Source organism: Pseudomonas sp. ICMP 3272, assembly GCF_001466905.1.
In the GTDB taxonomy this organism is placed as follows: Bacteria; Pseudomonadota; Gammaproteobacteria; order Pseudomonadales; family Pseudomonadaceae; genus Aquipseudomonas; species Aquipseudomonas amygdali.
Genome location: NZ_LKEK01000064.1, coordinates 1 through 219,968 on the forward strand (window position 1 = coordinate 1; position 219,968 = coordinate 219,968).

Sequence of the window (219,968 nt, forward strand, 5' to 3'; positions counted from 1 at the left end):
TTTCTCACCGCTGTCGATCACTGCTGACTCGACCTCCTTCCTCGCTGACTCCTCACTCCAAACCCCTGTAAACTATTGATCTACAAGGCTTTTTCTTTTCCGTCTGCGCCGGAAGTGGGGCGAATTATAGACACCTCACAGAGGGCGTCAACCGTTAATTTCAAAAACACCGAAATTGCCCGTTTCGTGATTACCTATATAGAAGGGAAAGCAAAGATTGCGCAATATATTGCCCACGCATCGATTGTTGCGCATCATGTCCGCTTACCAGCACCCGGATCACCCCCAGGATGTACAACCGAAATGTCTGAGAAACCCCACACTATAGCGGCCGCCCTTTTCCCTTTGGGGCTGCTGATGATCGCCATGATCTCCATTCAAAGCGGCGCGTCGCTGGCAAAGAGTCTTTTCCCCGTAGTGGGCGCGCAAGGCACCACGACCTTGAGGCTGGTATTTGCGAGCCTTATCCTTATCGCCATCCTGCGCCCGTGGCGAGCGAATCTGACCGCAAAATCGCTACACACTGTGGTGATCTATGGCATTGCGCTGGGCAGCATGAACCTCCTCTTCTATATGTCGTTGCAGACTGTACCTCTGGGAATCGCGGTCGCGCTGGAGTTCACCGGCCCACTGGCTGTAGCTCTGCTGTCTTCGCGCAAGCCCATCGATTTTTTATGGGTTTCTCTGGCAGTCATCGGCTTATTACTATTGATCCCCCTCGGGACCTCGAACGAAGCGATTGATCTGGTCGGCGCTGCTTATGCTCTCGGGGCCGGGGTGTGCTGGGCCGCTTATATAGTGTTCGGGCATAAGGCAGGTGCAGACAACGGCGTACAGACCGCCGCGCTTGGCGTGATGATTGCCGCACTCTTCATCGGACCTGTCGGCGTGATACACGCAGGCTCTGCATTACTGGACATTTCACTGATACCGGCAGCACTGGGTGTCGCCATTCTGTCGACCGCCCTGCCCTACAGCCTGGAAATGATCGCCCTGACGCGAATGTCGGCGCGCACATTCGGCACGCTGGCAAGTCTGGAACCTGTCTTCGCAGCGCTATCAGGTCTGGTGTTTCTTCACGAGAGCCTTTCACTGACCCAATGGCTGGCAATTGGCGCAATCATCTTCGCATCCATCGGCGCCACCCTTGGTTCTGCGAACACAAAACCTCAATTGGTCCCCGCCGACTGAACTGACCACGCAGTCACAAGGTCAAGAAGCGACATGGCACTAGCATTTGTTGAGCGCATGCGCCATGTTTACGCCTGACCTACTCATGTTCGAGAGTTCTGCGTCACAGTTTTACCGACTCATGATCCAGTCAACCGGATGGATCGCGATCAGCAATGGCCCGCTAAGGAAAGGAATGAAATACATTTTTATCGTATTGGCCATGTTGGCTGTGGCAGGTTGTGCAGCTACATCCAAGCCCGTCAAGCAAAGCAAGCGCGGCATTCACATCAACTGCTCTGGCCTGACGTCTTCCTGGGCCAAATGCTATGAGCTTGCGACCAACGCCTGTGCGTCAAGGACGTTTAAGGTCATCGCAAAATCGGGCGATGCCACCGAAGAGCCGGAAGACTATCCGTTCGGCCTCAACCCCGCTGGTTATACCAGCCGCAGCATGATTATCGTCTGCAGAAAAAGCACACCACTGACGGATCCGTTACCGCAGGACTGAGCCTGCGGCAACTCGCTTCGATCCATCCAAGATCAGACAGCGACCGTGCGTGCCTGCAACCACAACAGCGCTGTACCCTGCAGTAGAGGGCTTAACCTCGCGAGAACCTGAGCGTGGTAATCGTTCAGCCAGGTGCGCTCTTCCTCGTTCAACATCGAGACCTCGATGCAACGCGTATCGATCGGGCACAGCGTCAGGGTTTCAAAGCGCAGGAACTCGCCGAATTCGGTAGTGCCCGCTTCCTGGTTAATCACCAGGTTTTCGATACGCACACCCCACCGTCCGGGCCGGTAAGTACCGGGCTCAATGGACGTGATCATGCCCGGCAGCATCGCCGTCTGCGGCGTTGCAGGTGCCTGATAGGCAATGACTTGTGGCCCCTCGTGGACGTTCAGAAAATACCCGACGCCATGCCCGGTGCCATGACCGTAGTTGACGCCTTCACTCCAGATTGGCGCCCGGGCAATGGCATCCAGCAACGGCGACAGAATGCCCTTGGGAAAATGAGTGCGCGATAACGCGATAACGCCTTTGAGAACCCGAGTACAGTCGTGCTTCTGCTCGGCACTCGGCGTGCCGATCGCAACCATGCGCGTGATATCGGTGGTGCCGCCAAGGTATTGACCGCCCGAGTCGATCAACAGCAATCCATCACCTTCGATCTGCGCATGCTCCGCTTCAGTCGCACGGTAATGCGGCATCGCACCGTTGGCATTGAAACCTGCAATAGTTGCAAAGCTGGGTGAAACATATCCCGGACGTCGCTCCCGTGCCTGAGTAAGCTTTTCATCAATCGTCACTTCGCTGATGGGCTCACGTCCCAGCGCGCTGTCCAGCCAGGCGAAGAACTCACAGAGTGCCGCACCATCCTGCTCCATTGCCTGACGGATATGACCGGCATCGGTCTCGGTTTTTTGCGATTTCAGCAGCGTACTCGGATTAAGCCCTTCGACCAGCGTGACTTCACTGTCCAGGTAATCGAGCAAGCCGCAGGTAACACGCGCCGGATCAACCAGCAGTCGTGCGTCTTTCGGCAGCTCGCGCAAGGCTGCGCCAATCTGCGTGTACTCCATGAGATTGATACCGTCGCGCTCCAGACGCGAACGCACCGAGTCCGGCACTTTCCGTGAGTCCACGAACAGCGTGACGCTATGCGGGCCGATCAGGGCGAAGGCGATGAAAACCGGATTGTAGGAAACGTCAGCGCCACGCAGATTGAACAGCCAGGCTATGTCATCCAGTGTTGCGATGAAGTGCCAGTCAGCGTTTCGCTCGGCAACGATCTGGCGAACACGAGCCAGTTTTTCAGCACGGTCCAGAGATGCCTGAGGGGGCAAGTGTTCGTAGATTGGGTGAGACGGCAAGGCAGGACGATCCTGCCAAAGCTCGGTGAGCAGATCGATATCCGTACGCAGGCGGGCACCGCGCGCGTAAAGCCTGCTTGCAAGGGTGCGCGAAGAGGCAACGGCCAGGACCGCCCCGTCAACGGCAACCACACTTTCGGCTTTGGCTTCGTCTGCCAGCCATTCAAGCGGACCCTGCTGGCCGGGCAACAGTTTTACCAGTTCGATACCGCTACCTGCCAGTTCCTTGGTTGCCTGCTCCCAATAGCGACTGTCAGCCCATATGCCTGCAAAGTCCTGGGTAATGATCAGTGTACCGACCGAGCCGTGAAAACCGGACAGCCACTGGCGTCCCTGCCAATAGCCGGGCAGGTATTCGGAGAGGTGCGGATCCGCTGACGGCACCAGATAGGCATCGATGCGCTCCCTGCTCATCAAGGCGCGGGTTTGCGCCAAACGTTCTGCCACTTCTGAACTGGCATTGGATTGCGTGCTCATTGACTCTCCTGCTGACCCGGAAATTGACTGCTTTCACCGGTTCAGATAATGGAGCACTCATCGAGACTGAGCAACCGCCCAAAACGCTGGCTGAATCAGACAGGCATGAATCGAATCGGCCGCACGCTCGATATCCTGATCACGCGTGAAGCGCCCCAGGCTCAGACGTATGGTCTGGCCGGCAGCCTGCGGACTCAGTCCCAGAGCCAGCAGGACGTGTGAAGGCAAGTTTTTTGCCGAGTTACAGGCCGAGGTGGAAGAGAAGGCAAGTCTGTCGCCCAGCGCTGCTATGTCGAGATCGTTGTGGGTAAACGTAAAACTGAGGGTGTGGGCAATCCGCTGGGTGGGACTGCCGTTGATACACACCCCCGGAATATCGGCCAGTCGCTCACAAAGAAGGCGATTGAGCCGCTGTATTTCAACAACCTCTTCTTCAAGCACTTCGGCCGCCAGGGCAAAGGCCGCGCCCATCCCGGCAATCTGATGCGTCGCCAGGGTACCGGAGCGCAGCCCACACTCGTGCCCGCCCCCATGAATCTGGGCGAGAACCCGTTGCTGCGCGCGCGGGCCGACATACAGCGCGCCAATCCCTTTGGGCCCATAGATTTTGTGTGCAGAAAGCGACATCAGGTCTACTTCAAGCTGGCTCAGGTCAATCGGCAACTTGCCAGCGCCCTGCGCAGCGTCGACGTGCAACAACGCGCCGTGAGCCCGTACCCGCCTGCCGATTTCCGCGATGTCGTTGACCGTACCCAGTTCGTTGTTGACCAGCATCAGCGAGACCAGAAACGTATCATCGCGCAAAGCAGCACTGACCGCATTGGCACTGATCAGGCCATCGCTGTCCGGTGCCAGCCAGGTAACCTCGGCGCCTTCTTCCTCAAGTTGTCGGGCAGTATCAAGGGTTGCCTTGTGTTCGATCTGACTGGTGATGATATGGCCGGACCTGCCTCCGGCGAATGCTGCCTGCCTCTTCGCGCGCTCTTGAACCACGCCCTTGAGTGCCAGATTGCTGGATTCGGTGGCACCGGACGTCCAGATGATCTGCGAGGCCTGAGCACCCACCAGATGGGCAACCTGCTCACGGGCAATCTCTACCGCAACGCGGGCCTTTTGTCCGAATGAATGAGCGCTGGATGCAGGGTTGCCAAAATTGCCTGCCACACCCAGACAATCAACCATGACCCTGATAACACGCTCGTCCACAGGTGTAGTGGCGGCGTAATCAAAATACAGCGCTGGCTCTTTCATGTTCGTTCCCCTGCTTGCAGTCCGTGAACACGATCATGCACCAAACCAGATAGAACCAAAAATTATCAATTAATATTTATATATAACAATTAGAAATATAAGCAGGTCGATATTGTAAAATCCGATGACTTATTGTCGTCTTGCAGAGCGCGTTCAGCGTGCCATTTAAATACACATGAAGGATGATATTTTTTTGACACCCTTATAAATCATATAGTTATAAAATCTACTCTACCATTTATCAAAAATATAACAGAAAGCTGACGAAACAATTTGACAGACACCCTGCCGCCACCGATATATAGGACCGTCAGGCGCATTCCGTTGTCACGCACATGCCGCAGAGCATAGCGTCGGGATAATCAAGCCGAAGTCGACCGCTGTTCCGTCCCACGCTGTCAGTTATTTCCGCGGTGCTCATCAGGCGCCGGCGGATGTCTGTTGACTCCCCATTCTATTTTTAAAGTGCTGAACACGTTCGGTGTGGCGGTAGCGTTGCCTGAAGCAATGCAGCGCCTGCACGCAAAAAAAGATGTCCGGTCACCCACTCGGCAACACCCCGATTCAGAGAAACATGGAGGCTTCGATGATTAATGTGACCAAGACGTATCTGGGTGATATCGACCAGTTCAAACGCTACGTCGAAGGTATCTACGCCCGTGGCTGGCTGACCAATCACGGCCCGCTGGCCAGGGAACTGACGGACCGGCTCAAGGACTATCTGGGCGTCAAACACATTATTCTGACCAACAATGGCACCCTGGCCCTGCAGGTTGCCTATCGGGCTCTGGGCTTGAGCGGCAGCGCCGTTACAACGCCATTCAGTTTCGTCGCCACCAGCAGCTCGCTGCAATGGGAAGGTATTCGCCCGGTCTTTGCCGATATCGATCCGGACACCTGGAATATCTCGCCGCAGCACATAAAGCGCAGCATCGCCGAAGACACCACAGCAATCGTGGGCACCCACGTGTTTGGCAATCCTTGCGACGTAGAAGCCATTCAGCAAATTGCCCGTGAACATAAGCTCAAGGTGATCTATGACGGCGCACATGCATTTGCCGTGCGCCATGCAGGCCAGTCGGTGCTCAACCATGGCGATATCAGCACCCTGAGCTTTCACGCCACCAAACTGTTTCACACGATCGAAGGCGGCGCGATCATCACCAACGACGACGAACTGGCCAGAAGCGCCCACCTGATGTGCAACTTTGGCATATCGGGAGTAGACCGAATCGACGGCATCGGCATCAATGCCAAGCTCAATGAATTCTCCGCAGCCATGGGGCTGTGCATTCTCGACAACATCGGCAACATCCTTGAAGAGCGCGCGCAAATCGCTCACCGCTATACATCAGCACTGGAAAGTTACCTGGATCTGCAACAACCCCAGGCCGACAGCGAACTCAATAACAGCTATTACCCGGTGGCGCTGCATAACGAGCAACAGCTGTTGACGGTGCGCACGGCACTCAACCTGCGCAAGATCAACCCACGCCGGTACTTTTACCCCTCACTGGACACCCTTGAATACCTGCAGCCACAGCCCGGCCAGCCTGTGTCCAGAGCATTGAGCGAACGAGTGCTGTGCCTGCCGATCTATCCCGGCCTGCTGAGAAGCGAGCAGGACCTGGTCATCCGCACGCTGATCGAAACCTGTGGTGTGACTGATACGGACTACCCGGCTTGCTCCGCTGCCGGGGTCTGCTGACTATCATGCCTGGCACAACCCCGGTCATTCGCAACCGCCCGATTATTCGCAGCCGTTCGATCATTCGCAACACCGTCCTGAACTACAGCGGACAGGCCTATGTAATGCTGGTCGGGATTCTGATCATGCCGTTTTATCTCGGCCATCTGGGTGCCGAGGTCTACGGCCTGATCGGTTTCTTCACCCTGCTGCAAGCCTGGCTGCAACTGCTGGACGCAGGGTTGTCCCCCAGCCTGGTGCGCGCGGTGGCACATCAGCAAGGCACTCCCGTGAGCGAACAAAGCCTGGGTCGTCTGCTGCGCTCATTCGAACTGATATTTCTGCCCATCGCGATGCTCTGCGGGCTGCTTATCCATGTCGCCAGCACCTGGATCGCAGCACAGTGGTTGAACGCCAATACGCTGCAACCCGACACACTGGCGCAGTGCATCACCCTGATGGGCATCGTCATCGCCTTGCGCCTGTATTCGACACTCTATAAAAGCGCCATACAGGGCCTTGAGCAGCACGCCTGGCTGAACGTTGCGAATGTGTCGATTGCAACGCTGCGCTACTTCGGCGGCTTGCTGCTGGTCAGTCAGTTTTCCCGGGACCCACAGGACTTTTTTATATTTCAGCTTGTAGTCGGGCTGCTCGAAGCCCTGCTATTTGCCAGCAAAGCCCGCAGCCAGATGCCTGCGCCACACTGGCTGACCGGCCTGGACTGGCAACTGGTCAAGCCGCTGATGCCCTTCGCCGCCAGCCTGTCGTTGAGCGCAGTGCTGTGGATTGTGCTGACTCAGGTGGACAAGGTGCTGCTGTCGAATCTGCTGCCGCTGGATCAGTACGGCTACTTTTCACTGGTTGCGTTGATCGCCACTGGCATCGTGATGCTGAGCAACCCGCTGGTTCAGACGCTCTTGCCGCGCCTGACCGTGTTGATGGCCGAAGGTAGACGCGACGACATGCACACGTTGTTTCTGGCAGCCAATCGCCTTGCCTGTACCTTTCTGTTCCCGCTGGCAGCGGTCATTGCCCTGTATGCCGAACCGCTGATTATCGCCTGGACGGGTGATGACGCCGCCGCGCGCTGGAGTGGACCGGTGCTGGGCTGGTACGCGCTGGGCAGCGCAATCATGGCCGCCAGTGCTTTTCAGTTCTACCTGCAATACGCCCATGGCCGAATGCACTTGCACCTGTGGTACAGCGTGATTTCGACACTGATCAGCGTGCCTGTAATGTTTGTGGCTATCCATTATCAAGGCGTTTACGGCGCAGCGCTGGCGTGGTTTTTTCTGCGTGCGACGTCCTTCGCCATATGGCCCGTCATCGTCCATCGGCACCTGGCACCGGGCCTTCATCGCCAATGGTTGAGCGACATTCTGCGGATCAGTGCGATGACCGCTGCGGGCCTGGCGATCAGCGCGCCTGTGTTCCATCTGATTGCCGATCAAAGCCGTGGCAGCCTGCTGCTGGCGCTCGCCGCCAGTGGTCTTGTCACTCTGACACTGGTAGCGGCAAGCCATAGACCGCTGGCGTCGAAAATCTATGTTTTGTTCAGCAAACCGAGTACCTGAGCCATGGACGACACTGCAAAAAATACCGACGAGGCCTGCATGGCACCGCCGTTGCTGAGCATCATATGCCCCGCCTACAACCAGGAGGCCTTCATTGCTCAGGCACTGGACGGGTTTCTGTCACAGCAGACCGATTTCAGGTTCGAAATCCTGATCAACGACGATGCATCCACGGACGGCACTGCACGCATCATTGCGCACTACGCCGAGCGGCATCCGACGATCATTCGGCCCTTCTATCAGCAGGTCAATCAGTACAGTCAGGGCGCGCCTTGCGTTCCGGGCCTGTTCGCTGAAGCCCGGGGCCGTTATATCGCCTACTGCGAAGCCGACGATTACTGGACTGATCCGCGAAAGCTGCAGTTGCAAGTGGACTTTCTCGAGAACCATGCCGATTACGTCATCACCTATCACGATGCGTTCGCCTTCGACGAACACGGCCAGTATGGCGTGCAGCTGCAAGGCCTGCTGCGCAGCGACGCTACGGCGCTGGAGCTGCAAAAGGCCAGACGCCTGTCGACCCTGACCGTCTGCTTTCGCAATGTATTCAGCACAATGCCGCCCGAATTGAGCATGTGCGGAGCACCGTTGAACGATATGTGCTGGTGGTCGTTGCTGGGGGCTTACGGCAAAGGCAAGTTCATGGCGCAGATCAAGCCGGCTGCCTATCGGCTGCACCCCGGCGGCGTGTTTTCCATGCGCAGCGACAAACGCAAATTGCATATGAACCTGCAGACCTGTTCAAGCCTGGCCAACTATTACAATCGTCTGGGCAATCAGCCCCTGTACGAACACTTCCTGATGCAGACGGTGTGCCTCTCGCTGGCCGCGCTCGCCCCCCGCCACAAACTGCAGACGTTGTGGAAAGTGGCCGGCAATGTTGTCGTCAACCTGAGCAGACGCCTGTTCCAGACCAGTGGCAAAGCACATGTTCAGTAACGTACTGGTGTTGTGCGTCGGCAACATCTGCCGCAGCCCGATGGCCGTCGCGATACTGCATCAACGCTTGGAGGCCACGCAGGTGCGCGTTCAGTCGGCAGGCATCGCCGCGCTGTCAGGTTCGTCCATCGACCCGGCGGCTCGGCAGGTTCTGCAAACGCACCGGGTACAGCCTCAGCGCCATGCAGCTCGGCAGATGAGCCGTGAGCTGCTACGCCAGGCTGACCTGATTCTGCTGATGGAGCAGGCACATTTTGCCGACGTCCTCAAACTTGCACCCGAAGTACGCGGCAAAGCCTTTCTGATCGGTAAATGGCAACACCCGCTCGACATCGCCGACCCTTACCGACGTCCCGCATCAGCCTTTGAACAGACCTACGCGCAGCTCTCACGCTGCATTGACGACTGGCTTCCTCATTTTCAGTCAGGAGCAACAGGATAAATGACCGCCATGAACCGTCCTTCGCTGGATTTCCACCAGGACTCCCGGATTGATCTGGCAGCGGTCCTGCGCATGCTGTTCGATCACAAAGCGCTGATCCTGTGGACCGTCAGCCTGTTTTTTCTGATCGGCCTGGGCTACGCCATTCTGGCCACGCCGGTGTATCAGGCCACCGCCATGATTCAGATAGAGCCCCGAAAAATCGGCATCGAGGGCACCCCGGAGGTCAGCGCCAAGCCATTGTCAGTGTCACAGGCGACCACCGAGATCGAGCTGATCAAGTCGCGCGCATTGTTGGGCAAGGTCGTCGACGATCTGAAGCTCAGTACGCTCCAGACACCCGACTTCTTTCCGGTGATCGGCCCCTATCTATATCGCACCTTCAAGCCGGTGCGCGACGGTGAATTGGCTCAGCCTTTATTCGGCCTGACGCAATACGCGTGGGGTGGCGAGAAAATCGAGGTATTCCAACTGGAAGTGCCGGAGCACCTGCTAGGCGAAAAACTCACCCTAACCGCGGGCAAGCCTGGCCAGTTTTCGCTCTACGATAACGAGCACAATCTGCTGCTTGGCGGCACCATCAACCGCATTGTCGAAGGCAACGGGGTGAAGATTCAGGTCGCTGCGCTGCGGGCACATCCCGGCACCGATTTCAGTGTCTCCAGACAGCGCACGCTCAGCACCGCGCTGGTTTATCAGAACCGGTTGAAAATCGCCGAAGCCGGCCGGGACTCGGGCATCATCTACCTGTCCATCGAGGACCAGGACGCACAGCGGGCCAACCGGATTCTCGACGAGGTCAGCCATCTTTATGTACGCCAGAACGTAGAGCGCAGTTCGGCCGAGGCCGCGCAGCGGCTGCAGTTTCTACGCTCGCAGTTGCCTGCCGTGCGCAAACAGCTGGAGGACGCGGAGACTGCGCTGAACACCTTCCAGACCAGCGCCAGGTCGGTGGACCTGAGCATCGAAACCAAAGGCGTGCTTGATCAGGTGGTCAGCCTCGACTCGATGCTTTCCGAACTGAAACTCAGGCGCGTAGAGCTGGAACGGTTGTACACCCGTGAGCACCCGACCTATCGCAGCCTGATGAGCCAGATGAACCAGCTGGAACAACAGAAACAAGGTCTGTTGAAGAAGATCGACGCGCTGCCCATGACCCAGCAGGAGTTGCTGCGTCTGACCCGCGACATGCAGGTCATCAGCCAGACCTACACATTGATGCTCAACAAGAGTCAGGAGCAGGACATTCTGCGTGCTGGCAGCATTGGTAATGTGCGGGTCATCGACAACGCCGATACCAACGTCGAAAGACCCGTCAAACCCATGAAGACGCTGATTGTGCTGATCGCTACGCTGATCGGTGCACTGGTCGCAATGATCATCGTATTCGTGCGCCAGGCATTCTATCGGGGCATCGAGAGCGCCGAAGTCATCGAAAGTCTGGGCATGCCGGTCTACGCATCATTGCCTCACTCGCGGCAGCAGGAACGCCTGGAAAAGCGCGATCAGGACAGCAAGGACTCAAGACTGCTGAGCATTGCCGCACCTGGCGAGCTGGCCATCGAATCGCTGCGCAGCCTGCGTACCAGCTTGCACTTCGCCATGCTGGAGGCGCGCAACAACGTACTGATGATATCGAGCCCGACACCAGGCGCCGGCAAATCGTTTGTATCGAGCAATCTGGCAACCATCATTGCCCAGACCGGCAGGCGCGTCCTGTTGATCGATGCCGATATGCGCAAAGGCTACCTGCATAGGCTCTTTGGCCTGCAGCCCAAACACGGTCTGTCCGACACGCTGGCCGCCCGCTTGAGGTGCACCGAAGTCATCCATCAGACGCGGGTCCGGCATCTGGATTTCATCTCATGTGGTTTCGCCGCGCCCAACCCCTCGGAACTGCTGATGCATGACAACTTCAACAGGATGCTGGCCGAATTGTCGCCGCTGTATGACCTGATTCTGATCGACACGCCACCCATCCTTGCCGTGACCGACGCGACACTGGTGGGTCGCCAGGCAGGCACCTGCCTGCTGGTTGCCCGTTTCGGCATGACCACCGTCCAGGAAATCGAGGCCTGCAAACGCAGGCTGGGCCAGAACGGAATTCTGATCAAGGGTGCCATTTTCAACGCAGTGGTGCGCAAGGCCACGACGTCCGATTACGACTACGCAGCCTATGGCTACAACTACCACCCTGCGCCCCGATAACCCGTATTGACGCCTGCCGTTCACTGCGCTGTTTCATTTAAAAGGAATTAATCATGGCCCTCTCCGCCCAGGACGCTCGCTGGTATCTGATCCAGACCAAACCGCGTCAGGAAGCCCGCGCCGAAGAGCATTTGCGACGCCAGCATTTCCAGTGCTACCGACCGTTGCAGGTCGATGCGAAAAAAACCGCTGCCAGGGTTCAGGCCGACGAGCCTTTGTTTCCCGGCTACCTGTTCATTCAGATGGATCAGGTACAGGACAACTGGTACCCGATTCGCTCCACCCGTGGCGTCTCGCGCATCGTGACGTTCGGCGGACACCCGGTGCCGGTTCGCGATCATCTGATCGAGCAGATCCGCCAGCGGCTCTCCGCACCTGCGCCCAAAGCACGATTTATTCAGGGTGATCCGGTAATGATCACGACGGGCAGCTGGAGTGATGTGGAAGCCATCTTTCTGAGCGAAGACGGCACCGAGCGTGCGGTGATTCTGCTCAACATGCTGCAACGCCAGCAAAAAGTGGTATTGCCCATCAGCAGCCTGTCAAGGCTCGAAGCCCGCGCGTAAAGGCCTGCCGCACTTGCATGGAACTACCTCAGGCGCGTGCCTGAAACATGCGTCGTCCGTCTGCTTCCACTGCCCCCGGAACCCCACCATGCCCCACCAGACCACCCTGGTGACGCTCACCTATGGTGACCGTTTCAGCTATCTGCACACATTGATCAGCCGCTCGCTGGAAAGCCCGCTGATTGGTCGTGTGATCATTGTCAGCAACGCTTCCGTCGCACCATTACAGGCGCTGTGCGATAAGTGGCCCGAGCGGGTTCAGGTGATCTGGCTGCCTGACAACACCGGCTCGGCCAACGGCTATTCGACCGGCATCAAGGCCGCGCTGGAGAACGGCGACGAGTACATCTGGCTGATGGACGACGATAACGCACCGACCGCTCATGCCATTGAGGTATTGCACCGGTCTCTACAAGAACGGGAAACGATCGACGGCCGGGACAATTGCGCAGTGCTCGGCTTTCGCCCCACGCATCAAGCGGACATCGCCGCGGGTGTACCGCTACGTTACGCCATTCAGCGGCGCTCGAGCTTCTTCGGCTTTCACATCGCCCAGTTGCCATACAAGATCTGGCGACGCCTGCCTTGGGGAAAGCCGGGGGCCAGCGTGGCCATGCCGGAACGGGTACAGCTTCCTTTCGCTACCTACGGGGGGTTGCTGGCCCATCGCAGCCTGTACAAGAAAATCGGCCTGCCACTGGACGCACTCAAGCTGTACAGCGATGACACCGAATACACCTGGCGCATTACCGACGGTGGCGGGAAGGTATTTCTGGTACCCGAAGCGCTGCTGGAGGATCTCGAGGACTCATGGAACATCAAGGCGCGCACCCGCAACGTCTATGAAAGCTACCTGTCGGGCGGATCGGACCTGCGCGCTTATTACGCCGCGCGTAACCAGGCGTGGTTCGACCGGCATATCTGGGCGTCCTCCCCCCTGCTCTACCGACTCAATCGCCAGGTGTTTCTCTGCCTGTTGAGCCTGTATGCCTGGCGCTATGACGCCGACGCGCGTCTGAACCTGATCAACGACGCCATTCACGATGGGGAAGCCAGCAGGCTGGGCCTGAACAAGGCCTACCCGTTATGAAGATACTGTTTATCAGCAGCCTTTATGCGCCCGATATCGGCGGCGGCGCAGAGATCATTCTGCAACGTACTGTCGAGGGCTTGCAGCAACGTGGACACAGCGTCGCCGTGCTGGCCACCACCGATCGGCCCGGCCTGCAGCTGGCAGAGGTCAATCGGGTCAAGGTCTATCGCGCCGGCCTGCTCAACCGGTACTGGCACTTCATCGCCCAGCGTCCGGGCCGTCTGGCGCGGCTTGCCTGGCACTGGCGCGATCGCTACAACGCCGGCATGCGCGAGTACGTGAGGCGAGTGGTGGAACTGGAGCAGCCGGAGCTGGTGGTGTGCCATAACCTGACCGGCTGGTCGGTGTCGGCGTGGGACGAAATAACCGGGGCCAATCGCCCGATCGTGCAGGTCCTGCATGACTTTTACTTGCTCTGCCCGGCCAGCACCATGTTCAAGAAGGGTCATAGCTGTCAGCGCCAATGCACGATGTGCTCGCAGTTGCGCAGCAATCATGCACAGCTGTCAGAACAGGTCGACACGGTCGTTGGTGTCAGCCGCTTCATGCTCGACACCTTGCAGGCGCAGGGCTATTTCAAAGGCGCGCGGGGTTACGTGGTGCATAACGCCAGCCCCTTCACCCCGCCGATTTCCGGGCAGCCCAGAGCCCCCATCGATGACGCCCCGTTGCGCTTCGGTTACCTGGGCACGCTGTCCACAAACAAGGGGCTGGGATGGTTGATTGATCAGTTTCAGCACCTGCCGTTCAAAGCCACCCTGCAGATTGCCGGGCGTGGACAGGCGGCCGATGAAAAGCATTTCAGGGCCATGGCCACATCACCGGACATCAGCTTTGTCGGCGTCCAGAGGCCCGAAGACTTCTACCGCCAGATCGACGTGGCAATCGTCCCCTCCCTGTGGAATGAGCCGTTCGGCATGGTGGCCGTCGAGGCCTGCGCACATGCCCTGCCCGTCATCGCCAGCCGCATGGGCGGGTTGACGGAAATCATTCAGGAACCTCTAAACGGTCTGCTGTGCAGCCCCGATGACCCGGACTCGTTGGGGCTGGCAATGCTCAAGCTGCACCAGCAACCGGAACTGCTGGCACGCCTCGGCAGCCAGGCACGCAACAGTGTCGCGTCGTTGATGAACCTGGACCTGATGCTGGACCAGTACGAAAGCATCTTTGCCCAGACCCTGCAGGACCGCCGCACATACGTCACACAGTAACGGGGCGCAATCTGCCCCATCAAGCCCGTTCAAGGACAGAACCTGGCACCAGCCAGATCACCCTCATCAGCAGGATGCTCGAGATGATTGTCATCAATTCACGGTTCCTCACCCAGGATGTCAGCGGTGTACAGCGTTACGCAGAGCAAATGTGCAGAGCCCTGAAGCGGCTGCGCGACGATCTGGTATTCGTCGCTCCGCGCACTATCAGGCTGCATGACTGTGCCAGCGCACTGGAGGCCCAATGCATCGGTCATTCCACCGGGCATATGTGGGAACAGATCGATCTGCCGCTTCACCTGAAACGTCAAGGCAGCCCGCTGCTGATTTCGGTCAGCAACACAGGGCCAATGTTCTATGGCAATCAGATAGCCACTCACCACGACATCACCTATGTACGCTATCCGCAAAGCTACACCCGGCTGTTCCGCCTGGCCTATCGGACCATCACCCCGATTCTGCTGTCACGCGCCAGAACGCTGATCACCGGCAGCAGCTTCTCGCGAAGGGAAATAACCTCGTTCTATGGCTACGCCGAGGACAAGGTGCTGGTCGTGCCCGCTGCGGTCAGTGACGAATTCACCCCGGGGCCGACACCTGTCGATCAGCCGAGATACCTGCTTGCAGTTTCCTCACCCGCCGTACACAAGAATTTCAACCGGATGATTCAGGCATTTCTGAGTTTGCGTAGCCACACCGACCTGCAACTGCATATTGTCGGCGCTGCCAGCGCACTGTTCGCCGACCCTGACCTGCAACACCTCGCCTGCCGTGACCCGCGCATCCGCTTTCTGGGGCGACTTAACGATGCCGAGCTGATCAGCCAGTATCAGGGTGCCACAGCGTTCGTATTTCCTTCGCTTTACGAGGGGTTCGGCATTCCGCCGCTTGAAGCCCAGGCCTGCGGTTGCCCGGTGCTGGCCGCCAATGCCGCTTCGATCCCGGAAGTCCTGCAAGGCAGCGCATTGTATTTCGACCCGCTGGACGTCAGCCACATGGCCGCAGCAATGCAGCGCGTGCTGGTGGATGCGCCGTTGCGCAATGCGCTGCGTGCTCAGGGGTTGCATAACGTGCAGCGTTTTTCCTGGGACCTTTCCGCGCAACGCCTTTCCCAGCGTATCGATGCGCTGCTGGAGTCTGCTCCTGCGTCGCAGAGCAAGCGCCATGTCGTACCCGAGTCGTCCGCCGGCAAACCCTGAACCCACAACAGCAACGCCAGCATGCGCCCTGTCGCATCCGCAGTAGCGCGGGCCATTACAGCAAGGAACGCCCATGAGAATTGCTATTGTCCACGACTGGCTGGTGAGTTACGCCGGTGCCGAGCGCGTGCTTGCTTCCCTGATAAACATCTGGCCCGATGCGGATCTGTTTGCAGTCATCGACTTTCTCAGCGATCAGGACCGCGCGCAGCTGCGCGGCAAGGTAGCCAGAACCACGTTCATCCAGAAGCTGCCCGGCGCACGCAAACATTATTCACGCTACCTGCCGCTGATGCCGCTGGCCATCGAGCAACTGGACCTCTCCGGCTATGACCTGATCATCAGCAGCAGTCACGCAGTCGCCAAGGGCGTGCTTTGCGGCCCGGACCAACTGCATATCAGCTACGTGCACTCGCCGATTCGCTACGCCTGGGACTTGCAGCACCAGTACCTGCAGGAATCAGGACTGGGCAAGGGAGTCAAGGGCAGCCTGGCGCGCCTGGTCCTGCATTACATGCGCCTTTGGGACCAACGCACGTCGACCGGTGTGGACGCATTCATTGCCAATTCGGGCTTTATCGGTGCACGCATCTCCAAGGCGTATCGACGTGACTCGACCGTCATCTATCCGCCGGTGGACACCCTCGGTTTCACCCCCCACGGCGCGCGCGCGGACTTCTATCTGTGTGCCTCGCGGATGGTGCCTTACAAGCGCATGCCAATGATCGTCGAAGCCTTTGTCGCCATGCCGGACAAACGCCTGATCATGATCGGTGACGGACCGGACCTGGCCAAGGCGCAGGCCATTGCCAGGCAGGCGCCCAATGTAACGCTGCTGGGTTTCCAGCCTGGCGCGGTATTGCTGGAATATATGCGCGGCGCCAAAGCGTTTGTCTTCGCCGCCGAAGAGGATTTCGGCATCAGCCCGGTTGAAGCCCAAGCCTGCGGCACGCCGGTGATCGCGTTCGGCAAGGGCGGCATCATGGAGACCGTGCACGGTCTGGATCACCCGCAACCGACCGGCGTGCTCTATCGGCAGCAAACCGTGGCAGCGCTGAGCGCCGCCATCGGCGAGTTTGAAGCTGCGCAATCACGCATCACGCCGCAGGCCTGCCGGGCCAACGCCGAACGGTTTTCGGTGGCGCGTTTCGAGCAGGAGATCAAAGCCTTCGTCGAGAATCGTCTGGCCACCTCGCATCTGGTGCATCTGGCCCGCCTGCCCCACCCGCACCGGGTCGCCCAACCATCGCCGGTCTCGGGTAGCGAACTGCCAGGCCGTGTCATCCCCATAAAAACCGTCTGAGCGAGCCCTCCAATGCGCACTTCCGTCCGCGGCATTCTGCATGCCCATCAGTCAGCGCTGTCGCTCGCCCATCGTCTACTGGACCTGATCATCATCGTGTTGACCGGTTACTGGCAAACCGGGCTGCAGGTCAGCAACAGCACCGAGGCCTGGTCGCACATCATTCTCGCGGTACTGGTATTTCACTGGGTCAGCGAATATCACCAGCTATATGGTTCATGGCGTGGCGAGCGCATCCTGCGCGAATTGACCAAGGTTTTCAGTTACTGGGCGATGACCTTCATCACCCTGCTGTCACTGAACAGCCTGCTGCTCAACCAGACGCAATTGCCCGATAACGGCCAGATGAGCTGGTTCGCCCTGGCGCTTGCGGTGCTGTGCGGCTATCGACTGCTGATCCGCCTGGCCCTGCACACGCTGCGTCGGCACGGCTTCAATACGCGCCGGGTGGTAATTGTCGGGACCGGTCAGGTCGGCGAGCGACTGGCCCGCTCCATCTCCCTCGCGCCGTGGATGGGGCTGAACCTGCTGGGGTTTTACGACTCGCACCCGCAGCAGATGAATCTGCTGGGCGAAAAACGCCGTCTGCCAGTGCTGGGTGATCTGAACCAGTTGATAGAGGATGCCCGTGCAGGCCGTTTAGACAAGGTGTACATCACCCTCGCGTTCAGTGCCGAGCCGCAATTGCGCGAGCTGATTACCGGTTTGAGCGACACCACCGCCTCGGTGTACCTGATTCCCGACGTGTTCATGTTCGACCTGCTGCATGCCCGCAGTGAAAGCATCAATGGCCTGGCCAGCATCAGCATTTTCGATTCGCCCATGGACGGTGCCTGGAGCCTGGTAAAGCGCGCCGAAGACATCGTCCTGTCCAGTCTGATTCTGCTGCTGATCGCCCTGCCACTGCTGGCCATCGCGGCGGCCATCAAGCTCACCTCTGCGGGCCCGGTGCTGTTTCGCCAGCGCCGCTACGGACTGGACGGCCGTTCGATCATGGTCTGGAAATTTCGCAGCATGAACGTTCAGGAAAACGCCGATGTGGTGCTTCAGGCAACGCGCAATGACGCACGGGTAACGCCGCTGGGGGCATTTTTGCGGCGCACTTCGCTGGATGAACTGCCGCAGTTCTTCAATGTGCTGCACGGCGATATGTCCATCGTCGGCCCGCGCCCTCACGCCATCGCCCATAACGAGCAGTACCGCAAACAGGTCAGCGGCTACATGTTGCGCCACAAGGTCAAACCCGGCATCACCGGCTGGGCGCAGATCAATGGCTGGCGCGGTGAAACCGACACACTCGACAAGATGCGCATGCGCGTGGAATTCGACCTGGAATACATCGAGCACTGGTCGATCTGGCTGGACCTCAAAATCATTCTGCTGACGCTGTTCAAAGGCTTCGTCAACAAGAACGCCTTCTGACGTTTCCGCTGAGTGAACGAACACGCCGAAAGAAAGGAGCAATGCCATGAAAGGAAAAACCCAATGAATCCAAGGTTAGTTGCTTTACTGCTCACCAGCCTGGCGCTGCAAGGCTGCGCATTCGCCCCGGGGCAGCACATGACCCGGGACGACGTTACCACCGTTAAACCAGACGAACCCCGGGCGCAACTGGTCGAGGTCACACCGAAAAGTCTTCAGCAACAGCAACAACGCGCCACCGCAGATGCCAAGGCACTGCCGCAGGCGCTGCTTGACTACAAGACTCCGGAATACGTGATCGGCGCTGGTGATACCTTGCTGGTCACCGTGTTCGAACACCCGGAACTGACTGCGCCAGGCTCGCAGGACCAGCTGGATGCCAACACCCGGGAAGTGCTCAACGATGGCACGCTCTACTTCCCCTACGTCGGACGAATTCGCGCGAGCGGCAGAACGGTGAGCGAAGTGCGCGAGCAGTTGCGCATGGGGCTGGCGCCGCAATACACCGAGGTCAAGGTCGACGTCAAAGTGCTGCGCTACAACAGTCAGCGAATACTCCTGTCCGGTTCCTTCAAAGTGCCCGGCCCGCAACCCATTACCAACATTCCGTTGAGCCTGGTGCAGGCCGTAAGTGTCGCGGGAGTTGACCTGACCGATGCCAATCTGGCCGGTCTGACCCTGCGCCGCGATGGCCGCGATTACTTGATCGACATCGACTCGCTGAACCGCAGAGACTCGCAACTGAGCAGAATCTTCCTGAAGGATGGCGATTACCTCCACTTGAACAGCAATTCGCGAAACAAGATCTACGTGCTGGGCGAAGTACGTAACCCGCAAGTGATCTCCTTCGGCACCACCCGCCTGACGTTGCTGGAGGCGCTGGGCAACTCCGGCGGCCTCAGCCCGGACAGCGCAGATGGCGATGCGGTGTATGTGATACGCGGTGCGGAAAACTTTGCCGAAGCGACCTCCACCGTTTACCACCTCAATGCCAGGAAGCCCACCGCCTACCTGCTGGCGGGGCAGTTCGAGCTCAAGGCGCAGGACGTGGTATTTGTCGGCCCGGCCGATATCACCCGCTGGAGCCGATTCATCAGCCAGTTGCTCGGTTCGGCCAGTGTGGTGCAGACCGGCGCAGCGTTCCGCAACTGACTTTGACGTCGCTTTGAAAATCTTCCTGCAAGCAGTTTTGCGGGAATTTTTTTGGCCCGCCGAACAACGCGAAACTGTTGCCTGAGCAACAGTCGTTCAACAGTTGGCTGGCTTTTCGTCAGCATCGCAACACAGCACCGTCTGTATGAAAAGCGCGCAAGCCCAATGCCTGCGGGCCATCACCGGACCTTGCGAAGGCTGGCACACAAGCTGCTTTACAGACACACGCTTATCGCAAGGAAATCCCATATGCTCGTTGTTTCACTTTCCGGCAGCCCCTCCCCAAAATCCCGTTCCGGCGTAGTGCTGGCCCATGCCAGCCGCTGGTTGCAAAGCCACGGGGTGGAAGTCACCACGCTGCGCATACGCGACTTCAATGCCGAGGACCTGCTTTTTGCCCGTTTCGACAGCCCGCAAGTGCTGGAATTTATCGAAGCGGTCAGGCAAGCCGATGGCCTGCTGATTGGTACGCCGGTCTACAAGGCATCATTTTCAGGCGCACTGAAAACCCTGCTCGACTTGCTCCCCGAGCGCGCACTGCATGGCAAAGTAGTCCTGCCGCTGGCCACCGGCGGCAGTATCGCGCACATGCTGGCCGTGGATTACGCCCTCAAACCGGTACTGTCGGCGCTCAAATCGCAGGAAGTGCTGCACGGCATCTTCGCCATCGATACCCAGATCAGCTACGACGACAACGAAGAAGGCGGCACCCTGGACGAAATCCTCACCGAGCGCCTGCATGAGGGGCTGGAGCACTTCCATCAAGGCCTGCAACGTCGCTTGCAGGCACGTCACAAGCAGGCCGGCGGGCATTTGCAGCTGGCTTTATAGCCCGGCATCAATGCTCGACAAACAGCGGGTACAACGAGGCCACCAATAGCACCGCCATCACGCCGTTGAAGATGCGCAACCCGAGCGGGTCACGCAGAACATTGCGCAACAGGCTGCCAAAGCCTGCCCAGATACCGACACTGGGCAGGTTGATCAGCGCAAACACCGCCGAGATCACCACCACATTGTAGAAATAGCCCTGCATCGGCGTGTAGGTGCTAATGGCACCAATCGCCATGATCCAGGCCTTGGGGTTGACCCATTGAAACAGCGCTGCACTCATGAAACTCAGCGGCTTGCCCTGACTGTCGACGTTATCGGAGGCAGGACCTGACGTGGCGATTTTCCACGCCAGGTACAACAGATAAGCGGCGCCGACATAGCGCAGGATGGTGTAGAGAAGCGGCCATGCCTTGAACACACTGCCCAGCCCGAAACCGACGGCCAGCACCAGGACAAAAAAACCGATGCTGATACCCAGCATGTGCGGCAACGTACGGCTGAAACCGAAATTGACGCCCGAGGCCAGCAGCATCATGTTGTTCGGGCCGGGGGTAATAGAGGTGACGAACGCGAAGAGTGTAAAGGCAAGAAGCAAATCGAAAGAGAGCACCATACAGCCTGTCCAGATCAGTGAGTCAGGCACTTACCCTATAGAAGGCGCTGCAAGAAACACACGGACAGTTGACCGGTAATTATTACCGTACAGTTTGATAAAAAACTCTTTTAAAGCGGACTGTTAACCTTGTGGCTGCTGGCCAGTCACATTCAGGTCAACGCTTGCTTCGCCTTTATCATCGAATTCGCGCGCCTGCTGTGCCTGCGGATCAGCCATCAATTGCGCCTTGCGTGCCTGGTATTCATCAAACGACAGGCCGCGCCGGTTAAGGTCTTCAAGCGCCAGTTGATGGCTTTCTTCGGCGCTGAAGGGACGCTGCTCGACCGCATGGTGGGTGGAGCAGCCGGAGAGCAGTGCAACGGTGAATGTGAGGACAAGCGCAAGGGCAAGCATACGGTTCATCTGGGGCCTCCGGGGCAGGCTTCGTTTCAGGAATGACGCAAGGTTACGCCCGCCCCCGACGCAGCAAAAATCATCCGCCGTGATAGTCGCTATCGACTATCGCGAGCATCCTCGATCAATACCTCGCGCAACGCCTGAGCCGCAGCGGAAAGCTTGTGATCGGCCAGCATCATCAGGCCGATACGACGCTCGATACGCGGTTCCACCAGCGCGATGCAGCAAGCACCCAGTTCCTGCATCTGCCCGATGCACAGCGACGGCACCGCGCTGACACCCAGGCCATTGGCAACCATGCGCCCGATGGTGGAAAGCTGATGGCTTTCAAACGCCACCGCCAGTTTGCCGTGCATCGGCTCGATGGCCTGCTCCAGTAGCAAACGCACAGCCGAAGGCCTTTGCAGGGCAATGAAGTCTTCGCCCAACAGCTCGGCCCAGGACACTTCGCCAAGCCCGGCCAGCGGCGAATCCTTCGAGACCACAGCCACGAAGCGATCCATATAAAACGGAGTGAACAACAACGCGCTGTTCGACTCGGGCTCAAAGCCGATGCCCAGCTCGACACGGCGGTGACGCACCATCTCCAGCACCTGTTCATTGATCACGTCGTGCACCGCGACATTGACCCGTGGGTAGCGCCCGCGAAACACCTTCAGCGCTGCCGGCAATCGATTGCCGGCAAACGACGGCATGGCGGCGACCGAAACCCGGCCCGTCTGCAAGGTAAACCGCTGTCGCAGCAGCTCTTCGGTGTTGTCCCAGTCAGCCAGCAACTGGCGCGCCAGCGGCAACAGGGTTTCGCCCTCGGGTGTCAGGCCGACGTTGCGTGTGGTGCGTGTCAGCAATTGCCCGCCAAGATCCTCCTCAAGGCTCTTGATGGTCAGGCTCAACGCCGGTTGCGAGATGTTCAGTCGTTCCCCGGCCTGGGCGAAGCTCAGGTACTGCGCCACCGCCAGAAAAGCCCGAAGCTGCTTGACGTTCATATATTTGCTTTTCTTATCAATTGATCAGAAAAACAAAATTAACAAATCAGTCGCCCCGAGAGAAGATGCAAGTCACCCGATCCTCCGACAGTGCGACTGTCGGTCAACAACTATAAAAGGCGGATCATCATGGCTGGACTCGATAAACGAGTAACGACCTACGAAGAAGCCCTTGCCGGGCTGACCGACGACATGACGGTACTCTGCGGCGGCTTCGGTCTGTGCGGCATTCCGGAAAACCTCATCGCGCAGATCAAGCGTATGGGCATCAAGGGCCTTACCGTCGTTTCCAACAACTGTGGCGTTGACGGCTTCGGCCTGGGCATCCTGCTTGAGGACCGGCAGATCCGGAAAATGATTTCGTCCTACGTGGGCGAAAACGCCTTGTTCGAAAAGCAGTTGCTCAGCGGCGAGCTGGAAGTTGAACTCACCCCGCAAGGCACCCTGGCAGAAAAGCTGCGCGCCGGCGGCGCGGGCATACCTGCGTTCTACACCGCGACCGGTTATGGCACGCCAGTGGCTGAAGGCAAGGAAACCCGGCAGTTCAATGGCCGCAATGTGATTCTGGAAGAGGCCATCACCGGCGACTTCGCCTTGGTCAAGGGTTGGAAAGCCGACCACTTCGGCAACGTGATCTATCGTCACACCGCGCAGAACTTCAACCCGGTAGTAGCCACTGCTGGACGAATCACGGTGGTTGAGGTCGAGGAAATCGTCGAGCCAGGTGTGCTTTTGCCGACGCAGATCCACACGCCTGGCATTTACGTCGACCGGGTGATTCAGGGCACCTTCGAAAAGCGCATTGAACAGCGCACCGTCAGAAAACCCTGACAGAGCAGCTCGGCCATACAACAACAAAGAGATTTCAGACCATGGCACTTTCTCGCGAACAAATGGCTCAACGCGTCGCCCGTGAACTCAAGGACGGTTATTACGTGAACCTGGGCATTGGCATTCCGACCCTGGTGGCCAACTATGTACCGGACGACATCGACGTCATGTTGCAGTCGGAAAACGGTCTGCTGGGCATGGGCGCATTTCCGACCGAAGACACCATAGACGCTGACATGATCAATGCCGGCAAACAGACGGTTACGGCGCGTATCGGCGCGTCGATTTTCTCGTCGGCCGAATCCTTCGCCATGATCCGCGGCGGTCATGTAGACCTGACTGTGCTCGGCGCTTTCGAGGTGGATGTCGAGGGCAATATCGCGTCGTGGATGATTCCCGGCAAGCTGGTAAAAGGCATGGGCGGCGCGATGGACCTGGTGGCAGGTGCCGACAACATCATCGTGACCATGACCCATGCCTCGAAGGATGGCGAATCCAAACTGCTGCCCCGCTGCAGCCTGCCACTGACCGGCGCGGCGTGCATCCGCAAGGTTCTGACTGACCTGGCGTATCTGGAAATCGACAACGGTGCCTTCATCCTTCGCGAGCGTGCGCCGGGGGTCAGCGTAGAAGAAATCGTGGCAAAAACCGCAGGCAAACTGATCGTGCCGGATGATGTGATCGAGATGAGTTTCTGAACTCAGGCATCTTCGAGCAGGCTGGATACAAATCTCTGTGGGAGTGAGCTTGCTCACGAAGACGTTGGTTCAAACACCCGATATCCGGGGACTGTACTGGCCTCTTCGCGAGCAATGCGGATTGCCGCACCGGTCGTTCCCACAGGATTTTTCGTTCTGGACACTCTGCGTCCGCAATAGTCGGCTGTTCAAGTAACTCCCCGATAATAATTACAAAAAGAGGTGCCCCCGATGGCCGCCAACATAGAAGAAAGCCGCTCTGCCCGATTCGCCTTGCGCTGCGCCGCATGGGCTGAACGCTGGTTTCCCGATTCATGGGTATTTGCCGCGCTGGCGGTGGTCATCGTCACACTGGCAACACTGGCCATTGGCGCACGTCCGGCCGAGGCTGCCAAAGCGTTCGGTGACGGGTTCTGGAGCCTGATTCCGTTCACCATGCAAATGGCCTTCGTGGTCATCGGCGGTTACGTCGTGGCCAGTTCGCCGCCCGCGGTGCGCCTGATCGACCGGCTGGCCCGGGTGCCGCGTAACGGTCGTTCGGCGGTGGCCTGGGTGGCGCTGATTTCCATGCTGGCTTCGCTGCTCAACTGGGGGCTGTCACTGGTGTTCGGCGGCCTGCTGGTGCGCGCCCTCGCCCGCCGTACCGACCTGCGCATGGACTATCGCGCGGCCGGTGCTGCCGCGTATCTGGGGCTGGGCGCAGTCTGGGCGCTGGGGCTGTCGTCTTCGGCTGCACAGTTGCAGGCCAATCCGGCCAGTCTGCCGCCTTCGATTATGGCGATAACCGGCGTGATCCCTTTCACTGAAACCATCTTTCTCTGGCAATCCGGGGTCATGCTCGCCGCGCTGGTAGTCATATCGTTGATCGTGGCCTATGCCACCGCCCCTGGCCCGAACAGCGCCCGGGACGCCAAGGCCTGCGGTGTCGACCCGGCATTCAGCCTGCCGCCACTGGCACCTCGCACACGGCCCGGCGAATGGCTGGAATACAGCCCGCTGTTGATCATCCTGATGGTGCTGATGGGGGTCGGCTGGCTGTTCAGCGAGTTTTCGAGCAAATCGGCGATCACCGCAATCTCCGGGCTCAATACCTACAATTTTCTGTTCATCATGCTCGGTGCGTTGCTGCACTGGCGACCACGCAGCTTTCTCGATGCCGTAGCGCGGGCCGTACCCACCACCACTGGCGTGTTGATTCAATTCCCCCTGTACGGTTCGATTGCTGCGTTACTGACCACAGTCAAAGGCGCTGATGCGCAGACCCTGGCGCACTACATCTCGACATTCTTTACCAGCATTGCCTCCCACGATACCTACGCGATTCTGATGGGCGTCTATTCGGCCATTCTGGGCTTTTTCATTCCGTCGGGCGGCGGCAAGTGGATCATTGAAGCGCCTTACGTGATGCAAGTCGCCAACGACCTGCAGTATCACCTCGGCTGGGCGGTGCAGATCTACAATGCAGCCGAAGCGCTGCCCAACCTGATCAATCCGTTCTACATGCTGCCGCTACTGGGCGTGCTGGGCCTCAAGGCACGTGACCTGATCGGATTCTCGTTCGTGCAGTTGCTGGTCCACACGCCGCTGGTGCTGTTTCTGCTCTGGGCATTGGGCACTACGCTGGTCTATACGCCACCGGTAATGCCCTGATAGTCAGCCGTTGAGCGAGTAATCACGCTCGACCTTGCAGATTCGCGCGGTGAACGCCTGATACCAGCGCGCGCGTCCCTGCTCACGGACCTCGGTATGTTCGGCCTGCTGTTTCCACGCCAGAATCGCGGTTTCGTCGCTCCAGTAGGACACGGTGATGCCCAGTCCGTCTTCGCCGCGAGCCGATTCCACGCCCAGAAAGCCGGGCTGCTGCCTGGCCAGTTCTACCATCCGCTGCGCCGCGTCTGCGTACGCCTGACCCTCGTCAGGCGTACGCAGTGAGGTGAACACCACCGCAAAGTAGGGAGTGGGAAAGCGGGCTGCCATCATGATCGATTCCTCTGCGCGGCCTGGCTGCAAGCGCGGACGAATGCAGCAACCACAGGAGATAACCTGCCCTGCAACGCAGCCCGCTCCGGCTGGAACAATGTGGCGACGAAGAACGGATGCCCCTGCAATTCGATACTGCGCACTTCACCTTCAGGGCCGCAGCCGCTGACTTTCAACGCATCGCCGAACAGCGCTTGCTCAAGCTCACGACGCAGACCGTAACGGCAGTGATAACGCTCCTCGATATTCAGCGTGCCGTAGGCTTGGGCAATCAGCGTGTCGGGTTGCAAATGAATCGCCGCCACGGATTCAACCAGCGAGCAGCTCAATGGTTCGATGATGACGTTTGCCGCTTGCGGCGCAGTTTCGCCGTGCTCGGCGTCTGCCCAGCCCAGTTGATTGCGGGCGTACTCCACCAGTGCGTGCTGAAAGCCGCCGCACGTCCCCAGAAACGGTACGAGACGCTCGCGTGCGAAACGAATGGCCGTCAAAGCGCCCTGCATGTCCAGGTAGGGGCTGGCCGGTACACACCACAGACCATCGAATTCGCCAAGCCGTGCACCGCTGCCGATCTGTGGCGTCGGTAGCCATTCGAAGCTGACCGGCACGTGAACGGTTTCAGCCGCCATCTCCAACGCCAGGGGAATGGCCTGATGGGCTGGCACATCGGCGTTGAAATCGCCCACCAGCCCGATCTGCAAAGTGTTGCGTATGTTATTGACTGTGCCCATGCCCTGCTCCCTGTTCGATTTCGTATAACCCGGGCGGACTATAAACAGGCAGCAAAACCAGCAGAATGGGCATTGCAGCAATGCCTGGCATGCAACGCTGCACGTTTCTTCAGCCAGTCACAGGCGTCAGCACCGGCTGCCCGGAAAAGAACGCCAGCAGGTTATCGTTGACCATTTGCACACTGTCTCTCGATGCCTCGGGGGACAGGCCTGCGACATGGGGCGTCAGCACAACATTGCCCAGCGTTTTGAGTACGTCCGGCACAGCGGGCTCATCGTCGAACACATCCAGCGCAGCCCCGGCAATCTGCTCGTTCTGAAGTGCACTGACCAGCGCATGGGTATCCACGACACTGGCACGCGCAATGTTGACCAGAAAGCCGTCAGGGCCCAGCGCTTCAAGCACACTGGCATCGATCAAGTGCTGCGTGCCACTGCCACCGGGCGTGGCGATGATCAGGAAATCCGATTCTGCAGCCAGCGCCTGTGCGGTGGCGTGCCAGGTGTAATCGCAGTCGGTGCGCGGTTTGCGATTGTGATAACCGATAGCGATGTCGAACGCGGCTGCACGCCTGGCAATCGCCAGCCCCACCGCACCCAGCCCGACGATTCCCATGCGCTTGCCTGCCAGCGACGGTCGAACCACCTTGCGCCACTCGCTACGGCGTACCGACGCATCGGCCTGCGGAATGTCGCGTACCAGCGACAGCAACAGCGCCAGCGTATGGTCCGCCACTGTGGCGGCGTTGACGCCTGCACCATTGGTCACGGTGATGCCGCGAGCCTGCGCAGCGGGCAAATCCACCTTTTCGTAGCCGGCACCGCTCACGCATATGATGCGCAGGTTCGGCAGTGCATCCATTTCCTCGGCGAAAAAACCCAGTGGCCCACGCGTCATCACGGCGCTGATGCTCTTCCCGTGTGCAGCAATTGCCTCGGCGCGCAGTTCGGCCGTCGGCGCACGAATCAACTGATAACCGCTGCTTTCCAGAATCGGCAAATACATGTCCAGGTTTTCCACCAGCACCAATACCGTTGTCATGCGCACTCCCGTTCGGTCAGCAAAACGCTGACAGTAACGCGACTCGGTGCGCTTGTGCATAGCCAATGGCGCTCGTTGGAAAAAAACCTTTCGCGATAACGCCAGGCGTTCATAAAGTGGACGCATTTGCCGGACAGACTGAGGCACAAGCAACCTCGCCAACGCGATAGTGCGCTATCGTTGCGTGCAGCGCTGTGACCAGTAACGGTATTGGCTGGTGCAGTAGAACGCCTTCCATCCATAAGGAACCAACCGCCCATGCAAGGATTTTCCGCCACTCTGTCGACCACAACCCTGTTGAAAAAGACCCTCCTGGCGGCAGCGGTCATGTCGGGCCTGATGCTGTCATCCGGTATGGCAGCGGCGGCGGATGCACCGGGCAAGGTGCTGAGCGAAAAATACGGTCTGCCCTGGCCAGCAGTAATCGCCCATCGCGGAGCTTCGTTCGACGCTCCGGAAGAGACCATTCCGGCCTATACCCTGGCACGCGACCTGGGTGCGGACTATCTGGAGATGGACATCCAGCGCACCAAAGACGGCGTGCTGATAGCACTCCACGATGACGTACTGGAACGTACGACCAACATTGCCGAAGTGTTCCCGACACGGGTCAAGGACCCGGTCAGCACCTTCACCCTGGCGGAGCTCAAGCAACTGGACGCCGGCTCATGGTTCAACAAGGCTTACCCCGACCGGGCGCGTGCGAGCTACAGCGGGTTGCAGATCCTGACGCTGGATGAGGTCATCGACATCGCCGAAGGTGGCGCGAACAAGCCTGGGCTGTACATCGAGACCAAGGTGCCGAACAAGTTTCCCGGTGTCGAAGCCGACCTTAAAAAGGTGCTGACCAAACGTGGCTGGCTGGCTCAGCGTCCGGCCGCAGCGGCTGGTCATGTGAACGTCGCGCACATGCCGGGGCGCGTGGTATTGCAGACGTTCGAGAAGCAGAGCCTGGAGCTGCTGCAAAAAGAAATGCCGAAAGTGCCCAAGGTCATGCTGCTATGGATTGGCGAAGGCTCGATAGAGCCTAAATCCAGCGTCGCGTTCAAAGACTCGGGGGCCAAGGACAAGGCCAGCTACTACGCAGCGCAGGAGGTCAAGTCTCCGGAGGAATTCCAGAAGTGGATTGACTGGGCCAAGGCTCATGGTGCGATCGGCACCGGCCCTTCTTCGCAACTGGCCAAGGGTGGCGATCAGAGCTACATGGACCTGGTCAAACCCTGGATGAACAACCTGACCCACGAGAAAGGCATGGTGATCCACCCTTACACGGTGGACGACGCAGAGGACTTCAAGCGGATCAGCAATGACGGGGTTGACGGTTTCTTCACCAACCGCACCGCCGAACTGTTGAAGTTCTACGGACGGCCAGCGAAAGAGAGCATCGAGACGATTCTGAAGCGTAACGGCTACTGATCGACTGGCTGGCCGCATCCTGCGATGCGGCCAGCCACCGACTCATCAGAAATCTATGGTCCCGGACAGCTTCAAGGTGCGTGGCTCGCCTTGAGTCAGATAACCCCCATTGGCCGATGCCCAATAATCCTTGTTCATCAGGTTTTCGACGTTGGCACGCAGCGTGACGTCCTTTTGCGCAACGTTGAAGGTATAGCGCGCGCCCAGATCGAAACGGTTCCAGGTCGGAATGCTCAGGTTGTTGGCAGCGTCGACATATTGCCCACCGGTGCGCAGCATGCGCGCATTGATAGCTGCGCCCGTGATGCCTGGCACATCCCAGTCGGCCCCCGCATTGAACTGAAAGGTCGGCACACCAATGGCCCTGTTGCCATCGTTGCTGCCACCCGACGTGCCGCTCACCTCGGTGTCCATCAGGGTCAGACCGGCCAGCAGACGCAGGCCGCTGACAGGCTCGCCGAACACGTTCATTTCCACGCCACGATTGCGCTGCTCGCCATCACGGACGTAGCGCGTTCCGCTGCCATCCTGAATCTGGTAGCCATCAGTCGGTTGTTCGATGCGGTATACACCCAGGCTTGCACCGAAGGTACCCATGTCCAGCTTCACGCCCGCTTCAATCTGTTTTGAACGCGCCGGCGCGAACACCTCGCCAGGGTTGATCGTCACGGTGCTCGGCGCCGTCGGCCCCTGCGCAAGGCCTTCAATGCGGTTTGCATAGAACGACACATAGCGCCAAGGCTTGAACACCAGCCCGTAGACCGGCGTGGTGATTGCCTCGTCATACAGTGCGTTGCGCGGGCCGCTGCCATAGTCGTAGCCCTGGACGCGCAGTTGCTGGCGACGCAGGCCTGCGGTCAGCAGCAGGCGATTATCGAAAAAGCCCAGCGTGTCGGAGAACGCTACGCTGCGCATACGGCTCTTGCCGACGATACCGGGATCACTGAGATCGCCACCCGAGAAGCTGTCCAGCGCAGGACGTGTTGTTTCCACTGGGTTGTACAGGTTGCTGCCAGCCGGACTGCCGAACAGGTAGGCACTGCGCTGCTCGGTCCAGATGCCGGACAAACCGAAGTTGACCTTGTGACTGACCGCGCCGGTCTGCAGCTTGCCGTTGATACCGGCCATGGCTGTCTTGTTGTCTTCGTCATGCGGGATGGAAGACGGTGACGCCGTGATGTTGCCTGCGGCGTCATTGATGGTCGGCGAGCCATAGATACCGTTTTCACGGGTGTGCTTGGCACCGGCTGCGGCGTACAGCGTCCAGTCATCGTTGAGGTCGTATTCGGCCCGGCTCATGCCGAAGGTGTCTTCGGTTTCGGTCCAGGTCCAGTTCGGCGCGTAATTGGTGTCGGCATCCGGCGCATGCGGCACGCGGGTCAGGCCGCTGCCAACGAACACCATGTTGCGGTTCTGATTGATGCGCTGCTTCTGGTAGGCAAAATCGCCGGAAAGACGGAAGTTGTCACCCTGATAATCAAGCCCCAGCGCGAACAGCTTGCTGCGATGCTCTTCGTCTTCAACGCCGGTCTCGCCTTCGCGCTGAGACAGGTTGAGGCGTGCGCCGAATCGATTGCCTTCGCCAAAGCGCTGGCCGAGGTCCAGGTGCTCGCCGACCCGACCGTCGCTGCTGATGTCGGTGGTAAAACGCCGTGTCGGCGTGTCCTGCGCGCGCTTGGGTTGCAGGTTAACGCCACCGCCAATACCGGAGCCGGTCGGTGTTACGCCGTTGATAAAGGCATTGGGGCCTTTGAAAACCTCAACCCGCTCCAGCGCATCGGTGGAGATGATCTGGCGCGGCAGCACGCCGTAGAGGCCGTTGTAGGAAATATCATCGGTGGTCAGTTTGAGGCCACGAATGACGAAGATCTTCGAGGCGTTGGCATAGCCGCTTGACTGGCGAACCGATGCATCATTGAGCAGCACATCGCCGATGTCTTCGGCCTGCTGGTCCTCGATCAATTGTTCGGTGTAGCTGGTCATGGTGAACGGCACGTCCATGACGTCGGCATTGCCCAGAACGCCCAACTGCCCGCCACGAGCCACTTGCCCGCCTGCGTACACGGGCGGTAGCGCGTGCGGGTCGGCCTTGTCGGCACTGATATCGGTCTCTCCGAGAACCATCGGGCCTTCCTGCTGACTGGCGGCAGCAGTAGCGGCCCAGGCCGGAGAACCAATGGAACAGCAAAATGCGAGCAACGTGAGGCGCATCGGGATCGATGGGGTGTGCATGAAAAGGTCCTGCTGACGAGATGAGCGAGATCGGAAGAAACCTTCCTGGAGATGACCGACTCAGTGGATGCGAAATGCTACCATATGTTACTGGGAATGCTTATCATTAATTTATGTGCAGGGTGTCACATAACCAACGCTCATTGCTACGTCTCACACAGCAATGCTTTGAAACAGCTCGGGGACAGCCACCTGAGTGCGACTCTCGTGTAAGCTCAAGCGCTATTGGTTTTCCCATCGAGAGGCCTATGCAGTCCACTTTCCCACGCTCGACACTGGCAGCACTTCGTGGTTTTGCCTTGCCGAGCGATGCAATCTCCATTGTTCCTTCTGCCGCCGACTATCGGCGCTGTCTGCTGGAAAGGATCGCTTCGGCCACCCGGCGCATCTATATCATCGCGTTGTATCTGCAACAGGATGAAGCTGGTCAGGAGATCCTCGACGCACTGTACGCGGCCAAGGCTGCACGGCCTGAGCTGGATGTCGTGGTGCTGGTTGACTGGTTCCGCGCGCAGCGGGGCCTGATCGGTGCCGGGCGGCAACCGGGCAACTCGACCTGGTATCAGGCGCAGAACCTTGAATACGATGAAGAAGTGCCGATCTACGGCGTGCCGGTGCAAACCCGTGAGCTGTTCGGCGTGCTGCACCTCAAGGGCAGCGTGATCGACGATTGTGTGATCTACAGTGGCGCAAGCATCAACAACGTCTACCTGCACAAGCTCGACAAATACCGCCTGGACCGTTACCACCTGATCGAAAGCGCGCCGCTGGCCGACGCTTTCCAGAATCTGGTGCAGCGCGAAATACTCCCTTCACCGGCTGTGCACCGCCTCGACCTGCAATCGCCACCTGGCTCGCGCAGCATTCGCAGCGAGATTCGCGCTTTTCGTGCGGACCTGAAACGCGCTGCGTACGACACTTCAGCAGGCGAAAAGGAAAACGGCGAGCTGCGGGTGATTCCGCTGCTGGGCGTCGGGCCGCGTAACAATCTGAATCGTGCCATCTGCGACCTGATCGCCTCGAGCAAGATCCAGCTGACCATCTGCACGCCGTATTTCAACCTGCCGGTGGCGGTCACCCGCGAAATCAATCGGGCGCTCAAGCGCGGTGTGCAGGTCGATATCATCATTGGTGACAAAACCGCCAACGACTTCTTCATCGACCCGGACGAGCCGTTCAAGGTGATCTCGGCCCTGCCCTATCTGTATGAAATCAGCCTGCGACGCTTTGCCCACAAGCATCAGAAGGCAATCGCGCAGAACCGCCTCAACGTGCACCTGTGGAAACACGGCGATAATACGTTCCACCTCAAAGGCATCTGGGTCGATCAGCGCTATACGCTGCTGACAGGCAACAACCTGAACCCTCGCGCCTTCAATCTTGATCTGGAAAACGCCTTGCTGATCGATGATCCGCAGGGCCAGTGGAGCGAAACGCGCGAGGCGGAAATCGCCCATTTGATGCGCAACACCCAACGCGTCAACCAGTATGACGAACTCGACACACTGGCCAATTATCCCGAAGGGGTACGCAAATTCCTCAAGCGCGTCAGCCGTGTGCGGGTCGAGCGATTGCTGTACCGGATACTCTGACCCTCACGCCTGAGGCCGACATGCCTGGCATGTCGGCCGTACAACCAAAGAAACAGGGTGAGTCAGGGCCGTTTCGCCCCCAACTGCTTCCACATCTTCTGCGTGATTTTGCGGCGGTTGCTGTAGCCTGCCCACGGGTCGGCCTTAAGTTTCTTTAGACGCTGCTCAAGGTTGGTGATGTCCCACTGCGCCGAGGATTTCAGGCCTGCCAGTTCATCCAGAGCAATCGGCACCGAGACCGGCAAACCTGGCCGGGCGCGCACCGAATACGCAGTTACGGTGCTGCCGCCACGGCTGTTGCGCAGGTAATCAATGAAAATTTTCCCTACCCGGTTTTTCGGCCCCATGGTCGCGGTGAAGCGTTCGGGCAACTGACGGCTGACGAATTCGGCGATAGCCTTGGCGAAGGCTTTAACCGTGTCCCAGTCAGCCTGCCGCGCCAATGGCACGATGATGTGCATGCCCTTGCCGCCGCTGGTCTTGAGAAAAGCTTCCAGCCCAAGTTCCTCCAGAACGGCGAGCACCATTTGCGTGGCTTCGATCATGCTGCGCCAGGGCAGCGCCGGGTCGGGATCAAGGTCCAGGACAAAATGATCCGGCGTTTCGATCCTGTCACGCGTAGCGCCCCAGGTGTGCAACTCGATGGCCCCCATTTGCGCGGCACCGACCAGCGCCTGCAATGAATCGATCTCCATCAGCGCGGCATGCCCGGGGTCCAGAGCACGATCCAGCTGTTTGATGTGTGGAATCGCAAGATGCTCGGCGTGCTTCTGGAAGAACTGCTCGCCGTCGATGCCTTCCGGGCAACGCAACAATGCCACAGGACGCTTGTTCAGATACGGCAGAATCCATTCGGCAATAGACGCGTAGAACTGCGCAAGTTCGACCTTGCTGGTGCCGGTCTTGCTGTCGATCACCCGATCCGGATGGCTGATGCCCGTGCCCGCCACGTCCACTTTGCCTTTGCCGGCAGCGGTTTTCTTGCCTGAACGTGGCGCTGCCGATGTCGATTGCGTTCGGGTCTGGCTGGCAACCCTGGCGGGCTGAGCGTCTTCGCGCACCACCTCACTGGCAGGCTTGTCACTGCGCAACCCAACAAATGCGGCTTGTCGCACAATGCCTTCGCGGGTCCACTGGGCGAATTCCGCCTCACAGACCAGCTGCGGCTCTACCCACTGCACGCCGCGGGCCTGAGCCGAGGTCAGTTTTTTCGCCAGCGGTGAATCCTTGCGCTGCAGCGGTTTGAGTTGTTGATAAAGCTGTTCAAGCGTCACCTCACTGAAGCCGGTGCCCACCCGCCCGGCATAGACCAGCCCGTCATCGCCTTCATTGACCGCCAGCAACAAGGCCCCGAATGCGGAGCGGCTGCCTTGCGGGGCGGTGTACCCGACGATCACCAGTTCCTGACGCAACCGGCATTTGAGTTTGATCCAGTCGGCATTGCGCTTGCCGATATAAACACTGCCGGCCCGCTTGCCGATGACACCTTCCAGGCCCATTGCCGCAGCGCTTTCCACAATATCCTGATGCCCGGCCTGAAACGCATCCGAATAACGCAGCAAGCGACTGCGCTGGGCACCGAGCACTTGTTTCAAGGCGTCGCGGCGCTGCTCAAGGGGTACTTCCCGCAGATCCTCCGCGCTCAGGAACGGCATGTCGAACAGGTAATACAGGATGTTTTTGCTGTTTCCTGCGTCAAAGGCATTCTGCAAACCCTGAAAGTCGGGCAGCCCTTGCTCGTCGAGGACCACCACTTCGCCGTCGAACCAACTGTTTTGCAATTTCAGGCCCTTGAGCGCCTTGACCAGTTCGGGCAGCCGTTCGGTCCAGTCGTGGCCGTTACGGGTGAACAGGCGCACTTCGTCGCCCTGAATGCGGGTCAGAATGCGATAGCCATCGAACTTGATCTCATACAGCCAGTCACCCGCTGGCGGTGCATCCACCAGCGTGGCCAGTTGCGGCGAAAGGGTTTCCGGGAAAACCGTTTTCGACTTCTTTTGCGCGGGTTTGCGCGCAGGCTTCGCCGCAGCGGCTTTGGCTTTTTCGTTTGCGGCGCTGGCCTTTGGCTTCGCTGGCGCTGCACGCCCTGCCCCTACGTGCGCGCCGCTGATCACGCTCTGCGGCTGCTCCAGAGTGATGTCATATTCGGCGGCAGGTCGCGCAATGGCGTCCTTTTCTTTGATCAGCAGCCACTGCTCCTTGCTGCCGCTGCCCGTGAGCCGCGTGCGCACCAGCGCCCAGTCGCCGCTGAGCTTCTCGCCGACCAAGGTAAATTTGAGTTTGCCTTCCTCATAGGTTTTTTGCGGATCACCGTGCGGCTGCCAGACGCCACGGTCCCAGACAATCACATCACCGCCGCCATACTGCCCTTTCGGGATGCTGCCCTCAAAATCGGCATAGTCCAGCGGATGGTCTTCAACATGCACTGCCAGACGTTTTTGCTTCGGGTCCAGACTCGGTCCTTTGGGTACCGCCCAGCTCTTGAGCGTGCCATCCAGCTCCAGTCGAAAGTCGTAGTGCAGGTTGCGTGCGTCATGCTTCTGAATCACGAAACCCAGCGCCTTGGCCTTGGACGAAGACTTGCCTTTGCGCTTGCTTTCGGCAGGCTCGGAGGTGATGGCGAAATTGCGCTTGCGCGTGTATTCACTGGCGGGCTTGGCCATGTCCGGTGTCTCCGTCTGGCTCAAGAGGCTTTGCTGGTTTTCTTGCGGGCGGCGGGCCGCTTGGGCTTGGCTGCGGCCTTGTCAGCAGGTTTTTCTTTTGCTGCGGGCTTGCTCGCTTTGCCTTTACTGGCGCCACCCTTGCCCGCCAGGCTGCGTCGCAGCAAGTCGGTGAGGTCAATGACGTCGGCACTTTTGCGCTCTTCCTCGGCCGGATCCGTCTCGACATCCTCGATCTCGCCTTCGTCTGCCTTGGTTTTGACCAGGTGCATGATCTTGTCCTGAAAAGTGTCGCGGTACTGCTCAGGCTGCCAGTCGGCGCTCATGTCCTTGACCAGACGCTTGGCCATGTCGCGTTCGCTCTTGTTCAACTGTGCGTCCGTCACTGCGTCGCTCAGTTCCAATGTGTCCAGTTCACGCACATCGGCGGGCCAGCGCAGGATCACCATGACCAGCGCCGACTCCAGCGGCATGACCGCCGCCAGGTGTTCGCGGGTATGCAGCACAACATTGGCCAGTGCCACCTTTTTGGTGTCGACAAGGGTTTCGCGCAGCAGCGCATAGACTTTTTCGCCGCGTTTATCCGGGGTCAGAAAATAAGGCGTGTCGATGTTTTGCAAAGGAATCTGCTGGCTGTCGACAAAGGCGAATATGTCGATGGTCTGCGTCGATTTGGGGTGCGCCGAGCGAATTTCCTCTTCGCTGAGTACGACATAACGATCCTTTTCGTACTCCACGCCCTTGACGATATTTTCGCTGGTCACCTCCTTGCCGGTGACCTTGTTGATTCGCTTGTAGCCGACCGGGTCCATGCTGCGCTTGTCGAGCCAGTCGAAGTCGACACTGGTTGACGTTGTCGCCGACACCAGTGCGACCGGTATATGCACCAGCCCGAAGCTGATTGCGCCCTTCCAGATTGCCCTTGCCATGGTCTGACTCCTGTTGATCCTGAAAAAGTGACTGGACCCGTCGAAGAAAAGTTTCGCCAGCCTGACGAGCGCCGGAAAACCCGCGCAGGCGCAAAGCGTTTTTCATCCTGGCGATCTGGCTGTCAACGTTTTGGCTCTTGATGCGAGCTGTATTAAAGGGATGCCTGCAGCCGTCAAAGCCTTGTACTAGAAGGGCTCGTACAAAAAGGAACAGGAATTTTCAGGTTACATATGCGTTTAAGATCTAAAAATATGGTTTAACGTTCTTTTGCGGAATAAATCAGACGTTCTATAAATGGCCCCACCCCGAACGCTGTTGGTGAACTGTCTGCAAACCAACAGTTGGTCCCGTCAGCTTTCACTCAGCTGATCACTCCCAAGGATTTGTCATGAACGTTTTCTGGTTTCTTCCGACTCACGGCGACGGCCATTATCTGGGCACGACAAAGGGCGCACGTCCGGTCACCCTCAATTACCTGAAACAGGTGGCACAGGCCGCCGATGACCTGGGCTATTACGGGGTATTGATTCCGACCGGTCGCTCTTGCGAAGACTCGTGGGTCATCGCCTCGGCACTGGTGCCATTGACCGAGCGTCTGAAGTATCTGGTGGCAATCCGTCCGGGCATCATCTCCCCTACCGTCTCGGCACGCATGGCGGCCACGCTGGATCGTTTATCCGGCGGCCGGCTGCTGATCAACGTGGTGACTGGTGGCGACCCGGACGAAAACCGTGGCGATGGCAGCTTCCTCGATCACAGCGAACGCTATGAAGTCACCGACGAATTCCTGAAGATCTGGCGTCGCGTACTCCAGGGCGAAGCAGTCGATTTCGAAGGCAAGCACCTGCGCGTGCAGAACGCCAAGGCGCTTTATCCACCGATTCAGAAGCCCTATCCGCCGCTGTACTTTGGTGGCTCTTCCGATGCCGCGCATGACCTTGCGGCCGATCAGGTGGACGTTTACCTGACCTGGGGCGAACCTCCGGCAGCTGTGGCCCAAAAGCTGGCCGATGTACGTGAACGGGCAGCCCGCAAGGGTCGTACCGTGAAGTTCGGCATTCGCTTGCACGTCATCGTGCGCGAAACCAGTGAAGAGGCCTGGAAAGCCGCCAGCACGCTGATCGAGCACATCAGCGACGAAACCATCGCTGCGGCCCAGAAGTCTTTCTCACGCTTTGATTCCGAGGGGCAACGCCGTATGGCTGCGCTGCATGATGGACGCCGCGACAACCTGGAAATCGCGCCCAACCTGTGGGCGGGTGTGGGCCTGGTTCGGGGCGGAGCTGGCACGGCACTGGTTGGCAACCCGCAGGAAGTCGCGGCACGCATCAAGGAATACGCAGACCTGGGCATCGAGAGCTTCATTTTCTCGGGCTACCCGCACCTGGAAGAAGCGTACCGCTTTGCCGAACTGGTCTTCCCGCTGCTGCCTGAGCCTTACGCCAGCCTCGCCGGGCGCGGCATCACCAACCTGACGGGCCCGTTCGGCGAAATGATCGCCAACGATCTGCCCCCGCAGGCCAAGTGATGTCAGGGCAACTGCTGACCTTACCGCACTCGCCTGCGCTGGCGACCTCGATCAGAGCCACTGCGCAGGTGTTCGAAGACCCCAAGTCCAAAGATCTGCTCGCTCACGTGCGTCAGGTGGCGCCCAGCGATGCCAGCGTACTGATCATTGGTGAAACCGGCACTGGCAAGGAGCTGGTTGCACGGCACGTCCACGAACTGAGTGCGCGCCGCGACAAGCCGTTCGTGGCGGTCAACTGCGGCGCGTTCTCCGAGAACCTGATCGAGGCCGAGTTGTTCGGCCACGAGAAAGGCGCTTTCACCGGTGCGATCAGTGCCAAAGCCGGCTGGTTCGAAGAGGCCAACGGCGGCACGCTGTTTCTCGATGAAATCGGCGACCTGCCCATGACATTGCAGGTCAAGCTGTTGCGTGTGCTTCAGGAGCGTGAAGTGGTCCGCCTGGGCTCGCGCAAGAGCGTGCCGATTGACGTGCGGGTGCTCGCAGCCACCAACGTACAACTGGAAAAGGCCATCAATGCCGGGCATTTTCGCGAGGACCTTTACTACCGGCTGGACGTGGTCAATCTGGAATTGAGCCCGCTGCGCGAGCGGCCCGGCGACATCCTGCCGCTGGCCCGGCATTTCATCGAGGTCTACAGCCAGCGTCTGCGCCATGGCCCGGTGCGCATCAGCGCCGAAGCCGAGCACAAGCTCAAGACCTACAGCTGGCCGGGCAATATTCGCGAGCTGGAAAACGTTATTCATCACACCTTGCTGGTGTGCCGCGAAGGCGTGATTCAGCGTGATGACCTGCGCCTGTCGAACCTGAGAATCGAGCGTCAGGACGAGCAGAATCCGGTTGACGAATCAGCCGAGCAGTTACTCAATCGGGCGTTTCAAAAGCTGTTTGAAGAACAGGCGGGAGCCTTGCACGAGAAGGTCGAAGACACGCTGCTCAGGACCGCGTATCGCTACTGCCACCACAACCAGGTACACACCGCCAGCCTGCTGGGCCTGACCCGCAACGTCACGCGTACGCGTTTGATCAAGATTGGCGAGCTGGCAGTCAACAAACGCAGACCGGGTGAAAATGTACAGGGCGACCGGATGCTGCATTTATCGGTGTGAAGGCCCAGACCGATGACGCGGAGCGTCATGAACGGCATTCCCACGCTGGAGCGTGAGGAACGAGCGCTGTCCGCAAGAACGCTATCGTGCCCATGCTCCGCGTGGGTATGCCTTTCTGGACGCTCCGCGTCTTCTCCCGAGCAAACGGTGCGGCGCAAAAGCTGACGCTGAGCATCATGGACGGTATTTCCACGCTGGAGCCTGAGGAGCGCTCGCTGTCCGTAAGAACGCTATCGTGCCCATGCTCCGCGTGGGTATGCCTTTCTGGACGCTCTGCGTCCTCTCCCAAGCACACGGCGCTTCACGACAAACGCATCGCCAGAGCCTTGGCCTGAATCGCCACGTCGGTCACTGCGGTGCTTTCCCACCACATGCCGCGCAGTGGCGGGCCCATGGCGAACAGGCGTGACGAGCAGTGACCTTGCGCGTCGAGCACCGCGCCACCGGCGTCGGCAGCAATGCCCAGCGCCAGCGGTCCGGGCTGAATCAAACCTCGCAGCAGCAATTGACGAGGCAACGGGCGATCCACCCGTCGCCAGTCGTATTCAATGCCGGTGGAGTTGATCAAGGCATCGCCAACGATCTGCGTCGGTTCGCTATCACCGCGCCGACGCACGCTGATCTGCACCTGGCCTGACGGCAGGCTCGCAACAGCCTGCAACGAAGCGGCGTCAATGCTCAGCCGACCTTGCCTGATCAGTTGCGCCAGCAGTGCGGCGCTGGGTGGCGGCGAGCGATGGTGATGACTCTCCCACCATGGCCGTACATGACGGACAAACTGACGGCGCTGCCTGTCAGTGGCCTGATTCCACAGCCTGCCGACGTTGGCACGCACGGTGTCCAGCGGGGCCTGCCAGTCAATGCCGCTTTCGATGGCCAGCTCGCACTGCTCGCGCACCTTGCGTACCAGTTGGCGAGTGCTACGGATACTCGGGTCCTGCGCCAGGAAATCAGACCATTCCGGTGGCTGGCGTCGTACATGGGGCAGCAGACCATGCCGGGAATAGATCTGAATCGGCCCGCGGTGCCCGGCCTTTTCCAGTGAGACCAGCGCATCGACCATGGTCAGCCCCGAGCCGATGATCAACACCCTGGACTGTGCATCGAGCTGTTGCATTGCCTGTACGTTCCAGGGGTCCAGCGCTGCCGCGTTCAGTGCGTTCGACTCACGCTGCGGTGTGCGTGAAGCGGCGTACATACCGGTCGCCAGCACGGCCTGGCTGCCACGCAATATACGACCGTCGGCCAGCGTGACGCTCACGCCCTGTTCATCGACCTGTACATCGACAGCTTCGCCGGGCACATGCGTTGCCGTAGAGCCAAACGCCTCGCCAGCGCCACGGGCTTCACGCAATCGCTGCTGGACATAAAGCCCGAACACGCCGCGCGGCGGGAACAGCTCGGCGACCGGGACCTTCTGCCCGGCCGCTTCAGGCCAGCCGCCCTCGGCCAGATAGGCCGTCAGCCAGCGCGTGAGGTCGTCCGGGTCATCGGGGTCGACGCTCATGCGCGCCGCATTGCCATTGAGCGTATGGCCCGGCTCTGTTGCGCTGTAGGCCTCGCCCCGGCCAAGCTCGCTGCGGGTTTCGATAATCAGGATCCGGCGCTGGCCAGGCCTGCGTAGCAACTGCGCCGCCAGCATGGTGCCGCTCAGACCGCCGCCGATGATCAGAATGTCAGCCGTCTGGTTAGGGTCTTCGGTCATCGAGCAGCACCTCGGTCGGGTTGCGATAAAAGAGTCGGGAGGTCAGAGCACGACGTTACGCACAAAGCGCAAGGGCACGTCAGCCTCATTGCAATAGCGATGCGGCTGATTGCTGGGGAACATGAAAAACTCGCCCGGGCCGACCTGTTGCACGGCTGCAGGATCGGAGAGGCGCAGAGTCAGATACCCCTCCACGATATACACCTGCTCACTCCAGCCATCCGGATCGGCTTCCGAGACATAGGCATCACCGGGCTCCAGGCAGAACTCCCACAGCTCGACTTCCCGGCGGGCAACCGCTCGGGCCAGCAGGACGGCCTTGCTGCCAGAAATCGTACCGGCCCAGGCCAGTTCGTTGATACGGCTGTAATCGGGATTTTCGGGGGCCTGGATCAAGTCACTGAACGCCACCTGCAATGCTTCGGCTACCCGGTCCAGCGTTGCCAGACTGACGTTTTTCTCGCCCGCCTCGATAGCGACCAGCATGCGGCGGCTGACCCCGGACTTTTCCGCCAGAGCGGTCTGGCTGAGGTCAGCGCAGTTGCGCAAACGCCGCACGTTCTGACTGACGTGCTGCAACACCGGTGGCCGCTGAGAATTTTCTTTGTGCATGGTGGTGCTCACATAAAACCGTTGCGCATTATACTGCCCAATCCGGGAACGCTTTCAGAGTGTTCTGCCTCTCATCAGGCGCATCGTCATTCATCGCCATTCACAGGAATCTGGAGCTGACATGAAGTCTATCAGCCGATTACCCCGCATCAGCAAGGCAGAAGCCGTGCTGATTCTGATCACCATGCTCTGGGGCGGTACTTTCCTGCTGGTCCAGCATGCGCTGACCGTCAGCGGCCCGATGTTCTTCGTCGGTCTGCGTTTCGCCGCAGCGGCGCTTATCGTAGCGCTGTTTTCAATGAAGGTGCTGCGCGGGCTGACCTTTATTGAACTCAAGGCCGGCGTGTTCATCGGCACCTCGATCATGCTCGGTTATGGCTTGCAGACCATCGGACTGCAAACCATCCCGAGTAGCCAGTCCGCCTTCATCACCGCGCTCTATGTACCTTGCGTACCTTTATTGCAATGGCTGGTGCTTGGCAGTCGACCGGGATTGATGCCGACACTGGGCATCCTTCTCGCCTTTACCGGGCTGATGCTGGTATCCGGGCCGCAAGGCGCTTCTCTGCAACTCAGCTCCGGCGAAATCGTGACGCTGATCAGCGCGGTGGCCATCGCCGCCGAGATCATCATGATCAGTGCCTATGCCGGCAAGGTCGATGTGCGGCGGGTCACCGTGGTGCAACTGGCAACCGCCTCCGCTCTGGCCTTTCTGATGATCGTGCCTACTCAGGAACGCTTGCCGGACTTTTCCTGGTTGCTGGTGCTCAGCGCAGTAGGGCTTGGCGCGATGAGTGCGATTATCCAGATCGCCATGAACTGGGCACAGAAAAGTGTTTCGCCTACCCGCGCCACGGTGATTTATGCCGGTGAACCGGTCTGGGCCGGGATTGTCGGAAGACTGGCCGGTGAACGCTTGCCGGGTATCGCCCTGCTGGGCGCAGCATTGATTGTGGCCGGGGTGATCGTCAGCGAAATGAAGCGGCGTTCCGCACCCGGTGAACAGAGCCTTGCTGAAGAAGATGGCATGCGCAAAGCCGGGTGAGCGGTGGTCGTTGTCCGCGGTTAAACACATTTCCCGTGACAACTTTTTGCTGACTCAAAAACAGCAGACACTTTTTGTAGGAAATTTCGGAAACAGTCCCTTTGGTATCGGGGTGTCTGGCACGTATGATGCTTGACATTCCCCTGCAGATTAGAAGCCTATGTCCCTGATAGTTCTACTGCTTCTGCCTTTCATCGGCAGCTGTCTGGCGGCCTTTTTGCCGCACAACGCGCGTAACGCAGAATCGTTTCTGGCCGGTCTGGTCGCCCTCATCGGCGCTATCCAGATGGCATTGTGGTTCCCGCAGATCGCTGACGGCGGCGTTATTCGCGAAGAGTACTTCTGGCTGCCGAGCCTGGGGATGAACTTTGTTCTGCGTATCGACGGCTTCGCCTGGCTGTTTTCGATGCTGGTGCTGGGCATTGGTGCGCTGGTCTCGCTCTACGCCCGCTACTACATGTCGCCGGATGATCCGGTGCCGCGCTTCTTCGCTTTTTTCCTGGCTTTCATGGGCGCCATGCTCGGCCTGGTAATGTCCGGCAATCTGATACAGATCGTGTTTTTCTGGGAGCTGACCAGCCTGTTCTCGTTCTTGCTGATCGGCTACTGGCACCACCGCGCCGATGCACGGCGCGGCGCTTACATGGCGCTGATGGTCACCGGTGCGGGAGGGCTGGCGCTGCTGGCCGGCATGATGATCCTCGGCCACGTGGCAGGCAGTTATGACCTGGACCGGGTGCTGGCATCCGGAGATGCGATTCGCGCCCATGCCCTTTACCCGGTATTGCTGACCCTGATTCTGATCGGTGCATTGACCAAAAGCGCCCAGTTCCCCTTCCATTTCTGGCTGCCGCACGCGATGGCAGCCCCCACACCCGTGTCGGCATATCTGCACTCGGCGACCATGGTCAAGGCCGGGGTGTTTCTCATGGCGCGAATGTGGCCTGCGTTGTCAGGCACTGAGCAATGGTTCTGGATCGTCAGTGGCGCAGGTGCCTGTACCCTGATTCTGGGTGCCTACGCGGCTATCTTTCAAAATGATCTGAAGGGCCTGCTGGCCTACTCGACCATCAGTCACCTGGGCCTGATCACGCTATTGCTGGGCCTCAACAGCCCGCTGGCTGCGGTAGCTGCGGTCTTTCACATTCTCAACCACGCCACCTTCAAGGCCTCGCTGTTCATGGCCGCCGGGATTATCGACCACGAGAGCGGAACGCGAGATATCCGGCGTCTCAGTGGGCTGGTGAAGCTGCTTCCCTACACCGCAACACTGGCGATGGTCGCCAGTGCATCGATGGCAGGTGTGCCGCTGCTCAACGGGTTTCTGTCCAAGGAAATGTTCTTTGCCGAAACCGTGTTTATTTCCGCCACTGCCTGGGTCGAGATTGCCCTGCCGGTGATCGCGACCATCGCCGGGATATTCAGCGTTGCCTATTCGCTGCGTTTCACGGTCGATGTGTTTTTCGGTCCGGCAGCCAAGGACCTGCCGCACTTGCCGCATGAGCCGCCGCGCTGGATGCGTGCGCCGGTCGAACTGCTGGTGCTGACGTGTCTGGTGGTGGGGATTTTCCCGGCGCAATCGGTCGCTCCCCTGCTCGCCGCCGCTGCGCGTCCGGTAGTCGGCGGAACGCTGCCCGAGTACAGCCTGGCTATCTGGCACGGCTGGAACCTGCCGATGGTCATGAGCCTGGTGGCGATGGCTGGCGGTATCATCCTGTATCTATTGCTGCGCAAACCTCTCAAGCACGAGCGCATTACTGCCACGCCGCTGGTGGGCAGACTCAACGGCAAGCGTTTTTTCGAACGCAGTCAGGTGGTGATGATGCACTGGGCGCGGCGTTTCGAGCGCAAGGTCAGCACTCGTCGCTTGCAGCCGCAACTGTTTCTGCTGGTACTGGCAGCTGTATCAGGTGGCTTCATCCCGATGTATTTCAGTGGCCTGACCTGGGGCGACCGGCCGAAGATTCCGGGTTCCGGGGTGTTTGTCACGCTCTGGCTTATCGCAATTGCCTGCGCAATAGGCGCAGCCTGGCAAGGTAAGTTCCACCGTCTGGCGGCACTGGTCATGGTCAGCGTCTGCGGCCTGATGACTTGCATCACCTTCGTCTGGTTCTCGGCACCTGATCTGGCGTTGACTCAACTGGTCGTGGAGGTGGTGACGACCGTACTGATTCTGCTCGGTCTGCGCTGGCTGCCGCGACGCAACGAAGACGTCGCCCCACTGAGTGCACGCCTGCGCGCTCGCACCCGGCGGATACGTGACTTCGGGCTGGCGGTTCTTGTCGGCCTGGGCATGGCGATGTTGTCCTACGCCATGCTGACCCGCCAGACACCCAACGCCATTTCGTCCTTTTACCTGAGCCGCGCGCTGCCTCAGGGCGGTGGCACCAACGTGGTCAATGTGATGCTGGTGGACTTCCGCGGCTTCGATACGTTTGGCGAAATCACCGTGCTGGCGGCGGTGGCGTTGACAGTGTTTGCCCTGTTGCGTCGCTTCCGCCCGCCGAAGGAAAGCATTCTGCTGCCCACACAGCAACGCCTGCTGGCCCGTGACGTGGTGACTGACCTGGTCAACCCGCGCAGTGCCAGCGATACCGCACTCGGCTTCATGATGGTTCCGGCAGCGCTGGTGCGATTGCTGCTGCCGATTGCCTTCATCATATCGATGTACTTGTTCGTTCGAGGTCATAACCAGCCAGGCGGCGGGTTTGTAGCCGGTCTGGTGATGTCGGTGGCGTTCCTCCTGCAATACATGGTGGCAGGTACCCAATGGGTCGAGGCGCAAATGAGCCTGCGTCCGTTACGCTGGATGGGCACAGGCCTGTTGTGCGCGGTTCTGACCGGAGCCGGTTCCATGGTGCTGGGTTATCCGTTCATGACCACGCACACCGCGCACGTCGATTTGCCGATTCTGGGCGATATTCACATCGCCAGTGCGCTGTTCTTCGATGTCGGTGTGTACGCCGTGGTCGTCGGCTCGACGCTGCTGATCCTCACCGCGCTGGCTCACCAGTCGGTGCGCAGCCACCGTCCGACGCAACTGCCCAAACCCGTTGCCAACCCGCAAGGAATCCTCTGATGGAAGAAGTCATTGCAATCGCCATCGGCGTGCTGGCCGCCTCGGGCGTCTGGCTGATCCTGCGGCCACGCACCTTTCAGGTGGTCATGGGGCTGTGCCTGCTGTCTTACGGGGTCAACCTGTTCATTTTCAGCATGGGCAGCCTGTTCATCGGCAGAGAACCAATCATCAAGGACGGCATTCCCCAGGACCTGCTCAATTACACTGACCCACTGCCGCAGGCGCTGGTACTGACCGCCATCGTCATCAGCTTCGCCATGACCGCGCTGTTTCTGGTGGTATTGCTCGCCTCCAGAGGCCTGACCGGCACCGACCATGTAGATGGCCGGGAGCCCAAGGCATGAGCTGGATGAATCAACTGATCATTGCGCCGATCCTGCTGCCGTTACTGACCGCCGGGCTGATGCTCTGGCTGGGCGAAAAGCATCGGCCGCTCAAGGGACGCATCAATCTGTTTTCCAGCATCCTCGGGCTGGGCATTTCCGTGGTGCTGTTTCTCTGGGTACAGCACAGCGGCAACAGTGGCTCGATCGGTGTCTACCTGCCAGGCAACTGGGGTGTGCCGTTCGGTATCGTGCTGGTGGTGGATCACCTGTCGGCACTGATGCTGGTGCTGACCGGCATCATCGGTGTTTGCGCCCTGTTGTTCGCGCTGGCGCGCTGGGACCGGGCAGGTGCCAGTTTCCACGCACTGTTCCAGATCCAGCTTATGGGGCTGTATGGCGCATTCCTGACCGCCGACCTGTTCAACCTGTTCGTATTCTTTGAAGTCCTGCTGGCAGCGTCATACGGCTTGATGCTGCATGGCTCCGGCCGGGCGCGGGTGTCGACCGGCCTGCATTACATTTCCATCAACCTGCTGGCTTCATCGCTGTTCCTGATCGGCGCTGCGCTGATATACGGCGTGACCGGCACGTTGAACTTCGCCGATCTGGCGATCAAGATCCCGCAAGTGGCAGAGTCAGATCTGGGCCTGCTGCATGCTGGCGCTGCCATTCTGGCCACGGCATTTCTGGCCAAGGCAGGCATGTGGCCACTGAACTTCTGGCTGGTCCCGGCCTATTCGGCAGCCAGCGCGCCGGTAGCGGCAATGTTTGCGATCATGACCAAAGTGGGCGTTTACACCCTGCTACGCCTGTGGACGCTGCTGTTTTCCGGGCAGGCCGGGGCCTCGGCATTCTTCGGCGGCGACTGGTTGATCTACGGCGGCATGGCGACGATTTTCACCGCTGCGATTGCGATCATCGCTGCCCAGCGCCTGGAGCGCCTCGCCAGCTTGAGCATACTGGTGTCAGCGGGCATTCTGCTGTCTGCGGTCGGTTTCGCCCAGCCGAGCCTGACCTCGGGCGCGCTGTTCTACATGGTCAGCTCGACGCTGGCGCTGAGCGCAATGTTCCTGCTGGGCGAATTGGTCGAGCGTTCCCGCTCGGCCAACGAGATCCCTCTGGAGTACGACGTGGATCAACTGCCCCGCACCCTTGAGTCGCTGCATCCGCCACCCGGCACCAACCTGGACGACGAGCAGAAAGTCGTGGTCGGTCAGGTCATACCCATGACCATGGCATTTTTGGGCCTGAGCTTTATCGCCTGCGCGTTGCTGATTATCGGCATGCCACCGCTGTCGGGGTTCATCGGTAAACTCACGCTGCTCAGCGCCTTGATGAACCCGCTGGGGCTGGACGTCGCGCAGGACGAAGCGCTCTCGACCCAGGCATGGCTGCTGATCGGCCTGCTGATCTTTTCCGGGCTGGCGTCGCTGATCGCTTTTTCCAGGCTCGGCACCCAGCGCTTCTGGACACCGCACGAGCGCCCTTCGCCGTTGCTGCGCCGCAACGAATGCCTACCGATCATCATCCTGCTGGGCCTGTGCGTTGCGCTGACGTTCAAGGCCGAGCCTTTGCTGCGCTACACCCAGGACACCGCCGCCGCGCTGCACGAGCCCAAACAGTATGTGCAGTCGGTGCTTGCCACACGCCCGATACCCGGCCCTACCAGCCAGAAAATCAGTTCGGAGGGGCAGCCATGAAGCGCCTGTTTCCGGCTCCTCTGCTTTCTCTGGCACTGTGGCTGTTATGGCTGGTTCTGAACCTGTCGATCAGCCCTGGCCACCTGCTGCTGGGTGCCGTGCTGGGCTTTCTCGCGCCCTTGCTGATGGCACCGCTGCGCCCGCTGCCGGTGCGCATCCGCAAACCCGGCACAATCCTGAAGTTTCTGTGCATGGTCGGGTGGGATGTGGTGGTTTCCAACCTTCAGGTCGGTTTGAGCGTATGGCGCCTGGAAGGTCGTCCGCCACGCTCGGCTTTTGTGCGTATCCCGCTGGACCTGCACGATGCCCACGGCCTCGCGGCGCTGGCGATGGTCACTACGGTCGTACCCGGAACGGTATGGTCGGAACTGGCGCTGGATCGCAGTGTGCTGCTGATGCATGTTTTTGATCTGGAGGATGAAGCGCAATTCATTGAACACTTCAAGACCACCTATGAGCGACCGTTGATGGAGATCTTTCAATGAGTGCACTGCTCGACAACGCGATCCTGATCAGCCTGCTGATCTTCGCCCTGGCGATGGTGATCACCCTGCTCCGCCTGCTCAAGGGCCCATCGGCCCAGGACCGGGTGCTGGCGCTGGACTACCTGTACATCATTGCCATGCTGATGATGCTGGTGCTCGGCATCCGCTACGCCAGTGACACGTACTTCGAAGCAGCCATGCTGATTGCCCTGTTCGGCTTTGTCGGCTCCTTCGCTCTGGCCAAATTCCTGCTGCGCGGAGAAGTGATCGAATGACCGGACTGCCGAACACCGTGCCCTTCTGGGCCGAGATACTGACCGCCGGGCTGCTGATCGCCAGCAGTCTGTTCGCCTTGACCGGTGCTCTCGGGCTGCTGCGCCTCAAGGACTTCTTCCAGCGCATGCACCCGCCAGCCCTCGCGTCGACGCTGGGTGCCTGGTGCGTCGCGCTGGCGTCGATCATCTATTTCTCTGCTCTGAAGGCAGAGCCGGTGATTCACGCCTGGCTGATTCCTGTGCTGCTGGCAATCACCGTGCCTGTGACCACGCTGCTGCTGGCGCGTACAGCGCTGTTCCGCAAGCGCATGGCCGGTGACGATGTGCCCGCAGAAGTCAGTAGCGGCACTGGCAACGGAGAATCGGCAGGCGGCTGATCCTTCAGCCTGGCCAGCGTTACTCGCTGGCCTTGAACGTCAACTCGCCCTTGCGCCATTTGGCGGCCTTGCCGACTGCGCCTTTGAGAACCTTGCTCATACCGATCTGCAGCTGCTCTTTTGCGGCAAACACCATGACCACAGCCTGACCTTCCTTGAACACAATGCCGTGGCCTTCAGGGATATCGACGAACGCATATTCGCCCAGCCCATACACAGTCATTTTGATTTCACGGAATTTCAATTCGAGCTTGCCGCCTTCACGGCTTGGCAATACCGACGCGCGGAAATGATCGCCTACCTTGAGCTCCAGGCGCGGCTTGTCGTCGACGACCAGAGCGGTTTCGGTGTCGATTTCAGCGATATAAATACCTTCGGCTGACTGCTCGGTGATGTAGACAAAACGGGACTGAAACTGCTTGACCAACTGTGCGCGGAGATCGCCGAGCACGAACAAGGCATGGGTATCCAGATTACTTACAGCCAAAGTACAAACCCTCAAACATGAAAATGAGGCTGCCTGATGTCAGGGCAGTCAAGAAAGTGGTTAATCCATAGACCGCGTCAAGCGACCGGAAATTTTCCGGCACGCTGCACGCAGAAGCGCTGAAAGCGCCACCGCAAACCTTGTGCAGGCGGGTGGCGGATTCTACCGGCTCATGGCAGCTACGGGATATATACCTTTTGTACACTGCAGTGTCGCAAAAGCGCTGGTGCCCTGAAACCGGCGGCCAGCCTGATCACGGCTCAAAGGCTGGACGGGCTCCAGCCAGGCGATCAGTGTGCATTCGGCGATACTGGAAACATATCACTTGTAGGCAGAGCACAAAAGGCCATCTTCTCACACGGCCAAATGCATCGAACTCTTGAGTGCGTCGGCCACTCCCATAAGAACTGATGAAGACGGGGATATCCCCCGGCGAGGAGATGACATGGAACAGACTACAACGACCATCAACGACCTGTTCGCCCAATTGGCACTGGATTCGGACGATGAGAGCATCGAAGCGTTCATCGCCAGCCATCCCCTGCCTGACGACGTGAAGCTGATTGATGCCGACTTCTGGACGCCGCGGCAGGCTGACTTTCTCAAGGAGCAGCTGCATGAGGATGCCGAATGGGCGATGGTGGTCGACGACCTGAATGTGCGCCTTCACAAAAAGCCCGAGTGAACCACTCGGGCGTTGATTCCTACTGCGGATAACCGGGCTGGCCGACATTGGGATGCAACGTCCTGCCACCCGGTTGCGGAGCATGCACAAAGACGGCGTCGCCAAAGGTGCCCATTCTGCCGACCACTGCATTCCAGTGCGCGGACTGATGGATATAGCGCCAGCGCAATAGCTGCTCTTCATGACTGTCCAGTAAGTAAGGCCCGCCTCGCGCATAATCGATCAGGCGGGCTGAAATGCCCTCGAGCTCGGGAGGAAGCTGAAATTCAGGGTTGTTCGGCACCGGGTCGAAAGGTACCCCCTCATCACAGGCCAGTGCATGCATGACCTGTAACGACACCCTCGACAAGTGACCAAAGACCTGGCGGTTCATACCCACTGCAGCAACGATCGTTTTCATGCCACTCAGGTTTTTTCTGCACGGGTAACATTTGCTTTCGCAGGTCTGAACCCTCAGAAATGCCTGACTGTCCAGCGGGTCGATCCAGCCATCCCGGCTCATGGCGCTTAACAGGGCCTGGGCGTCCTTCCAGCAAGGCGCCGCCTCACACGGGCTGTCACGATTGACCAGGCTGCTTTGCGGACGCGTGAGCAACACGCTTTCTTCCATCTGTGGAGGATAACCACCGCCTATATCGGAATGGGCACCGGGTAAAACGATTTCTTTCGGCCATGCCGGCAGGACGCTGTTAAGCGCGAAGTTACGCCGTGATTCATCACGAGCCACCAGATGCAGCACCTGTTGGGCACACCCCGGCGGCAAGTAAAGATTGACCCTCCTGTTGTTCGCGTCCCGGGTATTGCCCATATCCCTGAAACTGCCGATGGCGGCCACAGTGTCGAACAGGCCGATAACCTTGAGCCGCACGCTGCCGTTGCGCCAGCTGAAATGCTCACTGAGCCTGACCTTGCGGCTTTGAAGTATCGGCTCAAGCATTCCTGCCTGCTGTTTCAGCACTTCGTTGGCCAGGTGCCTGGCCGACGCAGCACCGCGACTGAAGCCGAACACGTCCAGCTCAAGCCCTTCCAGTACACAATCCGGGTTGTCCCGTGGAAATGCCTTCAATACCGTTTCAAGCTTTCTGAATGCATTTTCCACCTTGCATATCACACCAGTGGTGCCCCGACCGAAACTCTGTCCCGGCCATACCGAATCACGCCCGCCGGAGGTAGTACCCGCCCCGCTTACATAGATCGGGTAGTACACCTTCAAGCCTGCACTGTCATTTTCGGCAACACGTTGCAGCCGATAAAGATCAACCAGCCTGGCTATATTACTCAGATCATTACTATAACTACTGCCAGAATGAACATGACGACCCGCACACTCTTTGATGTGCTGACCATCATTCATTTCAATCAGTGCCTGACAATCAGCCCCGATCTGGCTGTTGACGCGATTATTTCCCGTGCCGTCGAAGAAAATTCCGATCCGTGCGGTAACACGCCGCGTTACCACATCCGAGATTGCTGCTGTTTGTTCGGCACTCCATTTATCGTTCATATCTTTTCCATCCTTAGAGGCAGGCCAAGAAAAGGCCGCACTTAAATCAAAACGTAAATAACGTTGATTTAAACAGCTTGCTTAAAGACGGTGATCAGTCAAGTCATGCAGCGCGTATTCAGAGTATTCCTACAACTTCTGTCGTCAGGTATTTATTATTTATAAACAAACACCTACACGTGTGTGCAAACGAGTTTCAGAACCCGCAATTTCACCAAACAGAAAAACCAGCCGGGCAGGTTATTTAATACTTGATCTAACCTGAGCCGCCTGTTTTAAAAATCAGCGGCTTTGCGGTTTATACCCAAGGCGCAGACCACCCCAATGTCGCCCGTTGACCACAATAGGCACGGACAGGTCGTGCATCAACTCGCCAGTGTCCCGCGTGTAGGTTTGCAACAGGACAGGCTGTTGATGGCTGCCGCAGCGAATGCCGGTACGGTCATCGAACTTGCGCTTGCTTCGATTACGCGCATTGTCCACCGTCGCATCGCCTGTCAAAGGCTGACTGAAAGCGTTGTTGTGCGTCGGCACATAACCTTGCTGCGTGCAGGCAATGGCGAATACCAGACCTTCATGGCGCGAGAGCAGCGGTTCTTGCAATGCTGGCAAGACCTGATCGGTGTAGCGATCAAAACGCGTGGTAAAGCGGGTGGGTGAGGTATTGGGGACGGGTTTGTAGTTGCGATCAAACAAGTCATCCAGGCTGACGCGCCCCTGCACAATATCAGCCTCGAATTTTTCCGCGATCAACCGCGCACCTTCACGGGCCAGGTCGTAGATACGCTGGTGATATTCATCCAGACCGACCTGAGCCAGCCGCTGGCTGATGGTCTCGGCCTGCCCCTCCATCTGCACGGCGGCTTTGGCCAGTTGCCGGGTTTGTTCATCGCTGACGGCAAGATCACTGCGCATGTGCTCGACAGCATCGAACAGGCTGGCCAACTGGTCCTGATTGCTCCTCGCGCCTTGAGCAATTTCGCTGACCTGGCTTTCCACCTCGATCGCAAGCCGGGCAATGTTGCCCAGATGCTGGCCGGTCAGCTCGACCTGCTCGACCCCAGCATCGAGGTCAGAAGACAGCTCGCGAATCTGCTCCACCACCTGAGCGGTGCGCTGCTGGATATCGGCCACCATCTGCCCGACTTCCCCGGTGGCGCTGGCGGTACGGCCCGCGAGCCCGCGTACTTCGTCAGCGACCACCGCGAAACCGCGCCCGTGCTCACCTGCCCGGGCGGCTTCGATGGCCGCATTGAGCGCCAGCAGGTTGGTCTGGCTGGCGATGGATTGAATGACCAGCGTCACACGCTGGATTTCTTCACTGCGCTGGCTCAGCGCCTCGATCAACTCACGACTGCCGATAGCACGCTTGCTCAAGAGGTGCATGCGCTCGATGGACTCATTCAGAACGCTGCTTCCCGATTCGCTGCGCTGACGCGCCTCGCTGGCTGCAACCAACGCCTGTTGACTCAACTGGGCAGTCTGCTGCTCGGTCGCAATCATCTGTTCGGCGCTGTTGACTATCTGTCCGGCAGCACCCAGCTGCGACTGCACCTTGCCCGCCAGTTGCCCGACAGAAAATGCCACCTGAGCGGCCGACAGTGCATTGTGACTGGTGGTACGCGACAGGTCGCGGGTCAGCAGCGCGATATCACTGTCACTTGCCTCGACTTGCAAGCCAGGCAGCCTTCTGCGCAACAAAAGCGGCAGCCAGGCGACCAGCAGCGCTGCGGGAATGACGATATAAAGAGACAAACCGATAACGCTCATGGCGGCGAACAGCAGGCATAACACGACACTTTGCACCGCCGGCACCCACCACTTCGACGCAGCACCGCGAGCATCGGCCAGTGGTAATCCGGCTGCCATGGATAGGTTCTCGGCCATGCTGCGTCACCCCGTCGGTATTTATCATTATTACGTTTATTAAACGCTAGATAACGGCCTTATGCCATGCCCCGTTGGTCGTAGCGAGCAATCCGTTTTCGACAAATTCCGCGCACAACAAAACCGGGAGGCAATCGCTTGCCTCCCGGTTCGGTCACTCAGCTGCTGCCTGCGTATCAGGCCTGGCGCTGGTGCTTGTCGATCTGCTCGTGGCGCTCTTGCGCCTCGATGCAATATTTGGTGGTCGGGCTGATCAGCAGACGCTTCAGGCCGATTGGCTCACCGCTGTCATCGCACCAGCCGAAGGTATCGTCGGCAATACGCGAAAGGGCCATTTCCAACTGGGGCAGCATGCGCTGGTCGCGGTCAATCACATTGACCAGCCAGTGACGCTCCTCTTCAACCGAAGCAGCGTCTGCAGGGTCGGCAGGCGTGTCCAGGCTCTCGATCGCAATACGGCTCTGCTCGATTCGCTCGTGGATCTCGACCTTCATGCCCTGCAACAGCTCGACGAAGAAAGCGTGCTGCTCGGCGTTCATGTAGTCATCGGCCGGCATGGCCAGCAACTTTTCCTTTGTCATTTATTTCTCTATAAAAAAACGTGCATTGAGGAGCGGCTTGACGTTGCCGTGCAAACCAATAATCTCCAAGCGCCACCTGGCACTCAATTTACGAGGGGCGGCAGTCTAAGGCCGGCTAGCGGGCTCGGCAACACAATTGAAGGATTTTTGTACAACAATTGCCGTAAAACCCTTGAAATGCGGGCGAAAGACCCGGCCAGCATGCTGCTTGATGAGGCTCTGACCTGCTGACAGCTAATCGGTTCCTGCAACATCCAACGCACAAAAGGGCCTGAAAAGGCCCTTTGATGCAGATGATTGAAATCAGCGCTTGGTCTTGCGCTTGTTGCGATATTGATCGATTACCACCGCCACTACAATGATCAGACCTTTGATAATGTCCTGAACATAAGCATCTACGCCGACAAAGGTAAAACCACTGGCCATTACGCCGAGAATCAGCGCACCGATCACAGTGCCGGTAATTCGTCCTACCCCACCGGACAGGCTGGTGCCGCCGATGACTGCGGCAGCGATAGCGTCCAGTTCATAAGACATACCCATCCCGGCCTGCCCGGTTGCAGCACGTGCCGAGGCAACCACCCCTGCCAGCCCGGCCAGCAGCCCGGCGATGCTGTAGACGATAACCAGGTGGCGCTTGACGTTGATCCCGGAAGTACGCGCAGCCTGCATGTTGCCGCCGATGGCGTAGGTGTATTTGCCGTACTTGGTGTAACGCAAGGCGATGTGGAAGATCACCGCCACCACCAGAAAGATGATCACCGGCATCGCGCCCTGCCCGATAGCCGTGTAGGAATCCGAGAGCATGCTCACCGGCTGACCTTCGGTGTAGAAACGCGCCAGGCCACGCGCGGAGACCATCATGCCCAGCGTGGCAATGAACGGCGGAATACCGGTTATGGCAATGATGCTGCCGTTGATGGCACCCGCCAGCAGCCCGACTCCGAGCCCGACCACGATCGGAATCCACACCGGCAGGTCGGTCAGGGAAGGGAATACCGCCCGGGAAAAGTCCGAGGTTTGCGCCAGACTCGCGGCAATCATCGCCGACAGTGCCAGCACCGAACCGGATGACAGGTCGATGCCTGTGGTAATGATCACCTGAGTCACGCCGATGGCCAGCAAGCCGATGATCGATACCTGAAGGATCATCAGTACCAGACGCTGGGAGTTGAGCAGAAAGCTCTGATCACGGACGATCCAGCCAAACAGCTCAAAGATCAGACCGATGCCGATCAGCACCAGAAAAATACTCAGCTCGGTTGGCAGCCGCCGCTTGTTCCTGGTCGGCGCCAGGGCCGGTTTGTTTTGCGAAATCGCGTTGCTCATGTTCGTTCCCCTTTTGTTCTTCTTCTACCGAGCCCTGTAGTGCGAACTCAATGAACCTTGTGGCCGGAGGCCAGATGCATGACTTTTTCCTGGGTCGCTTCGCCCCGATCGAGGATGCCCATCATTTCGCCTTCGTGCATGACCATGACCCGGTCGCTCATACCGAGAACTTCCGGCAGCTCTGAAGAGATCATGATGACGGCCATGCCTTCACTGGCCAGCAGGGAGATCAGGCGATAGATTTCCGCCTTGGCCCCCACGTCGATGCCGCGGGTGGGCTCATCCAGAATCAGTACCCGGGGATTGGTCATCAGCCAGCGTGCCAGCAACGCCTTCTGCTGGTTACCGCCCGACAAGGTGTCGATGCACTGCTCCAGTGACGGGGTCTTGACCCGAAGTTTTTTGCACATGTCCTCGCACAGCGCACGCAGTGCCTTCTGTTGCACGAAACCGTTGCCGGCATAGTTGGCAAGCACGGCCATTTCCATGTTTTCCATCACCGACAGGCATGGAAACAGCCCAGTCAACTTGCGGTCTTCCGTCAACAGCGCAAAACCCAGTTCAATGGCCTGATGCGGGTCGGCAATGTGTACCGTAGTGCCATCAAAGCGTACCTCGCCGCTGTCGCTGGGGGTTATGCCGAACAGGGTCTCGGCCACATTGGTCCGGCCTGACCCCATCAATCCGGCAATGCCAAAAATCTCTCCGGCACGCAAATCGAAACTCACGTCCTTGAAAATGCCGTTCAGGCACAGGTTGCTGACTGAAAGCAGCACTTCGCCTGGCGGCTTTTCCCGCTCGGGGAACAGTTGCGTCAACTCACGCCCTACCATCATGGTGATCAGGCTGTCGCCGTCCATACTTTCGGCGCGCTGCAGGCCGATATAGGCGCCGTCGCGAAAAACCGCTACTTCGTCGGCAATCTCGAAAACTTCGTTCATCTTGTGGGTGATGTAGATGATGCCTTTACCCTGAGCGCGCAGGTCGTTGATGATCGAAAACAGGTGAGCGACTTCGGTTTCGGTGATGGCCGAAGTCGGCTCATCCATGATCAGCACGTCCGAGTTATATGACACAGCTTTGGCGATCTCGACCATCTGCCGCTCGGCGATACTCAGGTTGCCCACCAGGTCTTCGGGATCGAGCCTGATGCGCAGGCGCTCCAGCAGTTCGGCAGTGCAGCGGTGCATTTCCCGGTGATCAACCATGTGCAGACCGTTGAGCTGTTCGCGACCGATCCAGATGTTCTCGGCGATGCTCATGAATGGCATCAGGTTCAGCTCCTGATGGATCATCGCAATGCCGGCCTGAAGGGCCGAAAGTGGCGTCTCGAAGCGAATCGGCTTGCCACGCAAACGGATTTCGCCCGAGTCCGGCTGGTAGATGCCAGCGATGATTTTCATCAGCGTTGACTTTCCGGCACCGTTCTCGCCCATCAGCGCCAGCACGCTGCCGGGGCGCACACGCAGTTGGACGTCGTTGAGCGCGATGACACCGGGGAAGCCCTTGCTGATATGGCTGATTTCCAGCAGATAAGGCGGCTGGGCATCCGGCGTTGGGCTACCGCTGTCACTGGACGGCAGATCGCGTTGTGCGGGCGGGTTGGCAGTAGCTGAACCAAACATGATCACAACTCCTCAAACGGCAGGCTGCGGGAGGAAAGATCCTCCCGGGCCTGGCGATCGTTGTTATTTGAAGGTGGCGACGTTTTCAGGCGTGATCAGGCGATAAGGGATGATGATCGCCTGGGGCTCGACCTTTTCCTTTTTCGCCATTTTCACGGCAGCATCAATCGCTCCGTCGGCCTGGCCCTTGGCGTCCTGGAAAACGGAGACTGCGAGGTCGCCCTTGGTAACGGCGTTGAGCCCGTCTGGCGTACCGTCGACACCGGCGACTAAAACGCTGCCTTTAGCCACATCCACGCCTGCCTGCTTCAGCGCCATCGCCGCGCCAATGGCCATTTCATCGTTGTTGGCCAGCACCGCGTTGAATTTACGGCCCTGGGTAAGCCAGTCGTTGGTCAGGTCCATGCCCTTCTGGCGTAGCCAGATGCCGGTCTGCTCCTGATCTATCTTGATGTCCGGGTACTTGGCCAGCACCTCTTTGATGCCCTTGGTGCGGTTTTGCGTGGAGTTGTTGGCCAGGTCACCCAGAAGAATCATGACACTGCCCTTGCCTTTCATTTTGTCGGCGATGTATTGCGCCTGAAGTCGACCTGCCTCCATGTCATCCGACGTAACGGTGGCGACGCCTGCAGGCAGTTTCGGATCGTCAGGGCGGCGGTTGACGTAGACCAGCGGGATGCCGGCGGCGACCGCGTCCTTGGTGATCCGCGCAGTGGCAGCGGTGTCGACAGGATTGACGATCAGGGCGTCGACTTTCTTGTTGACCAGGTCCTTGACCTGGTCGAGCTGTTTGTTGACGTCCGCGCGGGCATCGACGAACTGCAGGTCCACTTTCTCGGTCGTGGACATGGCTTTGGCCTTGGCATTCATGTCGTCACGCAGGTAGGTCAGCCAGGTGTCATCGAACTGCGACATGGCCACACCGATCTTGATATCGGCCAAAGCTGCACCGCTGCCCAACATCAGCGCAATGGCCAATGAGGTCAAAGCAATCTTGGTCTTCATGAGGATCTGTCTCCAGATTATTGTTGTTCGGATGCAGCGAATCAGCGTGACAGGCGGATCCCGGTTGCTCCGGGAATGCAGAACAGTTGCGCGTCCTTGTGTTGCACGCACATGCCACGGGCAACGATTGTGAGAAATCGCTCCATGGTCCGAATCCAGAATGAAGAGGTGGCAGAACGCTTGGCGGTGAGGCCAGAGGTAGGGGTTTTCATCGACAGTACCTATCTTTTGTTTTGTTTTTGTTGGTGTGCATCTCGTGACTTGAAAGACCTTCAAAGCCCGAGTGATTCGATAGTCGGTAACCTGAAAAAGACTCTATTGGAAAATATTTTCCAATTCAACTGGTTTTAGAATTTTATTCCATTTCATTTTTATTCGGCTGCAGATACGACAAAGCCCGACGCTTGTCAGGCGTCGGGCCTTGTCCGATGGCAGGCTTTTATATGCAGCGTGGCACACGATGATTACAGCACCACAACCCGCCCTTCACTGGCGCTCAAGCGGGCTGCATCCATGACCTGTGCCGATGCAATGGCATCATGAGGATCAACCGGATTACCGCCCTGCTCGTCAACGGCGCTCTGCAACAGGCGGTAGAACTCAAGCCAGCAGCCGCGCTCCGAAGGCACACGCTCGCGGTGCTCACCCTGCTCGAACCAGCCCCAGCGCCGATGCTCTTCGACACCCCAGCGCTCGCCCTCGGACCGTGGCGTGAGGCCGGCAAACGCAGCCTCCTCCTGACCGTCCAGCCCTTCGACGCTGTAACAACCCTTGGTTCCACTGACCCTGAAACGCGGCTTGGGGGTATTTTGCAGACAACTGCCTGACAGGTGCGAAGTCACACCGCTGGCATGACTCAAGGACACGAAGAACGTGTGGTCCAGTACGTCTTGCGGCGTAGCGAACTGCAATTCTGCGTACACCCGCTCGACCGGCCCGAACAGTACCAGTGCCTGATCCACCAGATGACTGCCCAGGTCACGCAGCATGCCACCACCGCTGGCCTTGCCGACAGAGCGTGGCGAATAGCGCTCGATACTGGACTCGAACCGGCTGATCTGCCCCAGCGCCTTGTTGTCGATCAATTTGCGCACGGTGAGGAAGTCGGAATCCCAGCGCCGATTCTGATAAACGCTAAGCAGCACGCCCCGCCGTTCGGCCGCTTCCACCAGCTCGCGCGCCTGGGCGGCGTCGCTGGCAAAGGGTTTGTCGCTGACCACCCCGACGCCCAGCTCTATCGCTTCAAGGATCAACGCTCGGCGCGAAGCCAGGGGCGTGGAAATCACCACGACATCGACCCCGGCAGCGACCAGCTCAGCCAGCGTGTCGAAGGTTGCCACGCCGGGATGATCGTTGGCCACTTCCTGCTTTCGCTCGGGTGAACGGGTGACAACGCCTGCAAATGTGGCACCGGGCAAACTCGAAATCAGCGTTGCATGAAAGTAACGCCCGCCTTTGCCGTAGCCCACCAGCCCTGCTCGCATGGATATCTCCTGTAGTCCATGAACCTCATGGCCGCAGCCCTCGGTCGTGTATTGGATGCCGCCGTTTCAACGAAGCAGCTCGCTTTTGACCCGCTCCAGCATGAATCGGCTCGATTCATCTGCGCGCTCCTCCCAGGCAAATACGGCCACTGTGGCAATACCGTCGAAATCAATGTCCCGCAATGTCGAGAAGAACGCGTCCCAGTCCACCTCGCCCTGCCCGATGTCCAGATGCTGATGCACCGTTGCCGTGACGCCAGGCGGGTTGACGATGTAGCGCAGGTTGGACGAAGCCCGGTGATTATAGGTGTCGGCAATGATCAGGTGGGTGAGCTTGTCACCTGCGTACCGCAGCATGGAGGCAATGTCCCCCACGCCATCATCGTAGAAAAAGGTGTGTGGCGCGGCATACAGGTAATTGATCCAGTCCCGGTCCAGGCCGCGAATGATGTCGACTGACTCGTTGTTACGTTCGCAGAAGTCATAAGGATGCGCCTGGATATCGAGCCGGATGCCTTCTCGCTCGAAGCACGGCATCAGTTCATCCATGGATTTCATGAACTGGTTTTCGCACACCAGTGCATGATCGGATTGTCCGCTGAACTCGGTATTCATAAGGTCGCAGTCCATTTCCACAGCCACCTGAATGGCGCGCTTCCAGTTGCGCACCGCTGCAATACGCAAGTCTTCATCCGGAGCAGCCCAATGGTACAGCGGCAACAGCGAGGAGAGTTTCACACCAGCATCGCTCAGGGCTTTGCGAAACTCCCTGATCCGCGCACGATCCACGCGCGGGTACTTGTAGAACGGCATGAAATCTTCGCGCGGTGAAAGCTCTATGTAGTCGTAGCCCAGTTCCGCCGTCTTATCGACCATCGCACCCAGCGACAGGTGGCTATACATATAAGGATCCAGTGCGATGCGCATGATGCCCTCCCTTTTACTGTTTGAAAGACAGCCCGATTCCAGACACCTCTGTCAGTCATAAAACGCGGGACGCATCTCCAGGGCAATCGGTACGACCGCTCCGCTGTTCTGCGCCTGAACACAGGCATCGGCGGCCACCGCAGCGGCATAACCGTCCCAGGCAGAAGGCCCGTAAATCGTGCCCGCGTTGACGCCATCGATGAAGTCCTGCAACTCGACGTCATAGGCAGCAATGAACCGGTCTTTCCAGTCCATCAGGATCGCGTTGGACAATTTCGCTTCGCTGCGCAACTGCACCTGAGAAGGCTCGGGCAGTTTGGCAATGCCGCTCTCGCCGACCACTTCACACTGGATGTCGTAGCCGTACTGGCAGTTGACGAACACTTCGACGTCGATGCGCGTGCCTCTGGCCGTTTCCAGCATCACGATCTGCGGGTCTTTCATGTGCGCGAGGGCCTTGCTGGTCTTGCGCGGGAACACCACCTGCACCGACACATAGTCATCGTTAAGCAACCAGCGCAGCACATTGAGTTCATGAATCAGCGTGTCGGTGATGGCCATGTCGGTCTTGTAGTTCTCGCCGACCCGAGGGTTGCGGTGCGCGCAGTGGAGCATCAGCGGTTCGCCGATCCGGCCGCTGTCGATCACCGATTTCAGGGCGCGATAGCCCTGATCATAAGGGCGCATGAAACCCACTTGTACCAGACGCCTGCCGCTGGCGATCTCGGCCTCGACGATGTGTCGGCAACCTTCGGCGGTTACGGCCAAAGGCTTTTCGCAGAACACCGGCTTGCCTGCGGCAATGGCCGCCAGCACGTACTCTTCATGGCTGGGGCCCCAGGAACAGACCAGCACCGCTTCGACGTCGGGCGCGGCAATCAGCGCGTGGCCGTCGGCATACACTTCGGCACCGATGTCCAGCTCGCGCACCACTTTGGCTGCCTGCTCCAGGTTGATGTCGGTGACGGCTACCACCTGACTGCCAACCAGCGTCTTGCTGCAACGCCGGATATGATCCTGACCGATTGCGCCTGTACCGATCACGCCGAGTTTCAATGCCATTTTCATGTTCCTTTTTTTATTGGATGTTGCCGTGAACGGGTCACGGGCGCTGAACGATAAACAGTGATCAGTACTGTCGAGCCTTGGCCAGTTCGCGGTTGAGTTTTTCGTAAACCTGGGCCGTGGTGCCGGTCGTTGATACTTCGGCAACGCCGACACGCCACCACGACAGGTATTTGTGAATCATGGTCTTGGGCAGGACCTTGATGTCGATCAGCGTCGATACCGTTTGACGTTGCGCATCGACAAGCACCTGGCGCAGTTGTTCGGCGGTGCTGACCTTGTAGGTCTTGCAGCCATAGGCGGCAGCGCTCATGGCGAAATCCACCGGTACAAAGTCGCCGTCGAGCTTGCCTGTGTCGGAATTGCGAAAACGGAACTCGGTGCCGAAACTGTCCATGCCGTGTTCCATCTGCAGGTTGTTGATGCAGCCGAAAGTCATGTTGTCCAGCAACACCACGTTGATCTTGCGCCGCTCCTGAATCGAGGTCGCCAGCTCTGAATGGAGCATCATGTAAGAGCCATCACCGACCAGCGCGAAGACCTCGCGGTGCGGCGCAGCGAGCTTGACGCCCAGTGCCGCATTGACCTCATAGCCCATGCATGAATAGCCATATTCGACGTGATAGGTGTCGACCCCGGTACTGCGCCAGGCACGCTGCAGGTCACCCGGCAAACTGCCCGCCGCCGCAACGATCACTGCATCGGCAGGCAGGTTCTGGTTAAGAATGCCCAGTACGCCGCTCTGGGTCAGACACGAGCCGGTCAGCTCGATGAACTCGCGTAGCACGGCCGGGTCCAGGTGATCGTTGATTTCCGGGACGAAATCCTCGCTCTGGTACTCGACCGCATACAGGCGATCAACCTCGGCATCCAGCTGCGCACGGGCTGTCTGCGGCGCATCGCCCCAGGCAGCACGGTAACCGCTGGCTTGCAGGCTTTCAGTCAGTGCCTGCAATGCCACCTGCGCATCGGCCAGGACCTGCACGCCATCCAGCTTCTGCACATCGAAGGCGCCGACATTGAGGTTGAGAAATTGCACATCCGGGTTCTGGAACAGCCATTTCGACGCGGTGGTGAAATCGCTGTAGCGGGTGCCGACGCCGATGATCAGGTCCGCCTCTTTCGCCAGCTGATTGGCCGCCACCGTGCCGGTCTCGCCGATGCCGCCCATGTTCAGCGGGTGCGCCGAAACGATGGCACTCTTGCCTGCCTGGGTTTCGGCGAACGGGATATCGAAGCGCTCGGCAAAGGCTTGCAAGGCGTCGGCTGCGCTGGAATAACGCACGCCACCACCGCAGATCAGCAGCGGTTTGCGCTTGCCGGCCAGCAGCTTCAACGCATCGTCAAGCATGGCCTTGCTGGGCGGGCGGCGGTCGATACGGTGCACACGTTTTTGCAGGAAGCTGTCCGGGTAATCGTAGGCCTCGGCCTGCACATCCTGAGGCAGCGCCAGCGTGACGGCACCGGTATCAGCCGGGTCGGTCAGTACGCGCATGGCATTGAGCGCTGCGCTCATCAACTGCTCGGGACGGTTGATACGGTCCCAGTATTTGCTCACCGCCTTGAATGCATCGTTGGTGCTGATGCTCAGGTCGTGAAACTGCTCGATCTGCTGCAGCACCGGGTCAGGCTGGCGGCTGGCATAGACGTCCCCCGGCAACAGCAGCAACGGAATGCGGTTGGCCGAGGCGGTTGCGGCGGCGGTGATCATGTTCGCCGCGCCTGGCCCGACCGAAGAGCTGCACGCGTAGATCTTGCGCCGCAGGTGCTGCTTGGCAAAACCGATGGCGGCGTGGCACATGCCCTGCTCGTTACGGCCTTGATGAACCATCAGGTCGCCGCTGTCCTGTTCCAGCGCCTGCCCAAGACCCAGCACGTTGCCATGCCCGAAAATGGTGAAGATGCCAGCGACGAATTTGCTCTGCACGCCGTCGACTTCGACGTACTGGTTATCGAGAAACTTCACCAGGGCCTGGGCCATGGTCAGTCGGGTTGTACTCATGTTCGCACCTTGTTGTTGTTTGAGGTGGCCAGGGTTTGAGATGGCCTGACGGCGCAAGTCAGTGACGCTGCGAAACGGCTCGTGACAAGTGCGTCATGCTCGCCGCTATCGCCTGAGGAATGTCAGTCAGCGCGTGGACGCTTTCGGCGAACGGTTCGAAGGAAAGATGGCCCTGATAGCCGCTGTCCAGCAAACGCTCGATCTGCGATGCATTACCCAGAATGTCAGCTTCGCCGACCAGCACGCGATGGCCATCGCGAATGCTGTTGAGCGGTGCCTGCGCATCCTCGACACCGGAGATATGCACCAGCCCGGTCAACTCTGGAAACAGCTCGACCTCACCGGCCAGGTGGTGGTGAAAGGTGTCATGAACCAGCCGATAAACGTCCAGCCCACCCACCGCCCTGATTGCGTCCACCGCCTGACGTTTGAGGCGCAACGAGCACTCCTCGAAGCCCAGCGGTTCGACGAAGCCGAGAATGCCGTGCTCACGAAGAATCGGTGCCAACGCAGTCAACGCGGTGCGCAACCCCGAAGCGCGCTGCGCGCCGTTACGCGGATCTGCACGGTCATTGAGCGGGCATAGCACCAGACCGCGCGCACCGCAGTCGCGAGCGTACTGCGCAAGCTTCGTCGCCTGGGCTGCGCGCTCTTCATTCCAGACATCGAATGGGTACAGGGCGTTGATGGACAGCACCTTTACCCCCCGGGCAGCGCAAAGGTCACGAACGACCTGGGGTGCAGAGCCGTCCTCGATCTCGATACCCTTGAGGTCGTTGCGAATCTCGATGGCATCGGCACCCAGCTTCACCGCCAGATCGACGAAACCTTCCAGAGACAGGCGCGGCGCGACCATTCGATTAAGGGCGAAACGCAGAGGTTGGTTCATTGTTCTTGTTCTCCGCAACATTCCATTGATGAAGGCTATTTGGCAGTCGGCATACTGAACTCGGGGCCTTTGGCAATACTGTCCGGCCAGCGCTGCATGACACTCTTGTAGCGACTGTAAAAGCGCAGGCCTTCTTCGCCGTACGCGTGGTGATCGCCAAACAGTGAACGTTTCCAGCCGCCAAACGAATGCCAGGCCATGGGCACCGGGATAGGCACGTTGATACCGACCATGCCGACCTTGATGGTCCGCGCAAACGCACGGGCCACTCCACCATCGCTGGTAAAGCACGACACACCGTTACCGAATTCGTGTGCGTTGACCAGCTCGACGGCGCTGGCGAAATCCGCGACGTGAACGATGCCCAGCACCGGGCCGAAGATTTCCTCCTTGTAGATCTGCATATGCGGCGTGACGTGGTCGAACAGCGTCGCGCCGACGAAAAAGCCCTGCTCGGCACCCGGCACCTTGAAGTTGCGGCCATCGACAATCAGCTTCGCGCCCTCTTTGACGCCCTGATCGATGAAACCCTCGACCTTGGCCTTGTGCACGGCGGTGACCAGCGGCCCCATGTCCGAATCGGCCTGCATGCCGTTGCCGACCTTGAGCTGGTCGATGCGCGGCAGCAGCTTGTCGATCAGTTGCTGGCCGACATCGCCCACCACCACTGCAATGGAGATGGCCATGCAGCGCTCACCCGCCGAACCATACGCCGCCCCGATCAAGGCATCAGCGGCTTGATCCAGGTCCGCATCGGGCATCACGATCATATGATTCTTGGCCCCACCCAGCGCCTGCACGCGCTTGCCGTGGGCCGTGCCCTGCTGGTGAATGTACTCGGCAATCGGCGTCGAACCGACGAACGAAATGGCCTCGATGTCAGGGTGTTGCAGCAACGCATCGACCGCCACCTTGTCACCCTGCACCACATTGAATACGCCATCAGGCAGACCGGCTTCCTTGAGCAGGCGCGCCATCAGCAGACTGGCAGACGGGTCGCGCTCGGAAGGTTTGAGGATGAAACAGTTGCCGGTCACCAATGCCATGGGGATCATCCACAGCGGCACCATGACCGGAAAGTTGAACGGCGTGACCCCGGCGCAGACGCCCAGAGGCTGACGCAGGTTCCAGTTATCGATACCACCGCCAATGTTGTCGCTGAAATCACTTTTCAGCAGGCTGGGCGCACCGCAGGCAAATTCGACAATCTCGATACCGCGCACCACTTCACCACGCGCATCAGACAGCACCTTGCCGTGCTCGCGGCAGATGATCTGCGCCAGCTCGTCGTGGTGCCGGTCCAGCAATTCCTTGAACTTGAACATGACCCGCGCCCGGCGCAGCGAGGACTGATCGGCCCAGCCGGGAAAAGCAGCCTTGGCCGAAGCGACCGCTTCATCCACGGTTTTCACGCTGGCCAGCGCAACGCGCGCTTGAACAGTGCCGATTGCCGGGTTGAAGACATCGCTGTAACGCTCACCATCGCCGTCATTCAGGTGTCCGTTGATGTAATGGCCGATCACCGGTGACTCGTTCATCTCATGCCTCCAGAGTAAAAAGGGGAAATCAAAGATCCAGCAGCCAGCTGTGCTGCGGGTCGTTATGGAACTGCCAGGCGCGCGTCGGACCGGCCATCACGTTCAGGTAATACGATTCGTAACCGTAGGGCACGGACACTGGGTGATAGCCTTTGGGCACTGTCACCAGATCATTGTTTTCCACGGCCATGGCCTGATCGATACTGCGGTCATCGGTGTAAACCCGCTGGAAAACGAAACCCTGCGGCGGGTTGACCTGGTGGTAATAGGTCTCTTCGAGAAAGCTTTCGTGGGGCAGATTGTCCCGGTCGTGCTTGTGTGGCGGGTAGCTGGACGAATGCCCTGAAGGAGTCCGCACCTCGACCACCAGCAGCGAATGCGCCGGTTCACTGTCCGGCAGGATGTCGCACACGTAACGGGTGTTGGCCCCTTTGCCGCGTACGCTGCGTTTCATGCTGCCCGGCATGATCAGCCGTGCCGCAAGCTGTTTGCGCGCATCGCCCGGTGCCGTGCATACCGCCAGGTGCAGCGGCCCACGCGCAACGAACTCTGCCTGACTATGCGGTGGCAGGTAGACCGCAAACGGCGATTTTTCCTCGAAAACTGATTGCCGGTCGCCGATGTTTTCCCAACTGAAAGCGCCCTGCCCCGGTGCTTCGCCATTCACGCTGGCGTGCCCGGCCAGCAAGACCACGCACAGTTCGTTTTCTTCGGCACCGAGAGGCAGGCGCTCTCCGGCTTCCAGACGGTAGGCGGCAAAGTTCACGTACTCGAGCGAACCGGGCGCCAGCGCCACGATGTCACGGCCCTGGGGTTTGCTTTTGGTCAGCAGATTCATGGATAGATCCTCCTTATCGCGCATCGGCCAGCAGTTGGCGCAGGGTGTCATAGCCCTTTTTGGCATACACATAACTCGGCGCTACCGCTGGGTCCTGTTCGGCCTCGACCACCAGCCAGCCGCTATAGTTGGATTGCAACAACACCTTGAGCAGCGCTGAAAAGTCGATATCACCATCACCTGGCACCGTGAACGTGCCATTGATGATGCAGTCCGGAAAGCTCCAGAGATTGTTGCGTGCCAGTTGCACCACAGGTTTGCGCACATCCTTGAAATGCACATGGCAGACACGCTCGATGTGCTTGCTCAGCACCTGCAAAGGCTCGCCGCCGCCCATGTAACAATGCCCCGAATCGAACAGCAGCCCGACTTCCTTGCCGGTCAGTGTCATCAGCCGATCAATATCCTGTGGCGACTCGACGTAAGCGCCCATGTGGTGGTGATACGCCAGGCGCACGCCTCGGGATAGAGTGAAACGCGCCAGTTCGGTGAGTTTTTCGGCATATTCATGCCAGGCTGCATCGGTGTGAAAACGCGGGCGCTCAACCAACGGAATGCGCTGCCCCTGAATCGAGTCAGCCACTTCACCGTACACCAGCACCGACGCGCCATTCTCGGCGAGCAATTGCACATGCGGGGTAATGGCTTCGATTTCTTCGGCCACCGAGCGCCGCGCCAGACGGCTTGAATACCAGCCGGACACCAGCGCCAGATCATAGGGCCGCAGCACATCACCGACCCCCTTGGCATCTTTCGGAAACTTGCCGTTGAGCTCAAAGCCTTCGTAACCAATGGCTTTGCCTTCGCTCAAGGCGGTGCTCAGAGGCGTCTCTCCGCCGAGGGCCGGCAAGTCATCGTTGCTCCAGGAGATCGGGTTGATGCCGATGCGGATCCTGGGTGTGGAAATGGAAACGGGCATGGCTGCACCTTTTTTGTTGTTATCGCGACGTCAGATCAAGAAAGAGTCAGGCGCGGCTTTCGCGCCAGGACTCGATCAACCAGTTGAAGGTGCTCTGCACCCGACTGACCAGCGCCGCATCGTCTATTTCCCCGGCCATCCAGGCCCGGCTTGGCTCGCGGAATATGGTCCGGCCCACGGCAAAACCCTGGCAGACGCGGCTGTGTCGTGCTTCGGCAAAACCGGCAGCGAGGTCTTCGACAGGCGCATTGAGCCCGAGCAGTACCACGCCACGGCAATACGGATCGCGCTGCTGGATCAATTCGTCCAGTTGCTGCCAGACCTGCGCACTCTGCGCCTCGATCTTCCACCACGCAGGGTAGATGCCCAGGTTGTACAAACGCTTCAGCGACCGAACCATCACGTCGGGATGAGACGAGGGGTGATCCTTGGGCGGAATGATTTCCAGCAGCAGTTCGTGACCACTGACTTTCGACGCGTCGTAGAGCGCCTTGATCTGCGCTTCCTGCTCCAGGCGCAGCATGGGCTCGTCATCGGGGTGATATTGCACCAGGCACTTGATGATCTGTTCTTGCGGCCAGGCGAGCAGATTGCTGCCGATGGAGCGGCCATGCTCGAACGCCAGCGGTCTTGAACCCTGCACTTCCACCGGACGCGCCACCCACCAGCCGCGACCGGTCGCAGCGTTGAGCGAATCCTGACCGAAGCGCTGGTCGGCAAGCAGCCCGACATCGGCGTCGATGCCGCGCTGGCGCAGGCCGGCTTCGACCCGCTCAACCGCCTGCACGAACAGTTGCTTGAGCTGGCTGATGCTGCTCAGATCACGCCCGGCCTGCTGGGCCAGCTCGACCAGTTGACCGCGATGATCGAAGGCGAAGATGAACAACTGCCGCCACTGCTTGCGCGGCACGCTGACCTGATGCAGCCGTTGCAGGGCGACATCCTGATCAGGCCGGGTAATGGGGTGTGGGCTGTTGAACAGGTAGTCGAGTTCTGCAGGCGTCGGCATCGCGGGCGCACAGGCATGCCGCGACACCACCAGCCCGCCACAGGCATTGGCCAGCTGGCAGCAGCGCTCGTCGCTGGCATCCTTGAGCCAGCCGCTGAGAAAACCGGACATGAACGCATCGCCAGCGCCCAGCACGTTGAGCACTTCCACCCGCACGCCAGGGTAGATTGCGCCGTCTTCAAGCCGGGCAGGAATGGCGCCGTGAATCACTGTGCAACCTTGCGGGCCGAGCTTGACCACAAGCGTCGCGGCAGTCAGTTCGCGCACGGTACGCAGGGCCGTGAGCAAATCGGTAGAGCCGCCGGCAATCTGAAATTCTTCTTCAGTACCGACAATCAGATCAAAACGCGGCAGGATGCGCTGCACATGCTGGCTGACCTTCTGATCGGCAACAAAACGTGTCTCGCCATCAGCCTTGCCCGCCAGGCCCCAGAGCACCGGACGATAATCGATATCCAGCACGCGTTTGACGTCATGTTTTTCGGCGTAGTCGAGTGCCTGGCTGCTGGCCTTGAACACTTGATCGGTAGAGAAATGCGTGCCGGTGATCAGCAGCGCCTTGCTCGACGCGATCTGCTGTTCGTCGATGTCCTCGGCACGCAAGGCCATGTCGGCGCAATTTTCGCGGTAGAACACCAGGGGAAACGTTTCACGATCCTTCAGCCCCAGCAGCACCATGGCGGTCAGGCGCTCGGGATCGCGCTTGATAGCGCTGACATCACAGCCTTCGCGGGCCAGCGACTCGACCAGAAAGCGGCCCATGTGGTCATCACCTACCCTGCTCAGCATGGCTGACCTGAGCCCCAGCCTGGCAGTGCCGAATGCGATGTTGGCCGATGAGCCGCCCAGGTATTTGGCGAAACTGGAAACGTCTTCCAGCCGCGCACCTACTTGTTGCGCATAAAGATCGACGCCCAGGCGTCCGAGGCAGATCAGATCCAACTGACGCCCAGTGGCAAAGCGTGTCTGGCCCATGGTGGCTCCTGTTATTTTTATCAGCCTGCAGCGCCTGCATCATGTGTACACGCTGCTTTGTGAATGCAGCGTAAAACGTCGAGCCTCATCAATCAATATTTATTCTATAATTATTTTTTGTGGAATATTTTTTCCATACTGCTATTCAAGTGCTGGCACAATGTACAGGCGGGTAAGCTATAGTCGTCCCCGCCCAAGGCAGCCCAAATCGTCGGACGCACAACTGCGCTACCCTGAAAGACGTTGCGCTGTAAGAAATTGCCCTGAAAGAACATGTGCCCTGAAAGAACAAGTAGAAAGGATTTGAATATGACCAGCGCCGATCAGCCCACTCTGCCCGAGACGAGCGTCGACATGCCGCCGACCAATGCCGAAGGCCTGCTAAGGCTGATCACTGATGAGTACGACGGTTTACCGCGTCAACTCAAGCGCATCGCCAGCTATATGAGCCAGCAGAGCGACCGGATCATGGTTGACCGGATCAGTGACATTGCCCGCGAGTGCGAAGTCCACCCGTCGGCCATCGTGCGCTTTTCCCAGCGTTTCGGGTTTAGCGGCTTCAGTGAGATGCAGGCGTTGTTTCGCGAGGCTTACACGCACAAGACCACGCCGGTGCAGAACTACCAGCAACGCATCCGCAGCATGATCGCCAATAAGTCTCAGAAGGCCCACTCGGGTGATCTGGCACGCGAATGCGTGAGCGCAACGCTCTCCGGGCTGGAGCGTTTGAGTGCAGAGCTGGACGACGATGAGTTCGAAAAGGCTGTAGATCTGGTGGTCAACGCCGACAATATCTACGTGGTGGGTGTGCGCCGCTCATTTGCCGTGGCGGATTATCTGGTCTACAACCTGCAACACACCAACAAGCGTATTCACTTGATATCGGGCCTGGGGGGCAGCTATCGAGAGCAGATGCGCAGCGTGCGTGCCAACGATCTGGTGATTGCCATCAGCTTCACGCCCTACGGCAAGGAAACCCAGCATTGCCTGCGCATCGCCCAGCATCATCAGGCCAAGACGCTGATCATCACCGACAGCAATCTGTCGCCGCTGGCCAAGCGTGCCAACTCGGTGTTGCTGGTCAATGAAGGCAGCTCGTTCGCCTTCCGCTCGCTGAGCGCCACCCTGTGCCTGTGCCAGGCACTATTCATTGCAGTGGCGTATCGGCTGGAGCTGAAAGTCGACGAGATCCACGAGCAGGTCGGGTTTGATGATTGAGGGCTGAGATTCCCGGCCCTCAGGTCTTCGCTTCCTGCCCCATTCGCTGCTGGTTCTTCTGGCCCATTTTCTTCGCGCGTTTTTCCAGCACCAGATACACCACCAATGCAATCAACAGCGGCAGCAGGAAGTAAATGGCGCGGTAGCCAATCAGAGCTGCCAGCAGACTGCCCTTGGAGAACTGGTGAGCCAGCAAGGTAATGAATACAGTCTCAAGCACGCCCAGCCCGGCTGGAATGTGAGTAATGACACCCGCGATGCTGCTGATCAGCAACACACCGAGAATCGCCGGGTAAAACGCCTTGTCGGGCAGCAGCGTGTAAATCACCGCAGCCATCAGCGACCAGTTCAGAGCCCCCAGGCTGGCCTGCATCAAGGCCTGCTTCATCGACGGTAGATTGAATTCCTGATCACGAACGGTCCATGAGCGCTTTTTGGAAAAGCGGCAGGCCAAGAGGTAGGCAAAACACACTGCCAGCAGTCCGAAACCGATCAATTGCAGGGTCGTGGTGCCGATCGACCATTCCTCTGGCAACTCCAGAAAACGCATCGAAAACACGAAACCGGCCAGCAGCATGTAACCCAGCCAGTTGGTAATCAGGCTGAGGCTCAGAATCCGGGTAATGGTCGAAACGTCCAGCCCCAGCCGGGAATACAACCGGTAACGCAAGGCGATGCCGCCAACCCATGAACTGAGATTGAGGTTGAATGCGTAGCAGACAAAGGTCACAGGCACAATCTGCTTGATCGACAATGTGTGACGGGTGTAATAACGCGCCAGTACGTCAAAACCGCAATAGGTTGCGTAACTGGCGAAGGCCACAACGGCGGCAATGGCCAGAGTGCTGGCCTTGTAGGACGACAGCGCCTGCTTGACCTCTTGCCAGTCAAGGTTCTTGACCAGCAGAAACAACAGGACCGGGACAGCAATGAAGAAAAACAGATTGAATATCCGCTTTGCCCATTTCCATTTGGCTCCCTGCGCACTTCGCGGCGCTGCATTTGCGGCCTGAGTCATGAAGTTTTCTCCTGGTCCATGTCGTGGTTGTTCTGCTGCTGTTCGATGACTTTCGCTTCCGGCACCACGTCACCGGCCCGTAACGGCTTGAGGCGCACACCGTGAACCGGGAACAGACCGGCAATGGCCGGAAAACGCCGCAGGAAAAAGAAACTCAAGACGATCATCGGCGCACGCCACCACTGACCACGCGCCGCGCCCTTGAGGCTCATCTGCTTACTGTGCGCAGCGGCAAGCTCCATCAGATGGTTTTGCAGATGCTCATTGAGCCCGCGATCACGGATGAACAGATTGGCCTCCAGGTTCAGCGCCAAGCTCAGCGGGTCTAGATTGCTGGAGCCCACGGTGGACCAGTCCTGATCGATCAGCGCGACCTTGCCGTGCAATGCACGTTGCTTGTACTCGTGAATGACCACGCCGTCGCGCAGCAGGTAGGTGTAGGTCAGCCGCGAGCAGACCCGCACGAACGGCATGTCGGGCTGACCTTGCAAAATCAGGGTGACCTTGACGCCCCGCCGTGATGCATTGCGCAGCTCACGCAGAAAGCGGTAGCTGGGATAAAAATACGCGTTGGCCAGGGTGATCCGTTGCTTCGCAGCGCGAATCGCCTCAAGGTACTGCTCTTCGATATCGGTACTGTGCTCGTCATTGTCGCGCTCGGCGAGCAGCATGCTGGCGTCACCGGCGCGGTCCAGCTTCAGTGCAATGGGCGGCAATTTGTCGCGAACGACCTTGCTGAGCATATTCAACGCGCTGTGGTGAATATCCCCAACAATCGGGCCACGGACCAGAACGGCATAGTCCTGTTTGGCCGTCACCCCCGTGTCAGTCATGTGATCAACGCTGTAGTTGATGCCGCCGATAAAGCCCAGTTCGCCGTCAATGACGACCACCTTGCGGTGCAGACGGCGGAACAGGTTGGTGCGCATACCCATGAATCGCGGACGCGGGTCGAACAGCTGAATCTGAATACCGGCATCGATCATGGTTTTGACAAACACCGAACTCAGGTCCGATGTCCCGTAGTCATCTACCGTGACAACCACTTTCGCGCCGTTGGCCGCAGCTTGGAGCAATGCCTGTTGCAAGCCCTCGCCAATCCGGTCTTCAAAGATGATGAAGGTCTCGATCAACACCTCTTTGCGCGCGGCCCGTATGCACTCGAACACCCGGGCGTAGAAGTCTTCACCGTTGATCAGCAGCTCTACCGAGTTGCCATCACACCACTGCCCTGTCGTATTGCTCATAAGGTCAACTCCACCGCCAGCGGTGCATGATCGGAAAGATGAGACCACGGGCGGCTGGACAGTACTTTCGGCCTGTGGGAAGTCGCGTTGCGGACATAGATCCGGTCAAGCCGGAGCAAAGGCCAGCGGGCCGGAAAACTTTTGGCCGGCGCGCCGAAGCGCTCGACAAAAACCTCGTGCAACCCGGTGCCCTCCAGCAAAGCATCGGCGCGCTGACGCCAGTCATTGAAATCACCGGCAACGATTACCGGCTCACCCTCGGGAAGACGCTCCATCAGCTCGGCGAGCAGGTTGAGCTGCTGACGCCGATGGCTTTCACGCAAGCCCAAGTGAACACACACCGCATGCACCCGACCGGCGTATGGCACCTCCAGGATGCAGTGCAGCAAACCGCGCTGCTCGGTGCCATGAATGGAAATGTCGAGGTTCTCGTGCTGGATGATCGGGTACTTGGACAACAGCGCGTTACCGTGATCGCCATCCGGGTACACCGCATTACGACCATAGGCAAAGTCGTTCCACATGCTGTCGGCGAGGAACTCGTACTGGGAAATCGTCGGCCAGTCCTTGACGCTGCGCGCATGGCTCTGGTGCTCGCCGTGCACTTCCTGAAGAAACACGATATCGGCCGATACAGTACGCACAGCCTCACGCAACTCCGGCAAAATGAAGCGGCGATTGAAAATGCCAAAGCCCATGTGCATGTTCATGGTCAGTACATTCAATGAAACACTGGCGGACACTGGCGTTGCTGGGCCGACAGGCGGATTGGCACTGGTCAAGACTTGCTCCCGGGTGAATATTCACGTCATATGAAGCCACCCATCGGCACAGGTTCCGTCCCGTGTCGCCTGTGCTGCGTATTTGCCATATTCAGTCGGGCATATTCAATGGCACTGATCTGACGCTGAAAAAAACGCGTACAAATGAAACGCAGGATCCCGGCAACTGCCTAAACTGCTTACCGGACCTGTAAAAAAGCGACAAGGAATCCAACCGTGGATGCACCGACCTCTCAACGCTACACCGCACGAGCCAGATGGCTGCACTGGGTCATGGCCATACTGATTGTGCTGGCGTATACCCTGATTCTGAGCCGCAGTCAGTTTGGCAAGGGTTCTGAATACCGCACACTGGTCGTGCAGAGCCATTTCTGGGTGGGGATTGTGATTCTGGCCATGGCGTTTTTCCGCGTCGCCGAGCGTCGACGGCATCGTCCGCCCGGCATAACGCCGCCGCTTGAAGGCGCGTTGCGCTTAGCCGCGACACTTACGCATTACGCGCTGTATGCGTTCCTGTTCGCTCAGCCTTTATTGGGTCTGCTGACGGTGATGGTGGAAAAAGGTGCGTTACCCATTCCCCTCACCGACCTGCAGATACCCTGGCCCCTGCCGACCTCGGATCGCAGGGCCGAAACGTTCGAAGATGTGCACAAGCTGCTGGGCTCGATCTTCTATTACGTCATCGCCCTGCACGTAGTCGCCGCGCTCTGGCATCACCTTGTGCGCAAGGACAATACCCTCAAGCGCATGCTGTAAGTCAGGAGGCTGACAGAACCCGGGCGAGCGTGGCTTTTACCTTGCCCATACCATCGCGCAGGGCCTGTTCGATTTCTGCCATGGTTATGACAGTGGTCGACTTGCCCGCTGCCGGATTGACCACCAGCGCCAGGCAGGCGTATTCCAGCTCAAGCTCACGGGCCAGAGCGGCCTCGGGCATACCAGTCATGCCGACGATGTCGCAGCCATCACGCTCAAGGCGGATGATTTCGGCGACCGTCTCCAGGCGCGGCCCCTGAGTACAGGCATAGACACCCCGATCAGAGAACTCGCACCCTTCAGCGGCCAGTGCTGCAACCAGCCGCGCCCGTAACGCTTCGCTGTAGGGATAGCTGAAGTCGATGTGCGTGACCTCTTCCAGATCATCGGCAAAGAATGTGTGCTGGCGACCACTGGTGTAGTCGACCAGATCATGCGGCACGCAAAAGTGCCCGGTGCCCATCGCTGGATGTATGCCACCCACCGCATTGACCGCCAGAATCGCTTCGGCACCGGCCTGCTTCAAGGCCCAGATGTTGGCCCGGTAGTTGACCTGATGCGGTGGCAAACGATGCGGATGGCCATGCCGCGCCAGAAACATAACTTCGCGACCGGCATAATCGCCGATCTGGATTTCGCCGGAAGGTGCGCCATAAGGCGTGTTCATCGGCAAGGATTGCCGAATGTTCAGGCCTTCCAGCTGGGTCAGGCCAGTACCGCCAATAATCGCGTAAACAGTCATCGCAAATCCTTAATCGATCAGTTGAGCAGCGCGCAGGGCCTGAAGCGCGGCCTGCCAGCGCGGGTGTTGCCGATAATCGGTACTGGCTGATGTCTGACCGCGCATACGCGCGATGCGCGGCGAAGGCCTGACTTTCAAGCGCTGGGCCGCACCGAGGGCCAGTTCTGCCGCAGCACGGTCATTGCATACCAGACCCATGTCGCAACCCGCCGTCAGCGCAGCCTCGATACGGCTGGCGGCATCACCGACCACGTGGGCACCGGCCATCGACAGATCATCACTGAAAATAACACCGTCAAATTTCAGTTCGTCGCGCAGGATGTCCTGCAGCCAGCGCTTGGAGAAACCGGCGGGCTGCGAATCGACTTTCGGGTAGATGACATGAGCTGGCATCACTGCAGCAAGCTGCCCGCTCAGGCGTGCGAACGGCACCAGATCGCTGGCGCGAATCTGTTCCAGGCTGCGCTCGTCATTCGGGATAGCCACGTGAGAGTCGGCTTCAGCCCAGCCGTGGCCAGGGAAATGCTTGCCGGTCGCAGCCATGCCGGCCGCGTTCATGCCACGAATAAACGCCCCTGCCAGCAACGCCGCACGCTCCGGGTCGCCCTCGAACGAACGCGTCCCGACGACCGCGCTGCGCTGGTAGTCCAGATCCAGCACCGGAGCAAAACTCAGGTCCAGGCCGACAGCCAGCACTTCGGTAGCCATCAGCCAGCCGCAATGCTCGGCCAGCAGCACGGCATCTGGCTTGTCGGCAATGGCGCGCATCGGCGGTAGACGCACGAACCCCTGCCGCAGGCGCTGGACCCTGCCGCCCTCCTGATCCACTGCCAGCAGCAAGTCCGGGCGAACGGCGCGAATCGCCGCACTCAGCTCACGAACCTGACGGGGATGCTCGATGTTTCGGGCAAAGATAATCAAACCGCCCACTTCGGGCTGACGCAGAAACTGACGGTCTTCGCTGGTCAGCCAGGTGCCGGCGACATCGACCATCAGGGAGCCTTGCAGGCCAGAACTCATAGAAAAAACCCTTACACACCAGTGCCCATTTGCAATCCGGGCATGGTGCTTGATCCTGAAGCCTGACGCAATGCGATGCGCCGGTACATTAAGAAGGCTTTGAGCGTCAGGCCTTGGCGACAGCAGGCGTGCCGGTGCTGCTCTTGCTGCGCGGCCTGAGTTGAGCGGCGATCATGGTCGGGTCACTGACGCCGGTGTCAGCACGCATGCCTGCGGCGAGAAATGGCACCATCAGGCGCATGACCTGCTCGATGGAGGTATTGACGCCAAAATCGGTTTCGGCAATCGCGCGCAAGGCCTTGATGCCGGACATGCTGAATGCAGCGGCACCGAGCATGAAGTGCACGCGCCAGAACAGCTCGATAGGCGGAATACGGGGGGCGGCTTCGTTGACCAGTGTCATGTAACGACGGAACACCTTACCGTACATGTCTTCAAGATAACGGCGCAGGTGGCCCTGACTCTGACTGAAGGCAAGCCCTAAAAGACGCATGAAGATCGACAGGTCGTTACCGCTTCTCGGTTGCACGACAAGCGCCTGCTCGACGAGGATCTCCAGCAGTTCTTCCAGGCTCGGCTTGTGTTCGGGTTTTGCCTGGCGACGCTCCAGCTCGCGATCGAGACTGATGCAGAACGGGCCGAGAAAACGTGAGAACACCGCCTGAATCAGCGCCTTTTTCGAACCGAAGTGATAGTTCACCGCAGCCAGATTGACCGAAGCCTTGCTGGTGATGAGACGCAAGGAGGTTTCAGCAAACCCCTTTTCTGCGAATAACTGCTCGGCAGCATCAAGAATGCGTTCAACGGTTTCCGACTGGGCCATGGCTCTCTGCCTAACAAACGAACGTTTGAAACATACGTATCAGGCGCCCTGCTTGTCAAGCGGACCCGTTCATTTTGTGGCCGAACAGTCACGAAAATGGATGTTAAATGACAATAGACAGCTTATGCAGCGCTTTTTGACGCAAGGCTTTGCAACCACCCGCTGCACCGCCCGGCGGCGAAAGTAAAAAGGATGATTGCCAACGCGCGTTCACTGTATATAATCCCAGTCACTGTATAAAAAGCCAGAGCGCCCATCATGATCAAACTGACGCCACGCCAGGCTGAAATCCTGGGTTTCATCAAACGCTGCCTGGAAGACAACGGCTTTCCACCTACACGTGCGGAAATCGCCCAGGAGCTGGGTTTCAAATCGCCCAACGCAGCGGAAGAACACCTCAAGGCATTGGCTCGCAAAGGCGCCATCGAAATGACCCCTGGTGCCTCACGCGGCATCCGCATTCCCGGCTTCGAAGCTCGGCCGGATGACAGCAGCCTGCCGGTCATTGGCCGCGTTGCAGCTGGTGCGCCGATTCTGGCTCAGCAACATATCGAAGAGTCCTGCAACATCAACCCTTCCTTCTTCCACCCCAGCGCCAACTACCTGCTGCGCGTTCACGGCATGAGCATGAAGGACGTCGGGATTCTGGATGGCGACCTGTTGGCGGTGCACACCACTCGCGAAGCACGCAACGGCCAGATCGTGGTTGCCCGGATCGGCGACGAAGTCACCGTCAAGCGTTTCAAGCGCGAAGGCAGCAAAGTCTGGCTGCTGGCCGAAAACCCTGATTTTGCCCCCATCGAGGTCGATCTCAAGGATCAGGAACTGGTGATCGAAGGTTTGAGCGTCGGCGTCATTCGCCGCTAAGGAGGCGTTATGCAGTTCCATCAAGCACCGCATTCACAATTGCCACTGTTCGAGGCGTTTCTGGCTCAGCCCATCGCCCCGCTGCTTGCCGATGCAGTCGAAACACCCTGGGGCAACGAGCCAGAACTGTTCAGTGAACTGTCTTTGCGCGGTGCCGCCGGGAACTGCCTGAGCCTTCTGGCCCCTATCCTTCGGGAACTGAGCGAAGAAATCGACGCACGCTGGCTGACGCTGATTGCGCCACCCTCAAGCCTGACCCAGGCCTGGTTGCGCGATGCAGGACTCAACAGGGAACGGATTCTGCTACTGCAGCCGCGCGGCACACAAAGTGTGCTGGAGCTGACTCGCGAAGCACTCAGACTTGGCCGTAGCCATACGGTTGTGAGCTGGATCAATCCACTTGGCAGCGCGGCGCGCCAGCAATTGATCAGTGCTGCAAAAATCGGGGAAGCACAGAGCCTGAACATCCGGCTGGGCTAAAAAGCCCGGTCGTCGATCAGTGCAGAACGTGGGGTACGTCATCCTTCTCGACTTCGCCCTCTGCCAGACGGCCAGCCATCTGCACACCCACACTCAACATGGCCTTGGCGACTTCAACATGCTGACCTTGCATGAACGCTTTGGCATCCGCAGAGAAATCAAGTGTAACCAGAGAACCCTCGTCATCGGCACGACGCAGCTCAATACGTCCGTCAGGCAGTTCGACAATTTCCAGGAAAGAGGTAGGCATTACAGTTACTCCGCAAGAGGCGGGCATTGTAACAGCCTGCCAGCCTGCACTTCATTGGTTTTCAGCACTCGCTCAGGCCTTCACGAAAACGGATGGCCAACCCTTTGAGTTGTTGACGCCAATTTTCAAGCTCTTCACGTGTCAGTTCAGACTCCGGCTCGGCGTCCAGGTTCACTGCCTGTATCATCGGCTGCGTAACATCACCCTTGAGCTTTTTCGGTGCCCGTGGCGGCTCGTACAACGCGTTATAGGCCGTCAGCAACTGCGCCAGCCATGTCTGGCGGTTCTGGGCAAGCTCTACCAGCTCGGCCATTTCGGGAATTGCGATGGCGTTCAGCACTTCCGGAGTCAACAAGTCCTCCGCACGACGCGCGCCAGCCTGAGGCAGGCGGTAGAACCCTGCAATCTCGTGGCACAAGCCCAGCAGCGCGCCATACAGATGAAACAGAGCCGACTCACGCTCGGCCTGCAACAACGCAGGGGCGTTGACCGCCTGCCCCTTCTCCGCCTTCCCCAACGCTTCGAGCGCAAGCCCTGCGAAATAGATCTTCTGGTTGGTACGGGTATAGAGCTCATGAGCCATGGCGAGACTCTCCATAACAATGGGATAGAGAACAGCATAGCCTTTGGCGCCGGAACAGTCTGGCACCGCAGGCCGTACCTATAGAAAACAGCGCCCGACCCGTTTGCGTCGGGCGCTTGCGATCAACGCTTGTCTTCAACCTTCCAGGCGCTGCCGTCGTAGAACGCACGCCAGCCCGTAGGCTTGCCCTCTACTTCGGTCTGGACATACTGCTCTTTGGTCTTGCGACTGTAACGGATCACTGTCGGACGACCGTCCGGATCCTTCTTCGGCGCTTCGCAAAGGAAGTGGTACTTGGGATCGATTTCGTCCTTGTGCGGCGCGATTTCGATAACCAGCGGGGCGCGGGTTTCACGGTTTTTCGGGAACTGGCTGGCAGCCAGGAACAGGCCCGAAGCGCCGTCACGCAGAATGTAGGTATCGTCGACCTTGTCGCACTTGAGCTCCGGCATCTTCACCGGGTCCATTTTCGGCGGTGCTGCGTCGCCGCTTTTCAGCAATTTGCGAGTGTTCTTGCACTCGGGATTGGTACAGCCGAAGAACTTGCCGAAACGACCGGTCTTGAGCTGCATCTCGCTGCCGCACTTGTCGCATTCCAGACTCGGACCTTCGTAGCCTTTGATCCGGTAAGTGCCTTCCTCGATCTCGTAACCCGTGCAATCGGGGTTATTGCCGCAAATGTGCAATTTGTGCTTTTCGTCGAGCAGATACGCGTCCATCGCCGTGCTGCAGATCGGGCAGCGATGCTTGCCACGCAGAACCCGCGACTCGGACTCGCCCTCGTCATCGTCGGCAATCTCGTCGCCGGGGGTCAGATTGACAGTCGCCTTGCAGCGCTCCTTGGGTGGCAGGCTGTAGCCGGAGCAACCCAGAAACACGCCTGTCGAGGCGGTACGGATCTGCATCGGGCGGCCGCACACCTTGCACGGGATATCGGTCATTACCGGCTGGTTGGCACGCATGCCACTGTCCGGGGCTTCTGCCACGTCCAGCTTCTTGCGGAAATCGCCGTAAAACTCGTCCAGGACGTTTTTCCAGTCGCGCTGCCCCTTGGCCACGTCGTCGAGGTTTTCTTCCATCCCGGCAGTGAAGCCGTAGTCCATCAGGTTGGAAAAGCTTTCGGACAAACGTCCGGTGACGATATCGCCCATTTTTTCCGAGTAGAAGCGGCGATTATGCAGCGCCACGTAGCCACGGTCCTGAATGGTCGAAATGATCGCGGCGTAGGTCGACGGGCGACCGATACCGCGCTTTTCCATTTCCTTGACCAGACTGGCTTCGGAATAACGCGCTGGCGGCTTGGTGAAGTGCTGGCTGGGGTCGAGCTTGTTCAGCTTCAGCGCTTCGCCCTGCGCCATGTCCGGCAGAACGTCGTCATCGCCCGGCTTGGCCATCTGTGGCAACGCACGGGTATAGCCGTCGAACTTGAGGATGCGACCCTTGGCACGCAGCTCGAAGTCGCTTGCGGCGACCGTGACGGTGGTCGACAGGTATTGTGCAGGCAGCATCTGGCAAGCCACGAACTGGCGCCAGATCAACTCGTAAAGGCGCTCGGCGTCACGCTCCATCCCTGCCAGCTTGGTCGGGTGGGTATTGACGTCGGAAGGTCGAATCGCTTCGTGAGCCTCTTGCGCGCCTTCCTTGCTGCTGTAGACGTTGGGCGACTCCGGCAGGTACTTCTTGCCGAACTCAGTTTCGATATAGTCACGCGCCATGCTTACCGCGTCGGCCGACAGATTGGTCGAGTCGGTACGCATGTAGGTGATGTAACCCGCTTCATACAAGCGCTGGGCCATCATCATGGTTTTCTTGACGCCGAAGCCCAGACGGTTGCTCGCCGCCTGCTGCAGGGTCGAGGTGATGAACGGCGCCGATGGCTTGCTGCTGGTCGGCTTGTCTTCACGCTTGACGATGCTGTAGCTGGACGCCTTGAGCTTTTCAAGGGCCGCCATGGCCTGGGTTTCGTTCAGCGGCTTGAACGCTTCGCCGTTTTCACGCGCCACTTCGAACCGCACATTGGCGCCCTTGGCGGTGCCCAGATCGGCGTGAATTTCCCAGTATTCTTCAGGGTTGAACGCGCGAATTTCGCGCTCACGCTCCACCACCAGCTTCACCGCAACCGACTGCACGCGACCGGCAGACAAACCACGGGCCACTTTCTGCCAGAGCAACGGCGAGACCATGTAGCCTACGACGCGGTCAAGGAAACGACGCGCCTGCTGAGCGTTGACGCGGGCAATGTCCAGTTCGCCTGGCTTGGAAAACGCTTCCTGAATGGCTTTCTTGGTGATCTCGTTGAACACCACGCGCTTGTAGCGGCTGTCATCCCCGCCGATGGCTTCGCGCAGGTGCCAGGCAATGGCTTCCCCTTCGCGGTCCAAGTCCGTCGCGAGATAGATGGTGTCGGCATCCTTGGCCAGCTTGCGCAGCTCTTCAATGACCTTTTCCTTGCCAGGAAGGATCTCGTACTTGGCCTTCCAGCCATGTTCCGGATCGACTCCCATGCGCGAGACCAGCTGGCGCTGCGCCTTTTCTTTAGGCGTCAGTACCGGGCCCTCGCCCGCAGCAGCCTTGCCACGCTTGGCGGCAGGGTCTTTGGCGGCACTAGCCGAACCGCTGGTGGGCAGGTCTCGGATATGGCCGATACTCGACTTCACCACGTACTGGTTGCCCAAATACTTGTTGATGGTCTTGGCCTTAGCCGGGGATTCCACGATGACCAGCGATTTGCCCATGGATCAGAAAATTCCTGAATAACTAGATGAAAGACAGTGAGGAGCTTGTAAAGGCCACGCTATATATAGTGGCTACAAGGTGAGGTCAAGCACAGCCTGTTGTGCAATTCCTTCTCACGTTGGTGAAAACAGGCTGGGTTCAGCCTCAACCAGAGCAAAGCGCGGGACGTGCTCGCCGTCAACCTCGACCGACTCCAGAAACATGCTCAAGGGACGCACCCACATCCCGAAATCGCCGTACAGAGCCTGATAGAACACGACTTCCTCTTCGGTTTCGGAATGCCTGGCAACACTGAAAACCCGGTACTGCGGGCCTTTGTAATGGCGATAGAGCCCTGGTTGCAGTTGCATGCTGCGGTCCTCTTGTAACACGTTCAAAAAATTTGGCTGAAGAAACCTTTTTTTCAAAAAACAAAAGCCGGGGCACCAAGCCCCGGCTCGCATCACACACAGGAATCAGACGCGTTCGAAAACGGTCGCGATGCCCTGCCCCAGACCAATACACATGGTAGACACACCGAAGGTGCCGCCATTTTGCTTCATGACATTGAGCAAGGTGCCGGAGATGCGCGCGCCGGAACACCCAAACGGATGACCCAGAGCGATGGCGCCGCCGTGCAGGTTAACCTTCTCGTTCATCTTGTCGAGCACTTTCAAATCTTTCAACACCGGCAAGGCCTGTGCAGCGAAGGCTTCGTTGAGCTCGATGAAGTCGATATCGGCGATCGTCAGGCCTGCACGCTTGAGCGCTTTCTGAGTTGCCGGAACCGGACCATAGCCCATGATCGCTGGGTCGACACCGGCCACGGCCATCGAGCGAATCACCGCCAGAGGCTGGATACCGAGGTCCTGGGCGCGCTGCGCCGACATGACAATCATGCACGACGCACCGTCAGTGATCTGCGAGGACGTACCGGCAGTCACGGTGCCACCTTTTGGATTGAACGCCGGCTTGAGCGCGGCGAGACTTTCCAGGGTGGTGTCCGGACGAATGGTCTCATCGTAGTCAAAGACCTTGAGGAAGCCGTTCTCGTCATACCCCTGCATCGGGATGATCTCATCCTTGAACTTGCCTTCCAGCGTCGCCTTGTGGGCCAACTGGTGGGAACGCAGGCCGAAGGCATCCTGCTGCTCGCGGGTAATGCCATGCATTTTGCCGAGCATTTCAGCGGTCAGGCCCATCATTCCGGAGGCTTTGGCAGCGTGCAGGGACATGTGCGGGTTCGGGTCCACGCCATGCATCATGCTGACGTGGCCCATGTGCTCCACACCACCGATGACGAACACGTCACCGTTGTTGGTCATGATCGCCTGCGCAGCGGTGTGCAGCGCGCTCATGGACGAACCACACAGACGGCTGACCGTCTGGGCGGCCGAGGTGTGCGGGATCTGGGTCAGCAATGACGCCATGCGCGCGATATTCCAGCCCTGCTCCAGGGTCTGGTTGACACAGCCCCAGATCACGTCCTCGACTTCAGCCGGATCAACCTTGTTGTTGCGCTCGAGCAATTTGCTGATCAAATGCGCGGACATGTCTTCAGCGCGGGTGTTGCGGTGCATGCCGCCCTTGGAGCGACCCATCGGGGTACGACCGAAGTCGACAATCACGACGTCTCTTGGATTAAGGCTCATTCGTTCATTCCTCGGAAGACGCTTGACCGAAGAAGCTCTGGCCTTTACTGGCCATTTCACGCAGCTTCGCGGTCGGTTGATACAGGGCACCCAGCTCGGCGTATTGGTCAGCCAGGGTAACGAATTCGGCAACACCGATGGAGTCGATGTAGCGCAGCGCACCGCCACGGAATGGAGGGAAACCAATACCGTAGATCAGGCCCATGTCGGCTTCGGCAGCGGTTTCGACGATGCCGTCTTCCAGGCAGCGAACCGTTTCCAGGCACAACGGGATCATCATCCAGTTGATGATGTCTTCATCACTCACTTCACGCTGTTCGTAGACGATCGGCTTGAGCACATCCAGCACAGCCGGGTCATTGACCTTCTTGGGCTTGCCCTTCTTGTCGGTCTCGTAGGCGTAGAAACCCTTGCCGTTCTTCTGCCCCAGACGATTGGCTTCGTACAGCGCATCAACTGCAGAGCGGCGATCATCCTTCATCCGGTCAGGGAAACCTTCGGCCATGACATCACGGCCATGGTGGCCGGTGTCGATACCGACAACGTCCATCAGGTAGGCAGGCCCCATCGGCCAGCCGAATTTCTCCATGACCTTGTCGATGCGCACGAAGTCCACGCCTGCGCTGACCAGCCTGGCGAAACCGCCGAAGTACGGAAACAGCACGCGGTTGACCAGAAAGCCCGGGCAGTCGTTGACCACAATCGGGTTCTTGCCCATTTTCCTGGCGTAGGCAACGGTCGTAGCGACCGCTTCTTCGCTGGACTTCTCGCCACGAATCACTTCCACCAGCGGCATCATGTGCACCGGGTTGAAGAAGTGCATGCCGACGAAGTTTTCCGGACGCTTGAGGGCCTTGGCCAACAGGCTGATCGAGATGGTCGAAGTGTTGGACGCCAGAATAGTGTGCTCACCCACATTGGCTTCGACTTCCGCCAGTACCGCCTGCTTGACCTTCGGGTTTTCGACAACCGCTTCGACCACCAGGTCGACGTTGCCGAAATCGCCGTAGGAAAGCGTAGGACGAATCGCGTTAAGCGCTTCGGCCATCTTCGCCGCAGTCAGACGGCCTTTTTCCAGACGACCACCAAGCAGTTTGGAGGCTTCGTTCAGACCCAGCTGAATGGCTTCTTCGCGGATATCCTTCATCAGGATCGGCGTGCCCTTGACTGCCGACTGATAGGCAATGCCGCCGCCCATGATCCCGGCGCCCAGTACGGCGGCCTGTTTCACGTCCTTGGCGACTGCGTCGTAGCCCTTGGCTTTCTTTTTCAGTTCCTGATCGTTCAGAAACAGACCGATAAGGCTCTGCGCAGCAGATGTCTTGGCCATTTTCACGAAACCGGCGGCTTCGACTTCCAGCGCCTTGTCACGACCGAAATTGGCGGCTTTCTGGATGGTCTTGATGGCCTCGACCGGTGCCGGATAGTTCGGTCCGGCCTGACCTGCGACAAAACCTTTGGCGGTTTCGAATGCCATCATCTGCTCGATGGCATTGAGCTTGAGCTTGTCCAGCTTGGGCTGGCGCTTGGCCTTGTAGTCGAACTCGCCGGAAATTGCGCGCTGAATCAGGTCAAGCGCTGCGGCCTGAAGCTTCTCGGGGGCGACTACCGCATCAACGGCACCGACCTTCAGAGCATCCTCTGCGGAGTTTTCCTTGCCTGACGCGATCCATTCGATTGCGTTGTCAGCACCGATGATGCGCGGCAAACGCACAGTACCGCCGAAACCCGGGTATAGCCCCAGCTTGACTTCGGGCAGACCGATGCGCGCACTGCTGGAGATGACCCGATAGTCTGCGGCCAGGCACATTTCCAGACCGCCGCCCAGCGCAATACCGTTGATAGCGACAACGGTGGGCACGCCCAGATCTTCGAAGTCGCTGAAAATCCTGTTGGCCTGCAGATTGCCCGCAACCAGTTCGGCTTCCGGCAACTTGAAGTTGTCGACGAACTCGGTGATGTCGGCACCGACAATGAATACGTCCTTGCCACTGCTGACGATAACGCCCTTGACCGAGGCATCGGCCTTGATCGCATCGACTGCCTGACGCAATTCGTTGAGGGTGAGGCGGTTGAACTTGTTGACGGACTCACCCTTGAGATCGAAATTCAATTCGACGATGCCACTTTCAAGAGCCTTAACCGTGATGGCTTTACCTTCGTAAATCATCAACTGATCTCCACAATATGGAAGCTGAACAATACCCGCCGGACATTAATGTCCGACGGGGCTACGACGTCGCCGTCGATGAACTCGCCAAATCACACGTTTACCCGCCGCGACGTGGTAGCCAGGATTCTGTCAGAGCCTTCTGACGACCAAACGATCATTTCATACGCCCGTTTGATTTGGGTACGCACACCATCAGGCATAACCGAGAGATTGTCAATTCGACAAAACACTCGAAAATATTCGTTTTCGCAGGAATATGCAGGCACTCCATAATGCCCACGCCTGTGTGCGATCCGCCATCATTCGCCAGCGTGATAGTAGCCGCACTCAGGTGCTGTAGCCTGATCTAGAGAGGGTGACACGAGGCAGCTGTAGGCCAGGAAAGCCAAGTGCGGACGCACCGCCTGAGGGCACGTACAAAAAATATTTGCAGGAATCGCGACAAAATGGAGCAAAAGGGCTAGAGTCGCAACACTGCGCCACAAGAGGCTCGCAATGCAGCTGATTTGCGGGTGCGCAACAGCGAAGGCCGACATGGCAGCGAAAGCCTGTCGGCACGCGACGAATTATCGGCCTGCCTGGCCAACCCCGGCCCGATGTTGTTATCGGGCTTTTTAATGCCTGCGATTTAATGCCTTTGATTCAGGCTCAGGCCAATTCCTTGAGCAGCTTATCAATACGCTGCAACACTTCTGCCTCGCCCCGCTCCGCCCAGTACACGGCAACCATCTGCCCGTCAGCCTCAACCTTGTAGGCATCTGTGGGCAACGCCTGCAGATGAGGCAGCACTTTTTGATCTTCGCAGACCTCACGCCAGCGGTTGCGCCAGACGCCTGGCTCGCTCTGCCAGTAAACCCAGGCATCTGCATGCGAGCCCAGGCGCGGGCGGTGGTACTGTGCGCAAGGGCTTGGCGGCTCTTTCGTCAGCCAGTGCGGCCACTCTTGCGGGGCAAGCTGCATACCCATTCCCAGACGGCGCGCCTCCATGCGCAATGCCATCCTGCCGCTCTGATGACGCGACGGGCGCAACCACACAAGCGGGCTCAGCATCACACCAATGATTGACAGGACTATCCAGACCGTCATATTTCTTGCCCCCAAGCCGATTTCGGACTTCTCACAACATTTTTGAAAACAATGGCTTGCACAAGGGTCTGCCCAGATGCGAACGAAAGAGCCATACTCCCACCATCGCAATGTTCCCGGAGGACACCCTCATGCCATACGAACACATTCTGGTTGCTATTGACCTCACCGATGAGTGTGACCCGGTCATCCGTCGCGCCAGCTTGCTGGCCAAGGCCAGCGAAGCAAAACTGTCGGTCGTGCACATCGTCGAACCAATCGCCATGGCGTTCGGCGGTGACGTCCCGATGGACCTTTCGCAATTGCAACAGCAACAGATGGATCAGGCCCAGGAGAAGCTCGAAAAGCTTAAGGACAAGTACCCGCAGCTGAAAACCAGCGAAAACCACACAGTGATTGGTCAGCCACGGCAGGAAATCCACAAACTCGCCAAGAGCAAGGCTTGTGACCTGATCGTCGTCGGCAGCCATGGCCGCCACGGCCTGGCCTTGTTGCTTGGCTCCACTGCCAACGACGTCCTGCACGGCGCACCATGTGACGTGCTGGCAGTGAGCCTCAAAAAGCCCGAGTAATCTGGCCTGCTACAGCAAAAAGCCCGGTTACCCGGGCTTTTCTGCATCACACGAACGCGTCAGGCGATCACTCGTCCAGTTCGGCCCAGCGCTCCAGCAGCTTGTCCAGCTCAGCCTGCAGGTTTTCCAGTTGCGCCAGCACGGCAGCAGTCTGCTCCGCCGAACGCTGGTAAAAGCCCGGCTCGGCCATTTCTGCAGTCAGGACGGCCATCTTGCCTTCAACCTCATCGATCTGCGCAGGCAGCGCCTCCAGCTCGCGCTGAAGTTTGTAGCTGAGCTTCTTCTTGGCGACCGGCATGTCCTGCGCGGCAACCGGTGCGGCCTGCACCACAGCGCTGGCCAGTTCGGCCTTGCCCGACTTGGTGTCGGCAACACCCAGAAGACGCGGCGAACCGCCCTGACGCAGCCAGTCCTGATAACCGCCGACGTATTCGCGAACCTTGCCTTCACCTTCGAACACCAGAGTACTGGTGACGACGTTGTCGAGGAATGCCCGGTCGTGACTGACCATCAGCACGGTGCCTTTGAAGGTCAGCAGAACCTCTTCGAGCAGCTCCAGAGTTTCGACGTCCAGATCGTTGGTCGGTTCGTCGAGCACCAGCAGGTTGGCAGGCTTGCTGAACAACTTGGCCAGCAACAGACGGGCACGCTCGCCACCGGACAGCGCCTTGACTGGCGTGCGGGCACGTTGCGGGCTGAACAGGAAGTCACCCAGGTAACTCAGGACATGACGGCTCTGGCCATCGATGTCGATGAAGTCACGCCCTTCGGCAACGTTGTCGATCACAGTCTTTTCCAGGTCGAGCTGGTGACGCAACTGGTCGAAATAGGCCACATCCAGACGCGTACCGACTTCAACCTTGCCACCGGTCGGCTGCAGGTTGTCGAGCATCAGCTTGAGCAATGTGGTCTTGCCGGTGCCGTTCGCGCCGAGCAGACCGATACGGTCTTCGCGCTGCAGGACCATGGAGAAATCCTTGATCAACATCGGGCCACCCGGATGGGCAAAGCTGACGTTGTCGAGAACCATGACCTGCTTGCCGGATTTCTCGGCAGTATCGAGCTGGATATTGGCCTTGCCGGTACGTTCACGGCGCTCGCTACGCTCTACACGCAGCTCCTTCAGGGCACGCACGCGGCCTTCGTTACGGGTACGACGAGCCTTGATGCCCTGCCGGATCCAGACTTCTTCTTGGGCCAGACGCTTGTCGAACAGTGCGTTGGCAGTCTCTTCGGCTGCCAGTGCGGCTTCCTTGTGGACCAGGAAACTGGCGTAGTCGCCGTCCCAGTCGATCAAGCCACCACGGTCCAGCTCAAGAATACGGGTCGCAAGGTTTTGCAGGAATGCCCGGTCGTGCGTGATGAACAGCACCGCACCCTGGAAATCCTTGAGGGCTTCTTCAAGCCAGGCGATAGCGCCGATATCCAGGTGGTTGGTCGGCTCGTCGAGCAGCAACAGGTCGGGCTCGGAAACCAGCGCCTGAGCCAGCAGAACACGGCGACGCCAGCCACCGGACAACTCGGCCAGGGTCTTGTCGGCAGGCAACTGCAAGCGGCTGAGAGTGCTCTCGACCAACTGCTGCAGGCGCCAGCCATCACGGGCTTCGAGGTCCTGCTGAACATGCATCAGCTTGTTCAGGTCTTCCTCGGTGACGCAGTTCTGCGCCAGGTGGTGGTACTCGGCAAGCAAGGCACCGACGCCATCCAGACCTTCGGCCACCACGTCGAAGACAGTCCGTCCGTCGGCTACCGGCAATTCCTGGGGCAATTCGCCGATCTTGAGGCCGGGCGCACGCCAGACAGCCCCGTCATCAGGCTTCTGAACGCCTTTTACCAGCTTCAACATGCTGGATTTGCCTGTGCCGTTACGGCCGATGATGCACACCCGCTCACCACGGGCGATCTGCCAGGACACCTTGTCCAATAACGGCATGGCGCCGAAAGCAAGGGACACATCGCTGAATTTGAGCAGGGTCATGAGCTTCTCCAAAAACCGGGCGCGCATTCTACCTGAGATAACCGGCGGATGTCGGGAATCGTGGCACCCGTGACAACTTCCACATACCCTTCATAACCGACAATTATTTCCATATGAGACAAGCTTGTCGGCAATGCTTTCACCATGAGCTGGCAAAAGGCTAAGCTAGCAATACTTTTCACGACTCATCTGCTCGGAAGTCTCATGCGCAGTCGTTTGTTCAGCTTTTTATCGTGCCTGCTCCTCTCCACTACCGCCATCCAGACTGCTCATGCGGTAGACCTCAACCAACAACGCAAGTATTACGACGAAGCCAAGCGTGCGCTGGCCAAGGGCGATTCAGGCCCGTATCAGATGTACAGCACGGCGCTGGCCGATTATCCGCTGGAGCCTTACCTCGAATACGACGAGCTGACGGCTCGCCTGAAGACTGCCAGCAACGCGGAGATCGAGAAGTTTCTTGCCGAGCATGGTGACCTGCCGCAGGCCAACTGGATGAAGCTGCGCTGGTTGCGCTGGCTGGCGGAACGCGGTGACTGGCAACCGTTCGTCAAGTACTACGACCCGAAAATGAATTTCGTCGAACTGGATTGCCTGTACGGGCAATACCAGTTGAGCAACAACAAGCGCGCCGAAGGCTATGCCAGCGCAGAAAAACTGTGGATGACCGGCAAGACACTGCCAGCCGCCTGTGACGGCTTTTTCGCACAATGGGCAGCCGCAGGCCAATTGACGGAGCAGAAACGCTGGCAACGGGCCAAACTGGCCGCTCAGGCACGCAATTACAGCCTGGCCAACACGCTGGTCAACAGTCTCAATTCGCTGGCCCCGCAAGGTCGCCTGCTGCTGGCTGTCGCCCAGAAGCCGGAAATGGTCAACAACCCCGCACAGTTCGCGCCGGTGGATGAAGCCATGTCCGATGTAGTCGGCCTTGGCCTGCGCAGACTGGCCAAGGAGGACCCGCAAAAAGCCCTGTCGATGCTCGATGGCTACGCGGCAACCATGCACTTCTCCCGAGAAGAGCAGGTGGAAATTGCCAAGGAAATCGGCCTGACCCTGGCACGTCGCTATGACGACCGCGCCCTGGAGGTCATGACCCGATACGACCCGGAGTTGCGCGACAACACGGTTACCGAGTGGCGTATGCGTCTGCTGCTGCGGCTGGGTCGCTGGGAGGACGCCTACGAACTGGCGCGCCGACTGCCCAAGGACCTTGCTGCGACCAATCGCTGGCGTTACTGGGAAGCCCGCTCTCTGGAACTGGCGCAGCCCAACAGCCCGCTGATTGCCGCTCTGTACAAGGACGTGGCCAAAGAGCGTGACTTCTACGGGTTTCTGGCGGCCGACCGCACACAAAGCCCCTATCAGCTCAACAACAAGCCCCTGGTGCTCAGCCAGGCGCTGATCAACAAGGTACGCAACACACCCGGGGTGCGTCGCGCACTGGAGTTTCATGACCGCGGCGAGATCGTCGACGGGCGACGCGAGTGGTATCACGTCAGCCGCCTGTTCAACCGCGACGAAATGGTTGCCCAGGCTAAACTGGCCTACGACCTGAAATGGTATTTCCCGGCCATTCGCACGATCAGCCAGGCGCAATACTGGGATGATCTGGACATCCGCTTCCCGATGGCCCATCGCGACACGTTGGTACGCGAAGCCAAGGTGCGTGGCTTGCACTCAAGCTGGGTATTCGCCATTACGCGCCAGGAAAGCGCCTTCATGGATGACGCTCGCTCGGGCGTCGGCGCCAGCGGCCTGATGCAGTTGATGCCCGCCACCGCCAAGGAAACTGCCCGCAAGTTCAGCATTCCGCTGGCCTCGCCGCAGCAGGTGCTGGACCCGGACACCAACATTCAGTTGGGCGCCGCCTACCTGAGTTCGGTGCATGCCCAGTTCAACGGCAATCGCGTGCTTGCTTCAGCCGCCTACAACGCCGGGCCAGGCCGCGTACGCCAGTGGCTGAAAGGTGCCAATCACCTGGCCTTCGATGTCTGGGTAGAGAGCATTCCGTTCGATGAGACCCGCCAGTACGTACAGAACGTGCTGTCCTATTCGGTGATCTACGGCCAGAAGCTCAACTCGCCTCAGCCGCTGGTTGACTGGCACGAGCGGTTTTTCGACGATCAGTGACCGGTCGGCAGGAGTGTTTCTCAGAGCACTCCTGCCGCCACGCAACGCCTATTCCAGCACTTCGACCGGCATACCCACTTCAAGCTCGCCCAACCCCTCGTTGACCACGTTCTGGCCAAACAGCACGTTACCCTCCACTTCCCGGTAGGTCTTGAGCGTGGCGAAGGGCTCGCGATCCGGGCTGCGCTCGCCGGTAGCCGGGTCGATAGTGGTGAGAATGCAGCGCGCGCAAGGCTTGAGCAGCTGGAATTCGATGTCGCCGATACGGATGCGCTTCCAGCCATCCTCGGCAAAGGCCTCGGCCCCCTCAACCACCAGATTGGGCCTGAAGCGCAGCATTTCCAATGGCCTGCCCAGGCGGGTCGACAGGTCATCGAGCGAGCCCTGACCAATCAGCAGCAACGGGAAGCCATCGGCAAAACTCACCCGGTCGTTAATCGTCTGATAGCCCCCGGGCAGCCAGCGCGCACGCTCTGCCGGCAGATAAACCATGCGGGTGGGCTTGCCAATAAACCGGCTGACCCATTCGGCTGCCACATCGCCAGCGTCCGGCACCTGCAACGAATCACGCCAGACTGTCACGCCACGCAGGTTCGACTCGATGTCCAGCGGAACCGCGACGTCCAGAGGCTCGAAACCGGGTGCCGAAAGGGTTACGCCGCCGCTGGCATTCCACAACACCGTCAGTTGGGACATGTGCGACAGGGCGCGCTGGGTGAAGAACCGACCGTTGCTTTCGTCGACCAGCATCCAGCGTCGGTCCCCCGCCAACCCCAGCTGGTCGAACGACGCGCGTTGCAGCGTCTCCGCCTTGCAGGATTTGAGAGGGAAACGATAGAGAGAGCTGAGACGCAACATGAGAGCCGGTTCCTTTGATGGCGGGATAAGCTTTGACGAAGACATCAAAGCTTATCCGAAGCCGGAGCGGCAGGCATCCGCGATCAACAATCGCGCAAGGTATCAGCCAATCATCAAAAGACGTTCGCGCACTACCTCGACCAGCTTGTCGGGCTGGAATTTGGAGAGGAAGTTGTCGCAACCGACCTTCTTGACCATCGATTCGTTGAAGCTGCCGGACAACGAGGTGTGCAGAACGATGTACAGACTGCGCAAACGCGGATCGTTGCGAATCTCGGTGGTCAGGCGATAACCGTCCATTTCCGGCATTTCGGCATCGGTGAATACCATCAGCAGCTTTTCATGGACGTTTTCGCCCGCGTCCGCCCAGCCCTTGAGCATGTTCAGCGCCTTGAGACCGTCACTGGCCACGTGCAGCTTGAGGCCCAATTGAGACAGCGTGTCGCGCAACTGCGCCAGCGCCACCTTGGAGTCGTCGACCAGCAACACTTCACGACCACGGGCATTTTCCAGTACCGGGTCTTCGAGCTTTTCGCGGGACACCTTGGCGTTGTACGGCACGATCTCGGCAAGTACTTTTTCGACGTCGATGATTTCTACCAGCTGGTCATCGACCTTGCTGATGGCCGTCAGGTAATGCTGACGACCGGCGCTGGCCGGCGGCGGCATGATCGCATCCCAGTTCATGTTGACGATGCGGTCCACACCACCGACCAGGAAGGCCTGAACCGAGCGATTGTACTCGGTGACGATGATCGTGCTGCCAGGGCCCGGCACCAGCGGCCGCATACCGATGGCCTGGGAAAGATCGATCACCGGCAGGGTCTGGCCACGCAGGTTGACCACGCCGCAGACGAACGAGTGGCGTTGCGGCATGAGGGTCAGCTTGGGTAGCTGCAATACTTCCTGGACCTTGAACACGTTGATCGCAAACAATTGCCGACCGGCAAGGCGAAACATGAGGATTTCCAGGCGATTCTCGCCCACCAGTTGTGTGCGCTGATCTACTGTGTCGAGAATGCCTGCCATTATTAGCTCCTGAAGCAATGGTCACGATGAGTCTGTTGAGCCTGTATCGGCTGAAACCAGCCGGACCTTAATAGCGATGAAAGGCTATCCTCAGCATTGATGTCACTTTACCATCATGGTTTACTGGTGTCGCTTTCCAGCCAGACAAATACGACGATGGGCGCGTCCTGGAAAAACCTGAACATACCCCGTCGCTCAAGGTAAAAATCAAAGAACCACAAAAAGTCAATCGGGGATAACCTGATATGATCGACATCTAATTGCCACTATTGTGACGCCATTCTCAATACAAGAATGGCGTCAGGTTCGTGTCCGCTTTTCAAACCTTGTAATCAAGCGGCGCTGGCAACATTCAGAAATGCCCTACATACTTTTGTTTGAAATCGACATTAACTGTCAGCCATTCGCCGCGGGCGGAAGTTCGCTATCCATGATCAGTGGAGACAAAGGATGCTGAGCAACAACGATTGGCAGCATAAGCACGACCAGTTCCTGAGCACCTCTCAGGCACTTCTGTACAAGTCGGAAGAATGTCTTTCGCACCTTGAGTTGATCCCCAACGACGAGGACGCCACCGGCTGCCTTCTGACCACCCTGCGCACGCTGGCCCAGGAGGCGGAAGCCGCGCCTGTGCCGTGCATTGCCGAGTTTTCACGTCAGCTGTGTCAATTATTGAAAAGCGGTGGCCAGGCCAACGAACTCTCACAGGAAACCCTGCTGACCGTTAAAAACTGCCTGATGCTCATGTCCTGGCAGGTCGAGCTTCTCGATCCGCAAACGGGTGAGTTGACGATGGACAACAACGAACAGCTGGAGCTGTTGGAAAAACTGGCAAGCGCCTCCTCGCAATCGGCACTGACGAAGGATGCAACCCAACGATAACGCTCGACTGTCGGGCATTACACCGCAATGTCAGTGAAGTGATGTTGTCACGTCAGCGTTTTCCGTCCATTGTCTTCACTGCTTTCAAATCGTCTTAAAGGTTGACCAGGGACTGAACGCACGCCTCGGCGGTCCCATCTACACAAGAAGCCACAATGACCTGCAATCTGTTACTGGTCGACGACCACTCCCTGATCAGAGCCGGCGTGCGAGCGCTGGTTGCAGACATGCCGGGCTATGCCATTCTCGGTGAAGGGGCGGACGGCGCGCAGTTGTCGAGCCTGGCGCAGCGACTCAAGCCCGATATCATCCTGCTCGATATCTGGATGAAGAGCGTCGACGGCCTTGAGGCGCTCGAGCAACTATTTAAAGTACAGCCACATTGCAAGGTCTTGATCCTGTCGATGCACACCGATCCGGACATGATCATGCGTGCGCTCGACATCGGGGCTCGCGGCTATCTGCTCAAGGACACCACCGCGACCGAACTGGAACAGGCACTGGAAGCGCTGCGCAACAACGAACGCTATCTGAGCCCGGCCATCGCTCATACCGTTATCGAGCGCGCCCTGCGCGGAACACGCTCGGACAGGGCCCAGGCGGCCAAGGAGCGGTATCACCTGACCGCTCGCCAGCTGGAAATCCTGCGTCTGATCGTGCGCGGCAAGTCCACGCGTGAGATTGCCGTCGGCCTGGGACTGAGCATCAAGACCATCGAGACCCACCGCTCCCAGGTCATGAAGCGGCTACAGATATTCGACGTCGCCGGGCTGGTACTGTTTTGCGTTCGCGAGCGGATTATCAGTCTGGACGATTGAGCATCGGTGCACGGCTCAGCACCGGAGAATCCGCCGGCAAATGCACCTGAAGCGCGCCCGGCCGCGCTTCGAAGCGCAGGTCCTCGCCAGACAACGGCTCACCATCTAGGTTGATGTCCAGACCCTGAGCCGACTTGAGCTCTACCCAGGGCAAACGCGCTCGAATGAACATGTTGTCGATGCCCAGCCCGCCTTCCAGCAGACTCCTCAGCGTGCCGACCACTTCCTGAGGCGCTGGCAGGATACTGATGTCGAGCAGACCGTCATCGGCCAGTGCGGTCGGGCACAGCTCGTGTCCACCGCCTGCCTGCCGGCCATTGCCGATACCCAGCGCCAGCAGGTCTCCACGCCAGTGGAAATCCGGCCCGGTGAGTTCGCCGTGGGCAGCATGCAGCTCGCTGAACCTTGTCAGACCGGTAAACAGATAGGCCGCGCCGCCCAATACCTTTTTCAGGTCTTCGGATGTGTTGGCCGTTACCTGACTGCCAAAGCCGCCGGTAGCCATGTTGAGGAACAGCTTGCCGCCAACTTCACCCAGATCAACGGCACGCGGTGCTACGTCCATCAGTTGCAGAGCCTTGGAGACCTCAAGAGGCACCCCGGCTGCGCGGGCAAAATCGTTGGCAGTGCCCAGCGGCAAAATAGTCAGGCTGGCTTGTGTTTCAGCCAGCGCCAGGGCCTCGGCGATATCTCGCAAGGTACCGTCACCACCGCCCGCCACGATATGCCGATGCCCGGCGGCCAGCGCTTCGCCAACCAGGCGCTGGGCATCGCCAGCTTCCCAGGTGAGCCTCACGTCCAGCTCCCAGCCCTGCTTGCGCTTGTCTGCAACGGCATCACGTACGTCTTCGTTGAGCGCCTGTTTACCGTGAAGAATGAGCATTGCCCTGCGTTGTGTCATGACACCTCCTCTGCCGAACCCTACGAATTGAAGCCTGCGAGCGACGCTCTTTCTGTAATCAGCGCCCGCATACATTTCGCACGACGCATGACTGTGACCCCGCACATGTCAAAAAGGCCCACCCGTCACAGAAATTTTTTTCACGTCATCAAGAACAGATCAACCCCCGCCAATACTGGGCAAAACCCGGAAGCAGAAGCTCTGGAGCAACGATTGCATCAGAGTTGGCACACTTTTGTACTGACGCTATTTGTTTCATGAGCTTTACTGACAGCAGGCCCCTCACTTGAGGGAAGTTTCATCTACAAATGGTTGAAAAGTCTTAAATAAAATTCGGAACAGGACGACATATATAAAGTGATATTCACAAAAGACAGTCCGGATTCGTCATGACCCCGACACGTAACTGGCTACGCTTGGACACTATCTGTGAACAGATGCCTATTTGAAGCTGCAAACGCATCATCGCAAAACGCCCAGGATCAGCAGGATCCAGACGCATACAGGGAGTAAGGGAGTTCTATGAGGTTGCAGCCGGTCGACAGTCTTTCGCTCACCCGCACCAGTCTGGTCGAATACTTTCTTTTCGGTATTCGCCTGGCCCATGGCATTGCCTGCATTCTGCCCGGCCTTGCAATCATGCTGCTGATCAAGCATGACGGCCCGGAAACACAACAGGGTTATATGACCATGCTGCTGTTTTTCGGCTTTGTCGGTGTGTTGGTGTTTCAGGCCATGGGCGTCTATTCCGAAGCGCTGTTCAGCAACGATCTGCGCATGGGCGCGCTGGCGGTTGCCTGGACCGCAGCCTTCGGGCTATTGCTGTTCATGCAACAGGCAATGGGGCTGTTCGGCTATCTCTCCCCTGAAGAATCGCTGATCTGGTACCTGACCAGCCTGGCGCTGTTCGGCATCATTCGTCTGCTGCTGTTGATGCTGTTCAAGCGTCAGATGCGCAAGGGGGTGTTCCTGCAACATGCCGTGATTCTGGGCGCGACGGAAAATGGCCTGCGCCTGGCCGAGTACCTGCTGGAACATCAGGACATCCGTTCGGGTGTCACCGGTTTTATCGACGACCGGATCGGTCGCATGCCCAAAACCGTGGCCAACCTGCCCCTGCTGGGCAATACCAGCGACCTGGAACGGCTGATTCGCGAAGAGAAAGTGACCCAAGTGCTGGTCGCCCTGCCCTGGACGGCGGAAAACCGCATGGATTACATCATTCGCGAACTGCGCAGGCTACCGGTCAACGTATTGCTGGTGCCGGACATGATTGCCTTCCGGCATACCCACAACCGCATTACCGAAGTGGCCCGGCTGCCGATGTTCAATGCATCGGATCTGCCGCTCAGTGGCTGGTCTCCGTTCATCAAGCGCGCCGAAGATATCGTTCTGTCGTCGCTCGCGTTGCTGGTGTTGTCACCGGTAATGCTGCTCGTCGCACTGGCGATCAAGCTCGACTCCCCAGGCCCGGTGTTTTTCCGTCAGAAGCGCTACGGCTACAACAATCGCCTGATCGAAGTATTCAAGTTCCGCTCCATGCATCAGCACCAGGCCGATGCAACGGCCGAGCGCCAGACCACCCGTGGCGACGCCAGAATCACGCGGGTCGGGCGCTTCATTCGCAAGACCAGCCTGGATGAACTGCCACAGCTGTTCAACGTAGCGGCAGGCAGCATGTCAATGGTCGGGCCACGCCCCCATGCAACGGCCACAAAGGCTGCAGGGATTTTGTTCGAGCAGGCAGTGAAAGAATACACGTCGCGCCACCGCGTCAAACCGGGGATCACCGGGCTGGCGCAGATTAACGGCTATCGTGGTGAAACCGACACCGTCGAAAAAATCGAAAAACGCGTCGAGTTCGATCTCGAGTACATCGAAAACTGGTCTGTCTGGTTCGACCTGTACATCCTTATGCGCACTGTGCCTGCAGTGCTATTCACTCGCGAGGCTTACTGATGAGTACGCTCATTCCCTGCATCATCGCCGGTGGCTCCGGCACCCGCCTGTGGCCAGTCTCGCGAGAAGCCATGCCCAAGCCGTTCATGCGCCTTCCCGACGGCCAGAGCCTGCTGCAGAAGACCTTCCTGCGTGCGGTCGGCCTGCCCGGAGTCGACCGCCTGCTGACGGTTACCAACCGGGAAGTGTACTTCCGCACGGTGGACGACTATCGCCAGTTGAACAAAGGCAATGCGCGCCTGGATTTCATCCTTGAGCCCTTCGGGCGCAACACCGCAGCCGCGGTCGCCGCCGCTGCGCTGCATGTCAGCCAGCTGTATGGCGATGACGTGCAGTTACTGGTATTGCCTGCCGATCACCTGATTACCAATGTCGAGGAATTCTCCAGAGCAGTGACTGCCGCGCAGAAGCTGGCCTCCGAGGGCTGGCTGGTGACCTTCGGCATCGTCCCGACCGCAGCGGAAACCGGTTTTGGCTACATCGAAAAAGGCCCGGCACTCAGTGCCGACGCCTGTCAGGTCGCCCGTTTTGTCGAAAAACCCGATGCAGTTACCGCCCAGGGCTATGTGGACGGTGGTCTGCATTTCTGGAACGCCGGGATGTTCTGCATGCGTGCCGATGCCGTGCTGCGCGAGCTGCGCACCCACGCGCCTGATGTGCTGAACGCGGTCAGCAACTGCCTGGAATCGAGCCCGCGCAAGGAAGGCAATCGTGAACTGCAGGTCGAACTGGACAGCGAATCGTTTGCTCTGACCCCGGACATTTCCATCGACTACGCACTGATGGAGCGTTCCGAAAAAGTTGCCGTGGTGCCCTGCCAGCTCGGCTGGAGTGATATCGGTTCCTGGCAGGCGGTGCGTGAGCTGTCTCCGGTCGATGCTCAAGGCAATTACTGCAATGGCGAAGCTGTGCTGCATGACGTCAGCAATTGCTACATCGACTCGCCCAAACGCCTGGTGGGCGCTATCGGCCTCGACAACCTGATCATCATCGACACCCCCGACGCCTTGCTGATCGCAGACGGACGCCGCAGTCAGGACGTCAAGATCATCGCTCAGGAGCTCAAGCGCCAGGGCCATGACGCCTACCGTCTGCACCGTACCGTCACCCGCCCGTGGGGCACCTACACGGTGCTCGAAGAAGGCAAGCGTTTCAAGATCAAGCGCATTGTCGTTCGCCCGCAAGCGTCACTCTCGTTGCAGATGCACCATCACCGCAGCGAACACTGGATCGTGGTCAGCGGCATGGCCACCGTCACCAATGGCGAGCGTGAATTCATGCTCGATACCAACGAGTCGACGTTCATCAAACCGGGGTTCACGCATCGGCTGGTCAACCCGGGCGTCATCGACCTGGTGATGATCGAGGTGCAGAGCGGTGAATACCTGGGCGAAGACGACATCGTGCGCTTTACCGACATTTACGGACGTGTGCCCGACAAGACGGTGAAGAGCTGATTCACGAGCGGCAGACGCCGCTTGATTCACTCGGTTTTCAATTGATAGCAACCGGAACAGGCAGTACCCGCCAACATGAATTTATTACCCGCAAGGGAGCCGTATTTGTGCTCGACAGGAGTTCAGGACCAATGAAAAGCATGATGCTGATCGCAAGCTTATTGCTGTTGAGTGCATGCAACACCCCGTCCAGGGTGGGCTTGCCAGATGACCGCGCGCAAATTGAAGCCGGTCAGGCGGCAGGTCGCGCACTGGCGGGCAAACCGCTGCCGCCGGAAAGAATCCGTCCTGGCGATACCCTGCGAATCGTGCGCAACAGTGGCGAGGCACCGTCGATTTCGGCGTTTACCGCCAACTCCATCTATGAGCTGACGCTGTTTCAGGTGCTCAATGACGGCACCTTTTCCTACCCTTACATCGGCACAGTCAAAGCAGCGGGCCTGACACTCCAGCAGTTGAATGACCTGCTGGAAAGCAAGCTGCAGAATGTCTACCGCGAGACGGCACTGACCATCAACATTTCCCAGTCACCGGGCAACACCGTGTTTGTCGGCGGCGCCGTACGTAACTCGGTAACGTTGCCGGTCAACGTTGCTACCAATCTCGATCAGGCGATTGTCGGCGCGGGCGGTGTGGCGCTGGATGCCGATGCCGGTCAGGTCGCGCTGCTGCGTCAGGAAGAAAACGGGCTCTACAAGACCTACTTCTTTGATTACAGCAAGTTTCTCTGGGCGGGCGGTGCGGGTGGCCCTACAGCGCCGGTGCTGCTCAAACGTGGCGATATCGTGTTCGTTCCCAAATCATCGGTCGGCAACAAGGTTGACGGCGTATCCCTGTATTTCAACCAGCTGATTCCCTTCGCGAAGTCGATCGGCCTGGGCATGAACTACGAGCTGCGCAACAACAATTAATTGTCAGGGAAACAGACATGATCAACATCCGCTCATTCCGCGACCTGCTGCGCCTGCTGTTCATTTTCAAGCGCGAAGTCAGGATCACCGTGCTGGCGACCTTCGCCATCATCCTTCTGGGCGCTTTTTTGCTCCCCAACCGCTACGAGTCCACTGCCTTGCTGCTGGTCAAGCCCGGCCGTGACAGCAGCACTGTGCCTATCGAACTGTCCGACCGTCAGTCTATCGTGATACCGAGCGGCCTGCGTGATCCGCTGCTCGACGAAGAGCGCATGCTCAGCGGGCGGCCGATCATGCGTGCAGTGTCCGAGAAATACCTCGCCGAGCTGTCTATGGTGCCGCCCGAAACCGGCGTCCTGGCCTCAGTGAAGAACGGCCTCAAGGCAGTCGTCGGGGCAGTCGCCAACGGTGTACGCAACGTTCTGCAATTTATCGGTCTGGTGGAGCATCGCTCGCAGGCCGAACGTCTGGCCGAGGATCTGGAGAAAAACTTCAAGGTCAGCCACGAACCGGGCTCGTCGGTGATGGAGCTGAGATTCACCTGGAACGACCCGGACATCGCCCAGACCGTGCTCAGGACGTGGATCACCGAGTATCAATTGCAACGTACCAAGACACTGGGCCGGGTCAGCCTGTACGCGTTCTATGAATCGGAAGTGCAGACGACCGGCGCGAACATCATCGAGTACAAGAAGCAAATCCAGAACTACCTGAACCAACTGAGCGCAGTGAGCATTTCCCAGCGCCTGGCGGATACCTCGCAGGGGCTCAACGACCTGCGTACCGAGCGCAACAACACAACCCGTTCCATTGCGTCTACCAAAGCCGGCCTGGACCTGCTGAAAAAGCAATTGGCAGAGCAACCCAAGACAGTTTCGGCAGGTCGCGAACTGGCGTTGAACCCCAATCGCCAGGACTTGCAGAACCGCATCAACGGCAAGGAAGTGGAGCGTCAGGAAATGCTCCGCTCGTTCAAGGAAGAGGCGCCGCCGATTCGTGCGATCAATGAGGAAGTCAGCAACCTCAAGAAGCTGCTCAAGGAACAGGAAGCCACCATCCAGCGCTCCGAAAGCATCACGCCCAACCCGATCTACAACCGCATGCAGAACGTATACGCCGATCAGCAGACCAGCTACGCGCGCCTGCAAACCCAGCTCGTCCAGCAAAATGCGCAGATCGCGCAGCTGGAAAGCGACCGCCAGCAGGCATTGAATCTGGAGCCGGAGCTTTCGCGCCTGCAGAACGAGCTGGATGCGGCCGAGAAGAGCTATGCGCTGTACAAGGACAGCCTGGAAAAATCGCGTATTGACCGTGAGCTGGACAACAGCCAGATCAGCAATATCGCGACCATTGAAGACGCCACCTTCAACCCCAGCCGGGTGTTCCCGAAAAGCCTGCTGATGCTGCTGCTGGCTTTTCCGCTGAGCCTTGTTGTGGGCGCTGTGGCGCTGTACTTCTTCTACCTGCTGGACCAGCGCATCCACGACGGCGACAAGATCGAGAGCAACTTTGGCGTCCCGGTCTGGACCAGTCTGCCCGACCTGGAGCGCGCTCAGGAGCGCAGTGCAGCCTTCACCTCCAATTTGCACCGGGTATACGGTATTTTGCCGCTCGATCAGGTAGATGAGCGCGGCCTGACCATCGGCTTCACCTCGGTCAAGTTCGGCGCAGGCGTGTCGTTCGTGATCGAGCGGCTGAGCACATTGCTGACCGAGCAGGGTCATCGGGTCCGCACCGAAGGCCGCGGCCCGGCCAGTCCTGGTGAAATCGTGCTGATCAACGCCTCGGCACTTTCCGCCAATCAGGATGCCTTTGTGCTGCTGCGCAAGGCTGACCTGATCGTGCTGGTGGTGCGTGCCGAAGACACCACCGTGCCGATGCTTGAGGACACCTTGAATAACCTCAATACCGCATTCAAGAAAGTCGACGGCATCATTATCAACCGCCGTCGTTTCGAGGTGCCGGAGCAGGTATTGAACTTCCTCAAGCGGATCGGGAGCCGAGGCTGATGCGCATTGCCCTGCTAGCGCCGCTGCCACCCGAGCAGAACGGCATCGCCGATTATGCCGGGCACCTGCGGCATGCGCTTGAAGGCATCGGCCTGCAGGTCAGCACACCGCTGCTGGGTGTCGGCAACGATCCACGTGCCGCAGAACAGCGTGTTGCCGAAACCGACTGGAGCGAGATCGATCTGGTCCATGCCGAACTGGGCGGCGGACGGCTGGCGGAGTTTCAGGCCCTGCGAGCCTTGCGTCGACGCTTCCCGAAGCTGCCGTTGACCGCGACAGTGCACGATCCCGAGCGGCTGGTGTGGCGGCGCGAGAAACTGCCGTGGCCCTTATCGATTGTCAGCGGCATGCGCTCACCGCTGCCGGAAATGGCAACGGTGCTGGCCGACCCGCTGTGCCTGCGTGAAGAACGGCAATTGGCACAGCACATGACCCGCCTGGTGACACTGACCCAAGCGGGCAGCCAGAGCCTGCGTCAGCGCATGGGGCTGAAAACCGCACAGATGGCGGTGATCAGTCACGGCAACGTCGCCATCGCTCCCGCCCCGTTACCGCCCTTGAAGCCCTTGCGTCTGCTGTATTTCGGCTTCATTTATCGCGGCAAGGGAATCGAAGACCTGCTTGATGCGCTGGCCAGCGTTTTCACCGCACAGCCTGCGTTGAGGTCGACCGTACGCCTGACCCTGGCTGGCGGCAGCGAGCCGGAAATGGCCTTCGGCCCGTCCGGCAGCTACCTGGAGCAACTGCGCCTGCGCATCCGCCAGCTAGGCCTTGTCGATCTGATCGACTGGCAACTGGACCTGCCTGCCGAGCAGATCCCGCAGGTGATCCAGGCTCATCACGTGATGGTTCTGCCTTATCGCGAATCGAGCAAACTGAAGATTCTCGGCAAGCTGCGCGGCACCAGCGGCGCGTTGTCATGGGCGGTGGCGTGTGGCAGGGGCGTGATTACTTCTGATGCACGCTCGTTTGCCGAAGAAGTCTCGCACGGCAACGGCATGATCTATCCGCAAGGCGATGTGGACGGACTGGCAAAGGCTCTGACGCAAGCTTGCGCGGATCCGGAGCTGGTCAAAAAATGGGCCGAAAACGCCTCGCACATGGGCAAGGCCAGAGTCTGGAGCCACACCGCAGAGCATTTTCGGGATGTATTCCGCCAGGCGTGCGAGGAGAAGTGACATGCAGCGTCCATCCAGATTCCGGCAAATCGTCGCGAGCGCACTGCTCAGCGCAGCAATGTGCGGCGTGGCCCACGCGGCAACGGTCCTCAAGGCACCTCGCGAGGTGGTCTGGGCGGACTTTCTGGGCGTCAATGTGCAGTTTCAGTATTTTGCGCCTGACATCTATCAACAACAGATGAGCCGCCTGGACGAACTGGGCCTCAACTGGGTGCGCCTGACCATTCACTGGCCGGTGATCGAACCGAAAAAGGATAGCTACGCCCTGACCGAGCTGGATGCCGCCATGGCTGCAATCAAGGCGCACAACTACAACACGGTGGCTTATCTGGTGGGCTCGGCGCCTTTCGCCAGCAGTGCGTCGGCCGGTGCGAAAAGCCGCGATCAGTATCCGCCCACGGATTTCAACGTATTTGCCGCACGCATGACCGCCCTGGCCCAGCGCTATCCGCAGGTCAACAACTGGCAGGTCTGGAACGAGCCGAACATTGTCTGGCTGCCCAAGGAGGACCCTACCGCCTATGGACGCCTGCTGACCACCACTGCCAACGCGATTCGCGCCGCCCTGCCGGACAAGACCATCGTCACTGCGGGCATGGCCTATTACAGTCAGATGCACAGTACCTCTGGCTACATGCTACAGACCCTGCTCGATAATGGCCTGGGCCAGCAGAATATCGTGGCGGCATACCACCCATATTCCGAGTACCCCGAAGGCGATTCGCTACCGGACCGCGATTTTCTGGTGCGCGCCAATGCCATGAACCAGTTGCTGCACAGCAATGGCGTCAAACAGGTGTGGGCCACTGAATGGGGCTGGTCAAGCTATGCAGGCCCGGTCGAGATGCAACATCTGATTGGCACTTCAGGTCAGGCCGACTATACCCTGCGGCGTCTGGCGCTGATGAGTGCGATGGATTTCCAGCGCATCTTCCTGTTCAATCTCAGCGATCTGGATGAGCGCGCCTCGGCCCGCGATCAGGGTTACGGCCTGCTTGACCTGCAAGCCAGCCCCAAACCGGTCTACACCGCACTGCAGAATTTTCTGAAGATCACCGGCCCGCGCCTGCAACCCGCCGAACCGCCGGCAGTGAGCCGAGTACCGGACGATCTGTACGCAGTGCCGTGGACCCGTGAAGATGGCACTCATCTGCTGATGTTCTGGAGTGCGACCGGCACCTCGTTGAACTTCCCGAATATCACCGACGCGGTCGTGCATGATCCACTGAGTGGCAGCCGCACCCCATTGTCCGCAAGCCAGGGCGTCACTCTGCTGCTGAAGCCGACTCTGCAAATTCTGGAATGGAAGCCCTGAGTATGCGAATTCTATGGACGCTCCCTTACCTGCCCTGGCCTACCACCAGTGGCGGCAAAACCCGGGAATACCATTTGCTGCGCAATCTGGCAGCGCGCGGCCATCGCATCACCCTGCTGGTGCAGTCCAAGAACGCGCTGGACGACAGCGCTCGTTCGGCACTGGAACCCTGGCTGGAGCGCTTGATCGTGATCGATCGACGCCCGCTGTTAAGCCTGCGCACGTTGCTGGCCGTGGCGTTTGCACCTGCGCCGATGCTCGCCAGCGTCAACGGCTACGCCCCGAAACTGGAAAAAGTCTTCGAGCAATTGCTTGAAGAGGACTGGGACATCATCCAGTTGCAGCACACCTATTTCTTTCAGCCATTCGAACGCCTACTCAAGCGCTCGGGCAAACCGTTCGTGCTGACCGAACATAATGTTGAATCAGACCTTGGCGCCGCCAGTTACGACCGTCTGCCACGCTGGGCCAATGCCTTCGCCGTGTACGACCGCTGGCGCTACCGGCGCTGGGAAACCCGGGTATTTCGCCAGACCGGCGAGTTGATCGCGGTCACCGAAGACGACGCCAAAGTACTTTCGCGTTTGAGCGGCAGGGCCACGTCCTATGTCGTCAACAGTGTCGACTGCGCTTACTACGCCAGCGTTCATGCGGACCGTAACAGCCATCGCCTGCTGTTCATCGGCAACTACGAATACGGCCCCAATATAGATGCCATCGAGTGGGCACTGGACGAAATCATGCCACTGGTCTGGGCTCAGGCACCCGATGTGCGTTTTGCCATCGGCGGCTTCGGTTTGCCTGAAGCCTGGCGTGAACGCTGGCCTGACCCGCGTATCGAATGGCTGGGTTTCGTACCTGACCTGCGCGTCTTGCAGGCCAGTGCCTCAATGTTCTTCGCGCCCCTGCGCCAGGGCGGCGGCTCCAAGCTCAAGACGCTGGAAGCCATGGCCGCCGGCCTGCCGGTGGTCACCACCGCGCAAGGCGTTTCCGGGTTGTCGGTCACTAATGGCGAACATTACCTGGGCAGCGAAGACGCGTCCGGGCTGGCAACGCTGATCGTTGAATACACCGATAAACCATTACGGCTCGACCAGATTGGCGAAGCCGGCCGCGTTTATGTGCGTGCCCGGCACGACTGGTCCGTTTCGGCCGCCCAGCTGGAAGTGATCTACACCCGCTTTTCGCTCCCCAAGCAAGGATCGCGCTCATGCGTATAGGACTCGACTACCGCGCGGCAGCCGGTTACCCCATCAGCGGCATCGGTCGCCAGAATTTCGCGCTGGAACAGGCGTTTCGTGAGCATCCGGACGTGCAATTGCAGCTGTTCGGCGTAGCACCCTACGATCATCCGGTACGCCGCTTGATGCACACCCCACGCTGGGCCGCACCGCTGGACTCGGTGCATCGCCTGCCGGATCGCTTGCGCTTCGAAGGCATTTTCCTGCCGGGTGCCCTGCGTGATGCCGGGGTGCAGATCTACTTCGCCAACATCAACATGGGCCTGCCGCTGGGGCGCAAACCGGCTGACATGCGCTACGTGTTACAACTGCACGATCTGTTTCAGATCACTGAACACAACAGCCACGGCTCGCGACTGAAAGCCAGGATCTACCGGCTGACCGACTACCTGTCGATTGCCTGGTCGCTGAAAGTGGCCGACCAGATCTGGGTGCCGTCGCAATTCACTGCCAACGAAGTCGCGCGCCTGTTTCCCAGGGTCAAAGGCAAGCTGCGCGTGGTGCCGTTGCTGGTAGAAGGTTTCAAGGGTGAACCTGCTGATATCAGCCAACTGCGACTGCCCCTGCGTTACTGGCTGTGCGTGGGCACACGCGAACCGCGCAAGAACATCAAGTGGTTCGTGGATGCCTGGCAGACCGCACGCATGCAATTTGTCGACACCCCGGAACTGGTACTGGTCGGTGGCGACGATCCGCTGACCGAAGCCCAGCGCCAGTTACCGGGCCTGCACGTGCTCAGCGGCCTCAGCGATGCCGAACTGCATGCTGTCTACCAAAATGCCGAGCGACTCTGGCAGCCGTCCAGAAGCGAAGGCTTCGGGCTACCGGTGATCGAAGCACTGAACACAGGCACGCCGGTTGCCGTGGCCACAGGCTCTTCGCTGGATGAAATCGCCCCACCCGACAGCCCGCGCTTTTCACCTGTCGACAGTGGCAACCTGATCAGGCTGATGGGCACGTTGTCGCATGCGCCCGAAGAAGATCCCGCAGTTGCCAGGGAATGGACAGAGCGCTATCAGTTGAAAGCCTTTTGCGAACGCGTACACGCGACGCTGGAGGAATTGCGCTGATGCCACTGGCCTTACCCCTGGGGCTGATGTTCAGCCTGATATTCGGTGTGATGATCTGCATGCTGCCTGCACAATTCGTCGTGGCGGCAGCAATCGGTCTGGCGGCGGCGGCCACCATCATTCGCCGCCCGGTACGCGGGCTCGTGCTGTTCTGCCTGATCGGGACCTTCCTGCCCTACTCTACAATTCAGATTGGCGTTCGTACTACGGTGTCCGAAGCGCTGATCATGCTGACCTGGGCCAGCTACCTGCTGCACGCAGTCTTTCAGGAACGCAACACGGTGCCCAAAATGCTGAGCACCGAAAAACTGCTGGTGGCATTGATGCTGTTCAGTGCGTTCCCGTTTCTGGTCGGCCAGTTGACCGTGGTCGCCGACGGCAACGGCCCGATCAACTGGGTTCGCTGGCTGTTCAACCTGTCTATCCTGTTTCTGGTACCGCGCTTGCTGACCGACCTCAAGACCCTGGAAAAGGCGGTCATGGCGCTGCTCGGCGGGACTTTGCTGCTGTTATTGCTATCGATCACGGTGTATGTGACCAAAGGCTCGGCAACTGCCATCATCCCGATCCTCGGTAGCCTGGGCTACAGCGGTGCAGACATCTTGAGCGAGAGCCTGCTTTCGCTTGCCAGCCGCATGGGCTCGCCGTGGATGCACCCCAACGTGGCGGGCGGTGCTCTGGCCATGTTGCTGCCGCTGGCGTTCTGCTTCGGCATGACGCGCACCGGCTCGGCGCGCAGGCTGGGCCTTACGGTGGCGGCACTGGGTGCCATCGGTCTGTTGCTGACCGGCTCACGCGGCGCGCTGCTGAGCCTGATCGCCGTGATGCTGTTGATGGCCAGGCGACGCATTCCGCATCTGGGACGGCTGTTGATGGGCGGGCTGGTCGCCGGTATTTTCCTGCTGGCGTTCTACCCGCCGCTGCAGGACCGACTGATGGGGTTGTTCACCTCCGACGACGCCAGTACCGCGATTCGCTTCCTGGAATACAGTAATTTTCCCGACGCAGTCGCCACCTTCCCGTTCGGTATCGGCTTCAAGGTCGACCCACCGGTACTGGGCTATACAAAGTTCGGCATTTCCAACCTGTGGCTGAACTTCATCTACAAGATCGGCCTGCCAGGCATGTTGCTGTTTATCGCCGTGACCATCAGTTGGTGGAAAGAAGTTCGCCCAGGCAGCGACCGGGTAGTGCTGACTCGGGAAAACGCCATTGCGCTGGGCTGCACCACGGGTGTTCTATCCGCACTGTTCAGCGGCCTGTTTGACCACTACTTCAGTTTCACCAGCGTGCTGGTTGCCTTGTTCTGGCTATTTGTCGGCATCAGCCTGCACGAAACCAGACGCCTGCGTGCCAGGGCCGAAACGACTCCTCAACACCCTGACGCCTCACCCGAGCCGGGAGCCTCCTCATGAAACACCGCATGATGCATTCTCATAATCTCAGAGAGGCACTGCCCGACTACGCGCGCAAGATGGCGGTGCCGCTCGAAGAGCTGGAAGCCGCCTACCAGTGGATGCTGGACAACGAAGTGTGCTTCGAAACACGTATCAAGGATCGAACCCTGTCGTTCATCTGCTACTTGAATATCGAACCAAGAATCGAAAACCCGCTGGCGCGGCGCTTCTACAAACTGCTGTCCAGCGAAACCCTGGGTGCGCTGATTCCTTTGTACGGAATCAACTGGCCGACCCTGCGTGACCGCATGTTGCGGACCTGGGAACAGGCTTACAACATCCTGATCTGCAAGATCCCCAGCCATACCTTGCGTCTGCTGTGGTTACGCATCGGCGGTGCGAAAATCGGCAAGGGTTCGACTGTGTGGCGCAATACCGAGGTGCTGGGTGTCGACAGCCTGCGCATCGGCAACGACACCACCGTGGGCTGGCATTGCCAGCTTGACGCCCGTGGCGGGCTGGTGATTGGCGATCACGTCACCATCGCTTCACACGTACTGATTATCGCGGGTGGGCACGACCTCGCCGAGCCCGAGTTCTGGGCGGTCGGCGGACCGGTGTTTATCGGTGACTACGCATGGATCTGCAGCCGCGCGTTGCTCTCGTTCGGTGCAGACATCGGCGAAGGCGCGGTAGTGGGCGGCAACAGCGTGGTGTCCAAACCTGTCGCGCCCTATGCGATCGTCAGCGGGCCGAATGCCGAGGTCAAGGGTGAACGCGCCCGCGGCCTCAACTACAAGGTGGGCGGCAAAGGCCTGTTCACCCTGTTTCACTGATCGGCAGGGCGCGCGATGCTGGGCTCGACACTTTGGCTGACACTGGCCACCCTCACCGGCCTGGCAGCCGGTTTTGCCCGTGAATGGCTGTTGGTAGCAGCCTGGGGTGCCGGCAGTCAGAGCGATGCCTTTCTGGTCTCGATGTTTTTGCCCGAAGCGCTGCGCATGTCACTGGCCGCGGGGCTGCTCAGCGCTGCCGCCCTGCCCCTTTATCAGCAACGTCCGGCTGACCGGCAACAACGCTGGCTGGGCGGCATGGCACCGCGTTTGTTATTGACCGGGGTGGCATTGAGCGCAGTGCTGGCGATCGGTGCCGGGTTTCTGGTGCGTCTTATCGGTCCGGGGCTGGACGCCGACGGCTATGCACAGGCAGCCAGCGGCCTGCGCTGGCTGGCCTGGTGCGCACCCGGCTTCATGCTTCACGCGCTGTTCTGCGTACCTTTGCAGGCCCGTTCGCGCTTCGTACTGGCCGGGCTCGGCTCGCTGCTGTTCAACCTGCCGCCGGTCATCTACCTCGCCACGTTCAGCCACGCCGCAACGTCGACCGGGCTGGCCAGCGCGTGCGTACTGGGCAGCGTGCTGATGCCGGGCGTGTTGTTGCCTGCCTTGTATCGTTCGGGATGGCGACCCTGGCAGTGGCAATCGGAAGCCGGTGCCATGCGCGAACTGCTGCAACGCATCGGTCCACTGCTGAGCAGCAACCTGGCCAGCCAGGGCCTTGCCTTGCTCGAGCGAATGGTCGCGTCGTTGCTCGGTGAAGGCGCGGTAACCTGGGTCAATCTGGCGCGTAAACTGATCAACCTGCCGCTTATTGCATTGATGAGCCTGAACCAGGTACTGCTCGGGCTGATGAGCGGCAGCGCGGGCGAGCAGCGTTTGTCGCTACTCAGACGCGGGCTGGGCAGCGCCACATTACTGACCCTGCCGGCCGTAGCCGGGCTGATCGGTGCGGCCGGTGCGCTGGTGACCCTGTTGCTGCCCAATCAGAGCCATGAGGGTCCGCTACCGGAGCTGCTGGCCTGGTTTGCCGTGCCGCTGATGTTTGGTGCCTGGAACGCCTTGCTGGCGCGCTACGCCTACGCCGCCGGTGACACTCGCCTGCCGCTCAACTGCGAGTTGATCGGCAGTCTGTGTAACGCGCTGCTGCTGGCGACGCTGCCCTTTGTCTTCGGACTGACCGGTATCGCCATCGCGGCGCTGGGCGGCGCGCTGGTCACAGGCGTGCTGCTGATGCGCCGTCAGGCGTTGCTCGGCGTTTTGCCGTGGCGCAGTCACTGGCTGCTGGCCAGCCTGCTGATGATCTTCGCCGCCCTGCTCCTGCACCCGCTTCACGACACCTGGCTGCAATTAGGCCTGAGCTGTGTTTACGGCGCTTTGCTGCTGCTCGGGCTGGCGTTGTGGCTCAAACCATGGCGCAACGTGCCTGCCTGATCGGCAGACTGCCGACAGGCCTCCCTGAACCGCTCCAGGCTCGGTGAGACGAACTTGTCGCGGTGAGTGATCATGAAGAACCGACGATTGAGCGGCGGCAGCGGGCTGGCGAGTGTGCGCAACTGCCCGCTCAGCAGCAGATCGGCGACGATACGCCGGGACAGACAACTGATGCCAATGCCTTGAGCAAGGGTGCGCATTATCGCTTCCGAACTGCCTACCTGGCGCATGTCCTGCAGATCGTGCAAATGCCTGAGCAACAAGTGCTCGACCTCCTCCCGGGTCCCCGAACCCTGCTCACGCAACAGCCATTCAGCGTTTTGCAGCTCCCCCAGTGAAACCTGCTGTTGCCGCGCCAACGGATGAGCGCTGCCGGCAACAATGACCATTTCATCGACCAGCCACGGCTCAGCGATCAGCTCTGGCAGATGGCACGGTGCCTCGATGAGGCCCATATCGATTTCAAACTGCGCGACCTTGCGAGCAATCAGTGTGCTGTTGCCGATGTCCACATCGACTCGCAGCAGAGGCGTCGAACTGCGCAGTGCGCCGACTATCTGCGGCACGACGTAATTGCCAATGGTGCTGCTACTGCCGATTCGCAGGCGAGCATTCAAGGTCGCGCCCGGCAATAGAAAGCTGTCTTCGATCTGCTGGGCGTTTTCCAGCATCTTCATGGCACGTGGCAGCAATGTCTGGCCGTTATCGTTGAGGACCAGCCGCTTGCCCACCCGGTCGAACAGCCGGGTGCCCAGCGCACTTTCCAGCTCGTTCAATGCCGCACTGGTAGCCGACTGGGACAAAGACAAGGCATGACCCGCGCTGGTGGTACTGCCACAGCGGGTGATTGCGCAAAAAATCTGTAATTGACGCAGGTTGAGTCTCAAGACTGAACTCCGTAGCCGGGCAAACCTACCTGAAAATCAGGTAACAAGAAGATAGATTACCCGTTTATAAGATTTTCTGTGACTGCGTAGACTGAAACCTGTTCCCCATTCAGCAGCAGGATACGGCCATGAGCAGGTTCGCTATTATCAACAAGGGCAACGCGCCTCTCGCAGCGCTGACGAGCCCGCTGGAGGCCGTTCGACAGTTCACCCCCAACTGGTTCGCAGTGACCATGGGCACCGGAATTTTGTCACTGGCGCTGGCGCAACTGCCGGGGGACATTGCTGCATTGCGCCCGCTGGGTGAAGCGTTATGGTTCCTGAACATAGGCCTGTTCGCCCTCTTCAGCGTCATGTATGCCAGCCGCTGGCTGCTGTTTTTCGACGAGGCGCGTCAGGTGTTCGGGCACTCCACCGTATCGATGTTCTTCGGCACCATTCCCATGGGGCTGGCAACTGTCATCAGCGGCCTGCTGGTGTATGGTCCGGCGCGCTGGGGTACTGCCATCGTGCCGCTGGCCGAAGCATTGTGGTGGCTGGATGTAGCAATGGCCCTGGCGTGTGGCGTGCTGATTCCGTTCATGATGTTTACCCGTCAGGAACACAGTATCGAGAAGATGACCGCTGTCTGGCTGTTGCCCGTGGTGGCAGCAGAAGTTGCAGCAGCCTGCGGCGGACTGCTGACCCCGCACCTCGCAGCCGCTGATTCGCAGTTCACCGTGCTGATCACCAGCTACGTGTTGTGGGCCTACTCGGTACCGGTGGCATTGAGCATTCTGGTGATTCTGCTGTTGCGTCTGGCATTGCACAAACTGCCTCATGAAAGCATGGCGGCGTCGAGCTGGCTGGCACTCGGCCCTATCGGCACAGGCGCATTGGGCATGCTGGTGATGGGCAACGAGGCCCCGGCCATCTTTGCCGCCCACGGCCTGGCGTCGCTCGGCACGGTGGTGGCTGGAATCGGTGTGATGGTCGGTACGCTGTTCTGGGGGCTGGGGCTGTGGTGGATGGCGCTGGCGGTATTGATCACCGCGCGTTACTTCAAGCAGGGTATCGAATTCAATCTGGGCTGGTGGGCATTTACCTTCCCGCTCGGCGTGTATGCGCTGGCGACGCTCAAACTCGGCGCTACCCTGCACCTGAGCTTTTTCGACGTGTTTGGTACCGGGCTCGTCGCGCTGCTGGCACTGATGTGGTCGGTGGTGTCGGCACGTACTCTGGCAGGCGCCTACCGGGGGCATCTGTTCGTCTCGCCGTGCATCGCTTCGAGCCAATGTGTCCGCCGGTAATTTGCCTTGAACTAACCTCGCGGACGAAGCGCCTGAGAGAAACATCTTCAGGACAGAGAGCACTCATGCATACCTCAGAATTTTCCGGTAACTACGGCGCTCGCGATGAAAACATCGTTATAAATTCGTATACCACGGTGTTGCGCAGGAACGGCGTTCCCAATGACCTGTTCGCCACCTACTGGCGCGATGTTCACGGCCCTCTGTGCGCGAGGCTTGAGGGCCTTGGCTGGTATGTGCAGCATCACTTGACGCGTGAAAAGGATGGTCATTTGTGGCCGCTGATCGAAGGCGTCACGCCACTGCCGGGCTACGTGCTGGATGGCGGTGTGGAGATCGGCTTTCTATCCGCCGAAAGTCAGCAACAATTCAAGGATGCCAGCGCTCTGCTGTTCTCCGACGAGCAGAACATGTTTGAGCAAACCATTGCTTACGACGTGCCGGATGGCTCCAGCACACTGGTGGACCGACTGCCCGATCCGATCCCCAATGAAACAGCCACGCTGGACAAAATGCACCTGCATTTCCATCTCGCCAGCGATGACCTGCCCGCCGCCCGCAAGGCCATTGAAAAGCTCGCCAGTGAAATGGCCGCTGCCGATGCCGTACTCAAACTGCGCCTGCACCTCGCGCAGCCCTACGACAACGCCCAGCCGGCACCGCCTGCGCCTGATGTTGATCACAAGGTCGAGGAATCACGCCTGAACATCATCATGATGGAACTGGTGTTCGAATCGGCCTGGGCCCGTCGAACCTATTACGCCAGCGAGCACTTCAAGGCCATCACTCAAGGCATCAGCGAGCACGTGCGTTACATCACTCCGTTTGGCGTCAGCGGTGTCTATACCTACGTGCGCGACGCAGTCATGACCACCGCAGGCATACGTGGCAGCAGGCAGGCCGAGTTGATCCGTCAGTTGGGCGCCATCAATCAGACCCGGCCCGAGATCGAAAGCCTGTTCGGCGCGGCGTCGACATCTTGAAAGACCGTTGAGCTGACCGTTATCTCATCCTGCATGATTCAGGAATCGTGCTTTACTCAGCAAAATGGAATTGGGTGAAGCCTGTGAAAGCTCTGACGACTCGTGAGGTGTATCAGCAAATGCGGGATGCTGCGATGGGCACACGGTCGCTGAAGCTTGTCGGTGCACCCTCCGGCTCCGGGCTGCAACAGGTCGACATCGATGGCTGGCTGCTGACGCTGGAAATAACCGATGGCAGCCCGACTCGCTGTCGTGCATGTTGCTGCCCGCTAGGTCGGGAAGGCTCGTTCGAAAGCTGGCTGCGTACCGACCCGGTCAGTTTGCTCAGTGGCTGGGAGCATGCGCAGATCGAGCGGTTGTTGGGTGAGGCGGCCGATCAGGTTCGGGCTCAGTCACCTGAGTCTCAATGACCGTTCCTGCAACGCCCCCGGTATTAATGGCTGGGTACCGCAGGTTCGAAAACGGGCGTCGGTCAATACAGCGTTGCGGGCCCATGCGCACTTGGGTCACTACACGTTTGGCAGAGGCACCTCTCGTTCCTCACGCTCCGCGTGGGAATGCAGTTCGTGACGCTCTGCGTCACACGGCGGTTCTGCGGCTTGAGGTGGATTGAGGTTCGACTCAGGTCACCTTTTCGCCCCTCGGCGACCTACTTTGATGGGGCCAAAGTAGGCAAATCCCCTCGCTCCTGTTTCCGGCCCGACTTCGTCGGGTTCCTTCGCCCTGACACTGATTCGGGGGTCGCCGCAACGGACCATCCATGGTCCGGTGCGGCTAGCCTGGCGTCCTGCCAGGCTACCCCCGGATCAGCGCCAGGACTCAGCCGTCACTAACGTCGCACTCTGCGTCGTCAGTGCCATCGCGGTCAAAAAAAAGCGCTTCAGGGCAGTTTGGCTAAAACCGACTCAGACACCACTGACCATCGTTCCAACGCTCCGCGTAGGAATGCAGTTCGTGACGCTCTGCGTCACACCGCGGTTCTGTTATTTCAGGTGGATTGAGGTTCGGCTCAGGTNGCTTGAGGTGGATTGAGGTTCGACTCAGGTCACCTTTTCGCCCCTCGGCGACCTACTTTGATGGGGCCAAAGTAGGCAAATCCCCTCGCTCCTGTTTCCGGCCCGACTTCGTCGGGTTCCTTCGCCCTGGCACTGATCCGGGGGTCGCCGCAACGGACCATCCATGGTCCGGTGCGGCTAGCCTGGCGTCCTGCCAGGCTACCCCCGGATCAGCGCCAGGACTCAGCCGTCACTAACGTCGCACTCTGCGTCGTCAGTGCCATCGCGGTGAAAAAAAAGCGCTTCAGGGCAGTTTGGCTAAAACCGACTCAGACACCACTGACCATCGTTCCAACGCTCCGCGTAGGAATGCAGTTCGTGACGCTCTGCGTCACACCGCGGTTCTGTTATTTCAGGTGGATTGAGGTTCGGCTCAGGTCACCTTTTCGCCCCTCGGCGACCTACTTTGATGGGGCCAAAGTAGGCAAACCCCCTCGCTCCTGTTTCCGGCCCGACTTCGTCGGGTTCCTTCGCCCTGGCAGGACGCCAGGCTACCCCCGGATCAGCGCCAGGACTCAGCCGTCACTAACGTCGCACTCTGCGTCGTCAGTGCCATCGCGGAAAAAAAAGCGCTTCAGGGCAGTTTGGCTAAAACCGACTCAGACACCACTGACCATCGTTCCAACGCTCCGCGTAGGAATGCAGTTCGTGACGCTCTGCGTCACACCGCGGTTCTGTTATTTCAGGTGGATTGAGGTTCGGCTCAGGTCACCTTTTCGCCCCTCGGCGACCTACTTTGATGGGGCCAAAGTAGGCAAATCCCCTCGCTCCTGTTTCCGGCCCGACTTCGTCGGGTTCCTTCGCCCTGACACTGATTCGGGGGTCGCCGCAACGGACCATCCATGGTCCGGTGCGGCTNACTGCGTCGTCAGTGCCATCGCGGTAAAAAAGCAATGCGCTGAGAGCGGCTGCTGTTTGACCATCGTTCCAACGCTCCGCGTAGGAATGCAGTTCGTGACGCTCTGCGTCACATGCCGGTTCTGTGGTGTAAGGTGAATTGGGGCTCGACTCAGGTCACCTTTTCGTCCCTCGGCGAGTTACTTCGATAACGTCGCACTCTGCGTCTTCAGTGCCATGTTGATTGAAAAGCACTTTGTCTGGAATCGGCCCATTGCTGAATCGATTAACTAGGCGTTAAATAGCTGCTCAAACGATAGGCAGCACCATAATTCCAATAATTACAGAAGGACCACCACCATGAAATCCCTTCCCCTGCTCGTAGGCCTCGGCGCCCTCACAGCCGCTTCCAGTGTGTTTGCCTGGGACTACGTGCTGCTCGACACCGACAAGGCTGCGCAGAATCAGCAGATCACCAGTCAGCAACTGGGCGTCAAGACCGACAAGCCGTTCACTGTCACGATGCGAACCCTGCACGGCGGTCGTCAGGAAGGCGTGAGCATCATCGATATCGACAACGGCACAATGAAGCTTTCTGTGGTGCCTACCCGCGGTATGAACGTGCTGCAGGCATCGGTGGGTGATGTACGCATGGGTTGGGATTCACCGGTCAAGGATGTGGTCAATCCGGCCTTCATCGAACTCAATGGCCGCGGCGGGTTGGGCTGGCTGGAGGGTTTCAACGAACTGGTGACCCGTTGCGGCTACGAGTGGGTGGGTCACCCGGGCATGGACAATGGCGAACTGCTGACCCTGCACGGCCGCGCTGCCAACATTCCGGCCAGCAAAGTGACGCTGCAGATCGACGAAAAGCCGCCTTACGCGATCCGCCTCAAGGGTGAGCTGAAGGAGCAGGCGTTCAAGAAGGTCGACTTTTCGGTGCAGACCGAACTGGTCACCGAGCCAGGCAGCACGAGCTTTTCGCTCAACGATACGCTGACCAACAATGGCGATTATCCGAAGGAATACCAGGCGCTGTACCACAGCAACTTCAGCACACCGTTCCTTGAGCAAGGGGCGCGCTTCGAAGCGCCGGTCAAGCAGGTTTCACCGTTCAACGAGAAGGCCAAGGGTGATCTGGGCGACTGGCAGACCTACCGTGCACCGACGCCGGATTATGACGAAACGGTCTACAACGTCGTGCCTTATGGCGATGCCAAGGGCGATACGCTGACCGTGCTGCACAACAAGGCAGGCAGCCTGGGTGTGTCGGTCGGTTTCAATACCAGGCAATTGCCGGTGTTTTCACTGTGGAAAAACACTGACACCAAAGGCCAGGGTTACGTGACCGGACTGGAACCGGGCACCAGCTTCTCCTACAACCGCCGCTTCCAGCGTCCGCTGAATCTGGTACCGACCATTGCGCCCAAAGAGCAACGTCAGTTCCAGATCAGCTACAGCCTGCTGGCTGACAAGGGCGCGGTCGACAAGGCGCTTGGCCAGGTCAAGAGCATTCAGGACGGTCGCGAGACTGAGGTGCGCAAAGAGCCGCTGGTGGACCTCAGCAAAGAGCAATGAACTGCAGGGCAATGATCAGCGGCTGAAGCAAGGCCGGGCTTTGACGTACCCACAACGTTGAAGTCCGGCCTTGAAACGTTATGGTCGTAAAATATTCTGACAACCCTTCAGGCTTTTGTGTGTCTACACACTCTCAACCCTTCAATGAAGAGCACGAATATGAAAATCCTGATGGTTTTGACATCCCATGACCAACTGGGCGACACCGGCAAGAAAACCGGCTTCTGGCTCGAAGAGTTCGCAGCGCCCTACTATGTGTTCAAGGATGCTGGTGCCGAGGTCACGTTGGTATCGCCTGCTGGCGGTCAGCCGCCGCTAGACCCGAAAAGCGACGAGCCTGATGCACAAACCCCGGAAACCGAGCGTTTCGCCAAAGATGCCGATGCCCAGAAAGTGCTGGCCAATACTGGCCTTCTGTCGGGCATAAACGCTGCGGATTTCGATGCAGTGTTCTACCCTGGCGGCCACGGTCCGCTGTGGGATCTGGCCGAAGACAAGCACTCGATCGCCCTGATAGAAGCATTCGCCAAGGCAGACAAGCCTCATGGTCTGGTGTGTCATGCGCCGGGCGTGCTGCGCCGCGTAAAAGCGTCGGACGGTCAGCCGCTGGTCAAGGGCCGCCGCGTCACCGGCTTCACCAATGGCGAAGAAGAGGCCGTTGGCCTGACCAATGTCGTGCCTTTCCTGGTTGAAGACACGCTCAAGGAACTGGGCGGTGACTACTCCAAGGGCGATGACTGGAGCGTCTACGTACTGACCGACGGCAAGCTGGTCACCGGACAAAACCCGGCCAGCTCCGCACAGGCTGCCAAAGACGTATTGACCCTGCTGAGCTGACACGTTTTTGCGGTTCGGGGCCGAAAAAGACTGCTCCGGACCGCGTGTCATATAAATCGAATCTTGCAGAACCTTCAGTGACCAACCAACAGATAGCCCAATAATCTGGAGTACGGTCATGGCAGATGAATCCAAACGCGAAGACCTCGATCACAAACCGGAAAACGCCGGTAAAGTGGGCGAGAAGAACAAACAGCTCAATCAACAGGGCGAGCAACCGCGGCCTGGTACTTCGCCAGACCCGCAGAAAGACAAGTCTGGCAACTGACCACGCGTCAGAGCAGACCGCGCTCGGCGCAGACCTTCACGACTTGCTCACGCAGCCAGCCACTGGCCTCGTCCTGATCGGCCTGAGCGCTCCACAGCATGTCCAGACTGAAACCAGGCAGATCCGGCGGCAGCTCGAACACGGCAATCCATGGCTCATTGCCCAGCAGGGTCTGAATGCGCCTTGGCAGCACCAGAATGAAATCTGTGCCCTCGAGCAATTGCAACGCCGCGCGGTAACTGTTCGCGCGCGCGACAATGTTGCGCTCCAGCCCCTGCCGTTGCAGCCAGCCATCGACCATGTTGGTGTCGGACGTCCATGGCGTCGGGTACACATGGCGATGCCCGATGAAGGTCTGAATGTCGATCAGGGCGCTGAGCGGCGCGAACCGGGCGTCCATGACGCAGACCAGATCATCTTCAAGCAACACTTGTGAAACCAAGCTGTCCGGGACTCGGTGAAAGCCCGGTCCGAAGCACAGGGCGAGGTCAAAACGACCGTCGTTCAATTGCTCGGCGGGCAACTGCTTCTCAAGCTTCTGCACATTGACCGTTACCGAAAAACCAGCGGCGACAAAGTCGCGCATCAAGTGCGGCAATACCAGCAGCTCGAAATACTCGGGGGCACATACCGTGAAGGTGGTTTGCATGCGGGTCGGATCAAACAGGCCCAGGCCGTCGTGACACAAGTTGACCGACTCGAGAATCTGCTGCACATGGGTGTGCATGGCCAATGCCTTGCGGGTCGGACGCATGCCATTGCGGGTGCAGATAAACAGATCGTCTTCGAAGTTGGCGCGCAGCTTTTTCAGGCAGTAGCTGACCGTTGACTGACTGACATGCAACGCATCTGCGACCAGGGTCAGGTTGCGCTGTTCATAAACCGAGACAAAGACCATCAGGTCCTGCATGTCCAGCTTTCTCAGGGCATTACTGTTGAGCATTGAGGCATCTCGCTGGCACTGCGACCGGACGATCAGGTCCACGCGAACAAGATAGCATCAAAATGCAATCATGCCGCCCCCTCGCCAATAATGACCGGTTTGACGCCGGCGCTGCGCAGGTGCTCAGCATAGCGTCGGGGATCGAGCCGCACCACCATCAACAGCATGATCGCGACCAACGCTATCAGTGACCACCATGCGCCTGCAAAGCTGCCCGTCAGGTCGCGGATTATTCCGGCAAACAGCGGCGACAGGCTGGCAATCAGGTAACCCACGCCCTGCACGAATGCGGTCAGGCCGCCTGCCTGCCGAGGATCATCGGCATGGTCCATCGACACAATCAGGCTCATCGGAAACAAACCGCCGATACCCAAGCCCAGCAAGCAGGTCCACAGCAGGCCCAGCCGCTGCGGCAGCAGAATCAGCCCGGTAAAACCGATCATCATCAACACCAGCAGCACCGCCAGCGCCACGCGTTTATCGCGACTGCGGTTGGCCAGCGCCGGAACCAGCAGACCCGATACGACCTCCATCAGGGTCAAAAAGCCCAGCAACAGCCCGGCATCCTGCTCGCTCCAGCCGTTCTCCAGATAATACGGCGCAAGCCAGGCCAGCACGCAGGTATAGGACGCAGTACCGAGGCCAAAGAAAACTCCCAGCATCCAGGCCCGAGGCATGTGGGAAAAAGCCTGCCGGGGCCCGGCAGCGCCTGAAGCGTCGACCTGCAACACGCGCCGCTGGGCGAACCAGAAGCACACTGCCAACAGCGCCAGAAGCGACCACACCGCCAGACCGACACGCCAGCTGCCGCTGCTGCTCATCACCAATGGGCTGAATGATGCGGCCAGAGCCGCTCCGCCCATGATCGCAGTCACATACAGGCCCATGCACAATGAGACGTTGACCTTGAAACGCGATTTGATCAATGCGGGCATCAGCGCCTGAATCAAGGCAATGCCGAGACCCGCCAGCACAGCGCTGAAAATCAGTTCGGCAGCAGAATCGAGAACCAGACGCGCCAGGGTTGCCAGGCCGATAAGCACCAGTGAAAGCAGGATGCTGCGATGCGTCCCCAGGTAACGCGCAATGCCGATGCCGAAAAACATCGCCAGCCCCATGGCCATGATCGGCAGCATGGTCAGTAACGACGCCATCCCGAAGCCCAGCGGCACCTCAAGACGAATCGCCGCAAGCAACGGACCGACCGCAGCCATCGATGGGCGCAGGTTTAGCGCCACCAGTACGATACTGACCATCAACCCCATATTCCGAACCGCCGAGCTACGCACCTGCATACCGTCACCATCACTTTTGATGGTCAGGATTAGGCCGGGCGCGTGCTCATATGACAAATCAAAATCTGGGTGCTGCTATTTAAAAATCAGTTCAGCAATGGCGCGGGCAGTTTCAGGCATTCTGCCGAGGGCATTTGCAGTTCGTTACGCGGCCGTGCTGCTCGGGCTCGGGTTCAGGCTCGGCAACTTCATCGACGCCCAGCCACCATGTCAAACCGCGACACGGGTATTGCACATAAAACGGCTGGCCCATCATCGGCGTGGTGATCGAGACATTCTGCTCCCAGGCCAGCGCCAGGATACGATCGAACGGTTCGTGCCAGGCGTGCATCGACAGGTCGAAGGTGCCGTTGTGAATCGGCAGCAACCAGCGACCACGCAGGTCCAGATGTGCCTGCAGCGTCTGCTCGGGTTGCATGTGCACATGCGGCCATTCGACGTTATAGGCCCCGGTTTCCATCAACGTCAGATCAAACGGCCCGTATTGCTCGCCGATGGTCTTGAAGCCATCAAAGTAGCCGCTGTCGCCACTGAAAAAGATCCGCTGATCGCCGTCGATCATCACCCAGGACGCCCACAGGGTGCGGTTGCTGTCGAGCAGCGTACGCCCGGAAAAATGCTGCGACGGCGTAGCGACAAACTCGATGCCCGCCACTTCGGTGGACTGCCACCAGTCCAGTTGGCGGACCTTGTGCGCGGGTACGCCCCATTCAATCAGCGTATCGCCCACACCAAGCGGTGCCAGAAAATGCTCGGTCTTGTCGGTCAGCGCCTTGATCGCCATACGATCCAGATGGTCGTAGTGGTTGTGCGAAAGGATCACCGCCTTGATCGGCGGCAACTCTTCGAGGCTGATCGGCGGCTGGTGAAAGCGCTGCGGCCCTGCCCACTGCACCGGCGACGCGCGCTCGGCAAACACGGGGTCGGTCAACCAGAACTGATCGCGCAATTTGAGCAGGACCGTCGAATGCCCGAGGCGGTACACCGTGTTGTTCGGCGCTGCCAGCAACTGCTGACGCGACAGCGGCTGTACCGGAATTTCGCCTGCGGGGCGCGTATCCTTGGGCTTATTGAATGCCTGATCCCAGAAAATGCGGAGTGTTCGCAGCAGACTCGCCGGTTTCATCGTCGCGTGGTTCCGATATCGCCCCTCATGACGGGACAGGACAGGCAGTGAAGAAGCATCCTTTTTCTGATGTGTCGAGGCCATGGTTTGCTGACTCCTGGGGACAGGTTGAGGCTCCAGCCGTGCATACTTTGTACGTGATCCCGTTGCAGGATGCGCGATGAAAAATATGTAACAGTGTTTTACACTACACGGTGTAGTTTTAAGCTTGCATGATCCTTGGCGACAAGTAAACTGCTGAGTGTAACTTTCTCTAAACGTCCGTTTGAAGCGAACCTATGACCGCACCCATGCGCCTCACCGATCAGAAACGCGAATCCATCGTCCAGGCAGCTATTGCCGAATTTGGCGATCGTGGTTTCGAGGTCACCAGCATGGACCGCATCGCTGCTCGGGCCGAGGTGTCCAAACGCACGGTCTACAACCATTTCCCCAGCAAGGAAGAACTGTTCGCCGAGATGCTGCAGCGTCTGTGGAACTGTGCTCCGCCACAATCGGAAGTGATTTATCACCCCAATGTCAGTCTGCGCGAGCAACTTCGAGACCTGCTGTGGGGCAAGATGCGCAACCTCACCAACAGTAATTTTCTCGACCTGGCGCGTGTCGTGGTGGGCGCGACCATTCACTCACCCGAGCGCGCTCAAGTGTGGATGGCCCGTATCAATGAGCGCGAAGAAACCTTCAGCGCGTGGATCCGGGCAGCCCAGAAAGGCGGTCGTCTGAAGCCGGTCGACCCCGGTTTTGCGGCGACGCAGATGCACGCGCTGCTCAAGTCGTTCGCATTCTGGCCACAGGTGACCTTCAATGCCGCACTGCTCAACCCTCAGGAGCAGAGTGATGTGGTCGAGTCGGCGCTGAACATGTTTCTGGGCTGGTACGAAGTGACTCCCTGACGCTTCTGATTCATTTTTTCAGTCGAGCACGACGCCCCGGCATTCGCCAAAGCCAATCGACACCTGCCCTTCCCGATGACAACGGGCACGCAGGATCACTTCGTCGCCGGCTTCCAGGAATATGCGCTTTTCACCGTTGGGCAACGCCACTGACTGCTTGCCGCCTGCGGTCATCTCCAGCAGGCTGCCGTGCTGACCTGCCTGAGGGCCGGAAAGCGTACCGGTGCCGAGCAGGTCGCCCGGTTGCAGCTTGCAGCCGTTGACGCTGTGGTGCGCGACCATCTGCGCCACGGTCCAGTACATGTTCAGCGAATTGCTCAGACCCAGCCGGTAAGGCTTCAACCCCTCGGCCTTCATCTGCGCGGTGAGCAGCAGCACTTCCAGTTCGATGTCCAGCGCGCCACCCTGCTGATCATTCTGATCAAGCAGGTACGGCAGCGGCTGAGGATCACCCTCCGGACGCGCTGGCTGAGCGCTGCGAAAGGGTATCAACGCTTCGGCGGTTACCACCCAGGGCGAGATCGTCGTGGCAAAACTCTTGGACAGAAACGGACCCAGCGGCTGGTATTCCCACGCTTGAATGTCACGCGCCGACCAGTCGTTGAGCAGGCAGAACCCGGCGATGTGCTCCGCGGCCCGGTCAATCGCGATGGCATCGCCCTGCGCATTCCCCGGCCCGATCCACACACCCAGCTCCAGTTCGTAATCCAGGCGTTTGCAGGGACCGAAAACCGGAACGTCCTGACCCGGCGCAAGGGTCTGCCCATTGGGCCGCCGGACCGGCGTACCGGATGTGCAGAGGGTCGATGCCCGGCCGTGGTAGCCAATCGGCACATATTTGTAGTTGGGCAGCAGCGGGTTGTCCGGACGGAACAGCTTGCCGACGTTCAGCGCATGATGAATACCGACGTAGAAGTCAGAATAATCACCTACTCGCGCCGGCATGTGCAGGCTGCACTCGCTCATCGGCAGCAGCAAACCTGCAACCGCCTGCACACTGTCACGTTGCGGGTTGTCCGCATCCAGCAGTTGCAACAATGCGCTGCGCAATGCCTGACGGGCTGGCGCGCCCAGCGCAAAAAAATCGTTGAGCTGATCGCGGCTGGCCACTTCGGCAGCCTCGGCGGCCTGCCCGTGAAAAAAACCCGCGGCTGTCGCTGCGCGCAGATCGACAATCAGATCGCCAATCGCCACGCCACCACGCGGTCCGGTAGCGCCGTGGCTGAACACGCCCAGCGGCAGGTTCTGCAACGGAAAATCAGCGTGCTCGTTGGCCGATGCCACCCAACTGCGACGATTAAGAGAACCAGTCATTGGCGCGGTTCCTTGTTGAATGTCCTGGTCATGTCGTTCCAGCAGGCATCGTAATCGGCTTGCAGTTGCGGGCAGCCAAGCGCGTGGCGGCTGGGGCGCAATACCTTGCCGGTCTCGAACATGAAGGCCATGGTGTTTTCGATTTTGTGCGGTTTCAGCTCGGCAGTAATGGCCTTTTCTGCCGTGACATTATCCGGACCGTGCGCGCTCATGCAGTTGTGCAGCGAGGCGCCCCCGGGCATGAAGCCTTCAGCCTTGGCGTCGTAGGCGCCATCGATCAGGCCCATGAATTCGTTCATCAGGTTGCGGTGGAACCATGGCGGGCGAAAGGTGTTTTCCGCCACCATCCAGCGCGGCGGGAAGATCACGAAATCGATATTGGCCTGGCCGTGGGTTGCCCCTGGTGAAGTCAGCACAGTGAAAATCGACGGGTCCGGGTGATCGTAACTGACCGTGCCGATGGTGTTGAAACGCCGCAGATCATACTTGTACGCAACGTTGTTGCCGTGCCAGCCCACCACATCAAAGGGTGAATGCTCCAGGTGTGTCGACCACAGTTCACCGAGGAACTTCTGCACCAGCTCCATCGGTTGCTGATTGTCCTCAAACCAGGCCACCGGCGTCAGAAAATCACGCGGGTTGGCCAGCCCGTTGCTGCCGATCGGGCCAAGCTCCGGAAGGCGCAAGGCGCACCCGTGGTTCTCGCAGATGTAACCACGGGCGCTGCTGTCGAGCAGTTGCACGCGAAACTTCATGCCTCGCGGCAGTACGGCGATTTCCAGCGGTTCGATGTCCAGCAGACCTAATTCGGTGATGATTCTGAGTCGCCCCTGTTGCGGCACAATCAACCATTCGCCATCGGCGCTGAAAAACGCACGCTGCATCGAAGTGTTGGCTGCGTATACGTAAACGCTCACACCGTCTGCCTGATCCGCCGCCGAGGTACTGGCCAAGGGGATCAGGCCGTCAATGAAATCGACAGGCTCGGCGGGGATATCGAAGGCGTTCCAGCGCAGCCGGTTGGGGTTGATCGGGCCCTGCTCCTGACCGGCGATCTGCCGACCCATGCGTTGGTAACGCGGATGGGCCGCCGAAGGTTTGATGCGATACAACCAGGTACGCCGGGCTTCGCTGCGCGCGACCGTGAAGGCAGTACCCGAGAACTGCTCGGCATACAGCCCCAGCGGGTGTTTCTGCGGAGAGTTCTGGCCAATCGGCAATGCTCCGGGCAGTGCCTCGCTGCTGAACTGGTTGCCAAAACCCGACTGATAAGCCAATGCGTCGGAACGGGAGTGAATAGCCATCTGGACCTCTTGTTGTTATGGGGTCGGGCAGAGACGGGTGAAACATCATTTAACGTAAAACGATTACGCATAACGTAATTTGAGTTTGCCAGCCGGTCAAGCTATAAAGCTGCCTTTCCCGATCGGCGCACAGCACCCATGACCCAGGACATCGAAAGCCCGACAGGCGGACGTCAGCAAAAGGTTCAGGCCGCCGAAGTTGGGCTGGGCGTGCTCAAGGCGCTGGCCGAACTGTCGCCCTCCACTTCCCTGTCGAAACTCGCCGAGCATCTGGGCATGCCTGCCAGCAAGGTTCATCGTTATCTACAGGCGCTGATTGCCAGTGGCTTTGCCGAACAGGATGCTGTCAACAATCACTACGAGCTGGGGCGCGAAGCGTTGCAGGTCGGGCTGGCCTCACTCGGCAAGCTGGATGTGCTGAAAGTATCGGCACCTTGGCTGGCCAGCCTGCGTGATGAATTGAACCAGACCTGCTTCCTGGCGGTATGGGGCAACAAAGGGCCGACCGTGGTGTATGTCGAAGCGTCGATGGGCGCAGTGACGCTGGTGACGCAGATCGGCTCGGTGCTGCCGTTGCTCGGCTCGTCTACCGGCCTGGTGTTCGACAGCTTTCTGAACGAGCGCGAAACCGCTGCGCTTCGCGAGCAGGAAATGCCTTTGCTGAGTGCCGACCAGTTGCGCGACGTCAAGCTGCATATCGAGCAGATCCGTACGACGGGCGTCCACCAGATTCAGGGCTTGCTGATGCCGGGCATAAACGCAGCCTCTTCGCCGCTGTTCGCCATGGGCAACAAGCTGGTAGGCGTGATCACCGTGGTTGGGCCGGGATCGGTGTTGAACGACGAGACGCAGAATCTGGCGGCCAGGCGGCTTTTGCAAACGGCGCAGGCCATCAGCGAGCGTATGGGCGGTAGCCGTCCGTCAGACTGACTCAGGAAGAGGCGGTTGATACCCTGGCAAAATGGCTCGCTCCATGCCAGCCGTGAATCAGCCGACCTTCGACGCGGTTACGCCCTTTGGTTTTGGCCAGGTAAAGCAACCGATCCACTTCCGCCAACGCGGCGGTATGTCCATCCTTCTCTGCTGCGTTGATCGACACCACGCCCGAGCTTATGGTCAGTTTGCCCAGCGGGCTGGCCGAGTGCTCTATACGAGTGGTTTCAACGGATGATCTGATTTTTTCCGCGATCTTCAGCGCCCCTGCCAGGTCGGTTTCAGGCAGCAGAATGACAAACTCTTCGCCGCCGTAACGTGCCGCGATATCCCCAGCCCGGTCAAGACTGTTGCCTATGAGCCCAGCCACTTGCTTCAGGCAGTCGTCTCCCTGCAGATGACCGTAGGTGTCGTTGTATTGTTTGAACCAGTCAATATCCAGCAGAATGATCGCGATAGTTGCAGTATTCCGGCTCGCCCGCCCCCACTCCTGCTGCAAGGCCGCATCGAAGCAGCGTCGATTGGCCAGGTGCGTGAGGCTGTCCGTGTGAGCGATGATCTCCAGCTCGTTCCTGGCGATGTTCAGTTCACCTTCCGCATTGATCAACTGCTGGATTTGCCGGTACAGCAGGACGCCAAGCAAAACCAGCGCAAGGATAATAATGCCGGTGATGGTCATGGACCGGTGTGCATAGGCCCACCAGGGCGCGAACACATGCTGACAGGAGACGCCTGCAGCGGCGACGATCGGCAACCCGGACACCCGCCGATAGGCGTAGATCCTTTCCACCCCGTCCACCACGGAGTTGATCACCGCGGTGCCGCTGTCGCTGTAGGGCAGATAGCGAGTGAAGATATCGCCCTTGGCGACATTGGTGGTCATCAGTGCGGTTAATGTGGGGCGTCGCGCCAGCAGGTCACCATTGTTCAGAGCGAGAAAGATCACCCCCTTGTCGTCTACATCCATGCGCTGGAAAAACGCCTGGAAATAAGCCACCGGTACGGTGGCCAGTGCAACGCCAGCAAAACTGCCATCCGCAGCATTGATACGCCGACTGACCGGGATGACCATGTCCCCGGTATTACGGCTTTCTACGATAGACCCTACATGAATGGACGGGTCAGGGTTATCGCGATGGTAAATGAAGTAATCGCGGTCTTGGTTGTTTCTGGTGTGCACGCCATTGGCAAAGGAATTGGCGACCCAGTTGCCCTGAGCATCGTAGATGAACAGCCCCTGAAGCCCTTTGACGTTTATCAGGTCTTGAGCCATCAGCCTGGTCAAGCGGCTTTGCTGCTGGCCTGCGACCCCGTCCTGTTCCACACGCTCGACAAGGTCACGCAGCGTATTGTCAGTCTGTTGCAGGGTGTCTTGAGCCTGCTGCTCAGCGGCAAGCACGATATTGGACACCGCAATCCTGGCGGTGGCCGCGCGCTCGAGCTTCGACTGATTCATCTGCCAGACGGTAGCCAGGGTCAGCGATAGACAGACCAGGGCAATGAAGCCGATCAACGCTTTGCTGAGCGCCGAAGGTGTAAGCCTCGTCGAAATAAAGGAAAGCCGTTTCATAGGGTTGTCATCAAATTGGCAGTGAAACCCGCCATGCAGTTTCCATACCTTAGCGCCACTAACCCGAATACGTTGTTACACCGAGGTCACGCGGGGCTTAGTTGAATGAATGCCCCGCAGGCTAGTTGCTCAAGAAGTCATTACAGGTATCCGGCTTTTTGACGATACAGCTTCTGAGCTGTCCGAAAACAGCTGCCGATACGCTACTGTGAGAGGTGCTCCAATGCCAATGTATCGAACGTTGCTTTTCCGGCGTGGCTCAAGCGCATGCTGGCACGGTGCTGTCACCGCAACCGGCACAGCGGCCTTGCACATCGGTCGCTTCGTGTTTCAGCTGCGATCAGCTTATCGCGATAGCCTCAAATGAACACTTACCCGGTCGGCGATGATGACGAAGAACGTATTCGTATCTTGAATGCTTTTTCGTTGATGGATACCCCACCTGAGCACGAATACGATCAGATCGTGCAAATGGCATCGCGGATTTTCGATGTGCCCATTGTGCTGATTTCGCTGGTTCATCGCGATCGGCAATTCTTCAAGGCGCGTATCGGCCTCGATGTCTGCGAAACGGGCCGTGACGTCTCATTCTGTAATTTTGCGCTCATGGGCCGTAACGTTTTTCTGGTGCCTGATGCATTGCAGGATGAGAGATTCAGCTCAAACGCTCTGGTGGTAGGCGCCCCCTATATTCGCTTTTATGCCGGGGCGCCGCTGATAACCGCCAGCGGTCATGTGCTGGGCAGCCTGTGCCTGATCGACAATAAACCTCGGGAGACCTTCTCGGAGCGAGACCAACTGATTCTTCAGGACCTGGCGGTCATGGTCATCGAAAGAATGGAATTGCGTCGGCTCGCGCTCGAGAATGAAGACAGCCACGCCCGCTTCATGAATATCACCTCGACTTCACCCGACGCGATTATCTGCTCGGACAGCAAAAACCGGATCATCTCATGGAACAACTCGGCCGAGCTCATTTTCGGGCATCGATCCGAGGACGCCATGGGAAAGCCTCTCGATATCATTATTCCGCCCGAAATGCGCTCCAGACATCATGCAGGTCTGTCGAGGGTGTCTGCAGGCGGCCCGGCCTCCATTATCGGAAAATCCATCAACCTGACGGCCATCCATCGCGACGGTCATACAATCCCCATCGAGCTCTCGCTCTCACAATGGACGTATGCCGGCGAGCCACAATTCGGAGCGATCATTCGTGACGTCACCCAGCGTGTCGAGGCGGACAAATTACTCAAGCATGCGGCTGAATACGATCATCTGACCGGGCTTGCCAATCGATCGACACTCAAAAGGCGGATCAAGGAGGCGTGCGATGCGCAGCTGCCAGCAGCTATCCTGCTGATCGATCTGGACGGTTTCAAAGACGTCAACGACACGCTGGGCCACGCTGCGGGGGATTTTGTGCTCCAGGTGACCTCTCTTCGTCTTCGCGAAAACGTCTCGGCCAGCCATATGGTCGCGCGTCTGGGCGGCGATGAGTTTGTCGTGTTCCTGTCAGACACGGCAGACCCTGACAACGCGACCAGGCTGGGCCTAGAGCTCATCGCGGTCATCGAGGAGCCGATTGAGTTTGAAGACAATTCAATCTACATCGGTGCCAGCATCGGCGTCTCCGTAAGATCCGGCTGCGACTACGACGAGGAGCAAATGCTCGGCAATGCGGATCTGGCGCTCTACCAGGCCAAGTCTGACGGACGTTCCCTTGTTCGCACCTTCACCTCCGAGCATCGACAGACCGCGTCAAGAAGAGGCGCGCTCAGCTCATCGATGCGTCAGGCGTGGGCCAACAAAGAGTTCGAGCTGTACTATCAGCCTCAGGTACGCCTTGCGGACGGTCGTATTACCGGAGCCGAAGCCCTTATTCGCTGGAACCATCCGACACTGGGTGTGGTGTCCCCAGCGGTTTTTCTACCTGCACTGGAAGCAGGTCTTCTTGCGGTGCCGGTGGGCGAATGGATCCTGCGTTCAGCCTGTGAGCAGGCAGCGCAATGGAGAAATACCGGCTGTGACGAATTCCGCATCGGCGTCAACCTGTTCGCCGCGCAGTTTCGCATGCGTGACTTTGCCGAAATGGTTGAAAGTGCGCTTGAAGACTTTTCCTTGCCGGCACACGCTCTCGAGCTGGAGATCACGGAAAACATCATCCTGCGAAACGAACAGCGCATCATGGAACCGCTGCGCCACCTTCGCTCATTGGGTGTGGGCATTGCATTCGACGATTTCGGTACCGGCTATGCGTCCCTGAGCCTGCTGAAAGACTATCCGGTGACACGGCTGAAAATTGACCGCTCATTCGTAAGTGGCGTGGAGCGCAGCAAGAAAGACGAAGTCATCATTGAGGCCGTTATCAGGCTGGCGAACGGCTTCAATCTCCAGGTCACGGCAGAAGGCATAGAAACCCGCGAGCAGGAAAGTCTGATGCGCCATTATGTGTGCGACGAGGGTCAGGGCTATTTGTATGGTCGTCCCATGCCGGCGCATGAATTTACCGAGCGTTATATCTCGTCTCTCAATCGGCAGGCTGACGTGCTCAAGCACAAATGACTCAGAACGAGCCTGAGCAGGCTCGTCTGATCGCAAGGCGGACACTTCCGGTTATCGCTCAATCCGGCGTCAGTACACCACGCTGTATCTGGTCACGCTCGATGGATTCGAACAGCGCCTTGAAGTTGCCTTCGCCAAACCCGTCGTCGCCCTTGCGCTGAATGAATTCGAAAAACACCGGGCCCATCAGCGTTGCGGAGAATATCTGCAACAGCAAGCGACGCTCGCCGCCTTCGGAAGAGCCATCGAGCAGAATACCGCGTGACTTGAGCTCGGCCTCCGGCTCACCGTGATCGGGCAGTCTTCCCTGAAGCATTTCGTAGTAAGTATCCGGCGGCGCCGTCATGAAACGCATGCCGGTTTCCTTCAGCGCGTCCCAGGTCTTGATCAGGTCATCGGTAAAGAACGCTACATGCTGAATGCCTTCGCCGTTGAACTGCATCAGGAACTCTTCGATCTGCCCGGCGCCCTTGGACGACTCTTCGTTCAGGGGAATGCGGATCATGCCATCCGGGGCGGTCATGGCCTTGGAGGTCAGGCCGGTGTATTCGCCCTTGATGTCGAAATAGCGCAGCTCGCGGAAGTTGAACAGCTTTTCATAGAACCCGGCCCAGTACGCCATGCGACCGCGATACACGTTGTGGGTCAGGTGATCGATGAATTTAAGGCCGGCACCGACCGGGTGGTGGTCGACGCCGTCAATGAAGTTGAAGTCGATGTCGTAGATCGACGTGCCTTCACCGAAACGGTCGATCAGGTACAGCGGCGCGCCACCGATGCCCTTGATGGCGGGCAAGCGCAATTCCATGGGGCCGGTGGCGATTTCCAGCGGTTGTGCACCCAGTTCGAGTGCCCGGTTGTAGGCCTTTTGCGCGTCTTTCACGCGGAACGCCATGCCGCATACCGAAGGGCCATGTTCGGCGGCAAAGTATGAGGCCAGGCTATGCGGTTCATTGTTGAGGATCAGGTTGATCGCGCCCTGACGATACAGGGTCACGTCCTTGGAACGATGGGTCGCGACTTTGGTGAAACCCATCATCTGAAACACAGGCTCCAGGCTGTTGGGAGTCGGTGACGCGAATTCGATGAATTCAAAGCCCATCAGGCCCATGGGGTTTTCGTAGAGATCAGCCATGACTGGCTCCTTGCAGGAAAGTGAGAGTGGTTAAACCAGCGCAATCACTGTCCTGCGGGCGGCGCACACGGGATCCCCCGCACGCTGCGCGCGAGAAAATCACCGAATATCAGTTGCAGACCAAGAATCTTCATGAGGGCAGCCTACTCCGGCTTGTCCGATTGTGCATCAGGGTGTGCCTGTTGAAAGGCCGGATGTTGCATGGCCAGACGCTCGACCCGCTGAATACGCGGGTATGTACTCAGTTCGACGTTGTAGCGATGGGCTGCATACAGCTGTGGTAACAGATAAATATCCGCAAGGCCGGGGCTCGTACCAAAACAGAAACCGTCCTTTTCGATCAACTGCTCGACGGCCTGCAAACCTTCGCCGATCCAGTGCTCGATCCAGCTCAGAATAGCGGGTTCGTCGTGACCCAGACCGCGTAACCGGTTGAGTACCGAAACGTTGTGCAAGGGGTGAATGTCACAGCCGACCAGCGCCGCAACGGCCCGCTGGCGAGCACGCAGAACGGCATCCTGCGCCAGTAACGCAGGCTGCGGGTAGCACTCTTCCAGATATTCAATGATCGCCAGTGACTGGGTGATGACCACGCCATCGTCCAGCCTCAATGCAGGCACCCTGCCCTGCGGGTTGACCGCCTTGTAGCCGGGTGTGCGCTGCTCGCCGCCATCAAGCAGCAGGTTGACCGGGATCGCAGCGTAATCCAGCCCTTTTAGGGCCAGCGCAATACGCACACGGTAACTTGAGGTCGAGCGGTAGTAAGTGAATAGGTCCACGGAAGTCGCCTGCCTGACGCACGGGTGCTGTGTTTATTATTTTCGTAACCACATTACGTAATGCGTAAATTGCGCGATCCGCCTGACGCTGTCAACTCAAGCCTTGTGCTGAATGAGCTAGGATGCATTAACCCGATAAAAACAACGCTGGGTGCCTGCATGAATATTCTTTATGACGAACGCATCGACGGCGTGCTGCCCGCGGTCGACAAGCAGCAATTGCTGTATGAGCTACGACGCCAACTGCCCGACCTGGACATTCTGCACCGCGCCGAAGAGCTTCGGCCCTACGAGTGCGACGGGTTATCGGCCTATCGCACCACGCCGATGCTGGTGGTGCTGCCACGCCATGTCGAAGAAGTGCAGACGCTGCTCAAACTGTGCCATGCGCGTCGCGTGCCGGTGGTCGCTCGCGGCGCGGGCACCGGGTTGTCGGGGGGCGCACTGCCGCTGGAAAAAGGCGTGCTGCTGGTGATGGCGCGCTTCAATCAGATCCTCGCTATCGACCCGGCTGCTCGTCTGGCACGAGTCCAGCCCGGCGTACGCAACCTGGCCATTTCTCAGGCAGCGGCACCCCACGGTCTGTATTACGCACCCGACCCTTCCTCGCAAATCGCCTGTTCCATCGGCGGTAACGTGGCAGAAAATGCGGGCGGCGTGCATTGCCTCAAATACGGACTGACCGTGCACAACCTGCTCAAGGTCGAGATACTGACCGTCGAAGGCGAGCCCATGACGCTGGGCAGCGACACGCTGGACTCACCGGGCTTCGACTTGCTGGCACTGTTTACCGGCTCCGAAGGCATGCTCGGTGTCATTACCGAAGTCACGGTCAAGCTGTTGCCCAGGCCGCAGGTGGCCAAAGTGCTGCTGGCGGCGTTCGATTCCGTGGAAAAAGCAGGCAGAGCGGTGGCCGATATCATTGCCGCTGGCATCATCCCCGGCGGGCTGGAGATGATGGACAATCTGGCGATTCGCGCCGCCGAGGATTTCATTCATGCAGGCTATCCGGTTGATGCAGAAGCCATCCTGCTTTGCGAGCTGGACGGGGTTGAAGCCGATGTACACGCCGATTGCGAAAGGGTTCGCGAGGTATTGACACTGGCTGGTGCTACCGAAGTGCGTCAGGCGAAAGACGAGGCCGAACGGGTGCGCTTCTGGGCCGGGCGCAAGAACGCCTTCCCCGCCGTGGGCCGTCTGTCACCGGATTACTACTGCATGGACGGCACTATCCCGCGACGCGAGTTGCCAGGGGTATTGCGCAGCATCAAGGAGTTGTCAGCGCAGTACGGCCTGCGCGTGGCAAATGTGTTTCATGCTGGCGATGGCAACATGCACCCGTTGATCCTGTTCGATGCCAATCAACCGGGTGAACTGGAGCGCGCCGAGGCGCTGGGTGGCAAGATCCTTGAGCTGTGCGTCGAGGTCGGCGGCAGCATCACCGGCGAGCATGGTGTCGGTCGCGAGAAGATCAACCAGATGTGCGCGCAGTTCAACAGTGACGAACTGACTTTTTTTCATGCCATCAAGGCCGCATTCGATGCCAGCGGCCTGCTCAACCCCGGCAAGAACATCCCGACCCTGCATCGCTGCGCGGAATTCGGTGCCATGCATATTCATGCCGGGCAATTGCCGTTTCCCGAACTGGAGCGCTTCTGATGAGCGAGATGGACAAAGACGTCAGCCAGGCTCTGCTCGAGCGGGTCGATCAAGCGCTGCGGGACAGCACGCCGTTACGTATTCAGGGTGGCAACAGCAAGGCCTTTCTTGGCCGTGAGGCAGCAGGCGAGGTGCTCGATACCCGCGAACACCGTGGCATCGTCAGTTATGACCCGACAGAACTGGTGATCACCGCCCGTGCCGGTACGCCACTGAGCGAGCTGATCCAGGTGCTGGACGCCGCAGGCCAGACGTTGCCCTGCGAGCCGCCCGATTTTGGCTGCGCAACGCTCGGTGGCATGGTCGCCGCTGGATTGTCGGGCCCGCGCCGCCCCTGGAGCGGGTCGGTGCGTGATTTCGTGCTGGGCACCCGGGTCATCACCGGCCTTGGCAAGCATCTGCGCTTCGGCGGCGAAGTCATGAAGAACGTTGCAGGCTATGACGTTTCACGCCTGATGGCGGGCAGTTTCGGCTGCCTTGGGGTGCTGACCGAGGTGTCGCTCAAGGTGCTGCCCAAACCGCGTCTGTGCAGCAGCATCGCGCTGCAGATGGACAGCTCGCAAGCCCTGGCCCGCCTCGCCGAATGGGGTCAGCAACCGATGCCCATCAGCGCAGCCTGCCACGACGGTCAAGTACTGCGCCTGCGTCTTGAAGGCGGCGAAGGCTCGGTGGCAGCAGCTCATGAGCGGCTCGGTGGCGAAGTGTTCGATGGCGCGTACTGGCAGCAGTTGAATGGGCAGCGTCTGCCCTTTTTTCTGGACCCGCGACCTTTATGGCGGGTCTGCGTACCTGCCGACGGTGCCACGCTCGATCTGCCAGGCGAGCAACTGCTCGACTGGGGCGGCGCACAACGCTGGCTGAAATCCGACGCAGACGGCGACACCATTCGAGCGATCACGACGGCGGCTGGCGGGCATGCGACCTGCTACAGCCAGGGCGTTGTCGACAGCCCGTTCCAGCCGCTGGCCACACCTGTACTGCGTTACCACCAGGCCCTCAAGGCCTGGCTCGACCCGCAAGGCATTTTCAACCCCGGCCGACTGTACGCGGAGTTTTAAGCATGCAGACCACATTGAGTGAACACGCCAGAACCCTGCCCCGCGCCGAAGAGGCCGAACGCATCCTGCGCAGTTGCGTGCATTGCGGTTTCTGCAACGCTACCTGCCCGACCTATCAACTGTTGGGTGATGAGCTGGACGGCCCGCGCGGCAGAATCTACCTGATCAAACAGGTGCTCGAAGGCCAGCAAGTCACCGAAAAAACCCGCTTGCACCTGGACCGCTGCCTGAGCTGCCGCAACTGCGAGACCACCTGCCCGTCCGGTGTGGATTATCACAACCTGCTGGACATCGGCCGTGCAGCGGTTGAGGCCCTGGTGCCCCGCCCGCTTGGCCAGCGGTTGCTGCGCGAAGGCCTGCGCCAGGTAATTCCCAATGCCGGATTGTTCCGTTTGCTGACCGGAATGGGCATGAAGTTCAGGCCCTTGTTGCCGCAGACACTGGCAATCAAACTGCCTGCAACAGTCCATCCTGCCGGGCTTCGGCCGTCCACTCGTCATGCACGTCAGGCGCTGCTGCTTGAAGGTTGCGTGCAGCCAGGTCTGTCACCTAATACCAACGCTGCCACGGCACGGGTGCTTGATCGTCTGGGCATCGGTATTACTGCAGTCGGCAACGCCGGATGCTGCGGCGCCGTGGATTACCATCTGAATGCACAGGAGGCAGGTCTGGGCCGGGCGCGGCGCAACATCGACGCCTGGTGGCCCGCGCTCGAAGGCGGTGCCGAAGCCCTCATCCAGACGGCCAGCGGTTGCGGTGCATTCGTCAAGGACTACGGCCATTTGCTGCGCCACGACCCCGCCTATGCAGACAAGGCCGAGCGCATCAGTGCGTGCACAAAGGATCTGGTCGAAGTGCTGCGTGACGAGCCGCTGGAAACCCTCGGCATTAGGGTCGACACGCGACTGGCGTTCCACTGCCCATGTACCTTGCAGCACGCACAGAAACTCGGTGGTGAAGTGGAACGCGTGCTGACTCGTCTAGGCTTCAACCTGACCCAGGTGCCGGACGGCCATTTATGCTGCGGCTCTGCTGGCACCTACTCAATCACTCAGCCAGCCCTGGCCCGTCAATTGCGCGACAACCGCATGAACGCGCTGGAAAGCGGCAAGCCTCAGGTCATCGCCACCGCCAATATCGGTTGTCAGACTCACCTGGCCAGCGCCAACCGAACTGCGGTGCGGCACTGGATCGAGCTGATTGACGAAGCGCTTGGCACTCCAGAATCTCGCTGAACTCCTATCCAATAACCACTGCTCCGGAGCAACCCATGAAAATCAAAGCCGTCCTTACCCAGACCGAAGTGAGCCTGATGCTCGGTGCCGCACGCGACGAGGCCCAGGCCAATGGCTGGGCTGTGGCCATCGCTGTCGTTGATGACGGCGGCCATCTGCTGGCGTTCGAGCGACTGGACGACGCGTCGCCGATCAGCAGCTATATCTCGATCGAAAAAGCCCGTACCTCGGCACTCGGTAAACGTGAGTCCAAAGGTTACGAAGAAATGGTCAACGGCGGGCGTACGGCATTTCTCAGCGCCCCGCTGCTGACCTCGCTGGAAGGCGGCGTGCCGGTCATCGTCGACGGCCAGGTGATCGGCGCGGTGGGTGTTTCCGGCGTCAAGGCCGAGCAGGATGCGCAAGTGGCCAAGGCCGGCATCGCGGCGCTGAACGCCGACTGACAGTTCAAGCCCCCGATGACAAAGACAACCGGCCACTGCGTCTGCGTCATCGGCCGTGGCAGGTTTGGCAGGCGCAACTACAGCCTGTAGATCGAAATCCAGCTCATGTCCGGGTGGGAGGAGTAAATATAGGTACCGGTCCTGTTGAGTGCCGCGCCGCCCACCGAAGGAAAGTAGGCGATACAAGTGGCGATTCCTTTCACGGTGTCGATCCGGTAGACGTCGTAATTGCAGGTGTAGATCGCATACACATAGCGCTCATCCGGCGTGACGCCTATGACTTTTACCGGATAGCCCTGGGTACCTATCTTCTCCCGATAAAACATTTTGTTGGTGGCGGCATCGATAATGTAGACCTCGTCGATTCCGCCCACATACAGCCAGGCGCCATCGGAACTGAAGGCCATCGACCGCGGATCGGAAAAGCCGGGAATATCATGCTGCAGGTAATCCACCTTGCTGATCGCAAGGACATCGGTGGGTGCCGTCCGGTCGACCAGCATCGTCGCGTAAAACCGGTCATTCAGGGGGCTGATCCCGAGGGCCAGCGACGCATTGGTCAGGGCACCCAGATCAAACTCGTTTTCGACCGTGTAGTTCTCGGTCTCGATCAGGCGGATAAGCCCGCCAAGCGCATTCTGAAAGGACAGGCAGATAAATCGGCCATCCGGGCTGCACAGGATCCGGTTGACGTTGGCAGCCGGAAGTATCCTGATAACCTCGCGCAAGCGCGTGTCCACCACGTAGCACCTCTTCTGGCCAATGGTGTAAAGCCGTTTCCCATCGGGGCTCAGGGTAATCGCACCCGCGCCTGCCCGCTTGATACTGCCAACCACGCTTGCACTGGCGATGTCGACCACGCTGACTTCGCGGCCACTCTCATGAGCGACATACAGCGTAGTTTCATCGGGACTGATAACGATCTCAGCGGGTACAAAGCCCAGCGGGATGATGCCGGTCAACCAGGCGATGTCCAGAGGGACTCCTGAACCGACCGGGTCTGCAATGTGAGTCAGAGCTCTAACGTTTTGAGATGCTTTTTTTTGCATTTCTCTCACCCTTCAATAGGTCTTGTAAGACCGCCAGGACGGGGAATAGATAAGAAGATATATCCCCGTCATCCAACGATGCGGCCAAGACACTTATGCCGCTCCGATCCAAAAACGTAGGGTCATTGAATACTCAACACGAGGGGATGGGTACTGTCAGAAATAACAGTCCGGACGCGCCGAAACCGTTCGAATGAGGGTATCGGCAGGGTTGCAGGACAGGGCCGTCGGGCACTCCAGCCCGGCGGCGGGAAAGCCCGTAGCGCAACGACCACTGGTCAGCGTGATGGCCAGGTGGAAAGCATGCAGGGCTGGCCCTAAGAAAGTCTCAGGAGCTTTCCCGTACCACCAACTCAAACCCCAGATCCACCTGCGGATGCTGCGTGACACCGTCGAGCAAGCCCAGCAGCAGCTGTGCCGCGCGCTGCCCGACTTCCTCCCTGGGCGTACGTATCGAGGTCAGGCGCGGCACCATGTGGGCAGAACCGGGCAGGTCGTTGAAGCCCACCAGCGATACGCGTTCGGGAATGGCAACGCCCAGACGCAAAGCCTCAAGGGCCGCGCCCTGCGCGAGGTCGTCATTGCAGAAGAAAACCCCGTCGACATCCGGATGTTGCTCCAGCAGGCGGGCAAACAACTCACCACCCAGGCCAATCGAGGACGACTGAGGCGTCGAGACCTGCAGCTCGGGGTCGAACAGCCCGGCTTCCTCCAGCACCTGGCGAAACCCTGCCCCGCGCTGCAATACGCGAGGGTCGAGCTGAGCGGCCATGTAAGCCAGTCGACGGCGACCACGGCCCAACAGATGGCGTGCGGCTTCGGCCCCGGCCTGCTGTTGCGAGAAGCCGACGCAATAGGTACCCAGTCGAGTGTCGAGTTCCATCATGTGTACGCAAGGTACGCCGCTGGTTTCAAGCATCTGGCGCGACGCTGCGGTGTGGTCGAAACCGGTCAGCAGAATACCCCGCGGACGATTGACCAGATGGTTGCGCAGCAGTTTCTCTTCCTCGTCGGGCGAGTAGTGATAGTTGCCGATCACCACGTCCAGACCGCGGATACGCAACACCTCCTGAATGGCCTCCAGCGTCTCGATAAACAACTGGTTGGAAAGCGAAGGCACCAGCACCACGACGGTCTGGCTGCAGGAAGAGGCCAGCGCCCTGGCTGCAGGATTGGCGACATAGCCCAAGGTCTGTGCCGCAGCGCGGACCTTTTCCGCCAGCTCCGGCGCAACGGTGGTAACGCCGCGCAGCGCCCGGGAGGCCGTGATCGGCGACACGGCGGCAAGCCTCGCCACCTCATTGAGCGTAGGGCGACCAGTAGAGCGGGAACCAATGCGGATCATGCGTTGCCAACTAACATAGGGGTTGCCAAATGTGTCGAATGCCCCATAAGGTAGCGCTGTCTCATGGAAGGTGACAATGCTTTATCGCTGGTTTCACATGGGCCACCCGGTCAGGGTCGCCGCGGAGAACAGCCTCCAATGCTTATTGATGAGCCCAAAACAACGACAAAAACTGGAACAGCCCGGGCTGAGCCTGATGTCCACCGGACAAAGACAGCGCTGTCTCCAGATGAGGTGCCTACTGTGACAACTGCGAATACTGCTATTTCCGCCCTTGTGGTAATGGGTGTTTCTGGCTGCGGCAAAAGCGCCGTCGGTGCCGAGATCGCCCGCAACAGCGGCGGTCGCCTGATCGAAGGCGATGCTTTCCACCCCCCGGCCAATATCGAAAAGATGAGCGCCGGAACCCCTCTCAACGATGAAGACCGCGCTGGCTGGTTGACCCGCCTGGGCGAAGAGATGGCTGCTGCTCTGGCAAATGGTGAGCACCCTGTGCTGACCTGCTCCTCGCTCAAGCTTATCTATCGCCAGCGTCTGCGCGATGCCGTGCCCGGCCTGGGTTTTGTTTTCCTGGAACTTAGCAAGGAACTTGCCGCCGAACGTTGCTCGCACCGGCCGGGGCATTTCATGCCTGCCAGTCTGGTGGACAGCCAGTTCGCAACCCTTGAGCCGCCCTATGGCGAGCCGCTGACGCTGATCGTCGATGCATCGCAGCCTATCGCTGTCATCGGTGAACAAGCCGCAGCATGGTGGAAAGACTCCCACGCCTGATAAAGGCGTGAGCGCAAAAGACAGCGCTGTCTTGCGTACACACGATAAACGTCGGCGCTGTTAACAGCTCCTTAAAACAATAAACCGGAGAAACACCCATGTTCGGTATGACCCATGAGACGTTCCTGCTCGTCGATGCGTTGGTGACCATCGTCGGCCTGGTGCTGCTGATCACCACCTTCAAAGTGCACCCTTTCGTCGCGCTGACCCTGGCGGCAGGCTTTCTTGGCCTGACCTCGGGAATGCCGGTTGAAAAAGTCATGAAATCCTTCCAGGACGGCTTCGGTGGCGTGCTGGGCTTCGTCGGTATTATTCTCGGTCTGGGTACCATGCTCGGCAAGCTGATGGCCGACTCGGGCGGCGCAGACCAGATTGCGCAAACCTTGATACGTACCTTCGGCAAGCAGAAAGTGCACTGGGCAATGATGTTCTCGGCCTTTCTGGTAGGCATCCCGCTGTTCTTCGAGATCGGCTTTGTGTTGCTGATCCCGCTGGTGTTCATTGTTGCCCGTCGTACCGGCGTATCCATCGTCAAGATCGGTATCCCGCTGCTGGCAGGTCTGTCAGCCGTGCACGGTCTGGTTCCGCCACATCCGGGTCCGTTGCTGGCCATCGGCATTTTCGGTGCCGACATTGGCAAAACCATTTTTTACGGACTGATCGTTGCACTGCCGACGGCCATCATCGCTGGCCCGATCTTCGGCAACTGGATTTCCAAAAGCATCCCTGGCACTCCTTCAAAGGAACTGATGGACCAGATTGCCAAAGAGTCCAGCACTGAAAACCTGCCAGGCTTCGGCATTACGCTGGTGACCATCCTGCTGCCGGTCTTCCTGATGCTGCTCAAGACCTTTGCCGATGTGGTGTTGCCGGAAAACAACATGTTCCGCATCTGGATGGACCTGATTGGTCACCCGATCAGCGCCCTCCTCGCAGCGCTTTTGCTGGCGTTCTACACCTTTGGTGCAGCGCGTGGCTTTGACCGTACAAAAATCATGAAACTGCTGGACCAGAGCCTGGCACCGGTTGCCGCAATCGTTCTGATCGTGGGTGCAGGCGGTGGCTTCAAGCAAATGCTGGTCGCCAGCGGCGTGGGCGACGTGATCGGACACATGGCTGTGCAGGCTCAGATCAACCCGATCATGCTGGCCTGGCTGGTGGCTGCCGTCATCCGTATTGCAACCGGTTCGGCTACCGTGGCAACCATCACCGGTGCAGGTATCGTGGCACCCGTAGTCGGCCTGATTCCCGGCGTCAACCGCGAGCTGCTGGTGCTGGCAACCGGTGCCGGTTCGTTGATCCTCTCGCACGTCAATGATGCCGGTTTCTGGCTGGTGAAGCAGTACTTCAACATGACGGTTGCCGAAACCTTCAAGACCTGGACGGTGATGGAAACCATCCTGTCGGTGGTCGGCCTGATCTTCATCATGTTGCTGTCGATGGCGCTCTAAGCCCATTACAGGCAGGGCCTTTGCGGGCTATGAAACCCGCGAAGGCCAACGCCTTGCTGTACATCGCATCTCTGCGCCGCAGCGCGCATTCCGAATCTGGCACCCAGTGTCTCTGACAGGGTTAACGCGCCGGAGCGTAGAAGCAACAGTAACCCGGCAGCCCTTTCCTACATCCCCGCTCAACACTTTCAACTGAATTTTCAGAAAGTCCGAGCAATCTCGCAAAGTCATGCCTACGCTTACACTCATGCCGAGATGGGCTTATCCCGCCTCGTCGAGTGAGACGATGACGACCTCAAAGCGTGCAGCGGTTCACGATACTTTTTACATGACGCCAGTAAATACGGGCATTTTCACGTCGAAACGGGCAGAATTGGCGCGCTCGTCGTATCGCAGATGCAAATCTCGATGACAAGAAAATGAACCGAGGGAATTTAATTCACCCATGTGACGTCATAAGACGGATGCATTTGGATGCACTCGGCAACAATCACCACGCAAAGGCAAACGCCAGCCTCTTGAGAGAGGCGTTTTCAAGAGGCCATCAAGGAAAAGATTATGTTGATACTCACTCGCAAAGTAGGCGAAAGCATAAACATCGGTGACGAGATCACTGTCACGATTCTTGGCGTTCAAGGGCTTCAGGTCCGCCTGGGCATCAATGCACCAAAAAATGTTTCAGTGCATCGTGAAGAAATCTACAAACGTATCCAGGCAGAACTGGCTCCAAACCAGGACCCACAATAATTCCTGCAGCACCCCCTTATTCAATGTTGATTTGCCATTTACTGGCAAACAGCCGTACGGCGTCCCTGGGACGCCGTTTTTTATGGTGCTGTTTACCCTTCCCTGTAATCGCTGCCTAAACCGCCTGTATGTGAAGCGCTGCCTGCATGAACAAGTCCAGCCCGGGCACCACGGCAACAGCAGTGGGACAGGACAGCCTGCTGGTGACGGCCTCAACCACTGCTCGGCTTGCGTCATGGTGAAACTGCCAGACACCGTAAATACGTCCATTGAAGGCGGGCTCACTGCCCAGATGCGGATCGACGCCAAGCCCGGCCCCCAGACCAAAAAGATACAGGCCCTTCAGTCGACGCCCCTGCTGGTCCAACGGACAGCCGCAAGCGTCGGATTCAAGACCGCCCTTTGTCTCGCGCAGATGGATGAAGTTGCCTTGGGCATCTCTTAGCGTCGGCAGCACGGGTTGATAGCCAGAGCACTGCACAACCACCGCCGATCCGGCAAGCGCTAGCCGGGCCAGCTCGTGGTCATCAGGTCGCCCACCCAACGTCTGCAGCATCTGCACGCGCACGCCCGTCTTGCCGACACGGCCGCTACACAGCGCCTCGCGTCCAATCTCCTGCGCCCGATAGCGCAAGCCGCCGGAGCGGTTGACCCGACCTGATACCGGACACACATCGTGTTGAGTATCGAAAAGGTAACCAGCCGCCAGTGCCTGTTCGACACTTTCGTAAAACAGCCTGATGCGGCTTCGATGAATAAGCGTCAGTTCCTGCAAACCCGCGAACTCCAGTGCATCTGCCAGATTTTCCAGCATTGAAAAGGCACTGTGTGACCCACCCACAATCGTGATTCGCCCTTTACCGGCCAGCGCGGGACCGAACACTTCGCGTAATTGCACCGCATTCATACGCAGCAACCTGTCGGCGCTTTGAATATTCACATTGCCCGGCAACGCCAGCCCCTGCCCGGAGAGAGCGTCAATCAGGTGTTGAGGGTCCTGACGTCCACCCAGATTGAGTACCAGCGCCCGGCAGCGCACACGTCTTTTGCCGTGCGGACCGTCAACGTACAGGTAGAATGTGTCGCCTTCGCTCACCACCTCTTCAATGGTCGTACCGGACCAGACTTTTACTCCGTAGCGCTGCACGATGTGGTCGAGTACCAGCCTGGCGGCCTCGGCCATGAGCAGACCGGCATCAGACAGCTGCGGCGCGCTTTGCGCCTGCGCGTTGATACGCCAATACGCTGCCGAGTTTTCCAACGGCTCGAATACCTCACGCAACGCCGGATCGCGCAGGCAATCGATGAATACATCGCCCACAGAATTGGCGGTAATCCGATACTCTCCCAGCACGCCTGCTCCGGGCCGGTCGCCTGCATCAATGACGATCAATCCTTTCGCGGCAATTCCAGGCATTGCGCCGGTCTTCAGGGCATTGAACAAAAACCCCATGCCGGCGAGCCCAGCCCCTCCGACGACGCAGCCGCAGGTTGTTTCCATACCGTTATCAAACATGATGATGCTCCATCGTCATTTCATACGTTGGTGCAGCACAGAAGTTCTGGATGATCGAGTGCCTGGCTGATCAGGCGAACCAGCGTCCCTGCACGATTCGAGGCGAAACACATACAACCGAACACCGACAAAGGCTCATTCACCGAAGTGATGAGTCGTCATGAAACAGTGTTTTTTACAGAAAGTTACAACACGTAAAACAGGCGGGATCTTGCAGTAACGGAGTGGGCAATAAAACTGCCCAATGCTACCGCCCGTTTTTAAAGGCGGCGTTTTTATCAAGTGGAAAAGCGTGACAATGCGTTACGCATTCAGGAGGCAATCGAATATTTGCAAAGAAACGCAAAAGTGTCAAATAGGCAAAGCGTTGCGCAAACAGTTCAGGGTTGCGCTGTAAGCTGATGATTTCACGGCGCTTGTGCTTTTTAAACCCTTGGCGGGCGTACAGTCCAAGATTGTTAAAAAGTTTCATGAATTTCTCTTATTTTTTTATCGCCCGGCCCTGAAACAGCATGACTCCGGCGCTGTTAAATTGACGAGCGACGGAACGGCGAGTTTTGCCCGGAAAAACTAAAACCCACAACCGCACAAACGACAAGGCCCCGATCAACACTGATCGAGGCCTTGCTGCGTGATGCCAAGGCATCAGGGGGATGAAGCAGTATCAGGCAGCGCTGTAATGCGCTTGTGACGCCCTGGCTTTTGCCGGCTCTTCACGCAACCCGGCTACCAGCGCAGAGATATCCCGGACGGTCTTGATGCGGCTGAGCGGGAGGCTCGTCTGGCGATGGGTGCGCCCGGACACTGGATCGCTTATTTGCACCGTCATCTGATCGTTGGCAATGGTGCAGGTGCAACGCAACGGCAGAAATGCACGTTCAACGATACTCCTGAGTTCTAACTCAGACAGTCCACTCGTAATCATCTCTTTATCTCCTTATGGGTGTAAGCATGTCCCGACCATGACAAATTTTGACAATTTTTATTGTTGATGACCCTTTTAAAAACGGCCCAGACCAGCCCGCCAATTATCTGTCGTCACTCGCGTTATGCTTAGACGAGTTATACACCTCACGCGCACCTTATAGCAACTTCCACAACCGAATAACCCAACCCCTTTTAACGCCGTTCCTTATTGAAGAATCAGCAGAAAAAACGATTCACCGTAATGATTTCCAGCGTACTACCGCCTGACATGAATCACCGCGCACAAACGTGACACCAGAAAACAGCATAAATACTGACGAACGGTCGACGGCCGGGGCGGAGTTATCTGAAAAATTAACCAGACACTGTTATCGAGTCAATTGAAAAACGGGTTAAAGATAAAAGGCACGCCCGGGCCGATGCAACAATGGCCGGGCGTGCCGCCGCATGAAAAACTTACTGTTCCGAGCCAGACAGGCGCAGATGGATCAGCGCCACTCGTGCGCCTTGTTTATCGCGTTTCTCTTCGATGGCGTAAGGGCGAAACCCCATCCGCGGGTAAAACAGCAATCCGGGGACGTTGTGGTTGTAGCAGGATGCAATCAGCTCAGTCGCTTCGTGCTTGTCAAAGGCGATCCCCATCATGCTGGTGATCATGTAGCGCCCTACCCCTTTGGAGCGGGCCTTCGGAGCGATGATCACGTTACCCAGCGAACAGCGGCCGCGAAATTCGCATTGAGAGAAATTGGCAAACCCGACAACTTCGCCATCCATCTCGATGACGGTCGAGTCGTGACGGGTCTCCAGCGCTGCGCTGAGTTGCTCGGCGGTCAGCGGGTAAGTGGCTCTGGGGAACATGTAGAACAGTTCGTCGGCATTCTGCGGCAGTTCGCAAATCGTGGGGATGTCTTTTTCTTCCAGGGGACGGTGATGGAACATGGGCGGTAACCTCTTGAAGAAATTGAAGAAAGCGCGAGTAAACGTCAAGCTGATCAGCGACTCGGGCGACGACAGGTGACAAAAATACAGCGCCCGCTCCATCACAGCATAATCCCCGGCTATCGAAAAAGGCACCTCAATAACGAATTGTGCTAATGAGCGTCTTTGTTGACACTGCATTCGGACCTTCTGGCGCAACGTATTGAAGCGTAGGGTTTTGCGTGTACATCGCGATTGCTCAGTTTGAAAACGTACCCGCCCCCCCTCTGTGCAATATCCTGTAACCCATGTTTGGCGACTCGTCTTGCAACCCTGACGCAGAACCGGCATTTATTTCACTTTGTTGACTGGAACATGCGTCTTATGCCGATTTCGCCCCTGGCTCGCTTCAAGGCTCGTCCGATCAAATGGGTCTGCATGTTAGCCATCATTATCGGCCTCCCGGTCGGCTGTGCAGTGCTTGAGCACAAGGAGCGCGAGCTGGTGTTTCGCATCGAGCCCGGCACCGCAAGCTGGTACAGCGGTCTGCCCGCCGATGTGCAGGAGATCGAACTCAGCGCACCGTCATTTGGACCATCGCAGAATATCCACGCCTGGTGGTGGCCCGCATCGGACAAGAACGCACCGGCCGTGCTGTACCTGCATGGCTCAAGATGGAACCTGACCGGCCAGCTGTTCCGTATCCAGCAACTCAAGGCGCAGGGCTACTCGATACTGGCAATCGATTATCGAGGCTTCGGGCAGAGCATGGGCCAGTTGCCGTCCGAGAAGTCGGTGTACGAAGATGCACGCATTGCCTGGGCACGCCTGAAACAACTGCAGCCCGATCCGCAGCGCAGGCTGATCTATGGGCACTCGCTGGGCGGCGCAGTTGCGGTGGATCTGGCCGCCGAACTGGGCAATGACGCAGAAAAGGACAACACACCGATTCAGGCCCGCGGGCTGATAATAGAATCTACCTTCACCAACCTGGCCGATGTGGCCACCGCACTGGCCAATACCTCGCTGCCTGTGCGCTGGCTGCTGTCGCAGAAGTTCGACTCTCTGGACAAGATTGCAGACATCCACATGCCGGTGCTGATCGTGCACGGCACCGAGGATCGCTACGTACCGGCACGCTTCAGCGAGCAGCTGTTCGAAGCGGCGCAGGAACCCAAGAAACTGATACTGGTGCCTGGCGGTACGCACAACAACAGCATGCAGATCGGCCAGCCCGCCGATAGTAGGGCCATCCGTACGTTGCTCGATACACCCACATCACTGCCCAGGGTGACGACACAGGACCAGCCGGCAAAGAACGCGGGTTAGACATGGCCGGACACGACGCAGTAGTCTCTGGGCTCATCACTCAGGGACCGCGCAATGAACTGCATTGTCGAGTATTCAGATCCGCATCACCGCCTTGCCGTCATCGAGCTGTGGAAGACAGTCTTCAATGACCCCATGCCGCATAACCGCCCGGAGTTGTCGATCGACAAGAAACTGGCTGTCGGGGACCGGTTGTTTTTCGTCGCAGTCATGGACGGCCGCGTGACCGGGACCATTCTTGCCGGTTACGACGGCCATCGCGGCTGGCTGTATTCGGTTGCGGTTGCCCCGCACCAGCGCGGCAAAGGACTGGGAACAGCACTGGTCAGGCACGCAGAACAGGCTCTTGCGGACCTTGGCTGCGTCAAGATCAACCTGCAGATTCATACGTTCAACGAAAGTGTGCAGGCCTTTTATCAAACACTGGGGTACACCCCCGAGCCCATCATCAGCATGGGCAAGCGGATTGACGCCAACGTCGATACTCATTAATGACCTGAGAGGCCCCTGTTTGCAGAGCAACGGGCTCAATCATTTATTTACATGAGAATCAGTATCAAATTACAATTATTGCTATTAACGTCCTTGCTGAGCATTTCCCTTGAGCACCTCCTCCCAATGTCCTCGCCGTCCCGGCTCTTTTTTGCTGTCCGCACTTTCACTGGCGATGTGCGCCAGCGGCGCAGTGCATGCTGCTGAAACCGCAACCTTGCCTGCCACACAGGTATCCGCCGCCGCTACCGAAGGCCGGGAAGGCTACAGCGCAGAAAGCACCAGCACCGCGAGCAAGAGTGATGTGCCGCTCAAGGAGGAGGCACAGTCGGTCAATGTGGTAACACCGCAGACCATCGCCGACTACAACGTGCGCTCGCTGGACGATGCGATGAAGTTTGTCAGCGGCGTCAGCCAGGGCAACACGCTGGGCAACACCAAGGACTCGGTGATCAAGCGTGGCTTCGGTACCAACGACGACGGCTCGGTCCTGCGCGATGGCGTACGCTCGGTGGTATCGAAAAACTTCGGCGCCACCACCGAACGCGTTGAAGTACTCAAAGGCCCGGCATCGCTGCTGTACGGCGCGATGGAGCCGGGTGGCGTGATCAACGTGATCAGCAAACAACCGCAATATGTGCAAAGCACCACGCTCAGTGGCTCGACCTACAGTGAAGGCGGTGGCAGTTTCGGCATCGACACCACCGGCCCGCTGGGCGATTCCGGGCTGGCCTACCGACTGGTGGCGGAACGCCAGAGCGAGGACTATTGGCGTAACTATGGCGTCGACCAGCACACCCTGATCGCGCCCTCTTTGTCCTGGACCGGAGAGCGCGCCAGCCTGACGCTTGCCTACGAATACAACGATTACATCAGCCCGTTCGACCGCGGCACGGTGTTCACGGGTGGTCATCCGGCCGATATCAGCTATGACAAGCGGCTCGACGAAAAATGGTCAAATACCGTGGGCATCAGCGAAACCGCAACCGCGCGCTTCGAGTATCAGCTTAGTGATGACTGGAAAACCCGTCTGACCTACGGCTGGAACAACGACCGCTACAGCCTCTCGATAGCCCAGCCAAGCACATTGTCCAGCAGCGGTGTGCTGCGTCGTCAGGCCAATGGCGGCCACTATGATTATGAAACGCGTTATGCCAGCTGGGACTTCATCGGCAAGCAAGAGATTCTTGGCCAGCAACATGATCTGTTGATCGGTGCCGAGCAGGAAGACTCCGACAAGTATCGCGGCAAGACCTACCGCAACACGGCTCAAAACGGCTTCAATATCTTTTCGCCGGTGTATGGCAGCCTGGCCGAGCCCAGTGTGGTCAGCGCGGCGAACAGCAACCTGAGCAATCAACTGACCTCATCTTCCCTGTACCTCAAGGATAACTGGCACCTGAACGACCGCTGGATCCTGGTCCTGGGTGGTCGCTATCAGCATTATGACCAGTACATCAAACAAGGCCTTGGTGCTAGCCGAGTCACCAATCTGGACAAGAATGACGATGTATTTCTGCCAATGGCCGGTCTGGTATTCAAGGTCAATGAAGACCTCTCGCTGTACGGCAACTACAGCCGTTCGTTCGTGCCCAACGACGATGTGAACGATGACGGCACGACCTTCGACCCGGAAGAAGGCCGTAGTTACGAAGTCGGTGCCAAATATGCACTGGCACCGGCGCTTAACCTCAACCTCGCGGTGTTCGACATCGAGAAGAAAAACGTCGTCACCCCCACTGGCGTGACCGGCGTCAGCGAAGCAGCTGGCAAGGTCGGCTCACAAGGTGTGGAGCTGGATGTGACCGGGCGCATAGCCGAGCGCTGGGACATGATCGGCACCTACGCCTACACCCATACCGAAGTGCTCGATGACCCAAGCAACAAGGGCAATCGTTTGAGTCAGGCGCCAAAGCACACTGCCAGCCTGTACCTCACCCACCACCTGCAGATCCCGTCCGGTCTGGGCGACTGGCATGCGGGCGGCGGCGCACGTTACGTCGGCGAGCGCGCTGGCGATGATGCCAATACCTTCTATATGAGCAGCTACACCGTAGCCGATGCGTTTCTACGCTGGGACGTGCCGATGGCCGGCTACAAGACGCGCCTGCAATTGAACGTCGATAACCTGTTCGACAAGCAGTACTACCCGTCCAGTACCGGCAGCCAGTTGCAGGTCAACGTTGGCGAGCCGCGCACCGCGCGCCTGAGCGCCAGCGTCACCTTTTAACCAGTTGCAACGGGGCAGGCCTGAAAAGGCCTGCCCCACGCCCAACCAAAGGGATGAATCAGGACTTCATCCGGTAAAAACTGATCAGCGTTTCATTGCCTTGAATGTATTCGGTCTTGCCAATGAAGGCGCTCTTTTCCAGCCATTCATTGGGCCCAAGGGAAACCTTGAAGCGCGGCGTGCACGTGCATTGGTAATGGCCGTCACTGATCGGCCAGACCCCATTCTGCAGCTCCTGCTGACCCACTTCGTCCATGAGCAGGACACCCCGGCTTTCAACGCTGATCAATTCACCCAATTGCGTGACCAGGGTGAAACAAGTGTCCACAAAGGCAAGCTCGGATGACAATTCAACCTGCATACAGCTACCGCCAGCCAGCACCGAGCCACTGAAATATTCGGCATGGAACTCACCGCCCAGAATCCTGCTGTTGCTACGCAGTCCATCGCTGCATATGCCCATAAGCACAGGAACGTCGGTCTTCAAAATGACGGTCAGCACTTTCTCAAGCTGAGGCGCCACTGCTGCATTACCACGAAAAGAGCGTTTGACGGGTTTCTTGAAATCGATGACGTTCATGGACCTGTTCACTCCATCGTTGAATCAATTCGGGCAATGGATGGCTGGGTCCAGCCATCGGATTTGCAAAATATAGAGCGCCTCGATCCGTCGGCATTTATCTGCGCTGCCTTTTCCAGTAAGCTCCTTGGAACCGGCTGAAATCGTACCGAACGGTTCAGTTCCAGTCTAGAGAATTTTGCATTTACTGTACTACCCGGTTCACTAAGGGATTGAGGATATAAATGAAGGTGCGTACTGAAGCACGCCGCGAAGCCATCATCGATGCCGCAGCAAGCGTCTTCCTTGAAATGGGCTACGAACGTGCGTCGATGAATGAAGTCACCAAACGGATGGGCGGCTCCAAAGCAACGATCTACAGTTACTTCCCCTCCAAGGAGGAACTGTTCATCGCCGTGGTCAACAGGGTTGCAACCGCTCATCTTGCCGAGGCCGTTTCAGAACTGGCGATCTCTGTCGACAAGGACCCCGATACAGAATTAGACCTGCGAACGTTGTTCACGCGCTTCGGCGAGCGAATGCTCATGGTACTCATCAATGATGACAGCGCGTTGGCGGTGTACCGCATGGTAGTAGCTGAATCCGGGCACTCCGACATCGGTACTATGTTCTATGACTCAGGCCCCAGGGAGTTCCTGCAGACAGTGACGACGCTGATGAATGCGGCCATGCAACGTGGCCAGCTACGTACCACTGACCCGCATATCGCAGCGCTGCAACTCACCTCGCTGCTGACCGCGGAAACCGACATTCGCCTTTATCAGCAAGCACCCGCACGCTTGAGCGTCGAGCAGATTCAGAGCATGGTCAAACGAGCAGTCGATACCTTCATGCTGGGCATGGAAAAGCGCTGATTCACCGGGCTGCGGCAGGCAGCCTTTTTAAATGCTGTTTAAAATGTAAAACCGCCGGTGCACGACATGTTTGCTTACGATTTATCCGGATAACCTGATCCAGACCTTGATTCCAGATTCGTGCCGCACGTAAAGAAATCCCGAAGGCAGGCGATAGCCTATTGCCCACTTCGGAGAAGTAATAATGATCCTGCGAAAACTCAATCTTGCACCGCGTTCGGCTTTATGTTTCGGTATTTTCTGCCTGATGATCGTTGCACTGGGCCTGCTGGCCCTGCGTCAGGCAGCACTTCTCAACACTGCAGAAAAATTCATCGAAACCAACGTGCTGCCCAGCGTAAAACTGCTCGGTTCCCTGGACAGGGAGTTTGTGAGCATCAGGGGCAACAATGCCCGACTTCGTAACCCCCTTGAGCCGCAGGATCGCAGGACCAAGGCACTTAGCGACATTCAACAATCCCGCTCATTGATCGCCAGTCTTTCGGACTCCCTCAGCAAACTGATCGTTACCCCTCAAGGGCGTCAGACGTTCGACGAGCTGGTCAAAGCCAATGTCGACTATCAAAAAGCCCAGGATCGCTACCTGGCCGCTGTTGCAGCGGGCGATCTGGAAGGGGCAGTTGCCATTTCCAATGGCGACATGAAAAGTGCGGCGGATCAGGTCGAAAACACGCAGAAAAAACTCATCGGCATCAACGACAGCAAAGCGCAAAAAGCGGGTGATCAAGCCGAATCTGCTTATCAGCAAACCTTGTGGATGGTGAGTATTTTCATCGCGGTCGGCGTGATTGCTACCCTTCTGCTGGCCTGGATGTATACCCGCAGCCTGACCCAGCCAATCGGTGAGTCGCTGAACATTGCGCAACGCATCGCGGCCAATGACCTGAGCAAAGACATTCCGCAAGACGGCAGTGATGAAGCGGCCAGACTGATCGCCGCACTGGCGTTGATGCAATCCAACCTGCGCAGTGCCCTGACCCTGATCGGCGACTCTTCCACCCAACTGGCCGCCACTTCCGAAGAAATGCACGCTGTCACCGAAGATGCGTCGCGCACCATTCAGCGCCAGAGCAACGAGATCGAGATGGCAGCTACGGCCGTCAACCAGATGAGCGCGGCGGTAGAGGAAGTCGCCAGCAACGCCGCATCGGCATCGGAGGTGACGTCTCAATCGAGCACCGCAGCCATGGCCGGACGTGCGCAGGTCGATGAGACGGTCACGGCGATCAACCTGATGGTCTCCAAAGTGCAGATCACCTCAACCGAGGTGCAGGGCCTGGCGGTCATGGCAACGGACATCAGCAAGGTGCTGGATGTGATCCGCGCCATCGCCGAACAAACCAACCTGCTGGCACTCAACGCTGCGATTGAGGCAGCCCGTGCAGGCGAAGCCGGGCGAGGTTTTGCCGTGGTCGCGGACGAGGTACGGGCATTGGCGCACCGTACCCAGCAATCGACCCGCGAAATCGAACAGATGGTCGGCTCGATCCAGACCGGCACCGGTAACGCTGTTACATCCATGGAGCAGACCAGCGTTCAGGCACACAAGACTCTGGAGATGGCCAATGGTGCCGGCAAGGCGCTGCTCGAAATTACCGAATCCATCAGCCAGATCAACGAACGCAATCTGATGATCGCTACCGCTGCCGAAGAGCAGGCCCAGGTCGCTCGTGAGGTCGACAGGAGCCTGGTCAGCATTCGTGACCTGTCCAGTCAGACCTCCGAGGGTTCCAATCAGACCGCCATCGCCACTGCCGAGTTGTCGACGCTGGCGTCAGGCCTGAACCGTCTCACCAAACAGTTCCGCGTTTAAGCGCTATCGCCGGGAAGCGCGCTTCCCGGCATCTCCCCTTGTCGAATGGCCTGCCCTGATCTAAGTTGTACGACGACAGATGAATTAGTCATCTGCGCGGGCTTCGCTCACATTCAATAATGACAAGAAAAGGGATGAACATGAAAAAGCTGACACTGCTAATGGCGTTTCTGTGCCTGTTTACCGGTTACGCCGCAGCGGCAACTTCAGACGAGACTGATGTTGCCGAGGCGGTAGACAAGCTCACGCAAGCCATGTGGCACAAGGACATAAAGCAACTCAATGCGCTGACCGCCGACAACCTCACGTATGGACACTCCAGCGGCAACATTCAGGACAAGAAAGCGTTCATCGCAGACATCGAAACCGGCAAGAGCGCCTTTAACGACCTGAAGATGCTCAATCAGAAAATCATCCTTTCCGGCGACACCGCTCTGGTGCGCAATCATTTCTCGGCACAGGCAGTGAACAGCGGCAAGGTTGTGCCGACCGAAATCGAGAACTTCCAGATCTGGCAAAAGCAGAATGGCCAATGGCTGCTCATCGGCCGTCAGGCATTCCGCTTTTAACGCATCGGTTCAAGGCGCGGCAGGCGCTACTGCTGCGTGCCGAACATAGCCGTCCAGTAAATCCCTGCGTCACTTTTCGGGTCCATCGCGTAGGCTGCTCCCAGCTCGCGGAAATCAGGGCTCATCAGGTTGGCGCAGTGGCCCGGGCTCAACAGCCAGCCGTCCACTACCTTGCGCGCACTGTCCTGGCCTGCGGCAATGTTCTCACCGACCTGCTGGCCTATATAGCCAGCAAGCTCGGCCCGATCCCCAGGCGTGCGGCCGTCGCGATCCTTGTGGTCAAAGAAGTTCTGATTGGCCATTGCCTGCGAATGACGTTGTGCGGCAGTGCCCAGAACGAGGTTCCAGACCAGTGGCGTGGTAGCAGCGAAGGATTGCGTACCGCACTGTCGCGCCTGGGTACGGGCGTTATTGACCATTTCCAGAATCTTTTGCCCTTCTGCCTGCCAATCGCCAAGACGCGAAGCCACCAGCGAGCGTGCCAGGACAATGCGCCAGTCTCGCCCTTGCCGGCTAACCCCGATGTCGACGAATTGCGGGTCCAGCACTACCCGGCAAAAACTCTCCAGCACCGCTTTAAGTGCCGAGTCAGCGTCATTGGGGCCGGACAGACTGATCGCTTGCACGGTAACCATTGGATAGGAGGCACGCGTCAGCGCCTGTTGCAGATCCAGATTGCCACTGGCGGGCAGCACCAGACGTGCATCGCTGGTCAGTGGCGGCAGTTCCATGGATACCTGCTCGCCACAGCGTTGTGCCTGACCGCGATAGGCGTTGATGGATTCGACCAGTTGCGTTTCATCGCTGGCCAGCGCAGCACTGGAAAAGATTCCAGAGCACAGCAGCGCCATAAATGATAACCATACTCTCGGGAGCGACAGGCGCAGGGTGTTGAAAATGACAGGCATGAAAAGTCTCTCTCGGGCTGAGTCCGCCTATGATGCGCGAAATGACCCGGTCGGGCGCAACGCCTTTTTCATGCCAGTGCGGAATTTAGCCACCGAAAAGGCAAAGACGTGCGCCAGACAGTACCGTGTTGAAACAACTCAAAGCTTGAAGTTGGCGACCAGCGAATTGAACGAGGTGGCCAGTCGCGACAGTTCCTGGCTCGAAGCGCTGGTCTGGTTGGCACCTGCGGCGCTCTGGGTCGAAAGGTCCTGAATGTTGATCAGGTTGCGGTCCACCTCGCGGGCGACCTGGGCCTGCTCTTCGGAAGCGGAGGCAATGACCAGGTTGCGCTCGTTGATGGTCGCCACACCCAGGGTGATTTTTTCCAGCGCGGCACCGGCACGCAGCGCCAGCTCCTGAGTATCGGTGGCCAGTGACAGGCTCTTGCCCATCGCCGCAACAGCGCCATCGGCCCCGGACTGCACGGTGCTGATCATGCCTTCGATTTCCACTGTCGAGGCCTGGGTACGGTGCGCCAGGGCACGAACCTCATCAGCCACCACCGCAAAACCACGACCCTGTTCGCCGGCACGCGCGGCTTCGATGGCGGCATTCAAGGCCAGCAGGTTGGTCTGTTCGGCAATACTGCGAATAACATCCAGCACCTTGCTGATTTCCCGCACGTGCCCGGCCAGTTCTGATACAGCGCCAGTGGACTCGGTAATCTCGTGCACCATGGTGGTGATGCCCTTGACCGTGTGATCCACCTGACCACGACCATCGACTGCATCATCGGTTGCAGCCTTCGACGCTTCGGACGTCGACACGGCATTACGCGCCACTTCTTCAACCGCAGCAGTCATCTGATTCACAGCAGTCGCAGCCTGCTGGATTTCGTCGTTCTGGCGAGTCAGTCCGCGGGTGCTTTCATCGGTAACCGCACTCAATTCTTCGGCAGCAGAGGCTAACTGGTCCGAAGCACTGGCAATTTGTTGAATGGTATTTTTCAGACCGGTCTGCATGTCGGACAGCGCGTCCAGCAGTTGCCCGGCCTCATCACCACGGTCAGAAACAATCGGCTGGGTCAGGTCGCCACCGGCAATGCGCTGAGCACTTGCCACCGCGACCGCCAACGGCCGGGTAATCATGCGGGTGATCAACAGTCCAAGCATGATTGCTACCAGGAAGGCGATGGCCACGCCGATTTCCAGCATCATCACCGAAGAGTTCCGCAGACTGGCAGCGGCCGCAGCACCCTCTTTGATCTGACGGTTGTTGGAATCAATCATGGTACGCAAATAGCTACGCACCTTGGTAAAGCCTTCCGAGGACAGTGTGTTCAGTCGGGTGCGGGCAGCGTCGTTATCACCGGCCCTTATCAGGTCGACGACCTGCTGGGCTCCGGCAACGTAGCCGGGCATCATCAGCTCAAACTGGTCACCGGCGGCACGCTCGTCATCTTCCAGAGGCGTGGCACGGTAAGTCGCAAACACTTTCTGCGCGCGAGCCAGATCTTCGCTCAACGCCTGACGAACACGTTCCCTGTCGGCTTCAGGGACACCGCCATCCTGCGCATCCAGCAAACGGTACAGTCCACGGTTGTGTGCGGTGAGGCTGGTCAGCGTTTCATTGGTGTTGCTGACAGAAACAAGGTTGTTGGAAAAAGTAAGCTCAAGCGCGTTGCCCAAGCGGGTAACCCCGACCATGCCCAGGCCACCAACGGCCAGTGTGATCAGAGCACAGAAAATGAATGCCGAAAGAAGCTTGGTCGAAAACTTGGACTGACGCAGGAAATTCATGGGGCTCACCTGTTGCTGAATGAGGGGCGACATCCGTGCCTGAGAGTGACCAAATAGTCGTGATGTCATAATGACTTCACTCCATTTGGATCGTTCCAACGCACTCCCCACTTTTTGATAGATAGCGCTTGTGCAACTACTTCCGTCTATCAATACAGGTCTGCCTGCGCGACACGCTGGCTGTCAGTGCAGCCTTGACGCTTGCGCAACACCTTCCGGCACGCCAGGGTTTTCAAGACGCTGCTCGGCGAACGCCCTGGCATCCCGGGTCATACGGTCGAGATGACGGTCACGCTGCTTCTCTGCATCGACCATCGCTCTCTTGCCGTGCTGTTTGAGCAGGTACGCATGAATCTGACGCACCTCCACCGAGCTGTAGACCGGAGCGATGTCCATGACCGCAAGCAGGCCGTCCGTTCCGTGATCCAGGGTATTCATGATGACCTGCGGGCCGCGCGCGCCCAGGACCTGGAAGCCCAGCGCCTCGAAATACGCCACCTTGCCCACTACGCAATACAGTTCTGCGTGCGGGTAGCGACCGACCATCTTATTCAGCATCGAGCGTGCAATGCCCTGGCGACGATGGCTTTCGCGCACCGCCATATAGGCCACGGCACAAGCCTGTGGATCATCCTGCACAGGCAGGTACAGTAAAAACCCCAATACGGTTTCCGGGTCCTCATCGTCCAGCGCGACGATCAGTTCGACCGCCAGGTTTTGCGAGCCGTCCATGGCATTCAGGTAAAGATGCACCTCATACCCCACGCCATACTGATAAAGGTTGTACAGCGGATTGCTCGGCGCAATGGCTACCATGCTGATGTCGGTCACGTAGTCCACGACCATCTGCTGGATCTGGCTACGGATGAACTCCGGTGGCGGGGTTTGTAGCAACATGATGGTGGGCATGAGACGAGGGGCTCCATTGAACGAGGTGTGGCTGCACAAGGTGTGGCCACATGATAGCGCGTCAACGCTTTCAAAACCGATAATGTCACTTTGCCGCAGGATAACTTAGTTGTAACTTATACGACGACCTCAGAAGACAATATCAAAAAGCCAGCAATCTTGAATGTCACATTATTTAGTTGCACGATCGTTCCACAATGGGACGCAAGCACTGTATTAATGACGAGCCTTCAAAATGATAATGATTACTATTAACCCTGGATGGCGTGATTAAACGTGCCTTTTATTAATACCAACATTTAATAAAAATTCCTTTATTTTCATTTATATACATAACTAAACCATGATTTTTTATACATTCACCTGTAGCCCGTCTTCCTCATAGCCAAGGAAATTATTCAACTAATTGTGAAAGTTTTTTACTCGGTTCCTCTCCCCTCTCAGTATTTATCTTAATCACCCCGATATATTTTTATAATCACCGCCCTGCCCTCACGCGCCTAAGATTAACCGGCCTACTAAAAATATGAGGGATTCAAAATGCCGTTATTAAACTGGTCCAGACACATGGTGTGTTTGACTGCAGTCGGTCTCGTTACGGTTCCGACCGCCTATGCAGCAGACACCCTGACTCGCGACAATGGTGCCGTCGTCGGCGACAATCAGAACTCTCAGACTGCAGGCGCCCAAGGGCCTGTCCTGCTGCAAGATGTGCAGCTGTTGCAAAAGCTGCAGCGCTTTGATCGCGAGCGTATCCCGGAGCGCGTGGTCCATGCCCGCGGCACGGGCGTCAAAGGCGAGTTCACCGCATCGGCCGATATCAGCGATCTGAGCAAGGCCACGGTGTTCAAATCGGGCGAAAAAACCCCGGTCTTCGTGCGCTTTTCCTCCGTTGTCCATGGCAACCACTCGCCTGAAACCCTGCGCGACCCACACGGCTTCGCCACCAAGTTCTACACGGCAGACGGTAACTGGGACCTGGTAGGCAACAACTTTCCGACCTTCTTCATCCGTGACGCCATCAAGTTCCCGGACATGGTCCACGCCTTCAAACCTGACCCGCGTACCAACCTGGACAACGATTCGCGTCGCTTTGACTTCTTCTCGCATGTTCCGGAAGCCACACGTACGCTGACCCTGCTGTACTCAAATGAGGGTACGCCTGCAGGCTATCGCTTCATGGACGGCAACGGCGTACACGCCTACAAACTGGTGAATGCCAAAGGCGAAGTGCACTACGTCAAGTTCCACTGGAAAAGCCTGCAAGGCATCAAGAACCTCGATCCGAAAGAAGTCGCTCAGGTCCAGTCCAAGGACTACAGCCATCTGACCAACGATCTGGTCGGTGCCATCAAAAAAGGCGACTTCCCGAAATGGGACTTGTACGTTCAGGTCCTGAAGCCTGAAGAGCTGTCGAAATTCGACTTCGACCCACTGGACGCCACCAAGATCTGGCCTGACGTCCCTGAGAAGAAAATCGGTCAGATGGTCTTGAACAAGAACGTCGACAACTTCTTCCAGGAAACCGAACAGGTCGCCATGGCCCCGGCTAACCTGGTTCCTGGTATCGAGCCTTCCGAGGATCGTCTGCTGCAAGGCCGTGTGTTCTCCTACGCCGACACCCAGATGTATCGCCTGGGCGCGAATGGTCTGAGCCTGCCGGTCAACCAGCCCAAGGTTGCGGTGAACAACGGTAATCAGGACGGTGCTCTGAATACCGGTCACACCACCAGCGGCGTCAACTATGAGCCGAGCCGTCTGGAGCCGCGTCCAGCCGACGAAAAAGCGCGCTACAGCGAACTGCCGATCAGCGGCACCACCCAGCAGGCGAAGATTACGCGTGAGCAGAACTTCAAGCAGGCGGGTGATCTGTATCGCTCCTACAGCCCTAAAGAGAAGACCGACCTGGTACAGAGCTTTGGTGAATCGCTGGCTGACACCGACACCGAAAGCAAGAACATCATGCTGTCGTTCCTGTACAAGGCAGATCCGGACTATGGCACTCGGGTAACCGAAGTCGCCAAGGGCGATCTGAGCAAGGTCAAGTCGCTGGCTGCAAGCCTCAAAGACTGATGATCTGATGTCCCGCCCTGGCGTTTCCGACGCCGGGGCGGTTCCAGCCAGGAGAACGCCTGTGAAAAATCTGATCTATGCCTTGCTGCTGTTTGCTGCAGCCGCAAACGCAACACCACCTGCCCCGGCAGCCGCCCCCGAACTGACCGCTGAACAGACCGCCAGCCAGCTGCGCACGCTGTTTTTCGACGCGTCCCGTGAAGGCAACAACCCGATGCTGGACACCTTCATCGAAGCCCATTACGACCTCAACGTGCGTGACGAACAAGGTTATACCGGCCTTATTCTGGCGGCCTATCACGGCCATGAAGACTCGGTGGAACGCCTGATCAATGCCGGTGCGGACCCTTGCGCCAAGGACAATCGCGGCAACACCGCACTGATGGGAGCGATTTTCAAGGGTGAACTGAGCATCGCCAAGCGCCTGGTTCAGGCCGATTGCGGCCCAAACCTGACCAACAATGCCGGGCAGACGGCGGCCATGTACGCGGCGCTGTTCAAACGCACTGAAGTGCTCAAGGCGTTGACCGACCAAGGCGCCGACCTGACCCTCCGTGACAGCATGGGCAACGACGTGCAGGGCCTGTCGAAAGGCGAATTCCAGACGCTGCCTGCCCGCTGACGTTTTTTGGACTCAATCCTTGCGTTCGATCATTTCGTAGATGCGGCTGGCGAACGCGTCCATGGTGAACGGCTTGGTGAGCACCCACATCCCCGGATCCAGATGGCCGTTACCAATGATGGCGTTCTCAGCATAGCCGGTGATGAACAGCACTTTAAGGTCTGGTCGAATGATGCGCGCAGCATCCGCCAGTTGCCGACCGTTCATGCCGCCAGGCAACCCGACGTCGGTCACCAGCAGGTCGATACGCATATCGGACTCCAGCATCTTCAGCGCAGACGCGCCCTCGCCCGCCTCGATCGGGATATACCCCTGATCCTCCAGCACTTCGGCCACCAGCATGCGGATGGTCGGCTCATCGTCGACAATCATCACCGTACGCTCGGTCTGCGCAGGCGCCGATTCGCAAGTCTCGACAGCCTCGACTTCTTCCGGGACCCCAAGGTAATAACGCGGCAGGTACAGGCACATGGTCGTGCCCTGCTCAGGTTCAGAGTAGATACGCACCTGCCCACCGGACTGGCGCACAAAACCGTACACCATCGACAATCCCAGACCCGTGCCCTGCCCGAGTGGCTTGGTGGTGAAAAACGGGTCGAACGCGCGGTTGATAACCTCAGGCGACATGCCGGTACCGGTGTCACTGACACACAGCGACAGGTATTGCCCCGGTGTCAGCTCCCGGCTCTGGGAGCCGCGCTCGTCAATCCACCGGTTGGCGGTTTCGATGGTGATTCGCCCGCCTCGCGGCATGGCATCCCTGGCATTGATACACAGGTTCAACAGCGCGTTTTCCAGTTGCGGCGCGTCAATGAACGTCGACCACAACCCGACCGAGGTCACGACTTCCAGCGTGATGTGAGGTCCGACCGTACGTCGAATCAGCTCTTCCATCCCGATCACCAGCCGGTTGATATCGACCGGCTTGGGGTCCAGCGTCTGTCGACGTGAAAACGCCAGCAGGCGGTGAGTCAGCGAAGCAGCACGCTTGGATGCATCCTGCGCAGCCCCTATATAGCGATCTATTTCAGTGAAACGGCCCTGGCTCATGCGCGTCTTGAGCAGTTCCAGCGAGCCGGTGATACCGGTCAGCAGGTTGTTGAAATCGTGGGCGATACCGCCAGTCAACTGACCAACCGCTTCCATCTTCTGCGACTGACGCAAGGCGTCCTCAGCCTGAGCCAGGCGTTCCTGCTCGCGCAACCGTTCGCTGACGTCGTAGGCAAACAGATACGCGCCAATGGCCTGGCCTTGTGCATCGCGCAGCGTGCTGTAGCGCATTTCGAAGTGGCTGGCCGGATCCTTCGAATCGCTGAAGCTGACGCTTTCGGCAAACTCCTCGCCTGCCAACGCCCGCGTCCAGCGCTGTTTAAGGCCCGCTTTGCTCTGCGGACAATCGTCCAGCAGGTCGAGCATATTGTCGCCTACCTGAGGACGGACGCCAAAAAGACGCTCGAACTCGCGTAGCGCTGAGCCATTGATGGCCATCCAGCGGTAATTGGCGTCGATGACATGGATGAATGCATTGGTGCCATTGACGACATCGGCGAGCACATTGCGCTCGGCGACGGCCTCGACAATACGAGCCTCCAGCGTTTCATTCATCTGCTGTAACGCCAGCTCTGCGCGCTTGCGTTCGGTGATGTCTTGAAACAACACCGCTACCTGCTTGCGGCTGGCCGGCTCGATGCGGAACGCGGTCAGTGCCAGGTAGCGTCCGGTCGCCACCAGCTCGCGCTCGAAGCGGACCGGCTCACCGGTGCGCAATACCTTGCCGTAGAACTCGACCCAGCCATCCGCCTCTTCGCGAACCATCTCGCGCAGCTTCTTGCCAACCACATTGGGAATGCCGGCGTGATACTCGTAAGCCGGGTTGGCTTCAATATGAATGTAATCGCTCAACGGGCCGTGCGGGCCGTCAAAGAACTCGATGATGCAAAAGCCTTCATCCATCGCGTTGAACAGAAAACGATAACGCTCCTGAGAGTGCGCCAGAGCATTTTCGGCCTCCTGACCACTGACGCTCAGGCGCTCTTTAAGCGAGGCGTTTTCCTGCTCCAGAGCCGATAATCGGCTCTGGAGATGTTGTAGATCTGTCGGGGTCACGGCGGAGGCACCTGCGGTGTTGGTTACGCCGCGTTCCCTTCAGGCAGGGCGGCACGAGCACGCTACGAGAAAAAACGCCCGGTTGCAAAAATAATGGCATTTTGCACTCGAAAATCGATGATTTTCGAAAAATCAGAGCGGGATGTGCTTCTCGATACAGCGTAACCGTTAGCCAGAGCGAGCCCGGACGGGTAGCCCTCCAACAGTACAACGTCAGCTCATTCCGATCCTGCTGTTCGCAGACGCAACCATTCATCCACGACCTGGCCCATGTTTTTGGGCTCGCCATTAGTGATCCACGCCATGAATGGCCGGTCGAACCTGAACGACGGCCCGCATTGTGCGGTCACGAAGCGCCTCACGTTCTGCGTATTTCGGTAGCGGTCGTCCACCGGGGTATCACGTGTAACAGGATCGGAGTGCCAGTCGAATGTCATGCGTTACCCTGCCCGACAGTGTTGAAAGTCTGTGCTTTATAGCTGGAAATCAGCAAGCCCCGCGACTGCCGACTGCCGGTTATGAGAGCCGATCCGTTTACTCTCCGGCAAACGGCACAAGCGACTCCAGCAGCCATGCACCTGCTGGCCCCAGGCTGCGCTGGAATGACCAGATGACATCGACCGCCGAGCGACGCGGCCAGCCCGAGACCTTCAGCTCTTTGAGCAGCCCGCCCGAATAGCGCGACACCAGCCAGCGCGGCAACGCCGACCAGCCAAAACCGAAGGCAGCCATGTCCATCAACAGCAGGTAATTGGGCGCTGACCAATGACGATGGCCGCTGGTGGGCAGGTCGTCGGTGGGGATACTGTGCTCGACCAGCGTGTTGAGGCGCAATGCACGGTAACCCGCCAGTTGCTGATAATCGACCCGTTCCAGCGCGGCGAGTGGATGTTTATGCGAGACGAACAGCCCGAAATCGGCACTTTCGTCGATGGTCGCGTGACCGATCTCCGGTGGGTAGCTGGCTTGCGCCGACAGCAGCCCCAATGATGCCCTGCCCGACTGCACCAGGCTGATGGCATCGCCGTGCTCGGCGAATACGCATTCCATCTCCAGCTCTGGAAAGCGCTGATCCAGCTCGGTCATCAGCCGCTCGAAATCGGCGAACTGGTTGGCGTCCGACAGCACCAGCGTCAGCCTTGGCTCGACGCCTGCCGCAAGCCGTGCAGCGGCCCGGCGCAGTCGGTCCGAGGCGCACAACAGGTCATCGACACGGCCGAGCATGACCCTTCCGGCCTCGGTCAGAACCGGCTGCCTGGAAGAGCGATCGAACAGCTCCAGCCCAAGATCGATCTCCAGGCGGGCGATTGCTTCACTGATCGTCGACTGACTCTTGCCCAGACGGCGTGCAGCCGCACTGAACGAACCCAGCGCGGCAATCTGGGCGAAGGCTTCCAGGGCTTCCGGCGAATAACTCATGACACTCTCTTATCGGCTTTACCGATGGTATTGATTTTCAGGTTAACGCAAACACCGATAATAATGCTGCCACCCACGAGCACAAAGGACAGTCTTATCATGAGCAACAGCTCAAAACACGCCAGCCAGCACGCATCCGTAGCGTCCAAAACCCTGCGTGAAAGGGCGCTGCACGCCAGCCTGTTCGAGATCGGCGGCGTGATTCTTGTTGCGCCGCTGCTGGCCTGGCTCATGAACCATTCGCTGGCAATGATGGGGGCCATGACAGTGATGATCTCCACCATCGCCATGCTCTGGAACATGCTCTACAACGCCCTGTTCGACAGACTGCGCAACAGGTACGGGTTTGCCATGACCCTGACCACTCGCGTGCTGCACGCAACAGGTTTCGAAGCCGGACTGATTCTGGCCGTCGTGCCACTGGCCGCATGGTGGCTGACGATCAGCCTGATGGAAGCATTCTGGCTGGATATCGGCCTGCTGCTGATGTTTCTGCCTTACACCATGCTGTTCAACTGGGCCTATGACGCATTGCGTGAACGTGTAGTGCAGCGGCGTATGGCAAGGTGTGAGGTGCTTTGAGAGAAGACGTCTGCGCGGGCGCTCAGGCATCAGCCATATAGATGCACTGCATCAGTTCTTCTCACTGGATTATCAAATCAGCCCCATTGCACACTGTCGCCCACTGACCACGGCAAGGACACCCTTCAATGACAACTGAAATACTCAAACTGGCGGCATTCAGCGATGGCGATCGCGGTGGAAACCCGGCAGGCGTATGGATTGGCGATGCGTTGCCCGATGACGTCGTCATGCAGCAGCTTGCCGCCGAGGTCGGATTTTCCGAAACCGTGTTTGCCGCTCCCATGGAAGGTTGCTGGCGGGTGCGTTATTTCTCGCCGATGGCAGAGGTCCCGTTCTGCGGACACGCGACCATTGCTTTGGGCGCAGCGCTGGCGGCACGGCAAGGCGACGGCGTGTTCAACCTGATACTCAATCAGGCGCAGATCACTGTCGAGGGCCATGCGCAAGGCTCTCTGACTTCAGCAGCACTGCAATCGCCACCGACCTTCAGCAAGCCGATCAGCGCGCAGTTGCTGGAAGAAGCCCTGGCGCTATTCGGCTATACGCACAGCGATCTGGATGAACGCATCAAGCCAGCGCACATCAACGGCGGTGCCGGGCACCTGGTGCTGGCGCTAAGCAGCCGGGCGCAGCTCAAGGCCATGCACTATGACCAGCAGGCCGGTCGGGAGCTGATGGTACGCGAAGGCTGGGCGACTATTTTGCTGGTATGGGCCGAAACCGAACAGCTGTTCCACACTCGTAACCCGTTTGCCTTCGGTGGCGTCTATGAAGACCCGGCTACCGGTGCGGCCACGGCTGCCCTGGGGGCTTATCTGCGCGATATAGGCTGGCCGCACGGTGGCCTGATAGACATCATTCAGGGCGAGGACATGGGCAGCCCGTCACGACTGCGCGCGGAAATCCCCGAGCAGCCCGGGAGTTCGATCCGGGTGTCGGGGATGGCGCGCACGTTGTAGTCAGAATCAGGTCCTGAGTTTGCTGCCGCCTATTGCCACGCCCAGCAACATCACGGCAACGATCATGAACGCCAGCTCAAGGCTGCTGACATGGGCGATGAAACCGATTGCCGCAGGACCAATCAGAATCCCGGCGTAACCGACCGTGGTGATCGCCGGGATCGCCACGCTTTCCGGCATGGTCTTCTGCCGACCGACCGCGCTGTAGCAGACCGGCACGATGTTCGAGCACCCTGCCCCCACCAATGCGTAACCCAGCAACGCCGCCTGCCAGACCGGAATCAGCGTGGCAACCGCCAGGCCGCCCGCAGCACACAAGCCGCCCAGAATGATGACCCGGTTGGAGCCGACCCGCCGCACAATGGCGTCGCCAGACAGCCGCCCCAGCGTCATGGTCACAGCAAAGACTGCGTAGCCAAGCCCGGCATAGGACGCTTCGACGCCGCGCAATGACGTCAGGAACACCGCGCTCCAGTCCAGCATTGCACCTTCGGCCAGGAAGACGGTGAAGCACAGCAGACCGATGAACAGCACCACGCCACGCGGGATCGCAAAGGCAGGTCCGTCGGACGGGCTGCCGTAAGGCAACAGGTTCGGAGCGGCCTTGGCCAGCGCCATCAAGGTCAGCATCACCACGACGAGCATCGACTGGAAAGGTGAAATACCCAAGCTGAGCAGACCGGCTACGCCGGCAGCGCCGACGATACCGCCAAGGCTGAACAGGCCATGGAACCCCGACATCATGGTCTTGCCGCTGGCACGCTCGACAATCACAGCCTGAACGTTGGCCGTGCAATCCACCCCCCCCATGCTCGCGCCAAACAGAAACAGCGTGGCGATGAGTAGCGGCAGACTGGATATCGTCGCCAATAGCGGTAGACACAGACAGATCAATACCGTCGAGCAGACCAGCAACCGCCGGCAGCCAAACCGCGCAGCCAGCGCACCGGCCAATGGCATCGAGAGAATCGAGCCTACGCCGAGGCACAGCAACAAAAGCCCGAGCGTGCCCTCATCAAGGCCCATCCGCTGTTTGACGTAAGGCACCAGTGGCGCCCAGGACGCCACACTGAAACCGGCAATGAAAAACGCTATACGCGTTGAGGATTGTTCCGCCCGAGCCTTGGCATCCTGGGCTGCGGTGCTGAAAGAGGTCATGCATGCTCCTTTTTGGAATCGGATTGCACCGAGTCGACAACCCGGCATTTCAAAAACTGATTAGTTAAACAAACATATGTCAGGCGCTCGCCTCCAGCAGGTTCCGAAACGCTTTTGAACATGAATAATTCCATTAACCAAAGAAGGCATAAAGCCAGCATTTGAAAAAAAGAATCTGGAAAAGTCGTTTAATATCAAAAGCATTGCTAAATGTTTCATAAAACTTAATACCAAAGCATAATCTGCATAACCTTTCCTTATGCACTTTCGGTCTATTCCTGTTGGTTGCTATGCACAAATGGCTGGGGTAGATTCATTTCCGCACTAGGTTAGTGCAACTAACTGTTGAGATGTTCCCCGCAGGATCACTCAGCGGCCATGGAAGAATCGGATGTTCAAGGAGGATTCAATAGATGAATACTTGCCCGAACGAAAGCTGTCACTCCCCGCTCGCTGCCCCGCATGAGCACTGCACACGTGTACTGATCCTCCCTGGAATCAGTCAGAACAAAAAAAGCTCCCGGCGTTCCGGTTTCTTGAACCCCCTCGATTTTCATGTCCATACCCTGACAGGCAGCCAGCGCAGTGGTTTGTCCAGAATACCCCGGACTCCCCACGGCCCTGATCTGATGACGCCCGTCACAGGCCTGTCTGCAACAAGCGATGGCAGCCTTCGCTACCAGACTGACCCCACACCTTAGGGCATTACTGCCCGGCTCTACCGACTCAAGACGAACATCGAACTCATTCGGTTTGCCCTGCGGGTAATCCGTCACGGGATTCGTGTACGCGCTCACCCTTGTTTTCCAATGAACTACATCTGACTTTTCAAGACGGAGATGATTATGACTGGACTCAAAGTTGGCATCGTTGGTCTCGGCGCACAGATGCAGGAAAATCTGCTGCCCACGCTTTTGCAAATGCCGGACATTCGTATTGTGGCGGTCTGCGACAGTGATCGCAGTCGAGCCGAGCAGATCAATCGTTTCGTATCGAACGTGATGATCACGGACAATTTCGACGACATGCTCGCAGAAGCCGGGCTCGATGCCGTTGTCATGGCCTGCCCGCCGCAGGCTCATCGCGATCTTGCGTTCAAGGCGATGGCCAAAGGCGTGCATGTTTTTGTCGAGAAGCCGCCCTGCTTCACCCTTGCCGAGCTAGAAGAGCTGATCGATGCAAGTCGCCGCGCGAAAGTGATCACCGGCGTCGGTATGAACTTCAAATTTGCAAAGCCCATGCGCCAGTTGCGCCAGATGACCAGTGCCGAGCAATTCGGCCAGATCGTGCATATCCAGCTCAACCACTACGCCAGCAAGCCCACATCGCCACTCTGGGGCCTCGATTCGACATTGAGGTCTTTCCTGCTCGCCCAGGCCATCCATACGATCGACCTGGGCGTCACGTTCGGCGGCGGCGAGCTGCGTGATATCGAATCCCGAGTGCAGCGTCATGGCGATTCACTGCTGGTCAGCCTGGAGCTGCAATTCACCACGGGCGCCAGTGTCAGCCTGCTCAGCGGCACCATGTTCCCCTACTTCGAATTCGACATGAAGATCGTCAGTTCGAACTCGATGATGGTCGAGCTCAATAACCTGTGGAACATCACCATGCACGAGCCGGAACACGGCACCAGCGCTACCGGTCCGGGCAAACGCTGGAGAGGCGCATGGCAGCCGGGGCCTCTTGATTCCGGGTATGAGCGCAGCGGCTACTTCGGCGAGCTGGAACAGTTTTTCCATTCCGTTCGTACCAACACCGCCTATGAAGCGAGCTTCGAAAGCCTGCGACCGACCTACCAGGTCATCGAGAGCATTTGTAATGCAGACGCCATGGCTCGACCAGACCTTGCTCTGAGTGCCTGACCCTCTACGCCAATCCAATGCCTGTTTTCGGAGCTTGCAAAAATGTCCAGTCTTTCCAATAGCGCAACTGCTCGACCTGCTGTCTCGGATAAATATCGCCCGGTTTACGCCGATGACCTGCTGACCATGCAACTGACACTGGAACGCCCACTGTCGGGCACCAGCGATGTGGTCGGTGAGTACGAGAGCAAACTCGCCGCCTGGTTCGAAGCACAACACGCCATTGCCGTATCGTCAGGCGGCGCAGCGTTAAGCGTGGCTATTTATGCGTCCGGTGTCGGTCCGGGCGACGACGTTCTGCTGACCCCAAGCTGCCCGCTGTGCACGATTTACCCGATCATCGCGGCCGGGGCCAACCCCATCTTTGTCGACACCCGGGCCCACGGTTTTGGCGCCGATCCTGTGTCGATAAAAGCGCGGATAACGCCACGCACCAAGGCCATCATCGATATTCCGATGTGGGGCTATCCGACCGAAGTCGACGAGTTACGCACCTTGACCCACGAGCTGGGTATCAAGCTCATTCTGGACCTGGCTCATTCGCACGGCACTACCCTGGAAGGCCGCCCGCTGTCGCAGTTCGGCGACCTGTCCTGCTTCAGTACCCATGAACGCAAGCCACTGGCAACCGGTGAAGGCGGCTTCATTCTCACCGACGACGATGCACTGGCGCAGCGCTGCCGCGACTACAGTCGTTTCGGCAACCTCAATGGCAAGGATTTCGGCCTCAACTACAAACTCGCGGCACTGCCAGCGGCACTGGGTGGCAGCCGCCTGGCATCGTTGACGGGCCAGATCCAGCAACGCCGAGAGAACGCAGCCTACTTTCTTGCCAGGCTCGACCACAGCAAAGTCCGGGAGAAAAAGATCATCGAGGGCGGTGTGCCCAACTATTACTTCCTGAACCTTGAGCTGCACTTCGCCGACAACCGTGCATTCATCGACTACCTCGACGAGGCCGGTATCCCGTCCGACATCAAGCGCTACGGGTGCAAGGCGCTCTATGAATTTCCGGCACTCGCGCAGTACCGCAACGAATGCCCGAATGCGGAAGCGCTGCTGGCTGGCATGACGACGATTCCGGTGCATCCGGACATTACCCGGGCGGAACTCGACTACATGGCTGATCGCATCAACCAGTATGGTGCCGCATAAATGACCGAACCACTCGATCGCTCACAACTGGATCGGCATTTCACCGCGTCCGGGTTCGTCTTGAACCCGGAACGGAAGATGCTGCTGCTGCATCACCGCAAGCTCGGAGTCTGGCTTTACCCGGGCGGGCACATCGAACAGGGAGAAACCCCGGACGTCGCAGTGCTCAGGGAAATTTTCGAGGAAACCGGTATTCATGCCGAGCTGCTCGGCGAGCGCGATGAAGAGCTCGCCGACTTCGAAACCGATGTCACCGTACTGCATCAGCCTTACAGAGTGCTGTGCGAATACATCGATGACAAACGCGGCCCGCACTATCACCTGGACCTGATTTATGTCACGGCGACCAGTCTGCTTGCCTGCCCGGATAACAGGGAAGTCGAGCATGCGCGCTTCTTCAGCCAGCAGGAAACCGCAGACCTGAAGATGTTTCCCAACTTCCGGCGAATGGTCGACCGGGTTTTTGCAGACGATGCGCTGTGGGACCTGGTAGGAATCAAGGTGGCGCAATGAACCTGCGAACCATTACCCAGATGCGCACCATTACCCAGAAAGGGCCGATGCATTCGATCGATGACCTGCATGAGCTGGAGCGCGCCCTGCATTCGGGCCTGACAGGCACTTCGCAGGTGGTCGACGAATACGAAGCAGCACTTTCGGCGCTGTATGGCATCAGGCATGTGATCGCCGTTTCTTCGGGTGCGGCGTCGGTAACCGCTGCGCTTGCCGGCGTCGACTTCAAGCCGGGCGATGAAGTCATCGTTGCGCCAACAGGCCCGATCTGTACGGTCCTGCCGATTCTCTCGCTGGGGCTTGTGCCGGTGTTCTGTGATGTCGCGCCGGACAGCTTCGGTCTGGACCCGGAAGACCTGCAGCGCTGTATCGGCCCGCGTACCTGCGCAGTCATCGAAGTGCCCATGTGGGGGTATCCGATCCGCTCGAAGGACACCTGGGCGTTTCTGCAACAAGCCGGTATCACCTTGATTCAAGACCTGGCCCACGCCCACATGACCCGGCTGGACGGCACGTGGCTCGCGCGACATGGCGATATCAGCTGTTTCAGCACCCATGACTGCAAGTTCATCTCGACCGGCGAAGGCGGTTTCGTGATGACCGATGACGATGACCGGGCCAGACGTATCCGTGCCTATACCCGTTTCGGCAACCTGACGGGCGAATCGCTGGGCATCAACCTGAAACTGGGCGGTCTGCAGGCAGCACTGGGGCTGGCGCGCTCGCGTCAGCTCTATTCGCATCTTGAACGCCGCATGAGCAACCGCGAACAGCTTCTATCAATGCTCGACAACCCGGCGTTTCGCGAGCTGCCTGTCGTCAAAGGCGGCGCGGTCAATGCCTATTCCCTGCTACTGCAATCGGTGGGGCATGACGGTCGCCAACTGGTGCACTACCAGCAACGCCACGGCATCGAATCGGACATCGGCAAATATGACAACCAGCCGCTTTATCAACTGCCGCTGCTGACCCAGTATCACCGCGATTGCCCCAACGCTGCCAGGTTGCTGCGTTCGTTGACGACGGTGCCGTTGCATCCGAACCTGCTGGACGACGATCTGCATTACATCGCCGAGGTGCTCAATGACTACTCTCCCGGTTGAACCGGCCCTGCGTTCGGGCCATGCGGTAGTGATTGGCGGCAGTGTCACGGGCTGCCTGACCGCTGCTGTACTGGCACGCCGTTTCGAGCGTGTCACTGTTGTCGAGAAAGGCGACTTTCACGACGAGACGGGGCCGCGTCAGAGCCTCCCTCAAGAGCATCATGTGCACCTGCTGCTGTTGCGCGGCAAGCAGATCATGGAGCGGATCTTCCCGGGCCTGCTGAGCGCACTTGAACAACACGGCGCTCAGGTAGCGGACCTCGGACATGATGTGAAGTGGTACCAGCGCGGCCGCTGGAAAAATCGCTATCGCAGCGGTATCGAGGCTCACTACTGCAGCCGCAGGCTCATCGACAACCAGTTGCGCCGTTGCCTGACGACAGTCCCGCAGGTCACTGTTCTTTCGGGTACGCGGGTAACGCGTATCGAGTTTGCAGGTGTTGAAAAGCCAGGTCAGGTAAGCGGCGTCATCATTGATGACGGCTCGGGCGAGCGCAGCCTGTCCTGCGACCTGCTGGTGGATGCCAGTGGCCGGGGCACGCACATGCCTTCCTGGCTTAAAGAAGCAGGCTTTGGCACTGTGCAGAACAGCGTGGTCAAGACCGAGTTGGGCTACGCATCGCGCATCTACAAACGGCTGCCTGCCTTCGCTGAACAATGGCAAGTACTACTGGTGCTGCCGACCGCTCCAGCCCAGCGTTCGATGGGGGTCATCAGCCCGATCGAGGGCGATCGCTGGATGGTCACCACCGGTGGCTGGTTCGGCAACTTCCCCGGCAAGGACCCGGACGAGTTCCTTCAGGCACTGGCCGGCCTGCCTGTGCCAGACATCCATGATGTCATCCGCGAGGCCGAGCCACTGTCCGAGGTCTTTACCTTCAGGATGCCCGGCAGTCGCCGCACTCATTACGACCGTCTCGAGCGCTGGCCCGAGGGTTTGCTGGTCGTGGGTGATGCCTTGAGCAGCATGAATCCGCTTTACAGCCAGGGCATGACCATCGGCGCGCTTGAAGCCGACTGCATCGATCAACGCCTTGATGCGCTGCTGGACCGCTCGCTCGGTTGCCATCAGTTGCAAGGCTTGCTGTGCGGTGTCGTCGACGGTGCCTGGAACATGGCCACGACCGAAGACTTTCGTTTCCCGGAAACCTCGGGGGAACGCACATGGCGCACCCGTTTCGACCACTGGTACGGTGCCGGGCTGGGCTCGCTCTCGGCGGACAACCGCCGTGCACTGGAAACACAGATCGGAGTGACCAATCTGGTGGTCAACCCCGCCCGGGTTTATGCGCCGGCAATTGTGTCGCGCATTGCGCTTAACGCCCTACTTTCTCGGAATACTCGACAATGATTGACGATATCCTGCATTTTTCCGGCATCGAGCATGTGGTGTTCGACTGGAACGGTACTTTGATCGACGACATCGATCTTGCTGTCTTCGCCGTGAATCGCTGCGGCGAGCATTTTGGTGTCGCGCCTGTAACCGCCGAGCAATATCGGGCCAGGTTCGATTTTCCGATTGCCGGTTTCTACGCGTCGCTCGGCTTTGATCTGGACCGTGTGCCCTTTTCTGTCATCGTCAAACACTACCTCGAACACTTTGACGCAAATGTCGCTCAATGCCCGCTGCAACCGGGCGTGATCGAGTTTCTCGATGCGGCGCGCCAGCTCGGGATCGGCGTTTCGATCCTGTCGGCATCGCACTGCGACGTTCTGGTACAAACCCTCCGAGCCAAGGGTTTGTTTGACAGTTTCGAGCATGTCGTCGGTCTGAGCCATAACCAGGCCACCAGCAAAACGGCCGAAGCCGTAGTGCTGCAAAAAAAACTGGGCACGCCCGCCTCACGAACCTTGTTTGTCGGCGATACGCTGCATGATTTCGACGTCGCGCAGGCAGTGGGCTGGTCACCGGTTCTGGTTTCGACAGGTCATCAGGACTACCAACGCCTGCAGCTCAGCGGCGCCCCGCTGTTCAGTGGCCTGGGCGATCTGCTTGAGCGCTTCACGCACGGTCACGCCCTGCTCGCCAAGACCGGGAGTGCCTGACCATGAGCACCATGAGCACATCGCACCTTGTTCTGGCTGCCCTGATCGCCACTGCGTTGGCTTTGCGTGCGACCGTGGCTTTTTATTACCGCGACACGCAGCGCATATTGCGATTGCTGCGTCTGATACCAAGGCTTCCCGACCGCAAGGAGCACTACTACCGACCGCTGGATGAATGGCTTGCGCCGCTGCCGTTCATCTGGACATGGCTGGATATCGTGGCCGCCGTACTGCTCGCATCGCTCTACTCGTCACCGCTGACATGGCTGTTGGTCGTGCTCTGGAGCGGCGGACGGTTTCGGGCGCTGCAGGAGTTCGGTCATAACGCCGTGCATTTTGCGCTATGCCCTAATCACCAATGGCAGTGGTGGCTGAGCAACATCTTCTATCAGTTCCCGGCATTCAAACGCGACATGCGCAGCCGACACCAGACCCACACGCTGGAACATCATCGCAACCCCAATCATCCGCATCTTGACCCCAACCGCGCGCGGGTACACGCAGGTGGCTACGTGGCCGGAATATCCCCCGGAAAATTTCATTCATTGTTGCTCTATCCGCTGACGCCTCAGGGTGCCTGGGTCAATCTGAGCACCATGGCGCGCAACAGTTTGCTGAATCACTCGCACCTGACCACAGCGGTCCGTGTGCTGTGCCTGATGACGGTTGCCGCCCTGCTCTACTGGGCAGGCGGCTGGAAAGGCGTGCTGTTTGGCTGGCTGGTGCCATTGCTGACCTCATACCCGGTATTTGCCTGGGTGTCACTGCTCACCGAGCACCGCTGGTTTGTCGAAGGGACGTCCAGAGACCGCCGCGATCTTGAGTACCTGGCAGGCCGCCCCACCGATTATTTCGGTGTTAGCGGATGGCTGATCCGCGTGTTCATCGCGCCAACATCGGATGCCTACCATCTGGCGCACTCGCTGTACCCGGGCGTGCGCTGGAACTACCTGCCAGCGATTGACCGGCACTTGAAAATTCACGAACCACGCTACAGCAACAACGCCAGTGAAGGCCTGCTGCTGCGACGCGGCAGCGCACCCACCGCGCTTTCCGAACTGTATGAGCGTCTGGTGACTGCCGGACATCCAGAAACCACCTTGAAGACCAGAGGCAGCGTATGAATACCCCCTTGGCTCACCAGCAGACTCAACGTATCGGCATCATCGGCGGCAGTGGCCTTCAGCAATTGCCCGGTTTGAAAGACATACAGCTTGTCGAGTGCGAAACGGCGTTCGGCAAACCCTCGTCCCCCGTCACGCTGGGCACCCTCAATGATGTGCCAGTGGCTTTCGTACAGCGCCACGGTGTCGGGCACACCATCCCGCCAGCGTTCATCAACGTGCGCGCCAATATCGCCGCGCTGCGCAGTGTCGGCTGCACTCAGCTGTTATCGGTAAGTGCCGTGGGCAGTCTGAGCCACGACGCACCGCCAGGCAGTTTCGTGCTGATCGATCAATACATTGATCGCACGATCAAGCGTGACAAGACGTTTTTCGGCCCGGGCCTGGTCGGCCACGTACCGTTTGGCGACCCTGTGTGCGGGCGCATGCGCTCGGTGTTGGCCAGCGCTGCAGAAACCGCTGATGTACAGGCTCTCAATGGCGGCACCTACGTGGTCATGGAAGGGCCGCAGTTTTCGACGCGTGCCGAATCCAGTCTCTATCGCCAATGGGGCGGCACCGTGATCGGTATGACCGCAATGCCGGAAGCCAAACTGGCGCGTGAAGCAGAGCTTTGCTACGCAATGATTGCCATCCCCACGGACTTCGACTGCTGGCACGAATCCCATGAGGAGGTCAACGCGACGCTGGTTGCCCAGAGAATGGCTGATACGTTCGCACTGACCCGTCGTCTGGTCACCGAAGCCGTCACGCGTTTGGGCGAACATAAGGGGGCCTGTTCATCCGGGTGCGATCATGCACTGGATACGGCGGTGATGACCGCCCCCGAGCACCGTGATCCGGAAATGGTCGCACGCCTGCTGACAGTTGCTCCCTACGCCACTCACCTGGGAGCGAAAGCATGAGCAAGGCGCTGACCACCCAGGACCGGGTACGAATCAAAAAGGTCGATGTGCTCTCGGACAACTGGTACGTACTGCGCAAGACCACGTATGACTTTCAGGGGCGCGACGGCACGTGGCGCACACTGACCCGCGAAACCTACGACCGGGGCAACGGCGCAACCATCCTGCTCTATAGCAAGCTGAAGCAGACCGTCGTCCTGACCCGGCAGTTCCGCTTTCCCGCGTTCGTCAACGAGCACGATGGCATGCTGGTCGAAACCTGCGCAGGGTTGCTGGATCGTGACGATCCAGACACCTGTATCCGCAAGGAAACCGAGGAAGAAACCGGTTATCGCATTCAGGAAGTGCGCAAGGTGTTCGAGGCGTTCATGAGCCCGGGGTCGGTGACCGAGCGTCTGTATTTTTTTGTCGGTGAATATTTCGACGAAAACAAGCTGAGCGACGGAGGTGGCCTGGAGGCGGAAGGCGAAGAAATCGAGGTTCTTGAATTGCCTCTGGACGAAGCGCTGGCGATGATAGACACCGGAGCGATCTGCGACGGCAAGACCATCATGCTGCTGCAATACGCCAAACTGCATGGACTGCTGGATTGAGGCCTGACATGGATGAACTTATCGCTATCAGCTCGATGGAAAATGCCGAACTGGCCGAGTTCGTGGCAGGCATCAGCGAGCATATCGGGGTGCCCGTGCGCCTCTCTCGCTGGTCCACATCAGAGCTGATCGACCGCGTGAGCAACGGCACGGCGGGCGACTGGGACCTGTTGTTGGGAACTGCGGCCACCGCCTTGCTTGATCCCGCACTGAACTCACAGCTGCTGATTCTTGACGCGCTTGACTGCTCGACCTTGCCTGCACAGGCGATTGCCGCTGACCGGCGCTGGTTCAGCCCTTCAGGCTTCGTGCCGGCCTTTTGCTTTGATCCTGAAGTGCTCGCCGCACACGGCCTCACGCCCCCACTCTCCTGGGAGGCGCTCTGCGCGCCAGAGTGGGCGCAGCGCATTGCCCTGCCAGATCCGGGCCGCTCCGGTGCAGGCTATCTGCACCTGAGCGCGTTGCTGGAAGCGTATGGCGAGGGGGCCTGGGGCATGCTGGCTCAAGTGGCACAATTGCGACCTTCAATCAGCGGGTCTTCCACAGCGCCGATAGACGCTGTGACCGAAGGCCGAGCATACGTCGGCGTTACGGTTTCCACGGCGGCCACTCGCGCAGCAGCGCAGCACAGCTCCTTGCGCTGGTGCGTCCCCGATGACGCACGTCGTTACGAGTTCGAAGTGTTCGGCTGCCGCGCCGGTTCGCAACGTGCGAAACAGGCGGTACAGGCGCTTGGCTGGATGCTTTCGCCGGACGCTGCTGCAATCAGCCGACACTACGGCAAGGTGGTGGTCGGCGGCGTGTCGATCGAGACCCTGGCGACCGCCGATCTCAAGGCGCTGAATGCAATCGAGGCCAGCCATGCCAAGGTCGCCCGTTGTGCACGCTGGCATTCACTGTTCGACACAAAGGCGGGCTTATGACCGACATGGCCCACACCCCCTCGTCGTCTGCGCCAGCAAGATCGGGGCGGCGGCCCTGGTCGATTTACCTGATGTTCGGCCTGTTCGGGGCTCAGCAAGGCATGCTCGGGCCGCTGATGCCGTTTCTGCGTGCCGAATTCGATCTTGATCTGCGCTGGACCGGCCTGCATTTTGCCGCCTATGCGCTGGGGCTGGTACTGATCGGAATTCCGTATCGCTGGCTGGAAAGCCGGGCACTGCCCATCGGCACCGGACGTATCGCCATCGGTTCGATTGTGCTGGCCAGCGGGCTGTTTTCGATCGCCAGCGGTTTACCCATGACCCTGCCCGGCAGCGTACTGATGGGGTTTTCTGGAGGTCTGGTGATGGCTGTCGGACAGGCCATGCTCGGCAAACTTTATGGCCAGCAGGCCGCCGCGAAACTGGTGGAAGCCCACATCGTAGCAGGCCTCTGTGTGCTGGGCGGCGCGCTGCTGGTGGGCGCAGCGACGGCTATCGGGCTGTCGTGGCGCATGGCTCCGCTGCTGATCAGCGCATGGGCATTGATCATGTTTTGCGCACCGCAGACGATCCATCGGGCCATGCCCGGCCAGGCCGGGTCGTCGCCAATAGCCGATAGCCTGCGCCCACAGCGTCTGGTTCGGCTCAGCCTGTGGGCACTGGTGATTCTGGGCATCTCGGCGGAATGGGGTGTGGGGTTCTGGGGCGCGGAATACATCAAGACCCACGTACAGACCAGCGCGTCGGTCGCCGCTACGCTGATGAGTCTTTACTTTGCCGGCACCGTCTGCGGGCGGTTGGTCAGCAGCTATGCGCTACGCCGGGTTTCCCCCTTTACATTGCTGACCGTGGTGATACTGAGCGCCATTGCTACACTGCTGGTGCTGTCGTTGATCGAAGGGGTGGTCGGCACCGCGATCCTCACGTTCGTGCTCGGTGCCTGTCTGGGCAACTTCTTTCCGCTGATCCTGGGATCCGCCATGCGCGTTGCGCCCCACGCAAGCTCCGCGCTCAGCACGCAAGCGTCACAGGCGGTCGGCGTGGCGCTCCTGCTGGCACCGTTTCTGCTCGGGCTGCTGTCCGAACGAATCGGAGTCGAAGCTGCCTTCAGCCTGTTGATCGTCTACCCCCTTCTCATGTTGCCGTGGGTACCCGCCCTGCGTGGCGTCTGGTCTGTCGGCAACCCTACCGAACCTTCAAAGGAGTAAGAACCAATGGCTCTTTGCGCGCTGTTGTTCGATCTGGACGGAACCCTTATCGATACCGATGAACTGCATTTGAACGCCTATAACCAGTTGCTGGCCCGCTGGGACCGTTCGATGGACATCGGCTACTACAAGGCCCATGTCATGGGCTTTCCGGATGACATGATTTTTGGCGGTCTGTTTCCCGATATTCCTGCGGCGCAATACGCTGGTCTGGCAGCGGAAAAAGAGGCAATGTTTCGCGCTCAACTGGGTGAAACGATTCCCGTGGCGGGCGTGCTGCGTATCCTTGACCACGCTCGGCAAAGCGGCCTGCGCACGGCGGTGGTCACCAATGCTCCACGCGAAAATGCCATGGCCATGCTGACCGGGCTGGGCATTGTCGACCGCTTCGAAATCATTGTGATCGGCGGCGAGCTGGAGCGCGGCAAACCGCATCCCATGCCTTACCTCACAGCTCTGGAGTTGCTGGGCGTGACGGCCGACCAGGCGCTTGCTTTCGAGGACTCGCTGGCGGGAGTGCAATCGGCGAGCGCCGCCGGGATTCATACCTTCGGCATGCTGTCGGGGCTTGACGAAGCTCAGCTTCGGGCGGCCGGAGCCAAAAGCGTTATCCGCGACTTCAACGACGATGCACTCTGGAATACGCTGAAATAATCCTGCTGATGCATCTCTGACCTGTCAGGTGCCGGGACATACCACGGTGTGCCCGTTGCCTGAGCAAAATTGCGCCTGCAAACCCGAGCTTTTTCCTCACCTGCACACTAAACTGGCCTCCGTTCGCACCAGACCGGTGCGCAAGCCCATGCCCGAGCATCCGCAAAAGAGGCCATTGTGTACAAAGGTGTCGCGCTGTCAATCCTGGCTTCCGTGCTGTTCGGGGTCATGTATTTCTATACCTCGCTGATGTCGCCCCTCGACGGTGAAGAGATATTCGGCTGGCGCATGCTGCTGACCGTGCCTTGCGCGACGCTGTTCATGTGGGTCAGCGGCGACTGGACGCGGGTCCGTGAACTGGCGGGTCGGCTCAGGCGGCAGCCGCTGCTGATAGCCGGGCTGCTGCTGTCCTCGCTGTTGCTGGGCGCACAGTTGCTGATCTTCATGTGGGCACCGCTGCACGGGCGCAGCCTGGAGGTGTCGCTGGGTTATTTCCTGCTGCCGCTGAGCATGATTCTCACCGGCCGCATCGTGTACGGCGAACACCTCTCGTATCTGCAAAAGGTCGCAGCGGTATTTGCCATGATCGGTGTCGGCCATGAGCTATGGCGGCTGGGCAGCTTTTCGTGGGAGACGCTATTGGTCGCGGGCGGTTATCCGCTGTACTTCGTGCTGCGACGCAAGCTCAAGACCGACCACCTCGGTGGGCTCTGGTTCGACATGCTGCTGATGCTGCCCATCGGCCTGTGGTTTATCGCCAACGGCCATCCGCAAGCCATCCAGCAGGCACCGCTGCTGTACCTGCTGATTCCCGTGCTCGGGGTCATCAGTGCCTCGGCACTGGTCAGTTACATCGTTGCCAGCCGGTTGCTGCCGTTCAGCCTGTTCGGCTTGCTCAGTTATGTCGAACCGGTGCTGCTGGTAGGCGTCGCCCTGTTGCTGGGCGAGAGCATCGGCCGCGATGAATGGCTGACTTACCTGCCAATCTGGCTGGCCGTCGTGGTGCTGATGATCGAAGGCGCCAAACACATGCTGGCCCAGCGCCGTCGGGATGCAGCTTGAGGCTCAGGACTCGGTGAAACGCTCCAGTTGCATTTCCTGAAGCCGACTCAGGGTGCGCCGAAAGGCAAACGACAGATAACCCTGAGTGTACAGTTCGTCCATTGGCACCGGCGCTTCGACATACAGCGGAATGCGCCGGTCATAACATTCATCCACCAGTGCAATGAAACGTCGCACGCCGTCGTCGTTGGGCGATAACTGCGGCAGCTCGCGGTCGCCTGCCGTCACCTGCTCCACGCCATCCTCGGTGCCACGGGCAATCTTCGCCTCGCGCTGGGCGGCGCTGAGGGGCGGCACTTCGCTAAGCAGAATCACCGAGAAACGATCACACAACGCAATGAAATCCATCGCCGCCAGCGGTTGCTCACACAGGTCGCGATAGCGGCACCACACGGCCGTGTCGGAATGCTGAACCACATTGATACTGCGATAGCCAAGCATGACCTGCGAGTCGTGAACCGGCTGGCCAGCGCTCAGCGCTTCGAATATCGCCTTCAATGCACTTGGCTGACCGGCCTGCGCAACCCAGTAACGCTGGTGCAACTGTCCGGGGTGCAGGCGATGATCCTCGCCGCCGTCGACCGCCACCACATTCATGTATTTCAGGATTGCGGCGACCGCAGGCAGGAAACGCTCACGATTGTGGCCGTGGCTGTACAACTTTTCCGGTGGCTGATTGGACGTACAGACCAGCACTACGCCTTCTTCGAACATCACCTGCAGCAGCCCGCCGAGAATCACTGCGTCGCCGATATCAGTCACGAACAACTCATCGAAACACATCACCCGCACTTCCCGCGCCAGCTCTTTGGCGACCACGGTCAGCGGCTGAGGCGTGCCCATCAGCTCGAACATGCGCTTGTGCACCCAGCGCATGAAGTGATGAAAATGCTGACGCCGGGCCGGGACGCTCAGGCTTTCGAAAAAGCGGTCCATCAACCAGGTCTTGCCGCGCCCGACCGGCCCCCACAAATAGACGCCCTGTGTCCGACCCCGCGCATCGGTCAGGGCCTGATAGCACGCCTGCAACTGTCGGGCAGCCTGCAACTGCGCCTGATCAGGCTGAAAACCACGCTGGACGGCACGTTCGTAGGCTTGCAGCGGGGAGACGGCATCCATCAGGCACACACCTTCGGTATCAGAGAAAAGACATACGGCCTAAACGCGGCTCATGCGTGCTGCACGCCGGCGCGCTTGAGCAGCCGCTTGCAGCGCTCGGACAGGTGCACCACGCGCAAATGCTTGCCCGCTTTGGCATAGCGCTCGCGCAAGGTCTTGAGCGCAGCAATGGCCGAGTAATCGACGAAACTCAGGTGGCGGCAGTCCAGTGTCACCTGTGCCGGGTCATCGGCCGGGTTGAACTGGTCGAGAAACGGCGTGGTCGAGGCGAAGAACAGCGTGCCGTGCAGGTGGTAGACCTTGCTGCCGTCGGCCTCTACATGGCTGTCTGCATACAGCTCGCGGGCCTGCTGCCAGGCAAAGTTGATCGCCGCGATGATGATGCCGAACAGCACCGCAGTGGCCAGGTCGGTAAGCACCGTGACCACGGTCACGGCAATGATCGCCAACACGTCATTGACCGGCACCTTGCGCAGCACACGCAACGAGGCCCAGGCGAACGTCTGCTGAGCGACCACGAACATCACCCCGACCAGCGCCGCCAATGGAATGCGCTCGATCAGCGGCGACAGAAACAGCACGAACATCAGGATCATCAAACCCGCCACCACGCCCGACACACGACCGCGGCCGCCGGAACTGAGGTTGATCACCGTCTGGCCGATCATCGCGCAACCGCCCATGCCGCCGAAGGCACCGGACACCACGTTGGCAGCACCCAGCGCTACGCACTCGCGATCCGGATAACCGCGGGTCTCGGTGATCTCGTCGGTCAGGTTCAGGGTCAGCAGGGTTTCGAGCAGACCGACCAGCGCCATCAGGATGGCGTACGGGGCGATGATGCGCAGGGTGTCCAGGCTCCACGGAATGTCCGGCATGGCGAATACCGGCAGGCCACCGGCAATGTGCGCCATGTCGCCCAGGGTGCGGGTCGGCAGGCCGAGCAGGTAGACCGCCAGCCCGACGCTCAGGATCGCCACCAGCGCAGGCGGTGCAACACGAGTCAGGCGCGGCAACAGATAGACAATCGCCATGGTCAGCGCCACCAGACCGAGCATCACGTACAGCGGCGTACCGCTGAGCCATGACTCACCCACCTTGAAGTGCTCCAATTGCGCCATCGCGATGACAATCGCCAGGCCGTTGACGAAGCCCAGCATCACCGGATAAGGCACCAGCCGCACCAGTTTGCCGAGCCGCAGCAGCCCGAACAGGATCATGATCAAACCGCCCAACAGCACGGTCGCCAGCAAATATTGCACGCCGTGCTGCACCACCAGCGCGACGATCACCACCGCCATCGAACCGGCCGCGCCGGAGACCATACCCGGACGCCCGCCGAACAGGGCCGTCAGCGTACAAATGATGAACGCGCCGTAGAGCCCCATCAGCGGGTTGAGATGGGCCACCAGTGCAAAGGCAATGCACTCGGGCACCAAGGCAAAGGATGTCGTGAGCCCGGCCAGGACTTCGGCGCGTATACGGATTGATTTCATGGGTTACCTGAACCGCGCCCCGTGGAGGAAGCGCAAAAAAGGAGGCATATTACGCAAACCCGCCGCCACCGACCACCGCAGCAAGGCTTCAAAACAGCGTTCTTCGATGATCGGCGGCGACCCAAAACAACAAGGAATCATGTGATGCCATGGAATAAGACACTGTTATGCGCGGCGCTTGTGCTGAACGCTTCCCTTGCCTGCGCTCAAGACCCGGCACCTGACCTTGATACCGTTGTGCAGCAAGCGGCGCAGCAGGTGATGCAGAAAAACAACATTGCAGGCATGTCCATCGCCGTCACCCGCAACGGTACACAACAGTTCTATAACTACGGCGTCGCCTCAAAAGCAACCGGCCAGCCGGTGTCCAGCGATACGTTGTTCGAACTGGGCTCGATCAGCAAAACCTTCACCGCCACACTGGCCACCTGGGCGCAGGCCAATGGGCAGTTGTCGCTGAACAACAGCATCGACACCTACCTGCCGCAATTGAATGACACACGTCTGGGCAAAATACCGGTCTTTCACCTCGGCACCCACACAGCAGGCGGTTTCCCCCTTCAAGTGCCCGACAAGGTGCAGAACACTCGCCAATTGATGGACTATTTCAAGGCCTGGCAGCCCGACTACCTGCCCGGCACCCACCGCACCTATGCCAACCCCAGTGTGGGCCTGCTCGGCATGGTTGCAGCGCGCAGCATGAAGCTGCCGTATGAAAAAGCCCTCCAGCAGCGTCTGTTTCCGGCGCTGAACCTGAGCAACACCTACGTGACCGTACCGGACGAAAAGCAGGCGCTTTATGCACAGGGCTACAACAAACTCGACGAACCGGTCAGGGTTAACCCAGGTCCTCTGGCGAGTGAAGCCTACGGCGTGAAATCGAGTGCTCGGGACATGATCCGTTTTGTCGAGGCAAACCTTGGGCCTGGTCAATACGACGCGCCGCTGCAACGCGCGCTCAGCGACACACGGATCAGCTATTTCAAAGTCGGCGGCATGACTCAGGACCTGATCTGGGAGCAGTATCCGATGCCGGTTGGCTTGGCGCAGCTGCTTGAAGGCAACGCCAGTGCCATGCTGAACACGCTCAAAACCGAAGTGATCGAGCCGCCGCAGGCAGCGCAATCTGCGGTCTGGGTCAACAAGACCGGATCAACCAACGGTTTCGGTGGCTATGTCGCGTTCATACCGGAAAAACAGCTCGGCATCGTGATTCTGGCCAACAAGAACTATCCGAATGAAGAACGGGTAAGGCTGGCCTACCGGATTCTCGGCGAGTCAGGGTGCTGTTCAAAGCCCTGAAAGAAGCCCTGTTCCCTCGGCAGCTTCGATTTCAAGCAGCTTGCGCTTGCGCTCGACACCCCAGCGATAGCCGGATAACGCCCCGTCGCTGCGCACGACCCGATGGCAGGGAATGGCAACTGCCAGCGTGTTGGCGCCGCACGCATTCGCCACTGCGCGAACCGCGCTGGGCATACCGATCCGGGTGGCGATATCGGTGTAGGTTGCGGTCGATCCGGCAGGTATATCCCTGAGCGCCTGCCATACCCGCTCCTGAAAAACCGTGCCGCGGATATCCAGCGGCAGCGCGAGGCCGGTCGCGGGCGACTCGACAAAGCCCACGACCTGGGAGACCAGTTGTTCAAACTCTTCATCCCCGCCGATCAGGTTGGCATTGGGGTACTGATCCTGAAACTTTTCGACCAGAACATTGGGGTCGTCTCCGAGCGAAATGGCGCAGATACCCTTGGGACTTCTGGCCACCAGAATCGAGCCCAGCGAGCTTTCACCCAGTGCAAACCTGATATCGACATTGGTCCCGCCTGCGCGGTATTCAGAAGGTTTCATGCCCAGCATTTTCTGCGAAGCCTCATAGAATCGACTGTTGGAGTTGAAGCCTGCTTCATACAGCGCACTGGTGATGGTCACGTCGTGGGAAAGCTCGACTTTCACTCGCGAGCGCAAGGAAGCGACGCTGTAGGCTTTGGGCGTCAACCCGGTGAGCTTCTTGAAAGTGCGGTGAAAATGAAAACTGCTCATCCCGACCTTCTCCGCAAGCGCAGCGAGATTGGGCATCGAGTCGCAGGTGTCGATCAGCCGGCAGGCTTCGGAAACGGCCGAGGCATGCTTGAGGTCCACGCTTTGCTGATCACTGCCAGTGCGCCGCGACGGGCGAAACCCGGCAGCTTCAGCCTCGCTTGCCGAAGAAAAGAACACGACGTTTTCCGGTCTTGGGAGTTTGCTCGGGCTGCCGGGTTTGCAGTAGATACCGGTTGTCAGCACACCGTAGACGAAGTCAGCGCCCGCACCTGAACGACGATTGAGCAGGATCTCCCAGCGCGGGTCCTCTTCGGTCCGTGGCGCGCGCGCTTTCAACGTGCCTTTCATGTTTTCCATGCTGATGGCCTGTCTTGGTTTCGATGAGCCTATCCCAGCCGCAACACACAGGCACTCCGAGTCTTGCTTTCAAATTCGAGATAAATCGATGTCGCTGAAGTTGGCCGGTACTCGCCACAAATACCAGGCGGCAATCGTCCTGTAAGGGCCGAACCGTTCGCCAATTCTGGCCATTTCCCTATGACCCGGCTTGAGTTCGAGAGCATACAGCCGTCGATAGCCTTCGCACACGCCATAGTCGCTGGCGGGCATCACGTCCATCTGACCGAGACCGTAAATGAGCATCATCTCGACCGTCCAGCGACCTACGCCCGGCAACTGGATGAGGCGCTCGACAAGCGCTTCATTGCTCATGGCCAATGCAGCGCTGACATCGGGGACAAGACCGTCGACCCGTGCCGCGGCAATGGCTTTGATCGCACGGCACTTGGACGCCGAGAAACCGCAGGAGCGCAGTGTCTGCTCATCCAGCTCGACCAATGCCTGCGCGGCCGGAAAAGCCGCGTCTGGAAACAGGGCGCGCAGCCTCATGACCATAGCGTCACCCGCTTTGGCATGCAGTTGCTGATAGGCGACGGCCTTGATCAGCGCCTGGAATGGGTCCTGCGCAGCCGTGACGGGGTGCAGACAGGGGCCGACGTGATTGATCAGTGACTCCCATCGCCTGTCGATGGCCTTGAGCATTTCGACCGCCTCTGCATGTGCAGCAGCGTTCGCGTCAATTGGCTGTGCGCACTCGCTGCCAGGTGCGTCTGATTCTGATGACATCGTGTTTTCCCAAATAGAAATGGGCAGGTCAGGCCACCCAGTGGCCGCCCCCGGTATTTACTACGCTCAAGCCAGCCCAGCTGAACCTGACCTGAACAACCTGCCAAAACCGGGATGCAGATAAAAAACAACTACCCGCATTCAAGAATGAGTATCATTATGTTACGCAGTGTTTCCGGCTTATGGCTCGCTGAAGCACGTTCACCCTACAGTTTTGACCCGGTGAGATATGCTCGTTCCGTTTTTGATCATGCTGCGCGAAGGCATCGAAGCCGCGCTGATTGTTGGCATTATCGCCAGTTACCTGAAGCAGACCGGCCGCGGCGAGTGGATGCCTGCGGTGTGGATCGGCGTGTTCCTCGCTGCCGCGCTGTCGCTGTTCGTCGGTGGCGGGCTTGAGTTGATGAGCGCCGAGTTTCCGCAGAAGCAACAGGAGTTGTTCGAAGGCATTGTCGGCCTGATCGCCGTGGGCATTTTAAGCTCGATGGTGTTCTGGATGCGCAAAGTCGCCCGCTCGATCAAGCACGCGTTGCATGAGTCTCTGGACGCTGCCCTCACCGGCTCGAAAAACCAGACCTACGCACTGATCGCCATGGTGTTTTTCGCCGTGGCCCGCGAAGGGCTGGAGACCGTATTCTTTCTGCTCGCGGTGTTCCAGCAGAGCGAAGGCTCGGGCGCACCGCTGAGTGCCCTGCTCGGCCTGTTGCTGGCCGTAGGCTTCGGCGTAGCCATTTACAGCGGCAGCATGCGCCTGAACCTGGGCCTGTTTTTCCGTTGGACCGGGTTGTTCATTCTGGTGGTAGCCGCGGGCATTCTCGCCAATTCCGTTCAGGCGCTGCATGAAGCCGGGGTCTGGAATCATCTGCAGGAAGTGGTCTTCGACATCAGCGCACTGTTGCCGATGGATGGCCCTGCCGGCTCGGTACTGGCCGGCATGTTCGGTTACCAGGACGCTCCGACCGTCAGCACCTTGAGCGTCTACCTGATTTACCTGATCGGGGCGCTGCTGCTGTTCTTCATGCCGCACACCCCGGCGTCCGGCAAGACCCTACAGCCGAAAACATCTTCTGTGACGAACGAATAAGGGCACCCATGTCTATCCGTACCCCAGGGCCTTCCGAGAACGCCCGGCCGCCCCGTGTCCTGCAATTGGCTGTCGCCGGTTCGGTGATCCTGATGATTGCCGCTGGCGGGCTGTTCTATTACGCCTCGCAGGTCGCGGCAAAAAAGCGTGCAGCCAATGCCGGCACTGAAACCGTGGTCAATATTCACGCTCGCAACTGTGAGCCGAATGTGCTGACAGTGGCGGCGGGCAAGAATGCCTTCCGCATCGTCAACCGCTCGGAACGCGCCGTCGAATGGGAAATTCTCGATGGCGTGCTGGTGGTTGAAGAGCGGGAAAACATTGCGCCGGGCTTGAGCCAGGTGATCAATGCCAATCTGGCGCCCGGCGATTACGCGATCACCTGCGGCCTGCTCAGTAACCCGCGTGGCACCTTGCACGTCACCCCGACCGCCGAGTCCGATGCAAAAGCCAAGGCACGCCCGTCGATGACCGCCTTCATCGGCCCTCTTTCCGAATACCGGGTGTACCTGAGCCTGCAAGGTTCGGCGCTGATCAAGGCCGTGACGGCTCTGCAACAAGCCATTGAGGCTGGCGACCTGAGCGCCGCGCAGGCGGCGTATCTGCCCGCCCGCACCGCGTATCAGCGCATTGCTCCCGCTGCTCAGCGCCTGTCGGAACTGGACAATGCCATCAATGCCCGCGCCGATTACTACGAGAAGCGTGAGCAGGATCCGGGCTTTACCGGCTTCCACCGCATTGAATACGCATTATTCGAGCAGCACAGCGTCGAGGGCCTGTCGCCCGTCGCGCAGCGCCTGCAAACCGATGTCACTCAGCTTAAACAGCAGTTGATGGCGCAATCGCTGGCCCCCGAACAACTGGCCGCCATCGCCACCCGCACGATGCGCAGCCTGGCTGACGTGCGCAGCAACGGCGAAGAAGAACGCTACAGCCACAGCGACCTCAACGGCTTTGCCGCCAATCTGGACGGAACCCGCAAAATCGTCGATCTGCTGCGTCCGTTGCTGACCCGCAGCGCTGCCGATCTGCTGCAAAAAATCGATGCAGCCATGGCTGATCTGGACACCACACTTGATGCGTTGAGCACCGCTGATGGGGGCATGCGCCCCTATGACCAGGTGGACGAGACACAGCGTCGGCAAATCGCCGCCAAGGCTGGCGCACTGGCTGACGCACTCAATGGCATCGACGCGGCACTTGGCCTTTCTGACCTCTGATTCACTGGAGCACAGCACACTACGATGAAAAACCCAGACAGCAATCCAGACGCTACTAACGCTCCCGCTTCAATACAGCGTCGCCGTGTCCTGATGGGTCTCGGTGCTGCCGGTGCCGCGCTGGCTGGCAGCAGCCTTAGCGGCAACGTACTGGCCGCAACGCCGGCGCAGGTCACCGAAGCGCCTAACAGCGAAAAGACTCAGGACCACAACGAGTTTCACGGCCTGCATCAGACCGGCATCGTCAACCCGCGTCCGGCCGCAGGCATGCTGGTCGCGTTCGACGTGCTGGCTGCCGACCGCGAAGACCTCGAGCGCCTGTTCCGCACGCTCAATGAGCGCATCGCGTTCCTGATGACCGGCGGCCCGGTGCCGGAGATTGATCCGAAACTGCCACCGCCTGATTCCGGCATTCTTGGCCCTGTGGTCACCCCGGATAACCTGACCATTACCGTGTCGGTAGGCGAATCGCTGTTCGATGAGCGCTTTGGCCTGACCCCGGTCAAACCCAAACGCCTGATCCGCATGACCGGCTTCCCCAACGACGCGCTGGATCCGGCCAGTTGCCATGGCGACCTGAGCATCCAGTTCTGCGCCAACACCGCCGACAGCAACATTCACGCCCTGCGCGACATCGTCAAGAACCTGCCTGACCTGTTGCTGGTGCGCTGGAAACAGGAAGGCACCGTGCCGCCCCAGGCACCGAAGAAGCCTGGCCAGCCGCCGGAAAGCGCGCGTAATTTCCTCGGTTTCCGGGATGGCTCGGCAAACCCGGATTCCAACAATCAGAAGACCATGAACGAGCTGGTCTGGGTGCAGCCCGGCAGCGATGAGCCAGCGTGGGCCGCCAATGGCAGCTACCAGGCCGTGAGGATCATCCGTAACTTCGTGGAACGCTGGGACCGTACGCCATTGCAGGAGCAGGAATCGATTTTCGGCCGCAGCAAAAGCACCGGTGCGCCTATGGACGGCAAGGTCGAGACCGATGTGCCCAACTATGCCGCAGACCCGGAAGGCAAGAAAACCCGACTGGATTCGCACATCCGCCTGGCCAACCCGCGTACCGCCGAAAGCCAGCGCAACCTGATCCTGCGCCGCCCGTTCAATTACTCCAACGGGGTGAACAAGAACGGTCAGCTGGACATGGGCCTGCTGTTCATCTGCTATCAGGCTGACCTGGAAAAAGGCTTCATCACCGTTCAGAGCCGCCTCAACGGCGAGCCGCTGGAGGAATACCTCAAACCGGTCGGTGGTGGCTACTTCTTCACCCTGCCGGGGGTAACCGGTGACCAGGATTTCATCGGCCGCTCGCTGCTGGCAGCGGCGTCGTCCACTAAAACTGCATGACCTACCCACTCCAGACCCGGAAGACACCCATGAAAAAGACGCCCCTGGCTTTGCTCTTGACCCTTGGCCTGCTCCAGACGCCACTGGCTGCCTTTGCCGCCACCGCGCCGCTGGACCTGGTAGGTCCGGTTTCGGACTACAAGATTTACGTGACCGAAAACATCGAAGAACTGGTCAGCCACACCCAGAAGTTCACCGATGCCGTGAAGAAGGGCGACATCGCGACGGCCAAAAAGCTGTATGCCCCTACCCGCGTGTACTACGAGTCGGTAGAGCCGATTGCCGAACTGTTCAGTGACCTGGATGCGTCCATCGACTCACGCGTCGACGACCACGAGCAAGGCGTTACGGCAGAAGACTTCACCGGTTTCCATCGTCTGGAGTACGCGCTGTTCTCGCAGAACACCACCAAGGACCAGGGCCCTATCGCCGACAAGCTGTTGAGCGACGTCAAGGACCTGGAAAAGCGCGTAGCCGACCTGACCTTCCCGCCTGAAAAAGTAGTCGGTGGCGCAGCAGCCTTGCTGGAAGAAGTAGCGGCGACCAAGATCTCCGGCGAAGAAGACCGTTACAGCCACACCGACCTGTATGACTTCCAGGGCAACATCGACGGCGCGAAGAAAATCGTCGACCTGTTCCGCCCGCAGATCGAGCAGCAGGACAAAGCCTTCTCCAGCAAAGTCGACAAGAACTTCGCCACCGTGGACAAGATTCTGGCCAAGTACAAGACCAAGGACGGTGGCTTTGAAACCTACGACAAAGTCAAAGAGAACGACCGCAAAGCCCTGGTCGGCCCGGTCAACACCCTGGCCGAAGACCTCTCGACCCTGCGCGGCAAACTGGGCCTGAATTGACCTGAAACGCCGCGCCTGAAAGCGCTTTTTAACGCGATGGCACTGACGACGCAGAGTGCGACGTCAGTGCCAGAGCGAAGGAACCCGACGAAGTCGGGCCGGAAACAGGAGCGAGGGGGTTTGGTTACTTTGCCCCGTCAAAGTCACTCGCCGAGGGGCGAAAAGGTGACCTGAGCCGAACCTCAAGCCACCTGACAAAGAAAAAACCGCCATGTGACGCAGAGCGTCACGAAGGGTATTCCCACGCTGGAGCGTGAGGAACGATAATCTAACTACCGCCATCGTGCGACGCTCTGCGTCGAATGCCCTTCTGGACGCTCTGCGTCCGCTCCTAGATCCCGCTGAACCAGTTGTAGCCCTGATCCTCCCAGTACCCGCCAGGATTCTCGTTGCTGACGAAGATCTCGACGATGTGCTTGGGGTTCTTGAAGCCCAGCTTGGTCGGCACCCGCACCCGCAACGGGTAACCGTAATCAGGTGGCAGAGCCACTTCACCGAAGTCCAGCGCCAGCAACGTCTGCGGGTGCAGCGCAGTGGGCATATCCAGGCTTGAATAATAGCGATCGGCGCACTTGAAGCCGACAAAACGTGCCGTGGTATCGGCGCCGATATACTCCAGAAACGTCTTCAGCGGCACACCGCCCCATTGTCCTATCGCGCTCCAGCCTTCAATACAGATCAACCGCGTAATGTCGGTGCGTTGCGGCAATTTGCGCAGAGCACCCAGCGTCCACGGCTGCTTGTCCCGCACCAGCCCCGACACCGCCAGCTGGTAATCGGAAAGATCCAGCTCCGGCACGTTGTACTCAGGGTAGAAGGCATTGAACGGGAACGGGTTGGTCAACTGCGCCTTGCTGTAGGTCGGCGCCAGCTTCTGGCCGTTGAACAGCCAGGCCTGAACCCGGTCATTCCAGCGCGACATGGCCCACAGCACCTTGTCGACCTGATCGCCATCCTGCAGGTTGCAGCCCGTGAGCATCGACATCGCGCCCACGGTCAGCCCCGCGCGCAGAAACGAGCGGCGCTGAATATCGATCAGTTGACGCTCCTGCGCGGGCTCCAGGCGGATACGCTGAGTGATGCGTTTACGTGGTTCGTTCATGATTGCGCAGTTCCGTCTTCGTTCGGCTGGCGGCCGCCGGTAATCATCGGCAGCAAAGTACTGGGCACCAGCACGACCAGCAGCAGATGGACGATGACAAATGCGCCGATGGCGGTCATCGCCCCGAAATGTACCCAACGGGCGAAATCGAATCCGCCCAGCAGACTGACCAGCCCCTGAAACTGCACCGGCTTCCAGATCGCCAGGCCGGACAGCACCACCAACACACCCATGGCCAGCACCAGCCAGTACATCAGCCGTTGCACCGCGTTGTAACGGCCTTTGACGTGGACCAGTCGAAAACGCAACGCGTCACTCATGTCACGCGTCACTTCGGACGGCCGAACCGGCAGCAGGTCGCGTTTGAAATGGCGGCTGAACACGCCATACAGCACATACAGCAGGCCGTTGATCACCAACAGCCACATCACCGCGAAGTGCCAGGCAATGGAACCGCCCAGCCAGCCGCCGAGTGTCAGGAATTTGGGAAAGGTGAACGGCATCAGTGGCGATGCGTTGTAGATCGCCCAACCGCTCATGAACATGCAGACCATGCCCACGGCATTGACCCAGTGCGTCAGGCGCACCGGCCACGGATGAATGGGGCGGGTTTTCATGTCGAGATCCCTCTGATCAGGCATGGAAAAGGCTGTCAGGGGCAGCCTTGCGCCCCTGACAGCCCTGGCGGTGATTACATCGGCGGGGTAAACCCGTCCTTGCCGACTGCCACACCACGAGCAGACTTGCCGTCGTCAGCCGGGAACACCACGACCTTGGCGCCCTTGGTCAACTGATCAACCTTGCCTGGCTCGACGTAGGCGATAGGCACATCCTGCGGCACCACCAACTTCTTCTCGCCACCCTCGTACTTGACGGTCAGCGTGCGACCATCAGCCCCGGCCAGCGTGCCGACAGTGCCATTGGTCATGGTGCCCGTGCTGCCATCCGCGTTTTCCCAACCATAATGGCCTTCGCCGCTGCCTTTGAGGCTCGCTTCAAACACGGTCACTTCCAGCGCTTTCAACGTGCCATCAGCCTGGGGAATGGCAGCCGAACCCACGAAGCTGTCGCCTTTGATTTGCTTGAAGTCAGCTTCGGACACAAGACGAATACCGGTCTTGTCAGTCAGCTTGATACTTTCGTGCTGGCCCGCACGGGTGGTGAAGTCAAGTGTGTCGGCGCTCACGCTGTCGACGGTCCCGCGCATGGGTTTAACCACCTTCATGTCAGCAGCCTGAGTCATGACAGCAGCGCTGAGCAACAGCAGGCCGAACGTAGTAGAGAGTGCAGTCTTCATCGGTACTTCCTTGGCAGTTGATATCTGAAACCCATCCTTGCACCGTTACCGGCACCGCAGAATGACCGGGCAATGACATTTTTGTCATTCGCCGGACACCTTGTCGGCAACTGGTTAGACTTCGGCATCGGTGCACCGTGGGTGCCTGCAAAAGCGTAGCGGACAAAACGATGCATATCCTGCTGATTGAAGACGACACCAAAACCGGCGAATACCTGAAGAAGGGTCTGGGTGAGTCCGGCTACAAGGTCGACTGGACCCAGCACGGGGCCGACGGCCTGCACCTGGCGCTGGAAAACCGCTACGACCTGATCGTGCTGGACGTGATGCTGCCAGGCATCGACGGCTGGCAAATCATCGAAGTACTGCGCGCCCGGCAGGACGTGCCGGTGCTGTTTCTCACCGCGCGCGACCAGTTGCAGGACCGGATTCGCGGCCTGGAACTGGGCGCTGACGATTATCTGGTCAAGCCATTTTCCTTCACTGAACTGCTGCTGCGCATCCGCACCATCCTGCGCCGGGGCGTGGTGCGCGAGGCGGACCATTTTCATCTGGCCGATCTGGAACTGGACCTGTTGCGCCGCCGGGTGACGCGTCAGCAACAGGTTATCGTGCTGACCAACAAGGAGTTCGCCCTGCTGCACCTGTTATTGCGCCGCGAAGGCGACGTACTGTCCAGGGCACAGATTGCCTCGGAAGTCTGGGACATGAATTTCGACAGCGACACCAATGTCGTCGACGTCGCCATCAAGCGTCTGCGCAGCAAGGTCGACCTGCCCTACCCGGTCAAGCTCATCCACACCGTGCGCGGCATTGGTTATGTGTGCGAGGTACGGCCATGCGACGCCAGCCTTCCCTGACCCTGCGCTCGACCCTGGCATTTGCCCTGGTGGCGATGCTCACCGTCAGCGGTGCCGGCCTGTATCTGTATCAGTCAATCGAAGCAACAGTGATGCAACGCAGTGACCATGCCGTGCTTGCGCGACTGGACCACTTTCGCAAGCTGCTGCGCTATGACCTGACCATGGACAACCTCAAGGGCAGCCCGCAGCTGTTCGAGAACATGCTCGACAGCGAAGAAGATATCTTCATCATCGGAGAGCCGGGCAAGTCACCGGTTATCTCCGTCAACCCGCAGCACGCGCCCTTGCCGGAACTGCCGACCGTGGCGCAGGACCAACCGCTGCGTGTCGATGACCTGCGCAGCGGCATGAGCCTGCAAGGCGTGCCGTTGCGCGCTGCTGCCGTACAGGTGATGTCCAACGGTGTCGAAGTACGTTTGCAGGCAGCGCACCTGATGGTCAAGGAAATGGCCATGCTCGCCAGCTTCCGTCAGCGCATCTATATAGCCGTGGCCCTGGCGTTTCTGATCACCGCAGCCCTGGGTTATGTACTGCTGCGTCGCGGCTTGCGTCCACTGCGAAGAATGGCTGCCCATGCCGCCGCAATCACCCCCGCCAGCCTGCACAAACGCCTCGACAGCCGTGATACGCCCGTCGAGCTGCAACAATTGAGCGACGCCTTCAACGCCATGCTTGACCGTCTGGACGATGGCTATCGACGCTTGATGCAGTTCTCCGCCGATCTGGCCCACGAGATTCGTACGCCGGTCGGCTCGCTGATGGGCCACTGCCAGGTCGCCTTGCGCCAGAACCGCAGCGCCGACGAATATCAAGTCTTGCTGGCTTCCAATCTGGAAGAGCTGGAACGTATTTCAAGGCTGGTGGAAAGCATCCTGTTTCTGGCACGAGCGGACGAAGCCCAGGCCGCGCTGGAACGCCAGCCGCTGGACCTGCACGATGAATTGCAACGCGTGGCCGGTTATTTCGAAGGGCTGGCTGAAGAGCGTAATCTGCGGCTGAGCCACAGCGGACACGGTACGTTGCTGGCCGACCCGATCCTGCTGCGTCGTGCCCTGAGCAATCTGGTCGCCAACGCAATTCGCTATGCGAATGAAAACAGCGAGATCCTGATTGGTGTTGCGGCGGTTGATCGTCAGTGGCGAATCGAGGTAGAAAATCAGGGCCCGGTCTTGCCACACGCCACGCTCGCGCGACTGTTCGACCGTTTCTATCGGGGTGACGCCTCGCGCCATGAGCGCTCGGACTCCAACGGCCTGGGGCTGGCCATTGTTACGGCAATCATGCACCTGCATGGCGGGCGGGTCGAAGTGGCTCAACCCGCCGCCGGCAGAATCTGCTTCAGTCTGATATTTCCAGCGGTCTGAATCTTCCAGACCGTAACGATCAATTCTTTTTCTCGTGGGCGATGGCCAGCTTGTAGAAAGTGGCCGAACCGCCTTCAGTGGTGTAACCGGTATTGTCCTGGGTATAGACCCCTGCCTTGAAGTAGAACAGTTTGCTGGCCCAGGCTGAATCCAGCTTGGCGTACCAGACTGCGTCGAAGGCATTGACCGTCAGGTCGCCGCTGGGCGACAGGTTGATGGTGTAGTTGAACTGCTTGTTGAGCGGCACGCCCTGCGCAATGGTAATGACCTCGATTTCCGAGTCTGGCGTACGACGAAACTTGGCGACGATATTGCCGGTCTGCAGCTTCTCCTTGTACTGGTACTCAACCTTCAGCAGCGGCTCGGTGCTCTGGTAGCAATGAATCTGACCGATCACGATTTTGCCCGTGGAAGGCACCTGATCGACTTCCAGCGTCGCGCGCAGAAAATTGTCAGCGCTTGAGTAGGCCCAGTTGAAGACCCTGCCATCGGACGTCGTCTCGCGTAATTCGGAGCGCGGGTACTTGGCGTTCTCTGTGGTGGAACCGGTCACCGGTGCCCAGAAAAACAGCGTATCCCCGGATTGAAAATAGCCATCCCGATAACCCTTCACCAACTTGGGGGTTTCGATGATGGTCGCGGGACTTCCGACAGGGACGGAAAGATTCCAGGTGGCAAGGTCGATCATGGAGTAGCTCGCAAGGTACGCATTGCGCACCGACAGAATGGCTCTGGAACGGGCGTGCTGGCCCGTTGTGGTCAACCAGACTATCGGCTGAATCGTTTATTTTTTAAACAGCGACGACAACACTATGACGCCAATAAACCGCCACAAAAACACCAATGCCACTACTTTGATGTCAAATCACGACACAAGGCAGATTGCCATCCATTTGCTGCAGGCGGCGATTCATCAGGACCCTTCTATCGGGTGCCGCGCCATTTTTTTGAATGAGGCTGAGTAAAAGCTCGGCATTTCCGGGCCTCTTACCGACGAACGGTAGCAATTACTTTTTGAAATAATGAACTTTCACCGCTAAAAGCGGACGCAGATAGCCGTTCATCGCCTCTACGCTCCCTCAAAAAACCCGTTCGGACGCCCCTGTAACCGAAAAAGCCCCACTGGGCAGTTACGGGTTGACTGTAAGAACTTGTTACGAGATATTAGTTAGCATCCTACTAATATCCTCCCTAACAATAACGCTCCTAACTAAATTGTTCACGACCCAACCCCGGTGATTCATGCTTGTCGACCCACTGCATCGCGCTGTCAGTAGCGGCCTGGTAGCCGCCTCTCGCCAATGGCGACGCATTTGCCAGAACACACTGGCCACCTATGAAATTTCTGAAGCGTGCGCCGGGCCACTGCTGGCCATTGCACGCCTGGGTGACGGCGTGCATCAGGTAAAAGTCGCGCAGGCGGCCGGCATGGAAAGCCCGACACTGGTGCGCCTGCTCGACCAGCTGTGCAAGGCCGGCATCGTCTGCCGCAGCGAAGACCCCAATGATCGCCGCGCCAAGGCCCTGAGCCTGACCGACAAGGGTCGTGCGCTGGCTGGCTCGATAGAACTGGAGCTGACGCGTCTGCGGGCGGATGTGCTTCAGGGCCTTCAACCCGCCGATCTCGAAGCTACCTTGCGGGTATTTCAGGCCTTCGCCGAGGCTGCACAAGGTGAGCACGGGGGGCCGGTTTGAGCGGATTTTTCTCCAGCGTCCCACCGGCACGCGACTGGTTCTACGGCGTACGTACCTTCGGCGCATCGATGCTGGCGCTGTACATCGCGCTGTTGATGGAAATGCCTCGCCCCTATTGGGCCATGGCCACGGTGTACATCGTCTCCAGTCCCTTTGTCGGCCCAACCAGTTCCAAAGCCCTGTACAGGGCCGCCGGAACTCTGGCTGGCGCGGCTGCATCGGTATTGCTGGTGCCGATGTTCGTACAGACGCCCTTGCTACTGGCCATCGTGGTCGGACTGTGGACCGGCACGCTGTTGTTCCTTTCCCTGCACTTGCGCACGGCCAACAGCTACGCACTGATGCTGGCGGGTTACACCATGCCGCTGATTTCCCTGCCGGTGGTCGACAACCCGCAGGCTGTATTCGACATCGCCGTGTCGCGTACCGAAGAGATTTTTCTCGGCATCATCTGCGCCGCTGTCGTGGGTGCGATGTTCTGGCCCAGACGCCTGGCACCGGTGTTTCAGGCCACCACGGAAAAATGGTTCAGTGACGCCTCTACCTACAGCCAGCGCTTTATCAGCCGCACCTGTGAGCCCGAGGAAATCGGCGCACTGCGCAATTCGATGGTCGGCAGCTTCAACTCGCTGGAAATGATGATCGGCCAGTTGAGTCACGAGGGTGCACGCAAGCAAACCGTACGCAATGCCAATGAACTGCGCGGCCGAATGATCCATCTCTTGCCGGTCATCGATGCACTGGATGACGCATTGTGGGCGCTGGAGCGGCGCACGCCCGAGCTGTTGGCCAGCCTGAAACCCGTACTGCAAAAGGCTTGCGACTGGCTTGAAAGTACAGCTGACGGCCCGCAACGGGAGCAATGGCAACAATTGCACGGTGAGCTGGAACGCCTTCAGCCGAGCTCCACGCATCTGGACGACCGCGATCAACTGCTGCTCTCCAATACACTGTTCAGGCTCGGCGAGTGGATCGACCTGTGGCTGGATTGCCGAACCCTGCAATACGCGATCAAGACCGACGATCAGTCACAGTGGCGCGCGGTCTATCGCCACTGGCGTCTGGGTCGGCTGACGCCGTTTCTGGACCGCGGCCTGATGCTCTATTCAGTGACTTCGACGGTACTGGCGATCATCGCTGCATCGGTGTTGTGGATTCTGCTGGGCTGGAAAGACGGTGCCAGTGCCGTGGCATTGGCAGCGGTATCGTGCAGTTTCTTTGCAGCCATGGACGACCCTGCCCCGCAAATCTACCGGTTCTTCTTCTGGACCCTGCTCTCGGTGGTATTTGCCAGCCTGTACCTGTTCGTGGTGCTGCCCAACCTGCACGACTTCCCGATGCTGGTGCTGGCCTTTGCGGTGCCCTTCATCTGCGTTGGCACCCTGACTGTGCAACCGCGTTTCTTTCTCGGCACGCTGCTGACCATCGTCAACACCTCGTCGTTCATCAGCATTCAGAGCGCCTACGACGCGGACTTCATGAACTTTCTCAACTCCAACCTGGCCGGTCCTGCCGGGCTGTTGTTCGCCTTTATCTGGACGCTGGTGTTCCGCCCGTTCGGCGTTGAACTGGCGGTCAAGCGTCTGACCCGTTTCAGTTGGCGTGACATCGCCAGCCTCAGTGAAGACTCGTCTCTGGCCGAACACCGGCGCATGGGCGTGCAAATGCTCGACCGTTTGATGCAGCAACTGCCGCGTTTGACGCTCACCGCGCAGGACACCGGGATTGCCCTGCGTGAACTGCGGGTCGCGCTGAACATGCTCGATCTGCTGGCCTACACCCGACGCGCCACGCCTGCCGCACAAGTGTTGTTGCGTCAGGTGATCGATGAAGTCAGCGGCTATTTCAAGCACTGTCGCAAGGCCGGTGAAAGGCTGCCCGCGCCCCGCGGCCTGTTGATGGCCATGGACCGCGCACGCCGTTCGTTGACGGCGCAGGAGATGGGCGACAACCCGGCCCGGCTGCACCTGTTGCACGCCCTCAGTGGCCTGCGTCTGGCCTTGTTGCCGGGGGTCGAGATTGTCACCGTGGGCGGCGAACTGACCGAGCAACTGCCGCATAACATCGATGGAGCGCCCCTGTGATCGGTGATCTGGATATCAGCGGGATCTTCATCCCCACGTTCCTGGCGATGATGGGCATCGCCTATCTGCTGTTTCTTGTCGTGCACGCCGTGCTGTCGCGTGCCCACTTCTACCGTCTGGTCTGGCACCGGGCTTTGTTCAACGTAGGTCTATACGCTTTGTTGCTCGGCGCCGTGGATACTCTAAGTCGATACCTGATGACATGAAAAAACCGATACTGACACTGGGCCGTGTGGTCCTGACCCTGCTGGTTGTCACTCTGGCTGCCGTCGTTGTGTGGCGCATGGTGATGTATTACATGTACGCGCCGTGGACCCGCGACGGGCATATTCGCGCCGATATCGTGCAGATCGCGCCGGACGTGTCCGGGCTGATCCAGAAGGTCGAAGTCACCGACAATCAGCCCGTGCACAAGGGCCAGGTGCTGTTCACCATCGATCAGGACCGCTTCCGTCTGGCCTTGCGTCAGGCGCAGGCCACGGTCGCCGAGCGCCAGGAAACCTGGGAGCAGGCACGCCGCGAGAACAAGCGTAACCGTGGCCTGGGCAACCTGGTGGCGCGTGAGCAACTGGAAGAAAGCCAGTCCCGCGAAGCCCGCGCCCTTTCTGCGCTTGGTGAATCAAAGGTCGCAGTGGATGCCGCGCAGCTGAATCTGGATCGTTCGGTGATCCGCAGCCCGGTGGACGGCTACCTTAACGACCGCGCGCCACGCGACCATGAGTTTGTCACTGCCGGACGTCCAGTGTTGTCGGTGGTCGATGCCGCATCGTTCCACATCGACGGCTATTTCGAAGAAACCAAACTGGACGGCATTCATGTCGGCCAGGGCGTCGACATTCGCGTCATCGGTGACAACGCACGGCTGACCGGCCATGTGGTGAGCATCGTTGCCGGTATCGAAGACCGCGACCGCAGCAGCGGCTCGAACCTGCTGCCCAACGTCAACCCGGCCTTCAGCTGGGTGCGTCTGGCACAGCGTATTCCGGTGCGCATTGCCTTCGATGACGTACCTGCCGACTTCCGTATGATCGCCGGGCGTACTGCAACGGTGTCGATCATCGACGATACGCAGGAGGGCACACGATGAAACGTGCCTTACGCGTGGCCGCACTCGGTTTTACTGCCGTGCTGTCGGCCTGTCAGGTAGTCGGGCCGGATTACCAACTGCCCAAGGATGGAGCGATCAATCGTCCGGATTTACAGGGCGAGCTGGCCGGGCGCTCGGTCAACACGGTATCGGCCCCGGTGCCTGCGCACTGGTGGCGGCTGTATCAGGATGCGCGTCTGGATGAACTGGTGCGCCAGGCCATCGCCTCCAATACCGACCTGCGCATCGCCGCCGCCAACCTGCAGCGTGCCCGCTACCAGACCTCGGAGGCCGAAGCGGCGGGCGGTTTTACCAACGGCGCGAAAATTGGCGCACAGCGCGTGCAGGAGTCGGGCGAAGCGTTTCTGCTGACCGACAAGGTGCCGGTCGCCAATGTCGGGGATGTGGGCCTGACCACGTCGTATCAGTTCGATCTGTTCGGCACCTTGCAGCGCGGCATCGAAGCGGCGCAGGCCAATGTCGATGCCAATCAGGCGGCGGTCGATACCGCACGCATCACCGTGGTCGCCGATGTGGTTCGGGCCTACACACAGATTTGCGCGGCCAACGAAGAGCTCGACATCGCCCGCGAATCGCTGGACCTGCAACAACAGAGCGTGACCCTCAACCAGCGTCTTCGCGATGCCGGGCGAGGCGATGAAACCCAGGTCACTCGCTCGCAGACGCAGTTCAAGTCATTGCGCGCCGAAATGCCCCGTTACGAAGCGCGGCGTCAGGCGGCGATGTTCCGCCTGTCGATGCTGCTGGCCAAACCTGTCGAGCAACTGCCCGCCGGGGTCAGCAGCTGCAATGCGCTGCCGCACATTGCGCAGGTCATGCCGGTAGGCGACGGCGCAGCGCTGCTCAAACGCCGTCCGGATGTGCGTCAGGCTGAACGCCATCTGGCGATGTCGACTGCGCAGATCGGTGTTGCCACCGGCGAGTTGTATCCGGACATCAGCATCGGCGCGAGCATTGGCACTACCGGCCTGATCGAGAACCTCGGCAAACCGGCCGCCAACCGCTGGGGCTTCGGGCCGCTGCTGAACTGGACCATCCCGTCCAACGGCTCACGCGCACGTATCCATCAGGCTGAAGCCTCGGCGCAAGCTGCACTGGCGCGCTTTGACGGTGTGGTGCTCAACGCCATCCGTGAGACCCAGACCGGTCTGGCGCAATACACCGCCCTGCTCGACCGTCGCGATGCTCTCAAGGAAGCCGAACAATCGGCCAAGGAAGCCGCTGACCAGACCCACCGCTTCTACCAGGCCGGACGCGCCTCGTTCCTCGCCGACCTGCAAGCCACCCGCACCTACACCGACGTACGCGCACAGATGGCAGAAGCCAACACCCAAGTGGCCATGGGACAGATCAACCTGTTTCTGGCACTCGGCGGCGGCTGGGAAAAGGATGACGTGGCGCAGAAGTAGGAAGGGCGTTCGCTCCGCTATCAGGCCTCGTTCGGATTGATCAGTGCCGTCAGGACATGGTCTTCCCAGACGCCGGCAATTTTCAGGTAGGCGCGCGCGTACCCTTCCTTTTCGAAGCCGATTGATTGCAGAAGTCGCTCGCTGCGTACATTGGCTGGCATGTGGCTGGCCATGATTCGATGCAGCCTCATCTGCTCGAAACAATAGCGATTGGTCACCTCAAGCGCCCTTTTCATCAAGCCACGTCCCTGAGCAGTCCCTGCCAGCGAGAAGCCGAGGCTGCAGGCCTGAAAAACGCCCCTCACGATATTCGTGTAACCGCACCGCCCCAGCAATTCGCCGCCGTCTGGCTCGGTGACGAGGAAGAAAACCGCGCTGCCGGCCTGCATGCTTTCCCACTGCTGCTGAACCCTGGATCTGGCGTTTTCGAGGATGAAATAGTCATCGTCCCTCAACGGTTCCCAAGGCTGCAGATGCTTGCGATTGGCCTTTTCGTACCGGTTGATCAACTCGCAATCATCAAACGCCAATACCCTTATAGAAAAGTCCTCGCCCGAATACTGCATGCATCCTCCCGCGTCAGTCATTGACGACACTCACCACCTGGCTTGTTATACCTAGCCCTGATGATTCCAGCACTGGACGCTCTGCGCCACAAGAGGACGCGGAGCGTCCAGAACGGTATGCGACGCAGAGCGACGCACGATAATTAAAGCTGTCGTTCCTTACGCTCCAGCGCCGATTTGTCTACGTAGGTCTTACAAGAACCCGAAAAGCGGGTCTGCCGCCTGTCGAACTGTGAATAAAGACTTCTGTGGGAGTGAGCTTGCTCACGAAGACGTTGCTCCAAACACCCTGTTTACGCGGGCTATAACGACCTCTTCGCGAGCAGGCGAAGCGTCGCACGACTCGCTCCCGCAGGTGTTGTGTGCTTGCACTCAACCACCCAATACTCCTAGGCTCTTCCGATCTTTGCTTCAGGAAGCACCATGGACACCTCTCTCAGCCGCCGCGAGCGGTTGCATATCGTTATTTTCGAGGCGAATACGCCTGCCGGCAGAACCTTTGACAAGATTGTGCTGGTGGCGATTCTGCTCAGCCTGCTGGTCACGGTCATTGACAGCATCGAGAGCATTCACCGCGATTACGCCATGCTGTTCGCCTGGATCGAATGGGGCTTTACGCTGCTGTTCGCGATCGAATACATCCTGCGCCTGTACTGCTCGCCCCGACCGCTGAAGTACGCGTTCAGTTTCTACGGGCTGGTCGACCTGCTGGCTATCGTGCCGGGGGTTCTGTCGATCTATTACAGCGACGCGCAGTACCTGCTGATTGTGCGGATCATCCGTATGCTGCGGATTTTCCGCGTGCTCAAGCTCGGCACTTACCTGCGCCAAGCCAACTATTTGCTGGCTGCGCTGCGTGGCAGCAAGCAGAAGATCATCGTGTTTCTGGTCACCGTTTCCACTCTGGTCACGGTGTTCGGCACGCTGATGTACGTGATCGAAGGCCCGGAGCACGGCTTCACCAGCATCCCCAAAGGCATTTACTGGGCTATCGTGACCCTGACCACTGTGGGCTTTGGCGATATCGTGCCGAAGACGCCGGTCGGGCAGATGCTCTCGTCGCTGGTGATGATCATCGGCTACTCGATCATCGCCGTGCCCACCGGTATATTCACCGCCGAACTGGCCAACGCCATGCGCGGCGAACAGCTGAAACACGATTGCCCGGTGTGCTCGAAGAACTTCCACGAACACGGCGCGGCGTTCTGTTCACGCTGCGGTAATCAATTGTTTGCAAAAGTAGAACACAAGGCATAAGCAAAGACCTTTTCAGTCTTTAAACAGCAGGCGCGATACTGATAGTGTCGCGGCATTACGCCATCAAGCTGATCACACGACTCTTCATCTCAAGGACCCTGCAGTGAATAAACTCTTCGCCGCCTCGCTACTGGCCGCTGGCCTGGCCTTTGCCAGCGCTGCCCAGGCAGCCCCGACGCTGCTCAACGTCTCCTACGACGTGATGCGTGATTTCTACAAGGACTACAACAGCGCCTTCCAGAAGCACTGGAAAGCCGAGAAAAATGAAGACGTGACTGTGCAGATGTCCTTTGGCGGTTCGAGCAAGCAGGCGCGCTCGGTCATCGACGGGCTGCCGGCTGACGTAATTACCATGAACATGGCCACCGATATCAACGCGCTGGCCGACAATGGCGAGCTGGTGCCGAAAGACTGGGTCAGCCGCCTGCCGAATAACAGTGCGCCGTTCACCTCGGCCACTGTGTTTATCGTGCGCAAGGGCAACCCGAAAGCCCTCAAAGACTGGCCGGACCTGATCAAGGATGGCGTGGAAGTCATCGTGCCTAACCCGAAAACCTCGGGTAACGGCCGCTACACGTACCTGTCGGCCTGGGGCTACACCCTTAAAAAAGGTGGCGATGAAGCGGCCGCGAAGAAATTCGTCGGCGAACTGTTCCGCCATGTGCCCGTGCTCGACACAGGTGGTCGAGGCGCGACCACGACGTTCATGACCAACCAGATCGGCGACGTGCTGGTGACCTTCGAAAACGAAGCGGAAATGATCGCTCGTGAATTCGGTCGCGACCAGTTTGAAGTGGTCTACCCGTCCGTGTCGGCAGAAGCCGAGCCGCCGGTGAGTGTGGTCGACAAGGTCGTGGACAAGAAACAATCCCGCGCCCTGGCTGAAGACTACCTGAAATACCTGTGGTCACCGGAAGGTCAGGAAATAGCGGCGAAAAACTACCTGCGCCCACGCGACCCGCAGGTCTTGGCCAAATACACCGACCGCTTCCCGAAAGTGGACTTCCTGTCGGTCGAGAAAACCTTCGGTGACTGGCGCACGGTGCAGAAGACCCACTTCATTGACGGTGGTGTGTTCGACCAGATCTATCCGGGCAAATAACCCCCCCGAAACGCAAAACGGCGACCCATCAGGTCGCCGTTTTCATTTGCAGGCTTGAATCAGTTACTGAACTGCTTGCCCAGCCCGGCCGGTACGCCGCTGGCGTCGGTCGCCTGCCACGGACCGTTGGGGTTGGTTGCCCAGCTCCAGCCGTTGTTCCACTGATAGTAAGTACGCTGGCGATAGAAGGTGTTGGGCTGATCGTCCATCACGTACACGCCCAGACGCGGGTCCCAATGGCTGCCACCGCCCGGTGGCGGGGCGAAACTGGCCGAGGTCTTCGGCGCTGCTGCTGGCGCTTTGGCAGGTTCGGCAGGCGCCGTGTTCGGGCGCGGTGCGCCGGGTTGCTGGCCGCCCGGCAGATTAAGGATCGGATCCTGGCTGTGAGGCGGTGCCGGATGCTGGACAGCACAGGCACTCAGGCCAACGACCAGACCCAACAAGGTGATGCGTGCGGTACGGTACATAAGCGATTTCTCTAGTTATCCGGACTGTCGATGGTCAACGCCTGCTGCGCCTGAGTATCACTGGCCAGCGGCTGACTGCGGCCGACCCACTCACCGGTGGTTGGCTGCCCTGCGCGAGACACTCGCGCAACCAGTTGGACTTGCGCAAAGTTCGACAGGTTCAGTTGCGGCATCATTGCATCGGCATCACTCAGTTCGACCTCGGCAGGCAGGTCCGCCACCGTGATGCGTTTGACCGCCAGTGGCGCGGCCGGGCCGTTGATTGCACGGGCGAAGATGAACACGCTGTCACCCGGTTGAACGTTACCCTTGAGCGAGGCAGCCAGCGCGACACGCACCTTGAGCGCCCTGGCCTTGACCGGCGCGCCCTGCCCGGCAAGGTTTTCTCTGGCGCGGGCTATGCCGCCTTCCAGCGCCGAGCGCGAAGCGTCCTGCGCGGGCAACGCCGCCAGCAGGCGGGTCCAGTAATCCACCGCTGCCTGATAACGCTGTGTTTCGAACGCGGCAATCCCCAGCAGGCCGAGGCTGGTGACTTCGTTGGGGTCGGCCTGCAGCGCTTCGTCGGTCAGCGCCTGCACCTGTGCGGTGAAGTGTTTGTCGCTGGCGAAATACAACGCCTGTGCCCACTGCCCGAGCAATTCTGGCGATCTTCCGGCCAGTGCCACCGAGCGCTCGAACATCTGCGCGGCATCACCCGGGCGGTTCTGCGCCATGTAGCTGCGCGCCAGAAAATACAGGTTTTCGGCTGAGTCCGGCTGAGCCTGCACGCTGCGCTCCAGACGCTGGGTCAGGTCGGCCAGCGAGGTTGGCGGCCGAGCGAATTCGCGGCTCAGCGCGACGCGGTCAATGGCCCCCAGTTGCAGATAGCCCGCCAGCCCCAATACCGGCACCAGCACCGCAGCCAGCACCAGCAAGGGCTTGCCCAGACGCGATGTGCGCGCAGGCTCTGCGCCTTCAGTGTCGGCGAGCAGCTCGCGCGCAGCTTCGGCACGGGCGCCTTGCAGTTGCGCCACTGACAACACGCCCTGCTCTTGCTGAACCTGCAACTCGCCCAGCCGTTCCTGATACAACGCCACGTTCAGGGCTGTGCGGTCTTCTTCACGTTGCGCACGCTGGCCGCGCAGCACCGGTATCAGCAGAAAACCCAGCGCCACGAGCAAAAGAAGCCCGGTCGCTATCCAGAAATCGATCATGGGCGGTGGTCATCCAGCAATGCGGCGAGGCGTTGTCGCTCGTCCTCGGAAAGCACATCGGCCTGTTCGGAGTGCGCCTTGCGACGCCGCCCGACGATGAAACCGATCACCACCAGACCGCCGATCAGCAGACCGGCCGGGCCGAACCAGAGCAGCCAGGTGCGGGCGTTGAGGCTGGGTTTGTAACGAACGAAGTCACCGTAGCGATCAACCATGAAGTCGATGATCTGCTGATTGCTCTGCCCTTCACCCAGCATGCGGTAGATTTCCTTGCGCAAGTCAGCGGCAATCGGCGCGTTGGAATCGGCGATGTCCTGATTCTGGCATTTGGGGCAGCGCAGTTCCTTGGTCAGTTCGCTGTAGCGGGCACGCTCGGCGTCGTCGCGAAAGGTATAGGCATCGATGGCAGCGTGGGCGATGCCTGAGCACAGCACGCTGAGCAGGACAATCATCAGGCAGCGCTTCATGGCCGCGCCTCATCAACCAGTTGCTGATAACGCGCGGCAAGCTTTTCTCGCCACACAGCCTCGTCGATGACCCCGACATGTTTGTAACGAATAATGCCCTGACGGTCGATCAGGAAGGTCTCCGGCGCACCGTACACGCCCAGGTTCAGCCCCAGCGAGCCGGCTTCGTCGCGGATGTTCAGCTGATAAGGGTCGTGAAACTCCTTGAGCCATTTCAGCGCGTCGGTGTTGACGTCCTTGTAGTTAACGCCGTAGATCAGCACGCCCTGCTGCGCTAGCCGGGTCAGCACAGGATGCTCCACCCGACAGGCCACGCACCAGGTGCCCCAGACGTTGACCAGTGCGGGTTTGCCCAGCAGGTCGGCGCGGGTCAATACGCGGCTGCCTTGAACTTCGGGCAGCGAAAACTGCGGAAACGGCTTGCCGATCAGCGCCGACGGCAGCTCGGCGGGGTCCAGATACAAACCGCGATACAGGAACGCCGCCACGCCGAGAAACAATGCCAGCGGCAGGAGCATGACCCAGCGCTTCACAGTGCAACTCCCGACATGCCCAATGCCTCGCGCACCTTGCTTTTGACCCGCGTGCGATAACGACGGTCAAACGCCGCCAGCACACCGCCCAGACCGGTCAGCAGACCGCCGAGCCAGATCCAGCGCACAAACGGTTTGACGTGAACCCGTACGGCCCATGCGCCATTGCCCAGCGGTTCACCCAATGCTACGTAAAGATCACGGCTGAAACCGGCATCAATGCCTGCTTCGGTCATCATTGACTGCTGCACGCTGTACAGACGTTTTTCCGGGTGCAGTTCAGTGAGCTGCGCCCCGTTGCGCAGGACGCGAACGGTGCCGCGATCGGAGGTGAAGTTCGGCCCTTCATAATGCTTCGCGCCCTCGAATACAAAGACGTAACCGCCCAGCTCAGTGGACTCGCCAGGTGCCATGCGCAAATCGCGCTCGGCGCTGTTCTGGCTGGACAACACCACACCCAGCGCGCACACCACGATACCAATGTGCGCCAGTTGCATGCCCCAATAGCTGCGGGCAAGACCGCGGGCGCCGCGAAGCAGGCCCTTGTTACGGGTCTTGTCAAACAGGTCGCGAACCCCGGCCAGCAGCACCCAGGCGGCGAGCATGAAGGTGGCCAGCACCGCCCACTGAAAATCGCCCATGAGCAGAGCGGCGATCACCGCCAGCACGGCGCTGCCGACCAGTACCGGGGCAAGCATGCCCAGCAGCCATTTCAGCGGTGTGTCCTTCCAGCGCACCAGCACGCCAACCGCCATGACCACCAGCAACAGCCCCATCAACGGTACGAACAGCGCATTGAAATACGGCGGGCCGACCGACATCTTGGCTCCGCTCATGGCATCGATCACCAGCGGATAAAGGGTGCCCAGCAGGATCATCGACGCAGCAGTCACCAGTAACAGGTTATTGCCCAGCAACAGGGTTTCCCGCGACCACAGGCCGAATCCGACATGGCTTTTGACCACCGGCGCACGAATCGCAAACAGGGTCAGCGAGCCGCCCACCACGACCAGCAGGAACAGCAAGATGAACACGCCGCGTGCCGGGTCCGAGGCAAAGGCGTGCACCGAAGTCAGCACCCCGGAACGCACCAGGAACGTGCCCAGCAGGCTCAGGGAAAAAGCGGCAATCGCCAGCAATACCGTCCAGCTCTTGAACACGCCACGTTTTTCCGTGACCGCCAGCGAGTGAATCAGCGCAGTGCCCACCAGCCAGGGCATGAACGAGGCGTTTTCCACCGGGTCCCAGAACCACCAGCCGCCCCAGCCCAGTTCGTAATAAGCCCACCATGAGCCAAGGCTGATCCCGATACCGAGAAAGGCCCAGGCTACCAGCGTCCATGGCCTGGACCAGCGCGCCCAGGCGGCGTCGAGTCGGCCGCCGAGCAAGGCAGCGATGGCGAAGGCAAAGGCCACGGAGAAGCCGACATAGCCCATGTAGAGCATCGGTGGATGCACGATCAGGCCGATATCCTGCAACAGCGGGTTCAGATCACGTCCGTTGGCAGGCATTTGCGGCAGAAGACGGGCGAACGGGTTGGAGGTGAGGATCAGAAACAACAGAAAGCCCAGACTGATCATGCCCATCACGGCGAGCACCCGCGCCAGCATGACCTGGGGCAATTGCCGGGAAAACACCGAAACAGCGAAGGTCCAGCCGCCGAGAATCAGCGCCCAAAGCAGCAACGAGCCTTCGTGCGCGCCCCACACGGCGCTGAATTTGTAATACCAGGGCAGCGCCGTGTTGGAATTCTGCGCCACATAGGTAACGGAAAAGTCGTCGGTCATGAACGCGTAGGTCAGGCAACCGAAGGCAAAGATCAGAAAACTGAACTGGCCCCACGCCGCCGGACGCGCCAGGCTCATCCACAGGCGGTCGCCGCGCCATGCACCGATCAGCGGAATAATGGCCTGCGCCAGCGCAAAGCCGAGTGCCAGAATCATCGCCAGATGGCCGAGTTCGGGAATCATCGATCAGCCCTGTTTCGCAGGTGTGGAAGAGCCGCCCGGTGCCGCCTGGCCGCTGTCGCGCAGCGCCTTGGTGACTTCGGGCGGCATGTACTTCTCGTCATGTTTGGCCAGCACCTCATCGGCGACCACCACACCCTGCGCATTGAGTTTGCCTAACGCGACAATCCCCTGCCCTTCGCGGAACAGATCGGGAAGAATGCCGCGATAGGTGATGGTCACCGACTTGTTGAAATCGGTGACCACAAAACGCACATCCAGCGAGTTCGCCGAACGCTGCAATGAGCCCTTTTCCACCATACCGCCAGCACGAATGCGCGTGCCCAGCGGGGCCTCTCCATTGGCGATCTGGCTCGGCGTATAGAACAGATTGATGTTTTCCTTCAGCGCGCTGAGCGCCAGGCTCACTGCCAGGCCGACGCCAACCAGCAGCGTCGCGATGATCAGCAGACGTTTTTTGCGCAACGGGTTCACGAGCGATTCTCCCGCTTCAGGCGCCGCGCCTGTTGTTTCAGGAACCGCTGGCGCGCCACTAGCGGCATTGCCACGTTGATCAGCAGCACCAACAGGCACAGACCGTAGGCCGACCAGACAAACAGCCCGTGGCGGCCCATGGCGAGAAAGTCGCTGAATGACGCGAAGCTCAAGACCTGTTCTCCGACGGTTCTGGCGTTTGTCCGAGGCTACGTAGAACCTCGGCCTTGGCCCACTGGGTGCGCGACTCGCGACGCAGCACTTCAAGGCGCATACGCAACAGCAATACAACACCGAAGAAGCAGTAAAAACCCAACGCTGTGAACAGCAACGGCAGCCACATTTCGGCAGGCATGGCCGGTTTTTCCGTAAGGCTGAACGTCGCGCCCTGGTGCAGGGTATTCCACCACTCGACCGAATATTTGATGATCGGGATATTCACCACGCCGACGATGGCCAGCAGTGCACAGGCCTTGGCAGCGCTGGCGCGGTTGCTGATGGCATTGCCCAGCGCGATCAGGCCGAAATACAGGAACAGCAGAATCAGCATTGAGGTCAGGCGCGCGTCCCAGACCCACCACGCGCCCCAGGTCGGTTTGCCCCAGATCGCGCCGGTCGCCAGTGCCAGCGCGGTCATCCACGCGCCAATGGGTGCAGCGCATTGCAGCGCGACATCGGCCAGTTTGATTTTCCAGACCAGCCCGACCACGCCGCACAGGGCCAGCATGACGTAGCAGGACTGGGCGAGCATGGCGGCAGGCACATGGATATAAATGATCCGGAAGCTGTTGCCCTGCTGGTAATCCGGCGGCGCAAACGCCAGCCCCCAGATGATGCCGATGCCGAGCAGCAGTGCAGCGGCCACACTCAGCCACGGCAGCAGACGTGCGCTGATGCGGTAAAACCCTTTCGGTGAGCCGAGTGTGTGCAACCAGGCCCAACCGATGCTGCTTTTCATGGCGTTGCTTTTCATCAGGTGTATCCAGGGTGTTGACCGGCATCGAATTCTCGATCCCGGAACCTCAATTTATTCACCGACGCTGATCTTCAGGCCAGCGGCTATCGCAAAGGGGGTCAGGGTGATCGCCAGCGCGCTCAGGCAGCCCAGCCACAGCAGATAGCCAGTCGCTGGCATGCCTTGCAGCGCGGCTTGCAACGCACCGCTGCCCAGAATCAATACCGGGATGTACAGCGGCAGAATCAACAATGCCAACAACAGGCCGCCGCGCTTCAAACCCACGGTCAGCGCCGCACCGACTGCACCCAGCAGGCTGAGCACTGGCGTGCCCAATAGCAGCGACACCATCAACACCGCCAGGCACCGCACCGGCAGCCCCAGCATCAGCGCCAGCAAGGGCGACAACAATACCAGTGCCAGCCCGGAAAAAACCCAGTGTGCCAGCACTTTGCTCAAGACCAGAAGGGCCAGCGGGTGCGGCGAAAGGACCCACTGTTCCAGCGAGCCATCCTCGAAATCACTGCGAAACAGCCCGTCCAGCGACAGCAACACGGCCAGCAGTGCCGCGACCCAGACCAGCCCCGGTGACAAGGCTTGCAACAATTGCGTCTGCGGCCCCAGCGCCAGCGGGAACAAGGCGACCACTATCGCAAAGAACACCAGCGGGTTGGCAAGCTCTGCCGGACGCCTGGCCAGCAGGCGAAACTCACGGGCGATCAGCAGGGCAAAGACCTTGCTCATGCTGCCCACTGCCCCAGATCGATGTCCCGATAGCCCGCAGGCAGGCGGCTCAGGGTGTGATGAGTGGTCATGACGATCATGCCGCCTTTTTCACAGTGCCCGGCAAGATGATTTTCCAGTTGGGCAATGCCCTGGCGGTCCAGCGCGGTGAACGGTTCATCAAGCAGCCAGAGTGGCGGGCCTGGCAGATACAGGCGCGCCAGTGCAACACGACGCTGCTGTCCGGCCGACAAGGTGTGACACGGCACATCTTCGAAACCTGCCAGCCCGACCGCGTCGAGCGCATTGAAAATGGCCTCGGCATCGGCCGGGTGATGAAGTGCACAGAGCCAGGAAAGATTCTCCAGCGGTGTCAGCAGGTCCTTGAGCGCCGGCGCATGGCCAACCCACAACAGATTGAGCCCCGGCGCTGTCGGCTGGCGGCCCACTGGCTGGCCGTTGAGCAGCACGTGCCCGGCCGTGGGTTGCATCAGCCCGCACAACAGGCGCAGCAGGCTGGTCTTGCCGCTGCCATTGGGGCCGCTGACCTGCAACATGTCCCCCGTGCGCACCTGCAAATCAAGGTTTTCGAACAACATCCGCCCGTCCCGCTCACACGTCAGAGCCGTCGCTTGCAAAAATGGGGGGGCTGAGATCATCGGGCGTTTCCAGTGCTGGAGCGTCGCGAAATGTACCAAAACAGACACATACGCAGTAGAAGGCTGTTCAAGTCGGGGGTGATATGGCCGTTACATGAAGAGAAGTTAATGGCGGCTGGTCCGGTTTTGGCCGGTATTATACATGCGAGTCCTGTTATCAAAGGGGCAATTTCCTCAGGTCGATATTTCAATGACAGGCGACATCACCAGCGTCCCGGCGACAATCCCTACCACAACCCTGCTGCGCGCCGGCATCTCCCCTGCGCAGGTGCTGACCCTGCTGCAATCGGCGGATAATCTGATTCCCGAAGGCGAAACCGTCGACGCCGAAGTGCTGACCCTCAAGCAGGTCAACCAGAACTTCCAGTTGCTGCTGCGGCTGGTACTCGCCAATGGCAGCCTGACCAACCTGCAGGTCACCAGCAGCGTACCGTTCACGCCCGGCAGCCTGTTGCAGGTGGCGCAAGCCTCACCCAACGAGCTGACACTGACGCTGCAACAGATCAACAGCGCACTGAAAAACTCGATGACCAGCATCGATACGCAACAATTGCCGGTCGGCACGCTGTTGCAGGGCAAGGTCATGACCAGCCAGGTGATCGCGCAGGCAGTCAATCAACTGGCCACGCAAAACCCGGCCGCCGCAACACCCACCTATCGCTCCATCGTGATGCTGCTCAATACTGCGCTGGCGGGCTCCAGCCTGACCATCGAAAGCCCGCAGCCGCTGACGGTCGGCAGCCTGCTGAGCGCTCAGGTACAAGGCAACCAGGCGCTGAACTTCGTCGCCCTGCCCGGCCGTTTCGATCAACTGGCCGTGGCCCAGCAACTGGCTGCTCAGCAAAACCGCCAGGGCTCGCTGGATAACCTGATCAACGCCCTGCAAAACCTGCAGTCAGCCACTACAACCAGTGCCAGCCCTGCCAGCAACTCAGCGATCAGCGCCCCGCTGCAAGCCGCCATAAGCCAGTTGCTGGACGATCTGCCCGACATCGAGCAGATGAGCACACCGAAAGGCGTCGCCCAGGCCCTCAATGCCAGCGGCGTGTTTCTGGAAGCGAAGCTGCTTGCCGGGCTCAATCCGGCTCAGGTTCCGGACATGAAAGCCAACCTGATGCGCCTGATTGCGCAGATTCTGCCGGGGTTGCCGGAAAGCACCACTTACAGCGCCGCCGCTGCGTCCAATACCTTGGCGCGGGCCATGCCCAACGCGATTCGCAATGCCCTGGGCACCCTTGGGCTGGTTGCCGCACGCACCCAGCCGAGCATCTTTCCGCTGCCGTCGCGCAACGTCAGCGGTGGCGAAAAAGAGGACGACCTGGAGATTCTGCTCAAGCTGGCTGCGGCAGCTGTTTCGCGCCTGCAAAGCCACCAGTTGGGCGGTCTGGAGCAGACCCGCACCAATGCCGACGGCACGCAGGTGACCACCTGGCAACTGGAAGTGCCGATGCGTAACGCGCATGACATCGTGCCCTTGCAGGTCAAGGTGCAGCGTGAAGACAAGCCGGATCAGGAAGCTGCCGAAGACCGCGACGATGTCGAGATCAAGGAAACCCGGGAAAAGCTCTGGAAAGTCGATCTGGCATTCGACCTTGAGCCGTTGGGGCCGCTGCAGGTGCATGCGCAGTTGTTGCGCGGCACGCTGTCCAGTCAGCTATGGGCCGAGCGGCCCGACAGCGCGGCCTTGATCGAACATGAACTGGGATATTTGCGCGAGCGGCTGATTGCCTGCGGCCTGGCAGTGGGCGAACTGGCCTGCAGCCACGGCGCACCGCCAAGCGGCCCGCGCACCGCCCTTGAACAACGCTGGATTGACGAGAACGCCTGATGTCCCTACCCGATCATGTCCCGCGCCAGGCTATTGCCCTGAGCTATGACGGCCAACAGGCCCCGACGCTCAGCGCCAAGGGCGACGACCAGCTGGCCGAGGCCATTCTGGCCATTGCCCGTGAATATGAAGTGCCGATCTACGAGAACGCCGAACTGGTCAAACTGCTGGCACGCATGGAACTGGGCGACAGCATCCCCGAGCCGCTCTACCGCACGATTGCCGAAATCATCGCGTTTGCCTGGCACCTGAAAGGCAAGTTTCCAGCAGGCCAGGACCCGAATGCGCCGCCTGTCGAGCGGGATATTACGCCGCGCTACTGATAGCGCAGGAGCAAGGGCGCATCACAACGCAATCGGCTTGCGCCCTGCAAACGAGTGCGCCAGGGTGCCGCCGTCGACCAGATCCAGCTCGCCACCCAGTGGTACACCGTGGGCGATGCGCGACGCGACCAGGCCTTTTTCGTGGAGCAACTGGGCGATGTAATGCGCCGTCGCTTCGCCTTCCACCGTCGGGTTGGTGGCGAGGATCACCTCAGTGAAGGTGCCCTGCTGGCTGATACGTTCCATCAGTTGCGGAATACCGATGGCTTCCGGCCCCAGGCCGTCGAGCGGCGACAGATGGCCCTTGAGCACAAAGTAGCGACCGCGATAACCGGTCTGCTCCACCGCGTAGACATCCGTCGGCCCTTCCACCACACACAGCAGCGTGTCATCACGGCGCGGGTCGGCGCATTGCGGGCAGAGCTCCTCTTCGGTGAGGGTGCGGCATGAGCGGCAATGACCAACGCCATCCATCGCCTGCCCCAAGGCCAGCGCCAGCCGTGAGCCGCCGCTGCGGTCGCGCTCCAGCAGCTGCAACGCCATGCGTTGAGCGGTTTTCTGACCGACGCCCGGCAGCACGCGGAAGGCATCGATCAACTGGCGAATCAGGGGGCTGAAGCTCATGGAGAAAAATCCGACAAAAACACAAGACGCGGTTTATACCCGCGCCTTGCCGTGAGCGTCAATTGAGGTGTGCAACCCAGCGACCAACAGCGCGCCGGTGCTGTCCATGATCAAGCCTTCAAGGCCGTCTCCAGAAACTCCGTCAGTGCCTGCACCCTCGCGCTGCGGTGCTTGCGCACGGGCACCAGCAGGTTGATAGGCGCGCTGGCCAGTTGCCAATCGGCCAGCACCCTCACCAGCCTGCCACTGGCGATGGCATCGCTGACATCCCACTGCGAGCGCAAGACGATGCCCAGCCCCTGCTCGGCCCAGCGCCGGGCAACCGAGCCGTCGTTGCTGAGCAGCGCAGGCTCGATGCGCAGGGTCTTTTTCGCCTGGCCCTTGCTCAGGTGCCAGAGGGTCACGTCTTCATCGTTTTCGCGAATGCAGATGCAACGATGACGCGCCAGCTCGTCAGGCGTCGAGGGCGCGCCGTGCTGCTCCAGATAAGCCGGGCTGGCGCACAGCCAGCGATGGTTGTGCGCCAATGGTCTGGCGATCCACAGGCTGTCATTGAGGCTGCCGATATGAATCACTGCGTCGCTGTCATGCCGATCGGGCCACGGCGTTTCGCGCAGGTCCAGGTGCAGACGCAATTGCGGATGCAGTTTGGCGAAGCGCGCCAGCAACGGAGCAATGCGCTGGCGTCCATAGCCAAAAGGCGCGGCCAGGCGCAGGGTGCCGACCAGTCGTTCGTCACGCTGCTTGAAGGATTCCGGGAGCGCCTCCAACTGTTCCAGCAAATGTGCGCTTTCCCGGGCGAAACGTTCGCCATCGGCCGTCAGACTCAAACGTCTGGCGTCACGATTGGCCAGGGTAATGCCCAGTTGCGTCTCCAGCTTGCGCAAGCGCATCGACAACGCAGGCGGCGAGACATTCAGGACTCTGGCCGCAGCACTGAGGGATTCGCAGCGCGACAGGGTCACGGCCAGACGCAGGTCTTCAATAGCGATCATTCAGCTCAGCTTAAGGATTGATGACAAAGCATTGAACCACAGCTTCATCACCCATGAGTAGAGTGGCGGCCGTACCCAGTCACGCGAGCTCTGCCATGTCTGCCCTCTTGTCTTCTCTCGATACACCTGTCGCGTTGCTTGATGTGCCGCGCATGCAGCGCAATATCCAGCGCATGCAACACCGCATGAATGAGCTGGGTGTGCGCTTGCGGCCGCACGTCAAGACCAGCAAATGCCTGCCGGTGATTCAGGCGCAGATAGCTGCAGGTGCAAGCGGCGTAACGGTCTCGACCTTGAAGGAGGCCGAACACTGCTTTGCCGAGGGCATCGACGACGTGTTCTACGCCGTCGCCATCGCACCCGGCAAACTGGATCAGGCACTCAAACTGCGGCGCAACGGTTGCCGCCTGAGCATCCTGACCGACAGCGTGGTGGCTGCCCAGGCGATTGTCGCCTCCGGCCAGCAACATGATGAGCGTTTTGATGTGTGGATCGAAATCGATTGCGACGGTCATCGTTCCGGGCTGACCGTCGACGACCCTGCGCTCGTCGACGTCGCGAGAACGCTGGTCGAGGGCGGCATGCACCTGCGAGGGGTCATGACCCATGCCGGGTCCAGCTACGACCTCGACACCCCCGAAGCGCTGCAAGCCCTCGCCGAGCAGGAGCGCAGGCTTTGCGTCAGCGCCGCCGAGCGCATTCGGCAAGAGGGGCTGCCCTGCGCGGAAGTCAGCATCGGCTCGACGCCTACCGCGCTGTCGGCGCAGAGCCTGCAAGGCGTGACCGAAGTACGTGCCGGGGTCTATATATTCTTCGATCTGGTAATGCACAACATCGGCGTGTGCCGCGCGGACGAACTGGCCCTGAGCGTGCTGACTACGGTCATCGGCCATCAGCAGGACAAGGGCTGGATCATCGTTGACGCGGGCTGGATGGCCATGAGCCGGGATCGCGGTACCCAGCGCCAGCGTGAGGATTTCGGCTACGGCCAGGTGTGCAGCGAAACCGGCGAGTGGATCGACGGCGCACGGGTGACCGGTGCCAATCAGGAGCATGGCATCATCACGCTTGCCACCGGCAGCCAGGCAGACATCACTGCGCGCTTCCCCATCGGCAGCCGGCTGCGCATTCTGCCCAACCACGCCTGCGCCACCGGTGCGCAGTTCCCGGACTACCACGCCTGCGATGCCGAAGGCGCAATTCACACCTGGAGTCGCTTGCATGGCTGGTGATATCGAACTGATTCGCACGCCCCTGGCCGCTGCGCCAGGCGGGCATTATTCCCAGGCAGTGTTGCATCAAGGCACGCTGCATGTTTCCGGGCAACTGCCGGTGCGCGCCGACGGCAGCCACAGCGTCGAAGAACCGTTCGAGGCTCAGGCCGTTATTGCGCTGGATAACCTGGCTGCCATTCTTGAGGCAGCAGGATGCACGACCGATGACCTGCTGAAAGTGACCATTTACATCGCAGGTATCCAGCACTGGCCGGCCTTCGACCGCATTTACGCAGGCTATCTGGGCGAGCATCGCCCTGCACGCGCCGTGGTGCCGGTCCCGCAATTGCATCACGGTTATCTGATCGAAATCGAAGCCCAGGCGCGCAGCGGGCGATGAACATGACCGGGAGCACCTCATGACCCCACAAAAAAGCGACGTTCTGATTATCGGCGGCGGCTTCATGGGCTCGTCATCAGCATTTTTCCTGCGCCAGCACGGCCGCTCGGTGACTCTGCTGGAGCGCGACCAGATCGGCCAATACGCCAGCGGCGTGAATTTCGGCAATGTGCGCCGCCAGGGACGCTTTCTCGGCCAACTGGAACTCGCCAATCGCTCCTGGGCGCTGTGGAAACGCCTGCCGGAACTGATCGGCGAAGACCTGGAGTTCATCCCCAGCGGGCACATGCGGGTCTGCTACCGCGAAAACGAGATCGCTGAACTGGAGGCCTATGCCGCCGCACCCGAAGCCCGCGAGCTGGATTTGCAGATTTTCTCCGGCAGGGCCCTGCACGAGCGCTTTCCGTTCCTCGGCCCGGAAGTCAAAGGCGGCTCTTATGCGCCTCACGATGGCCATGCCAATCCACGGCTGGCAGCGCCGGCATTCGCCCGCGCAGCGATTCGGGCCGGGGCACGGATCAAAGAGCGCACTGAAGTGACTGACGTTCAGAAAGTCGGCGGTGAGTTTCATGTCACCACTGCCGATGGTCAGTTATTCGTCGCCGAACAATTGCTCATCACTGCCGGGGCCTGGGCAGCCAGGCTGGCGGAACAATTCGGTGAACCCGTCCCTCTCGAGCCGAACGGCCCGCAGATGTCGGTGACCGAACCGGTGCCCTACGCCCTGCCGACGGTGATCGGAGTGTTCACCAAAATCAAGGAAGAAGTGATCTATTTCCGCCAGATACCGCGCGGCAACATCATCATCGGCGGCGGTAATCGCAACAAACCGGACATGGTCAACCGCCGTGCCTACTTCAAGCCAGAAAGCCTGATCAACCAGATGAAGCAGATGAAACGCCTGTTACCGGGCGCAGAGAAGCTGAACATCATCCGTGTCTGGAGCGGCATCGAGAGCTATACGCCGGATTCGCTGCCGATCATGGGCCGCAGCGGCAAGGTGGACAGCCTGTTCTATGCGTTTGGCTTCTGCGGCCACGGCTTTCAGCTCGGCCCCGGCGTCGGCGATGTCATGGCCGAGCTGATCAGCACCGGCAGCACGCGCACCTTGATCAGCCCGTTCGATATTCGCCGCTTCACTGACCCGACGGCCATCGAGATGCCGTTCACGTCCAGCCTGATGAGCACAGGCAAGCTCATATGAGCCGAACCAACCCACCTCGCCCTTGCAACGGAGGCTCCATGCCCGCGACCCCAGATACCCTCTATCGATATCGCCCGGTGACTGAGGCGGACATTCCGGCGGCCCATGCCCTCTCGGTACACCTCAAATGGCCGCACCGCGAAGAGGATTGGGCGATGGTGCAACGCACCTCTGAGGGTTTTGTCGCCGAACGTGACGGCCAACTGGTGGGCGTGGCATTCACCTGCCACCAGGGCGACTGGTCATCCATCGGTTTGGTGATTGTCAGCGATGAACATCAGGGCAAAGGCATCGGCCGCCGCCTGATGCATCTGTGCCTTGACGCAACCGCACCGCGTACACCGATCCTCAATGCCACGGAACTGGGCGCGCCGCTGTACCGGAGCCTTGGCTTTGTCGATTTTGCGCGGATCCAGCAGCATCAGGGCATTGCTGACCTGTCAGGGCTGGCGACACCGAGCGTTGGTCTGCCGATTCGCACGCTGGGTCCGGCCGACCATGCCGAACTGATCAGGCTGGCCAATGCAGGCAGCGGTCTGGATCGCACTGTCGTGCTGAATGACCTGTTGTCGCGCGATGCAGAACAGGCGGTGGGCATCGACCATGAAGGGCGCCTGACAGGCATCGCCCTGCTGCGCCGTTTCGGCCGCGGGCATATCATCGGCCCGCTGGTGGCCGGTGATGCAGAGCAGGCCCGGCAATTGATTGCCCACCTGCTGCAACGGATACCAGACATGTTCGTGCGCTTCGACATTCTGGCTGATTGCGGTTTGGCACCGTGGCTCGAAAGCCTTGGCCTGCCGTGTGTCGACAGGGCTCCGCGCATGGTGCTCGGAACGCCACCGCCATCAAGCAAGGACGTGCAGCAGTTTGCGCTGGTGACCCAGGCCATAGGCTGAAATCGGCGCGGATAAAGCCCCGGAACAGGTCCGCAATGTTAACGGGTTGCATACAGCAGATTATTCTTTGCAGCCCGGCAGATCGGCGCTTTTTATCCAGATCGCTTTGTTAGCTTATAGGCATATAACGGCCTGATATCAAACGGCCTGACCTCGCCCATTATCGCTCCAGGGAGCTCGCTGGATGACCTCACAGTCCTTGAACAGCCATCGCGTTGATCCAGACACCGCGCAGAAATTCTATATCGATGGTCGCTGGTCGGCGCCGCTCAACCCGGCCAGTATTGCGGTGATCAACCCGGCAACCGAAGAAGTGGTGGCGCACGTTGCCAGTGGCTCGGCCGCCGACGTCGACCGCGCGGTTGCAGCGGCGCGGGCAGCCTTTGCGGGCTGGTCCGGCACCTCGGCGCACGCCCGGGCCGAGATAATCGGGCGCATCCACGAGCTTATCCTCGAGCGCAAGGAACAACTGGCGCAGGCCATCTCGCTGGAGATGGGCGCAGCTATCAGTTCTGCGCGGGCGATGCAGGTGCCACTTGCCGCGGAGCACGTTCGTGTTGCACGCGACCTGCTGGCGACCTATCGCTTCCAGAGCGTCGAAGGCGGCACCGCGATTGAACGCGAACCCATCGGTGTGTGCGGGCTGATCACGCCGTGGAACTGGCCGCTGTATCAAATTACGGCAAAAGTCGCCCCGGCGATTGCCGCTGGCTGCACAGTGGTGCTCAAACCCAGCGAACTGTCGCCGCTAAGCGCCTTGCTGTTCGCGCAACTGGTTCACGATGCGGGTCTGCCGCCTGGGGTATTCAACCTGGTCAATGGCAGCGGCCCTGAAGTGGGCGGCGCGATGGCGGCGCACCCTGACATCGACATGATCTCGATCACCGGTTCCAACCGTGCAGGCGCGCTGGTTGCACAAGCTGCCGCACCGACCGTGAAACGGGTGACTCAGGAACTGGGCGGTAAATCACCGAACATTCTGCTGCCCGACGCCGACTTCGCCAAAGCCGTGCCGCCCGGCGTAATGGCGGCGTTCCGCAATGTTGGCCAGTCGTGCAGTGCGCCGACCCGCATGATCGTGCCCAGAAGCCGACTGGCAGAAGTCGAAGCGCTGGCTGCCGAAACGGCTGCGGCAATCATTGTGGGAGATCCGCAGCGGGAGGAAACGGTGCTGGGCCCGATCGCCAACGAGGCACAGTTTCACCGCGTACAGGCGATGATCGATGCCGGGCTGAGTGAAGGCGCGAAGCTGGTCTGCGGCGGGCCAGGCCGTGTGCAAGGCCATGAGCAAGGCTTCTACACGCGGCCAACGGTATTTTCCGAAGTGGACTCGTCCATGCGTATCGCCCGGGAAGAAATATTTGGTCCGGTGCTGTGCCTGATTGCCTACGACACGATTGATGAGGCCGTGGCGATTGCCAACGACACCGTTTACGGTCTGGGCGCGCATGTACAGGGGCAGGACCTTGAGCAGGCCCGTTCGGTGGCTTCGCGCATTCGTGCCGGACAAGTGCATCTGAACTACCCCGCCTGGAACCCGATGGCCCCGTTCGGCGGCTACAAGCGCTCGGGCAATGGTCGCGAGTATGGCGTGCATGGCTTTGAAGAGTATCTGGAGACCAAGGCTATTGTGGGGTTTGGTTGAGTGGCGCTGGTGCTGAAAGTCCGGAAAATGGGGCTCAGACTACGATGAGGATCGTTCCAACGCTACGTGAACTGCCCCCCAAAAGTTGGACGGTTTAGCTTGCCGCCTGAGCCCTGTACTTTACGGGGCTTTG

General features: G+C 59.2%; 201 protein-coding genes and 1 pseudogene. 110 read left to right on the top strand and 92 right to left on the bottom strand.

Annotated features, from left to right (window positions below; genetic code table 11):
- The first annotated feature begins 303 nt into the window (after positions 1-303).
- Entirely contained in the window at positions 304-1,191 is an 888-nt protein-coding gene (gene rhtA, locus AO068_RS17750; protein WP_058409019.1) for a threonine/homoserine exporter RhtA, read from the top strand.
- Positions 1,192-1,366: 175 nt separating this feature from the next.
- A complete protein-coding gene (locus AO068_RS17755; protein ID WP_002554031.1) occupies positions 1,367-1,681 on the top strand; it encodes a hypothetical protein in 315 nt (104 codons plus the stop codon).
- 32 nt (positions 1,682-1,713) lie between these two features.
- Here the strand turns inward: AO068_RS17755 and AO068_RS17760 are convergent, their stop codons facing one another.
- Together AO068_RS17760 and AO068_RS17765 are read right to left on the bottom strand one after the other, a co-directional pair.
- Positions 1,714-3,522 (bottom strand): aminopeptidase P family protein, encoded by a 1,809-nt coding sequence (locus AO068_RS17760; protein WP_057455775.1) that lies wholly within the window; start codon positions 3,520-3,522, stop codon positions 1,714-1,716.
- A 57-nt stretch (positions 3,523-3,579) separates the two neighbouring features.
- Entirely contained in the window at positions 3,580-4,773 is a 1,194-nt protein-coding gene (locus tag AO068_RS17765; RefSeq protein ID WP_058409020.1) for a cysteine desulfurase family protein, read from the bottom strand.
- Between the two features lie 586 nt (positions 4,774-5,359).
- Between AO068_RS17765 and AO068_RS17770 the strand changes: the two genes are divergently transcribed.
- The 13 genes from AO068_RS17770 (at position 5,360) to ssuE (ending at position 20,403) form a co-directional block, all read left to right on the top strand.
- Positions 5,360-6,481 (top strand): DegT/DnrJ/EryC1/StrS family aminotransferase, encoded by a 1,122-nt coding sequence (locus AO068_RS17770; protein WP_058409021.1) that lies wholly within the window; start codon positions 5,360-5,362, stop codon positions 6,479-6,481.
- A 5-nt stretch (positions 6,482-6,486) separates the two neighbouring features.
- Positions 6,487-8,037: a lipopolysaccharide biosynthesis protein gene (locus AO068_RS17775; protein ID WP_058409119.1), complete on the top strand. Its 1,551-nt coding sequence runs from the start codon at positions 6,487-6,489 to the stop codon at positions 8,035-8,037.
- A 3-nt stretch (positions 8,038-8,040) separates the two neighbouring features.
- Positions 8,041-8,976 (top strand): glycosyltransferase family 2 protein, encoded by a 936-nt coding sequence (locus AO068_RS17780; RefSeq protein WP_058409022.1) that lies wholly within the window; start codon positions 8,041-8,043, stop codon positions 8,974-8,976.
- Complete coding sequence (locus tag AO068_RS17785; protein ID WP_058409023.1) at positions 8,966-9,418, top strand: low molecular weight protein-tyrosine-phosphatase; 453 nt, start codon at positions 8,966-8,968, stop codon at positions 9,416-9,418. The genes AO068_RS17780 and AO068_RS17785 overlap by 11 nt, the downstream gene beginning before the upstream one ends.
- Positions 9,419-11,626 carry a polysaccharide biosynthesis tyrosine autokinase gene (locus AO068_RS17790; protein ID WP_058409024.1) on the top strand — a complete coding sequence of 736 codons (2,208 nt, stop codon included), beginning with the start codon at positions 9,419-9,421 and terminating at the stop codon, positions 11,624-11,626.
- A 53-nt stretch (positions 11,627-11,679) separates the two neighbouring features.
- On the top strand, positions 11,680-12,192 hold the full coding sequence (gene rfaH / locus AO068_RS17795) for a transcription/translation regulatory transformer protein RfaH (RefSeq protein WP_058401904.1): 513 nt from the start codon (positions 11,680-11,682) through the stop codon (positions 12,190-12,192).
- A gap of 88 nt (positions 12,193-12,280) precedes the next feature.
- Positions 12,281-13,282, top strand: coding sequence for a glycosyltransferase (locus AO068_RS17800; RefSeq protein ID WP_058401903.1), 1,002 nt, complete (start codon positions 12,281-12,283; stop codon positions 13,280-13,282).
- On the top strand, positions 13,279-14,496 hold the full coding sequence (locus AO068_RS17805) for a glycosyltransferase family 4 protein (protein ID WP_058401902.1): 1,218 nt from the start codon (positions 13,279-13,281) through the stop codon (positions 14,494-14,496). Before AO068_RS17800 ends, AO068_RS17805 begins: the two co-directional genes overlap by 4 nt.
- Positions 14,497-14,579: 83 nt before the next feature.
- A complete protein-coding gene (locus tag AO068_RS17810; RefSeq protein WP_058401901.1) occupies positions 14,580-15,695 on the top strand; it encodes a glycosyltransferase family 4 protein in 1,116 nt (371 codons plus the stop codon).
- A gap of 73 nt (positions 15,696-15,768) precedes the next feature.
- Entirely contained in the window at positions 15,769-16,998 is a 1,230-nt protein-coding gene (locus AO068_RS17815; protein WP_058409025.1) for a glycosyltransferase family 4 protein, read from the top strand.
- A gap of 12 nt (positions 16,999-17,010) precedes the next feature.
- On the top strand, positions 17,011-18,420 hold the full coding sequence (locus AO068_RS17820) for an undecaprenyl-phosphate glucose phosphotransferase (protein ID WP_058409026.1): 1,410 nt from the start codon (positions 17,011-17,013) through the stop codon (positions 18,418-18,420).
- A gap of 63 nt (positions 18,421-18,483) precedes the next feature.
- A complete protein-coding gene (locus AO068_RS17825; RefSeq protein WP_058409027.1) occupies positions 18,484-19,572 on the top strand; it encodes a polysaccharide biosynthesis/export family protein in 1,089 nt (362 codons plus the stop codon).
- A gap of 249 nt (positions 19,573-19,821) precedes the next feature.
- Complete coding sequence (gene ssuE / locus AO068_RS17830) at positions 19,822-20,403, top strand: NADPH-dependent FMN reductase (protein ID WP_058409028.1); 582 nt, start codon at positions 19,822-19,824, stop codon at positions 20,401-20,403.
- 7 nt (positions 20,404-20,410) lie between these two features.
- Here ssuE and AO068_RS17835 read toward each other — a convergent pair whose 3' ends face one another.
- The 3 genes from AO068_RS17835 to AO068_RS17845 all read right to left on the bottom strand — a co-directional run bounded on the left by AO068_RS17835 (position 20,411) and on the right by AO068_RS17845 (position 22,404).
- Positions 20,411-21,019, bottom strand: a complete 609-nt coding sequence (locus tag AO068_RS17835) for a LysE family translocator (protein ID WP_004661013.1) — start codon at positions 21,017-21,019, stop codon at positions 20,411-20,413.
- A gap of 123 nt (positions 21,020-21,142) precedes the next feature.
- Positions 21,143-21,424 carry a hypothetical protein gene (locus AO068_RS17840; RefSeq protein ID WP_058401896.1) on the bottom strand — a complete coding sequence of 94 codons (282 nt, stop codon included), beginning with the start codon at positions 21,422-21,424 and terminating at the stop codon, positions 21,143-21,145.
- Positions 21,425-21,513: 89 nt separating this feature from the next.
- Entirely contained in the window at positions 21,514-22,404 is an 891-nt protein-coding gene (locus tag AO068_RS17845) for a LysR family transcriptional regulator (protein ID WP_058409029.1), read from the bottom strand.
- 129 nt (positions 22,405-22,533) lie between these two features.
- Here AO068_RS17845 and AO068_RS17850 point away from each other — a divergent pair, with 129 nt between their 5' ends.
- The 3 genes from AO068_RS17850 to AO068_RS17860 all read left to right on the top strand — a co-directional run bounded on the left by AO068_RS17850 (position 22,534) and on the right by AO068_RS17860 (position 25,583).
- The gene (locus AO068_RS17850; protein WP_005744420.1) at positions 22,534-23,235 is read left to right on the top strand and encodes a CoA transferase subunit A; all 702 of its coding nucleotides are present in this window, start codon (positions 22,534-22,536) and stop codon (positions 23,233-23,235) included.
- Positions 23,236-23,276: 41 nt separating this feature from the next.
- Positions 23,277-23,933 (top strand): CoA transferase subunit B, encoded by a 657-nt coding sequence (locus AO068_RS17855; RefSeq protein WP_005741198.1) that lies wholly within the window; start codon positions 23,277-23,279, stop codon positions 23,931-23,933.
- 231 nt (positions 23,934-24,164) lie between these two features.
- A complete protein-coding gene (locus AO068_RS17860; protein ID WP_058409030.1) occupies positions 24,165-25,583 on the top strand; it encodes a short-chain fatty acid transporter in 1,419 nt (472 codons plus the stop codon).
- A gap of 3 nt (positions 25,584-25,586) precedes the next feature.
- On the opposite strand, the gene AO068_RS17865 is transcribed toward AO068_RS17860, so the two are convergent.
- The 3 genes from AO068_RS17865 to AO068_RS17875 all read right to left on the bottom strand — a co-directional run bounded on the left by AO068_RS17865 (position 25,587) and on the right by AO068_RS17875 (position 27,686).
- A complete protein-coding gene (locus AO068_RS17865) occupies positions 25,587-25,913 on the bottom strand; it encodes an antibiotic biosynthesis monooxygenase family protein (protein ID WP_058409031.1) in 327 nt (108 codons plus the stop codon).
- Positions 25,910-26,644: a CTP synthase C-terminal region-related (seleno)protein gene (locus AO068_RS17870; protein ID WP_058409032.1), complete on the bottom strand. Its 735-nt coding sequence runs from the start codon at positions 26,642-26,644 to the stop codon at positions 25,910-25,912. Before AO068_RS17870 ends, AO068_RS17865 begins: the two co-directional genes overlap by 4 nt.
- Positions 26,645-26,753: 109 nt before the next feature.
- Complete coding sequence (locus tag AO068_RS17875) at positions 26,754-27,686, bottom strand: 2-hydroxyacid dehydrogenase (RefSeq protein ID WP_058409120.1); 933 nt, start codon at positions 27,684-27,686, stop codon at positions 26,754-26,756.
- 258 nt (positions 27,687-27,944) lie between these two features.
- Between AO068_RS17875 and AO068_RS17880 the strand changes: the two genes are divergently transcribed.
- Positions 27,945-29,102, top strand: coding sequence for a glycerophosphodiester phosphodiesterase (locus AO068_RS17880; RefSeq protein ID WP_058409033.1), 1,158 nt, complete (start codon positions 27,945-27,947; stop codon positions 29,100-29,102).
- Positions 29,103-29,147: 45 nt separating this feature from the next.
- Here the strand turns inward: AO068_RS17880 and AO068_RS17885 are convergent, their stop codons facing one another.
- A complete protein-coding gene (locus AO068_RS17885) occupies positions 29,148-31,334 on the bottom strand; it encodes a TonB-dependent receptor (protein ID WP_058409034.1) in 2,187 nt (728 codons plus the stop codon).
- Between the two features lie 248 nt (positions 31,335-31,582).
- Between AO068_RS17885 and pssA the strand changes: the two genes are divergently transcribed.
- Entirely contained in the window at positions 31,583-32,926 is a 1,344-nt protein-coding gene (pssA, locus tag AO068_RS17890; protein WP_058409035.1) for a CDP-diacylglycerol--serine O-phosphatidyltransferase, read from the top strand.
- Between the two features lie 62 nt (positions 32,927-32,988).
- Here the strand turns inward: pssA and ligD are convergent, their stop codons facing one another.
- Complete coding sequence (gene ligD, locus AO068_RS17895; protein WP_058409036.1) at positions 32,989-35,589, bottom strand: DNA ligase D; 2,601 nt, start codon at positions 35,587-35,589, stop codon at positions 32,989-32,991.
- 20 nt (positions 35,590-35,609) lie between these two features.
- The gene (gene ku / locus AO068_RS17900; protein WP_054072713.1) at positions 35,610-36,515 is read right to left on the bottom strand and encodes a non-homologous end joining protein Ku; all 906 of its coding nucleotides are present in this window, start codon (positions 36,513-36,515) and stop codon (positions 35,610-35,612) included.
- A gap of 389 nt (positions 36,516-36,904) precedes the next feature.
- Here ku and ssuD point away from each other — a divergent pair, with 389 nt between their 5' ends.
- Positions 36,905-38,044 carry an FMNH2-dependent alkanesulfonate monooxygenase gene (gene ssuD, locus AO068_RS17905; RefSeq protein ID WP_002554062.1) on the top strand — a complete coding sequence of 380 codons (1,140 nt, stop codon included), beginning with the start codon at positions 36,905-36,907 and terminating at the stop codon, positions 38,042-38,044.
- A complete protein-coding gene (locus AO068_RS17910) occupies positions 38,044-39,150 on the top strand; it encodes a sigma-54 interaction domain-containing protein (RefSeq protein ID WP_058401886.1) in 1,107 nt (368 codons plus the stop codon). The genes ssuD and AO068_RS17910 overlap by 1 nt, the downstream gene beginning before the upstream one ends.
- A gap of 301 nt (positions 39,151-39,451) precedes the next feature.
- Here AO068_RS17910 and AO068_RS17915 read toward each other — a convergent pair whose 3' ends face one another.
- Positions 39,452-40,855, bottom strand: a complete 1,404-nt coding sequence (locus AO068_RS17915; protein WP_058409037.1) for an FAD/NAD(P)-binding protein — start codon at positions 40,853-40,855, stop codon at positions 39,452-39,454.
- A 42-nt stretch (positions 40,856-40,897) separates the two neighbouring features.
- Positions 40,898-41,467 carry a helix-turn-helix domain-containing protein gene (locus AO068_RS17920; RefSeq protein ID WP_058401615.1) on the bottom strand — a complete coding sequence of 190 codons (570 nt, stop codon included), beginning with the start codon at positions 41,465-41,467 and terminating at the stop codon, positions 40,898-40,900.
- A gap of 121 nt (positions 41,468-41,588) precedes the next feature.
- Here AO068_RS17920 and AO068_RS17925 point away from each other — a divergent pair, with 121 nt between their 5' ends.
- From AO068_RS17925 to AO068_RS17955, 7 genes are all read left to right on the top strand, one after another.
- Entirely contained in the window at positions 41,589-42,512 is a 924-nt protein-coding gene (locus AO068_RS17925) for a DMT family transporter (protein ID WP_058409038.1), read from the top strand.
- A 160-nt stretch (positions 42,513-42,672) separates the two neighbouring features.
- Positions 42,673-45,591, top strand: a complete 2,919-nt coding sequence (locus AO068_RS17930; RefSeq protein ID WP_058409039.1) for a monovalent cation/H+ antiporter subunit A — start codon at positions 42,673-42,675, stop codon at positions 45,589-45,591.
- The gene (locus tag AO068_RS17935) at positions 45,591-45,935 is read left to right on the top strand and encodes a Na+/H+ antiporter subunit C (protein ID WP_002554068.1); all 345 of its coding nucleotides are present in this window, start codon (positions 45,591-45,593) and stop codon (positions 45,933-45,935) included. Before AO068_RS17930 ends, AO068_RS17935 begins: the two co-directional genes overlap by 1 nt.
- Positions 45,932-47,617 (top strand): monovalent cation/H+ antiporter subunit D, encoded by a 1,686-nt coding sequence (locus AO068_RS17940; RefSeq protein WP_058409040.1) that lies wholly within the window; start codon positions 45,932-45,934, stop codon positions 47,615-47,617. Before AO068_RS17935 ends, AO068_RS17940 begins: the two co-directional genes overlap by 4 nt.
- Positions 47,614-48,102, top strand: coding sequence for a Na+/H+ antiporter subunit E (locus tag AO068_RS17945; protein ID WP_058409041.1), 489 nt, complete (start codon positions 47,614-47,616; stop codon positions 48,100-48,102). The genes AO068_RS17940 and AO068_RS17945 overlap by 4 nt, the downstream gene beginning before the upstream one ends.
- Complete coding sequence (locus AO068_RS17950; RefSeq protein WP_002554071.1) at positions 48,099-48,377, top strand: K+/H+ antiporter subunit F; 279 nt, start codon at positions 48,099-48,101, stop codon at positions 48,375-48,377. The genes AO068_RS17945 and AO068_RS17950 overlap by 4 nt, the downstream gene beginning before the upstream one ends.
- A complete protein-coding gene (locus AO068_RS17955; protein WP_002554072.1) occupies positions 48,374-48,754 on the top strand; it encodes a Na+/H+ antiporter subunit G in 381 nt (126 codons plus the stop codon). Before AO068_RS17950 ends, AO068_RS17955 begins: the two co-directional genes overlap by 4 nt.
- 19 nt (positions 48,755-48,773) lie before the next feature.
- Here AO068_RS17955 and AO068_RS17960 read toward each other — a convergent pair whose 3' ends face one another.
- The gene (locus tag AO068_RS17960; RefSeq protein WP_058401610.1) at positions 48,774-49,241 is read right to left on the bottom strand and encodes a hypothetical protein; all 468 of its coding nucleotides are present in this window, start codon (positions 49,239-49,241) and stop codon (positions 48,774-48,776) included.
- 445 nt (positions 49,242-49,686) lie between these two features.
- Between AO068_RS17960 and AO068_RS17965 the strand changes: the two genes are divergently transcribed.
- Positions 49,687-49,926, top strand: coding sequence for a DUF2789 domain-containing protein (locus AO068_RS17965; RefSeq protein WP_058409042.1), 240 nt, complete (start codon positions 49,687-49,689; stop codon positions 49,924-49,926).
- A 19-nt stretch (positions 49,927-49,945) separates the two neighbouring features.
- Here AO068_RS17965 and AO068_RS17970 read toward each other — a convergent pair whose 3' ends face one another.
- The 16 genes from AO068_RS17970 to AO068_RS18040 all read right to left on the bottom strand — a co-directional run bounded on the left by AO068_RS17970 (position 49,946) and on the right by AO068_RS18040 (position 69,503).
- Positions 49,946-51,430 (bottom strand): T6SS phospholipase effector Tle1-like catalytic domain-containing protein, encoded by a 1,485-nt coding sequence (locus AO068_RS17970; protein ID WP_058409043.1) that lies wholly within the window; start codon positions 51,428-51,430, stop codon positions 49,946-49,948.
- 282 nt (positions 51,431-51,712) lie between these two features.
- On the bottom strand, positions 51,713-53,317 hold the full coding sequence (locus tag AO068_RS17975; RefSeq protein WP_058409044.1) for a methyl-accepting chemotaxis protein: 1,605 nt from the start codon (positions 53,315-53,317) through the stop codon (positions 51,713-51,715).
- Between the two features lie 176 nt (positions 53,318-53,493).
- Positions 53,494-53,898: a TraR/DksA family transcriptional regulator gene (locus tag AO068_RS17980; protein ID WP_002554078.1), complete on the bottom strand. Its 405-nt coding sequence runs from the start codon at positions 53,896-53,898 to the stop codon at positions 53,494-53,496.
- Between the two features lie 303 nt (positions 53,899-54,201).
- A complete protein-coding gene (locus AO068_RS17985; protein ID WP_002554079.1) occupies positions 54,202-55,227 on the bottom strand; it encodes an ABC transporter permease in 1,026 nt (341 codons plus the stop codon).
- A gap of 47 nt (positions 55,228-55,274) precedes the next feature.
- Entirely contained in the window at positions 55,275-56,852 is a 1,578-nt protein-coding gene (locus AO068_RS17990) for a sugar ABC transporter ATP-binding protein (protein WP_058409045.1), read from the bottom strand.
- 63 nt (positions 56,853-56,915) lie between these two features.
- On the bottom strand, positions 56,916-57,857 hold the full coding sequence (locus tag AO068_RS17995; protein WP_058401606.1) for a sugar ABC transporter substrate-binding protein: 942 nt from the start codon (positions 57,855-57,857) through the stop codon (positions 56,916-56,918).
- 41 nt (positions 57,858-57,898) lie between these two features.
- Entirely contained in the window at positions 57,899-58,069 is a 171-nt protein-coding gene (locus AO068_RS28950; RefSeq protein WP_154618444.1) for a hypothetical protein, read from the bottom strand.
- Between the two features lie 252 nt (positions 58,070-58,321).
- Positions 58,322-59,341 carry a Gfo/Idh/MocA family protein gene (locus AO068_RS18000; RefSeq protein ID WP_058401605.1) on the bottom strand — a complete coding sequence of 340 codons (1,020 nt, stop codon included), beginning with the start codon at positions 59,339-59,341 and terminating at the stop codon, positions 58,322-58,324.
- 66 nt (positions 59,342-59,407) lie between these two features.
- Positions 59,408-60,268, bottom strand: coding sequence for a sugar phosphate isomerase/epimerase family protein (locus AO068_RS18005; protein WP_058409046.1), 861 nt, complete (start codon positions 60,266-60,268; stop codon positions 59,408-59,410).
- A 51-nt stretch (positions 60,269-60,319) separates the two neighbouring features.
- Positions 60,320-61,330 carry a Gfo/Idh/MocA family protein gene (locus AO068_RS18010; RefSeq protein ID WP_002554084.1) on the bottom strand — a complete coding sequence of 337 codons (1,011 nt, stop codon included), beginning with the start codon at positions 61,328-61,330 and terminating at the stop codon, positions 60,320-60,322.
- Positions 61,331-61,397: 67 nt separating this feature from the next.
- Positions 61,398-63,335: a 3D-(3,5/4)-trihydroxycyclohexane-1,2-dione acylhydrolase (decyclizing) gene (iolD, locus tag AO068_RS18015; protein ID WP_058401602.1), complete on the bottom strand. Its 1,938-nt coding sequence runs from the start codon at positions 63,333-63,335 to the stop codon at positions 61,398-61,400.
- Positions 63,336-63,393: 58 nt separating this feature from the next.
- Complete coding sequence (locus tag AO068_RS18020) at positions 63,394-64,224, bottom strand: TIM barrel protein (RefSeq protein WP_058409047.1); 831 nt, start codon at positions 64,222-64,224, stop codon at positions 63,394-63,396.
- Positions 64,225-64,259: 35 nt separating this feature from the next.
- Positions 64,260-65,762 (bottom strand): CoA-acylating methylmalonate-semialdehyde dehydrogenase, encoded by a 1,503-nt coding sequence (locus AO068_RS18025; protein WP_058409048.1) that lies wholly within the window; start codon positions 65,760-65,762, stop codon positions 64,260-64,262.
- Between the two features lie 28 nt (positions 65,763-65,790).
- A complete protein-coding gene (gene iolB / locus AO068_RS18030) occupies positions 65,791-66,600 on the bottom strand; it encodes a 5-deoxy-glucuronate isomerase (protein ID WP_058401599.1) in 810 nt (269 codons plus the stop codon).
- A gap of 13 nt (positions 66,601-66,613) precedes the next feature.
- Positions 66,614-67,519: a myo-inosose-2 dehydratase gene (gene iolE, locus AO068_RS18035; protein WP_058409049.1), complete on the bottom strand. Its 906-nt coding sequence runs from the start codon at positions 67,517-67,519 to the stop codon at positions 66,614-66,616.
- Between the two features lie 46 nt (positions 67,520-67,565).
- The gene (locus AO068_RS18040) at positions 67,566-69,503 is read right to left on the bottom strand and encodes a bifunctional 5-dehydro-2-deoxygluconokinase/5-dehydro-2-deoxyphosphogluconate aldolase (RefSeq protein ID WP_058409050.1); all 1,938 of its coding nucleotides are present in this window, start codon (positions 69,501-69,503) and stop codon (positions 67,566-67,568) included.
- A 309-nt stretch (positions 69,504-69,812) separates the two neighbouring features.
- On the opposite strand from AO068_RS18040, the gene AO068_RS18045 reads away from it, so the two are divergent.
- Entirely contained in the window at positions 69,813-70,721 is a 909-nt protein-coding gene (locus tag AO068_RS18045; protein WP_010212666.1) for a MurR/RpiR family transcriptional regulator, read from the top strand.
- Between the two features lie 19 nt (positions 70,722-70,740).
- On the opposite strand, the gene AO068_RS18050 is transcribed toward AO068_RS18045, so the two are convergent.
- From AO068_RS18050 to AO068_RS18060, 3 genes are read right to left on the bottom strand one after another with little or no spacing between them, the layout of a single operon-like run.
- A complete protein-coding gene (locus AO068_RS18050; RefSeq protein WP_004665741.1) occupies positions 70,741-71,739 on the bottom strand; it encodes a lysylphosphatidylglycerol synthase domain-containing protein in 999 nt (332 codons plus the stop codon).
- Complete coding sequence (gene clsB, locus AO068_RS18055) at positions 71,736-72,986, bottom strand: cardiolipin synthase ClsB (protein WP_058401596.1); 1,251 nt, start codon at positions 72,984-72,986, stop codon at positions 71,736-71,738. Before clsB ends, AO068_RS18050 begins: the two co-directional genes overlap by 4 nt.
- Positions 72,983-73,768, bottom strand: a complete 786-nt coding sequence (locus AO068_RS18060; RefSeq protein ID WP_002554095.1) for an endonuclease/exonuclease/phosphatase family protein — start codon at positions 73,766-73,768, stop codon at positions 72,983-72,985. The genes clsB and AO068_RS18060 overlap by 4 nt, the downstream gene beginning before the upstream one ends.
- 216 nt (positions 73,769-73,984) lie before the next feature.
- Between AO068_RS18060 and AO068_RS18065 the strand changes: the two genes are divergently transcribed.
- Positions 73,985-74,524, top strand: a complete 540-nt coding sequence (locus AO068_RS18065) for a cytochrome b (protein WP_004656874.1) — start codon at positions 73,985-73,987, stop codon at positions 74,522-74,524.
- A 1-nt stretch (position 74,525) separates the two neighbouring features.
- Here AO068_RS18065 and AO068_RS18070 read toward each other — a convergent pair whose 3' ends face one another.
- From AO068_RS18070 to psrA, 3 genes are all read right to left on the bottom strand, one after another.
- Positions 74,526-75,266, bottom strand: coding sequence for an S-methyl-5'-thioinosine phosphorylase (locus tag AO068_RS18070; RefSeq protein ID WP_002554097.1), 741 nt, complete (start codon positions 75,264-75,266; stop codon positions 74,526-74,528).
- Positions 75,267-75,275: 9 nt separating this feature from the next.
- Complete coding sequence (gene nagZ / locus AO068_RS18075; RefSeq protein WP_177342383.1) at positions 75,276-76,274, bottom strand: beta-N-acetylhexosaminidase; 999 nt, start codon at positions 76,272-76,274, stop codon at positions 75,276-75,278.
- Positions 76,275-76,392: 118 nt separating this feature from the next.
- Positions 76,393-77,109: a transcriptional regulator PsrA gene (gene psrA, locus AO068_RS18080; protein WP_004665746.1), complete on the bottom strand. Its 717-nt coding sequence runs from the start codon at positions 77,107-77,109 to the stop codon at positions 76,393-76,395.
- Between the two features lie 258 nt (positions 77,110-77,367).
- On the opposite strand from psrA, the gene lexA reads away from it, so the two are divergent.
- Entirely contained in the window at positions 77,368-77,976 is a 609-nt protein-coding gene (lexA, locus tag AO068_RS18085) for a transcriptional repressor LexA (RefSeq protein ID WP_003315796.1), read from the top strand.
- Between the two features lie 9 nt (positions 77,977-77,985).
- On the top strand, positions 77,986-78,456 hold the full coding sequence (gene sulA / locus AO068_RS18090; RefSeq protein WP_058401592.1) for an SOS-induced cell division inhibitor SulA: 471 nt from the start codon (positions 77,986-77,988) through the stop codon (positions 78,454-78,456).
- Positions 78,457-78,472: 16 nt separating this feature from the next.
- Here the strand turns inward: sulA and AO068_RS18095 are convergent, their stop codons facing one another.
- The 7 genes from AO068_RS18095 to AO068_RS18125 form a co-directional block, all read right to left on the bottom strand.
- Complete coding sequence (locus tag AO068_RS18095) at positions 78,473-78,706, bottom strand: hypothetical protein (protein ID WP_002554102.1); 234 nt, start codon at positions 78,704-78,706, stop codon at positions 78,473-78,475.
- A 61-nt stretch (positions 78,707-78,767) separates the two neighbouring features.
- Positions 78,768-79,289 carry a DUF6586 family protein gene (locus AO068_RS18100; protein WP_058401591.1) on the bottom strand — a complete coding sequence of 174 codons (522 nt, stop codon included), beginning with the start codon at positions 79,287-79,289 and terminating at the stop codon, positions 78,768-78,770.
- 122 nt (positions 79,290-79,411) lie between these two features.
- Positions 79,412-82,024, bottom strand: a complete 2,613-nt coding sequence (topA, locus tag AO068_RS18105) for a type I DNA topoisomerase (RefSeq protein WP_058409051.1) — start codon at positions 82,022-82,024, stop codon at positions 79,412-79,414.
- A 114-nt stretch (positions 82,025-82,138) separates the two neighbouring features.
- Positions 82,139-82,375 (bottom strand): DUF1653 domain-containing protein, encoded by a 237-nt coding sequence (locus AO068_RS18110; protein ID WP_004656893.1) that lies wholly within the window; start codon positions 82,373-82,375, stop codon positions 82,139-82,141.
- A 105-nt stretch (positions 82,376-82,480) separates the two neighbouring features.
- Complete coding sequence (gene fadA, locus AO068_RS18115; protein ID WP_004656895.1) at positions 82,481-83,656, bottom strand: acetyl-CoA C-acyltransferase FadA; 1,176 nt, start codon at positions 83,654-83,656, stop codon at positions 82,481-82,483.
- A 4-nt stretch (positions 83,657-83,660) separates the two neighbouring features.
- Entirely contained in the window at positions 83,661-85,826 is a 2,166-nt protein-coding gene (gene fadB / locus AO068_RS18120; RefSeq protein ID WP_058409052.1) for a fatty acid oxidation complex subunit alpha FadB, read from the bottom strand.
- A 651-nt stretch (positions 85,827-86,477) separates the two neighbouring features.
- A complete protein-coding gene (locus AO068_RS18125; RefSeq protein WP_058409053.1) occupies positions 86,478-86,915 on the bottom strand; it encodes a hypothetical protein in 438 nt (145 codons plus the stop codon).
- A 131-nt stretch (positions 86,916-87,046) separates the two neighbouring features.
- Here AO068_RS18125 and AO068_RS18130 point away from each other — a divergent pair, with 131 nt between their 5' ends.
- Complete coding sequence (locus AO068_RS18130) at positions 87,047-87,487, top strand: universal stress protein (protein ID WP_058409054.1); 441 nt, start codon at positions 87,047-87,049, stop codon at positions 87,485-87,487.
- 67 nt (positions 87,488-87,554) lie between these two features.
- Here AO068_RS18130 and AO068_RS18135 read toward each other — a convergent pair whose 3' ends face one another.
- A complete protein-coding gene (locus AO068_RS18135; protein ID WP_002554111.1) occupies positions 87,555-89,465 on the bottom strand; it encodes an ATP-binding cassette domain-containing protein in 1,911 nt (636 codons plus the stop codon).
- Positions 89,466-89,669: 204 nt separating this feature from the next.
- Here AO068_RS18135 and AO068_RS18140 point away from each other — a divergent pair, with 204 nt between their 5' ends.
- The gene (locus AO068_RS18140) at positions 89,670-91,598 is read left to right on the top strand and encodes a transglycosylase SLT domain-containing protein (RefSeq protein ID WP_044323047.1); all 1,929 of its coding nucleotides are present in this window, start codon (positions 89,670-89,672) and stop codon (positions 91,596-91,598) included.
- A 48-nt stretch (positions 91,599-91,646) separates the two neighbouring features.
- Here AO068_RS18140 and AO068_RS18145 read toward each other — a convergent pair whose 3' ends face one another.
- Positions 91,647-92,456: an MOSC domain-containing protein gene (locus tag AO068_RS18145; RefSeq protein WP_058409055.1), complete on the bottom strand. Its 810-nt coding sequence runs from the start codon at positions 92,454-92,456 to the stop codon at positions 91,647-91,649.
- Between the two features lie 102 nt (positions 92,457-92,558).
- Entirely contained in the window at positions 92,559-93,485 is a 927-nt protein-coding gene (locus AO068_RS18150) for a chemotaxis protein CheV (RefSeq protein ID WP_002554114.1), read from the bottom strand.
- Between the two features lie 450 nt (positions 93,486-93,935).
- On the opposite strand from AO068_RS18150, the gene AO068_RS18155 reads away from it, so the two are divergent.
- Together AO068_RS18155 and AO068_RS18160 are read left to right on the top strand one after the other, a co-directional pair.
- Positions 93,936-94,367, top strand: a complete 432-nt coding sequence (locus tag AO068_RS18155) for a hypothetical protein (RefSeq protein ID WP_058401586.1) — start codon at positions 93,936-93,938, stop codon at positions 94,365-94,367.
- A gap of 155 nt (positions 94,368-94,522) precedes the next feature.
- Positions 94,523-95,185 carry a response regulator gene (locus AO068_RS18160; protein WP_058409056.1) on the top strand — a complete coding sequence of 221 codons (663 nt, stop codon included), beginning with the start codon at positions 94,523-94,525 and terminating at the stop codon, positions 95,183-95,185.
- On the opposite strand, the gene yegS is transcribed toward AO068_RS18160, so the two are convergent.
- Positions 95,169-96,086: a lipid kinase YegS gene (gene yegS / locus AO068_RS18165; protein ID WP_002554118.1), complete on the bottom strand. Its 918-nt coding sequence runs from the start codon at positions 96,084-96,086 to the stop codon at positions 95,169-95,171. The genes AO068_RS18160 and yegS overlap by 17 nt on opposite strands.
- 522 nt (positions 96,087-96,608) lie before the next feature.
- Here yegS and AO068_RS18170 point away from each other — a divergent pair.
- The 11 genes from AO068_RS18170 (at position 96,609) to AO068_RS18220 (ending at position 110,890) form a co-directional block, all read left to right on the top strand.
- The gene (locus AO068_RS18170; RefSeq protein WP_054077753.1) at positions 96,609-98,045 is read left to right on the top strand and encodes an undecaprenyl-phosphate glucose phosphotransferase; all 1,437 of its coding nucleotides are present in this window, start codon (positions 96,609-96,611) and stop codon (positions 98,043-98,045) included.
- Positions 98,045-99,502, top strand: a complete 1,458-nt coding sequence (locus AO068_RS18175; RefSeq protein ID WP_058409057.1) for a mannose-1-phosphate guanylyltransferase/mannose-6-phosphate isomerase — start codon at positions 98,045-98,047, stop codon at positions 99,500-99,502. The genes AO068_RS18170 and AO068_RS18175 overlap by 1 nt, the downstream gene beginning before the upstream one ends.
- A gap of 131 nt (positions 99,503-99,633) precedes the next feature.
- Positions 99,634-100,413 carry a polysaccharide biosynthesis/export family protein gene (locus AO068_RS18180; protein WP_004656922.1) on the top strand — a complete coding sequence of 260 codons (780 nt, stop codon included), beginning with the start codon at positions 99,634-99,636 and terminating at the stop codon, positions 100,411-100,413.
- 17 nt (positions 100,414-100,430) lie between these two features.
- Entirely contained in the window at positions 100,431-102,422 is a 1,992-nt protein-coding gene (locus AO068_RS18185; RefSeq protein ID WP_058409058.1) for a GumC family protein, read from the top strand.
- The gene (locus AO068_RS18190; protein WP_058409059.1) at positions 102,422-103,600 is read left to right on the top strand and encodes a glycosyltransferase; all 1,179 of its coding nucleotides are present in this window, start codon (positions 102,422-102,424) and stop codon (positions 103,598-103,600) included. Before AO068_RS18185 ends, AO068_RS18190 begins: the two co-directional genes overlap by 1 nt.
- Position 103,601: 1 nt before the next feature.
- Positions 103,602-104,915: a cellulase family glycosylhydrolase gene (locus tag AO068_RS18195; protein ID WP_058409060.1), complete on the top strand. Its 1,314-nt coding sequence runs from the start codon at positions 103,602-103,604 to the stop codon at positions 104,913-104,915.
- Between the two features lie 2 nt (positions 104,916-104,917).
- Positions 104,918-106,135 carry a glycosyltransferase family 4 protein gene (locus tag AO068_RS18200; RefSeq protein ID WP_058401580.1) on the top strand — a complete coding sequence of 406 codons (1,218 nt, stop codon included), beginning with the start codon at positions 104,918-104,920 and terminating at the stop codon, positions 106,133-106,135.
- Entirely contained in the window at positions 106,126-107,226 is a 1,101-nt protein-coding gene (locus AO068_RS18205) for a glycosyltransferase family 4 protein (RefSeq protein WP_058401579.1), read from the top strand. Before AO068_RS18200 ends, AO068_RS18205 begins: the two co-directional genes overlap by 10 nt.
- Positions 107,226-108,641, top strand: a complete 1,416-nt coding sequence (locus AO068_RS18210; protein ID WP_058401578.1) for an O-antigen ligase family protein — start codon at positions 107,226-107,228, stop codon at positions 108,639-108,641. Before AO068_RS18205 ends, AO068_RS18210 begins: the two co-directional genes overlap by 1 nt.
- The gene (locus tag AO068_RS18215; protein WP_005732638.1) at positions 108,638-109,459 is read left to right on the top strand and encodes an acyltransferase; all 822 of its coding nucleotides are present in this window, start codon (positions 108,638-108,640) and stop codon (positions 109,457-109,459) included. Before AO068_RS18210 ends, AO068_RS18215 begins: the two co-directional genes overlap by 4 nt.
- Positions 109,460-109,474: 15 nt before the next feature.
- Positions 109,475-110,890, top strand: coding sequence for a lipid II flippase MurJ (locus tag AO068_RS18220; protein WP_058401577.1), 1,416 nt, complete (start codon positions 109,475-109,477; stop codon positions 110,888-110,890).
- Here AO068_RS18220 and AO068_RS18225 read toward each other — a convergent pair.
- Positions 110,824-111,777 (bottom strand): LysR family transcriptional regulator, encoded by a 954-nt coding sequence (locus AO068_RS18225; RefSeq protein WP_016982106.1) that lies wholly within the window; start codon positions 111,775-111,777, stop codon positions 110,824-110,826. The two genes, AO068_RS18220 and AO068_RS18225, sit on opposite strands and share 67 nt — an antisense overlap.
- Positions 111,778-111,905: 128 nt before the next feature.
- Between AO068_RS18225 and AO068_RS18230 the strand changes: the two genes are divergently transcribed.
- The 6 genes from AO068_RS18230 to AO068_RS29035 all read left to right on the top strand — a co-directional run bounded on the left by AO068_RS18230 (position 111,906) and on the right by AO068_RS29035 (position 118,624).
- On the top strand, positions 111,906-113,066 hold the full coding sequence (locus tag AO068_RS18230; protein ID WP_058401576.1) for a TDT family transporter: 1,161 nt from the start codon (positions 111,906-111,908) through the stop codon (positions 113,064-113,066).
- A 65-nt stretch (positions 113,067-113,131) separates the two neighbouring features.
- A complete protein-coding gene (locus AO068_RS18235) occupies positions 113,132-114,049 on the top strand; it encodes a hypothetical protein (RefSeq protein WP_058409061.1) in 918 nt (305 codons plus the stop codon).
- Between the two features lie 83 nt (positions 114,050-114,132).
- A complete protein-coding gene (locus AO068_RS18240; RefSeq protein ID WP_058401617.1) occupies positions 114,133-114,459 on the top strand; it encodes a DUF7693 family protein in 327 nt (108 codons plus the stop codon).
- A gap of 1,842 nt (positions 114,460-116,301) precedes the next feature.
- On the top strand, positions 116,302-117,519 hold the full coding sequence (locus tag AO068_RS18245) for an aldose 1-epimerase family protein (protein WP_058400980.1): 1,218 nt from the start codon (positions 116,302-116,304) through the stop codon (positions 117,517-117,519).
- Positions 117,520-117,678: 159 nt separating this feature from the next.
- Positions 117,679-118,356 (top strand): type 1 glutamine amidotransferase domain-containing protein, encoded by a 678-nt coding sequence (locus tag AO068_RS18250; RefSeq protein WP_058409062.1) that lies wholly within the window; start codon positions 117,679-117,681, stop codon positions 118,354-118,356.
- Between the two features lie 118 nt (positions 118,357-118,474).
- A complete protein-coding gene (locus AO068_RS29035) occupies positions 118,475-118,624 on the top strand; it encodes a hypothetical protein (RefSeq protein WP_058428163.1) in 150 nt (49 codons plus the stop codon).
- A gap of 7 nt (positions 118,625-118,631) precedes the next feature.
- On the opposite strand, the gene AO068_RS18255 is transcribed toward AO068_RS29035, so the two are convergent.
- The 3 genes from AO068_RS18255 to AO068_RS18265 form a co-directional block, all read right to left on the bottom strand.
- Positions 118,632-119,567 (bottom strand): LysR family transcriptional regulator, encoded by a 936-nt coding sequence (locus AO068_RS18255; RefSeq protein ID WP_058409063.1) that lies wholly within the window; start codon positions 119,565-119,567, stop codon positions 118,632-118,634.
- Positions 119,568-119,635: 68 nt separating this feature from the next.
- Positions 119,636-120,862 (bottom strand): cyanate transporter, encoded by a 1,227-nt coding sequence (locus AO068_RS18260; RefSeq protein WP_058409064.1) that lies wholly within the window; start codon positions 120,860-120,862, stop codon positions 119,636-119,638.
- A 112-nt stretch (positions 120,863-120,974) separates the two neighbouring features.
- Positions 120,975-122,072, bottom strand: coding sequence for an MBL fold metallo-hydrolase (locus AO068_RS18265; RefSeq protein ID WP_044323058.1), 1,098 nt, complete (start codon positions 122,070-122,072; stop codon positions 120,975-120,977).
- Between the two features lie 194 nt (positions 122,073-122,266).
- Here AO068_RS18265 and AO068_RS18270 point away from each other — a divergent pair, with 194 nt between their 5' ends.
- On the top strand, positions 122,267-122,881 hold the full coding sequence (locus AO068_RS18270) for a TetR/AcrR family transcriptional regulator (RefSeq protein ID WP_005754529.1): 615 nt from the start codon (positions 122,267-122,269) through the stop codon (positions 122,879-122,881).
- Positions 122,882-122,899: 18 nt separating this feature from the next.
- On the opposite strand, the gene fahA is transcribed toward AO068_RS18270, so the two are convergent.
- Complete coding sequence (fahA, locus tag AO068_RS18275) at positions 122,900-124,195, bottom strand: fumarylacetoacetase (protein ID WP_058409065.1); 1,296 nt, start codon at positions 124,193-124,195, stop codon at positions 122,900-122,902.
- Positions 124,192-125,499: a homogentisate 1,2-dioxygenase gene (gene hmgA / locus AO068_RS18280; RefSeq protein WP_058409066.1), complete on the bottom strand. Its 1,308-nt coding sequence runs from the start codon at positions 125,497-125,499 to the stop codon at positions 124,192-124,194. Before hmgA ends, fahA begins: the two co-directional genes overlap by 4 nt.
- 138 nt (positions 125,500-125,637) lie before the next feature.
- Between hmgA and AO068_RS18285 the strand changes: the two genes are divergently transcribed.
- On the top strand, positions 125,638-126,429 hold the full coding sequence (locus tag AO068_RS18285) for an IclR family transcriptional regulator (RefSeq protein WP_058400975.1): 792 nt from the start codon (positions 125,638-125,640) through the stop codon (positions 126,427-126,429).
- A gap of 1 nt (position 126,430) precedes the next feature.
- Here AO068_RS18285 and AO068_RS18290 read toward each other — a convergent pair whose 3' ends face one another.
- Entirely contained in the window at positions 126,431-128,002 is a 1,572-nt protein-coding gene (locus tag AO068_RS18290; RefSeq protein ID WP_058409067.1) for a sensor domain-containing diguanylate cyclase, read from the bottom strand.
- Between the two features lie 363 nt (positions 128,003-128,365).
- On the opposite strand from AO068_RS18290, the gene AO068_RS18295 reads away from it, so the two are divergent.
- Positions 128,366-130,564, top strand: coding sequence for a putative bifunctional diguanylate cyclase/phosphodiesterase (locus AO068_RS18295; RefSeq protein WP_058409068.1), 2,199 nt, complete (start codon positions 128,366-128,368; stop codon positions 130,562-130,564).
- Between the two features lie 58 nt (positions 130,565-130,622).
- Here the strand turns inward: AO068_RS18295 and hppD are convergent, their stop codons facing one another.
- Positions 130,623-131,699: a 4-hydroxyphenylpyruvate dioxygenase gene (gene hppD / locus AO068_RS18300; RefSeq protein ID WP_058409069.1), complete on the bottom strand. Its 1,077-nt coding sequence runs from the start codon at positions 131,697-131,699 to the stop codon at positions 130,623-130,625.
- 143 nt (positions 131,700-131,842) lie between these two features.
- A complete protein-coding gene (gene maiA, locus AO068_RS18305; RefSeq protein WP_058409070.1) occupies positions 131,843-132,478 on the bottom strand; it encodes a maleylacetoacetate isomerase in 636 nt (211 codons plus the stop codon).
- A gap of 159 nt (positions 132,479-132,637) precedes the next feature.
- Here maiA and glcD point away from each other — a divergent pair, with 159 nt between their 5' ends.
- From glcD to AO068_RS18325, 4 genes are read left to right on the top strand one after another with little or no spacing between them, the layout of a single operon-like run.
- Positions 132,638-134,137, top strand: coding sequence for a glycolate oxidase subunit GlcD (gene glcD, locus AO068_RS18310; RefSeq protein WP_058409071.1), 1,500 nt, complete (start codon positions 132,638-132,640; stop codon positions 134,135-134,137).
- Positions 134,137-135,195 carry a glycolate oxidase subunit GlcE gene (gene glcE, locus AO068_RS18315; protein WP_058409072.1) on the top strand — a complete coding sequence of 353 codons (1,059 nt, stop codon included), beginning with the start codon at positions 134,137-134,139 and terminating at the stop codon, positions 135,193-135,195. Before glcD ends, glcE begins: the two co-directional genes overlap by 1 nt.
- Positions 135,196-135,197: 2 nt before the next feature.
- Positions 135,198-136,430 (top strand): glycolate oxidase subunit GlcF, encoded by a 1,233-nt coding sequence (gene glcF, locus AO068_RS18320; RefSeq protein ID WP_058409073.1) that lies wholly within the window; start codon positions 135,198-135,200, stop codon positions 136,428-136,430.
- Positions 136,431-136,465: 35 nt separating this feature from the next.
- Complete coding sequence (locus tag AO068_RS18325) at positions 136,466-136,873, top strand: heme-binding protein (protein ID WP_002554153.1); 408 nt, start codon at positions 136,466-136,468, stop codon at positions 136,871-136,873.
- A gap of 77 nt (positions 136,874-136,950) precedes the next feature.
- On the opposite strand, the gene AO068_RS18330 is transcribed toward AO068_RS18325, so the two are convergent.
- Positions 136,951-137,922: a WD40 repeat domain-containing protein gene (locus tag AO068_RS18330; RefSeq protein ID WP_058409074.1), complete on the bottom strand. Its 972-nt coding sequence runs from the start codon at positions 137,920-137,922 to the stop codon at positions 136,951-136,953.
- Between the two features lie 328 nt (positions 137,923-138,250).
- The gene (locus AO068_RS18335) at positions 138,251-139,267 is read right to left on the bottom strand and encodes a LacI family DNA-binding transcriptional regulator (RefSeq protein ID WP_058400966.1); all 1,017 of its coding nucleotides are present in this window, start codon (positions 139,265-139,267) and stop codon (positions 138,251-138,253) included.
- 282 nt (positions 139,268-139,549) lie between these two features.
- On the opposite strand from AO068_RS18335, the gene AO068_RS18340 reads away from it, so the two are divergent.
- From AO068_RS18340 to csrA, 3 genes are all read left to right on the top strand, one after another.
- Positions 139,550-140,038 carry a gluconokinase gene (locus tag AO068_RS18340; protein ID WP_058400965.1) on the top strand — a complete coding sequence of 163 codons (489 nt, stop codon included), beginning with the start codon at positions 139,550-139,552 and terminating at the stop codon, positions 140,036-140,038.
- A gap of 98 nt (positions 140,039-140,136) precedes the next feature.
- Complete coding sequence (locus AO068_RS18345) at positions 140,137-141,489, top strand: GntP family permease (protein ID WP_055005401.1); 1,353 nt, start codon at positions 140,137-140,139, stop codon at positions 141,487-141,489.
- A gap of 558 nt (positions 141,490-142,047) precedes the next feature.
- Complete coding sequence (gene csrA, locus AO068_RS18350) at positions 142,048-142,236, top strand: carbon storage regulator CsrA (RefSeq protein WP_002554157.1); 189 nt, start codon at positions 142,048-142,050, stop codon at positions 142,234-142,236.
- A 115-nt stretch (positions 142,237-142,351) separates the two neighbouring features.
- Here csrA and AO068_RS18355 read toward each other — a convergent pair whose 3' ends face one another.
- The 4 genes from AO068_RS18355 to AO068_RS18365 all read right to left on the bottom strand — a co-directional run bounded on the left by AO068_RS18355 (position 142,352) and on the right by AO068_RS18365 (position 145,618).
- Positions 142,352-143,752, bottom strand: coding sequence for a pyridine nucleotide-disulfide oxidoreductase (locus tag AO068_RS18355; RefSeq protein WP_058409075.1), 1,401 nt, complete (start codon positions 143,750-143,752; stop codon positions 142,352-142,354).
- A gap of 247 nt (positions 143,753-143,999) precedes the next feature.
- Complete coding sequence (locus AO068_RS28370) at positions 144,000-144,224, bottom strand: hypothetical protein (protein ID WP_144439789.1); 225 nt, start codon at positions 144,222-144,224, stop codon at positions 144,000-144,002.
- A gap of 192 nt (positions 144,225-144,416) precedes the next feature.
- A complete protein-coding gene (locus AO068_RS18360; RefSeq protein WP_058400963.1) occupies positions 144,417-144,677 on the bottom strand; it encodes a DUF1652 domain-containing protein in 261 nt (86 codons plus the stop codon).
- A gap of 458 nt (positions 144,678-145,135) precedes the next feature.
- A complete protein-coding gene (locus AO068_RS18365) occupies positions 145,136-145,618 on the bottom strand; it encodes a GNAT family N-acetyltransferase (RefSeq protein ID WP_057403549.1) in 483 nt (160 codons plus the stop codon).
- A gap of 363 nt (positions 145,619-145,981) precedes the next feature.
- On the opposite strand from AO068_RS18365, the gene AO068_RS18370 reads away from it, so the two are divergent.
- The 3 genes from AO068_RS18370 to AO068_RS18380 all read left to right on the top strand — a co-directional run bounded on the left by AO068_RS18370 (position 145,982) and on the right by AO068_RS18380 (position 149,648).
- Entirely contained in the window at positions 145,982-146,926 is a 945-nt protein-coding gene (locus tag AO068_RS18370) for an alpha/beta hydrolase (protein ID WP_058409076.1), read from the top strand.
- Positions 146,927-146,980: 54 nt separating this feature from the next.
- The gene (locus AO068_RS18375; protein ID WP_058409077.1) at positions 146,981-147,418 is read left to right on the top strand and encodes a GNAT family acetyltransferase; all 438 of its coding nucleotides are present in this window, start codon (positions 146,981-146,983) and stop codon (positions 147,416-147,418) included.
- Positions 147,419-147,527: 109 nt separating this feature from the next.
- Positions 147,528-149,648: a TonB-dependent siderophore receptor gene (locus tag AO068_RS18380; protein ID WP_080395056.1), complete on the top strand. Its 2,121-nt coding sequence runs from the start codon at positions 147,528-147,530 to the stop codon at positions 149,646-149,648.
- A gap of 58 nt (positions 149,649-149,706) precedes the next feature.
- Here AO068_RS18380 and AO068_RS18385 read toward each other — a convergent pair whose 3' ends face one another.
- Positions 149,707-150,228, bottom strand: a complete 522-nt coding sequence (locus AO068_RS18385) for a DUF3237 domain-containing protein (RefSeq protein ID WP_058409079.1) — start codon at positions 150,226-150,228, stop codon at positions 149,707-149,709.
- Positions 150,229-150,452: 224 nt separating this feature from the next.
- Here AO068_RS18385 and AO068_RS18390 point away from each other — a divergent pair, with 224 nt between their 5' ends.
- The 3 genes from AO068_RS18390 (at position 150,453) to AO068_RS18400 (ending at position 153,464) form a co-directional block, all read left to right on the top strand.
- Positions 150,453-151,082, top strand: a complete 630-nt coding sequence (locus AO068_RS18390; RefSeq protein WP_058400958.1) for a TetR/AcrR family transcriptional regulator — start codon at positions 150,453-150,455, stop codon at positions 151,080-151,082.
- Between the two features lie 184 nt (positions 151,083-151,266).
- Positions 151,267-152,895, top strand: coding sequence for a methyl-accepting chemotaxis protein (locus tag AO068_RS18395; RefSeq protein ID WP_058400957.1), 1,629 nt, complete (start codon positions 151,267-151,269; stop codon positions 152,893-152,895).
- Between the two features lie 140 nt (positions 152,896-153,035).
- Complete coding sequence (locus AO068_RS18400) at positions 153,036-153,464, top strand: nuclear transport factor 2 family protein (protein ID WP_058400981.1); 429 nt, start codon at positions 153,036-153,038, stop codon at positions 153,462-153,464.
- A 26-nt stretch (positions 153,465-153,490) separates the two neighbouring features.
- Here the strand turns inward: AO068_RS18400 and AO068_RS18405 are convergent, their stop codons facing one another.
- The 4 genes and pseudogenes from AO068_RS18405 to AO068_RS18415 all read right to left on the bottom strand — a co-directional run bounded on the left by AO068_RS18405 (position 153,491) and on the right by AO068_RS18415 (position 157,060).
- On the bottom strand, positions 153,491-154,372 hold the full coding sequence (locus AO068_RS18405; protein WP_058400956.1) for a CAP domain-containing protein: 882 nt from the start codon (positions 154,370-154,372) through the stop codon (positions 153,491-153,493).
- 138 nt (positions 154,373-154,510) lie between these two features.
- Positions 154,511-155,374: a methyl-accepting chemotaxis protein gene (locus AO068_RS29740; protein WP_404944481.1), complete on the bottom strand. Its 864-nt coding sequence runs from the start codon at positions 155,372-155,374 to the stop codon at positions 154,511-154,513.
- Positions 155,369-156,220, bottom strand: a pseudogene (locus tag AO068_RS29745) (MCP four helix bundle domain-containing protein); the annotation flags it as partial. The pseudogene AO068_RS29745 and the gene AO068_RS29740, both read right to left, overlap by 6 nt.
- Before the next feature lie 114 nt (positions 156,221-156,334).
- Complete coding sequence (locus tag AO068_RS18415; RefSeq protein ID WP_058409080.1) at positions 156,335-157,060, bottom strand: GNAT family N-acetyltransferase; 726 nt, start codon at positions 157,058-157,060, stop codon at positions 156,335-156,337.
- Between the two features lie 567 nt (positions 157,061-157,627).
- Here AO068_RS18415 and katB point away from each other — a divergent pair.
- Positions 157,628-159,133, top strand: a complete 1,506-nt coding sequence (katB, locus tag AO068_RS18420; RefSeq protein ID WP_058400953.1) for a catalase KatB — start codon at positions 157,628-157,630, stop codon at positions 159,131-159,133.
- A 61-nt stretch (positions 159,134-159,194) separates the two neighbouring features.
- Positions 159,195-159,755 carry an ankyrin repeat domain-containing protein gene (locus AO068_RS18425; protein ID WP_058409081.1) on the top strand — a complete coding sequence of 187 codons (561 nt, stop codon included), beginning with the start codon at positions 159,195-159,197 and terminating at the stop codon, positions 159,753-159,755.
- A 12-nt stretch (positions 159,756-159,767) separates the two neighbouring features.
- Here AO068_RS18425 and AO068_RS18430 read toward each other — a convergent pair whose 3' ends face one another.
- The 3 genes from AO068_RS18430 to AO068_RS18435 all read right to left on the bottom strand — a co-directional run bounded on the left by AO068_RS18430 (position 159,768) and on the right by AO068_RS18435 (position 163,280).
- Positions 159,768-161,861: a hybrid sensor histidine kinase/response regulator gene (locus AO068_RS18430; RefSeq protein WP_058409082.1), complete on the bottom strand. Its 2,094-nt coding sequence runs from the start codon at positions 161,859-161,861 to the stop codon at positions 159,768-159,770.
- Between the two features lie 218 nt (positions 161,862-162,079).
- On the bottom strand, positions 162,080-162,298 hold the full coding sequence (locus AO068_RS26200; protein ID WP_058428166.1) for a DUF6434 domain-containing protein: 219 nt from the start codon (positions 162,296-162,298) through the stop codon (positions 162,080-162,082).
- 97 nt (positions 162,299-162,395) lie between these two features.
- Positions 162,396-163,280, bottom strand: coding sequence for a LysR family transcriptional regulator (locus tag AO068_RS18435; protein WP_054996450.1), 885 nt, complete (start codon positions 163,278-163,280; stop codon positions 162,396-162,398).
- 99 nt (positions 163,281-163,379) lie between these two features.
- Here AO068_RS18435 and AO068_RS18440 point away from each other — a divergent pair, with 99 nt between their 5' ends.
- Together AO068_RS18440 and AO068_RS18445 are read left to right on the top strand one after the other, a co-directional pair.
- Complete coding sequence (locus AO068_RS18440) at positions 163,380-163,862, top strand: multidrug/biocide efflux PACE transporter (RefSeq protein WP_058409083.1); 483 nt, start codon at positions 163,380-163,382, stop codon at positions 163,860-163,862.
- A 128-nt stretch (positions 163,863-163,990) separates the two neighbouring features.
- Positions 163,991-164,824: a PhzF family phenazine biosynthesis protein gene (locus AO068_RS18445; RefSeq protein WP_058409084.1), complete on the top strand. Its 834-nt coding sequence runs from the start codon at positions 163,991-163,993 to the stop codon at positions 164,822-164,824.
- Positions 164,825-164,830: 6 nt separating this feature from the next.
- Here AO068_RS18445 and AO068_RS18450 read toward each other — a convergent pair whose 3' ends face one another.
- Positions 164,831-165,982, bottom strand: coding sequence for an MFS transporter (locus AO068_RS18450; RefSeq protein WP_058409085.1), 1,152 nt, complete (start codon positions 165,980-165,982; stop codon positions 164,831-164,833).
- Between the two features lie 845 nt (positions 165,983-166,827).
- Here AO068_RS18450 and AO068_RS18455 point away from each other — a divergent pair.
- From AO068_RS18455 to rarD, 13 genes are all read left to right on the top strand, one after another.
- Entirely contained in the window at positions 166,828-167,847 is a 1,020-nt protein-coding gene (locus AO068_RS18455) for a Gfo/Idh/MocA family protein (protein WP_058400946.1), read from the top strand.
- Between the two features lie 42 nt (positions 167,848-167,889).
- Entirely contained in the window at positions 167,890-169,002 is a 1,113-nt protein-coding gene (locus tag AO068_RS18460; RefSeq protein WP_058400945.1) for a DegT/DnrJ/EryC1/StrS family aminotransferase, read from the top strand.
- Positions 169,003-169,515, top strand: coding sequence for an NUDIX hydrolase (locus tag AO068_RS18465; protein ID WP_058409086.1), 513 nt, complete (start codon positions 169,003-169,005; stop codon positions 169,513-169,515).
- The gene (locus AO068_RS18470; RefSeq protein ID WP_058409087.1) at positions 169,512-170,618 is read left to right on the top strand and encodes a DegT/DnrJ/EryC1/StrS family aminotransferase; all 1,107 of its coding nucleotides are present in this window, start codon (positions 169,512-169,514) and stop codon (positions 170,616-170,618) included. Before AO068_RS18465 ends, AO068_RS18470 begins: the two co-directional genes overlap by 4 nt.
- Complete coding sequence (locus AO068_RS18475; RefSeq protein ID WP_058409088.1) at positions 170,599-171,969, top strand: FAD-dependent oxidoreductase; 1,371 nt, start codon at positions 170,599-170,601, stop codon at positions 171,967-171,969. The genes AO068_RS18470 and AO068_RS18475 overlap by 20 nt, the downstream gene beginning before the upstream one ends.
- The gene (locus tag AO068_RS18480) at positions 171,966-172,664 is read left to right on the top strand and encodes an HAD family hydrolase (protein ID WP_058409089.1); all 699 of its coding nucleotides are present in this window, start codon (positions 171,966-171,968) and stop codon (positions 172,662-172,664) included. Before AO068_RS18475 ends, AO068_RS18480 begins: the two co-directional genes overlap by 4 nt.
- A gap of 2 nt (positions 172,665-172,666) precedes the next feature.
- The gene (locus AO068_RS18485; RefSeq protein WP_230016488.1) at positions 172,667-173,788 is read left to right on the top strand and encodes a fatty acid desaturase family protein; all 1,122 of its coding nucleotides are present in this window, start codon (positions 172,667-172,669) and stop codon (positions 173,786-173,788) included.
- Positions 173,785-174,693 carry an S-methyl-5'-thioadenosine phosphorylase gene (gene mtnP, locus AO068_RS18490; protein ID WP_058409090.1) on the top strand — a complete coding sequence of 303 codons (909 nt, stop codon included), beginning with the start codon at positions 173,785-173,787 and terminating at the stop codon, positions 174,691-174,693. The genes AO068_RS18485 and mtnP overlap by 4 nt, the downstream gene beginning before the upstream one ends.
- Positions 174,690-175,286, top strand: coding sequence for a GDP-mannose pyrophosphatase NudK (gene nudK / locus AO068_RS18495; protein ID WP_058409091.1), 597 nt, complete (start codon positions 174,690-174,692; stop codon positions 175,284-175,286). The genes mtnP and nudK overlap by 4 nt, the downstream gene beginning before the upstream one ends.
- 8 nt (positions 175,287-175,294) lie before the next feature.
- Positions 175,295-176,209 (top strand): ABC transporter substrate-binding protein, encoded by a 915-nt coding sequence (locus tag AO068_RS18500; protein WP_058409092.1) that lies wholly within the window; start codon positions 175,295-175,297, stop codon positions 176,207-176,209.
- On the top strand, positions 176,206-177,417 hold the full coding sequence (locus AO068_RS18505) for an MFS transporter (protein WP_122265410.1): 1,212 nt from the start codon (positions 176,206-176,208) through the stop codon (positions 177,415-177,417). The genes AO068_RS18500 and AO068_RS18505 overlap by 4 nt, the downstream gene beginning before the upstream one ends.
- 6 nt (positions 177,418-177,423) lie before the next feature.
- Positions 177,424-178,071, top strand: a complete 648-nt coding sequence (locus AO068_RS18510; RefSeq protein WP_058400936.1) for an HAD family hydrolase — start codon at positions 177,424-177,426, stop codon at positions 178,069-178,071.
- A 177-nt stretch (positions 178,072-178,248) separates the two neighbouring features.
- A complete protein-coding gene (gene rarD, locus AO068_RS18515; RefSeq protein ID WP_058409093.1) occupies positions 178,249-179,133 on the top strand; it encodes an EamA family transporter RarD in 885 nt (294 codons plus the stop codon).
- 3 nt (positions 179,134-179,136) lie between these two features.
- Here the strand turns inward: rarD and zapE are convergent, their stop codons facing one another.
- Together zapE and AO068_RS18525 are read right to left on the bottom strand one after the other, a co-directional pair.
- Complete coding sequence (gene zapE / locus AO068_RS18520; protein ID WP_058400934.1) at positions 179,137-180,252, bottom strand: cell division protein ZapE; 1,116 nt, start codon at positions 180,250-180,252, stop codon at positions 179,137-179,139.
- A 50-nt stretch (positions 180,253-180,302) separates the two neighbouring features.
- The gene (locus AO068_RS18525; protein WP_058400933.1) at positions 180,303-181,748 is read right to left on the bottom strand and encodes a SulP family inorganic anion transporter; all 1,446 of its coding nucleotides are present in this window, start codon (positions 181,746-181,748) and stop codon (positions 180,303-180,305) included.
- Here AO068_RS18525 and AO068_RS29040 point away from each other — a divergent pair.
- Both AO068_RS29040 and ampC read left to right on the top strand, forming a co-directional pair.
- Positions 181,747-181,893: a hypothetical protein gene (locus tag AO068_RS29040; protein WP_005744526.1), complete on the top strand. Its 147-nt coding sequence runs from the start codon at positions 181,747-181,749 to the stop codon at positions 181,891-181,893. The two genes, AO068_RS18525 and AO068_RS29040, sit on opposite strands and share 2 nt — an antisense overlap.
- Entirely contained in the window at positions 181,893-183,050 is a 1,158-nt protein-coding gene (gene ampC, locus AO068_RS18530) for a class C beta-lactamase (protein ID WP_058409094.1), read from the top strand. The genes AO068_RS29040 and ampC overlap by 1 nt, the downstream gene beginning before the upstream one ends.
- Here the strand turns inward: ampC and ada are convergent.
- Together ada and AO068_RS18540 are read right to left on the bottom strand one after the other, a co-directional pair.
- A complete protein-coding gene (ada, locus tag AO068_RS18535; protein WP_058409095.1) occupies positions 183,039-184,145 on the bottom strand; it encodes a bifunctional DNA-binding transcriptional regulator/O6-methylguanine-DNA methyltransferase Ada in 1,107 nt (368 codons plus the stop codon). The genes ampC and ada overlap by 12 nt on opposite strands.
- Before the next feature lie 69 nt (positions 184,146-184,214).
- Positions 184,215-184,829, bottom strand: a complete 615-nt coding sequence (locus AO068_RS18540) for a DNA-3-methyladenine glycosylase family protein (protein ID WP_058409096.1) — start codon at positions 184,827-184,829, stop codon at positions 184,215-184,217.
- Between the two features lie 313 nt (positions 184,830-185,142).
- On the opposite strand from AO068_RS18540, the gene efeU reads away from it, so the two are divergent.
- From efeU to efeO (AO068_RS18560), 4 genes are read left to right on the top strand one after another with little or no spacing between them, the layout of a single operon-like run.
- On the top strand, positions 185,143-185,997 hold the full coding sequence (gene efeU / locus AO068_RS18545; RefSeq protein ID WP_058409097.1) for an iron uptake transporter permease EfeU: 855 nt from the start codon (positions 185,143-185,145) through the stop codon (positions 185,995-185,997).
- Positions 185,998-186,005: 8 nt separating this feature from the next.
- Positions 186,006-187,217 carry an iron uptake system protein EfeO gene (gene efeO / locus AO068_RS18550; protein ID WP_058409098.1) on the top strand — a complete coding sequence of 404 codons (1,212 nt, stop codon included), beginning with the start codon at positions 186,006-186,008 and terminating at the stop codon, positions 187,215-187,217.
- A gap of 24 nt (positions 187,218-187,241) precedes the next feature.
- Positions 187,242-188,564, top strand: a complete 1,323-nt coding sequence (gene efeB, locus AO068_RS18555) for an iron uptake transporter deferrochelatase/peroxidase subunit (protein ID WP_058409099.1) — start codon at positions 187,242-187,244, stop codon at positions 188,562-188,564.
- Between the two features lie 29 nt (positions 188,565-188,593).
- Positions 188,594-189,418 (top strand): iron uptake system protein EfeO, encoded by an 825-nt coding sequence (efeO, locus tag AO068_RS18560; protein ID WP_003370329.1) that lies wholly within the window; start codon positions 188,594-188,596, stop codon positions 189,416-189,418.
- A gap of 331 nt (positions 189,419-189,749) precedes the next feature.
- Here efeO (AO068_RS18560) and AO068_RS18565 read toward each other — a convergent pair whose 3' ends face one another.
- From AO068_RS18565 to AO068_RS18575, 3 genes are all read right to left on the bottom strand, one after another.
- Positions 189,750-190,520, bottom strand: a complete 771-nt coding sequence (locus AO068_RS18565) for a molybdopterin-dependent oxidoreductase (protein WP_003370326.1) — start codon at positions 190,518-190,520, stop codon at positions 189,750-189,752.
- Entirely contained in the window at positions 190,517-191,137 is a 621-nt protein-coding gene (locus tag AO068_RS18570; protein WP_058409100.1) for a cytochrome b/b6 domain-containing protein, read from the bottom strand. Before AO068_RS18570 ends, AO068_RS18565 begins: the two co-directional genes overlap by 4 nt.
- A 74-nt stretch (positions 191,138-191,211) precedes the next feature.
- Complete coding sequence (locus AO068_RS18575) at positions 191,212-191,817, bottom strand: hypothetical protein (protein WP_058409101.1); 606 nt, start codon at positions 191,815-191,817, stop codon at positions 191,212-191,214.
- 170 nt (positions 191,818-191,987) lie between these two features.
- On the opposite strand from AO068_RS18575, the gene AO068_RS18580 reads away from it, so the two are divergent.
- Both AO068_RS18580 and AO068_RS18585 read left to right on the top strand, forming a co-directional pair.
- A complete protein-coding gene (locus AO068_RS18580; protein WP_002554192.1) occupies positions 191,988-192,677 on the top strand; it encodes a heavy metal response regulator transcription factor in 690 nt (229 codons plus the stop codon).
- A complete protein-coding gene (locus AO068_RS18585) occupies positions 192,656-194,044 on the top strand; it encodes a heavy metal sensor histidine kinase (RefSeq protein WP_058409102.1) in 1,389 nt (462 codons plus the stop codon). Before AO068_RS18580 ends, AO068_RS18585 begins: the two co-directional genes overlap by 22 nt.
- 19 nt (positions 194,045-194,063) lie before the next feature.
- Here the strand turns inward: AO068_RS18585 and AO068_RS18590 are convergent, their stop codons facing one another.
- Positions 194,064-194,732 (bottom strand): polysaccharide lyase family 7 protein, encoded by a 669-nt coding sequence (locus tag AO068_RS18590; RefSeq protein WP_005733740.1) that lies wholly within the window; start codon positions 194,730-194,732, stop codon positions 194,064-194,066.
- Between the two features lie 554 nt (positions 194,733-195,286).
- Here AO068_RS18590 and AO068_RS18595 point away from each other — a divergent pair.
- From AO068_RS18595 to AO068_RS18615, 5 genes are read left to right on the top strand one after another with little or no spacing between them, the layout of a single operon-like run.
- On the top strand, positions 195,287-195,739 hold the full coding sequence (locus AO068_RS18595) for a MarR family winged helix-turn-helix transcriptional regulator (protein WP_057455218.1): 453 nt from the start codon (positions 195,287-195,289) through the stop codon (positions 195,737-195,739).
- On the top strand, positions 195,736-197,823 hold the full coding sequence (locus tag AO068_RS18600) for an FUSC family protein (protein ID WP_058409103.1): 2,088 nt from the start codon (positions 195,736-195,738) through the stop codon (positions 197,821-197,823). Before AO068_RS18595 ends, AO068_RS18600 begins: the two co-directional genes overlap by 4 nt.
- Positions 197,820-198,029, top strand: coding sequence for a DUF1656 domain-containing protein (locus AO068_RS18605; protein ID WP_003315925.1), 210 nt, complete (start codon positions 197,820-197,822; stop codon positions 198,027-198,029). Before AO068_RS18600 ends, AO068_RS18605 begins: the two co-directional genes overlap by 4 nt.
- The gene (locus AO068_RS18610; RefSeq protein WP_005733732.1) at positions 198,026-198,910 is read left to right on the top strand and encodes an efflux RND transporter periplasmic adaptor subunit; all 885 of its coding nucleotides are present in this window, start codon (positions 198,026-198,028) and stop codon (positions 198,908-198,910) included. The genes AO068_RS18605 and AO068_RS18610 overlap by 4 nt, the downstream gene beginning before the upstream one ends.
- Positions 198,907-200,340 carry an efflux transporter outer membrane subunit gene (locus tag AO068_RS18615; RefSeq protein ID WP_058409104.1) on the top strand — a complete coding sequence of 478 codons (1,434 nt, stop codon included), beginning with the start codon at positions 198,907-198,909 and terminating at the stop codon, positions 200,338-200,340. Before AO068_RS18610 ends, AO068_RS18615 begins: the two co-directional genes overlap by 4 nt.
- A gap of 20 nt (positions 200,341-200,360) precedes the next feature.
- On the opposite strand, the gene AO068_RS18620 is transcribed toward AO068_RS18615, so the two are convergent.
- Positions 200,361-200,906 carry a GNAT family N-acetyltransferase gene (locus tag AO068_RS18620; RefSeq protein ID WP_058409105.1) on the bottom strand — a complete coding sequence of 182 codons (546 nt, stop codon included), beginning with the start codon at positions 200,904-200,906 and terminating at the stop codon, positions 200,361-200,363.
- A gap of 423 nt (positions 200,907-201,329) precedes the next feature.
- On the opposite strand from AO068_RS18620, the gene AO068_RS18625 reads away from it, so the two are divergent.
- Both AO068_RS18625 and AO068_RS18630 read left to right on the top strand, forming a co-directional pair.
- Entirely contained in the window at positions 201,330-202,163 is an 834-nt protein-coding gene (locus AO068_RS18625; protein WP_005780523.1) for an ion transporter, read from the top strand.
- Positions 202,164-202,266: 103 nt separating this feature from the next.
- Positions 202,267-203,265: a sulfate ABC transporter substrate-binding protein gene (locus tag AO068_RS18630; protein WP_005780521.1), complete on the top strand. Its 999-nt coding sequence runs from the start codon at positions 202,267-202,269 to the stop codon at positions 203,263-203,265.
- A gap of 59 nt (positions 203,266-203,324) precedes the next feature.
- Here AO068_RS18630 and AO068_RS18635 read toward each other — a convergent pair whose 3' ends face one another.
- The 10 genes from AO068_RS18635 to ccmA are packed head-to-tail and all read right to left on the bottom strand — an operon-like array spanning position 203,325 to position 210,703.
- Positions 203,325-203,732 (bottom strand): hypothetical protein, encoded by a 408-nt coding sequence (locus AO068_RS18635; protein WP_002554216.1) that lies wholly within the window; start codon positions 203,730-203,732, stop codon positions 203,325-203,327.
- 11 nt (positions 203,733-203,743) lie between these two features.
- Entirely contained in the window at positions 203,744-204,925 is a 1,182-nt protein-coding gene (gene ccmI / locus AO068_RS18640) for a c-type cytochrome biogenesis protein CcmI (protein ID WP_058409106.1), read from the bottom strand.
- Entirely contained in the window at positions 204,922-205,392 is a 471-nt protein-coding gene (locus AO068_RS18645; RefSeq protein ID WP_004665807.1) for a cytochrome c-type biogenesis protein, read from the bottom strand. Before AO068_RS18645 ends, ccmI begins: the two co-directional genes overlap by 4 nt.
- A complete protein-coding gene (locus tag AO068_RS18650; protein ID WP_058400921.1) occupies positions 205,389-205,925 on the bottom strand; it encodes a DsbE family thiol:disulfide interchange protein in 537 nt (178 codons plus the stop codon). The genes AO068_RS18645 and AO068_RS18650 overlap by 4 nt, the downstream gene beginning before the upstream one ends.
- Positions 205,922-207,895 (bottom strand): heme lyase CcmF/NrfE family subunit, encoded by a 1,974-nt coding sequence (locus tag AO068_RS18655; protein ID WP_058409107.1) that lies wholly within the window; start codon positions 207,893-207,895, stop codon positions 205,922-205,924. Before AO068_RS18655 ends, AO068_RS18650 begins: the two co-directional genes overlap by 4 nt.
- Before the next feature lie 3 nt (positions 207,896-207,898).
- Positions 207,899-208,366 (bottom strand): cytochrome c maturation protein CcmE, encoded by a 468-nt coding sequence (ccmE, locus tag AO068_RS18660; RefSeq protein ID WP_058409108.1) that lies wholly within the window; start codon positions 208,364-208,366, stop codon positions 207,899-207,901.
- Positions 208,363-208,539, bottom strand: coding sequence for a heme exporter protein CcmD (gene ccmD / locus AO068_RS18665; protein ID WP_057401186.1), 177 nt, complete (start codon positions 208,537-208,539; stop codon positions 208,363-208,365). Before ccmD ends, ccmE begins: the two co-directional genes overlap by 4 nt.
- Positions 208,536-209,339, bottom strand: coding sequence for a heme ABC transporter permease (locus tag AO068_RS18670; protein ID WP_058409109.1), 804 nt, complete (start codon positions 209,337-209,339; stop codon positions 208,536-208,538). The genes ccmD and AO068_RS18670 overlap by 4 nt, the downstream gene beginning before the upstream one ends.
- Before the next feature lie 54 nt (positions 209,340-209,393).
- Positions 209,394-210,065 (bottom strand): heme exporter protein CcmB, encoded by a 672-nt coding sequence (ccmB, locus tag AO068_RS18675; protein WP_058409110.1) that lies wholly within the window; start codon positions 210,063-210,065, stop codon positions 209,394-209,396.
- Positions 210,062-210,703 carry a cytochrome c biogenesis heme-transporting ATPase CcmA gene (ccmA, locus tag AO068_RS18680; protein WP_058409111.1) on the bottom strand — a complete coding sequence of 214 codons (642 nt, stop codon included), beginning with the start codon at positions 210,701-210,703 and terminating at the stop codon, positions 210,062-210,064. The genes ccmB and ccmA overlap by 4 nt, the downstream gene beginning before the upstream one ends.
- A gap of 190 nt (positions 210,704-210,893) precedes the next feature.
- On the opposite strand from ccmA, the gene fliK reads away from it, so the two are divergent.
- Positions 210,894-212,531: a flagellar hook-length control protein FliK gene (fliK, locus tag AO068_RS18685; protein WP_058409112.1), complete on the top strand. Its 1,638-nt coding sequence runs from the start codon at positions 210,894-210,896 to the stop codon at positions 212,529-212,531.
- Positions 212,531-212,854, top strand: a complete 324-nt coding sequence (locus tag AO068_RS18690) for an EscU/YscU/HrcU family type III secretion system export apparatus switch protein (RefSeq protein WP_005744620.1) — start codon at positions 212,531-212,533, stop codon at positions 212,852-212,854. Before fliK ends, AO068_RS18690 begins: the two co-directional genes overlap by 1 nt.
- A gap of 21 nt (positions 212,855-212,875) precedes the next feature.
- Here AO068_RS18690 and recR read toward each other — a convergent pair whose 3' ends face one another.
- Together recR and AO068_RS18700 are read right to left on the bottom strand one after the other, a co-directional pair.
- Positions 212,876-213,478 carry a recombination mediator RecR gene (recR, locus tag AO068_RS18695; protein ID WP_002554228.1) on the bottom strand — a complete coding sequence of 201 codons (603 nt, stop codon included), beginning with the start codon at positions 213,476-213,478 and terminating at the stop codon, positions 212,876-212,878.
- Positions 213,479-213,588: 110 nt separating this feature from the next.
- The gene (locus AO068_RS18700; protein WP_058409113.1) at positions 213,589-214,473 is read right to left on the bottom strand and encodes a LysR family transcriptional regulator; all 885 of its coding nucleotides are present in this window, start codon (positions 214,471-214,473) and stop codon (positions 213,589-213,591) included.
- Between the two features lie 95 nt (positions 214,474-214,568).
- On the opposite strand from AO068_RS18700, the gene AO068_RS18705 reads away from it, so the two are divergent.
- From AO068_RS18705 to AO068_RS18725, 5 genes are all read left to right on the top strand, one after another.
- Positions 214,569-215,705, top strand: coding sequence for a DSD1 family PLP-dependent enzyme (locus AO068_RS18705; protein WP_058409114.1), 1,137 nt, complete (start codon positions 214,569-214,571; stop codon positions 215,703-215,705).
- Positions 215,695-216,087, top strand: coding sequence for a RidA family protein (locus AO068_RS18710; protein WP_058409115.1), 393 nt, complete (start codon positions 215,695-215,697; stop codon positions 216,085-216,087). Before AO068_RS18705 ends, AO068_RS18710 begins: the two co-directional genes overlap by 11 nt.
- Positions 216,088-216,106: 19 nt before the next feature.
- Complete coding sequence (locus AO068_RS18715; protein ID WP_058409116.1) at positions 216,107-217,291, top strand: NAD(P)/FAD-dependent oxidoreductase; 1,185 nt, start codon at positions 216,107-216,109, stop codon at positions 217,289-217,291.
- A gap of 38 nt (positions 217,292-217,329) precedes the next feature.
- Positions 217,330-218,190 (top strand): GNAT family N-acetyltransferase, encoded by an 861-nt coding sequence (locus AO068_RS18720; protein WP_058409117.1) that lies wholly within the window; start codon positions 217,330-217,332, stop codon positions 218,188-218,190.
- 184 nt (positions 218,191-218,374) lie between these two features.
- Complete coding sequence (locus AO068_RS18725; RefSeq protein ID WP_058409118.1) at positions 218,375-219,835, top strand: aldehyde dehydrogenase family protein; 1,461 nt, start codon at positions 218,375-218,377, stop codon at positions 219,833-219,835.
- Positions 219,836-219,968 lie beyond the last annotated feature (133 nt).

What these genes read in the sequence shown, in the direction of transcription:
- rhtA (WP_058409019.1), top strand. Translation starts at nt 304, where the DNA reads ATGTCTGAGAAACCCCACACTATAGCGGCCGCCCTTTTCCCTTTGGGG.
- AO068_RS17755 (WP_002554031.1), top strand. Translation starts at nt 1,367, where the DNA reads ATGAAATACATTTTTATCGTATTGGCCATGTTGGCTGTGGCAGGTTGT.
- AO068_RS17760 (WP_057455775.1), bottom strand. Translation starts at nt 3,522, where the DNA reads ATGAGCACGCAATCCAATGCCAGTTCAGAAGTGGCAGAACGTTTGGCG.
- AO068_RS17765 (WP_058409020.1), bottom strand. Translation starts at nt 4,773, where the DNA reads ATGAAAGAGCCAGCGCTGTATTTTGATTACGCCGCCACTACACCTGTG.
- AO068_RS17770 (WP_058409021.1), top strand. Translation starts at nt 5,360, where the DNA reads ATGATTAATGTGACCAAGACGTATCTGGGTGATATCGACCAGTTCAAA.
- AO068_RS17775 (WP_058409119.1), top strand. Translation starts at nt 6,487, where the DNA reads ATGCCTGGCACAACCCCGGTCATTCGCAACCGCCCGATTATTCGCAGC.
- AO068_RS17780 (WP_058409022.1), top strand. Translation starts at nt 8,041, where the DNA reads ATGGACGACACTGCAAAAAATACCGACGAGGCCTGCATGGCACCGCCG.
- AO068_RS17785 (WP_058409023.1), top strand. Translation starts at nt 8,966, where the DNA reads ATGTTCAGTAACGTACTGGTGTTGTGCGTCGGCAACATCTGCCGCAGC.
- AO068_RS17790 (WP_058409024.1), top strand. Translation starts at nt 9,419, where the DNA reads ATGACCGCCATGAACCGTCCTTCGCTGGATTTCCACCAGGACTCCCGG.
- rfaH (WP_058401904.1), top strand. Translation starts at nt 11,680, where the DNA reads ATGGCCCTCTCCGCCCAGGACGCTCGCTGGTATCTGATCCAGACCAAA.
- AO068_RS17800 (WP_058401903.1), top strand. Translation starts at nt 12,281, where the DNA reads ATGCCCCACCAGACCACCCTGGTGACGCTCACCTATGGTGACCGTTTC.
- AO068_RS17805 (WP_058401902.1), top strand. Translation starts at nt 13,279, where the DNA reads ATGAAGATACTGTTTATCAGCAGCCTTTATGCGCCCGATATCGGCGGC.
- AO068_RS17810 (WP_058401901.1), top strand. Translation starts at nt 14,580, where the DNA reads ATGATTGTCATCAATTCACGGTTCCTCACCCAGGATGTCAGCGGTGTA.
- AO068_RS17815 (WP_058409025.1), top strand. Translation starts at nt 15,769, where the DNA reads ATGAGAATTGCTATTGTCCACGACTGGCTGGTGAGTTACGCCGGTGCC.
- AO068_RS17820 (WP_058409026.1), top strand. Translation starts at nt 17,011, where the DNA reads ATGCGCACTTCCGTCCGCGGCATTCTGCATGCCCATCAGTCAGCGCTG.
- AO068_RS17825 (WP_058409027.1), top strand. Translation starts at nt 18,484, where the DNA reads ATGAATCCAAGGTTAGTTGCTTTACTGCTCACCAGCCTGGCGCTGCAA.
- ssuE (WP_058409028.1), top strand. Translation starts at nt 19,822, where the DNA reads ATGCTCGTTGTTTCACTTTCCGGCAGCCCCTCCCCAAAATCCCGTTCC.
- AO068_RS17835 (WP_004661013.1), bottom strand. Translation starts at nt 21,019, where the DNA reads ATGGTGCTCTCTTTCGATTTGCTTCTTGCCTTTACACTCTTCGCGTTC.
- AO068_RS17840 (WP_058401896.1), bottom strand. Translation starts at nt 21,424, where the DNA reads ATGAACCGTATGCTTGCCCTTGCGCTTGTCCTCACATTCACCGTTGCA.
- AO068_RS17845 (WP_058409029.1), bottom strand. Translation starts at nt 22,404, where the DNA reads ATGAACGTCAAGCAGCTTCGGGCTTTTCTGGCGGTGGCGCAGTACCTG.
- AO068_RS17850 (WP_005744420.1), top strand. Translation starts at nt 22,534, where the DNA reads ATGGCTGGACTCGATAAACGAGTAACGACCTACGAAGAAGCCCTTGCC.
- AO068_RS17855 (WP_005741198.1), top strand. Translation starts at nt 23,277, where the DNA reads ATGGCACTTTCTCGCGAACAAATGGCTCAACGCGTCGCCCGTGAACTC.
- AO068_RS17860 (WP_058409030.1), top strand. Translation starts at nt 24,165, where the DNA reads ATGGCCGCCAACATAGAAGAAAGCCGCTCTGCCCGATTCGCCTTGCGC.
- AO068_RS17865 (WP_058409031.1), bottom strand. Translation starts at nt 25,913, where the DNA reads ATGATGGCAGCCCGCTTTCCCACTCCCTACTTTGCGGTGGTGTTCACC.
- AO068_RS17870 (WP_058409032.1), bottom strand. Translation starts at nt 26,644, where the DNA reads ATGGGCACAGTCAATAACATACGCAACACTTTGCAGATCGGGCTGGTG.
- AO068_RS17875 (WP_058409120.1), bottom strand. Translation starts at nt 27,686, where the DNA reads ATGACAACGGTATTGGTGCTGGTGGAAAACCTGGACATGTATTTGCCG.
- AO068_RS17880 (WP_058409033.1), top strand. Translation starts at nt 27,945, where the DNA reads ATGCAAGGATTTTCCGCCACTCTGTCGACCACAACCCTGTTGAAAAAG.
- AO068_RS17885 (WP_058409034.1), bottom strand. Translation starts at nt 31,334, where the DNA reads ATGCACACCCCATCGATCCCGATGCGCCTCACGTTGCTCGCATTTTGC.
- pssA (WP_058409035.1), top strand. Translation starts at nt 31,583, where the DNA reads ATGCAGTCCACTTTCCCACGCTCGACACTGGCAGCACTTCGTGGTTTT.
- ligD (WP_058409036.1), bottom strand. Translation starts at nt 35,589, where the DNA reads ATGGCCAAGCCCGCCAGTGAATACACGCGCAAGCGCAATTTCGCCATC.
- ku (WP_054072713.1), bottom strand. Translation starts at nt 36,515, where the DNA reads ATGGCAAGGGCAATCTGGAAGGGCGCAATCAGCTTCGGGCTGGTGCAT.
- ssuD (WP_002554062.1), top strand. Translation starts at nt 36,905, where the DNA reads ATGAACGTTTTCTGGTTTCTTCCGACTCACGGCGACGGCCATTATCTG.
- AO068_RS17910 (WP_058401886.1), top strand. Translation starts at nt 38,044, where the DNA reads ATGTCAGGGCAACTGCTGACCTTACCGCACTCGCCTGCGCTGGCGACC.
- AO068_RS17915 (WP_058409037.1), bottom strand. Translation starts at nt 40,855, where the DNA reads ATGACCGAAGACCCTAACCAGACGGCTGACATTCTGATCATCGGCGGC.
- AO068_RS17920 (WP_058401615.1), bottom strand. Translation starts at nt 41,467, where the DNA reads ATGCACAAAGAAAATTCTCAGCGGCCACCGGTGTTGCAGCACGTCAGT.
- AO068_RS17925 (WP_058409038.1), top strand. Translation starts at nt 41,589, where the DNA reads ATGAAGTCTATCAGCCGATTACCCCGCATCAGCAAGGCAGAAGCCGTG.
- AO068_RS17930 (WP_058409039.1), top strand. Translation starts at nt 42,673, where the DNA reads ATGTCCCTGATAGTTCTACTGCTTCTGCCTTTCATCGGCAGCTGTCTG.
- AO068_RS17935 (WP_002554068.1), top strand. Translation starts at nt 45,591, where the DNA reads ATGGAAGAAGTCATTGCAATCGCCATCGGCGTGCTGGCCGCCTCGGGC.
- AO068_RS17940 (WP_058409040.1), top strand. Translation starts at nt 45,932, where the DNA reads ATGAGCTGGATGAATCAACTGATCATTGCGCCGATCCTGCTGCCGTTA.
- AO068_RS17945 (WP_058409041.1), top strand. Translation starts at nt 47,614, where the DNA reads ATGAAGCGCCTGTTTCCGGCTCCTCTGCTTTCTCTGGCACTGTGGCTG.
- AO068_RS17950 (WP_002554071.1), top strand. Translation starts at nt 48,099, where the DNA reads ATGAGTGCACTGCTCGACAACGCGATCCTGATCAGCCTGCTGATCTTC.
- AO068_RS17955 (WP_002554072.1), top strand. Translation starts at nt 48,374, where the DNA reads ATGACCGGACTGCCGAACACCGTGCCCTTCTGGGCCGAGATACTGACC.
- AO068_RS17965 (WP_058409042.1), top strand. Translation starts at nt 49,687, where the DNA reads ATGGAACAGACTACAACGACCATCAACGACCTGTTCGCCCAATTGGCA.
- AO068_RS17970 (WP_058409043.1), bottom strand. Translation starts at nt 51,430, where the DNA reads ATGAACGATAAATGGAGTGCCGAACAAACAGCAGCAATCTCGGATGTG.
- AO068_RS17975 (WP_058409044.1), bottom strand. Translation starts at nt 53,317, where the DNA reads ATGGCCGAGAACCTATCCATGGCAGCCGGATTACCACTGGCCGATGCT.
- AO068_RS17980 (WP_002554078.1), bottom strand. Translation starts at nt 53,898, where the DNA reads ATGACAAAGGAAAAGTTGCTGGCCATGCCGGCCGATGACTACATGAAC.
- AO068_RS17985 (WP_002554079.1), bottom strand. Translation starts at nt 55,227, where the DNA reads ATGAGCAACGCGATTTCGCAAAACAAACCGGCCCTGGCGCCGACCAGG.
- AO068_RS17990 (WP_058409045.1), bottom strand. Translation starts at nt 56,852, where the DNA reads ATGTTTGGTTCAGCTACTGCCAACCCGCCCGCACAACGCGATCTGCCG.
- AO068_RS17995 (WP_058401606.1), bottom strand. Translation starts at nt 57,857, where the DNA reads ATGAAGACCAAGATTGCTTTGACCTCATTGGCCATTGCGCTGATGTTG.
- AO068_RS28950 (WP_154618444.1), bottom strand. Translation starts at nt 58,069, where the DNA reads ATGAAAACCCCTACCTCTGGCCTCACCGCCAAGCGTTCTGCCACCTCT.
- AO068_RS18000 (WP_058401605.1), bottom strand. Translation starts at nt 59,341, where the DNA reads ATGCGAGCAGGGCTGGTGGGCTACGGCAAAGGCGGGCGTTACTTTCAT.
- AO068_RS18005 (WP_058409046.1), bottom strand. Translation starts at nt 60,268, where the DNA reads ATGCGCATCGCACTGGATCCTTATATGTATAGCCACCTGTCGCTGGGT.
- AO068_RS18010 (WP_002554084.1), bottom strand. Translation starts at nt 61,330, where the DNA reads ATGGCATTGAAACTCGGCGTGATCGGTACAGGCGCAATCGGTCAGGAT.
- iolD (WP_058401602.1), bottom strand. Translation starts at nt 63,335, where the DNA reads ATGAGTACAACCCGACTGACCATGGCCCAGGCCCTGGTGAAGTTTCTC.
- AO068_RS18020 (WP_058409047.1), bottom strand. Translation starts at nt 64,224, where the DNA reads ATGAACCAACCTCTGCGTTTCGCCCTTAATCGAATGGTCGCGCCGCGC.
- AO068_RS18025 (WP_058409048.1), bottom strand. Translation starts at nt 65,762, where the DNA reads ATGAACGAGTCACCGGTGATCGGCCATTACATCAACGGACACCTGAAT.
- iolB (WP_058401599.1), bottom strand. Translation starts at nt 66,600, where the DNA reads ATGAATCTGCTGACCAAAAGCAAACCCCAGGGCCGTGACATCGTGGCG.
- iolE (WP_058409049.1), bottom strand. Translation starts at nt 67,519, where the DNA reads ATGCCCGTTTCCATTTCCACACCCAGGATCCGCATCGGCATCAACCCG.
- AO068_RS18040 (WP_058409050.1), bottom strand. Translation starts at nt 69,503, where the DNA reads ATGGGCCAGACACGCTTTGCCACTGGGCGTCAGTTGGATCTGATCTGC.
- AO068_RS18045 (WP_010212666.1), top strand. Translation starts at nt 69,813, where the DNA reads ATGACCAGCGCCGATCAGCCCACTCTGCCCGAGACGAGCGTCGACATG.
- AO068_RS18050 (WP_004665741.1), bottom strand. Translation starts at nt 71,739, where the DNA reads ATGACTCAGGCCGCAAATGCAGCGCCGCGAAGTGCGCAGGGAGCCAAA.
- clsB (WP_058401596.1), bottom strand. Translation starts at nt 72,986, where the DNA reads ATGAGCAATACGACAGGGCAGTGGTGTGATGGCAACTCGGTAGAGCTG.
- AO068_RS18070 (WP_002554097.1), bottom strand. Translation starts at nt 75,266, where the DNA reads ATGACTGTTTACGCGATTATTGGCGGTACTGGCCTGACCCAGCTGGAA.
- psrA (WP_004665746.1), bottom strand. Translation starts at nt 77,109, where the DNA reads ATGGCCCAGTCGGAAACCGTTGAACGCATTCTTGATGCTGCCGAGCAG.
- lexA (WP_003315796.1), top strand. Translation starts at nt 77,368, where the DNA reads ATGATCAAACTGACGCCACGCCAGGCTGAAATCCTGGGTTTCATCAAA.
- sulA (WP_058401592.1), top strand. Translation starts at nt 77,986, where the DNA reads ATGCAGTTCCATCAAGCACCGCATTCACAATTGCCACTGTTCGAGGCG.
- AO068_RS18095 (WP_002554102.1), bottom strand. Translation starts at nt 78,706, where the DNA reads ATGCCTACCTCTTTCCTGGAAATTGTCGAACTGCCTGACGGACGTATT.
- AO068_RS18100 (WP_058401591.1), bottom strand. Translation starts at nt 79,289, where the DNA reads ATGGCTCATGAGCTCTATACCCGTACCAACCAGAAGATCTATTTCGCA.
- topA (WP_058409051.1), bottom strand. Translation starts at nt 82,024, where the DNA reads ATGGGCAAATCGCTGGTCATCGTGGAATCCCCGGCTAAGGCCAAGACC.
- AO068_RS18110 (WP_004656893.1), bottom strand. Translation starts at nt 82,375, where the DNA reads ATGCAACTGCAACCAGGGCTCTATCGCCATTACAAAGGCCCGCAGTAC.
- fadA (WP_004656895.1), bottom strand. Translation starts at nt 83,656, where the DNA reads ATGAGCCTTAATCCAAGAGACGTCGTGATTGTCGACTTCGGTCGTACC.
- fadB (WP_058409052.1), bottom strand. Translation starts at nt 85,826, where the DNA reads ATGATTTACGAAGGTAAAGCCATCACGGTTAAGGCTCTTGAAAGTGGC.
- AO068_RS18125 (WP_058409053.1), bottom strand. Translation starts at nt 86,915, where the DNA reads ATGACGGTCTGGATAGTCCTGTCAATCATTGGTGTGATGCTGAGCCCG.
- AO068_RS18130 (WP_058409054.1), top strand. Translation starts at nt 87,047, where the DNA reads ATGCCATACGAACACATTCTGGTTGCTATTGACCTCACCGATGAGTGT.
- AO068_RS18135 (WP_002554111.1), bottom strand. Translation starts at nt 89,465, where the DNA reads ATGACCCTGCTCAAATTCAGCGATGTGTCCCTTGCTTTCGGCGCCATG.
- AO068_RS18140 (WP_044323047.1), top strand. Translation starts at nt 89,670, where the DNA reads ATGCGCAGTCGTTTGTTCAGCTTTTTATCGTGCCTGCTCCTCTCCACT.
- AO068_RS18145 (WP_058409055.1), bottom strand. Translation starts at nt 92,456, where the DNA reads ATGTTGCGTCTCAGCTCTCTCTATCGTTTCCCTCTCAAATCCTGCAAG.
- AO068_RS18150 (WP_002554114.1), bottom strand. Translation starts at nt 93,485, where the DNA reads ATGGCAGGCATTCTCGACACAGTAGATCAGCGCACACAACTGGTGGGC.
- AO068_RS18155 (WP_058401586.1), top strand. Translation starts at nt 93,936, where the DNA reads ATGCTGAGCAACAACGATTGGCAGCATAAGCACGACCAGTTCCTGAGC.
- AO068_RS18160 (WP_058409056.1), top strand. Translation starts at nt 94,523, where the DNA reads ATGACCTGCAATCTGTTACTGGTCGACGACCACTCCCTGATCAGAGCC.
- yegS (WP_002554118.1), bottom strand. Translation starts at nt 96,086, where the DNA reads ATGACACAACGCAGGGCAATGCTCATTCTTCACGGTAAACAGGCGCTC.
- AO068_RS18170 (WP_054077753.1), top strand. Translation starts at nt 96,609, where the DNA reads ATGAGGTTGCAGCCGGTCGACAGTCTTTCGCTCACCCGCACCAGTCTG.
- AO068_RS18175 (WP_058409057.1), top strand. Translation starts at nt 98,045, where the DNA reads ATGAGTACGCTCATTCCCTGCATCATCGCCGGTGGCTCCGGCACCCGC.
- AO068_RS18180 (WP_004656922.1), top strand. Translation starts at nt 99,634, where the DNA reads ATGAAAAGCATGATGCTGATCGCAAGCTTATTGCTGTTGAGTGCATGC.
- AO068_RS18185 (WP_058409058.1), top strand. Translation starts at nt 100,431, where the DNA reads ATGATCAACATCCGCTCATTCCGCGACCTGCTGCGCCTGCTGTTCATT.
- AO068_RS18190 (WP_058409059.1), top strand. Translation starts at nt 102,422, where the DNA reads ATGCGCATTGCCCTGCTAGCGCCGCTGCCACCCGAGCAGAACGGCATC.
- AO068_RS18195 (WP_058409060.1), top strand. Translation starts at nt 103,602, where the DNA reads ATGCAGCGTCCATCCAGATTCCGGCAAATCGTCGCGAGCGCACTGCTC.
- AO068_RS18200 (WP_058401580.1), top strand. Translation starts at nt 104,918, where the DNA reads ATGCGAATTCTATGGACGCTCCCTTACCTGCCCTGGCCTACCACCAGT.
- AO068_RS18205 (WP_058401579.1), top strand. Translation starts at nt 106,126, where the DNA reads ATGCGTATAGGACTCGACTACCGCGCGGCAGCCGGTTACCCCATCAGC.
- AO068_RS18210 (WP_058401578.1), top strand. Translation starts at nt 107,226, where the DNA reads ATGCCACTGGCCTTACCCCTGGGGCTGATGTTCAGCCTGATATTCGGT.
- AO068_RS18215 (WP_005732638.1), top strand. Translation starts at nt 108,638, where the DNA reads ATGAAACACCGCATGATGCATTCTCATAATCTCAGAGAGGCACTGCCC.
- AO068_RS18220 (WP_058401577.1), top strand. Translation starts at nt 109,475, where the DNA reads ATGCTGGGCTCGACACTTTGGCTGACACTGGCCACCCTCACCGGCCTG.
- AO068_RS18230 (WP_058401576.1), top strand. Translation starts at nt 111,906, where the DNA reads ATGAGCAGGTTCGCTATTATCAACAAGGGCAACGCGCCTCTCGCAGCG.
- AO068_RS18235 (WP_058409061.1), top strand. Translation starts at nt 113,132, where the DNA reads ATGCATACCTCAGAATTTTCCGGTAACTACGGCGCTCGCGATGAAAAC.
- AO068_RS18245 (WP_058400980.1), top strand. Translation starts at nt 116,302, where the DNA reads ATGAAATCCCTTCCCCTGCTCGTAGGCCTCGGCGCCCTCACAGCCGCT.
- AO068_RS18250 (WP_058409062.1), top strand. Translation starts at nt 117,679, where the DNA reads ATGAAAATCCTGATGGTTTTGACATCCCATGACCAACTGGGCGACACC.
- AO068_RS29035 (WP_058428163.1), top strand. Translation starts at nt 118,475, where the DNA reads ATGGCAGATGAATCCAAACGCGAAGACCTCGATCACAAACCGGAAAAC.
- AO068_RS18255 (WP_058409063.1), bottom strand. Translation starts at nt 119,567, where the DNA reads ATGCTCAACAGTAATGCCCTGAGAAAGCTGGACATGCAGGACCTGATG.
- AO068_RS18260 (WP_058409064.1), bottom strand. Translation starts at nt 120,862, where the DNA reads ATGCAGGTGCGTAGCTCGGCGGTTCGGAATATGGGGTTGATGGTCAGT.
- AO068_RS18265 (WP_044323058.1), bottom strand. Translation starts at nt 122,072, where the DNA reads ATGGCCTCGACACATCAGAAAAAGGATGCTTCTTCACTGCCTGTCCTG.
- AO068_RS18270 (WP_005754529.1), top strand. Translation starts at nt 122,267, where the DNA reads ATGACCGCACCCATGCGCCTCACCGATCAGAAACGCGAATCCATCGTC.
- fahA (WP_058409065.1), bottom strand. Translation starts at nt 124,195, where the DNA reads ATGACTGGTTCTCTTAATCGTCGCAGTTGGGTGGCATCGGCCAACGAG.
- hmgA (WP_058409066.1), bottom strand. Translation starts at nt 125,499, where the DNA reads ATGGCTATTCACTCCCGTTCCGACGCATTGGCTTATCAGTCGGGTTTT.
- AO068_RS18285 (WP_058400975.1), top strand. Translation starts at nt 125,638, where the DNA reads ATGACCCAGGACATCGAAAGCCCGACAGGCGGACGTCAGCAAAAGGTT.
- AO068_RS18290 (WP_058409067.1), bottom strand. Translation starts at nt 128,002, where the DNA reads ATGAAACGGCTTTCCTTTATTTCGACGAGGCTTACACCTTCGGCGCTC.
- AO068_RS18295 (WP_058409068.1), top strand. Translation starts at nt 128,366, where the DNA reads ATGAACACTTACCCGGTCGGCGATGATGACGAAGAACGTATTCGTATC.
- hppD (WP_058409069.1), bottom strand. Translation starts at nt 131,699, where the DNA reads ATGGCTGATCTCTACGAAAACCCCATGGGCCTGATGGGCTTTGAATTC.
- glcD (WP_058409071.1), top strand. Translation starts at nt 132,638, where the DNA reads ATGAATATTCTTTATGACGAACGCATCGACGGCGTGCTGCCCGCGGTC.
- glcE (WP_058409072.1), top strand. Translation starts at nt 134,137, where the DNA reads ATGAGCGAGATGGACAAAGACGTCAGCCAGGCTCTGCTCGAGCGGGTC.
- glcF (WP_058409073.1), top strand. Translation starts at nt 135,198, where the DNA reads ATGCAGACCACATTGAGTGAACACGCCAGAACCCTGCCCCGCGCCGAA.
- AO068_RS18325 (WP_002554153.1), top strand. Translation starts at nt 136,466, where the DNA reads ATGAAAATCAAAGCCGTCCTTACCCAGACCGAAGTGAGCCTGATGCTC.
- AO068_RS18330 (WP_058409074.1), bottom strand. Translation starts at nt 137,922, where the DNA reads ATGCAAAAAAAAGCATCTCAAAACGTTAGAGCTCTGACTCACATTGCA.
- AO068_RS18335 (WP_058400966.1), bottom strand. Translation starts at nt 139,267, where the DNA reads ATGATCCGCATTGGTTCCCGCTCTACTGGTCGCCCTACGCTCAATGAG.
- AO068_RS18340 (WP_058400965.1), top strand. Translation starts at nt 139,550, where the DNA reads ATGGGTGTTTCTGGCTGCGGCAAAAGCGCCGTCGGTGCCGAGATCGCC.
- AO068_RS18345 (WP_055005401.1), top strand. Translation starts at nt 140,137, where the DNA reads ATGTTCGGTATGACCCATGAGACGTTCCTGCTCGTCGATGCGTTGGTG.
- csrA (WP_002554157.1), top strand. Translation starts at nt 142,048, where the DNA reads ATGTTGATACTCACTCGCAAAGTAGGCGAAAGCATAAACATCGGTGAC.
- AO068_RS18355 (WP_058409075.1), bottom strand. Translation starts at nt 143,752, where the DNA reads ATGTTTGATAACGGTATGGAAACAACCTGCGGCTGCGTCGTCGGAGGG.
- AO068_RS28370 (WP_144439789.1), bottom strand. Translation starts at nt 144,224, where the DNA reads ATGAAACTTTTTAACAATCTTGGACTGTACGCCCGCCAAGGGTTTAAA.
- AO068_RS18360 (WP_058400963.1), bottom strand. Translation starts at nt 144,677, where the DNA reads ATGATTACGAGTGGACTGTCTGAGTTAGAACTCAGGAGTATCGTTGAA.
- AO068_RS18365 (WP_057403549.1), bottom strand. Translation starts at nt 145,618, where the DNA reads ATGTTCCATCACCGTCCCCTGGAAGAAAAAGACATCCCCACGATTTGC.
- AO068_RS18370 (WP_058409076.1), top strand. Translation starts at nt 145,982, where the DNA reads ATGCCGATTTCGCCCCTGGCTCGCTTCAAGGCTCGTCCGATCAAATGG.
- AO068_RS18375 (WP_058409077.1), top strand. Translation starts at nt 146,981, where the DNA reads ATGAACTGCATTGTCGAGTATTCAGATCCGCATCACCGCCTTGCCGTC.
- AO068_RS18385 (WP_058409079.1), bottom strand. Translation starts at nt 150,228, where the DNA reads ATGAACGTCATCGATTTCAAGAAACCCGTCAAACGCTCTTTTCGTGGT.
- AO068_RS18390 (WP_058400958.1), top strand. Translation starts at nt 150,453, where the DNA reads ATGAAGGTGCGTACTGAAGCACGCCGCGAAGCCATCATCGATGCCGCA.
- AO068_RS18395 (WP_058400957.1), top strand. Translation starts at nt 151,267, where the DNA reads ATGATCCTGCGAAAACTCAATCTTGCACCGCGTTCGGCTTTATGTTTC.
- AO068_RS18400 (WP_058400981.1), top strand. Translation starts at nt 153,036, where the DNA reads ATGAAAAAGCTGACACTGCTAATGGCGTTTCTGTGCCTGTTTACCGGT.
- AO068_RS18405 (WP_058400956.1), bottom strand. Translation starts at nt 154,372, where the DNA reads ATGCCTGTCATTTTCAACACCCTGCGCCTGTCGCTCCCGAGAGTATGG.
- AO068_RS29740 (WP_404944481.1), bottom strand. Translation starts at nt 155,374, where the DNA reads ATGCAGACCGGTCTGAAAAATACCATTCAACAAATTGCCAGTGCTTCG.
- AO068_RS18415 (WP_058409080.1), bottom strand. Translation starts at nt 157,060, where the DNA reads ATGCCCACCATCATGTTGCTACAAACCCCGCCACCGGAGTTCATCCGT.
- katB (WP_058400953.1), top strand. Translation starts at nt 157,628, where the DNA reads ATGGTGTGTTTGACTGCAGTCGGTCTCGTTACGGTTCCGACCGCCTAT.
- AO068_RS26200 (WP_058428166.1), bottom strand. Translation starts at nt 162,298, where the DNA reads ATGACATTCGACTGGCACTCCGATCCTGTTACACGTGATACCCCGGTG.
- AO068_RS18435 (WP_054996450.1), bottom strand. Translation starts at nt 163,280, where the DNA reads ATGAGTTATTCGCCGGAAGCCCTGGAAGCCTTCGCCCAGATTGCCGCG.
- AO068_RS18440 (WP_058409083.1), top strand. Translation starts at nt 163,380, where the DNA reads ATGAGCAACAGCTCAAAACACGCCAGCCAGCACGCATCCGTAGCGTCC.
- AO068_RS18445 (WP_058409084.1), top strand. Translation starts at nt 163,991, where the DNA reads ATGACAACTGAAATACTCAAACTGGCGGCATTCAGCGATGGCGATCGC.
- AO068_RS18450 (WP_058409085.1), bottom strand. Translation starts at nt 165,982, where the DNA reads ATGACCTCTTTCAGCACCGCAGCCCAGGATGCCAAGGCTCGGGCGGAA.
- AO068_RS18455 (WP_058400946.1), top strand. Translation starts at nt 166,828, where the DNA reads ATGACTGGACTCAAAGTTGGCATCGTTGGTCTCGGCGCACAGATGCAG.
- AO068_RS18460 (WP_058400945.1), top strand. Translation starts at nt 167,890, where the DNA reads ATGTCCAGTCTTTCCAATAGCGCAACTGCTCGACCTGCTGTCTCGGAT.
- AO068_RS18465 (WP_058409086.1), top strand. Translation starts at nt 169,003, where the DNA reads ATGACCGAACCACTCGATCGCTCACAACTGGATCGGCATTTCACCGCG.
- AO068_RS18470 (WP_058409087.1), top strand. Translation starts at nt 169,512, where the DNA reads ATGAACCTGCGAACCATTACCCAGATGCGCACCATTACCCAGAAAGGG.
- AO068_RS18475 (WP_058409088.1), top strand. Translation starts at nt 170,599, where the DNA reads ATGACTACTCTCCCGGTTGAACCGGCCCTGCGTTCGGGCCATGCGGTA.
- AO068_RS18480 (WP_058409089.1), top strand. Translation starts at nt 171,966, where the DNA reads ATGATTGACGATATCCTGCATTTTTCCGGCATCGAGCATGTGGTGTTC.
- AO068_RS18485 (WP_230016488.1), top strand. Translation starts at nt 172,667, where the DNA reads ATGAGCACCATGAGCACATCGCACCTTGTTCTGGCTGCCCTGATCGCC.
- mtnP (WP_058409090.1), top strand. Translation starts at nt 173,785, where the DNA reads ATGAATACCCCCTTGGCTCACCAGCAGACTCAACGTATCGGCATCATC.
- nudK (WP_058409091.1), top strand. Translation starts at nt 174,690, where the DNA reads ATGAGCAAGGCGCTGACCACCCAGGACCGGGTACGAATCAAAAAGGTC.
- AO068_RS18500 (WP_058409092.1), top strand. Translation starts at nt 175,295, where the DNA reads ATGGATGAACTTATCGCTATCAGCTCGATGGAAAATGCCGAACTGGCC.
- AO068_RS18505 (WP_122265410.1), top strand. Translation starts at nt 176,206, where the DNA reads ATGACCGACATGGCCCACACCCCCTCGTCGTCTGCGCCAGCAAGATCG.
- AO068_RS18510 (WP_058400936.1), top strand. Translation starts at nt 177,424, where the DNA reads ATGGCTCTTTGCGCGCTGTTGTTCGATCTGGACGGAACCCTTATCGAT.
- zapE (WP_058400934.1), bottom strand. Translation starts at nt 180,252, where the DNA reads ATGGATGCCGTCTCCCCGCTGCAAGCCTACGAACGTGCCGTCCAGCGT.
- AO068_RS29040 (WP_005744526.1), top strand. Translation starts at nt 181,747, where the DNA reads ATGGGTTACCTGAACCGCGCCCCGTGGAGGAAGCGCAAAAAAGGAGGC.
- AO068_RS18525 (WP_058400933.1), bottom strand. Translation starts at nt 181,748, where the DNA reads ATGAAATCAATCCGTATACGCGCCGAAGTCCTGGCCGGGCTCACGACA.
- ampC (WP_058409094.1), top strand. Translation starts at nt 181,893, where the DNA reads ATGCCATGGAATAAGACACTGTTATGCGCGGCGCTTGTGCTGAACGCT.
- ada (WP_058409095.1), bottom strand. Translation starts at nt 184,145, where the DNA reads ATGGAAAACATGAAAGGCACGTTGAAAGCGCGCGCGCCACGGACCGAA.
- AO068_RS18540 (WP_058409096.1), bottom strand. Translation starts at nt 184,829, where the DNA reads ATGCTCAAGGCCATCGACAGGCGATGGGAGTCACTGATCAATCACGTC.
- efeU (WP_058409097.1), top strand. Translation starts at nt 185,143, where the DNA reads ATGCTCGTTCCGTTTTTGATCATGCTGCGCGAAGGCATCGAAGCCGCG.
- efeO (WP_058409098.1), top strand. Translation starts at nt 186,006, where the DNA reads ATGTCTATCCGTACCCCAGGGCCTTCCGAGAACGCCCGGCCGCCCCGT.
- efeB (WP_058409099.1), top strand. Translation starts at nt 187,242, where the DNA reads ATGAAAAACCCAGACAGCAATCCAGACGCTACTAACGCTCCCGCTTCA.
- efeO (WP_003370329.1), top strand. Translation starts at nt 188,594, where the DNA reads ATGAAAAAGACGCCCCTGGCTTTGCTCTTGACCCTTGGCCTGCTCCAG.
- AO068_RS18565 (WP_003370326.1), bottom strand. Translation starts at nt 190,520, where the DNA reads ATGAACGAACCACGTAAACGCATCACTCAGCGTATCCGCCTGGAGCCC.
- AO068_RS18570 (WP_058409100.1), bottom strand. Translation starts at nt 191,137, where the DNA reads ATGAAAACCCGCCCCATTCATCCGTGGCCGGTGCGCCTGACGCACTGG.
- AO068_RS18575 (WP_058409101.1), bottom strand. Translation starts at nt 191,817, where the DNA reads ATGAAGACTGCACTCTCTACTACGTTCGGCCTGCTGTTGCTCAGCGCT.
- AO068_RS18580 (WP_002554192.1), top strand. Translation starts at nt 191,988, where the DNA reads ATGCATATCCTGCTGATTGAAGACGACACCAAAACCGGCGAATACCTG.
- AO068_RS18585 (WP_058409102.1), top strand. Translation starts at nt 192,656, where the DNA reads ATGCGACGCCAGCCTTCCCTGACCCTGCGCTCGACCCTGGCATTTGCC.
- AO068_RS18590 (WP_005733740.1), bottom strand. Translation starts at nt 194,732, where the DNA reads ATGATCGACCTTGCCACCTGGAATCTTTCCGTCCCTGTCGGAAGTCCC.
- AO068_RS18595 (WP_057455218.1), top strand. Translation starts at nt 195,287, where the DNA reads ATGCTTGTCGACCCACTGCATCGCGCTGTCAGTAGCGGCCTGGTAGCC.
- AO068_RS18610 (WP_005733732.1), top strand. Translation starts at nt 198,026, where the DNA reads ATGAAAAAACCGATACTGACACTGGGCCGTGTGGTCCTGACCCTGCTG.
- AO068_RS18615 (WP_058409104.1), top strand. Translation starts at nt 198,907, where the DNA reads ATGAAACGTGCCTTACGCGTGGCCGCACTCGGTTTTACTGCCGTGCTG.
- AO068_RS18620 (WP_058409105.1), bottom strand. Translation starts at nt 200,906, where the DNA reads ATGCAGTATTCGGGCGAGGACTTTTCTATAAGGGTATTGGCGTTTGAT.
- AO068_RS18625 (WP_005780523.1), top strand. Translation starts at nt 201,330, where the DNA reads ATGGACACCTCTCTCAGCCGCCGCGAGCGGTTGCATATCGTTATTTTC.
- AO068_RS18635 (WP_002554216.1), bottom strand. Translation starts at nt 203,732, where the DNA reads ATGTACCGTACCGCACGCATCACCTTGTTGGGTCTGGTCGTTGGCCTG.
- ccmI (WP_058409106.1), bottom strand. Translation starts at nt 204,925, where the DNA reads ATGATCGATTTCTGGATAGCGACCGGGCTTCTTTTGCTCGTGGCGCTG.
- AO068_RS18645 (WP_004665807.1), bottom strand. Translation starts at nt 205,392, where the DNA reads ATGAAGCGCTGCCTGATGATTGTCCTGCTCAGCGTGCTGTGCTCAGGC.
- AO068_RS18655 (WP_058409107.1), bottom strand. Translation starts at nt 207,895, where the DNA reads ATGATTCCCGAACTCGGCCATCTGGCGATGATTCTGGCACTCGGCTTT.
- AO068_RS18670 (WP_058409109.1), bottom strand. Translation starts at nt 209,339, where the DNA reads ATGAAAAGCAACGCCATGAAAAGCAGCATCGGTTGGGCCTGGTTGCAC.
- ccmB (WP_058409110.1), bottom strand. Translation starts at nt 210,065, where the DNA reads ATGAGCAAGGTCTTTGCCCTGCTGATCGCCCGTGAGTTTCGCCTGCTG.
- ccmA (WP_058409111.1), bottom strand. Translation starts at nt 210,703, where the DNA reads ATGATCTCAGCCCCCCCATTTTTGCAAGCGACGGCTCTGACGTGTGAG.
- fliK (WP_058409112.1), top strand. Translation starts at nt 210,894, where the DNA reads ATGACAGGCGACATCACCAGCGTCCCGGCGACAATCCCTACCACAACC.
- AO068_RS18690 (WP_005744620.1), top strand. Translation starts at nt 212,531, where the DNA reads ATGTCCCTACCCGATCATGTCCCGCGCCAGGCTATTGCCCTGAGCTAT.
- recR (WP_002554228.1), bottom strand. Translation starts at nt 213,478, where the DNA reads ATGAGCTTCAGCCCCCTGATTCGCCAGTTGATCGATGCCTTCCGCGTG.
- AO068_RS18700 (WP_058409113.1), bottom strand. Translation starts at nt 214,473, where the DNA reads ATGATCGCTATTGAAGACCTGCGTCTGGCCGTGACCCTGTCGCGCTGC.
- AO068_RS18705 (WP_058409114.1), top strand. Translation starts at nt 214,569, where the DNA reads ATGTCTGCCCTCTTGTCTTCTCTCGATACACCTGTCGCGTTGCTTGAT.
- AO068_RS18710 (WP_058409115.1), top strand. Translation starts at nt 215,695, where the DNA reads ATGGCTGGTGATATCGAACTGATTCGCACGCCCCTGGCCGCTGCGCCA.
- AO068_RS18715 (WP_058409116.1), top strand. Translation starts at nt 216,107, where the DNA reads ATGACCCCACAAAAAAGCGACGTTCTGATTATCGGCGGCGGCTTCATG.
- AO068_RS18720 (WP_058409117.1), top strand. Translation starts at nt 217,330, where the DNA reads ATGCCCGCGACCCCAGATACCCTCTATCGATATCGCCCGGTGACTGAG.
- AO068_RS18725 (WP_058409118.1), top strand. Translation starts at nt 218,375, where the DNA reads ATGACCTCACAGTCCTTGAACAGCCATCGCGTTGATCCAGACACCGCG.